Below are 217333 nucleotides of genomic sequence, written 5' to 3'. Positions count from 1 at the left end.
TCACACCGCTAACTCTTAAGCGGGTCCCTCGCACAGTTGCGGTAGCGGTGCATCTGGAATCTGTGTTCTCGCGCATTCCGCGCTTGTGACACAGCAGTCATACTTCCCGCCTCGCGCTGTGCGCTCGCCGGAATGGTCCGCTTGGAAATCAGCGGCTTCGTTTGGGCGCGGTGGGGCCGTCGGCTTCGCCTCGGTGAAATGCTGCCAGCGGCTTCTGGTTCTTGAAGCAATTTTCGCGTCGGATTGCTCTTGCGTTTCAAATGGCGCTCGTTCGCGAGTAAGACGCCACGCGCCTTGAATCGTACCCGCCCCTCATACAACAAAGGCGCAAGGGTTGCGCTTTTGCCCCAGTTGCGACGCGGTCCCGCGTGCCGCTTTCAGTCCGCAACCGCATCTGCCATGAGTCTCCGCAAATGCGGCGTCGCACTGCCGCCAGTCAGTCATGCGCCGTCACGGTAACGCCAATTTATACCAATGCGCCGTCGCAGTGCCGCGAATGTCAATGCGCCGTCGCCGTTGTTCGCGCGATAGTCTTGAAGCGGATTGGCTTGTTCTGCATCGCTCTAGTTGAGCCAATATGTTCGCGGCTTTCCGATGCCGTCCGCGTGGCTTTTGCCAGAACGTCCGCTGCGTGACGCGCTGTAATGCGGCTTTGTGCGATCCCCTTCGCATCCAGCGCAATCACCTGATATAGCTCACGATCGAGCTCGACTTCGCGCTGGTAGTCCTCGCCGGTGTCGAGCAACAGTTCCAGCAATTTTCGCTGGCGATGTCTCTCTTCGCGCGTCACAGCCGGACTCCTAACTATCGATGCCATAAGTGTGACCAGTTTGTCCAACTGGCTCAATTGCCGCTCAATCAATCCGAAAGCGGACAGCGCGAGTTTCTCGTATTGAAGCGCGTCAACGGGTGGGCGCGACGTGGTTCGTGAATGCTTGACAGATTTACTCATGGCGCGATCTCCCTGAAACTTATCTGGATCGCCCAACACACACGCTGGCGCGGTGGTGAGCGGGCACAAGACGGGATTCGCAGACCGGCAGACCGAACCAAAAACCGGCGAGCCGTGAGGCTCCCCCGCCGAGGCCCGCCCATTGAAACAGACGTGCAAAGGCAGCCGCGCACCTGCTCGTGCAAGCATGCGGGGTCGATCTGATGCAGGCTGCGAAACCTGTTTGTCGTAAAGTACACGACGAAACGAGTTTAAACATATCGCGCTGCGAGTGATCACCCGAACAAGCTAAAACGCGCGCGCGGCAATCATTTCCGAAATTGCCCAAACTTCTGCTCGAAGACAGGACTACGGCGCCCAAGAAACTTCCGCAAAAACCGCAGCAAATGGTTAGTGAAGTGCGTGACCGATTCGTGCGCCTGACGCCATTTCTTTTGGAGCGGGAGACCCGTTCGGGCGCCTTCAAAAACTACTGGCCATTTCTTGCGCCCGACGGCGCCCTGATGGAGTGCGAGACGCGTTTGGCGCGTGGAGCGCTTTGAAAACCACCGGCCGTTTCGCGACATCGCCGAGGCGAAGCCGACGGCCCCCACCGTGCCCAAACGAGGCCCCTGGTTTCAGGCAGACCGTTCCGGCGAGCGCGCAGCGCGAGGCGGGAAGAATGACGCCCGTGTCACTAACCCGGAATGTGCGAGAGCACAGATTCCAGATGCACCACTACCGCCACTGCGCGAGGGCTCCGCTTAAGAATTAGCGGTGTGAAGCCGCTTTCTTTGCCTACTTTCTTTGCGGCGGCAAAGAAAGTAGGTGCCGCCCCGCACAGGGGCAACGCTAATAGACCACTAACAAATCAAGGAAAGGCCAAAACAGCAAGCCCACAACCAATCCCCGAGCAGGCAAAAAACCCTACCTCCCCCCCGACAACCCCCTCTCCAAAGCCGCCACGCCGGCCGGCAAATCAACCTTAACCCCAAGCTCCACCATAGTCCGCCCAAGCGCATGCACCGTGCGAAAGAGGTTATGTTCCCGGCACTGCTCCCCCATCTGCCCGACGCGAACAATTGGCAATCCAAAGGAACCAGAAATCTCCACCTGATGCATCCGCGAAATATGCGAACAAACATCCGCGGGACTGAAGCCTTCAGGCACCTCAATCCCAACAACAGAATTCAACCGACAAGCCTCCGGCGTATACAACCTTAACCCCATCGCCGCGACCCCATCCTGCAACGCCAACGAACACTTCAAATGCCGGGCAAACCGCTTCTCAAGCGTCTCGGCACACACAAGCCGCAAAGCCTCATGCAAGGCCAGAACGCCGGAAACAGGCGCCGTATAGTGATACCCCGCGTTATGCCAAAAATTCTCCGCAAGCGACGCATCCAGACACCAATGCGCATTCGGCGCGGTGCGCCCCTTCACCCGCTCCCACGCGGCATCAGAAAACGCAATCAACGAAACGCCCGGAATCGACGACAACCCCTTCTGCCCACCCGTAATAACGGCATCGATACCCCACGCATCCATCTCCAAAGGCATCGTGCTCAACGTGCAAACCGCATCGACGATCACCAGCGCGCCCGCGGCTTTCGCCAAGGCGGCAATCTCCTTCAGGTGATAATTCCACACGGTATTGGACGTCTCGCCCTGCACCACCGTCACGATCTCGGGACGCTCCCGACGAATCGCCTCGGCAACCTGCTCAAGACTCGCCACCGATCGATCAGCAACATCGAGCGTGCTCACCCGCGCGCCGACGCGCCGGCCCATCTCCGCCATCCGTTCGCTGAAGAAACCGTTCTTGATGGAAAGCACACGCGTGCCTTCCCACGCAAGGTTCGAAATCGCCATCTCCATCGCGGCCGATCCAGGCCCCGCGACACCCAGCACCCATTTCGAATTCGTCTGAAACACATAGCGCGCCATCGACTTCACCTGCCCGATCACCTTCACCATCGTGCCGCCAAGGTGATTGATCACGATCGCGTTGGCCTTGGCCACGGCCGCGGGAATCGGCACGGGGCCGGCGCCCATCATCAGGAGCGGCTCTTCGGGAAGAATGGCGTCGAGCGATTCGACAACCGGACACGGCACTGCGGAAGATACGGAAGATGCGGATGTGAATGATGAAGTCGGCATGATGATCGGTACGTGAATGTCAGGACGCTAAGGAGCAAACGGCCCCGCCAGTATTGACGCTGGCGAGGCCGCCTGTTCGATCATTCACCGATCCGCGCGATTGCGCAAGTTTTTTGACTATGCTCGACCACACAACATGGCCGACAAAACCGTCATTTCACCTTGGTCTTGTCGAGTTTCTTGCCGGTCGCCGCATTGAAACGCTCGACATACTCTTCGATCAGCCTGCGCAAGGCGCGGCCAATCTGCCGGTAGTCGGCCTCGTTCAGGTTCGCCAGCGACACACGCCCCGATGGATGCTGCGTGCCGAAACCAAGGCCCGGCAGCAGCACGACCCGCGCTTCGCGCGCAAGGCGGAACAACAGCTCGGAAGGCTGCGTGTTCTTCAGCAGCCACTCGACGAACTCACGCCCGAACATCCGCTCGCCGAGGAATTCGACGTCGAGGATCGTGTAGTAATCGACCTGGTTCGGATCGTCGTCCTCGAAGGAAATGCCGACCTCTTCGTAGAGGGCCTGTTTGCGCTTGCGGATCAAACGCTTCAATGCGTTCTTGTACGCATCGGGCGTGTCCATCAGCGAGAACAGCGAAAACAGCACCATCTGCACCTGCTGCGGCGTCGACAGACCCGCCGTGTGATTCAGCGCGACAGTACGGCTGTCGGCCACGAGGCGATCGATGAACTTGAGCTTGTCCGGCTCCGTCGTGATCGACTCGTAACGCTCGTGCAACTGCTTCTTCGCGTCCTTCGGCAATTCGGCGATCAGCTTGTCGAGCACGTTGTCGCGATGCGTCGCGATCGTGCCCAGACGCCAGCCGGTTGCGCCGAAATACTTCGAGTACGAGTAGACGAGAATCGTGTTCTTCGGCGCGAGCGCGAACAACGAGACGAAGTCGTCGGCAAAGGTGCCGTACACGTCATCGGTCAGCAGGATCAGATCGGGCCGTTCCTTGACGATGTCGGCAATATATTGAAGGCTCTCGTCATTGATCTTCACCGAAGGCGGATTGCTCGGGTTCACGAGGAAGAACGCCTTCACCTTCGGATCGCGCAGCTTGTCGAGTTCCTTCTTCGAATACTGCCAACCGTTGGCCACATCGGCTTCGAGATTCACGACGTTCAGCTGATAGTCGTTCAGGCGCGGAATCTCGATGTACGGCGTGAAGATCGGCATGCCGAGCGCGATCGTGTCGCCCGCCTTGATCAGGTGATTCTCGCGCATCGTGTTGAAGATGTACGTCATCGCCGCCGTGCCGCCTTCCACCGCGAACACATCGAATTCGCCGACAAAAGGATGGTCGCCGATCATCTCCTTGCGCAGATACTGCCCGACGATCAGCTCGGACAGTTTGAGCATGCGGTCCGGCACCGGATAATTCGAAGCGAGAATGCCCTCGCACATCTCATACAGAAAGTCGCCGGCCGAGTATCCCAACTGATCGCGCACGTACGACACCGCACCGCGCAGAAAGTCGATGCCCGCCACGCCCTTGTTCTCGCGCAGGAACAGATCGAAGCGTTCTTCGAGGCCGTCGCGCCGCGGAAAGCCGCCCACGCCTTCCGGCAAGTAAGCGAACGAGCGCTCCGATTCGCGCATCGCAAAGAGGCCGAGTTGCCAGAAGCCGTGACGCGGAATCGTCGCGAGAAAATTCGGGTTGCCGCGGCCGGCGTTGAGCATCGATGCGTTGGCGGGCCGCTCCACGGCGCTGCCGCCGGCGGCCTTGATCAATTCGTCCTTCAACTCGAACGGGCTGAGTGCCGACATGCCCGGTTGCTCCATATCCGCGTGTTTCTTGTCACCCTTGTCTTTTGCCATGATGCGTTCTCCTGAGCCAAGTGAAAGACGCCGGCGTGGCGAATGATCGCCCGGTGAGCGCCGGCGTGAGAGAGATCGATAGACGCCCGCGCTACACGAGCCCGACCACGAGCGGGCCGAGCAGCGTCAACGCGACGTTCGCGATGGCATACGTGATCGCGAACGGCACGGTCGGCACGGCGCTTTCGGCCTTGTCGAGCACGCCGCCGAATGCCGGATTCGCACTGCGCGAGCCGGACAGCGCACCGGCCAGAATGGCCGCATTGTTGTACTTCAACACGTAGCGGCCGAACAGCATGGTGAGCAGCAACGGGAACAACGTGACGAACACCCCGAGCAGGAAAATCGTGATGCCGAGTTGCTTGACGGTCACCACTGCCTGCAATCCAGAGTTGAGCCCGACCACGACCACGAACGCCGCCAGACCGAAATCCTGCAGCAGCCGCGAAGCCGCCGACGGCATCACGCCGTACATGGGATGCTTGCCGCGCATCCAGCCGAACAGCAGGCCGGCCAGCAGACAGCCGCCGCCCGAGCCGAGCGTGAGCGGAATGCCGCCGACGTTGACGACGATCAGGCCGATCAGCAAACCAAGCACGAGGCCGACGCCCATATAGATGAAGTCGGTTTTGATGCTGTAGGGCAGCTCGTAGCCGGCTGCGTCGACGGCGCGCTTGGTGTCTTTCGGCGAGCCGCAGAAGGTGATGACGTCGCCGTGCTCGAGTTTGGTTTCCGGCAGGATCGGCAGCGGTTGACCGGCGCGCGAGATACCCTGGATGTAGACGCCGTGGCGCATATCGCGATCCACCACTTCTCGCGCGGCGGCGATCGTGGTGTGGTTCATGCCCTTGCGCGTGAACACGCCCTGGCGTGTCTGCATGACGACGCCGACGTCCTCGACGGTGGCCACCTCGCCGCCGCTCGCGCCGAATGCCACCACGGCTTCGCGGCGGCCGACCACCAGCACCACGTCATCGGGCTTCAACACCACGTCGGGTGCCGGGTCGAGTAGCTGCCCGTCGCGCTTGATGCGCTCGATCGTCAAAAAGTCCTGATGCTGCGTCTCGACGGCCTTCACCGTTTTCCCGGCGCTGACATCGATTTTGTACGCGCGGCCGACCATCTCGGGCAACGCGGAAAGCTGCCCCGGCGCGACGGACGGCGCGCCGGAGGTCAGTTCGCGCTCCGCTTCGATCGACGCATCGCGCAAACTTTGCCCCATGAACTTGGGCAATATATTCACGCACACGATGATCGCGCCCAGCGAGCCGAACACGTAGGTCACCGCGTAGGCAATCGCCACGTCCGATTGCAACGACTTGACCTGGTCGGCGGGCAGGCCGAGACGCGCGATCGCGTCGCCCGCCGTGCCGATAATCGCCGACTGCGTCAGCGCGCCGCCCGCGAGCCCGGCGGCGAGACCCTTGTTCAAATGGAACAGCTTGGCGCAGATCACCACGGTGATCAACGCGCTGACCGCCAGAAACACGGCCATCGCGATCTCACGCAGCGTCTTGCGGTTCAGCGAATTGAAGAAGCCTGGACCGGAGTCGTAGCCGACCGCATAGATGAAGACGGCGAACATGACCGACTTCACGCCATTGTCGATCGTCACGCCCGCCTGACTGATGACGACCGCGGCCAGCAACGACCCGCCCACGCCGCCCAACTGGAACTTGCCGAAGTTGATCTGCCCGATGAAGTAGCCGACTGCGAGCGACAGAAACAGCGCAATCTCGGGTGATTTCTGAAAGATGTGATGTAGCCAGTCCATCGTGCCCTCGCTGGATAGTTTGCGATACTGAGTACTGGGTCTGCTTGCGCATGCGAAGCGCGATCGTGTCGCGCTCCACGTGCGGCCTGCCGCATCGACCGAACGTGGCATGGCGCGCCACGTCCGGCACATCTGCCCGCCTAGTGGAATTTCCCGGCGAGGCCGACGACCACCGGCCCCATCAGCGGCAACAGAATGTTCGAGAGTGCATAAGTGATCGTGTAGCCAATCACGGGAGTGGAGTTGCCGGTGACGCCCACCAGTGCGCTGATGGCAGGCGTGCTGCATTGCTGGCCGGCAATCGCGCCGAGCAGCATGGGCGCTTCGAGCTTGAGGAACATGCGGCCGATCCACAACGACAGCAGACCCGGCACGAGCACCATCAAAATTCCCGCGACCGGCAGCGCGAGACCGTACTCGCGCACCAGCTTGATGGCGTCCGGTCCCGCCGACAAACCCACTGCCGCGATGAAAGTGGCGAGACCAAAATCCTTGAGGATCTGCGCGGCCGCGGAAGGCAACGAACCGATCAGCGGATAGCGCGAGCGGATCCAACCGAACAGCAGCCCCGACAGCAGACAGCCGCCGCCCGTGCCGAGCGCGACCGACACGCCGCCCACCCGTCCGCCGAGATGGCCGATCGCCATGCCGACCAGCACGCCCAGACCCAGATAGACGAAGTCGGTCTTCTGCGTCGAGACCAGCACGTAGCCCAAACGCTTCGCGCCGCGCTCGACATCAGCCTTCGCGCCAATCAGCGTCAGCACATCGCCGCGATTGAGCTCGGTGCCGGGCAGCGCGGGCACCGTGCTCTCGAGCCGCGTGACCGCCGAGATGTAGACGCCGCGTCCGTTTTCCGGCGTCGCCTGTTCGCGCACCTGCGCGATCGTCCGGCCGTGCAGGTCGCGGCGCGTCAATACCACGTCGAGCTTCTCTGCGATCACAAGGCCGAAGTCAGCGCCGTCCACTTCGTCACCGAGCGTAGCCGCCGCCGTCACGATCGCTTCACGTCGCCCCGCCAGCAGAATGATGTCGCCGGGCGCGAGCGTCAGTTGCGGTTCGGCCGGCACATTCACGCCGTCTCGCCGCACGCGCTCGATCGTCAGGTTGAAGCCGTATTGCTGTTCGAAGGCCCGAATCGTCGCGCCGGCCGCCGTACCGACGCGAAACGCGCGGCCCACGAGCGCCGGCGCGGCCGCGCGTTGACCCTCGCCGAACGCGCCGTCGCCGCCGAGCTTGCGCCACACACGCTCGGCTTCGTCGCGCAGATTGACGCGCAATAGCAGCGGTGCGAACTGGCTTGTAAAGAGCACGATGGTGATCAGGCCGAACAGGTAGCTGACGCTGTACGCGGTCACGATGTTGGCCTGCAGCCGGACCGTCTCCGCGTCGCCGAAGCCGAGCTTGGCAATCGCCTCGGACGCCGTGCCGATCACGGCCGACTCCGTCGCGGCACCGGCCAGCAGACCGGCCGCCGTGCCGGCATCGAGCCGCATGACGGCCACCGCGATCATGATCAGCACCAGCACCGACACAATCTCGACTACCGAAAGCAAACCGTAACGCCAGCCGCGCCCGATGTTGGCGAAGAACTGCGGGCCGCCGGTAAAACCCAGCGCAAAGATGAACAGCGCAAACGCGATGTTCTTCAGATCGGGCGCAATGCGCGCGCCCGTCTGGCCCAACAACAACGCGACGATCAGCGTGCCGCACACGCCGCCGAGCTGAATGGGCCCGACGCGGAACGAACCAATGAAATATCCAATTGCAAGGCTTGCGAACAGCGCGATCTCCGGTTGAGATCTCAGCAATTCACCGATCATGTTGGCTCGCCGATTGACGGGTTTATTAGCAGGAAACCGAAAAATCATTCGGAAAACTCGAATAGATTTATTCGGCCGAGTATGACGCACGCATTACTCAGCCAGCATAGCGATTGAGTGAAAACTATTTATGGCAATGGGATGACGCGACTCGCGTCCAAGACGATTTGCCGCGCTGCGGCGATGGGTATTGAAATTATCTTCCGATAGCTCGACAGTCACTCTTTCCTCGCGAAGTTGCCTAACGCCTTGAAAAAAGACATCGTCTGCTGCTGGCCAGTTATTACAGCACGAGTGAACATGCTTTTTTGATCTGCCTTTTTTAATAGATATTGTAATTCAGCGAGGCTGTCAATATTATTTTCAACTCACATCGACTTGTCTACGCAAAAAATGATCTTTAGCAAAGACAAGTGAATTGGCAGCGCGCTTCACCCGCGACGCATACCCTATACTGATTTGCTCGCCTGCGGCGTCATGAGTCCGCGTCGTTAGCGCCGGCACGCATTCTTCGGAGCCCGACATGCGTATGATCCTGTTCAGCAGCCGCCAGTACGACAGCGACACGTTCACCGAAGCCAATGCCGGGCATCGCTATGAATTGCATTTCCAGGAATCGCACCTCGACAGCGAGACGGCCATTCTCGCTCAGGGCTACGAAGTGGTCTGCCCGTTCGTCAACGATAACGTCGACGCGGCGGCGCTGGAACGGCTTCATGCCGGCGGCACGCGCATGATCGCGCTGCGCTCGGCGGGCTTCAATCACGTCGATCTGGCCGCGGCCGAGCGTCTCGGCATCACGGTCGCGCGGGTGCCGGCCTACTCCCCGCACGCGGTGGCTGAACATGCGGTCGGCTTGATTCTGGCGCTGAACCGGCGTCTGCCGCGCGCCGTCGCACGCACGCGCGAGGGTGACTTTTCACTGCATGGGCTGCTCGGCTTCGACCTGCACGGCAAGACCGTGGGTGTGATCGGCACCGGCATGATCGGCCGCGTGTTCGGCCGCATCATGGCGGGCTTCGGCATGCAGGTGCTCGCGTACGACCCCGGCGAGCCCGCCGACGACCTGCTCGCGCTCGGCGCCCGCTACGTGCCGCTCGACACGCTGCTCGCCAGCTCAGACGTGGTCAGTCTGCATTGCCCGCTGGTGCCGGACACGTACCATTTGATCGACGGCCCCGCGCTCGCCAAGATGAAGCGCGGCTCGATGCTGATCAACACGGGCCGTGGCGGCCTCGTCGAAAGCAATGCGCTGATCGGCGCCCTGAAGGATGGCCAGCTCGGCCACCTCGGGCTCGACGTGTACGAGGAAGAAGGCGGCCTGTTCTTCGAGGATCACTCGAACCTGCCCTTGCAGGACGACGTGCTCGCGCGTCTGTTGATGTTCCCGAACGTGATCGTCACCGCGCATCAGGCGTTCTTCACGCGCGAGGCGATGAACGAGATCGCCCAGACCACGCTCGAAAACGTCGCGGCGTGGCATGCCGGCACGCCACGCAACGTGGTACGCGCGCCCGCTTAGACGCCGCCGCCAGTGTTCGGTGGCGTCGCGCGGACCACAGTGCGCGCATCGTCCGCAGCGCCGCAGAGTTCGCGCAGCAATGTGGCCTCACGCTCATGCACTTCCACCGGAAACCAGCGTGCGCCCGCATCCGCCAGATAGCGCGCGCGATGCTGGCCGTTGCGAAACGCCACCACGCCTTCGCGCTCCAGTCCGAACCAGCCCAGGAGACCCGGCGCGCGACGCGTCGAGATGGTCACGTATGGCATCTGCGGAATACGCGGGTTCTCTGGATCGAGAAACTCGCGAATGCCACGCACCTTGCCCGAATGCCATTCGGCAACCGGCTTCAGCACGTAATCGGTATTGTCGCGATCGGCGCAAGCGAGCAGCTTGCGCACGTCGACGAGTACGACCTGATGCCGCGTGCCGTCCGTGACGAAGACGCGTTTCAGGCGCACATGGTCGTACCATGGATGCTCTTGCAGAGGCACGGTCCAGACCGTCTCGGCACAGGCCGGCGCGGCGGCTGACGATGAATTGGACAAGGGCAAAGGCAGGCTCGTTAAGCTGGCGAAAAGACGCCAGCGTGTTAGAAGAGCGCTTACGCTACGAGCCGATTGTGTAAGAAGCATGACAGACCACGGTATTAATTACTCTGCATGAGCACACTGCTCACAACCCCGCACCGAGCGGGCAGACGCTGATGACTTCTACGGTGACGACGATGATAATCACGCAAAATTTCAATGACCACGTGCGCATCGAAGCTAATCGGGATATCGGCGTCGCCACGATCGTCCTTGAGCGGCCCGCGCGTCGAAATGCCGTCGACCGTCCTGTCGCGGAGGCGCTCAGCGCCGCATTTGCCCGCTTCGAAGCGGAGCCGGCCTGGCGCGCGGCGGTGCTGTTCGGCGCGGGCGGCACCTTCTGCGCCGGCGCGGACCTGACCGCGCTCGCCGATGACGCCCGTCGCAATGAACTGCACGCCGACGGCAGCGGCCCCGGCCCGATGGGACCGACGCGCATGAGCTTCAGCAAGCCCATCATCGCCGCGATTGCCGGTTATGCGGTGGCGGGCGGCCTGGAGCTGGCGGCCCTGTGCGATCTCAGAGTCGTCGAAGACGACGCGGTGCTCGGCGTGTTCTGCCGCCGCGTCGGGATTCCACTGATCGACGGTGGCACGATCCGCCTGCCGCGCTTGATCGGCCTGTCGCGCGCGCTGGACCTGGTTCTGACCGGCCGTGCGGTGAGCGCGCAGGAAGCGCTCGGCTTCGGTCTTGCGAATCGCGTCGTCCCCAAAGGCACGGCACGCGTGGCGGCCGAACAGTTGGCCGCCGAACTGGCCGCCTTTCCGCAGGCGGCGCTGCTCGCCGACCGCCGTTCAGTGTTAGAGAACAGCATGCTCGACGATTTCGCCGAAGCATTGCGGCAAGAAGGTGCCGGCGGCTATCAAGCCGTGTTCGACGAAGGTGTGGCCGGCGCGGCGCATTTCGCCAGCGGCGCCGGTCGGCACGGCAAGACGCTCGACCCCGACGGCGGCCAACGCTAGAAACGCAGCGGAACCCGCGTTGCGATTGCGATTTTCAGTAAAAAACAACATCTGCCCTGACGATCAGCAAGTCCATTTTGACTTAGGTAGAATCCCCTACTGTTTTACCCCTGTACGGCGCACGCGTTTTCGCCCCGAAAACGCGCGCCGGCCGCGCGGCGCTTCCCGTCGCGCCGATTCACGCTCCCTCACCATGCCTTTACCCCTGCTTGCCCTTGCCGTTGCCGCGTTTGGAATCGGTACCACCGAATTCGTGATCATGGGGCTGCTGCCCGATGTCGCGCGCGACCTGTCCGTGTCGATCCCGGCAGCCGGCATGCTGGTGTCGGCGTACGCGCTCGGCGTCACGATCGGCGCGCCGATCGTCGCGATCGCGGTCGCCAACATGCCGCGCAAGAAGGCGCTGATGAGTCTGATCGGCGTGTTCATCGTCGGCAATCTGCTGTGCGCGGTGGCGCCGGGCTATGCGGTGCTGATGGCCGCGCGCATCGTGACCGCGTTTTGCCACGGTGCGTTCTTCGGCATCGGTTCGGTGGTGGCCGCGGGCCTCGTCGCGCCGAACCGCCGCGCGCAAGCCATCGCATTGATGTTCACGGGCCTCACGCTCGCCAACGTGCTGGGCGTGCCGCTAGGCACCGCGCTCGGCCAGGCGGTAGGCTGGCGCGCGACCTTCTGGGCGGTGACGGGTATCGGCGTCGTCGCGGCGGCCGCGCTCGCCGTGTGCCTGCCGGCGAAGATCGAGATGCAGAAGGCCAGCCTCGTCCACGAATTCAGCGTGCTGAAGAACCCGCAAGTGCTGATGGTGCTCGGCATCAGCGTGCTCGCGTCGGCGAGCCTGTTCTCCACCTTCACGTACATCACGCCGATTCTCGAAGACGTGACCGGCTTTACGCCGCACGCCGTCACGCTCGTGTTGCTGCTGTTCGGCCTCGGCCTGACGGTGGGCAGCACGCTCGGTGGCAAGCTCGCCGACTGGCGGCTGATGCCGTCGCTAGTGGCGTTTCTGCTGGCGATCGTCGTGATCCTGACCATTTTCGCCGGCACCATGCATTCGGAGATCCCGGCGATGATCACGATCTTCGTGTGGGGCATTCTGGCCTTCGCGATCGTGCCACCGTTGCAAATGCTGATCGTCGACCGCGCGAGCCACGCGCCGAATCTGGCTTCGACCTTGAACCAGGGCGCCTTCAACCTCGGCAATGCAACGGGCGCCTGGCTCGGTGGCATGGCGATCGGCGCGGGCGCACCGCTCACGACGCTGCCGTGGGTTGGCGTGGCAACCTCGATCGGCGCGCTGGTGCTGACGCTGTGGTCGGTGTCGATCGACCGGCGCGCGCAACGTATGGCGATGGTGGGCTGAGCGCCCTTCTCCTCGCTTGCTCCAAACCGCGCACAGGTGCGGTTGACTCGCGGCCGTAGTAGCATCTCGGCCGATGAAAGTCATCTTCACTCGCGATTTCCTCGCTTTGATCCTTAGCGTCGCCGTCGTCGGACTCGGCAGCGGCGCGACGCTTCCCCTCACTGCCCTCGCCCTCACGCAAGCCGGCTACGGCACCGACGTGGTCGGCCTGCTGACCGCCGCGCAAGCGGGCGGCGGCCTTGTCATCGTGCCGCTCGCGGGATGGATCGCGGCGCGTTTCGGCGGCCGCCAGGTGATCGTGGGTGCCGTGCTGGTGGTGGCGTTCGCCACCGCGTTGATGCAACTCACCTCGAACCTGTGGCTCTGGGCCGTGTTGCGCGTGCTATGCGGCGCGGCGCTGATGCTCCTTTTCACGATCGGCGAAGCCTGGGTCAACCAGTTGGCCGACGACGCCACGCGCGGCCGCGTGATCGCCATCTACGCGACCAACTTCACGCTGTTCCAGATGGCCGGTCCCGTGCTGGTGAGTCAGATCGCCGGCTTCACGCAGTGGCGCTTCCTGATTTGCGGCGCAATCTTCCTGCTGGCGCTGCCGATGCTCGCCACGATCCGCAAGACGCCGCAAGCATCCGAAGATGAGCACGCGGCGCACGGCAGTTGGCGTCATGTTTTGCCACAGATGCCGGCGCTCGTGATCGGCACCGGCTTCTTCGCATTGTTCGACACGATCGCGCTCTCGCTCCTGCCGCTCTTTGCCATGTCGCACGGCATTACGAGCGAGGTGGCCGTGCTGTTCGCATCGGCGCTGCTGCTCGGTGACACGACGATGCAATTCCCGATCGGCTGGCTGGCCGACCGGCTTGGACGAGAGCGCGTGCATATCGGTTGCGGTGTGATCGTCGTGGCGCTGTTGCCGTTGCTACCGTGGGCGATGACTTCACCGTGGCTCTGCTGGCCACTGCTGTATGTGCTCGGCGCGGCGGCGGGCGCGATTTACACGCTGTCGCTGGTTGCCTGCGGCGAGCGCTTTCGCGGCGTCGCGCTGGTCTCGGCGAGTTCGCTGGTGGGCGCGTCTTGGAGCGCGGCTAGTTTCGGTGGGCCACTCGTGGCTGGTGCGCTGATGAAGGGCGTCGGGAATGACGCGATGGTCGGGGTGCTGCTTGTTGCGGCGTTGGCGTTTCTGGTGGCGGCCTGGTGGGAGAAACGGCGGGCGCCGATGCGGGTTGCGGGTTGATCAGCTGGCTCTGGCGCGGCGCTGCAGCGCCGGCAACGATGCGATGGCCGAAGTGCTGGTCCCTGCTGCTTTGGCGTTTTTCGTGGCGGCTCCGAGAGAGGCGGCGTGCGCCGGTGCGAGTCGTGGATCGATCAGCAGACTCTGGCGCGGCGCAAGTTGATGCGTGAATAGCAAAACGGGGAAGCCATTTATCGTGGCTTCCCCGTTTTTCGTCATGCCCCTTGTGTGCGGCTCGCCCGCTCTTACAGCATTACTTGAGCGCCGGCAAAATCTCCCCAACGCATGCGCCAAAGCCCACTCGATAACCCTCGCCCTGGCACCAACCAGCCAGCGTCAACTCATCGCCGTCTTCGATGAAACTGCGCGTGCCGCCTTCCTGCAACTCCAGCGGCTTCTTACCGTTCCACGTCAACTCCAGCAGACTGCCAAACGAATCCTCCGTCGGTCCGCTGATCGTGCCCGATCCCATCAGATCACCCACGCGCGTATTGCAGCCCGACACCGTGTGATGCGCGAGTTGCTGCGCCATCGTCCAGTACATATGCTTGAAGTTGGTCCGCGCAATCGTGCTCGCCTGCTTCGCCTGCTGCGGACGCAGTTTCACTTCCAGCGTGATATCGAACGCATGCTCGCCGTCGTGACGCAGGTACGCGAGCGGCTGCGGTTCTTGCGCCGGCTGTGCGACGCGGAACGGTTCGAGCGCGTCGAGCGTCACGATCCACGGCGAGATCGTCGTCGCGAAGGTCTTCGCGTTGAACGGTCCGAGCGGCACGTATTCCCATTGCTGAATATCACGCGCGCTCCAGTCGTTCAACAGCACCATGCCGAAGATATGCGCCTCGGCATCCGCGCAGGCAACCGGCTCGCCCAAGGCATTGCCCGCGCCGATCACGAAGCCCGTTTCCAGTTCGATATCCAGCTTGCGGCACGCGCCGAACACGGGGCGCTCCTGATCCGGCAGCTTCAACTGCCCATTAGGGCGACGCACGGGCGTGCCGCTCACCACTACCGACGACGCGCGTCCGTTGTAACCGATCGGCATCTCCGACCAGTTCGGCAGCAGCGCATTCTTCGGATCGCGGAACATGGAGCCGACATTCGTCGCGTGCTCCTTCGACGAATAGAAATCGGTGTATCCAGGAATCTGCACCGGCAGATGCAGTCGCGCGTCGGCCTGGCGGATCAGCGCGCGGCTGCGCAGTTCGGCGTCGTCGCGTAGCGTCGCGTTATCGCGCGACAGCAGCTTGCTCAACTGAATGCGCACGCTGCGCCACGCGTCACGGCCGAGCGCGATGAAATCGTTCAACGCGTCGCGCACGAACACACCATCGCCTGCGCCAGATAAAGGCACGCTCAGCAGACCCGCGCTTTCGAGCGCAGCCAGGTCGACGATGCTCTCGCCGATCGCGACGCCCACACGGCGCGTCGCATTCAGCGTGTCGCTAAAGACGCCGAACGGCAGATTCTGAATCGAAAAATCGTTAGTCGAATCATTGGCCGACTCGACCCAGCTTTTACGCGACGGATCGAGCGTCGCCTGAAGATCGCTCAATGCGTTCATCGTTGCTCCGGGTTGAAATGTTTCGTGAGACCTTGCCAGCACTCGTAGTAATGCGCCTGCAGTTGCGCGGTTTCGAGCGCGAAGCGGGTGGGCTTGATCAGCGTGCGCGTCTCGAACATGAAGGCCATCGTGTCGCCGACTTTCTTCGGCGTCGACGTATCGCTATGCGAGGCTTTCTCGAACGTGTCCGCGTCCGGACCGTGACCCGACATGCAGTTATGCAGACTCGCGCCGCCCGGCACGAAACCTTCGGCTTTGGCGTCGTACACGCCGTGCACGAGGCCCATGAACTCGCTCGCGACGTTGCGGTGGAACCAGGGCGGACGGAACGTATCTTCGGCGGCGAGCCAGCGCGGTGGGAAGATCACGAAGTCGATGCTATCGACGCCCGGCGTATCGCTTTGCGATTGCAGCACGAGGAAGATCGACGGATCCGGATGGTCAAAGCTGATCGAGCCGATCGTGTTGAAGCGGCGCAGATCGTACTTGTACGGCGCGTAGTTGCCGTGCCATGCCACTACGTCCAGCGGCGAATGGCCGATGTCCGCGCGCCACAGGTTGCCGTTCATCTTGGCGACGAGTTCGAAGTCGCCTTCACGGTCCTCATAGGCTGCATGCGGCGTGAGGAAATCACGCGGATTAGCTAGGCCGTTTGAGCCGATCGGACCAAGATCCGGCAAACGCAGCAACGCCCCGAAGTTCTCGCAGATATAGCCGCGCGCCGCGCCGTCCGGCAGGCTCACCGCGAAGCGCACGCCGCGTGGAATCACCGCGATCTCGAACGGCTCGACGTCGAGCTTGCCGAACTCGGTGGCGATGTGCAGGCGCCCTTCCTGCGGCACGATCAGCAATTCGCCGTCGGCGGTATAGAAGAAACGGTCCTGCATCGAGCGGTTCGCCGCGTACAGGTGAATCGCGCAGCCGTTCATCGATTCGGCCGCGCCGTTGCCCGCCATCGTCACCCAGCCGTCGATGAAATCGGTCGGCTCCGCCGGCATCGGCAACGCGTCCCAGCGCAACTGGTTGGGCGGCGTCGGCGGCACCTCGGCGAAGTTGGCGACGAGCCGTTCCGAAGGCAGTTGCGTGAACGGCATGTGCACCGCCGCCGGACGAATCCGGTACAGCCACGAGCGGCGATTGTGGCCGCGCGGCGCGGTGAACGCCGTGCCCGACAGTTGTTCGGCGTACAGACCATAAGCCGCGCGCTGCGGCGAATTGCGGCCTTCCGGCAACGCGCCCGGCAAGGCCTCGGTGGCGAATTCGTTCGCGAAGCCCGACTGATAGCCCGGCTCGATTTCGAGCCGCGAACTGGCAGTGTTCGGCGTGCGTGTTGGGGTGTCCATGCAAGGTTCTCCGTTGATACTCGATCTCGTCATCTCACGCGGTCCGCGGCCCGGATGGCTGGCCGCGTTGGCGCGTCGCGGCGGCCAGCGCGATCACCAGCAGCGCGGAGCACAGCACCGGCAGGGCCGCCGCATGAAACAGCGCGGCGTTCGACCAGTTCAGCGCGATCAGTTGACCGCCGATCAGCGGTCCGATCACCGAGCCGATCCGGCCGATGCCGAGGCTCCAGCCTATGCCTGTCGAACGCAGCGTGGTCGGATAAAAATGGCCGGCCAGCGCGTTGACCGCCGGTTGGCCGCCGACCACGCAGAAGCCGCCCGCGAACACCACGAGCAACAGCCACGGCAACGCATGCGCCACCGTGCCGATCGTGCCGACCGCGAGCGCCGCGCCCGCGAAACACACGAACAGCACGCGCACAAAACCAAAACGTTCAATGAACCAGCCTAGCAGCAAGGTGCCGACTACGCCGCCCGTCTGCAGCACCGTGCCGACGATCACCGCCGTGCCCGGCGAATAGCCGGCGTCGCGCATCACGGTGGGCAGCCAGTTCGACAGGAAGTACAGATCGATCAGGTTCATGAAGCTGATCGCCCACAGAATCAAGGTTACCGGACCGCGGCCGGCGCGGAACAGTTCTGCGACCGGCGCGCCGCCGTTGCCCTTCTCACGCACGACGAGGCGCGTGTTCGCGTCGATCGGCAGCGCGGGGTTGAACTTCGCGAGCCAGCGCAACGCACGCTCGCTGCGGCCCTTGAGGACGAGGAATTGCAGCGACTCCGGCAACGCGGCAAGCATCGCAAACCCGAGCAGCAGCGGCACCGCGCCGCCCACCCAGAACACCGCGCGCCAGCCATACGCCGGAATCAGCGCGGCGCTGATGAAACCGCCGAGCGCCGCGCCCAGCGTGAAACCGCACGACACCAGCATCATGCGCTTGACGCGATGCGCGGGAGTCGAGAATTCGCCGACCAGGGCCATCGCGTTCGGCATGATGCAGCCGAGCCCGAGGCCGGTGATGAAGCGCAGCGCGAGCAACGCGGGAATCGTCGTGACGAAGGGCGTGGCCAGCATCGACAGCGCGAAGAAGAAGGTCGAACCGATCAGCACCGGACGACGCCCGATTCGGTCAGCCAGCACCGACAGCCCGAGCGCGCCGAGCAGCATGCCGAACAGACTGGCGCTGAACACCGGACCGAGCGCCGCCTTCGACACGTGCCATTCGCCGATCACGCTCGGCGCGACGTAGCCCATCGCCTGCGCGTCGAAACCATCAATCACGAGGCATAGCCCGCATAGCGCGAGCAGCAGCAACTGGAATGCCGGGTGATGCGTTTCGGCGAGCACGCGCTCGACTTCGATCACATTCGCGGCGGCCGCGGCCGGTTTCGCGCTCATTGGGTCGTCTCCTGATGCTGACTGGATTATTCGATGGTGGCGGTGCGGGCGAAACGGCCGGAAAGCGCCAGTGGCCGGCGCATACGCCGCGCGCACGGCGCACGCCATCCTGCCATCGCAGCCGCACCACAATTTACGTATAGTAAAACTAATTACGCTTAGTGAAATTAACGTAAACCCTGAAAAACCGCCTGAAAACGCCGGAGAGCCCATCGGCACAAGCGTTCGGCGGATAACGTTATGAGCAATTTGTTCATGTGAGCGCGGTGCGGACTGCTACCATCAATGGAAGCGGCAATCGAGTCGCGTTGCCGCGCGCCGAGCGCCTCACTATCGCCATCCATACGTCTACATGATTCCGCCGACCATCCCCAACCTCATTGCCCGCGCCGCCGATCATCCGTTTCTCGGCGAGCATCTGGTGATGGGTCAAGGCTTGCATCACGACGTCGCGCTGGCGCAATTCGACGGGTTCGAACTCGCCAGCGCGTATGAGCCGATCTTCGATATCAGCGTGCATGCGTTGGCGCAGTCGCTTTCGTCGGGGGTCGAGGGGGTGGACCGTTTCGGCGATGAACTTGGCTTCCAGGCCGTCACGCACCAGGTCGACGCGGCGCCGTTCGACGTGTTCGATCCATTCGACCGTATCGCCGACGATCAGGAACTGGTCGCGCTCGACCGCATGTCACGGGCGTTGCACGCCATCAATTTCTTCGGCGCGCAGCGGCATGGGTTGCTCTTTCTGCGCGTGCATGAGCGGCTGCTCAAGAGTGTGAAGTACGACCACGGACGGCATTTTTCGAGCGTGCTGATGTCGTTTGGATTGAACCCGTCGCGGGTGGTGATCGAGTTGCCGGCTGCGGCGGTCGCGCACAAGACCTTTCTCGGCTATCTGACCAAGAGCTACCAGCGCTATGGCTTCAAGGTGGCGGGGAATCTATCCAATGCAGGACAGATTCTGTCGGTGTCGGAAACCGCGCGGCTCGACTTCATCAAGATGGATGCAGGCACCGCTTTGCGCGATGCCACGGTCAAACCGCTGGTGGGTTATGCCGGCCGCTTGCGGATTCCGTTGATCTTCAACCGCGTGATGGATGAAACGCAGTTCGAGGCGTTGCAGCAGTACGACGTGCGCTTCGTGCAAGGGCCGTTGTTCAATGCGCATTATCACGACCGGGCAATTTGAGTAGTTGGGTTGACGCGCTGGCACACGCGCCGCCCGCTTCAACCCGTATCGCCCAAGCGCCGCGCAAGCGCCTTCAGCCGTGGCGCAACGTTGTCACGAAACAGATCCTCTCCCATCGACGATGCCGGCCCGCTGCAACTCAGCACCAGCCAGCGCCCTTCGCGCGGCTCGCGAAACGGCACCGCGACCGCATTGACATCGTCGTGCCACGCACGGAACGAATAGCAGCAGCGCTGCGCGGCAAAGGCGGCGATTTCTTGCTCGGCGTCGGCGACCAGTTCGGCGCCTTCCTTGCCCGCCGCCTTTTTCAACTCCACCAATAACGCGGCGCGCACGTCGAGCGGCTGCACGGCCAGATAGGCGCGGCCCATCGAACTCGTCAGCATCGACAGCTTCGAACCGGACGCCAGCCCAAGCGTCAACGCCGTTTCGCTGCGGATCGTCTCAAGATAAATCATGTCGAGCCCATCGCGGCAACCGAGCGAGACCGCCGCGCCCACCTCGCGCGCGAACGTGCGCATGTGCGGGCGCGCGAGTTCGAGCGTGTCCGTGCCCGAGAGCAGCGCGAAACCGAGCGACAGCACGCCGGCGTCGAGCGCATATTTACCCAGCGTTTCGTCGAGCCGCAGATAGCCGAGCACGGTCAACGTGTAAGCGAGACGGTTGACGGTCGCCTTCGGCAACCCCGTGCGTTCGACGAAATCGCGGTTGCCGAGCATCGTTTCGCCCGGCTTGAATGCGCGCAGTAAATCCAGACCGCGTGCGAGGGCGACCACAAATTTGCGCTCGTCGAGCGGTTCGGAGGGAGTAGATGTCGGCGTCATGGGGTGATACACTCGGACGTGGTTTGCAAAACATTGTTTCGCATAGCGGAACTCAAGTCAAGCGCAAACACGTTTCCGTCAAGCAAGGAATCAGGAGATAAGCCATGGCCGAGGCCGCGCAGTTTCACTGGGAAGACCCGTTGCTGCTGGATCAGCAGCTCACCGAAGACGAACGCATGGTGCGCGACGCCGCCGCGGCCTACGCGCAGGACAAGCTGCAGCCGCGCGTGCTCGAAGCGTTCCGTCATGAAAAGACCGACATCGAGATCTTTCGCGAGATGGGCGAACTCGGCCTGCTCGGCCCGACGATTCCTGAGCAATATGGCGGCCCCGGTCTGAACTACGTGGCGTACGGTTTGATCGCGCGTGAAGTGGAACGCGTGGATTCCGGCTACCGGTCGATGATGTCGGTGCAGTCGTCGCTGGTCATGGTGCCGATCTACGAATTCGGCTCGGAAGCGCAGAAGCAGAAGTACCTGCCGAAGCTCGTCACCGGCGAATGGATCGGCTGCTTCGGCCTGACCGAACCGAATCACGGCTCCGATCCGGGCAGCATGGTCACGCGGGCCAAGAAGGTCGAGGGCGGCTATTCGCTGTCGGGCTCGAAAATGTGGATCACCAATTCGCCGATCGCCGACGTGTTCGTCGTGTGGGCGAAGCTCGAAGAAGACGGCAAGGACGCGATCCGCGGCTTCATTCTCGAGAAGGGCTGGAAGGGCCTGTCGGCGCCGACCATCCACAGCAAGGTGGGCCTGCGTGCGTCGATCACCGGCGAGATCGTGCTCGACGAAGTGTTCGTGCCGGAAGAGAACCGCTTCCCGGAAGTCAGCGGCTTGCGCGGTCCGTTCACGTGCCTGAACTCGGCGCGCTACGGCATCGCCTGGGGCGCGCTCGGCGCGGCTGAATCATGCTGGCACACCGCGCGCCAGTACGTGCTGGATCGCAAGCAGTTCGGCCGGCCGCTCGCCGCGAACCAGTTGGTCCAGAAGAAGCTCGCCGACATGCAAACCGAGATCACGCTCGGCCTGCAAGGCGTGCTGCGCCTCGGCCGCATGAAGGACGAAGGCACCGCGGCCGTCGAGATCACCTCGATCATGAAGCGCAACTCATGCGGCAAGGCGCTGGACATTGCGCGGCTCGCACGCGACATGCTCGGCGGCAACGGCATCTCGGACGAGTTCGGCATCGCGCGGCATCTGGTGAATCTGGAAGTGGTGAACACCTACGAAGGCACACACGACATTCACGCGTTGATTCTCGGGCGCGCGCAAACGGGAATTCAGGCTTTTTTCTGAAGGTTTTCTGAAGCGCGGATTACACCCATTGCGATTGCGGCGGAGTCTGCGCGGCTCGATAAAAAAAGCCGGTTCTATGTGAACCGGCTTTTTTACGTTCGACGCAGCGCGCCATGGCTAACGGCCCGCTTCGTGTTGCATCAGCCGCTTACTTGTTCGGCTGCGGCGTCATGCGCAGATACGGACGCAGCGCCTTGTAGCCCTTCGGGAATTTCTGCTTGATGACTTCCTCGTCCTTCAACGACGGGACGATCACCACGTCATCGCCCTGCTTCCAGTTGCCCGGCGTGGCGACCGAGTGGCTGTCAGTGAGTTGCAGCGAATCGATCACGCGCAACACTTCGTCGAAGTTGCGGCCGGTGCTGGCCGGATAGGTGATGATCAGGCGCACCTTCTTCTTCGGATCGATCACGAACAGCGAGCGGACCGTGAGCGTTTCATTCGCGTTCGGGTGGATCATGTCGTACAGCTCGGCAACCTTGCGATCGCCGTCCGCGAGAATCGGGAAGCCGACATTGGCGGCTTGAGTCTCGTTAATGTCTTTGATCCACTCTTTGTGCGACTCGGCGCTGTCGACCGACAACGCGATCGTCTTCACATTGCGCTTCTCGAATTCGTCGGCCAGCTTGGCGGTCAAGCCGAGTTCAGTCGTGCAGACCGGCGTGAAGTCGGCGGGATGCGAAAACAACACGCCCCAACTATCGCCCAGCCATTCATGGAATTTGATCGGGCCGACACTCGACTGCTGCTCGAAATCCGGTGCGATATCGCCAAGACGTAGACTCATTGTGCATCTCCTATAGGTTTGGACATTGCCGCGCGAGCATTCATCCGCGGCGCCCCGCAACGATAAAGCATACGGCAGTGGCGGTGTATGACGAACCAACATCGCGTCACTACTTTATGCGTTTTTGTAATTTTCACCGATTTAGTGGAAACTTTGCGGGACAGTTCAACTCCATCTTAGGCAAACTTTGTCTGCGCCTCGCGCAGGCGGTGGCGTTGTTTGTGGCTATGCTTCAACCGGGAACGGTTCGTGCGAAGTTGTGAACCAACCGAGCCTGCGCTCGCCAGCGGCCGTTTCTTTGGTTACGATTCACGCGTGGCGTGAGACGAAGGGGAGCTGTAAATGTCGGAAATCAACAAGGAGAGATTGATGTCGGATATCAAAACCGTCCTCGCGGACGCTGAAGATCTGCTGAAACAGGCCGCGAGCGCCACCGGCGAGCGTGCTTCGGAACTTCGTGAAACGGCGCTCACGCGCCTGAAGCAAGCCAGGGAAAAGGCGGCCGACGTTCAGGTCGTGGTGGTCGAAAAAGGCAAGAAGGCGGCCCGCGCCACCGACGACTACGTGCACGAGCATCCGTGGGCATCCATCGGCATCGCCGCGGGCGCCGGTGTGCTGCTTGGGCTGTTGATCAACCGCAAATAACACTGGCGATGCCGCCGGACGTATCTCGTCCGGCGCACCAGCGAATCGAGTTGACCGGCGCACGCCTGGCCGGTCCGCTTCTTCTGGCGCGCGCGCGCGCCGGTTAGGCCTTCACGCGCAACGCCCACAGCCATGACGATCGAAACACAATCGCAGCGCGGAGAACATAGTCCGTTGCGCCGCATAATCGGTTCCGTGTTTGCCATTCTGCAAACGCGGCTGGAACTGGTCGGCATTGAACTCGCCGAAGAAAAGGACCGCTTGCTCGGCGTGCTGTTCCTCGGCCTTGCCGCCATGATGCTCGCCACCATGGCGCTGATCGCGCTGACTGCGCTGATCGCCATCGCCTTCTGGGACACTTACCGCTGGCAGGCGCTTGCCGGCATCACCGCGGTCTATGCGATTGCGGGCTTAGCCTGTGCACTAAAAGCGCGCAGCGGTTTGCGCAATGCGCCAATGGTGTTCGAAGCGACCCTCGCCGAGTTCGAAAAAGACCGCGACGTGTTCCGCAAACCGTGACCCGAAAGACGCAACGGCGTGCCCTTCGCGCCCTGCGTCTTGCTTAAGAAGCTCGCGCGATTTGCAGCGCCGTTCCACCGCCCCACCTTCACTGCCGCCGACACGCCATGAGCCAGATCCATCCCGACACCGCATTCCGTAACAAGCGCCATCAGGCCAAAGATCTGAGCGCACCGCATTTGCGAGAACTCCGCAAGGAACTACTGCTGGTGCGCGCGGATGTCGAGCGTATGGAACTCGCTCAAGCGACCATTGAGTTGCGACAGGCGGTCACGCACTTCAGCTGGCTCAAATTCATCCTGCCGGGCTTCGGTGGCATGCGCGTCGGCAAGGGCTCGAAGGCGAGCTTTATCAACGCGGGGAGCATCGGCGCCCTCCTCAAACAGTATCCGCTCATCAGCTCGATCGTCTCGATTGTCCTCGCCAAGCCACTGCGCACGACGGTCGTCGCCGGCGCTAAACCGGTGCTCAAGTGGGGCAGTCTTGCGCTTGCCGGGTGGGAAGCCTATCGGATCTGGCAGCAGATGAAGCGGGATTCGGCGGCGTCGTCTGGCAATAAGGCTGAATCCACGGACAGCGGTTACTGAACCGCTGCGTGCCGCGCCGCCTCGGACTCGCTAGCTTGTATTCCAGCAGTCGCCACTAGCGGACATCGAACCGGTTGCCCCGTTTTTGTTGCCGCGCAATCCTGTCGCATCGAGTGTGAAAATGCCGCATGTGTCGTCGCGCATCGGGCCGGATTCGCTCGGCGTTGCCTCGATCGCATAGCCACCGTTTGCATCGTCCGCCGGCAACATATGCAGGTGATAGACAGGCGTGCCGAATTGCGGCGCCTGATCGAGGCCCGGGGGCAATGCCGGTGCGCTGTCGCTTGTCGCTCCCTCGACAAATTGGGCCGCGCGATAGAGCGCGGACGCCGCGTCGATTCGATAAGTTCGCGCAACATGGCTGCGATACGAAGGCACGGCAAAGACAGCCAGGGTGGCGGCAATCGCTAGCGTAATCATCAACTCGAGCAGCGTGAACGCGGATGTATGCGGCTTCATGTCGCCTCCGTCAAAAAGGCCTGGCGGCAACCCGCCGCCAATGACGTTCGATTTTCTCTCCGTCGATCACCAGTTCCATTTGCAGCCATACCTGCGACTCGCTGGTGCGGCCGAAGCCGCGCGAAGTCAATAAATACGCTCGGGCATCGGCGCGAGTGGAGAGGCGCCAGGCCTCGATCAGACATTGCGGCGGACGCAGCGAGCCGGGCCATCGCGCCACCAGCGTGACGGCACCTGCTTCGAATGCGGCTGCGAGTTTCCATTGTGTCGGCTCGCCGGATGCGGCCGGCGGCGGTGCTGCGGACTGCGTGCTTGCAGCCGCAATGACACTGCGCGCACACAAGGTCAGCGCCGAATCCGCGGCGTGAAAGGCCTGCAAGTACTCGCGAATATTGGTGGTGCCACGCGCTGCCGCAAGCGATATTTCGAACCAGGCGGCGGAAGTGATCAGCATCATTGTTGAAATCAGCAGAACGATCGGCAGGACCATGCCGCCTTGGCGGGTGCGTGAGACGTTGCGACCCGTTCCGCTTAAACCTGCCAAGTTTGCTACGTGATCCTGGCGTCTCACGCACCTCCCGTCCGTGCAAGCCAGCTGCTTTTTCCTTCGTCGTTTTGTCACAGCGAATCCTCCGCGTGATTGCGTATCGCCACACGCCGCGAGAATGCCTGGCGCGGCCGCGAGTCGGCAGCGAGACCGCTCACGCCGTCGCAATCGACATAGCGCGCACGCTGTTGTCCCTGCGGCGCGCCGCGCACGAGCACACAGAGATCGACGGCGACGATCTTCGCCCATTGATCAGCCATCATGGCCGACGCGTCGATGGCGGCCAACCCGCCGGCCAACCAGTACTTGATCCGCAAGCGTTCGACGCCTTCGACGAGCGGTTGTGCGGACCCCGTCTTGCCGTTGCCCTCGCAGTAAAGCTCCGGCTCACCGGTCGAACCGCTTACCCTCGCGAAGTATCGGTTGACGACCAGCACGCCCTGGTCGCCGAGCGTAGCGCTGCTACCCGTCACGGCCTGGCCGAGGCAGTCGGTTGTCTGCCCGCTGGTCGATGGCCATGTGGAATTGTTGTCGCCCACGTAGCGGACCGCGACACCGTCCGAGTGACTGGGCAAGGTCTCGCAAGCGAGGCTATCGACGGCGCCGGTCGGGCGGCCGCCCGAGCATCCGAACATCGGCGCGGGACTGTTGTATCGTGCGACGTCCGCGGGCACGAAGCCGGCCATTTGCAGTTGCTGGCCGATCAGCGTGAGCGCCGTCAGACCGGCCTCGCGAATCCGTATCGCATCGCTCGCGTGTTCGAATGCGCTCCGCTGCGTCGTATAGAGCGAGACGGCACCCGCAGTCACCAGCAGCCCTAGCGCCATAGCGATCACGAATTCGACCAGGGTATGGCCGTGAGCAGGCGTCGAACGCCGCATCATTTCGCAAACGCCAGCACGACGCACGACGAGCCCACGGGAAGATCCGCTCCGCCGCAGGACGCGGGCTTGTCGATGACATCGTCGGAATGCGGCATGTCGCGTAGTGATGTCCATGTCACGCGCGCAGCCGACACCCCGCTGTTGTCTCCCACCGAGGCTTCGCCGTGCGGTAAAAGTACCGTGGCCCGTGCGCTCCATTGCCTGATTGCGGAGTCGCCAGCGGAGGGTGCGCACATCGCTTCCGCGACGGAATCAGCAATCCAGGCAGCATGTTCGCGCATGGACATCGCGCGGGCTTCGCGTGCGGTCCACAACTGACCGGCGATCAAACCCAGCGCGGTGACCGCCATCAACGCGACAGCCAGCATGACCTCGATCAACGAGCTGCCGCCACACTTCGACTCGCTTCGGCGCGAGTACTGGCTCTGCGAATATCGGCTCATGACGCCGCTCCACACGCGCCCTCGACAATCCGCGCGCGACCGCCCGCTGCGATACGAATGCAGCGACGCCACTTGTCCCCTTGCGTCGCCCTGGACGGCGCACGCGGCGCGATATCGAAGCTGCGAAAGGTGCCGATCAATTGCCCGGCCGGTGGCGTGAACGTGAGGTTCGTCTGCGTGCCGACGATGCTCACGGCCGCAAGCAGAGGTTGCGCGCGCAATAGCGATAGCGTGCCGCCTCGTTCGGCCAGAACGGCCCAGCCGCACGACCAGTCAGCGACGCCATTGCCGCACGGCTGGCCCGCGGCAAGACAATGCCGTGCGGCGTCGGTCCGGCACACAGTGACGCGTGTGCCTCGGCGTAAGGCCTCACTGCGCGCATAAGCGAGCGTCGAGGCAAGCGCCCTCGCGCGGGCATCGACCTGATCGCGCACGTACCACGCTACGAACGACGGCGTGCCCATCACAGCGATGACGGCCAGCAGCGCGACCACGGCCAGCGTTTCGACAAGCGTAAAGCCGCGGTATCGCGGCAGACGGACTGCATTCCGATTCATCTGCATCCCTGATCGATTCGAAGAATGCAGCCAATCTAGCGATTTGCAAATCGCCCAACAATCGGCCGAATGGCCAGGTGGCACTCAGACGCTATTCCGCGCAAGAATGCACGCGACGAACCATAACGGCAGCGGGGGATACAGATGCGCGAAACAACGCGGGAGAAAACAGCGACTCAAACGCGACGCGAGATGCGACTACGTTCAGCGTTTGCGGGAAGGCTTGGGAGGAGAAGAGGCGCGGCGAAATTCTTCGATCACGTCTTCGAATTCGGAGACGTCTTCGAAGCGCCGGTAGACGGAAGCGAAACGAACGTAGGCAATGGTGTCGAGCGCACGCAACTCGTTCATCACCAGTTCGCCGAGGCGCTCGCTACGTACTTCGCGCTCGCCGCTGCCGAGCAATTGATACTCGATGCGGGCAACCGCCGCGTCGATCGCGTCCGCTGCCACCGGGCGCTTGCGCAGCGCCAGTTGCATGCTCGCGACGATCTTGCGACGGTCGAATTCAGTGCGGCTGCCATCCTTCTTGACGACCGACGGCAACGCCAGCTCAACCCGCTCATACGTCGTGAAACGTTTGTCGCAGGCCGGGCAGCGGCGGCGCCGGCGAATCGTCGCGCCGTCTTCGGATACGCGCGAGTCGACGACTTGCGTATCGGCGTGACGGCAGAAGGGGCAGTGCATGGCGGCTTAGCGGTAGACCGGGAAGCGCTGGGTCAACTCAGCGACTTGCCCGCGCACACGTTCGATCGTGGCGGCGTCTTCCGGGTTGTCCAGCACGTCGGCGATCAGGTTACCCACCTGCTCGGCTTCTTTCACGCCGAAGCCGCGCGTGGTCATGGCCGGCGAGCCGAGGCGCACGCCGCTCGTCACGAACGGCTTTTCCGGATCGTTCGGAATCGCATTCTTGTTGACGGTGATGTGAGCGGCGCCCAGCGCGGCTTCCGCAGCCTTGCCGGTGATCTTCTTCGCACGCAGGTCGACCAGCATCACGTGGCTTTCGGTGCGGCCCGACACGATGCGCAGACCGCGCTTGACCAGCGTCTCAGCCAGCACGCGCGCGTTTTCGACGACCTGTTGCTGATATGCCTTGAATTCCGGCGACAGAGCTTCCTTGAACGCGACAGCTTTGCCGGCGATCACGTGCATCAGCGGACCGCCCTGAATGCCCGGGAAGATTGCCGAGTTGATCTGTTTTTCGAACTCGGCCTTCATCAGGATCACGCCGCCGCGCGGGCCACGCAGGCTCTTGTGCGTGGTGGTGGTGACGAAATCGGCGTGCGGCACCGGGTTCGGATAGACGCCCGCGGCGATCAACCCGGCGTAATGCGCCATATCGACCATGAAGTACGCGCCGACCGACTTGGCGATCTTCGACATGCGTTCGAAATCGATACGCAGCGAGAACGCGGAGGCGCCCGCCACGATCAGCTTCGGCTTGTGTTCCTGAGCGAGCTTCTCCGCAGCGTCGTAGTCGATGTCTTCGGCTTCGTTCAGGCCGTAGCTGACCACGTTGAACCACTTGCCCGACATGTTGACCGGCGAACCGTGCGTGAGGTGGCCACCGTGCGCGAGGCTCATGCCCATGATCGTGTCGCCCGGCTTGAGCATGGCGAAGAACACGCCCTGGTTGGCCTGCGAGCCGGAGTTCGGCTGCACGTTCGCGGCTTCGGCGCCGAACAGTTGCTTGACGCGGTCGATCGCCAGTTGCTCGGCGATGTCGACGTACTCGCAGCCGCCGTAATAGCGCTTGCCCGGATACCCTTCAGCGTACTTGTTCGTGAGTTGCGAGCCTTGCGCAGCCATGACAGCCGGGCTCGTGTAGTTTTCCGACGCGATCAGTTCGATATGCTCTTCCTGACGGCGGTTTTCCTGCTCGATGACCTTCCAGAGTTCAGGATCGACGTTGGCGATGGTGCTTTGGGCTCTGTCAAACATACGGATTCCGTTGAATGTGTTCAGGTTGACCGGATCGTGCGCCGAATCTTGCGTAGAGGGTACGCAGCGCTGCTGGCAGCTGGGCCAGCCCTGACGTGGCGGATGGAGAGTCGCCGCACACGCGAGGCAGGACAGCCACCGTCAGCGCAGATCAATGCGCGCGGATCACGGCTGCCCAGGCGAACGGCAAAACGGCACCCTGCGCTTCACGGTGGGTTGTTCCACCTTGAACCCGATTGTTTGAACCGGTTCTATCGCCAGTCACGCAGGGATGAGCGCGTTAGTTTATTGGAAGAGGATCGAATAGGCAACCGGCTTCCAGCCGTTGCTGCGGGTGCCCACCGGGCGGGCTGCACAGCCGTCTTATGCGGCGCACAAACGTCTGAGGAAAGTCCTACGAAAACCCGCGGCGCGTTCCTGCCACGGCCACTCGTACGGCTGGTTCATCCTTGCCGCAGCGCCGCAATGGAAGTAGGCTTGGGGCCTTTCTCACTTACCAGCCTGGGAACCACTGCAATGATCGTGTTCGTCACCGGAGCGTCCGCGGGATTCGGCGCCGCCATCGCTCGCGCCTTCGTCAAGGGCGGCCATCGCGTCGTCGCCACCGCACGTCGCAAGGACCGTCTACAAGAACTCGCCGACGAACTCGGCGACGCGCTTCTGCCGTACGAACTGGACGTCCGCGACCGCGCCGCCGTCGCAGCCGTACCGGCCTCGCTGCCGGCGGATTTCGCCGCAGTCGACGTGCTGGTCAACAATGCCGGCCTTGCGCTCGGCATCGAACCGGCGCAGAAAGCGAGTCTCGACGAATGGAACACCATGATCGAGACCAACTGCACGGGACTCGTTCAGGTCACCCACGCCCTCCTGCCCGGCATGGTGGAGCGCAATCGCGGCCACATTTTCAATCTGGGCTCGGCGGCCGGCAGCTGGCCCTACGCGGGCGGCAACGTGTACGGGGCCACCAAAGCGTTCGTGCATCAGTTCAGCCTGAATCTGCGCGCCGATGTGGCCGGCACCGCGCTGCGGGTGACGAACGTCGAACCCGGCCTGTGCGGCGGTACCGAGTTCTCGAACGTGCGCTTTCGCGGCGACGATGAAAAGGCCGGCAAAATGTACGAAAACGTGCAACCGCTGACGCCCGAAGACATCGCCGACTCGATCTACTGGATCGCGACGCGCCCGGCGCACGTCAACATCAACACGATCGAGTTGATGCCGGTGGCTCAATCGTTCTCCGCTTTGTCCGTTCATCGCGGCTGAAGTCGCGGCTGAGGCACGCCGGACGGGGCACACATCTTGAAACAGACCTGCGGGTGTGCGTTCCGGTAAAATGCGCCGCATGAATATGTCGACCAGCCTGCCCGGCACGGAAATCGGCTACACGTGGCCGATCCGCGTGTACTACGAAGATACCGACGCCGGCGGCATCGTGTTTTACGCGAATTACCTAAAGTTTTTCGAACGGGCGCGCACCGAATGGCTGCGCGCGTGCGGCGTCGACCAGAATCGGCTCGCGGACGAAATGGGCGCGATTTTCATCGTCCGCAGCACCGCGGTCGATTATCGGGCGCCGGCCCGGCTAGACGACGTGGTCAACGTGGTCAGCCGGATCGAGCGGCTCGGCAGAGCGTCGGTCGATTTCGCGCAGGAAGCGTGGCGGGACGGCACGCTGCTTGCTACCGGGTCCATCCGGGTCGGCTGCGTGGACCGCATTGCGCTGCGGCCGGCCGCGATTCCTCCGCCGGTTCTCGCCGCCCTGCGGCGGGGGCCGGACATGAGCGACAGCGGCGTGTCAACGGACAATGACTGAACCCCGTTGTTACGGGGCCAGTGAACTCGTAACGATCAAGCAACACAAAGCATGGTTCGGCTCGCAATATCGCCGATGCTTCCGTTTTGCTCACGGCAAGCTTCGAGCGGCCTTGCAGCCGGACGCCCCCTTCCGGGACGTTAAAACGAACCTTTATGAACACTACACAAGATCTGTCGATCGTTTCACTCGTACTCAACGCAAGCCTGCTGGCGCAGGCTGTCATGGCTCTGCTGCTGTTGTTGTCGCTGTTGTCGTGGACTTTCATTTTCCGCAAGTGGTTTGCGATCCGCCGGGCGCGCGCGCAAACTGAGCGTTTCGAACGCGATTTCTGGTCGGGCGGCGACCTGCAGGCGCTGTATCAGAGCGCCGCGAACAACCGTCACACGATCGGCGCACTGGAACGGATTTTCGAATCCGGCATGCGCGAATTCCTGAAAGGCAAGGAAAAGCGTCTGAACGATTCGGGCGCAATTCTCGACGGCGCACGGCGCGCCATGCGTGCCGCGTTCCAGCGTGAAATGGACGTGCTCGAAGCCAACCTCGCGTTTCTCGCGTCCGTCGGCTCGGTCAGCCCGTATATCGGTCTGTTCGGCACGGTGTGGGGGATCATGAATGCGTTCCGCGGCCTCGCCAATGTGCAGCAGGCGACGCTGGCCAACGTCGCGCCGGGCATCGCCGAAGCGCTGACCGCCACCGCGATCGGCCTGTTCGCCGCGATTCCGGCCGTGGTTGCCTACAACCGCTACGCGCACGACATCGACCGTCTGGCGATCCGCTTCGAGACTTTCATCGAAGAGTTCTCGAACATCCTGCAGCGTCAGGCACAGTAAGGAGTCCACGATGGCAGGCTCTCGCTCCTCCAGCATGCGCGGCAGCCGTTCGCGCCGCGCGATGGCCGACATCAACGTCGTGCCGTATATCGACGTGATGCTCGTGCTGCTCGTGATCTTCATGGTGACCGCGCCGCTCGTGGCCCCGTCGATCGTCAATCTGCCGACCGTCGGCGGTGCGGCGCCGCAGCAGCAAACGCCACCCGTGATCGTCAACATTCGCGCTGACGGCAACATGAGCGTCAAATACAAGGACGATGCGGGCGCGCAGCAGCAGGAAAACATGACGAAAGCCGATCTGAACGGCTTCATCGCCGACCGTGCGCAATCGCATCCGGATCAGCCCGTCGTGATCGCCGCCGACAAGACCGTCAAGTACGAAGTCGTAATGAACGTGATGTCCGAGCTGAAAGCTCGCGGCGTCAAGCGCGTTGGATTGCTCGTCAAATCGCAATGATCCGCAAGAATTCCGAATACCCGCTCCAGCCACCGCGTGAACGCGGCACCGGGCGAGCCTTTGCGTTCGCGCTGGTGATGCACGCGCTGCTCGGGTTCTTCCTGTATCACGGCATTCAATGGCAAAACAGTACGCCCGAAGGCGCGGAAGCGGAGCTGTGGACCGAAGTGCCAGATACGGCGATCCCGCGTCCGGTTCCGCCGCCGCCCGTGCCGGTGGCCCCTCCTCCGTCGGTGCGCGACGAACAGGCCGACATCGCGTTGCAGGAAAAGAAGCGTCAGCAACAGGAAGCGGCTCGCCAGGCGCAGTTGGCTGAACAGCAACGTCAGCAGAAGCTGCAAGCGCAGCAGGAAGCCGAGGCGAAGCGTCAGCAGCAACTGGCCGCCGACCAGGCAGCGCAACTCGCCGCGCAGAAGGCTGCGGCAGCCAAACAGAAGCAGCAGCAACAACAGCAGGCCGACAAGCTGAAGCAACAGCAATTGGCCGAACAGCAAAAGCAGCAGCAGTTGAAGGAACAGCAGCAGGAACAGCAAAAGCAAGCCGAGGCTGACGCGCAGAAGAAGGCCGACGCGCAGAAAGCAGCGAAGGCCAAGGCGCAAGCCGACGCCGCGGCGCAAGCGAAGAAACTGGACGCGGAACGTCGCGCACGCCTCGCGCAGATGCAGGGTCTCGCGACTGGCGGCACCGGCTCGACCACCAGCGACGGGCTCGGCAAGAGCGGCACGGGCAGCGGCTCGGGCGGCACGGCGACGTCGCCAGGCTACTCGGACAAGGTGCGCCGCGCGGTCCGCCCGAATATCACGTGGGGCGGTGAGACCGGCGGTCTGGAGACGGTTGTTTCCGTGCGCTGCTCGCCGACGGGCACCTTGCTGGGCGCAACGATTTCGCGCAGCAGCGGCAACGCGGCGTGGGACGACGCCGCACTGCGTGCTGTCCAGCGTACGGATCCGATGCCTCAGGACATCAATGGCAAGACACCGACCAGTTTCCTGATTACGTTGCGCCCGGCCGGTTGATTCATCACAGTAGTTTGACAGTCAGTTGACAGCAGACGCGGCGCCCCGCCCACCGGGGCGCGCTCGGGAACGAATTAGTTGTTTTCGGGTCTGTCTGCTGTCTTGAAGCGTTAGTAAAACCGTTTTTGGGGAATCCATACAGCATGAGTTTGATGACCAAGCTAGGCCTGCGGACACTTGTAGCGTCGTGCCTGATCGCCGTCGGCGGCGCCGCCCACGCACAACTCAACGTCCTCGTGACAGGCGTCGGGTCCACCCAGTTTCCGATCGCAACGGCGAATTTCGCCAATGAAGCGAACTCGCCGCAGCAGGTCAGCACGATCGTGCGTCAGGATCTGCAACGCAGCGGCAAATTCACGAACATCGATGCGGGCTCCACGCCGATTTCCGAAACGGATTCCGTCGACCTCGGCAGCTGGAAGGCCAAGGGTGCCAACGCATTCGTGTCGGGCAGCGTGAACCGTCTGCCGAACGGCCAGTACGAAGTGCGCTTTAAGCTGTACGACACCGTCAAGGGCGAAAGCCTGGGCGGCCTCGTGCTGGTGAGCCCGGAAAGCGGCTTGCGCATGAGCGCGCACAAGGTCGCGGACTACATCTACGCGAAGCTGATGGGCGGCCGCGGCGTGTTCGCCACGCGCCTGTCGTACGTCATCAAGACGGGCGGCCGTTATCAATTGCAGATCTCCGATTCGGACGGTCAGGACGCGCACATCGCGCTGTCGAGCCCCGAGCCGATCATCTCGCCGGCATGGTCGCCTGACGGCACCAAGGTCGCTTACGTTTCGTTCGAAAAGAAGAAGCCGATCGTCTACATCCACGATCTGCCTACGGGCCGGCGTGTGGTCGTTTCGGACCAGAAGGGCAATAACAGTGCGCCGGCGTGGTCGCCGGATGGACGCACGCTGGCGGTCGCGCTCTCGCGCACCGGCAACACGCAAATTTTCGCCGTCAATGCGGACGGCAGCGGCCTGCGCCGTCTCACGCAAGGCAGCTCGATCGACACCGAACCGTGCTTCTCGCCTGACGGCCAGTCGATCTATTTCACCAGCGACCGGGGCGGCCAACCGCAGATCTACAAGATGTCGGCCCAAGGCGAAAACGCCGGCGCCGCACAGCGCGTCACGTTCACGGGCAGCTACAACACCAGCCCGCGCGTGAGCCCGGACGGCAAACAGCTCGCTTATATCTCGCGCGTCGGCGGCGGGTTCAAGCTTTATATCCAGGACCTGCAGGGCAACACCGCCACAGGCCTGACGGACACGACACATGACGAATCGCCGAGCTTCGCGGCGAACGGTCAGTACATTCTTTACGCCACACAGGTGAACGGCCGTGGCGTGTTGGCCGCAGTATCGACCGACGGTCGCACTCGGCAGGTCCTGTCCGTTCAGGGTGGCAGCGTACGCGAGCCGTCCTGGGGCCCGTTTATGCAATAACGTTGATGCAATAACACAAGGAGAGTACTCAAATGATGTCAAAACTTCGCTTCGCTTTCGCCGTATTGATGGTCGGTGCGCTGGCCGCATGTCACTCGGGCGTCAAGCTCGACGAAAACGCTAACAAGGGTGGCGCAGTGTCCACGCAGCCGAACCCGACCGATGTCGCACAGGTCAATGTCGACCCGCTGAACGATCCGAACAGTCCGCTCGCCAAGCGCAGCATTTACTTCGACTTCGACAGCTACTCGGTCAAGGACGACTACCAATCGCTGCTGCAACAACACGCGCAGTACCTGAAGAGCCATCCGCAACGCCACGTCCTGATCCAGGGCAACACTGACGAACGCGGCACCAGCGAGTACAACCTGGCACTCGGCCAGAAGCGTGCTGAAGCTGTGCGCCGTTCGCTGTCGCTGATGGGCGTGACGGACTCGCAAATGGAAGCCGTGAGCCTCGGCAAGGAAAAGCCGCAAGCTACGGGTCATGACGAATCGTCGTGGGCACAAAACCGCCGCGCCGACCTCGTGTACCAACAGTAAGTAACGGGTGATGAGCCGAATGACGCATCGTTTCTCCTGGCTGCGGTTTGCCGCAGCGGCCTGCGTCGCAGGCACGGCCTTCGCGGCTGTGCCCGCGCATGCGGGCATCTTCGACGACGATCAGGCCCGTCAGGCCATTCTCGATCTGCGTTCGAAGACCGATAGCCTGTCGAGTCAGTTGTCGGCCGCGCAGCGCACGATCCTCGATCAGTCCAACCGTCTCGACCAGTTGAATCAGCAGGTCGCTACGCTGCGCGGACAGAACGAGGACATGGCCAACCAGCTCGCCACGGTGCAAAAGCAGCAAAAGGACTACTACACCGATCTGGACACGCGCCTGAAGAAATTCGAGCCGCAGCAGCAGACGGTGGACGGCGTCCAGGGCGAGGTGCAGCCGGGTGAGACGGAGTCGTTCAACGCGGCTTCACAGCAGTTCCGCAACGGTGACTTCAAGAATGCAGCGGCGTCGTTCCGCACTTTCATCTCCAAGTTCCCGAACAGCCCTTACCAGCCGACCGCGCAGTACTGGCTCGGCAACGCGCTGTATGCACTGCGCGACTACAAGGGCTCGACGGCGACCTGGCAGGGTGTGGTGCAGAAATATCCGCAGCATCCGCGGGCGCCGGAAGCGCTGCTGGCAATTGCTAACAATCAGCTCGAGCAAGGTCAGAAGGCCGCGGCCAAGAAGACGCTGGAGCAGATCGTCGCGCAATACGGTGGCTCGGACGTCGCGCAGTCGGCGCAGAGCAAGCTATCGCAGATCAAGTAGTTGTGGTATTGCTCAAGTAGTTGGCAGTAACGCGCAGTGACCGACGTCATAGCCACGCGCGCCTCTCGCTGAAAAGCCCGGGTAGTGATGCCCGGGCTTTTCACTATCTGAAGTGCGATCGCTCGGATGGCCGCGACGGGTTGACAGTCCACCGGCGCTATCGCTATAATTTCGCTTCTCTTTTGGGTCGTTAGCTCAGCTGGTAGAGCAGCGGACTTTTAATCCGTTGGTCACAGGTTCGAATCCCGTACGGCCTACCAAAGATTCCTGTTGTAAAACAAAGGGCCTGCGCAAGCAGGCCTTTTGTTTTTTTACTTCAGGTGCCCGTGGGAGGCAGATCGGGAGGCAGCAATGACTGCGGTCCACTGCGTCTGACCGCATCGAACTGCCGTTGACTGCGCCCCACTGCTGCCGGATGCGGACAGTTTTTTTGGTGATCCGCTTTCCGGTCCGTTGGGTTTCCGGCCAACCGACACCCGGGCCATTGGCCGCCACGACGTCACGAGGTACGTGCCGTTCCGTGTGGTGCCGCGAATAAAATCCAGGGCTACACGTTGCTCCACTCACTACCGGAGCAGCCCATGAACCGTACCTGTCCGTATCCCGTTTGCCGTCCTGCCGTCGTCACCGTTCCTCACAAGGAGGCGTGAGATGGCCAGCATCTATCGTCACCGCAACGCCTGGCAGGCCAGCGTCACCGTCGCTGGCGCCAACCACAAGAAAAATTTCCGCACCCGTAAGGAGGCCGAGACCTGGGCCGCGCAACTGCACGGCGAACTCCAGAACGCTCACGCACCACTGCTCGGCGGTCCCGCGAAGGCCACCGTGGGCCGCACGCTCTATGAATACGCGCACCTCTACACCATCCACAAACGCGGCGCGAAACAGGAAATCAACCTCATCAACCGCTACCTCCTGGCAGGCGCCCTGCCCACCCTGCAGTTGCAGGCCTCCGAACAGGGCGGTGTCGACCTGACCGATGCGCCGCCTGCGACGGAACTGCCTTTCAGTTTCGCCGGCCTTCGGGCAAAGCGCGCCGCCTCGCGTGAAAGCACCAACGCCTTTCGTGCCGGGCTCGCCCTTCTGCCAGTCGCGCAGGTGAGCGCGCAGACGATGCTCAGATTCATGTCCGCGATGCGCAAGGACGGGCTCACTGACAGCACCATCCAGAAGGAACTGGCGCTGCTCAAGCATTGTTTCAACTGCGCGCAGAAACACTGGAACTGGGCGGGTTTCGAAAACCCGATGGCAAGCGTGCCGATTCCCAAGGGCGGCCCGGGCCGCTCCGCAGTCCTCGACGAAGACGCTGAGCAGGTGCTCTTCGACGCGCTGGGTCGATGCGACAACCCGTTTATCCTGCCCATTGTCCAGTTCGCGATTGAAACCACCAGCCGGCGAGGCAGCCTGCTGAAACTGCGCTGGCGCGATGTCGACCTCCCTAGACGCACCGCGACACTGCGGCTCACGAAGGCCGGCGAAAACCAGATTGTCCCGCTCACACAGCGCGCAGTCGAAATCCTGTCCCGCCTGCCGCGCGAAGAAAACGACGGACGCGTCTTCCCGATGACCGCCGACGCGCTCGACTCCGCCTGGGATCGCGCAACCACCGAGGCGGGACTGCCGGACCTGCGCTTTCACGACCTGCGACATGTTGGCACCACGCGTCATGCACGGCGGCTGCGCAATCCGCAGATGCTCAAACGCATCACCGGTCACAAGACGGACGCGATGCTCGCCCGCTACACGCACCTCTTCGTGGACGACGTCCTTGATGCACTCGATGCCACCGAGCCGTTGTTGACCCCGCCCCTGCCGCCCGACCTGCGCGGGCAGTCATCGGGAAAAGCGCGCGCAGCGACCCAGGCACGACGGCTCAATGCGCGTCTTCCTGCGGAAGAGGACGCTTCCGTGCCCGGTAAAGCCGCATCCATACCGGACGCACCACCCACCCAGCCCATCGGGAATCTGCCGGCGACAAACGGAAGTATCGTGTCGGTCGATTTCCGCAACCGCCGGCGCGCAGCCTGACGCGCGTCACTTCTCTGCACGGCCTCGGAAAATCGGGGCCGTGCGTCCAGGCGTGTCGGATGGCTCGCCTGATTCCGGCGTGTCCGCCGCGCGTGTGGACCAGACCTGACCAGGGCGCTATTGTCACGTCAACAACCTGCATATGCGGTGTCGAAGTGAAACCATCTCACGGCGAGCCACCCGGGATTTCGGCGCAGGACAACGAGCGGCGCACGCTGGTGGAGCAGCGCGAGGCCTTATTGCAGATTCTGGAGTTGGGACAAAAAGACTTCCACGCCGGCGACTTTCGTGACCTTGACGAATTTCTGGAAGAACTGGATAGCGATGGCGCCGACGTCTCACTGATTGTCAGTTTCAGCGCTGAAACTTTTCTGGAGTCTGGCGAAATCCGGCGTGCAGTCTGACGCCGGGCCCACGCAACTCACCGCGTCTTCCGCTTTGTACTCGCAGGAACGCCGGTCGGCCGGCGGCCGAGGGAAGGGTTAAACGCGAGCTGTGTTGCAAACTGCGCTGCGTACCAGGTCTGAACCGCCTCGGCTGCCCAGTAACAACGCTTGCCCACCCGTACCGGCGGTGGAAACCGCCCCTCACGAACCCATCCGTCCAGGGTCCGCTCGGAGATGGCGAGCTGCTCGCAGACCGCCAGTTTATCCAGTGTTTGCATGATGTTTTCCATTGCTGATGTGATGGGAAGTAGAGCGACCGGTTTTATCCATGCAGGCCGCTGTAAAGGCAGCAACGGCCCACACAGGGTTCGCGCGCTTCGCCGATCGCGGTCGCGTGGCCGTTGAGGCGACTTCCTGTGCTGATGGGAGGCCGCAGCAGACGCCCGCACGCTGGCCCGCCAGCCAGAAGCTGGCGGCCCGGTAACCGGAACTACCACAGACGCAGTCCTGATACGCCCCGTCATAGACATCAACGAGGCGATGCAGACGCTAGTGCAACACCTCTGACGAGACGTCGTGCGTCATCGCGAACGCCTCCGCACACAGGGCCACTTTCGGCGTCGCAACAATGAAAGAGCCCTGATGAACCACGTATGGAAAATATGCCCGAACCGATTTTTCCATTTCCCGGTTACCGCACGCGAGGGAAGCGAGCGCCAGGAACTTAATCGTCCTGTCCTGTCCACCGGTGCGGCGCATATCGGCGAACATTGAGCCCAGATTGACTCCTTCAGGCAGGCGCTGGACCAATGGCACGGTTGCGTCTTCGCCTTCGTGGTGAACCAGAACCTGGAATCCGCCCTGTTCATCCCAGGCGTCAAGTACTTTCCAGGTCACCACGTCGCTCGCGTCCAGAAACCAGTGAAAGGCAAACGCCTTCCCGATGATGACCGTCACAACAATGACGGAGGTCTTCTGTTCGCCCGTTGACGTCAGGCAGAGATGCAGGTCATCAATCGCATCCGGCGGCAACGGCATGTGCGCCGGCAAACACGCGCTGAGAGCGGGACCCGACGTGAAATCGGTCAAGGGACCATCCTCGAAAGGGTTGAGCAGTTCGGCAAGCTGGGAAGGCTCCAGCGAAAACGGATTTGATATCTGCATGGCGACTAACCTCAAGGCATGGGATTGAAGGGGAGTAAGAGAGAACGCGTTTCCATCAGGAAGCACCCTGGCGACGCTGGCCACGGCGGGCACGCTCGGGCACACACTCAGGCGGCATGGCGCTGCCGGAACCGAGGGCTGCAACCATCCGATGGATGTGGGCGATTGCGCTCTTGCCACCGGATTCCAGGCTACTCAACGGGAAGAATTCGCCTCGTCGCAAGAGCTCGGCATGCAGCCACTGGTAGGTACCGGACACTCCGTCCGGCCGTGAATCACTGGAAGCATCAAGCAGCAGCTCAGCGCACCGTTCGAGGGACTGCAGCATGAACATGCCCTCCTCGATGCGCCAGACAAACTCCGTGTGGCTGCCAATCTCAGACCGCTCCTGCGCAACCCGCAAGTTGGGCGCGTGGCAGTAGATAGCCTCCAGCACGGTATTCGATTCGAGCTCACGCCAGAATCTTCGGCGCGGTTCGTAGACTGACTCGAGCACCTCGAAAACCGCCTGCAGGTCTAGCTCATCCGGATGCTCTGTGCGTGTACTGAATCCGGTTGTCAGCCGCATGAATGTGGCTTGCTGGGAGCCCTGGACAGGTGGCAGGTCAAATAGCGGCCCCCTGCTTCTGGCCGAAGGGCTGGCGTCCCGGCCAGCGCCGGATTGTGCGACGTCTTTGGGGGGCAAATTTCTCTTCAGGTTCATTTTCCGATCCTCATCAGGTATGGGGTAAAGGGAAGCGTTGTGAACCGGCACGAGCAGAACTGGTGCGCGCGCCGGCGCGTCAATGCCGTGGAATTTTCACGAAGCGATGACGTTTACGTCACAATCTTTATAAAGGATTACTAATCATATGCCGGTCATGGTCAGCCGGTCCGGACGCCTTCGAACGACTGCCGACAATCAGTTCACCATGCGGGGACCCATCTCAGCACCCGACAACATGACCGTCTCTCTCACACCATCAATGGAGCCAGCCGCCGACAGGTGAGTCAGGTAGCACAATGACGGGAGGACCACCCGCCGACAAGGGCGCCCCGATGTACCGGGTCAATCGCTCAGGCACGAGGATGTTGACCTCAACGTGGGAAAGTTTGATACCTTCCAGGTCACTGGTGGCCTGGCGCTCGATACTCCCGCTTGCGGCCAGGCTCGAAGAGAACTCCATAAATGGCACCGACATGTCTCTTTCACACTCCCGCCGCAGGTAATCAATGCCACTCGTGCTTTTCCCGGGCGTCCAGTCAATATCAGGAACCGAATACAGTACCTGGCCATCCTCAATCAACGCGACAGGCGCCTGCCGATTTCCGCGCCACGTATCGATGACCGTCCACAGCTGCCTGCAGCTCGCGTCAGCCAGATAGTAAATCTGGGCCGCCCCCATTTGGACGCGGATAGTCACGACTGAAAGACCCGGTCCAGCTATGTGCCCGAAACCCACGCTCCCGCTTCCATCCGCCAGCGCCCCAACCCGCGTCAGATTGGAATGTGCTGCCAGAACAGGACCAAGCGGAGGTCGCGACGTCTGGTTTTGCACCAATTCCAGGAAGACTTCTTCCGGCATGAACACGCCGATTTTTTGCAGGCTGGCAGCCGTGCCCTCGGGAACTCGAGCTTTGACGTTTTTGTGGTTCAATTTCATATACACATTTCCTCGTTGTGAAAAGTCAGGTAATGGGCCCGGTTCGCCCGTAAGTCAACCAGCGATTTGAATTCGCTGCTTCTTAAACCGGATCGGAAGACTGTTGCTTTGGCGAGAGCTCATCGCGATGTGTCGCTGCCGACTTGAGAACCGCCATGAACTCCTGCACTGCGCGTGCACCCTTGTATCCATCACGTTCGAGATACTCCGCGTATTCGAACTCGCCTTTTGACTGAAAATCAGCCATTAACCATTGATAGACCTGTTCCTTATCTACAGGTCTATCGTTCATCGGCAACGCGAGGATTCGCATCGCGCAACTCTCGTCAAACCTGCGCAGATAGAGGTAACGCTCGACCTCGTCCCGGAAGCTGTCACCCCAGTCGAATATCTCGTCAGCGCGAAGTATCGGAACCTGCGAAACGAAAGCCTGGATGAGCGTTTCCAGTTCGAGGCCGGCCCAGAACCCCGGACGGGGGTCGTAGATACACTCCAGCGCAGCGTGCAGACCGAATACAGCCGCTTCCGAAGTTGGGAACTGATGCGTTGCCAGATGGCCGGCTAGGAGTCTGCGATAATCCTCCTGGTCGGCCTTTATCGATGTGCTCATGATTCTTCTTTCTCCGTATATCACTAGGGTAGAAGCGCGCAATGCGTCTCCACGATCTGCGTGCATCGGTACAGAAGTCGGGGAGGCACCCACAAATGCCGTCTGCTGACCCGTCCTGCTCAAGGCCCGGCAAACACTTCAGAAAAGTGGTCGTTGTCGACGCTCAAGCAGTCCACTGACATACAGCCGGTGGACACTTCATTCATGATTGCATCGACAATGGACGACAGCGTGGCGCCGTCGAGCTCGAGAAAGTCCTTCTGCAGCGGAAACCCATCGGCGTCGACCTGATAGTCACCGGCCGGACGCGCGTCGCAGAAGATTTGCCCATCTTCCGTTCGAGCCAGCAACCCCAGGTATTCATAGGGGTTCCGTTCAAGGTCCGCGTGCACCAGTAACCGAAACCCGATGTATTCCATCGAGGCGGGCTGATTTTCCGGGAGGTAAAGGGTTTTCAATGAGAACGTGCTGTGCTCGCTCATGATTTGCTCCCTTTTGCCAGCACGAGCGAGACGGGAAAGGCCGCAGGTCCACTACGGGAATTGCTGAAAGGCCGGTTGTATGTACCCATGCCTCGAAGATATGGCGCCGCCTTATCCCGGAACTGAAGGCATGAATAGCTGTCCCGGTGCAGCTCCCAGATAAATTGAGCGAGCGGCCTCACCCCTGAGTTGGGCCTCTCGATGTTACGGCTATGGCAGGCAGTCAGAGTCGCCGCCGGTTGTTGCGAGTGCATGTATTTGGCTCCCAAGTGTCGAAACAGAGTTTCGCGCCGGATCATTCTGGGACTGGATACCAACACATCGTCCAGGCTCTGATTCAATCCGAACACTTGGGCACAGCCTAAAACACGGATTCAAACCCGAGATAATCGCCGTAATTGATTTCTAGTATTTATGCGGGTTTGCGGGCGAGTGCCACGTATTTGAACCGTGTTTTTTCTCGTATTCTTGTCTACCCCTTTTCCATTTTTCAATCCATGGCCTCAGGTCAGGTCGATCGAACACCGTTTCAAGCTGCTGCCACGGCACGCGCCGTTTATTGCGCTTCTGAAGCCCCAATGCGAGCTTGACGGGATCCCATATCGCCGAGTCGCGACCCGCATGCCCGGCTTCGATGAGCGCTTCCTGCAGCCAGACAATACGCTTCACGTCCCCCAGTCTGTTTTCCCACTTGCCTTTCGTCCATCCGCTCAACGTAGCGAAGGCTTCGGCAATTTCCGGCGATGTGAGACCCCGCGTAACGCCGATGACATCGGGATGAACAGCTGCCTCTTCGAGTCTTGTTTTTGCTGGATGCAAGCGATGAGAAAGGTTCGTCGCATCGAGAAACCTGATCACCTCGGGTCGATCAAAACCTACGTTCAGAGCACGCAAGAATTCCCGATCATCCCACTGACCGTTTTCTGCGACGACGGGTTCGATGGGACAACTCTGCGGACTACGCTCTTTTGCCACAAGGAACGCCAAACGCCTCGCGGTTTCGTCGTCGTTCCAGGCAGCGGCCTTCTCCAGCAGGACTACACCCTCCACAGCGACTGATTGCTTAAACATCAACCTGCGAATGTTGCTGTCCATTTCCACCCACCGTGGACGGGGATCCTCAGCGTTGTTCCACTGCTGTAGCAGGTTTCTTGCAGCCTCCGAAACCTGCCTCGAACGCTTGAACTCAGCACTGCCCACGGTGTGCTCAGCATTGATGCACTCTGAGATTGCTAAAAGAACAGCATGCAGCGATACGAATTCCATCGGCGCCCCTGAATGCGCAATCCTTCGTGGCAGGGCCTCCGTCCGCCGAGGAAGGTGCCCGGCACATGAGTTCATTGTGCTGGACGGAGGCAAACGATGAGAGAAAAGCAGGTCCAGTTGCTCGGGCCCAATAACAGCCTTCTGGCGCGCTCCGCATTCAGCACGAGTCCCGTGTCGGCACTCCGACATGCACTGGACTGCCTTTCCTTAACTGATCCAACAAATCCATCTGTTTTCCATCCTTTGAAAAGAACCATTCTTTAACAGTGAATCCCCGATCCCCCCATGGATGCGTACAGCGTGGCGAGCAGCATTCCTCGATTGAGGCTCGATGCCGTATATGACGGCAAAGGTGAAGCAAATCTTTAGCAGCATTGTGTTGCATAGAGCTACTCCGCGACCGCCCGGTAGCAGCATCGCTGATTCGCGTATATGCACTCCCGTAGTTCAGGTTGTAACGCATTGACAGCATTGGCGTGATGACACATCCGATGCCAGACGCCTGGACAGGAGCCCAATGCGAGGGTCGAGTGATGCTCCGCAGACTGACCTATGAACGCGCAACCAGGCACCCAAGCTCAGCAGTTGGGAAGTGAGACTTTGTTGGGCAATGCCATCGGCGCACTGGCGGAGCCGCCAGCGGCCCGTGCGCAATCAAAGGAAGAGAATTTGCGACAAACTACCGTACGTCTGGAAGGGTAGCGCAGACCGCAATTCACCAAAATATCAACGCTTGATAGCCCGACTAAAACGCGTCACGTACGCGGCCGGCCCGCACCATTGCGGACTCTGTCAACGCCCACCGGAGGCCGCGTCGGCTTGAGCAACGCTTGCAGTTCGCCAATCTGCCGCCGCAAACCTGCGGCTCTCGCCTGAGAACAACCGAGATGGCGCCGGATGTCGGCAACCGTTGCCCGCACTCGCCCTGCGGCAACATCGCGGCTAAGCTGCAAGAGTTTGTCATCGTGCTCACTTTGAAAGACTTGCGGGGTACTCGCCGCCGGCTCGTACGAAATCGCGTGACTACACGAAGCCGAAGCGTGACTCCCCGTGTCACTATCTATCACTGGCGGCGTGACTACCGACGTGACGGAAGGGTTCCCGACGGTCGCAGGCGGAGCATGGGGCCGAAGCGCGACGTACCAGCAAAGGCACGCCATACCTTCCATTTCGGCCGCAAACGCAAGTGCCACCAGCAAGTTTGCCCGTCCTGCGGTCATGCCGATGCAAGCCGCCATTCGCACCGTGACCGGGTCATCACGCGCAGCGTCACGCAAAGTAGTCACACGGTCTGCCTGTGCAACCAGTCGGTCTTCGGACCGCTCCCATCGCCTGGCTTCATCGGCTTCGACATTGAGCGCATCGATCTTCGCGGACAATGCGACTCGGTTCGCCCGGAGGTACGCGCAGTTCCGCGCACAACGCTGTTCGCTAGCGGCTCCCAGCGCCGCCTTGAACGTCGCCTGCTCAGTTGCTATCGCTGTAAGACTACGGCCTGATGCAGCAACCTGCGCGACGGGCGCAGTAACCACTGCTATCGCGTCCGCCCGGCGCTCGCCCGCATGCTGCTGCGATAGCACAAAGAACGTTGCATGGCCGAACGAAACGGCAATCATGCACGCGACCCACAATACGCCGGCAATCCAGCGAACGATTGTCGAGGCTTCTCGGCATAGCGCCGGCATCAAATGCGCGCACAGGACGAGCACAACGCTAAGGGTGCACCAGACAATCCGCTCCGACAGCCAACCACCTCGCTGCCAACCAGCAAGCATCGACATGAAGATTGCTGTTCCCGTTGCCGCGATGGCAAGCATGAATAGTCCATACAAGCGAATATCGCGAAACCGTTCACTCTTCGGGTCTTTCACTGCGCTACCAATAATTGTTTGCATGCATTCCCCCGTTCATCAAATACCAAATGTAGCTACCGCTTTTCGCAGGCGTGACTGGTATCGCAGCCATACCCACATAGCGAACCGCAATGAGCGACCAGGAGACCTATCTCAAACGTTTGGAAGATCAAGGTTCAGAATTCGGCGGGATTGACGACCTGTCTGGCGAGCGAGTCTCAGGAGCAAGGCATGAGTCACGATGGGCAAATGGGTCAAAGCTGGCGTTATTGGCAGCTCCCGCCAGCTTCGGTTTGAAGCGCGCGAAGAAGGAATCGCGGCATGCTGCCGAACTATGCGTCGCTGGAGGGACAGCCCCGCAAGCTAGTCGAAAGACGCATCAGCCTGCAGTCTTCTGTCCGAAGAGGGCTTCAGCGAAAAAGCGGAACCGCCGGAATTCTGAGTGCGCCCTGCCGACATCAGACTTGTGACTAAACCTCCAACTGCAAGTGAAAGTTTCCGAGCTCCTCTCCAATCAGGACCACCTTGACCCGCTCGACCTTCACGTTCGAATATAGTGGCTCCCGCTCTTCCGGGACGCCCGGATAGAACACTTCATATGGACGCGCACCATACAAGCCGGATTCATGGTTCCACAAGTCATCGCGCACGATCACGTCGCCGAGAACCGCGCTGTCGTCAGCATCCGCGTAAGGCATAAATACCAGAACAAGGGCTTCAGGATCGGCATTCGCCAGACGCCCGAGCAATTCGTAGACTTTCATGAAAAGTTACCCCACCAATGATGCCGACTGAGTCATTGTCTGGCGGGCCATTGCAGACGTGTGAATACGTCGAGGACTCCGTCGGGCTGTTCGATCCAGACAGGCTCAAGATCAATGCGCGGCTGATTCCTCACAAGCAGGCTTGCATGAGCGTATCGTCGCTCTCGCGTCATATCAAGACGGGCAATCGTGCTGCAGGTCTTTCCCTCGAGAGACTCTAGGCTTTCGACGGACACCGTCATGTGGTGACTCACGGGTGCAAAGGGCCGCAGCGGATATTGACTCTCCTGTTGGGCATGCAGGGCAGCCACGACGGCAAGCAGCTGGCTCCGGGCATCGCCTCCTCCTATCGGCCCGCTCGGCTCCAGAGTCAACTCGCCGCGAACCTCGGTTACGAGAGGCAGGTCAGCACCGTGCGCCAGATACTCCCCCACATATGCTGCCACTCGCCATGTGAGGAGGTCGATTCTTCTTCCCTTCTTCCGCATAGCGTCCCCCATGTCTCGGCTTCACCGCCTCGACAGCTGTAAGCCGGGCCGCCTTGTATCGTGTCGACCGTTGGCATGCCTCCAGTGCAGACACGGAGTCACCATTTGTTGTCGGGATTGCCCCAGACGGAGGGCAAGAGCTGCGCCGACCAGGCGAAATGCATCCTGTCGGGGAAATGCCGTAACAGGCTTGCCGCGCAATCTCGCAGTTCATCCATGTCCGGGACATCACTCCCTGATGCAAGCATCTGAAGCAATTCCCGTGTGCGCAACACGGACCGCGTACGCTCATGCGGCATGGTCATCGGCGTCCTCCGTAAAGTCGGTGGCCCAAACACTTCGACGTTCGAAGCCGGGCATATCGGATACAGTGGGTGCCCTCAGCTCGGCAGCGGTCGACTCAACCTCATCGCGCTGTCCGGCCTGCACCGGTTGTCGCCAGTCAGCAACGAGCTCGGCGGTCACGTCCCTCCACTTCTGAACGCGCCACTGTCTCACCGCCCACTGCCAGACGTATTCGGCATCTCTGTCGAATCCTGCACGCCCGACCAGGACGTAGCGACGGCCAGTGGCAGTGACGCCCGTGCGCGTTATCGGGTCGAACGAAATGATTGCCGTGCTGACACGGCCGTCGCGCTCGGCAAGGTTGAATCCGACAAAATGCCGTGCGCCAGTATTTGATTCGCGAATAGACCAGGACTCAAGCAAAACGACCGGGTCGTCGTCGACCGACGAGCTTGCGTGGATAGTCATAGCATTCCCCGTTCAAAGCGTTTTCATCAGTCCAGGGGTGCATGTGTCGGTGCTTCAACGAGCCCCGCGTCAATACCCCCACTTACTGATACCGATATGCTGCAGCATACCCAGATGCCGAACCGTTCGCGATGACCGATTTTTAATGTTCGGGTCCCCAATTGATACGAACCGAGTACAGCTCGCCCACCACAGTTCCATCGTTCGCCGATCACCCCCGCGCATCAGACTCGTGTGTGCAACGCGGCTTAACCCTTTGGCATACGTCTCTCTGTCAGGCGGACTAGACGAGCGTCGGGCTGCTCAGGGACCGCCGCCAGCGACCGTAGCTGAACAAACCTTCTCTTCAGTGCGATGACAACCTTGCCGTGTTCGACGGTACGCATCAAAAGAGGATCTGGATGGTGAGAGCCTCCGTTTATGATGTCTCCTTGTCGCGCCGTGGACATCGATTTGTCTCGCTGGTAGTCGTAGTGTTCTGGTCGATAAATGTTTCGCGACAGCGCTGAGCGAGACTCCATGAGCACTTCAACTTGACTTCCGATTCGTGACATTTACAGGAGGAGAGGTATGAACGATCAGAAATTTAGCGCCGGCAAGGAACGCCGGATGAAGGTCATGGGACAGCCGTTTGTCGAGCGGGCGATGAGCGGATTGGACGGATTCAATCGCCCACTTCAGGACTGGCTCAACGAACATGCTTGGGGAAGCACCTGGCTCCGTGAGGGCATTGACCTCAAAACACGCAGCCTGTGCACGTGTGCGATGCTTGCGGCGCTGGGCAAAAGCACAGAGTTAAAAGGCCATGTGCGGGGTGCGATTAACAACGGAGCGACTGCCATCGAGATTCGCGAGGTGTTGCTTCATAGTGCGATATACGCCGGGGCACCGGCGGCTGTCGAGGCGTTCCGATCTGCTCGCGAGGTTCTCGCCGAGCTCGGGCTTAAAGTTCCGGAGGGGGGATAACCACGAAAAGCAACCGCGCGCGACGTTCAGGGGCCGATGGCCGACTGCCACCTCGCATCCGTTCGGCACAAGGGCCCTAGAGCCTGGCCTCGACGTCACATGAAAACGCTCAGCGAGCCGGCGAAAAAGTGGAGGCTCGCACGATGTATCGACCAATACGAATTAGCTTTCACAGCAAGCCATCTAGCTCATGTAGTTCAAAACTGACATAAGCGTGGTCACCAGAAGCGGTCGCCACGCCGCGAGTCCGCGATTGAATGGACGAACCATGCGTCGACGCTGTCACATGCGCAACTCGTTAGAGTGGAAAGAGGGTCCAGTCGATACGAACACCGCCGCCTTCGCCTCATCGCGCTTCTTGTAAGTTCGAGCCAATACATGTTCCAAGCGACAGAGTCGGTCTACTGCTGATGCTCTTGCATCAACTCTTTCGCGTAAGCGTTCGCCTCCTCGGGACTTTCGTAGATATATGTCGAAACACTGCGCTGTTGCAGAGCGTCTCCGAGCTTAAGTCTAAGGAAGCTGCTAGTTGTATATCTAGTCACCCCCGAGTAATACCGGGAAACGAGATGCGTCACCATGTCTGAGTATGCATCGATGATCTCCGGCCGGATTGAAAAGTTGTCGTAATTGACAATCGCATGTGGTTTTACCTGACCGCCGCGCAACTTGGTTTCGACCGCTGCTCGAACAGCCTCGACGTCTTCCAAACTAGCAATCTCATGTCCTTCAAAATTGATGAAAAACATATTCTGCGCCGCGTCGTAGCTAAACCGTTCGCTGAAGCTCAACCTTAGAATGACGCCTCGCAGTCCAATAGGGGACGGTCGAAATATGCGCTCGTCCATCAAACGCGGGCTTCTATCAATCACAGGCGCAAATCCCATCTGCGCGACGATATCTCTCTGGATATCGATTCCCGGCGCGATTTCGATAAGTTCAAGGCCAGCGGCGGTCAGCGAGAACACGCACCGCTCGGTAATGTAGAGCACTGTCTGGCCACGCTTTCGTGCGTACTCTCCACTGAAAGTCCGGTGCTCGACGGCATCTACAAATTTCTGGCAGGTTCCATCATGCATGATTTTTAGCCGCCCGTTTTCAATGGCGATATCGAGGTTGCCAGCGTTAAAAGTACCGACAAAGACAACCTTCTTCGCGCTCTGGCTGATGTTAATAAAGCCACCCGCACCCGCAAGCTTCGGACCGAATTTGCTCACGTTCAGATTGCCCTGACGGTCAGCCTGGGCGAGACCTAGAAACGCGATGTCCAGTCCACCTCCATCATAGAAGTCGAATTGATAAGGCTGGTCGATGATGGCTTGAGTATTCGCCGCCGCACCAAAGCTTAGACCGCCTGCAGGAATGCCTCCGATGACACCCGGCTCGGTTGTCATCGTAAATAGGTCGATGACTTTTTCTTCGTTCGCAACGCTAGCGATGCCCTCCGGCATACCAATACCCAGATTAACAACGCTATTAGCCATAAGCTCGAACGCGGCCCGCCGCGCGATGACTTTTCTCGCGTCCATTTTCATCGCCGGCAGCGATGTCGCAGCGACCCGAAGCTCGCCGGAGAACGCAGCGGAGTACTGCTCCCCAAAGGTCTGCCAGTGATTTTCCGGCTTCGCGACCACCACACAGTCAACCATGATCCCCGGTATGCGTACGTCTCTAGGATTGAGCGTGTTCGAGTCCGCCAGTCGTTCGACCTGCACAATCACGACACCACCGGAATTGCGAGCCGCCATGGCGATCGACAGAGATTCGAGTGTGAGAGCCTCTTTCTCCATCGTTATATTTCCCGACGCGTCCGCAGTAGTTCCTCTGATGATGGCGACGTCTATCGGAAATGTCTTGTAAAACAGGAACTCGTCGTTGTCGACAGACATCAGGCGAACCAGATCATCGGTAGTCCGTGAGTTAAGCTTTCCTCCGCCGTGGCGCGGATCCACGAAGGTCCCTAGCCCAACTTTCGACAAGTGTCCTGGCTTATGCGCTGCGATGTCACGAAACAAATGTGAAATGACGCCCTGCGGAAGATTGTAAGCCTCGATCTGGCCGGCGATTGCCAGTTTCTGCAGGCCGGGGACCAAGCCCCAATGACCGCCGATCACACGACGGACCAGACCCGCATGAGCGAAATGATTCAAACCTTTCGTTTTGCCGTCTCCCTGCCCGGCGGCGTAAACCAGCGTCAGATCTCGAAGGGATTGCCTCTCGGTTTCGCCGATATCGAGGAAGCGCCGCTCCAGCGCCACGGCGATTTCTTCCGCAAATCCGATCCCGACGAAACCGCCAGTCGCGATGGTGTCGCCAGAGCGCACCAGCTGAACCGCTTCCCGTGCGCTCACAACCTTTCCACGCTCAACGCTACGCGTCGATGAAGGAAATGGATGGTGAAATCCTCCGCTCATGATGTCTCCTTAAGCCGCCGCTGACGCCAATGCGGCGCTGTGTAACAGGTCGAACTCTTTGGCAGTTACACGCGGCAAGCATCGCTAAGCTACGCGCGCCTGTTCGGAACTGCATTTTCGTCCAGCCAACTGACTTCTGGTTCGAAGTCACCGCGGCATAGCCTCCTGCGATGATCCTGCGCTTTGTGCTACCCAAGCACCAGATGCCGCGCCAGAGCATGCGAAGCGGTCAGTCCACCGGGCAAGTCAATCAGAAGGCAATCGAGATCGCAATTTCACCGGTTGCACGTATCGGCCAAAGGCCCTAAGGGTTAACCGCGATACCCAGTAGCAAGGGAATATTCCGACCGTCGCCGACGCTAAATGCTCTCCCATCATGCGCCGTCAGAGCTTGTCAGTCGGAGCAAAGGTTCTTCCTGCACAGGCACGTTGTTCGGCTTGAGGGTCCCTCTTATCCTAAGACCCAATCACTGAGATTGGTGAAACAACGATCGAACGCGATAGTGGCCCGGTGACTTACTCAGACACCCAAGTACCCTTGCTTCGGATGTTAAAGCCAGTACCCAGTGGCAGGAACGAATACGAACGACGTTGGGCTACAAGCATTTGCGTCGCTGACGCGACAGAGGGCGAATGACTAGGTGGCTGCGGCAAGACGGCCGCCATCCGGCGAGACCTCTTGTGGACGTTGTCCAAAGCAGACAAAACAGATCTGCTCTCAAAAAACACCAATTGCATTATTTGCAAGGAGACAAAGTGAAAACATCTATCAAGCTCGCAGTTCTTGCGGTTGCTTCCATTGTTGCCCTCGGCGCGAAGGCCGACGAAACGATCAAGTTTGGAGTGTCTGCGCCACTTTCAGGGCCCGGAGCACCATGGGGCAAAGGCGCCGAATTTTTGTGTAAGGAGGCGGCCAAGGAGATCAAGGGGGCGGGCGGCATCAAAGTCAAAGGTACGAGCTATAACATCGAATGTATCGCCTACGACAACAAATACACCGCCACGGACGGCACGAAAGTAGCGCAGACACTGCTGAACCGGGACGGTGTGAAATACATGTGTGCGGTCGGCAGCGCGCCTATCCTGGCGGCGCAATCACTCACCGAACGTCAAGGCGCCCTCCTCTTCACTCAGACGTGGACCAAAAACGGGAAGGGGCCCGATTTTCCGCTGACTTTTTCGGATATCGTCACGCCATTCGAAGTGGCCCCGGCAATGATTCAGTACGTGACCAAGGCATATCCTCAGGCTAAAACGATTGCGCTGTTGAATGTGGACGACGCGAACGGTCACGGTGCCGCAGACATCGTCCGCCCACTGTGGGAGAAAGCCGGCGTCAAGGTGCTCACCAGCGACTTCTATGCACATGGCACGACTGAGTTCCAGCCGGCCGCCCAGCGGCTTGCGGCTCTCAAGCCGGACATGATCGATATTGCGTCAGCTCCACCGGCCGTTATCGGGCAGGTTCTCAAAGAGCTATCCGTCCTCGGGTACAAGGGTATCAAGATCGCTACCGACGGGACCGCTGCGGAAGGCATCGTCGCCACAGGCGGGGCTGCCGCGGAAGGACTTTACATGGGTGCCGCCATTACGTTCGACGGCCCTAGCGTCACAGAGCATCAGCGGAAGTTGAACGCCGCAGCGAAGCCTTTGATCGGCGAATCCCTGAGCATCGCCAGCAATCCTTGCTATGACGCGGTCTACATGTTGAAAGCAGGTGCAGAGAAAGCACAGAGTCTCGATCCCAAAGCGATTGCTGCAGCCCTGCCGACCACGCGATATACGAGCTTCTACGCCGACAACGTTGGCTTCGGTGGCAAGGCAGTCTACGGGTCGGACGTTCAACCGAAGCTGCCCGTCTACATAACTCAGATCGAGAACGGAAAAGTAGTCGAAAAGGCAAAGATCATGCCGAATTACTAAACGATGTGCGCCCAATCGACCAATTGTCGTTGCTGGTATCCGCGTCGTTGGATTGCGGATACCAACGCAGTCTTTGACGCATAAGGTGCGAGAAGCGATTCAAACCGAATCATTGGTAATCAGGAGTTGTTCTCATGCAGACTGCGATGCAGTTGTTTGTGACGACGCTGCAAATAAGTGCCGTCTACATCCTCTTTTCACTCGGCCTCACGTTGGTCTTCGGGATCTTGCGCGTCGTCAATTTTGCGCATGGTCACTTCTTCGCGATATCCGCGCTGCTGGTCGGCGTGCTGGTTCCGCTGATCGTCGCTGCTGGGTTCGCCATGCATGCCGCCTACCTGATGGCGGCCGCAATTGGGGTCCTCGGCTCGCTGCTTCTTGCACTGGTCGTCTACAAGTTCGGGGTCTCACGTTTCCTGCGTGATCTGGAGGGAGGTTTCATTCTTACCATGGGGATAGCGTTGATCCTAGATGGCGCTTTTCTCCAGGTTTTCGGTGGAGCTGTCCGCTCATTGCCGCCGATTATCCAGGGAAACACCTCGATCCTGGGTGCGGTTCTCACAACCCAGCGGTTCGTACTATGTGTAATCGCTGCGGTGATGACGGGCGCCTTGTACTGGACTCTAGCGTCGACAAAACTCGGAAAGGCGCTCCGAGCCGTGGCAGCCGATCGAGAAGCTGCGATGCTTCAAGGCATTCCATACAACCGGCTCGCCCTCATTGGCTTTCTTCTGGCCGCGTTGATGGCAGCTCTCGCAGGTGCACTCATCGCTCCAGTCTCAATGGTGACGCCAACGATGGGCACGGATTACCTGATGAAGTCGTTCGTCGCAGTCGTAATGGGTGGGCTCGGTAGTCTACCAGGCGCAATCCTCGGCGCGCTCATTATCAGCATCATCGAAGCGGTTGGCGGTTACTTCTTCGATGCTTCGACCGCCACTATCGCGATGTTCGTCCTTGTCATTATGATCCTGGTTTTTAGGCCGAAGGGGCTGATTCCTCATGCGTAATCTCCATATCCGTTGGTGGGCAGTCGGCGCCGCTGTCGCAATCGCTATAACGCTCACACTGAAAGGCCCCTATGCCGTCAGTGTCATCAATCAACTCGCAATTTCGGCATTGATTGCAGCGAGCCTGCGATTCGGCATGCTCATCGGCGAGGTCAGTTTTGCCACATCGTCGTTCGTTGGGCTGGGGGCTTACGGGGCAGGCATCGCAACCACACTTCTGGGCTGGCCATTTCCACTGGCAATGCTCGTCGGCCCCGCAGCGGTCATCGTCATCAGCATCTTGTTCGGCCTGATCACCCTCCGGGTCAAAGGTCCCTACTTCATGCTAATCGGCTTTGCGTTCGTGGAAGTGGTGAGAATCACGCTCGGCAAAATATCCGTCATTGGCGGGGTTGCCGGTATGGGGAACATCTTTCCGCCCCGTTTTCTTGACTCCTGGATGTCCACGGTGGTCATGGCAGTGGTTATCGTCCTACTGCTAGGTCTATATCTGATCGAAAAATCGGACTTCGGCAAGGTGCTGGTCGCGATTCGCGACAACGAGGACATCGCCAAGACAGTGGGGCTGCGGGTTCTCTCCCTGAAGATCACGTGCTTTGCAATCGCCTCGTTTTGTGCCGGTGTTGCCGGCAGCCTCCACGGGTTCGTGAACAACGTGATCAGCCCCGATGACTTTGGCTTCCTGGTTACGGTCTTCGCCCTCGCTTTTGTCAAGGTTGGTGGCGAATCGTCGATATTCGGCGCAATTCTCGGCGCGGTTGTTCTAGTACTAATCAACAGTGTTGCATTAGGCTTTGGCGCTGCCGAGCAGTATGTGTATGGAGGCGCCATCGTGCTTGCCATGCTGCTCATGCCACAAGGTCTAATCGGATTGCCGTGGCGCAAGCTCCGGAGCCGACGCGGGAACAAGCGCGCTGCGCACGTCTCCAAATCAGTTGCACGCTAAGTCTGGAGAAAACAATATGACTGGCGAAAACGCTATCCTCCTTCGAACGACCGGACTAACTCGAAAGTTCGGCGGCCTCGTCGCAGTTGCGGATTTGAACCTCGAGATTCGAGAAGGCGAAGTCCTTGGGCTCATCGGGCCTAACGGGGCCGGCAAGAGTACGACCTTCAATCTCATTAGCGGTTTTATCAAGCCATCGTCGGGCTCGCTCGAAGTGTTCGGGCGAGACTGCACTGGACTGTCACCGACGACCATCAGCCGCCTGGGCCTTACCCGTACGTTCCAGCACGGCAGTTACCTGCGCACGATGACCGTGCGAGACAACATTCTCATAGGTACAGTTCACTGGCTCGCGGGTGCATCCAGCTCGCAGCGGATGAAGCGTGTTGAAGAAACCGCCGCGATTCTGGGACTTACGCCTCACCTGGAGTCCATCGCAAGCTCTCTTCCACATGGACTTCAGCGACTCGTCAGCATAGCCATTGCATTCGCGACGCGCCCAAAGCTGCTCTGTCTGGACGAACCTCTGACCGGTCTCAACCAGACCGAAGTCGGGACGACCCTCAACATACTTCAATCGTTCCGCCGCGATTTTGGCAGCACCATTCTGCTAGTCGAACACAATATGAAAGCCGTCATGTCAGTTTGCGACCGCATCGTTGTGCTGCATCACGGCCGTCAGTTAGTGACCGGCACGCCAGCCGAAGTCCGCTCCAACAAACAGGTCATCACCGCTTACCTCGGGAGCAATCATGCTGCGTGAAGCTCCAGCACTACAAGTCGCCGGATTATCTGCGTCGTATGGGGACGTCCCCGCCATCACGGACGTGTCTCTTGAAGTTCGACGCGGCGAGATCGTTACGATGATAGGTGCAAACGGCGCCGGGAAATCGACGGTAATCAAATGCATCTGCGGCCTGCTCAAGTCAACGGCGGGAAGCGTGAGTCTGTTTGGCGAGGACGTAACCGCCCTGCCTGCGGACCGCCTCGTCAGGAAAGGTCTGTCTGTAGTGCCAGAGGGACGCCGCCTCTTTAGCAAAATGACGTTGAAAGAAAATCTTGAACTGGGCGCTTACACGCGAAATGACTCGTCCGCCGTACGCCGCGACATGGAGCGTGTCTTAACTCATTTCCCCGAATTGCGCGATCGACTCTCAGCGATTGCCGGAACATTCAGCGGTGGGCAGCAGCAGATGGTGGCGGTTGCGCGGGCGATGATGAGCAATCCGAGGATCATGATGCTCGACGAGCCCACCATTGGCCTCGCTCCGGTCGTCGTCGATCGCATTTCCCACCTTCTTCTGGAAATAGCCAAGAGCGGGGTCGACATTCTCGTAATCGAACAGAACGCTGAAGTCGCCCTCTCGATGTCCAACCGGGCTTACATCCTTGAGGGCGGCCGTGTGATTGCAGAAGACGATGCGAAAACTCTGGCTCAGAGCGAACAGGTTCAGAAAGCGTACCTCGGTATATAGAGTTTCATGAACCGGGCTTTCACGGAAATTCTCACTTGCACCGCAAGGGGCGTTAGGTAGTCACAGTCACTCTTCCGTCAGATTCCTAGTGTGTGCCATCGTGCCCAAATGTTAATGATGTACCAGTCACGTCACGCCGAGGATTCCGATGGCTCGGATTGGCCGCTAGCCACGGCAGACGACACAAGCATGGCGAATTGCAACTTACATGGAGATTGACATGACAGGGCAACAAGACAATTCACATGATCGGGCCATCGTGCCCGGCATGATTGGGATTATCACCGGCGCTGCGTCCGGGATCGGGGAAGGCATTGCTATCAAGTTCCTGCAGATGGGCTGCTCAGTTCTTGCAGTTGATATGAATGCGGAGGCCCTTGAGCGTTTCCAGGAACGCCATATCAACGCGGGATCTCGCCTCTCATGCGCTACAGCCGACGTAACGGACGAAACGAATCCCGCGAAACTTTTTGCGTTATGCCGCGAACGCCTTGGCGAACCTAACTTTCTGGTCAACAACGCCGGCCTCGGCAGCGCAAAGGCCGCCTTGGAGACTTCCGACGAGACGTGGCATCGCTACATCGATATCAACCTCGGCAGCGTATTCCGGATGTCACGACAGGCGGTGTTGGAAATGAAGAATGGCGGCGCGGTGGTCAATCTCGCTTCTGTGTGGGGCATGGTCGGGTTTCGAGGAACTGCTCCGTATTCTGCCGCGAAGGCTGGTGTAATCGGCCTCACCCGCCAAATGGCCGCTGATTACAGCCGTCAAGGTGTTCGCTTTAATGCCGTATCGCCGGGATTTATTGCAACACCAGCCACATTCGAGCGTATCAAGAGTAATCGTTGGCTTGTAGGCGCCATGGTGGATCAGGCGCCACTCGGACGCACCGGAACGCCCGCGGATATCGCCGAGGCCGTTTATTTCCTGGCCTCCGGAGCCGCTTCATTCATTACCGGCGTAATCCTGCCCGTCGACGGTGGATGGACAGCTACACACTATGCGCCGGACTTGGAAGAACAAGCCGTCTAGACGCACCGCTTCGACACATCGGTCAGGATGTATTCAATCGAAACAACTCGTTACGCAACCCATCACCGGAGAAACTTATGAAGTCGGGTGCTGCAAAATTGCGTCAATTGATGACGTCGGACATCCCGCCAGTAGTACCGCTCGTGCTTGATCCGATTAGCGCAAAACTCGCAGAGGCTAGTGGCTTTCAGGCGCTTTATCTAGGTGGCGGCGCATTGGGTTATCTGAAGACTGTAACCGAGGCCAACCTCACGGTCACGGAGATGGCTCAGGCGGCCCTTGACATCAGAGCGGCGTGCCCCCTGCCCCTAATCCTCGACGGCGCGTGCGGTTGGGGAGAGCCGATGCACATGCATCGCACGATCGCAATGGCCGAAGCAGCAGGCTTCGCGGCAATCGAGATCGAAGACCAGATATTCCCCAAGCGAGTTCATCACCACATTGGTATCGAACATGTCGTTCCCATTGAGTTGGCGACCCAGAAAATTGAACAGGCGGTTGCCGCTCGAAAAGATGAAGATTTCATCATTATCGCGCGCACCAATGCTTGCATTACCGATGATCTGGACGAAGCGCTGAGGCGAGCAGAGGCATATAAGCGCGCCGGCGCCGATATGCTCATCGTTATCCCTACGAACCCGGAGCAATACCGCGCGATCGGAGAAAGAATCGACGGGCCGCTGGTCTACATGACGCTCGAAGGGCTGGAGTCGATCGGGATGCCGCTCACCGACGTTGGCAGCCTCGGCTACAAACTCGTTATCGATGCAACCACGCCGTTTTATGCCCGCCAGAAGGTCTTGCGCCTTTGTTACGAGGCCATGGCCAAAGGTCTTCCGGATCCTACGCTTGGACGAGGCTACAAAGAAGAGCTCTCTCATGTCTTTGACGCCATTAATATCCAGCGACTGATTGATGTCGAGAAGAACACTGTCGAAAAGTAGCGGGTTGCGCCCGCAGGAACATTGCTCCCTCCGGACGGGAGAGAGCTGAGGGAAATCAAAGGGACACGAAATGGACGTCAATCTCAGGGGTAAGGTCGCAGTTATCACGGGAGGGACCACGGGAATCGGTTTCGCCACTGCAGAACTGTTCGCGTGCGAAGGCGCCAAAGTCGCGATCTGCAGCAGCACGCAAAAGAATGTGGACCAGGCGATCGCGGCGTTGACAGATAAAGGCTATGACGTCTATGGCCAGGCGGTCGACGTGTCGAATCGCGAGGAAATCCTTGGTTTCGCCGACCGGGTCGAAAACGTCTTCGGCGGTATCGACGTTTGGATCAGCAATGCCGGTACTTTCCTCAAAATGAAGCTGATCGACACCCCTGAGGACGAATGGCACAAGACCATGGACGTCAATCTGAAGTCTGTCTACTACGGCGGATTGATCGCCGCTGACAAACTCAAAAAACGTGGCGGTGGAGTGTTGATTAACGCGGCATCGTTCGGAGCGCTGATACCTGTTCTAGGCAGCGGAGCCTACGCTGCCTCTAAAGCAGCGGTGGTCAATATGACCGGTTCGCTCGCTGGTGAACTGGCGCCTTTCAACATCCGGGTCGTCGGCTTTATCCCCGGCCTCATCGAGACGCCGATGACAGCCGATTTCGTTGCGACCAAACGAGACTCGCTGGCAAGTCAGGTCGCGCTGAATCGACTGGGTACTCCCGACGAGGTCGCCAAAGTGTTGCTGTTTCTTGCCTCCGATTGCGCTTCCTACATCACTGGAACAAGTGTCGAAATTGCCGGCGGAAAATTCTGCGTGCAGAACCCTGCAAACGCATGGGCCTAAGCAGCAGTGCCAGCGAGCGCACTCATCGCGTACCTCAACGAGTCAGTAGGAGAAGATTTTGACGAGACTTACCGGCAAGATCGCGTTCGTGACCGGCGCAGGCGGCGGCATCGGTCGCGCTATTTGCGAGCGCTATTCGGCGGAAGGTGCACTGGTGGCTGCCGCTGACGTCGACCGTGACTTGGCGGAAGCGGCAATAGGGTCATCCAAAGCAGCAGGCCGCGCGATAGCTCTTCGTTGTGACGTAGGTGACAGCGACAGCGTACGCGAAGCTATTTCGCGCACGGTCGCCGCGTTTGGCGGCCTCAACGTGATCTGCAATGTCGCGGGTGGCTCAACGTCCCAAGACGGCCGCGTGACTGAAGCGCCGGAATCTGAATTCTGGCGTGCAATCAAGCTGGACCTATTCGGCACGTTTATATGCTGCAAACATGGCCTGCCTGAACTCATGAAGGCGGGGGGCGGCTCGGTGATCAATATGGCTTCGATGGTCGCTTTAATGGCCGTGCCCGAACGAGATTGCTACACGGCAGCCAAGGGAGGCGTCGTGGCACTTACGCGCTCGATGGCGGCAGGATATGCACGTCACGCGATCAGAGTGAATGCTATCGCGCCCGGCATTACACTCACCCCACGCGTGCAGGCTTATCTCGACGCCAACCCCGCATCGAACTCCTTAGCTGATCGGCACCTGCTTGGTTTGGTCGAAACGGTTGATATCGCTCACATGGCGGTCTATCTCGCTTCAGATGAATCACGTGTAGTCACCGGGCAAGTACTGGCGGTAGACAGTGGGGTCACGATCTGTTGAACGGCCGCACGCATCTTAAGACGAACCCGTGAATCCCGAGGTCCGCTTGCTGACAACGCATGTAAGCTCGGACAGAGTTGCCACGTCCCCGGTCCGCGCAATCATTCGTACACCCGTGCCAACGGAGCACTGAGCCAGGCGAGCGGGCGGGATACGCTCACCCGACCGACCGGCGCGACGTAAGTCCTCCGTCGACGGTAAAAATTGCGCCGGATGTGTATGTCGACTTATCGGACGCGAGGTAAACGAAGAGCTCGGCGATCTCGTCCACCGACGCTGCCCTACTCAACGGATAGTTCGCAAGCAGCTCTATGTAACGCGACGGATCTCCGTGCAAGCGCTGCGCATGCCCCGCAAGCACTCTCCGAACGCGGTCGGTATCGACCGGTCCCGGATTGACACCAATCACGCGAACATTATTATCCGCGAGGCTGCGGCCGCCCAGCGCGCGGGTGAAGGCCATCAACGCCGCATTGCCTGTCGTCCCCGCAATGTAGTTGAAGTCAAAGTTCTCGCCGCCACTGCCAATGTTGTTCAGGATCACCCCGCCCCCGCGCGCTTTCATCAAAGGATAAATTGCGCGAGTAAGGTTGATATAGCCGAACACCTTTAGCTCCCAGCCAGCTCGCCATTGTGCTTCGTCTACTTCCCATAGGTCTCCACCTGGTATGTTGCCTGCGTTATTGATCAGCACGTCGGCGTCTCGGCCAAATCCGGCGATCTGAGCGACGGCGCCAGGTGCCGTCATATCAACGGACAGTACCTCTGTGCTCACGCCGAACGCGGCGCCGGCGCGCTTTGAGATCGCATCTAGCTTGTCGGCCGAGCGCGCCACAAGGAGAAGATCACAGCCTTCTCGGGCGAACGACATCGCGAGTCCTTCGCCGATGCCTTGTGATGCGCCGGTAATCAAAACTTTCTTTGCCTTGAGGCCCAGATCCATGTCATTCCCTTCGAGACGTCTGCTGGCACCGAGCGATGCATCTAAGAAAAGTGCAGATCGAGTGATGTTCGAACTCCCACCCGCTGCCCATGGCGACCGCGTCATGCTCTTCTAATAATGCTTCGAGCTCTATGACAGTCGGCACATATGGTTTAGATCAATGCTGGACGGCGGGCGTGCGCGTCCAAGGGTTACTCCACCGCCTTCACCATGTCTTCGATCACCTTCTTCGCGTCGCCGAACACCATCATCGTCTTGTCCATGTAGAACAGGTCGTTGTCGAGACCGGCGTAACCTGCGGCCATCGAACGCTTGTTCACGATGACCGTACGCGCCTTGTACGCCTCGATGATCGGCATGCCCGCGATCGGTGACTTCGGATCGTTCTTCGCCGCCGGGTTCACCACGTCGTTCGCGCCGAGCACCAGCACCACGTCGACCTGGCCGAACTCGCCGTTGATATCGTCCATTTCATAGACCATGTCGTACGGCACTTCGGCTTCGGCGAGCAGCACGTTCATGTGCCCCGGCATCCGTCCGGCCACCGGGTGAATCGCGTACTTCACCTCGATGCCCTTCTCGACCAGCTTGTCGGTCAGCTCCTTCAACGCATGCTGCGCACGCGCGACGGCGAGACCATAACCCGGCACGATCACCACGGTTTCAGCATTGCCGAGCATGAACGAAGCATCATCGGCAGAACCGGATTTCACCGGACGCTGCTCCGCCGACCCACCTGCCGCAGCCGCCCCCGCCTCGTTGCCGAAGCCGCCGAGAATCACGTTGAAGAACGAGCGGTTCATCGCCCGGCACATGATGTACGACAGAATCGCACCGGACGAACCCACCAGCGAGCCCGCGATGATCAGCATCGGATTGTTCAGCGAGAAGCCGATACCCGCCGCCGCCCAGCCCGAGTACGAGTTGAGCATCGACACCACCACCGGCATGTCCGCCCCGCCGATCGGGATGATGATCAGCACCCCCAGCACGAACGCGATCACCGTCATGATGATGAACGGCAACCACGACTGCGTGAGAAAGAACAGGACGCCGAAGCCGAGCATCGCGAGCGCGAGCAGCAGGTTGATCAGATGCTGGCCGCCGTACACCACCGGCGCGCCCTGGAACAGCCGGAACTTGTACTTGCCCGAGAGCTTGCCGAACGCGATCACCGAACCGGAGAACGTGATCGCGCCGACGAACGTTCCGATGAACAGTTCGACCCGATTACCGTAAGGCAGGAAGCCCGGCGTCGTGTTCTCCGGATCGACGAGCCCGAACGCCGACGGCTCCGACACCACCGCATACGCGATACACACGGCAGCGAGACCGATCAGCGAGTGCATTGCCGCGACCAGTTCCGGCATCTTGGTCATCTCGACGCGCGCGGCGACGAACGCACCGATCGCCCCGCCGATCACCAGCGCGACCAGCAGCAAACCAAGCCCCAGCCCAAGATTCGAACCGAGCCCGTTAGCCTGTTTGACGATCAGCGCGATGGTCGTAACGATCGCAATCGCCATCCCGACCATGCCGAAGGTGTTGCCAATGCGCGCCGTCTTCGGATTCGACAGCCCCTTGAGCGCCTGAATGAAGCAGACCGACGCGACCAGATAAAGCAGCGTGACGACGTTCAGACTCATTACGCGTTCTCCTTGGCGGCTGCGGGGAGCTTCTTCGGCTCTTTCTTGCGGAACATCTCCAGCATTCGTCGTGTGACGAGAAAGCCGCCGAACACGTTCACTGCCGCCAGTGCGACCGCGAGCGTGCCGAAGAACTTGCCGGGGGTGCCCAAGGTCAGGCCCGCGGCGAGCATTGCGCCGACGATCACGATCGCCGAAATCGCGTTGGTCACGGCCATCAGTGGCGTGTGCAGCGCGGGCGTGACGTTCCAGACCACGTGGTAGCCGACGTAGATCGCCAGCACGAAGATGATCAGGTTGATGACGGTGTGGTTGATGACTTCCATCGCCGCTCTCCTTAAGCCTTGCGCGTGACTTCGCCGTCACGGGCCAGCAGCGTGGCCGCGACGATATCGTCCGCGAGATCGATGTTCAGGGCGCCTTCCTTCGTGATGATCAGCTTCAGGAAGTCGAGCAGGTTGCGTGCGTAGAGCGAGGACGCGTCGGCGGGCACCATCGAAGCGAGATTCGTATAGCCGACGATGGTCACGCCGTGTTTGATGACGACCTTGTCCGCTTCAGTGAGCGGGCAGTTGCCGCGGCGCTGGCCTTCGTACTCGGCACCGCGGCCCGCGGCGAGGTCGATCAGCACGGAGCCGGGTTTCATCGCCTGCACGGTTTCGACCGAGATCAGCGTCGGCGCGGCGCGGCCAGGGATCAGCGCAGTGGAAATCACCACGTCGGCCTGTTTGGCCCGCTCATGGACCAGCGCGGACTGGCGCGTGAGCCACGAAGGCGGCATCGGCCGCGCATAGCCGCCGACGCCCTGCGCGGCTTCGCGCTCCTCGTCGGTTTCGTAGGGCACGTCGAGAAACTTTGCGCCGAGCGATTCGATCTGCTCTTTCACCGCTGGACGTACGTCGGAGGCTTCGATCACCGCGCCCAAGCGCTTGGCGGTCGCGATCGCCTGCAAACCGGCCACGCCCGCGCCGAGAATCAGCACGCGCGCGGCTTTCACGGTGCCCGCTGCGGTCATCAGCATCGGCATAAAGCGCGGATAGAGCGTAGCGGCCAATAAAACCGCCTTGTACCCCGCGATGTTCGCCTGCGACGACAGCACGTCCAGGCTTTGCGCGCGCGTGGTTCTCGGCGCGGCTTCGAGCGCGAACGCGGTCACGCCCGCAGTCGCCAGCTTTGATGAGTTTTCGGTATTAAACGGATCGAGCATGCCGACCAGCGTCGCGCCGCGTTTAAGCAACGGCAACTCGGCATCGGTGGGCGACTGGACCTTCAGGACGAGTTCAGCGCCAAAAGCGGTCGCCGCGTCGACGATCTCCGCGCCGGCGGCCGTAAAGGCATCGTCTGGAAAGCTGGCGCCGGTCCCGGCGCCGCTCTGGATCGTGACCCGGTGGCCCTGGGTCACATACTTCTTGACCGTTTCGGGCGTCGCGGCGACGCGGGTTTCGTGCGCGCGCGTCTCGGCTGGCACTCCGATGTGCATAGTTATTCCCTGCATCTATTCTGTAGTCCGGATGGCGCTACCGGTGCGCACACAGCCCGTTCATAAACGTTATGTCCGTCAGGGTTCGGTGGCATCGAATTGTTTGGACTGTAGTACGGCCAACTCGGCGGACAAGGTCGCGCGGTCTGCTAACGAAGGAGCGATCGCAGGGCTTGGAAGACGTTGTGGTCGCGTGCGAAGTTTCTCGCGCGGGCGGGGAAAGGACCGGAGCGCGATCCTCCCCCCCAGTTTCCGTCAGAACTTGTGGCGAATTGCGAGACGAGTCACGAATTGATGGTTGTTCGACGAGTCACCCCCAATCGTAAAGTCCGCGACAGCAGGCGCGCCGGTCGATGATGTCCCGGTCGCCCTTTGATAGCCCGCTGCCAGATATACATCAGTGCGCTTCGACAGGATGTATTGGCCCATGATAGCCACCTGATTGTAGTGCTGGTTCCCGATGGTTTCGCCCTTCGTCGTCTGCACGCCCTTTCCGACAAGATAGTCGTATCCAATGCCCAATATCACGTCAGGTCGGTACGCGTAGGTCAATCCGATATCAGCGTTGTTGAAGCGCGCAGTCTGCCCCGCCAAGGTTCCGGTCATGTTCGCGTACTGAATATTGGAACCGGACGCAGCCAAGGTAACAGGGCCAATCTTATAGCTGGCGGCAATGACACCCACCTGATATGCCGATGCGCTCACATATCCCTTGTTGAGAGAGAAGGCGAGCAGCGACACTCCGTTGGCGTTTGACGTGAACCACCCCTGCCCCGCCGTCGCAGAAGTAGGATTCTTGAAATACTCGAACGCAGCAGCAATTGAGAACGGTCCCCCGGTATAGCCCATCCCTAGCGAGTAGCCGCTATTGCCGGTCACATTACCAGCCACGCCTCCGACCATATATTCCGCGCCATAGGAGAAGCCGTGATAGTTTGGGCTCATGTAGCGTATCGAGTTATTCGCCCGAATAGAATTAGCCGTGTTATCGATATCACCTGGGTGCGAGAATATGGATGTCGAGATCAATCCTGCGACAGACAGCGGCGACGGAAAGTAGACCACCATGTCCATTTGCCGACCGAATGTCAGGCTGCCGTAACTGTCACTGGCCAGCCCAACCCACGCCTGCCGTCCAAACGGCGTCCCACCCTGCGCGAACTGACCGTTGTTGATGTTAATTCCGGATTCGAGCGTGAAGATTGCACGCAGGCCGCCGCCAAGGTCTTCCTTCCCTGTTAAACCCCATCGGCTTCCGTTGATTCCGTTTATTGAGTCCAGATACACCCGTCTACCGCCGGCATTGTTGCTCTGGAACATGACTCCTTCGTCGAGAACCCCGTATAGAGTGACCGAGCTCTGTGCGTGCACGCCGGAAGCGAACACGGAAAGGGCCGCGCAGAATAGCAATTTTCGTTTCATCCTTGTCTCCTTGGTACGTCATACTAATTAATTATTGGACTTTTTATATTTCGCCTGACTCTTGCTGCCGCAATGGATGGCACGCAATCGCTATTGCAAATACTTGAAGCAATTCCGTAAGACGGCAGGCAATGAACGCTTCACCTCGGTATCGTCGGTTCTTCAACAACTAGCCGTTCTCTGCTCGCTGGCCAAAAGGATCCCAGATACCCTCGCTTTCATCTCGATTAACGAATGCTTGCCGTTGGCATCGCAAATTCCTGACCGTCCGGCTCATTGTAGGTGTGTCTCTGTCCCTCAAGTTTTGCTAATTCTGGCAAGCACCTTTGCTCACTTCTTGCTACGGCTTCGTGGTCGCATTGCGTAACAAAAGGTGGTCGCTTTCGCGGTTCAGTTCAGTCGCCCATCAATGCCAGAGATACTCCGGTGTCCTTAAGCACTGTAGGCGCTCGTGTCGGTGGAATACGGGTTTGTCCGCAGGTCTGCTGCATCGGCTCAATGTAGCGGCTTCCAGAACGCACCTTGACGCGAACCCGGATGGGCGCCCCCACGCGTCGCACCTTCGGCGATTCACCGCAACGCTTCAAGCAACTGACCCCTGCAATCGCGTCAACCAGAATTCCGGCCGTCGTGACACCCGGTGGCTGACTCGCGACATCACGTATGTCGAACGCCGGGGTCGCGCATTCGTCCCCCACCTTTGCATCATCAGCAAGGGTGCTTGCCGCCACGCCACGTAGGCACGGCCACACCCGAGTCCTAGAATCTTCAACATCAATTCGCAGCTATTCAGTCGAAGGATTTCCGGAACGGAAGGGATAAACAATGGAAGAATTGACAGCAAGCTGGACCCGTCCAGGCAGCGTCGCCGACGGAGATCATGTCGGAATCTGGTTGGCAGACTTTGAGGAGGCGTTGCGCGCAGGGGACGGAACCAATCTGGCGTCGCTGTTCGCCGACGAATGTCATTGGCGTGACCTGCTCGCCTTCACGTGGAGTATCAGCCCGCACGAGGGCACAGCGGCGATTGTGAACTGCTTGCTCGCGGTCCAACCCACAATTCAGGCCCAAAATTTCAGGGTGGCTGCGAACCGTACCCCGCCACGTGAGGTCAAGCGCGCAGGCGTGTCCGTCATCGAAGCGATATTTGAGTTTGAGACGATGCTTGGACGGGCACACGGCGTCGTTCGACTACTCGCCGCGCAACCGGACAAGGCATGGGTGCTGATGACCTCCCTCGATGAACTAAAGGGTCGTGAGGAGCCGATCAATGAGCGCCGCCCCGGTGGGTCCGCCTATTCGCGAAATTTCGGCGGTGAAAACTGGGCGGATCGGCGCGCCAAAGAGCAGGCGTTTGACGACCGCGAACCTGCAGTGCTGATCATCGGGGCCGGTCAGGCAGGGCTCAGCGTCGCGGCAAGGTTGAGGCGAATGGGGGTCGACGCTCTAGTTGTCGACAAGCTGGCGAAGGTTGGGGACGTTTGGCGAGAACGGTATCACTCGTTGGCGCTTCATAACCAGGTTGCGTTGAACCATATGGCTTATATGCCCTTCCCTCCGACTTGGCCAAAATATCTCCCCAAGGACATGCTCGGCAACTGGATGGAAACCTATGCGTGGGCTATGGAAATCAACGTATGGACCGGCACGACGTTTGTCGAGGGACGATATGACGAGGCCGCTGGCCATTGGAATGCGCAAATCCGTCGCGCCGATGGGTCCGCGCGTGTGTTGCACCCGCGGCACGTCGTTTTTGCAAACGGCGTTGTAGGCGCTCCCAAGAAAGCAAAAGCTCCCGGCCTTGAGGACTTCAAGGGCGAAGTCTTGCATACGCACGGCTACACCGAAGGTTCCCGTTGGCGTGGAAAAAACGCATTGGTTCTTGGTGCGGGCACAAGCGGCCACGACATCGCGCAAGATCTCTGCGAAAGCGGCGCAAACGTCAAGCTCATCCAGCGGGGTTCGATCACCGTGGCCAGCGTCGATGCCGCCGGCATCAACCACGGGCTCTACTACAACGAAGGACTGCCGCTTGAGGATTGCGATCTGATCGCCGCCTCCGGCACCTATCCGTTGCTCGTACGTGGCTACAAAATGAACGTCAAAAAGATGCAAGAAATTGACAAAGATCTGCTTGCGGGCCTTGAAGCCAGAGGAATGAAGCTGGACTTTGGCGAGGACGGCACGGGCCATCAGATGAAGCTGCGCCGGCGCTTCGGCGGCTATTACCTTAACTGCGGCGCCTCTGATCTGATCATCAACGGCCAGATCGGACTTCTGCAATACGAGGACTTCGAGCGCTTCGTGGCCGACGGCGCGTTGATGAAAGACGGTCGCGTTGAGAAGGCCGATCTTCTGGTCACCGCCACTGGGTACCAGAATCAACAGGAAGTGGTACGGGAAATCCTTGGCGAGGAAATTGCCGGCAAAGTTGGGCCGATCTGGGGCCTCGATGCCGATGGCGAACTTGCCAACATGTTCAAGCCGACTGCCCAGAAGGGACTGTGGTTCATCGGCGGCGGTTTCGCCCACGCGCGGATCTATTCGCACTATATGGCGCTGCAAATTACAGCGCGCGAAGCTGGTTTGATCGGTTGAGATCGCAACACGGAGTGTTTAATGCATGATCTGAGTGGAAAGGTGGCGTTCGTCACCGGTGCAGGTTCAGCTGGCGAAGGCTGGGGCAACGGCAAGGCAACGGCCGTGCTCCTCGCCCGTCAGGGCGCCAACGTCTACGGAGTGGACATCAGTGCGGAAGCTCTCGCCAGCACGAGCGCGATCATGGAGCAGGAGGGGCATAGCAATTGGGCCGCTCGCGCCTGCAACATGATGGTAAGCACGGCCGTGAAGGCAGCGGTCGACGACTGTCTTGCACGGTTCGGTCGCATTGACATCCTCGTCAACAATGTCGGTGGCAGCGCGCCAGGGGATCCGGTCACCATGACCGAGGAAGTTTGGGACACGCAGTTGGACCTGAACCTCAAGACAACATTCCTCGGCTGCAAGCACGTGCTGCCGGTCATGGAGCAACAGTTCGAGGCTGAGGGAAAAGGCGGCGCAATTGTCAATGTGTCCAGCATTGGATACATGAGTTTCCAGGTCGGAGGGCGTGTAAACGCTGCATATGCGGCCTCGAAAGCCGGTGTTGTAGCGTTCAGCCGTTCCACCGCGATTGCATATGTCAGGAAGGGCATCCGCGTTAATACAGTCATCCCCGGGGTCATGCACACACCCCTCGTCGAGCATCGGCTCGTCAGCCAACTAGGCTCCTCCGATGCCGCAGCGCTCGTGGCCAAACGAAATGCAAGTGTGCCAATTGGCCGAATGGGCGACGCGTGGGACGTGGCCAACGCTGTGCTCTTCCTCGCCAGTGATGAAGCACGCTACATCACTGCCACGCAGTTGGTCGTAGACGGTGGCATGACCGCTGCCCGGCCCGGAGCTTGAGGCACAGTCACTTTGGTTCAAACGACTAGACCGATGCGCACTTAAGCGCTTCGGCAAGCGCCGCATTGCTGGCGAAGCAAAGAATAGGAGACCCACATGAGCCGCCCAGTTATCATTTCTTGCGCCCTAACGGGCGGAGGCGACACGACCGCCCTGAGCCCGCATGTTCCAGTCACGCCTGAGCAGATCGCCAACGAGGCGTTGGCTGCTCGCGCCGCCGGCGCCTCAATCGTGCACATCCACGTGCGCGACCCGGAGACGGGAAAGCCTAGTCGCGAAACAGCCCTTTACGCAGAGGTTGTGCGCCGAATCCGCAACTCGGGCAGCGACGTGCTCATCAACCTGACGACCGGCGCTGGAGGCCGCTACATCCCTGACGACACCGATCCGAACCGCAATGCGATCGACGGGATGGCAAGCCCCGAAGATCGGATGGCACACGTCCTTGAGTTACGTCCCGATATCTGCAGCCTCGATATCGGGACAATGAATTTCAGCAAGTACGCGTTCCTCAACCTTCCGAATCACGTAGAGCGGATGGCAGCGGCAATTCGCGAGGCTGGCGTGAAACCAGAACTTGAGGTATTCGATCTCGGACACGCAGCGTTCGCGCGTCATCTGTGCGAGCGAGGTTTGTTTGCTGATCCTCCGTGGCTGCAGCTTTGTCTGGGCATCCCTTGGGGTGCCCCAGCAAGCACCGAGTCGATGCAAGCACTCAGGAATATGGTTCCCGAAGGCGGACAATGGAGCGCCTTCGGAATTTCACGTCATCAATTCCCCATGGCGGCGCAGGCGGTCCTCCTGGGCGGCCACGTGCGCGTGGGGCTGGAGGACAATCTCTATTTGAGCCGCGGCCAGCTCTCACCTGGCAATGCGCCGATGGTTGAACGAGCCGCGCGCATCATCGGCGAACTCGACGCAGAGGTGGCGACACCCGCACAGGCACGCGAAATCCTGCACATTGGCTGAGTGGTAAAAGCAGAGGAGCACACAATATGTCTCGCTTGGAGATGCCGCCAGAAGCGGCCATGACGCCGGCGCAAGCAGCAGTTTGTGCTGAAACGGTCGCAGGGCGCCGAGGGAAGGTACCGGCGCCAATGATTGCGTGGCTGCGCAATCCGGAGTTGGCACGTCGCGGGCAGAAACTCGGAGAGCTACTGCGCTTCGAAACCACGCTGGAGCCGGACCTCACGGAGCTCGCGATCCTTGTTTGCGGTCGTCATTGGACCTCGCATCATGAGTGGACAGCGCACAAGGCGATGGGGTTGAAGGTCGGACTTGATCCAGACGTCATCGCGGCAATTGCCGCACGTTCCACACCGCGATTCGACGATGTGAGGCAACGGGCGGTCTACGAGGTTTCATCGACCCTGCTCTCAAGTGGCCGTGTGCCAGACGCTCTGTATGCGTTTGGGGTTGAGTTGCTTGGCGAACAGGGGATGGTAGAGCTTGTCGGCGTTCTTGGTTACTACTGCTTTGTGTCGCTGACCCTCAACACGTTCGAGCTTGGCCTGCCGGGCAGCATTGCGCCGGAATTACAAGATCCGGACTTTCAGCAGCGCGCGGCAAAGGAATGAGCAGCGACACGCGGTCGCATAACGCAGTGCGGCTCGATTGGCTGACCACTCAGCGTGAAGACCCGCTGGATCCAGGGCAACCGATCGTCGACGCCCACCATCATCTATACGATAGGCCGGGATCCAGGTATCTGCTGGACGACATTCTGACCGACCTGCACAGTGGCCACAACGTGCTCGCGACAGTATTCGTGCAAGCAAGGGCGATGCACCGGGCCAGCGGCCCGGAAGCCATGAAGTCGATCGGCGAAACGGAGTTTGCTAATGGGATCGCAGCCATGTGCGCCAGTGGCACTTATGGCGACGTGCGAGTATGCGATGCCATCGTTGGGTTTGCGGATCTACGGATCGGCGGTTCAGTACAACCCGTGCTGGAGGCCCACATCGCTGCCGCCGGCGGCCCGGTATCGTCAGGTGGCCGCTTCCGCGGAATCCGGCAGATCGCCGCGTGGGACCCCGATTCTGCCTTCTTGAACCCAGCGTACCCAACGAGCGAGGATATGTTTGATGCGCCGGAGTTTCGCGCAGGGTTCGCTCGACTAGCGCCCTCTGGCCTCAGCTTCGATGCGTGGCTGTTTTTTCATCAGATTCCACGACTGACTGCGCTCGCGCGCGCTTACCCACAGACACCGATTGCGGTCAATCATTGCGGCGGGATTCTCGGAATTGGACGTTATGCCGGGCGCCGCGCGGAAGTATTCGCCCAGTGGTCAGCATCCCTGAGCGAGCTCGCCGCCTGTCCGAACGTTGTAATGAAACTGGGCGGACTCGGCATGCGGCTATCGGGGTTTGGGTTCGAGGCGTTGGAACACGCGCCCTCGTCCGTTCAATTGGCAGACGCCTGGCGGCCGTGGATCGAAACGTGCATCGAGGCGTTCGGACCTGAGCGCTGTATGTTCGAGAGCAACTTTCCCGTAGACAAGGGAAGCTACAGTTATTGCATTGGCTGGAACGCCATGAAGCGCCTCGTTGCTGGCGCGAGCGCCGACGAAAAGACCAACCTTTTCTGGCGCACTGCCTCGCGCTTCTATCGTCTGCCAAGTCTGGCCGCGCGCGCGTGACGACAATCCTCAGGAGTCGACAGTCGTGAATCGCCATTTCGAGACGGTTAGAGAGACGGCCGCGCACAACGCTAACGCGGAAGACGCAGCAGTGTGGCGTTGGTTCACCGGCCTGATGGAAGACGGAAGACTGCGCTGGTGCAAAGCCCCTGCGGGTTGGCTGGTCAGCTTGGATAACAGGCATCTCGCCACCGAGTCAAATTTCTATGAGGCTATCCGAATTGCGAAAGCACGGGCAATGGTTGAAGGTTCCAGACAACACGACTCTTCCTAGCGCGACGTTACCGCAGCTGTGACTTTTGTCGTTCAAGGCAACTCTGCCAGACAGGCATTGTCGGTCTTTTGATGCTCTACCGTCCGGATAGTCGCCCCATACAGCGAGTCTCATTGACTTACAGCGGGGCAACTCTTCCGTCATGCTACGTGGGGCGCTCTAAACGAAACAAGGCGCCTGAGCGCCTCGCTTTGTTTAAGCGTTGTGGCTGCCAGATTATCAGGACAGAAGCCCCGACAGCACTGGCACCAGCAGTTAGGTCGAGCCACTACTGGCTCGCCGCAGCGCCACTCCCCGCCTTCTTCTGAGCGTTCTGAAGGTTTTGCGGATAGTTTGTGTCGTTGCGTGCTCCCGGGTTATACCCGTTGCTTTCCAGTTGCTTCAATTCGGCATTTTTCTTCGCGCGCGCCTCTTTACGCGCGGCCTTGCGTTGAGCCTTCGTCGTACCCGCCGACTTCGAAGCCGCTACCGGATTGGCTGCATCCGCGTTGTTACCGCTCGTCCCACTACCGCCGCTTTGTGCAAACGCCGGGGTAACGCATGCCATACTCACTGCAACCGATGCCAGAAGCACCGCGAATTTTCTTGCAGGTGGATATCTCATTCTTGTCTCCAGTCGGGTTGTCTCTAACAACAGGTCGATGCATGCGTCCGTGCATCTCATCCGAAGCGCCGTCTACATCGATATTCCGGCTTGACGCGATTGGCTTACATGCTCCACCCCGACATCAGGTAGCAATGTATAGTGCGGCCGGCCTACCAATATCGCAATCAAACTGACAACTGCGATCAAAATCGTATAAGTCACAAAAGGCCAGAGAGCGCCGCCATGCGAAGCAATCAGCAGCGTCGCTATCATCGGCAGCGGACCGGCGAAAATCGCCCCTGACGCCTGATACCCAGCGGACAAACCCGAATATCGCACCGCAGTCGGAAACATTTCGGCGAAGAGCGAAGCCTGTGACGCGAAGGTCGCCGAATGACCAATCCCGAGCAAAGCCGCATACGCTACAGCAATCCAAAACAGGTCCTTCGTCTGAAGGATGAGAAAGAAGGGGAAGGCGGCAATCCCCAAAAATATCAGTCCGCCAATGAATACCTTGCGTCGGCCGACGCAGTCCGACAACATGCCAAAGAGCGGAAGCGTGCAGATCTCGACAGCCGCACCGACGCAGACAACGCCTAGCATGCCCGTCTGGCTAATGCCCAGCGTCTTCACAGCGTAGGAAACCATAAATACAGCGCACATCCAAAAGAATGTGTTCGGAGCTGCTTGAGCCAGCATGACCGAGATGAGTTGCCTCGGGTAGTGTCGAATCAATGCCAACAAGGGTTGACGCTCTGTCGTTCCTTCCATCTGTGCCTTGACGAAGTCGGGCGACTCAGCCATTCGTCCGCGAATAACGACTCCGATAATCAACATCACAACACTGGCTAGGAAGGGAACTCGCCACCCCCACGCCATCAGTGGAGCGTGGTCTAATTTCGTTATCAGATAGAAAGTGCCATTGCCGATAAGGAGGCCCAACATCGCGCCGACCTGGGACACGCTTCCGTAGAAACCGCGTTTCGATCGTTCTGCGTGTTCGACAACGGTCACCACCGCACCCCCATACTCAGCGCCTGCCGATAATCCCTGCACAATGCGCAGCAGAACTAGCAGCAGGGCTCCTACAGAACCGGCAGTTTCATAAGTCGGCAAGAGGCCGATCATCACGGTAGCCGCTCCCATGATGACCAAACTCCACAAAAGTGTGGTCTTGCGTCCGATCCTGTCACCGAGATGGCCCGCGATCACACCTCCGACCGGTCGCGCCAGCCACGCAGTCGAGAAGGTCATGAAGCCAAGAAAAGTCCCCGTTGTCGAATCGAAGGTTGGAAAGAACAGCTTATTCAGGAACAGGGCGGATATGACCCCAAAGATGAAGAAGTCATACCATTCGACGGTCGCCCCCGCCAAGGTGGATGCAACTACAAACCTTCGCTGCCGCGCGCTAGAAGGATAAATATTCGTAGCCATACTGCCGTCTCCCGTCCACTTTCTTGTAGACATTGCGCCTTCCGCCTGTCTGTATCAATCACGTCGGCTCGACCAGAGCGTACAGGTCGCCAGACTCTTCATCGGTTGAGGCCGTCCGGCCGCCGTTACTTCTTGATAAAGGCCGCGCGCGTACCCCCGTCGACGGGCAAAATCGTACCGTTCACGAATCTGGAAGCATCACTCAGGAAAAACATGATCACGTCGACGACGTCTTCTGGCTGCGCGATCCGACCAAGCGGCGAGTCGCCAGAAAGCTTATATCCCGAACCATCTTGCGAGGTTTGCACCGACTCGATCATTGGCGTCGCCACGGTGCCGGGTGCGACCGCATTGACAAGCACTCCCGTAGGAGCGAGTTCCGCGGCAAGCACACCCGTAAGAACATGGACAGCAGCCTTTGTCGCCCCATAGAACCCCGTGCCCACTTTCGGCCGGATACCTCCAATTGACCCAACGATGACCACGCGCGATGGATCGGTCACACTCGAGTCCTTTCGTAGCAAAGGAAGCGCTTCGCGGACGCAGAGCCACGGACCTTTGAGGTTTACCCCAATCATGGCGTCAACTTGCTCCAGCGTATGTTGCTCCAGAGACCCCGTTCGGATCACCCCCGCAGAACAGATCATCGCGTCGAGTTTCTCCGAATGTCGCTTGATCTCATCGAAGGCGGCCTTAACGCTCTCAGCGTTTCCGACGTCACATCGTTGGAAGCGATATCGTGAAGCGTCCGCCGATTCCTCTGCTTTGCCTTCCGAAAGGTCGAGCACCCATACGGTCCAGCCGTCCGTCATAAGCTTCTCGACGGTGCACCGGCCGATGCCCGACGCTCCTCCGGTTACAACTGCTGTCTTCGACATAGACCTACCCTCTCCTGAATACGAAATATTTGATGGCGGCAATGCAAAACAAACGAACGAGAAGCCGCCTCTGTGCGCTCAAGTATAGGCTCAGTGGGGAGTCCAGTCTTTGCGCCAGACGGCAAGGATCTTGCATTATTTGGTGCATTCGAACTGTTAATATGGAAGCGGAATTGGTGCATTCTTGACAGGTCAACGCGCGCTTTATCCTTCAAAAGCGCTGTTCGCCATCAGCTTCATATATTCCAATTGGATCACCCGGAACGCTAACGGTTAATCACATTGGGGTATCAAAACTAAGGAGACTTGCATGTCCGACGATTCCATCCGGGCCGCAATCAAAGCACACCTCGGCGTTAATCTCGAATGGCTTGCGAAAAGACGGGAAGACATCGTCGACGCCGATCTGAAGATTGTCGATCCCCACCATCATGTGTGGGACATGCCGGGCAACCGTTACCTGTTCGACGAGGCGTTGGCCGACTTTCAGTCCGGACACAATGTCGTGTCCACGGTTCATGTCCAATGCCATTCCATGTATCGAGCCGAAGGACCTGAAGAAATGAAGCCAGTCGGCGAAACCGAATTCGTCAATGGTGTCGCGGCCCAGAGCGCAAGCGGCGAATACGGTACAGCCAGGGTTTGCTCCGGAATCATTGGAACCACCGACCTCATGTTAGGTGATCGCGTCCAGGCGGTTCTGGAAGCGCATCTTCAGGCAGGTGGTGGACGTTTTCGGGGAATCAGGCCAACTGCGGCGTGGCACGAAAGCTCACAGGTCCGGGCGCTGAACATCCCGCCGCATATCTTGATGCAGGACCAAGCTCGAGTCGCTATCAAGTGCATAGACCGTCTTGAGCTCACACTTGATTTGTGGGTGTTCTTTACTCAACTCGACGAGGCTCTTGACGTCAGTCGCTCGTTCCCAAATCTGAAGGTCATCATCAATCACGTCGGAGGGCCGGTCGGAATTGGGCCTTACGTCGATCAGAAGGAGGCAGTATTCAAGGAATGGCGAAGCAGGATTGAGGCATTGGCAGAGCAACCCAATACCGTCATCAAACTCGGTGGTCTCGCAATGCGCTACGGCGGGTTTAATTTCAATCAGCTCCCGGAACCGCCTTCGTCGGATCTTCTCGTTGAGAAATGGAAACCGTATATTGATGTCTGCATCGAAAGCTTTGGTCCCCAGCGATGCATGTTTGAAAGCAATTTCCCGGTAGATCGCGGCATGTGCAATTACCACGTGCTTTGGAATGCGTACAAGAAGATGACACGATCCTACTCGGCGGACGAACGCGAGTATTTATTCAGCAAGACTGCGGCAGAGACTTACCGCTTAACCGTTTAGTCGTGACTACATTCGCCCTGGGAGCAGCAATGCTCGTAGATCTTGCGTCTGTCATTGGGCGAAATCCCATGTAGCAGGCAAAGCCTGTGGTTCGTCGACCGATAGTACGCTTTTTCACGGCCTGTACTCGAAACGCCGCGTGCAGGCCGCAGAAAAAACGCCCTCACTGGCTCAATAGATCAACCATTTCAGGAACTGCAGCGAATAGATCGCCAACCACACCATAGTCGGCCACACTGAAGATTGGCGCCTCTGCATCCTTGTTAACGGCAACGATCACCTTCGAGTCTTTCATCCCAGCCAGATGTTGAATAGCCCCCGAGATGCCGACCGCAATATACAGCTTTGGTGCGACGATCTTGCCCGTTTGTCCCACTTGGTAGTCGTTGGGTACGAAGCCGGCATCCACTGCGGCACGTGATGCGCCCAGCGCGCCACCCAGTTTATCGGCTAGGGGTTCGAGCACCTTAGTGTAGTTCTCTCCACTACCCAATCCACGCCCACCCGATACGACAACGTCCGCACCGGTGAGCTCCGGTCGATCGAGCTTCGTGACCTGACGGCTCATGAACTGTGAGACGCCCGAATCCGGAGCTGCTGCGATCTTCTCGATCAACGCACTGCCGCCGTTAATGGCCGCAGCGTCGAATCCCGTCGCCCGGACCGTTATCACCTTGGTCGGATCGGCCGATTGCACCGTTGCAATCACATTGCCAGCGAACACGGGACGTATGAATGTGTCCGAGCTTTCAACTGCCGTGATGTCGCTAATCTGCGCAACGTCAAGCTTCGCTGCGATGCGCGGAGCAACGTTCTTTCCGTATGCCGTTGCTGGTAACACGATGTGCGAATAGTTGTCTGCAACGCTTAGAACAGTCGCTTCAACATTTTCGGCAAGCCCCTCGGCCAGATAGGGCGCGTCAGCCAGCAGGACCCTGGAAACGCCGGCTATCTTTGTTGCTGCCTCAGCTGCCTCCTGCGCTTCGTATCCAGCAATCAGCAGGTGAATCTCGCCGCCGGTGAAAAGTGAAATGACCGCCGCAGCAGTCACCGCGCTCAATGTAGCGCCCCTGACGGCCGCATTGTCATGCTCGGCTACCACAAGAATCGTCATTCTGCTTACTCCCTTCACAACACTTTCGCTTCGCTTCTCAGCTTCTCGACAAGCGTCTTTATGTCCGGAACGATCACACCGACCGAACGCTTCGGCGGTTCGGCGAATTTCAGCGTCTTCAGACGTGGCGTCACATCGACGCACAGATCCTCAGGTTTTATCAATTCCAAAGGCTTCTTCTTTGCCTTCATCAGGTTGGGCAACGTGACGTAGCGCGGCTCGTTTAGCCGCAGATCTGTCGTGACTACTGCCGGCAGCGCCAGCGAAAGGGTCTCCGCACCACCGTCCACCTCGCGCGAAACGATGACCCGACCGTTTACGATGTCGACCTTCGAAGCAAACGTCGCCTGCGGCAGACCAGCCAACGCGGCCATCATCTGACCGGTTTGGTTCGAGTCGTCATCGATCGCCTGTTTGCCGAAGATGACCAGCTTCGGCTGCTCCTTGTCGACCACCGCCTTGAGCAACTTGGCAACCGCCAACGGTTGCAGTTCTTCGTTCGACTCAATCAGGATTGCACGGTCCGCTCCCATCGCCAGCGCGGTGCGCAATGTTTCCTGGCATTGAGCGACGCCTGCCGAAACTACGACCACTTCCGTAGATACACCGGACTCCTTCAAGCGCACAGCCTCTTCAACTGCGATTTCGTCGAAAGGGTTCATCGACATCTTGACGTTCGCAACATCGACACCACCCCCGTCCGACCTCAAACGTACCTTGACGTTGTAGTCGACTACTCTCTTCACCGCGACAATAACTCGCACTCGTCCTCCGATTCACTGATTTGACTTGTCCGCACCATTTGGCGCAGGGCCTCAGCCCACAGCTCCCCGCATCAATATGATTTCGGCAAGCCGAGCACCTTCTCCGCGATGAAGCACATGATCATCTGCGGGCTAACGGGAGCCAAACGCGGAATAAAGGATTCCCTCAAGTAACGCTCGACGTGATATTCCTTCGCATACCCCATACCGCCCAAAGTTGCGATCGCTGTCTGGCACGATTGAAACGCAGCTTCCGCCGCAAGATATTTGCCGCTGTTGGCCTCGGCGCCGCACGACTTGCCAGAATCGTAAAGCGTTGCCGCTTTCATAACCATCAGGTTTGCGGCCTCGAGTTGCATCCACGCCTGCGCCAACGGATGCTGAATCGCCTGATTTTGCCCAATCGGGCGACCGAATACGACCCGTTCCTTTGCATACTGCGTTGCGCGCCGCAGCGCGGCTTGTCCAAGACCAATTGCTTCGGCCGCGATGAGAATGCGCTCCGGGTTGAGCCCGTGGAGCAGATATTTGAATCCTTGCCCTTCCTCGCCGATCATGTCCGCGGCCGGAACGCGCAACCCGTCGATGAACAACATATTCGAATCAACGGCCTTACGACCCATCTTTTCGATCTCCCGCACCTCCACACGGCTACGGTCGAGATCAGTGTAAAACAGACTCAGGCCGTCAGTCGGCTTAGCCGCTTTTTCCAACGCAGTGGTGCGCGCGATGATCAGCATCTTGTTCGCTACCTGAGCCGTCGAAATCCAGATTTTCCTACCGGTAATAACATAGTGGTCGCCGTCGCGCACAGCTTGCGTCTTCAAATGGGTAGTATCAAGTCCTGCGTCCGGCTCCGTAACCGCAAAGCACGCCTTATGCTCACCTCTGATGAGTGGCGGGAGGAATCTTTTCTTTTGATCTTCTGTTCCAAATACCTGAACAGGGTTCAGACCAAATATATTCATGTGAACCGCCGAGGCGCCCGACAGTCCCGCTCCTGAAGCGCTGATCGTTCGCATCATCAGTGCGGCTTCGGTCATCCCCAGCCCCGCCCCTCCGTAATCAGGCGACATAGCGATGCCAAGCCAGCCGTTCTCAGCCAGAGTTTGATGAAAATCATGAGGAAAGCTGCCACTACGATCACGCTCCAGCCAGTACTCGTCGTCAAACTTCTCACATACTTTTTCGATGGACGCCTGTATCGACAGTTGGTCCTCATTGAGATCAAAGTTCATAATATTGCACTCCTAAAGTTCTGTTTGATACCAGTTAGAGCAATTAGGTAGAAGTAGATCCAGCACCGGATTAGGTCATTCCTCGCCGCTCTAATTGTTCGGGTTCTTCGGAATCCAGTAAGCCGCTACAGTCCGCGCAGAGCCCCTTATGAACGTTCAGACGACAGCAACCTTTCCGCTAGCCGAAGATGAGGCCGATCAACCATTTTTCCGTCCAGCGTCGCGACGCCGTCGCCTGCGTCAAACGCAGCGACGATGCGGCGCGCCCAAGCGAGTTCCTCTTCGGATGGCGTAAACACTTGGTTGATCGGACGAAGTTGCCCGGGATGTATTGCTGCCTTCGCCGAGAAGCCATCTTCCCTCGCCTCCCGCGCTTCCTCCTCCACGCTCTGCATATCCGTGATTTCGGCTGAGATCGCGTCGACGGCCTGCACCCCCGCGTTGGCTGCAGCAATTAAGCACAGTGCTCGCGCGTGAGCGAATGCCCCCATCCACCGACCGTTCGCCTTTCGCCGGACGGCGCCGATATCCGCAGCAAGATCTTCGGCGCCCCACATCAGAGCCACAAGTCTCGGCGAGACATCCTTATATGAATGGAGACGAAAGAGTGACGACGACGTTTCAGTCACGATTGGTAGAATCTTTGCCAGCGATCCATTACGAGGGTACACCGCCTCGAACGCGTCGAGATAATGTCCAAGCTGTCGAACATCTTCAGCACTGGTCGATTTCGGCAAGACGATCCCATCTGGCCGGTGCTGCATGACAATGGCGAGATCGTCCAGCGTAGCGCCGCTTTCGAGATCGTTTACTCGAACGTACAGATGCTTGCGAATTTCCCTTCGACGCTGAGCAAGAAATGCGTCCAGACATGTTCTTGCTTCAGATTTCTGGCTCGCCGCGACGGAATCCTCTAAGTCAAGGATCAACGCGTCCGCTTCGCTCTCGATCGACTTTTCAAGTTTCCGAGGGCTATCCGCCGGCACAAACATATACGAGCGAATCATGCCGGGCTCCGACGCATCATCGCAGTGCGCACGCATCGGCAGACCTTCTCGCCAGTCTGCTTGGTTGCGATATGTTCGAACTCAACGAGCCCCGCATTCGGACGAGACCGGCTTTCGCGCAAGGTGAGCACTGTTGTGCGAGCTCGAATGGTGTCTCCGTGGAAAACCGGATTCGGGAAAGTTACCTCGCTCATCCCCAAGTTCCCAATTGTCGTGCCAATCGTTGTGTCATTGACGGTCATTCCAATCAGCAACCCTAGTGTAAACAGGCTGTTCACTAACGGCTTCCCGAACTCCGTCTTGCTCGCAAACTCAGCATCAATGTGAAGTGGTTGAACGTTCAGCGTCAAGCAACTGAAAAGAACGTTGTCCGTCTCCGTGACAGTTCGAGACCACGGGTGATCAAAGATCCTCCCAATCTCAAAATCCTCAAAATACAAGCCAGCCATCGTCGCGTCTCCATAACTAAGTGGTATGCCGGTGCCTCTTCTTTCCAGTCAAGCGAAGCCACGACACCCTGGGGCCGCTCTTCTCAAGCCCTTCGCTCGGGTTGTCGCCACAAAGGCGCTCTCGCGCATTCGCGAACCAGCCTTCATCCGCCGGATCGGGTGCGGCGAGAACGGTCCTTGTTCAGCAAAGCCTCCGCGCCCAGAACGTACCCCTCGAGTCCCATTAGTGAGGCAAGCTGGAATACCTCCAAGATTTCGTCACGAGTCGCGTCCTGTTTGAGCGCATTTCGAATGTGTAGCGCGAGGCCAGGTCCATACATGTGAGTTACCGAACAGTCGATAGCGATATAGACAAACTCGCGCTCCTTTGGCGTTAGTGCGCCGTTTTTCCAGGGCTCAGCCGACAGCTCGGAAAGCGCCCGGAAATAGTCGGGCATGAGTCGCGCCAGCGCGTCTCGGTTTTCGTTCCAGAAACCTCGCGTCTTGATAAAGTCTTCCTTAACCGCTTCGACGTCGGCCCGCGGCGCGGGCATCTTCGCTTCTTCTTCACGTCCCGCTTCATCCAACTCTTTCATGAGGATCGGCACTGCGGAATACAGGGCGTGATTCGCGAGCCCAACGATCGAAAGCAAAACGTCCAGTACATCTTCTTCGGATGCACCCGCTACTCTGGAGCGCTCTACGTGGCGTCGGATTGCGTCCGCGTTGATCGACGTCGCCGAGGCGTGCAGAGCAAGGAGGATGAGTTCCTTCATCCGTGGCGTCAGCAATACGCCCTTGAAGGCGGCCTCCCAGAAGTTCGTCGCTGCAGAAAACGAAGTCGCAGTGAGCTCACGCAATCGATGCGGCACCGACGAGTCATTGAAGGCTGAGTCCAGTCGGGCGAGGTCTTCCTTCTTCGTTCCTGAATCCATGTCTCGTGGTTTTCCATAATGGTCGCTGTGCAGTCAAGGTTAGGAGTAGGCGCATCCTGCGTCAACCAGCCCCTGGGAGCAAGCTCCTTGCCAGCAGTTGCAAAGATAAAACCATGCGTAGCCTTGGTCGGCTTGCGTACGGAGCCTGCGCTCAGCCAATCAGTTCGATCAGTTCCCCAATATCTGTTACTTCGGGAAAATTCTGAAGCAAGCGAATGCAGGTTCTGATCTTGTCCGGCCCCATACCCGCCAGTGGACACAAGGCTTTGAATTTTGCTTCGACATCCGGCCATTCAATTCCTCTCGACGCAGAGCCTCGAGGAGCGTAAACGGTCTTCGAGAAGCTGCGGCCCTCACGCGTTCTCACGGTGACTGTGGCGCCCTGCTTATAACGCTCCAAATTGTCCGTCGGCGGATCACCCGCCTCTACGAGATCGAGAAGCCGTCGGATGTTGGGATCCATGATCTTTCCTGGCGAGAGATGCTGCCAGGTGAAGTCGCGATCCGCCACACTGGCTGCGGCGAAATAGACAGGACTGTGCGCCGCGCCGATCAAATCTGTGGGATAGCGCGGGCCGCTGAATTTGCGCATCTTAGGCAAAGAACAGACAACGGCCACAACTTCGCTAGCCGGGACGTTAGCCATAAGCGAAGCCTCTGCGGCGGCTTCTGCCATAGCGTGATATGGGTGCGCGCCCGGAACCAGCTTGATGGCCATTTCTTCAAGAATCTTCCAGCTCTCACCCAACCCGTGCGTGACCTGCGAGACACGGCCTGATTCGTGAGCGTCCACACCATAGGTATGGAAAAATCCGCTTGGATGCTCGAAGATGCTCCCCTCTGATTTATAGCCGAGACCGGCGAGCTGCGCGGCCTCCACGCCCAGCATCGCGGCGAGTCCGGCGTGGTGCTCACGAGCAGTACTCGTATTGGCTGCCGCCAAGAGCCCGGCATTGGACGTCGCCGCGAGACCGAGTGCGTGAGTCAACTGCTCGGAGTCCAACTTCAGCAATAAACCCGAGGCAACTGTCGCGCCGAAGATTGCGATCATGCAGCCGTGAAAGCCTTTTTCCCAAATGAGTCCGGGCACCACACCGCCGTTGATGCGCCCAGCGATTTCATAACCAAGGATGATGGCGGTCAGCACATCTTTACCGCTAGCGCCAGTTTTCTGCGCTACCGCAAGCGAAGCGGCGACCAGCGGGGTACCCGGGTGGGTTACGTTACGGAGGTCACTGTCGTCAGACGCTGCGGCGTCGCTCATGACCGCATTGATTCGCCCGGCTCTTGCCGCAGGCAGCCGCGTTGGACCACAAAACCAGGCTCGTGAATCAGGCATGCCGCCGTTTTCCATCTCGAAGCGACGCACAATTTGCGCTGACTCAAGGTTCGCTCCCATGGCCGCGCTCGCTACGGTGCTAGCGATCAGCATGGCGGCGTAGTCGGTTGCTTTTGTGGGTATGTCCTGAAACTGAGTGCGGGCGGCAAACAGCGCGAGTTCGGCTGCAATGGTCATGCTGTCTCCAATTTAGTTTCGAATACAGACATTCGCTGTCGCCGTTGTGGCGGCCGACTTGAACTTGCCAGAAGAGGTCGCTGTGCTCACCAGCGGGCCGGATCGCAACGCGCTCCACAGGCGTTTCGCCCGCTTTTCGGGACGATGCATTGTTTCCGAGTATATCGATTGGATAACCATTCGCCTTTGCCGGTATCGGCAAGCACCTTGCGTGCTATCTCGTAGTTGCAGCAGATGGACGCGAGTCATCGAACGAATCAAAACAGCGAATAGGCGTTGCCAACTTCCGTCTGTGCCCCCCTACATTTCGACCAAAGAATCAAATAGCGTATTTCATAGTTGGCCGATCCGCATTGGATGGGTATATGCACCAAGTGCCGTCCTTATGTCGGAAGAAGATCAATGCCACGGGCCCGGCCGACCTCATCGCCTCGACGCGGACGTAACACTCACGCTTGACCCGCATCCGTCCGAATTCAGTGACTCTCACCTTGATTGAAGGGTCCGTGACGAGCCAATTTTCTACCATCGAGCGCAAAGACTTTCCTGCGGTAGCCATCGCCTGCTCCTTCCAGTTCGTGCACATTCTCATGCCTCACTCACACGCCACGTGGCGTCGTCGAGGACATCGATCTCAGCATTCAGATTTATCGCCCGATGCTAACCACTCGCGCAAGTGCTGCATTTCCGTTGGCGAATCGTCCATCCTTGAATCGATTGTAGATGGCCCGCCACCATCGATTTTTGCTATTTCTGGCAAGCACCTTGGCTCGTCATTTTTTTGCATCGAGCAGTGCCTCGAACGCGCGGCACGTTGGTCTGCCGCTACCTACGTGGGACGTTTTCGTTCAGCCTCGCCCCGTGGTGCTCTTTGAGGCAATAGCCAATCGTCGAATCGGCAGACGCGTCACTGGTGAACTCTGTGGAAATCTTGTCAGCCATCAAGACATCAATCGTCGGACGTCGTGGTTTCATTGCTGTCGAATCGTCAAAGCTGCCGGGTTCACGCTCGAACGGACCGTGCAAGCGGCCCAGCTGCGACGATGTTTGGAGGTACCCAGTCCAGGCATATTTATTCGTCTTGCGCAGATCGACACCGGGTTTACGCGCATCTTTGCCATTACGGTATGGTCAGTTTTTACAGCGAAGGGTTCAAAATCCTGAACCCCGCCGGCGCGCCCGCCTGCGCCATCGCACCGTCTTCGGCAGCCCACACATGCCTCGCCGCCCCACGCCACTGGCCCGCTCGGCGATCCGATCTCTCGCCATCCTCGCAGGCCCGCGACGGCACGCAGTCGCCTAGGAATTCCGTTCTCTTCTCGTCAACACGACATAGGGATTTTCACCATTCGGTATTAAGTCAAAGTCTGTCAAAATCCAGATAGCTGACGCCGGGCGATCAACGCTTGTACTCGCTGTTTCGATCCGGTCGGCCAGGCAGGTCGCGCAGGGACTCTCTTCTTGGAAGCCGTCCTCTCAGGCATTGCGACCAACCGGCCCGATCTCGATCGAACCGGGCCATGGCGTCGCACCAGAATCACTGGCGCGCTCATAGATGTGTTTGACGGGCCGGTTCAGAAATACACAAGCGGTCCAAAGTGGGTCCAAATGGACGATTTCACGCGCATAGAGACTTTCATCAAGGTCGCCGAAGTTGGCAGCTTTTCGGCGGCCGCTCGCTGTACGGATAGCTCGATCAGCTCGGTAGCGAGACAGGTGCAGTCGCTCGAAGAAGAGCTCGGCATAAGACTTCTCAACCGCAGCACTCGCAGCTTGTCTCTTACCGAACCAGGTCGGATGTTCTATGACCGCGCATGCGCTATCGCCAGAGATCTCAGCAACGCAAAATCCGAAGCCACGTCCTTTCAGGAAAGTGTGAAGGGAGTCTTGAGGATCCTCCTACGCGTTTCGACAGGCACCACGATTATTGTTCCAGCCCTCCCCAAACTCCTTGCTCAATACCCCGAGCTAAGCTTTGATATTTCGCTGACTGACGAACGACTGGACCTCGTTGCCAACAACATCGACGTGGCTGTGTGGATGGGCCATATACCGGACTCCGAGATTGTCGCAAGACGCTTAAGTCCTAGCCAACGAATCGTGTGCGGCTCTCCCAAATATTTTGAGCAAAAGGGTGTCCCGGAGCGTCCAGATGACTTGGAGCGTCATAACTGCCTGCTTTATACGGCACGTTCTTACAGTAACGTTTGGGGATTTGCCCAAAACGACGCCCGTCAGGAGATCAAGGTTCAAGGCAACCTGCGCTCCGACAATGGTTCGGTATTGCTTTCCGCAGCGTTGGCGGACCTTGGCGTCATCATGGTTCATGAATGGATGGTTCGAGCACCCATCTCACGCGGTAGACTCGTCAGAGTACTCAGCGACTATAGCGTTAGCCCGAAAGCCGGTGATGCTGAACTGTATGCTGTATATCCAAGCAGTCGCGGACTTTCCCGAAAAGTTCGAATTTTTATCGATTTCCTGGTAGAGCTGTTCAAGGGACAAGATGTGCAAGCTGAAGCCAACGGACTGGCAACCGTTGCGCCTCTGAACAGCCCGATGCGGTGATTGCTCATCTCTTCGGGGCAAATTCGTCCGGCACGATCCGGCCGCATGGTTCCCGAAGCCCTAGCCACTGCAAGGGTTCGCGAACCGCGTGGCTCGCTGTCAGTCACCCACGGGGCAGGCGATAGACGGCCCACTAACCGGCTTAACGCTGGCGAGCTGGGTTCCCAGGAATCTCATCACCGACATGGCTGGGCTTGCACCGAGTAATCGCGTGCAATGAACCTGCAGCTGCAACCGCCGGCACGGCGAGCATCCCGAACACATTACCGAATCGCCAGCCCAATCCGAGTAACCCCGCTCCGAGAAAGGCGCCCGCTACCGCGCCGATACGCCCGACCCCAAGGGTCCAGGCCACTCCAGTCGCACGGCCCGCAATCGGATAGAGGTTCGCGGCGTAAGCCGAGGTCGAGGTTGCCGCGCTTGTAACGACCATTCCGCAGATGAAGACCAGCACACCAATCAATAATGGCGTGTCGCCGATGCACCGTCCCACAATCACCACCAGTGCTGCCGCCAGGAGATAAGCAATGACGATTGTGCGATTGGCGCTGAACCGGTCCATCAGCCAGCCGGCGGAAAACGTGCCCACTATACCGCCAAGCGGAAATAAGGCGGTCAACAGGGCACCATACGCGACGCTGAAGCCAGCGTCTCTAAACAACGTTGGCATCCAGTTAGTTAATAGATAGTAAATCAGACAACCCATGAAATACGCCGTCCACAGTAGGAGCGTGCGAGGAAGGTAGCGACGGGAGAGCACAAGGGCGAGCGCCGAAGCTCCCTGCCCCGAGTCTTGATCGGTCTGCGTGACGACAAACTTACAATTGTCAAAGCGCTGCTGCGGAGCGATGCGGGTCAGAATTCGAGCAATACGCTGATGCGTTCCTTCGCGGACCGCAAGAAACTGCACCGATTCAGGAAGCAACAACGCTAACAATACGGCAAGCACGAGCGGCCCAATGCCGCCCGCAGTCAATACGCTTTGCCATCCTACATGTGGAATAAGCCATGCCGACCCGACGCCTCCTGCTACAAGTCCGCACGAGAATCCGCAGACCATTGTATTAACAACGATACCCCGCAACCTCGCCGGCGCGTACTCCGACATGAGTGTGATCGCGTTGGGAAGCGACGCACCGAGGCCAAGCCCTGCCAGGAGGCGATACGCCGTCAGCGCCCCGACCGTTTGCGCGTGTGCCGCGACGAGGCTCCATGCGCCAAAGAAAGCTACAGACAGAACAAGGACAGATTTTCTACCGACCCGATCCGCGATAGGGCCAGCGAGGAGCGCCCCGATGCCAAGCCCGACCAACGCCGCGCTCATTACCGAGCCAAGTGCGCCTCGCTCAACGCCCCAATCATGCACAAGAGATGGAGCGATAAATCCAATCGCCGCAGCATCAAAGCCGTCAGCGGCAAGAATCAGAAAACACAGAACCAGAATCAGCCACTGGCACGGGGAAAATCGTTCAACGTCGATAAACGAACGAACGTTGAGCGTGCGGGTCGCCAAGATCATGCGCGACGTCTCCATGAATAGTTAGTGTGCTTGATCGCAACTTCGGTCGGCGAACATCTACGTACGGCCCCAGGCTGTTAGCCGGCCGTAAGGCGACATTTTGATCAAGGCTAACACGACCACATTGTCTATGTATGTGACGCCAGAGGTCAGGACGTCGCGACCAAAGTAAAGTGCTCCATCCTTGGTGGCAGCGCAAAGAAAGGAGTGACAATCGAACGCCATATCTCGCGCTCTGGCGTGCCAATGTAGGTAACCATGTGGTCTTCCAGCGACTCCCACGAAACCTGCATCACGTATCGCTCAGGCAACTCCACGCCTTTATGCAAGCTATAACTTGCAGCACCTTTAGCATTCGCGGTAATCGTTCGCAATGCCAGTCCAATGGCTTCTTCAAACGCCTCGTTCTCGCCGCGCCGGATGTAGATTTCGGCGATTTCCAGAACCATCACGCACTCCTTGAACCGGGTCTAATGAGCCGCAGCAGCGACGCTGCCATGTCGAACTTCGACGATCGTGTCGACGTCCAGTGCAGGTATTTCCAGTGTCGCAGCATGAGCGTTAATCGCTAGTCGGCGGTAATCCAGCAATGCGGCGCCAATGATCGAAAGTCTCGTCACCCAGAGAATCGATCAAAGACTTCATGGCTCGAACCGCCGGGTATCGCCCCTTGGCGTGAGAGGCCATCTCAACAGCGAGCGTAAGGTCCTTGCGCATGATTGCCCCGACCCCTGCGTAAGACTTGCGATCCTGCACCCACTCCGAATAACCAACCTGTGGACCCGCCGGATCTTTGGAGCGAGCATTTCGACCGGAGCAGGCCTCAAGCGCGTGTGAGACAAGAACTGGGTCCAGTCCTCGCTCCATTGCAAGCCGATAGGCCTCGCCTGCGATGACCGTCACGGACACGCCGATGATGTTGTTGACGATCTTCATCGTCTGGGCAGTGCCGAGACGACCACAATGAATTCGCTGTGATCCGAGCTTCTCAAGGACAGGCTCGACCGCTTTGATGTCCCGCTCATCGCCGCCGGTCAAAATCGTTAGCGTGCCCTGTTCCGCCCCACGCACGCCTCCGCTTATCGGTGCGTCGATAATGCGAACTCCCGCCGGTCGCAGTTGCTCCGCAATGTCTTCGATGACTTCCGCGGAAACCGTGCTCATGACCGTCAGAATCGGAGATCGTTGTGCGGTGACTCCGCTCAGAATGCCGTCCTCTCCCATGATCACTTCCCAAACCTGATCTGGAGTAGCAACAAGAATGAGGACGGCATCCGCATTCGCACACGCTTCCGGCACCGGGGCGACACGCGCTCCCGTGCCAGCGAACAGTGCCACGACGTCGGGATTTCTTTCACACACGATAAGCTCGAAGCCCGCGTCCTGAACACGATGTGCTATTGGAGCACCCATGGCTCCAAGGCCAATGACGGCAACCGATCGGACTGTCATGACAAATTCCCCTGTACGAGTTTATGAAAACCCAAATCAACCCACTCGATGTCCGCCAACAATTTGTACGATAAGTGCGGCACCTCAGTCCGACAAGCCGCCAGCAAAAGCAAGGATCTTTGCGTTGGACGGCAAACCCGAAACCTAAGACAGTGGTGGAAGATTGCCGCACCGTCGATGCGCCGGCCCGACGCCAAACCACGATCTGAAGCAGTACGATCCAGAAGTTTCAAACGTGTGGCGTCGATCACTTCTCTTACGCAATTTTGCGTATACGTGTGCAAGGAACGTGACTTCTATAATTGCCTTATCTTTTCATATTATTTTGGATAACAAACTATGTCTACGAATACGAATTTCTCTCACATCCACCCGAACGATACGGAGTATCAGAGCGGTGGACTGCGTGACTTCTTCGAATACCGCGATCTCGGCATCGTCAATGCGACCAACGGCAAAGTAATTGCGCATCTTGTGCGAGCCAAGAACGAGCCAGAAGCGGGAACCGGATGGCATGTCCACGAGGCTGACTTCCAGATTGTCATCATGCTCAAAGGGTGGGCGAAATTTATGTACGAAGACAAAGAGACACTCGTTTCTGCTGGAGACTGCGTGCATCAAGCCCCAGGTATCCGTCACTTCCTCTTCGACTACTCCCCAGACATGGAGTATCTGGAAATTGTGGGTCCAGCAGACTTCAAGAGTGTTCCTGTCAGCGTCCCATTTGCCGTTCCGGAGCCCACAGGCTGGAAAAAGTGAATTGAGCGGCGCCCTCAGGCGCGCTTCTCTCTATCGGCCATCGCAACGATGGCCGATAAGGCAATTCTCTCCCGGTATCGTCAGTCGAGCACCCACTGCACGTGCTGGGTCTCAAGGAATTCCTGGATCCCGTCTTCCCCCCATTCGCGTCCGAGACCACTATGTTTCCAACCGGACAGTACGCCGTCGATTCTCAAGGTACCAGTGCCATTGATCGAGACCGTACCCGCTCGAATCCTTGTGGCGACTTCCCTGGCTTCATCGAGCGGTCCCCATATTGCACCCCCTAACCCAAGATCTGAATCGTTGGCCATGACGATCGCTTCGTCCACTGTGTCATACGTCATGATGACGCCGACCGGACCGAACAACTCCTCGCGTGAAATCTCAGACTTGTTGGTCACACTGCCCACCAAGGTCGAGTTCATATACCAGCCTCGCTCCATCTCGGGCCGTCCGCCACCGATCTCGATCTTCGCGCCACTTGCTACGGCGCGGGCCACATAGCCCTCTACACGCTCGCGATGTTTTTCTGTGATCAGCGGGCCGGCCGTGGTCGCAGGATCCCACGGATCTCCAACCTGGATTTTTGCGTATGCGTCGCGGCTTGCGTCAATAAAGTCATCAAGCTGCTTTTTCTGCACCAGGACCCGCGTCGGCGACAGACAGCCTTGGCCAGCATTGCGCAGATAGCGACCATGAATCGGCAAGGCGATCTTCGCTAGATCGGCGCCCGGCAAAACAATAGCGGCAGATTTTCCCCCTAGTTCCAACACAGTGCCTTTAAAGCTATCGGCAGCCTGAAGTGCGACCTGGCGGCCTACCTGCACCGAGCCCGTGAAACTGATCTTATCGACATCCTTGTGCATCGTCAGCGCGCGACTAATCTCCAAACCGCCAATGATTACGTTCACGACGCCAGGTGGGAATCCCGCCTCGCGGATCAGATCGGCAAGCATTAGCGTGGCGAGCGGCGTCTGCGGGCTAGGCATCAGCACGACGGTGCACCCGGCGCTCAAGGCTGCGGCGATTTTTCCAACCGCTATCAAGATTGGAAAGTTGTACGCGCTGATTGCAGCGACGACCCCGACCGGCTCGTATCGAATAAGACTTTCCGTGGCCGGCGGCCCAGAGTCGCGGCCCAGCGAACGCGTCCGATCTTTCGTCGCAGCATTCGCATTGAACCGCAGCATCTTGATTGGGGTGCCTAGCTGCATCGCATGGCAAATCGAAAGCGGCGTGCCAACCTCCTCGATCAACGCAGCACAGAACTGGTCGGCGCGCTCTTCCAGCAGGTCCGCAAGGCGCAGCAAAAGGCGCCGCCGCTCTTCGGCGTTGCGCCAAATGCCTGAATCGAATGCCCGGCGTGCGGCGGTCACCGCCTTCTCAAGCTGAGCCATTGTGGCCTCCTGAGGGCTTGCCAGAATCTCTTCAGTAGCGGGGTTTTCGACCGGGAGCGGCGCACCTTCTCCCTTTACCATCTCTCCATTGATCAGGAGATCTAGTACCCAATTGACGTTTCGACTTTCCGCGGCATTAAGCATCTGAGTGTTCATCCATAGGGTTTGTGGCAAATCGCATCAGTTGCACGATAGAGGTAGCCGTGGTCACCATCAACGCGCTTGAGCAGGAAGCTCCTTTGCGGTCTGAGACAAGCGATAACTGCCGGGCGTCAACGACGCCCGGCGGCGCTTAACGAGAAGTCTCGCGCAGACACGCTCAAAGGCTTATGCATCTTGCCCAAGCTTTTGCGAACCGCGAAGCGCAGTGTCAAGATAGACACGCGAGTCGGACTCATCGGGCAACTGCGCTTGTGGCTGACTGAGCTGGCGCCCCAGTTTCTCGCCGATCATCATGCACGCAGCGTTGATATTGCCGCTTGGCAAGTCCGGCATGATCGAAGCGTCTGCGATCCAGAGGTTTTCGAGACCCCTGACTTTCATATCGGGCGTCACCACGGCATCTTCGTCAACTCCCATCCGGCAAGTCCCTGCTGGGTGGTACGACAGTCCCGTCCGTCCCCTGACGTAGTCGGCCAGCGCTTCACGGGTCGAGCAATCTTTGCCCGGTTCGACTTCTTCGACGATCATTTCGGCCATCGGTGTTGTAGAAGCAATGCGGCGGACGAGCTCAATGGCCCGCACCAATGTCTCCACGTCACGTTCGTCACTCAACAGATTTGGTTCGATGAGTGGCGCGGCCTTGGGATCAGCGCTTGCCAATCTGATCTGCCCGCGACTGACCGGATAAGACTTGTTGATAAACACGGAAAAGGACGGAAACGGCAACATGTTCAATCCCTTGTGGACCTTCGGATCGTCCGCATAGACAATGCCGATCGGCGCAAAGTGCATCTGTACGTCTGGCGCAGGTTCTTCTGGAGAGGTTCTTAGGAATGCTTGCCCCTCCACTGGCGTTGCTATCGGACCTTGTCCGGTTAGCAGAAACTTCGCGACGAAGCTGACTTTCTGCCAAAAACCCTCGGTCGGACTGTAGCTCGGTTTTTTCACCCGATAGCTTGGTCGAATTAAAGGGTGCTCAATCAAGTCTTTCCCAACCGAAGGCCTGTCGAGGACGACCTCAATACCCAGCTCTTGCAGGGCTTTTGCATCGCCGATTCCCGACAGCATCAGAAGCTGCGGCGTGCTGATTGCGCCACCGCACAAAATCACCTTGTCGGCGTACGCCTCATGCATTGCGCCTTCCCTTTCATAGCGGACACCGGTGACGCGGGAATCCTGGAACAGCAGCTTATGCACAAAGGCGTCGGTCAGCACATGTAGATTTTTTCGGTGTGAAATCGGTTTTAGGAATGCGTCTGCCGAGCTGTAACGCATTCCCCTTCGCTGATTGAACTGACCATATCCAACCCCTTCCTGGCTGGCGCCGTTGTAATCGCTGTTGTACCGATAGCCAGCCGCTTGGGCGGCCTTGATGAATGCGTCCGTCAGCGGATGGCAGTCTCTGACCTCGCGGATCGGCAAGGGGCCAGTCCGTCCTCTGATCGAGTAGTCGGGCGGCGTACGGTAGCCGGGCTCGCAGTGCTCCAGAGCCTGAAACAACGGCATGACATCCTTGCCCCCCCAACCTGTATTGCCTAAAGCCGCCCACCGGTCGTAATCCTCGGACGTGCCACGCACATAGTTCATGCCGTTGATGCTGCTCGAACCCCCGAGTACGCGCCCCCGACGCCAATGGTCAGATCGCATCCGCCTAGTAGGGTCCGGCTGCGACCAGAAGTGCCATTCGAACCTCGACAGGTTCACATACCAGCTTGCACCGGCCGGCTTCATCAACGGCGTATCCGGCGGACCCGCCTCGAGCAACAAGACCCGACGTGAATCGGAATCGCTGAGCCGATTTGCCAGAACGCAGCCCGCGCTGCCAGCGCCGACGACGATGTAATCCCAAGTCGACTGATCAGAATGCATGTCTTTCCTTTTCCAACTGTTGAATGGCAATCGATCCTTGCTTCAAAGCCTGGAAGCGAGTGACCTATGCGCAATACAGAATGTGGATGCCGCAGTACGCGAACTGCATCTCGTCGCCTACCGTAGATTCGCAGGGCCTTCGACCGAAGTCGCATTGCCATCGGCATGTTCAAGCCGCCGAAGCTGAGTCAAATGCCATTCGAGCGGTGCCCGGGAAGCGGGTTCGTTGAAGCTACTTCTCAGATGCTTGTCTTGCCAGCGCTCGGCACAAAGCAGCCTTGATTTGGAATCGTGGCCAACTGGCGCAAGTAGGTGGACGTTACGTCGCTCGACAGACCCGGAAGCGCCAATCACTCCACTGACCATATTTCTTCCTAATGTCTCCAGATTTTGTAGTGATCCGTCACCTGAAAGCGTTTGGACCGTCCGTTCTTTTTCCGTCAGGCGCGAAGCGAACACATGTCGACAAGACGTTGCGTTCCGGGGATTCAGGACAGACGCATCGCAACGGCAAGCGGAAATCCATCGCACGGTATCAGTCCAATCGCCCCCGCGCACGGGTCCCACTTGCGCCGTGTCTCAGGCTCCTCACGGCGACCTTCAGGGTGTGTACTAAGGGTATAGCGCACGTTTCGAGGGATCAATAGACCTAGACAGGCAAGGAACTTCCCGAATTTTGCAAAGGCGAACGCTGCGTCTGCAGCAAGTCAGTAGACTAGCCGTGCAGCAACGGGGAAATGCTGGCAGCAGTCACGAAATAACGCACGCGCTCAGCCAATGGAATATTTAACTCGCGTCGAATTTGTACGGTGAACTTTTGCACCTGCCGCAAAGGTCCTTGCCGCCAGTTCGGGTAGACGCGCGTCTCTCAGTCGCGTAGTTTGAGACTGAAAAATGGCGGTAAAACCCGGCGAAACGCTTGACCGACAACGACACGGCGACCTAACTTCAGGCCCGGCTAAAATCCGGCTAGCCCGTTGCTTGAGACCACGGGGCACATCCGCTATCTTTTGAGCATGTCCTAACTCCGCTGAGTTCTGTTATCAATTGCGAAAATACAAGCGTGCGCTAGCGCCCTGTCAAACCCAGCTGATCGGGCAACCTTGTCTGACTCACTATCCGACGTCCGATAAAGCCAGACTCATTGCGGGAATCGAGCTGACCCGCGATGGTTGTTTGGCTCGTATTTGCTGGGTACATTGAAGTGATTTGCATCTTCACAGGCGCGTTAAACAAGGGGACAAGATGAAGGGGGCTGTTGAAGAAAATTCGAATATTCATGCGTTTATTGATGGCGAGCCGTCGGCGTTAGATGTCGATCAGTTGGAACTTAGATCGGCCAGGCGTGCCCTCCGCTTGCTGAAGGAGCGCATCACCCCCGAGCAGATGGACGAATTGCTTGCCGACGACCTCAAGTCAACCGACGAGCAATGGCGAAAATGGGCCACAGCGTCCGACGGGTCGTGGAAGGTTGCGGAAGTCGAATTTCGGATTGCAGGGGTATCGAAGCAACAGTTTTCGGACTGGTGGTCCGCCGCGCTCACCGACTTGCACACCGTCGTTTATCCAGCGTTCCCCGAACACTACCGCTTTGGATGGGTGAAGGACCCCCGAGGCGTAAATGAGCCCTGCTACATAGTTGTCGAGGAACTGGGACATGTTCCGTTTCGGATGTACTGCTCTTTTGATCCGTCCTATGCGCCGGTCGAACCTGCTGCCGGCTACGATGCAATGATGGTCGGGGTGGGCCGTCTTGCGGATGGCACCGAGGTAGTGAAATTCATGAACCAGCTTATGGATACCGACGAGGGGTTTGTGATGAAAGTCGCCGTCTATGTGGTATCCGCAGTACCTGACAGCGTCGTGCGATCTCACGTGGAGCAGCAGCTTGTCGAATGGACGCGGTGGCTCGAGATGGTAACGAAAGTTGTCCAAAACTAATCACAACAACCGCTCTTTCGCGCAGTTTAATCGCCGCAAAAGGCCGCTCTCCTCTTTCATTTCGCACGAGCTGGAGTCTATGCCGGAACAACTATGTCCCAATAGCGACAGTTCTGGATAGATCGGTGCATCCCGGCAACTCATCCGACCTGGTTGTGGAGAACCTGACCGTGCTGATTTTCAGCACAGCCAGTCTTTCTGCAGCGCTCAGTTATCTCCCGATGGCTATCACGTAGCAAATGTTCGTCGGCGCATTTTCCACCCTACCGCCATGCGTAATCAGTTTGTACGCTTTGTAAAGATATCCTTTGCAATTACAGCCGCTGACATCGCATTCGGCCAGCCAGCGTAGAACGCCAGATGAGTAATCACCTCGACCACCTGTTCCTGCGTCATTCCGTTATCCATGGCCTTGTTGACGTGAAACGGAATCTGCGCGGACTGACCAACCGAAATAAGCGCCGCGATGGTGCAAAGGCTACGATCCCGCGGCGCAAGCGCTGCTCGCAACCATAGATCGTGAAAAAGTGCGTGGGTGGTATAGTCCGCGAGAACATGAAACGCCGGTCCGACCAACTGATCCACTGCAGCAGTACGCGTTGCTTCGAACGCTTCATCAACCTTGAGCCCGGCTCCTCGAACTGGCGGCAACTGCTCCATTAGGATGTTTTGCTCTTTGAAAACATCCTTCGCGATCGAAACGGCCATCAAAGCGTTTGCCCATCCCGAGTAGAACGCCAGATGCGCTATAACCTCAGAAATCTCACATGCCGTAACGCCATTGGTCAGCGCGAGGGACAAGTGGTGCCGCATCTCAATGCTTTGATTCCGCGCGATCAAGGCGGAAACGGTAACGATGCTTCGATCGCGCGCTTGCAGTTGCGCCCGCTCCCAGATGTTCGACAAGAGTAGGTCCTCAGTATAGTGACCGAGGACTGGGGAAACGGCACGAATATCACTATCGGTCATTGCTCTCATCCAGACAGGTAGAATTCTCTAGCTTGGGCCAGTTGGCCATAACAATGACGAGCGTTTGAAGCATCGACATTGACTTTCAGCGCCCAGTAGCACGCAATCGACTTTCAGGTAACAGCATCACAATTGCGAGCAGGAAGCGCGGCATATTCGTACCTGGTTTCCTCCGCCATCGTTTCGATGACCTGAGGTTAGTTGCATTTATGATCGTGCTTTCCACTGCAGCATGGATGGGGCTGACATTGCCGCAGACAGAATGAGCTTTCTACGTGGCGCCACCAACCCGGCCTGGTTACGCGCCCCCGTCTAACAGGCATTTATGCCTTGCTTGCCGCACCATTCCACGCGCCCTTTCCGAGGCCTTGCTAGGTATGCGAGCTCTCACCCGCCGTGTCAGTCACTCACGCGACTGCTGAGCGTTATAGACGGACCAAACGTCAACAGCGGAGCAAGCTCCTTCATTACCTCTGCCACATGTGGATTGCTCGCATGCTTGTCGACCGCGTCCTCGTTCGCCCAGCCATCGATGATGAAAAACGTATTTGGATCGTCAAGCTTCTGGTGAAGATGGTAGTAGAGACATCCCTCTTCGAGCCTTGCGGGTTCAACAAATTGAACAATGAGTTGCCGGACTCTTTCACGGTTAGTAGTCTCACAACGCAACTCGCAAACGATGTGACGTTCCTCTAATTTTCGGTGTCGCATGATCTGTTCCTTTGTGGAGCCTGTCTATTTCCACTGATTCAAGAGACACGTGCGATGTGATCCTTGCGTCTACTGTGGTTGGCTCAAATTTTCACCTTCGTCGATCAGTCCGGTTCCACTGGCGTTCCAAGGTATTGCTCGTCCGTCACGGGTTCCATCCAATCAACGTGTTTGCCGTTCAGGGACTCGGTGATCGCGATGTGCGCCATGGCGGTGGATGCAGTCGCGCCGTGCCAGTGGCGGCGCTGGCAAGGACACCAAATAGTATCGCCGGCGCGAATCTCTTTTTTCGGTCCGCCCTCGCACTGCGTCCATCCCAGCCCCTGTGTCACCACCAGCGTCTGTCCGAGCGGATGGGTATGCCAATTCGTACGCGCTCCAGGTTCGAAAGTGACAAGCGCACCAACCGTGCGCGCCGGCTCCTCCGCCCTGAAGGGACTATCGACCCGCACGACTCCCGTAAAACATTCCGCTGTGGCCGTCTGCGACGGCACGCTGCCGACACGGGTTATCCTCATGACCTATCTCCAAAGAACCTAGTTTCAAGAGTAATGCCTTGATGAAGCAAACGCCCCACTCGTGATCAACAACAACCGAAGCGAAGACCTTCCAGCGCAGTGAACCGTGTAGCGCTTAGCTTGAGCAATTAACGATTCACCGTCTTCATCATCTGCTCGTTGTATCGGGCGCCTTGAACAGGCTGTTTCGAAAGCAAGTCGCTAAGGACTTGCAAGTCGCCAGGCGCAAGCTCAACGGCAGCACCACCGATGTTTTCTTCGAGGCGATGCAACTTCGTTGTACCGGGGATGGGTACGATCCATGGCTTTTGGGCCAAAAGCCACGCGAGCGCGACCTGCGCAGGCGTCGCGTTCTTGGCTTGTGCAATTTCCCCGATTAGCGCGACCAACCTGGCATTTGCCGCGACGGCTTCGCCGGAGAAACGCGGCAACGTACTACGCACATCTCCTTCCTTGAACTTCGTCGAATCGTCGATCTTGCCGCCAAGCAGACCTTTGCCGAGCGGGCTAAAGCACACAAAGCCGATGCCCAGTGCTTCCAAAGTCGGCAGGATCTCTGCCTCAATATCACGCGTGAACATCGAGTATTCGCTTTGCAGCGCGGTAAGCGGTTGAACGGCATGCGCGCGGCGAATCATGTCAACACCGGCTTCCGACATGCCAAAGTGCTTCACCTTGCCTTCGGCAATGAGATCCTTGACCGTGCCTGCAACGTCTTCAATCGGGACGCTCGGATCGATACGGTGCTGATAAAACAGGTCAATCGCATCGGTTCTTAGGCGCGTCAAGGACTGCTCCGCTACCTGACGGATCCGCTCGGGGCGGCTATCCAGGCCGTCTTTATTATTGCCGTTCTTGAATCCGAACTTTGTGGCTATAACTACTTTGCCGGTGTACGGTGAGAGCGCCTCACCCAGCATTTCTTCGTTCTCGGCGCCGTAAGCCTCGGCCGTGTCGAAAAACGTTACGCCACGCTCAACCGCAGCTCGAATCAGGCTAATAGCCTCGGACTTATCCGTGGCAGGCCCATAGCCAAACGTCAGTCCCATGCAGCCCATGCCGATGGCGGAGACTTCGAGGTTTTTTCCAAGCGTGCGCGTTTTCATAACGGTCCTCTATACAAGTGATGGACCACTATAGCCCTCGCCCGGCCAGTTGATTAGATGGTATAAATGGCATACCGTTATAAGCAGAGCTAATACCGTGGCGCGCGACAATCTTCAGGACATTTCTGCTTTTCTCGCGGTGGCGCAAGAGCGAAGCTTCACCCGAGCCGCCGCGAAGCTTGGAATCTCTCAGTCGGCGCTTAGCCAGACCGTGCGGGCGTTGGAGGAGAGGCTTGGAATTCGGCTATTAACGCGCAACACGCGCGGGGTCGCGCCCACAGAAGCAGGCGAGCTGTTGTGTCAGACGGTTGGACCGCACTTCGAAGGCATCAATGCAGGGATTGCCGCACTAAGTGGATTGCGCGAGAAACCCGCTGGCACGGTGCGCATTACCGCCGATCAGCATGCGGCGGAGGACGTACTATGGCCCGCCCTCGACAAATTTCTTCCCGATTTTCCAGATATTAAGGTTGAGATAGTCGTTGACTACGGTTTGACTGACATCGTTGCCGAGCGATACGACGCCGGGGTCCGCATCGGACAGGTGATTGCCAAGGACATGATTGCAGTTCCGATCGGCCCGGATATGCGGATGATCGTGGTCGCGGCGCCCAGCTATCTGAAGCGGAACGTCGCTCCCGCCATCCCTCAGGATCTTACAAACCACAATTGCATCAATCTGCGCCTGCCGACCTATGGCGGTCTTTATGCTTGGGAATTTCAAAAAGAAGGGCGAGAACTAAACGTCCGGGTGGATGGGCAACTAATGTTTAACAACATCGAATTGATTACCAAGGCGGCCCTCGCCGGGCACGGGCTCGCCTATGTGTCCGAGGCGCGCGTTGCTGATCATCTGGCAAGTGGTCAGTTGGTCCCACTTCTGGAAGACTGGTGTCCCTGGTTTCCCGGATACCATCTCTACTATCCTAGCCGACGTCAACCCTTGCCGGCTTTTGCAGCCGTCGCTAACGCACTGCGATATCGCGGTGGTGCGACAAGACAGAGTCCCTGAAAGCCAACAACCTGCCATTGAGCGTGGGCGCACGATAGCCCGCTGTCTGATGCAGGGCGATTTGCCGAACGGCCATCCGGCAAAATCGGCGACCATCCGAAGGTGATCGGTATAGGCAACGCAAAAACAGCGCCATGATCGCAACGCGCCTTTTTTCCAACCTCCCGAGGATAGCCCACTGTCAAAAAGTCCGGTGCGGCGCGTGAGAAATTGCGAACGCATTGCGACCCGATATATCTTTCTTGCGAGCAAGTATCGGGAAAAGAAATGCGGGGCACAAGTGCCCCGCACAATCAATTCTTCACCGCCCTCAGTTATTCTCGGCCGTTACCCGCCAAGGTGTCGGCCGCGTCGCACCGGTCTCGACCCGCACTACATACTCGACTTCCTCCTCAATTACCGGCGTCGTCCCGGACAGGTTCGCCACAACCGCACCTTCGCACGTCGTCACGGCCCAAACCGACACAAACTTTTGAGGACGGGCAATAAGCACGATTTTCGGGAATACCCGGGAAAGAACCGCCCTCGCCCGTTCAACCGCCGCATCTGGGCCAAACAGTGCTGGAATGATGTCGAGCGGCTCGACGGCCAACTGGCGCTCCAGATTCCCGACGTCGAGCGAAGCTGCGCACACCTCGAGCCTTCCCAGTTCATCAGCCAGGCGCTTCTTTTCATCCCGTTGTTCGCGATACGCCTGCTCGAGGAAATCCTCTCCATCCGCCTCCAATCGCCGCATGCGCTGGGCCAGACTTTCAAGCTGCCTGTCAGCGCGTGCCACCGCGAGTTTCAGCTCAGTAATGCGAGCCTCTTGACCTCCGTCCAATCGTGCTTTCAGACGGTTGCGGAATTCCCCGATCCGCTCATCGTCAAACATGCATCGCAAGAGATGTGTCAGCGCATGTTCTAACGCCTTCACCGAAACATAATCCACCCGCTCCGGAGCATTTTCAACGGCAACTCGACGTCTCTGCGCACATGCTGCGCAGTACAGTTGAGGCGCAGAACCTCCCCCTGCGATACTCATTCTCCCCAGACAGACACCGCACGTCACGAGCCCAGCGAACAGCCGTCGCCCGCCTCCCCGGAACGGCTGAGACGATGAACTGTCATTGCAGGCGTACCAGACATGGTCATCCACGAGCCGCAACTCCGGACGGGCATACTCAATCTCGGTAACGTCCTGCTTTTCCTTTTTTGCCTTTGCCTTCGTAAAGCTGCTGCCTCCATATACGAAAACGCCGCGATAAATGGTGTTGGCAAGAATCTGCTTTACCGTCGCCGGCCGCCAGTACCCCGCGCCGCCATCTTTCGACGGACGGGGGCAGGCAACGCTTTCACGGTTCAGGTGTTCTGCGATGGCATTGAGCGAGCTACCCTTGTACCGCATGGCGAACATCTGCCTCACCCGGTCTGCCGCCGGCTCATTAATTTCCCAGACTGTTCCTCCTTCGTTTTCGCGCTCCCCGTGCCTGACTGCCCGATATCCGTATGCCGCTTTCGCAATCATGAATCCGCGTATCAATTGCCCTTGCATGCCCCGCTTGACTCGGTGGCTGGTCTCACGCACAAAATGGGCCGCGATCAGCCCCGAGATGCCAAACTGCAACTGCCACCCAGGTATCGAACTGTCGGTGCCGTCGCAACTGACGACACGCACCCGAGTCCGTTCGATACGCTGCTCGAGATGAGCAAACTCTAGCGTCGAGCGTGCGAGCCGTGATATCTCATCGACCACGATGGCCTCGAACTCCCCGGCCTCCCACGCACTGATAAATCGCGCGTAAGCAACGCGCTTCGCCAAGCCTTTCTGTTGTCCGGTCACCGCCGCATCGACAAAAACGTGCTCGTCGCTGACGGTAAATCCTAACTGCGCCGCTGTTTGTCGCGCCCTTCTAACCTGGTCGTCGATTGACGTCGACCGGCTTTCATCGTCCGAATATCTTGCATAGATTCCTGCTCGCCGCATACGTCTCCCTTTTGCTGGTAAGTTGCTGCGGCGAGTTCGACCAACAGGTCGAGTAGTTCTGAAACTGGTCCTGGTATTGCCATATAAGTGTCCTCGCTATGCCTCAGCAAAACGTATAGCGAACGCGTGAGCGGGACTGATCCGAACAGTTGCTATACGTATTGAGCGACCCGCTCACGGCCGGACCCGGCCGAAACGTTCGAGGACAACAAAAATGGAAATGACACACGCAGAAGGGCGTACCGGGCGCAGTGCACGCCGAAAAAAACTGACGCTCGACACCGAGCAGTTGCAAAGGCCTGGTTCAAGACTGCTTGCGGCGTTGTTCCAGCAAGCGAACTATCGGGACCATTCACTGGCTGCATTGGCAAATGAACTTGGATGTACACCAGGCTATCTCTCGCAGTTGAGAAACGACACACGATGCGCGAGCAACGTATCGCAGAAGTTTGTCGATGCCGCTGCCCGGTACCTCGGGGTCCTGCCCGTCATCGTCAAAATCCTGGCAGAGCAGGTCCGGGCAGAGGATTTCGTCATGCCGTCCAGTTCTCTCGACAGCCGGCTTGACCAGGTGATGCAGTTCATCCGGGATGATGGGGCTTTCGGCGCCTCAGTGCCGAGCGATATCCTCTCGGCCAGTCGTGAGATGAAAATCTTCGTTATTGAATGCTATCGCGAGGCAACAGGTCTTGACCTCACACCAGGCATTTCGCTTACCCGCCGGCTCCGCGACACGATGGAAGCCGCGCTAGTTTTCGACAACGAAGTCAAGCCACACCAACGAACCGCCCAGCAGCCCTCGGCAACGGGAATCGCTCCCACAGTACTGGAGGTTCAATGAACTCGGCCGTGCTCAGGGAGCATGGACTGCACCCGGGCTACATCATTCCTTCGGCTCACTGGTCGTCAATTGAGCGTATATGCGGGGAAGAACCGTCTGAAAGAAGCGCGCTCCTAGTCGAGGTTCCTGAGGAAATGCAGCGCGCATTCGAGGCCACCCACGCATTAGGACAGTCAAGACTGAGTACGCTGCGTTCCGGCGGTGGAATGTTTCTTCTGGCTGTCACCCTGCAGATTGAAACCTGCCAGACCAGAGTGGGGTTGAACCTGTCGGAACCGCACGTAAGGCAATACCTTCAGGAAGCGACCGCGAGTGGCGAATTGCTGGTGGGATTACATACGCGGGATGACAGCTGGGTACACTCGACCTTGCTCGCTATCGAACCCGACGCATGCAGCCGGCTACTGGAAACGTCTGCCGGAGCTGTCGCGTTCTCCACTGAGGATGCATGCAACGAGAAGGCGTCGGCCTGCTCCAGGTTATTGCAGGACACGAAGTTTTTCGTATTCGATGACAAGCCCGCAAGCTTCGTAAGCGTGGTTTTTGTCAAGGACACTTCGCAGTTTCTGAAGCCTGGCGATTTCGAGGCCACTCTGTGATTCACGGCGCGAGCGATGCTCGCGCCTTTTCTTTTTACAGAGCCTACAGATGGCCGATCCCGGAGAGGACTGACGGTTGCACCTCTCGCGTCCGTCGCGCGAGATCGTGGACCGTGCACATGGTCTTCGCGCAATTGCCCCACCCCGGGGCAGACAGTCAGCCGTCCTCCCTGATGGCCACTTAAGGCGCAGCCTTGGCCAACGAAAGGGCGGAACTTCAGAAAAACTTTTCCTCTGGGGAAGTCTCCGCCTGGTTAATGGTTAAAAGGTTATAGGTTACGTATAACTTTTCGCGTCCGAAGGCCCGTCAGGCGGGCTTCCGTTCGTCCTACCGGTGGGCTGATCACGCGATTCGGGTGGGACAATTACGCGATTCCGGTGGGGCAACTGCGCGGTTCGGGTGGGGTGATTGCGCGGCGACAACTGACCGTTCCGTCTTCAATCGAGAACGACTCCAGGAACTTCACGTCGACGAGCTGCTGCAGCGCAAGGGTGGCTTTGCGCCGGAACTCTTTGCGTGGCGTCACGTCGCCGCACAGGCTCTGCAATCTGTCGAGCGGGAATGCTATGGGTTCGCGGTGTGACGCATAAAATCCGAGTAGCCATGACGCGAGATACGAACGCCTGGTAAGCCGGTCCTCGTAGACGCGCAGTATGCGCGTGTAGTGCTGGTCCCTGAACAGCTCCGCAATCTCCCGGTCAAAGTACACCCGGATCTCTTTCGAGTCCGGTACGAACTCCCAGCGGGCAATCAGGGATACGGCCACCCCCGCGCGCGCAATGCGCGGGACGAACATCAACAGGCTTGTTGCTTTGAGCCGCGTGAGCGTCTCGATGAGTTTTTCATAAGCCGCGTTCGACGTGCCCCAGCCGATGTCCTCGCAGAATCGCCGTGGCCTGAATGTCGCAGCGCCTGGCGTCTCTCCTTCCCGGTGGAGGGCGTGCATGAACACCCGCCGGTCGTCCTGCCGTAGCTCTTCCCCCGAGTATTCGATATACCCGTTTCGCGAAGCCTGAACCGGTAGCCGGTGCCGCGAGAACGACCGGCGCGGCGACGCCGGATCGGCAACCCGAAACAGCGCGCAGCGCACCAGCTCGTTCGGAACGATGGACGCGTTCTCCGGATGGTATGGCACAAGTGGGTACGGTAGTTGCCAGAGCCGTGGTGCTGGCGCTGCCGGCTTTCCGCAGTCGCGGTCACGTTCAGCGACAAGCGCGTCGAGGAGAATATCGCTCATTGCCTCTCCCCGCCCGCGACTGCGTCATCGAGCGGCAGCATCGCTAGTTCGAGGCCGCGTTCATGTGCGCGGCCGAGGAATTCGAATCCCTCGAACCCCGAAAATCGCCTGGCCTTCGACGGGTCCAGCGTCCAGGGCGAGCCATCCGGCCCAGGCCCGGCCAGCAGGTAGCGCATTGGCTGCGTCGCATTGGCCTCGACGATTGCGTAAATTTTCCTGTGTCCTGCCTTGCGGCCGCCGCAGCGCGTCATTCGCGACCTCCGCTGAGTCTCGCGCACGCGTTCATACGAACCGGTGCGAAGCCTGCGCGTTCGAACGCCAGCTTCGACCTCGGACTGGTAATGGGTGCCCAAGCCGGGCGCTTGGCTATCTGCATCCGTGACTCCTGTTGTTGTGAATAACAGGTGCAGCGACCGCATTTAGCCGACCGTCGTGATGTGATGCGCGACGGGTTGCCGGAGGCGCAAAGTCCGGACGCCGCCTCATCGGGCTGGCGTCTGATCCGGTCATCTTTCCGCCGCAGATCGGGTAACGAAAAAATCCGCTGGCCGGATAAAACAGGGGCCTACACGAGACTCACCCACTCTGGAGTCCGTGAAAATGACCCACTCGCAATACACCGCCAACGCCCTTCAATCGTCGCCGTCCAACATCGACGACGATGCCGGAGCGTCCACCCGTTCACTCGAATGCGTTGAGCTCTTTGCCGGATGCGGCTCGATGGCCCTGGGCCTGCAACAGGCAGGCATCATTCACCCGGTGATGGTCGACATCGACACATACGCATGCCGGACGCTATCCGCAAACCGGACCGCGTTCGGCAAATCGGACCGTCTGTTAATTACGCAGGTCGATGTGCGTCAGGTCGACTGGCACGCGTACGCCGGCATCGACCTCATCGCGGGCGGCCCTCCCTCCCAGTCGTTTTCCGGTGGTGGCCTGGGCGCCGGCCAGCATGACGAGCGGGACCTGTGGCCGGAGGCTGTTCGCGCCGTGTCGGAGGCGCTGCCGCGAGCGTTTCTGTTCGAGAGCACACCGGGCCTGCTGCGCCCCGCGTTCGGCCATTACCTTAACGGCCTGGTCACACGCTTGGAGCGACCGTGTAGCGACGGAGAGGATGCGCGGTACGCCGTCACCGTCGTGCCGCTGAACGCGGCAGACTACGGCGTCTCCCAGAACCTCCGGCGCGTACTCATCGCCGGCGTACGGCAAGATTGCGGCAGCCTACTGGAATTTCCGGCCGCAACGCACAGTCACGAACGACTGGTGTGGGACAGGTGGGTTTCCGGCGAGTACTGGAAGCGGCATGGCTTACTGCGACCTGATGCCTCGCTGGTACCCAAAGAGGAGAGGTCTATCCTCAAGCGGCTCCTCACGGGAAAGACTTACCCTAGCGAAGCAGCCTGGCACACCTGCCGGGACGCCTTGGCTGGCAACGGGACGGCGGCACTGACCGACCACCTTGAGGATTCCGCAGGTCGCCGGACTGCGCGTCAGTATCCGGGTCATACGGGCAGCCAACTGGATTTGCCATCGAAGGCCCTCAAAGCTGGCGTCCACGGCGTTCCCGGCGGCGAGAACATGTTCGTTGATGACAATGGCGCTTGCTGGCAATTCACCGTGCGGGACGCTGCGCGACTACAAGGTCTTCCGGACAATTTCGTCGTGGAAGGTTCGTGGTCGCAGGGAATGCGCCAACTCGGTAACGCATTGCCTGTGCCCATCGCCAAGGTGGCGGGACGCTGGCTCACCGATTGCCTCAATCCCGCATCCTAAAAATAAAGACGGTCCGCGCAGGCGGACCATCTCAATCAACGTTACTGGACGCGCTGCGCGCCGCGTACCGGGAGCGCAGGCGGAATGTCCTGGAGCTAGTGGAGCGTCCCTTCGTCACGGAAACTCGTCTCAACGCATTCGAGCAGGTGTGTCGGCAGCATCACCGACACGCTCAAGTCCCTGACGAGTGGTTGCCCGAGCAGCGCAGGCACCGTGGCAATGGCGCACACTTTGCTGATAATGCCCGACACACCCAGGATGACCTCCTCGCGGTCAACGTCGGAAACGGACTGAACCAGCCTCTCGACCGGTGCAATCATCTCCCACGGGAGGTGTGCGGCAGAAACGGCCGCCGCCTCCTCTCCCGCGTCGCCCATCGCCACCTGCATGGGTGCCATGCGCAAAGAGGCGAGGAACTCAGGAACCGGTGGTTCGAACAGCGGAAGCAGAAACCGGTGCTGGAACATGCCAAGCTGCTGGGTGAACACCACGTAGTTGCCGGCCTTATCGCCCGTAAAAGCGGCCACGTTAAGGTCCCGCGCAGCTGACTCCTTGAGCATGGCGGCAAACATGGGCGCGGAAACGTCTCCGCACAAAAACCATCCTTCCAGCCCCGCACCCTTCCGCTGCCGCCCAGCCATAGCTTCCGTAACGTCCTCCGGCCGCATCACGCGCGCGGGTGTCAGCAGCGCATCACCACATCTTGTCGGTTTCTCAATCATTGTTCGTGTCCTATGTAGACGCGCCGGAATGGCGCATTACGTATAGGCACCGCAATGACAGAATACGATTCGCACGCGCGCGACCACCAAAGACAGACGACCCGCGCGCACATAAGCGCTAACCGAGGTCAGTGCATGGCGCGGATCGCACGCTCCGCATCGCCGTATGAAGCAGACACCTCCGTTTTGCGTGCATGGAAGAAAGTTATCCCCGACTCGCTCGAAGGGTATGCAATCTCGTACCCCAGCTGCTTCAGCGCGCGGTCAACCCTACGCGTGTGGAGCACGCATGAATTCCTGTGAGTCGCCGGCAGTGTGTATGGATGGTCGTAACCGTCGAGCATTCCCTGCTTGCAGACCTCAATCGCCTGCGTCACGAACATATCTGTCGCTGGCTGATTGCTAAGGCGCCGGAGCTGGTTGACGGGACCACCGAGTTTTTCCAGCAGTGGAATGACGAACGTGTGCGTGTCCTCACGACTCAGCGCCACCGGGACGGCGCCTTGGCGGTTCCAGGTGTCAATCGCCTGCCACACCTCGGGCTCCGTTGGGTCTGCCAGCCAGTTCAGCAACGCATCCTCAATACAGAGCGCAAACAGAAGCATCGGCATCTGCGGACCGCCAATGACGAACGCATCGAATGTCGCGCGACGGGCATTCGCATACTGGCTTGGGTCGAATTCGACCATCTGTTCAAGGACGGGCCCCTTGAGTCGCGGGCTGGTCCCGCTATATTCGCTCGCGGAGGCAATAAGACCCAATCGGATAGAAGAGTCCTGAGCCGGTTGATAAATATTTGCGCCGTTTTCCATATTAAAAATGTCCTTTTTGATTAACCCCACACCGGGGACAAAAAGAAGATTAATGCTGAATATCGTATAAATCAACGTATAAATTGAATATCTTGACTTCTATTTTATACGTTTAAATGTTTATCCAAATTTAAAAATAACATCAGCCCAGACAACCACGCATCGGCACTCCTCCCGGCGGGCCCGTGCCGCAATCACGAATACCTCACGGACAACTGACCTGAGCCTCATGGACGTATCGCATCTCCATTAATCCAAATCACGGCGACGACATCTTTAATCTAAATAATTAAATCTCAAGAAAATCCTCAAAACCGGATAAAACGCGTTTCTCCACTTGTTTCCTGCAACCACCAATGGAAACAAAATGGAGCAACAAAGTGGCACTCTCAATGTCATCGAACTTTTTGCGGGCGTAGGCGGATTCCGTCTCGGCCTCGAATCCGTTCCCGGGCAGCCTTTCCGCGTCACCCTCAGTAACCAGTTCGAACCGTCAAAGAAGATTCAGCACGCCAGTCTCGTCTACCACACACACTGGCCGGACGGCGTACATCTGAACCAGGACATTAACGAGGTACTGGCCTCACCAGCCGGTCAGCAGGCGATACGTGATGCCGCACCTGATGTGCTCGTCGGCGGGTTTCCTTGCCAGGACTATTCGGTTGCCAAACCGTTGTCACAGTCGAGGGGCATCGAAGGCAGGAAGGGGGTGTTGTGGTGGTCCATCGCCGAACTCCTGCGGCAACGCATCGCCGACGACGCTCCCGTCAAATATCTGATTCTCGAAAACGTCGACCGCCTGCTGTCGTCGCCAGCATCGGCGAAAGGCAGGGATTTCGCTATCGTGCTGGCCACGTTAAATAGATTGGGATACGCGGTTGAGTGGCGCGTGATCAACGCCGCCGACTATGGATTTCCTCAGAAACGCAAGCGGGTGTTCATCGTCGCGTATCACAACACGACAAGCCTTTACACATCCAACATCGTAAGTGAGTTCGTGGCCCCCGGTGGCTGGCTCTCATCTGGCGTGCTGGGTAACGCCCTTCCCGGCGTGCCTCGCGACCCGGCGCAGGCATCGCGGGAGTGTCTCAAGATACCAGCAGACCCGTTCGCAGCGCAGTCTACGTTCCAGCCGCTGCCGAACGGCAAATCACCATTCGCAAACGCGGGCTTCATGTTCGAGGGATACGTGTACAGCGCATCCGTGGATGCCGCAATATTCAGCGACTACACGCCGTTCATCGGAACCGCTCATGCCCTGACGCTGGGAGATGTTGTCAGTCTAACGACCGATGTGCCCAACAACTTTTATATCAGCAGCGATGCCGAAGAAGCCTGGCGAATGGCCAAGGGAGCAAAGTGCCTTCCCCGTCAGAAAGATGGATTCAAATACAACTACACGGAAGGGGCGATGGCATTTCCTGACCCGCTCGACAAACCGGCGCGCACCATCATCACGTCTGAGGGCGGGTCATCTGCTTCCCGCACCCGACATGCTGTCCGTGCAACGGATGGACGATTACGCCGACTGGTTCCCGAAGAACTTGAAGGGTTGAATGGGTTTCCGCGTGGGTTCACCCAACATCCCGAGGTCTCGGACTCAATGCGGGCGTTTCTGATGGGCAACGCGCTGGTCACCGGCCTCGTAACACGCATTGCGACCGCACTTCACGATGCTCACCTGTGGGAGATTGAGTCACATGCAGAGTGCATGGCTAGCGATGTCTCTCACACACAATGGACGAATGCGTCTGAGAATCCGGAATAAAGCATCCGGTGCTTGCGTCGATCCCGCGTGTCTTACCGCCGGAGTACATCACAAACCTGATCCAGGAGCGGTCACCCAACAACGGGCCTATCGGGCATATTCGTATCCTGTAGCGACAGTGCTGCAATCCATAGCACCGTCCCCCGGCGCTAGCGGGGCTCAGCCCGCCGCCATTTTCCGCAGATAGCCTCCTGCGCCACCCGGATAATGTCCGTTCTCCGCATCACACAAGGATAAATGTAGGGCAAAATAGTAATAAGAATAACGAGTTTAGAATGGGGCCGAAATGGCGGAAAGTAATGCAGCAGAGGACGTACGCCCTCGGGCGATCGGACTTCAGACGGTATGGCAGATGCTTGACGCCCGAGAACAAGCTGAACTCTGGAAGTTTGCGGGTATTCAAGCACGCGAGTTGAATCACCGCAGTTCTCTTTATAGAAGATTATGCGCTGGACTCAGGGAGGCTGACTCTGGAAGAAGCATCAGTCGGCCAACTGTCTTGATACCGGGCGCGGTTCGTGACCTGTCGACGACCGAGCTGAATCGCTTGATCTGCAAGCACAAGGACCGCCTCTTCGCATTCCCTCACGCTGAGCCGTTCCTGGCCGGCGCGCTGTGCCACTGGATACAGAATACAAGACGTGAGACGCTGAACGCCCTCTTGGATTCCGTGAATTGTCCGCGCGACGAAAAGGGCATGCGGAAGGGGGAAATACCAGACTTTACCCCAGAAGAAGCGAAGCGTCAGGTCTATCAACTCACCTCCGATTACCCGGCGGACGAACTGGCCTTGGTCTGCGGTGGCCTGATGCTGTCCGATTCTTCGTGGGACAAGTTGACGCTCGCGTTCGACACCCTCAAGCAATTAAGGCCAGACTCCAATTTCGCACCCTCCCCCCTGCCTGCGCAGAGTCAGCCGCATGAGACCAACGTTGCGCCGACACCCGGCGAGCCGGACTGCATATCAATCGATGCCGACACACTGCTCGCGATTAAGAACGGACTCGGAGACCTTGAGGTGCAATTGGCTGACGTGGTTGCCGATGTTGCGACAGGCAACGTTCCGAACCTGAAACCGGCTATCGACGTCTGGAAGCAAATTCACGGTTTGTACGCACATGCTGCTAATGAGTTGATGGTGTCGACTTCGAGCATTGCGGACCTCGAGGCTGCGCTCGATGCGCGCGACCAGAAAATTCGAGTGCTGTCCAACCTTGCACGGTGTCGTTCAATCGAGCACAAGACTGACCCGACGTTCGCCGGCCACGCAAAAGTACAGATACGGTGCGACGAGTTAGAACACGCGCTAAAGGCACACGTCGACACCGCGCCGGCTGAGCGAGCCGTGGGAGCGCTCATTCGGCTCATTGATGAGGGTGAAAAACTAGGCGATGAGGAGGCTGCTCAACTGCAGGGCGAGGCGGAGGTAATCTTTGGAAAAGCCGTAGCCGCCGCAGCCGTGCGAGGAAAACTGCTCTTTGGTACCGCTTCCGCCAATGTGAGGAACGAAATCGAGAGCGGTCCAACGCAGATTGCAAGCGCTTCCGTCGCACCGTCTGCCCCACAGCCGGTCCTGAAAAGCCTCGTCGTGCAGTCCGGCCCGCAAGCTGACGCTGAACAGATAGCGACGCCAGCGGTGGTCGACGTCGAGAAACAAGCTTCGATGCCTGTGGCCGACGACGAGGTGACCGAACAAAAATGCTTGAATGTCGACGGTACCCAGGCAGAGAAGGTGCTGCAAACCAAGCCGTCGATCTCTCCGAACGACGAAACCATTTCGCCGCCCGACGAAGGGCAAGCAGTCGAGGGAGGGGCTGATACTTTCCAACCGGCGCTCGCACCGGCTAGGCTAGCCAGCTCACAGACTCTATCTTCTGAATTCGAAGCATTCGAAGCGTTCTGCAAGTCTCATTGGGTTGACGCGAGAGGCACGGTCGTGCCGGCGCCATGGACCGCCCCTGGCTTTTGTTCAGAACTCACGAGACGCACCCTTGAGGCATGGCAGCTCGGGGAAGCGGGCATTGCCTACCTCTTCGCTCGGGCAACTTACGCCCTTGCGGCTCCAGTTCCCTTTGACCTAGACGCTCTTGCGAGTGCCGACGAGCTCTTGTCTGCACCGGACTCCCCTGGTGCTGGCCGGGACATCGCTCGGCCCGAGCGACTGCGCAAGGGGCTTGCCTCGCCGCAATCACCAGCGCAGCCGACGTTTGGCATTGAGCTAATGCTGGAGGCATTGCGGCCGACGCTTCCGTTCTCGTTCACCCACGCCGAAGTGGGGATACTGCTGGAACACGCATCGTATAACGATCCAGCGCTCAGCGATATAGTGCATTTTCTGCTTGGCGGGTGGGCGGCGCAGCTCAACCCGCTCGATTCTCTGCGTGCTCGTCTCCTCGATGGGCCGGAGGAAACGCTGGAAGATATCGAGGCTGCCCTTCGCTCGGCCCAAGCCGCCCTCAGAACGGAAGTAGCAACTTTATGGAGCGCGGCGGGCGGGAAACTCCAGCGGACCCACTGCCGAGCCGCGTGGACAAAATTCGTCGAAGGAGAGGTTGCGCCACTCAGAGACGATCTAGCTCCAACCAACCCGAAGGTTGCCGCGCAGTTGAAGTGGACCGCTGACAGGATCAGCGCGCGCGTTGAGGGCCTCGCCCGCTCGTTCAAGCGGATCATGGACGGAGCAAACGTCAGACACCAAGACAGGTCGGCGGCAGACAGTGCCGCTCAACAGATCGTCACAGCCATTAGTCACGTTGCCGATGCACTGGAAAAGCATACGGCTCAACAGTATCGCGCACGCGCCTCCTATGATGGCATTCCGCATGACGCGGGTTTGAGACTCCTTTCCGGCTCATCGTCGGACACGACCGACCGTTTGTGCGCCTCAATGTTTTCTGCTGCATTGACAGGGAAGCCTCAGGTCGATGGGATGCGGATTAAAGCGGGATATTTGATAAATCACGCGGACATCATCAGATATCTGAATCCGAATGCGTTGAAACAGCGCGGAATCGCTCGCGATGGTATTCGGGTTCTGAACTTCGAGGATCCGGTCCCGGTCAGCGTTCTATTATTGGACTGGCGAACGTCAGAGCCGACCCCGGTCGATGACGACAGCACGCTGTTGACCGCTTTGAGAAACATTGCTGCCGATGGCGAGCGGCGCGACATTTTGGCAGCCCTATCGAGCACTAATGTGCTGCAGTCGCATGAGCGAACGTTGTTGCATCGGTATGCATTGGAGCTTCAAGACCGCGCGTTCGAGGCAACAAAGCAAATGGAGCGAATCTGGGGCTCGAGCAACGAACTGATGTCTCCTGTTGAGTGGAGGCTCAAAATCGTCGTAAATGAAGCCAAATCACTGACCGCTGTCGGTGCTGCAGCAAGCGCCTCGATTACGAAGAGTCTCCTTCTGCTAACTTGGCTGGGGCAGATAATAGCCAAGGCCACACTACATCGTGATGTTTCAGCGAAGGCCCTTCTCGATGTCGCGCGCGGCAAATCGGAGGATCTCGTCGGGCGCATCGAGACCTATTTCGAGTCCGACGACTACCGCGCGGGCATCGCGCTCTTTCACACCGGCGAAGTGCCGAAGGCCGTATCAGATCGCTTGGCTGGTCGCCGGACGATCTGGCGCGACGATGCGGTCAAGACGTGGACCGAGCCTAGGACGAAGTTAGCCGATGATTTTCGGGGCGCCACCCCCGAGCTGAACCGGTTGACGGAAGCTTGGACGTCGAGGGTGCTTGAGCCGAACCAGCGAGACGGGATGCCACGGTTGTTTTACGCGGTAATTAGCGGCGAGGCGGGACGCTCGACAAACGAGAACCAGAAACGATTCCCTGTGAAGCTCGTCGATCTGCGAGAGCATAGGGAACGTAAGACAATCATCAGTTGTGAGACGATTCGAAGCTACTTCCAGAAATCGAGGCTAAATCCGACCTTTCTTCCTCAACTGGCCGACTTTAGCCAGATTGTCATAGCGCCGTCGCCGCATCACGCGAGCTATGGCGCAAGCGTCCTGGATGACTGGAGCAAGGCCGCCAGCAGTGAGGCGCCAGGGTCCTTAGTTGTATTCCTTGCGCCCGCGATCCCGCCAGCGCGCAGGGATGACCTCAGTGGGGGGTTGCGTAAACGCGGCATCGCGGCTGCGATCATTGATGACGTCGATCTGTGTAGGTTATGTGCCGCCTCCGCTGTGGCCGACGGGCACGATTTCATACCTTTCCTTGAAATATTGCTGGAGCAGCTAGACCTTGATCGAGCCTCGCCCTTTTCGAGCCTCGACGGTCAGCACGTTCGACTAGAAACATATACCGGACGGACGCAGGAAGCGCTGAAGGTCGCGCTCGGCTGGTCTTATTCGCGCGTGTTTTCCGGGCGTAAATTGGGAAAGAGCGCGCTACTCAAGTATGTGGCTAAGACGTTCGATGGCTATCAGCTTCCGTCTGGTAATGAGTTGAGCGTCTTCTTCATCACGATTGCAGGCGGAGAGTCCGAGCGGTGGATTGTCGACTGCATCCTTGATGAAATGACCCAACGCTTCGGCCTGCAAGAAGCGACCGGATTTAAGGAACAGTCGCCCGCAGAACGATTCTCAGCGTATATGAAACGGTTTTTAAACGAGAAGCCACGGCACAGTGTACTTCTGATACTTGATGAAGCCGACGCTTTCGTCGAGGGCCAACTCGCACGTTATGACACCGATCGTGAGGGCTCTCTTAGCTTCCGCATGATGAAGGAACTGCCAGCCCAGGTGGATGGGAATCAGTTACCTCGCATCCGGACGATCTTCTCAGGCTACAGAGTCACCAATACGAGAGGCGGTGTCTGGGCGAATGCGGGCGATGTGCTGGTCCTGCGTCCCTTGGCCGAGGAAGAAGCCGTGCACTTCCTCCAAGGAATGCTTGCGCGTATCGGTATTGCTCTAGGAAACCACGCACCGTTTGTAGCAATGCGTTGCGGATTCCAGCCCGCCGTCCTGATCCGATTCGGTGAGAACCTCGTGAAGCGCCTCAGACGCGCAACCCGTTCCGCGAACCGAGAGACCCTAACAGTTACTCACGACGAGGTGCTCGCAACGTTAGGTGAGCAGGGTGTACTCGATGAGATCAAGACAGTCGTCAATAACAATTTTCAGGGCAATCGGAGGGGCGCAGTCGTGTTCGGGGCAACGCTGCTTGCGCTGAAGGACCTGGAGCCTGGCCTCGCACTGACTGACGGTCCTGTCCAAGTGCTGGCTAAACTGCGCGAAATCGATGCAAATCTCGATTGGCTCGAGCGAATTGATGCGTCGCCGCTGGCGGAGATCGAGCGAAACCTACGAGACTTCATTGACCGCGAACTCCTGAATGTGTCGGATGCGCCGCGATTTGGCGTTCGGGAGTATAGACTCCGGTTTCCTCACTTCTTGCCGGTGCTGACGCAACAATCAGAGGTTGCACTGGAGGTAAGACAGCAGATACAAGCCATCCGCGCCGGAGCTTCCCAACGGCGCCTCGCTGAATGCGTGCTCTCTGAGAGCGCACTGGACATCGTTCGTTACTGGTATCACCAAGACAATATCGATGTCTGCAAATTGGTCGTCATCGGAGGTCACTGGACCGCCGCGTTGCTTGATAAAAAGTGTGGTGTCCCGGATCGCTTGGGTTGCGAACGTGAAGCTCTCGCGGAATCAGCGCGACCCGAGACGATACCGGCACTCGTGGCGGACGGAAAGCGAGTCTTTGGCGATGTGGCGACCCGTGACTGGCTTGCCTTTCTCCCTACTTGTGTGAGCCGTCCCTTGGTGTTGATCGGAGGCATGGATCTGCAGCGTACTGCAAGAAGATACGCCCTGGACGGGGGCGAGATACCCGTCGAGGTGGTCGCGCTTGGCCGCTTGACGGAAGCGACGTTGGCCTGGTGGTTCGAGGACGCCAGGGCACTTCATTTCAAGACGAGCGATGCAATCGCCAAGATCGCGAAAGCGACGTCGCTAGTTCCATTTCTCGCTGATTCGCTCAACCAGTTGCTGCCCCACGCCCCGGGCACGGATGTCACACAAGACGATCTGGACGCTGCACTGTCGCAACTCGAAGCGGCGCTACCAGCAGTTGCACGCAAGCTGAGTGATACGTCCTTGGCTGATGGTTTGACGCCTCGAGAGATCGAACTATTGAAGATGGCCGTACTCGTAGCGGAGGAGGTCGCCGAAGAATTCGACTTGGAGCGCGAACTCCCCGAGTATTGGGCGTTGGTGGAACATCGTCGTGATGATGAAGATGCGCCACTGAGCGAACCAGGCGACTGGGCGGCGTTGAAACTACTCATCGAGGCAGGACTTTTACCCCAGAAGACTGAAGCGGGCACAACATCGAATTCACGATCACTGGGGCGCGTCCGCTTCGACGCATCCGGGGCCCTAGTGCGATTGATCAAGGCGCTGGGGCCGCAACATGCAACTTGATGTCTCTCTAGCCGGTTTCTCGTCACCTTGGTCGTTTCGCGGTTCAAGGCAGTTCGGTGCGTGGGCAGAGGCAAAGCCATGGTTGCATGAGGGGGGCGTTTGCGTCATTCGCACTGAGAGCGCCGAAATTGGTAGCTTGCTGCTCCCATCTGTTGCGCGTTTCGTGCATGGCATTAACGGCGGCGAATGTCGGCTGGATGTCAGGAGGATCGAATGCGGGGGGGCGTTTGGCACCCCTGTCCAGGCGCTGCTTCATGACTTTGAGTTCGATCCGACAATTAGCCCTTTCGAGGCCCGCGACAGAATCAGGAGTCGTCTGCTCGATCGTTCGTTGCTGCTAGTCTTCACGGAATCTGCGCCGGTCGATCCGCGTGACTGGGAAACACTGGTCAACCTACTGGAGCATTACCGTAAGGCTTCTAGCCCGGTGCGCTTGTGTGTGCTTGTGATCGACGACCGTGGCGTCGTCAACACGGAGCCGGTCTGCGACTATCTGAGCGGTCGAGCCTCGCACCCTGTTCTTGCCGACACATCGTCGATCGGCACGGTGAACACTATCTGGCCCTCATATCTCCACCACCGGGCTGCCTGGGAGGCAGGTGGGAGTTTGGGATATGCGCTATCACTCACGGGAGAGATTGAGGACTCCGAGGCCGGTGACGATGAAGCGTTGGAGCAGGGCCTCCAAGGACACGCGGACGCGCGATTGGCAAGTCACTCTGGAAGAGCAGCTCTTTGCGAGTTGATGTGCGTCGGGGGTGAGGTTGACCAACTGGAGCCGACGAGGCAACAAGCATTGAGAGCAGAATTGTTTGCCAAGGGTCTACTTTGGCGACCACCTGCAATGAATAGTTTCCACGTCGTCCCGTGGGCGTCCAGAGCGCTGTTGGCCTTTCCGTCGCTCCCGAAAAAACAGGTATGGTCGCTTCGCCACCAGTTAGTATGTTCTCCCTTGGCGGCGGAGGTCCTGTCGCTCTGTCTGAAGTTCGAGAGCCAGATCAAGAGCCGACTCCATGGACGACAAGACCTAAACAAGGCGTCGACAAAAACGGTCGACGCACACCAGAGATTTAAGGACGGCAACGACGATTTTATCGTCTACCCGAATGCGTTTCCCATACGACCTGAGCGTGCAGAAGATCTTTGGGCATTCGCCTCGCTAGGCGAGAATCTGATGAGTTGTCCGACCAAAGCGGTTTCAGACGTCTACTGGAACGCATTGCGCCTTCGCAACTCGATTGCACATGGTCATTACGTAGGCTGGCGTCATGTGCAATGGGCGCACCGGATGCTTGAGTCTTTTGATACCCCCGGGTAGCGGGACGGCGGCACGCTTCATGGTGCGGCGCTGCCACGGCAATGTGGCGGGCACCGCATCTTGACCGTTCGAGTCGCAGGGCCACGCCGTTGAGAATAGGCAATTCGCCTCTTCTAGTGGCGACAACAGTGTCTCGACCAGAAACCCCTTCCAGCGACCAGATAGTCCAAGCCTGCCGGCATGCAACACGTGTTCGGACTCGGTTTCTTATTTGATCTGTCCAGCATTGGTAAGGTCTGCCGCTGCGGCCCGCGACATTAAGTTTTGCTTTTTTCATCCCACTCAGCGCACTGCATGGGTAGCAGATGTCCCAGTGGCCGGGTGCTCCTGTAGTCAGGTTTGGCCGGGTTTGGGTAAAAAAGGCTTGATATCTTTGAGGTTGGCGATAACAAGCTGCCGTTCACCTTTTCGAGCTAAGCCATTTGCCTCGAAATTGAGCGTTCGTAGCGTGTAAAACAGCATCGCTTGGCGGCACTCGATTGTCACCTTACCGTCGCTCATACCGTAATCGATTTCTACGCCTCGGCGTTGTTCCGGAGTAAGCAAATCATTAGGTGTAAGAACGATTTCAACATGAGTGTTCCACTCCAGATCTTCGGCTGAGTCAATGACGGATGCAGTCGGCCGTCCCGCACACAGAATCCGTCCGAAAACAAAATCCCTGAAACCTTTGCGGAGATGGCAGTAGGCCCGCACATGCCAACGTACACCGTCGTATCCAAATGCATGTGGGCTGATGTACCGCGCCTGTTCTTCATCACGAGCGATTGACTGGTATCGAATCTCTAGCATTGCCCGCTCCGTGATTGCTCTAAGCATGAGGGCCAACGTCTTGGATTCGATCGTTCTTGACGGAAGGGGAACAGAAGCAACGGGGGGGCGGCACGACAAGAACGTTTGGTCATCAACTAGTATTTTTCGTTCGAGCGCTAGCAATTGTGAAAGGTACTGTCTTGGTCCACTGGACTCAAAGAGGGGGGTAAAGCTAGGCGACGCGATGTATGTCCGCGAACTGGTGTCGTACTGCAAATTGCCACCTGCGAGTTCAACATAGCGAGAGATGTCAGCTGACGCCTGAGGCACCGAGATTTTAAAGAAATCGGTCACATCCCTACGGTTGATCCGGCCCTCCCACTGCAGCCGGAAATCGATGAATTGCAGTCGGCGCTCTTGGCTCCACTTAACCTGCCCTAAATCGCCGCTGACGGACCCCTTCTTCTTACCCGGACGAGAGTCAACTTCCGGATTTGCCCTAGCTAGGCTGGTGCCTTGTGTCGTTCGGTCTGGGGATTTGGCACTCGGGCTAGGGCGATGATGTTTGGGTTGATCGGTCATGGTCCGTATAGAAAGTTGACGCGTATAGAAAATATGCGTATATTTACTTTACTGGCAATCGCTGCAGGCCGCAAGAAATCCCTCGCGGGACAACGGTGGCGGTTGGTGCGCGCGTCAGTCAGCTCCCTGCGACCGTAGGAGGCTGCTCAGGCCCGAGACAACGTTCGAGGGCTCGTCCACTCCTACGAAGGTATTTCACCAATGTCGATCGTAAAAAGCTTCGCCGTGGCACACGGCGACATGTTCTACGTCAAACACAACAGCGATAACTTCACCATTATCGACTGTAATCTTAGCGCCGCAACTGGTCCGCTCCGCATCAAGGAGCTCAAGCGTGAATCCCTCGACAAAGGGATTACTCGCTTCATCTCTACCCATCCCGATCAGGATCACTTCGGAGGGATCGAGCTCCTGGATGATGCGATGCCGATCACGAACTTTTACGTGGTCAATAACAAGGCGATCAAGGAGGTGGAGACGGAGTCGTTCAAGCGTTATTGCTCGCTTCGCGATGACGCAACGAAAGCGTTCCACCTGTACAAGGGGTGCTTCCGCAAGTGGATGAACCTTTCCGATGCCGATCGGGATAGCTCGGGCATCAGTGTCCTGTGGCCGGACACCAACAATTTGGATTTCAAGACGGCGCTCGCAGCCTGCAACGCCGGAGAGAGCTACAACAACGTTTCGACCGTTATTCGATATAAAGTCGCTGACGGTGCAAGTGTGATGTGGCTGGGTGACCTGGAGCACGACTTCATGGAAGAAATCACCGACCATATCCACCTTGAGAAGACTACCGTCGTCTTCGCGTCGCACCACGGCCGGGAATCCGGAAAAATCCCGGACTCGTGGCTCGAAAAATTGGATCCTCAGATCATTATCATCGGTGAGGCCCCGTCGCGTCATCTGCACTATTACACTGGCTACGAGACGATCACCCAGAACCGCGCTGGCGACGTAACGATGGAGTGCGTGGACGACAAGGTCCATTTTTATGTCTCGGATCCTGTCTACACCGTCGATCATTTGACCGACGAAGGGAGGTGTGACATCTTCGGCAATTACATCGGCAGCATCACTGTTGAAACCGAGTACACGTTGCAAGTGAAGGCCGCATAGGGGCGATGGCGATGAACTGGAACCAAGTCTTCGCAAAGATGCTTGACCAGTACGAATTGCGCGCGCGTCTCTTCCCTGGTTTGCTGTTACTTCTTCCGGCGATAACATACGTCGCGCTGCTATATGGCGCAAAGAGTCCGATCGTCGTGGGGCTTAGCAGTGTACTTGCGACGTGCGGCGGTCCCTACTTTCTGGCCAGCTTTGTTCGTACGCGAGGCGTGCGCGCGCAAGAGCGTTTATATCGACGATGGGGCGGCCAGCCGTCAACGCTGCTGCTGAGACACCGCGATATGCACTTGCCTCAGCAAACCAAGCTCCGCTACCACGATCTTATCGCGGTTCGGCTGGGAATCGTAATGCCTAGCCTGTTGGACGAAAAGCAGAATCCGGCGCAGGCAGACGAAGCGTATGCGGCTGCGGCAGATAAGTTGCGGCCGCTTACCAATGATCTCAAGCGCTTTCCATTTGTCTTTACGGAATTGGTCGCTTACGGATTTAACCGGAACGCCTACGGCTCGCGTTGGGTCGGGTTCTGTGTCGCCGTGGCGACGATGATCGCAACCATGCTTCATGGCGGTGTTCTACATCTGTACGCGCCGTTTCTGACGGATTCGAGTCTAGACCTCGCCCATATTCTGGTGTTCCTTGTATCGCTTGGCCTTTCGGCACTATGGTGTCTTCACTTCACTGCTGGCACTACGTGGTTTGCAGGTGTGTGCTACGCGAAACGGCTATGGGAGACGTTGGAAGAGCTACCGAAGAGGCCTGTTCGTACTCGCCCAAAGCGCGGGAGTCGCGGAGAATCCACAGCAACCCCAGTCGACCTGAAGTCACCATACACCTGAAACTATCTTTTTAGCTTCGCTCATGGTGCGCGGGGTTTCGAGGTACTGAAGTGCCCTGTGAAGGCCGATGCTCAGCGTACTGTCTATTACGTGGTGGCCGAATTCCTCAAATCCCTCCAAACCGACTGCAATGCGGAGGTTAGTCGAACGCCCAAACCACAGCTTATTCTGCTCCCTTCGGCCGCCGGTTCGGTCGGGTGACAGCCCTGAACCGACTAAATCGGGAGGCAGGCCTGGAGGCAGACACGGTCGCGAACAACTGCTTTCGACTGCGAACGACTACGGCCTAGTTGCGCCAAGTCCTTGATTTTTAGTAGAATGTCTATGCAGCGTTATACCCTGATTCGCACTTTTAATCCGTTGGTCACAGGTTCGAATCCCGTACGGCCTACCAAAAGATTCAAGGGCTTGCACGCGTTTGTGTGCAAGCCCTTTTCTTTTTGCGGCGCGGGTTACGGGATGCGTCCCCGCGTGGCGCCGCTGTCGGTACCGGCAAATGTAAAATTTTCACGCCGACTCCTCCTGCACTTCTCATTCGCGCGCACAAACGCCCCAAGTCACGCAAGAGCGTTTGCGAAAATTTATATCACAGCCACATATAATTGGCCGGCCGCGGCTGCGCGCTTATCGACGGAAATCTTCGAGCGCCGTGACAAGGGCGAGGAAATCCAACTACACAAAAGAAACGCGGCCACATCTTTTTTGACGACCGCAGACCTTTCCCACAACACTCCCCAGCATTTCACACAACACAACCAGCATTTTCCAGAATCCAATCTGACCGTCACAAACAGGAAACAACGGACTCCGAACTGGACATTTATTGAGACATAAAGACGTGCAATGATCGCCGCCGGTTCAGCGAAACACGCTGTGACTCTGCGTGAGCAGACGCTTTGGCAACGCCGCAGCTCCCTGCGCTTTCATTCCACCGATATGACCAATTTTCTGTTCGACCTGTTCTCGAACCTGGCTTTGCTTGCCCTCGTGCTGGCCGCATGTCATCTGTGCAACCGCTTCATCCCGGGCGCTTCGCTCAACGGCTCGCACATATTCGCCGCGTTGGCATCGGTCGCACTCCTGCTCGATGCCGCACTGACCTTTCTGGTATTCGCCGACTCGCAGAGCCGCTACGGCCAGTTCAGCACATCGACTGCGTTCTTCGAGCGCGGCTGCGCGTACCTGCTAGCGATCATCGTCGCTTTCACGTGGCGTCGTGTCGCGCGCGGTGCGAAAGCCAGTGCCGGCAAAACACTCGTCATCCACACTTCGCCGTATTCGAAATCGAACCTGCCGATGTAAGGCACGGCAAGCGCCATCGCGTCGAATGCGTCCGCCGAATCGCCTGCTTTTCCCGCCAGACATGCGATATGAGCGACTGGAACGGTCCTTGCGGATGCCCGCGCCGTCGCCTATAACTTCCGAAGACCGAGTGTTACCCCGAGTTACCGTTTGCGCCCGTCGCCGGGCATTTGCCGCTGTATTGCACCACCGCTGTTCAATCAGTCGAAGGCAACTCACCCAACGAGGAACATCTTGGATCTCGAAACCGTACGCGTCTTCATCATGACCCGAGGCATCGACCTCGGCACCAAGGTCGTCGGGGCGATCGTTCTGTGGATCGTCGGCCGTTGGCTCATCGGTCTGATCACCGGCTTACTGCGCAAGATGCTGGCGCGCAACGGCCGGGTCGATCCCACGCTAGCGCATTATCTCGGCTCGATTCTCGGCGCACTGCTGAACCTGCTGCTGATACTCGCGATCCTGCAGGTGTTCGGTGTCCAGACGACGTCGTTCGCCGCGCTGCTCGCCGGCCTTGGTCTCGCCATCGGCACCGCTTGGGGCGGCCTGCTTGCCCACTTCGCGGCGGGTGTATTCATGCAGGTGTTGCGGCCGTTCAAGGTCGGCGATTTCGTCACCGCGGGCGGCGTCACCGGCACGGTCTCGGAGCTGGGGCTGTTCGGCACGACCATCGTGACGGCCGACAATGTGACTACCATCGTCGGCAACAACAAGATCTTTTCCGACACGATCTCGAACTACAGCATCCTGCCGGTGCGGCGTGTCGAGTTGACGGCGAAGATCGCCAACGGCGTCGATCCGACCGATGCGATGAACCGGTTGAAGGCCGCCGTCACGCAGATTCCGAATGTGGCAGAGAGTCCCGCGCCGGACGTCGAAGTGCTGAGCTTCACGCCGGAAGGCCCCCTGCTTTGCGTGCGGCCTTACGCGCACAATGAGCACTATTGGCAGGTCTACTTCGACACCAACCGCGCGATCATCCAGACGTTCAAGGAAGCCGGCTACCCGACGCCGGAAACGCCGCTGGCGCCGCGTGCGGTGACCTGAGCATCGTCGTGCGACGCGAATGTCCCGCGTCGTGAATTGTTAAATTCACGAGATTCAGAAGTACCAAACGAAAACGGCGTCGCGAGCTTCGCGACGCCGTTTTTCCATCTGGCAGCTCGGCGACAAAACGTCAGCGGCTACCCGGATTTGACGCGTTCTTGCGCATCATCTTCCACAACGCGCCAAGCACGACGGGCACGATCGCCGCGCCGATACCCACCAGCACGATCACATTCAGATACTGACGGATAAACGGAATGTTGCCGAAGAAGTAGCCGAGCAACGTCAGCAGCAACACCCAGAAGAACGCGCCGGCAAAGTTGAACAACTGGAACCGGCTCACCGTCATTTCCGATGCACCCGCAACGAACGGCGCGAAGGTCCGCACCACCGGAATGAAACGCGCGAGCACGATGGTTTTGCCGCCGTGCTTCTCATAGAAGTTGTGCGTCTTCTGCAGCGCGCTGCGATCGAGGAAGCGTTCCAGAAAAGGAATGTGCGAATTGAACACCCGCGGCCCGATGGCCCGCCCGATCATATAGTTGACGGTATTGCCGCTGATGGCCGCCACGAGCAGCAACACGATCAGCAAACCAATGTTCATCTCGCCGGTCGCGCAAAAAGCGCCGCCGATGAACAGCAGCGAATCGCCCGGCAGAAACGGCAGGATGACCAGCCCGGTTTCGCAGAACACGATCAGAAACAGCACCGCGTAGACCCAGGCGCCGTATACGTGAATAAAGTCTCCAAGGAACTTGTCGATGTGCAACACAAGGTTGACGAAATGTAGCAACGTGTCCAAAGAGAGTCCTTTATTAAGCGAATGTGACGGTGGCGGAAACGGCCGTATCAACAGGCCTGTTAGCGATGGCGGCAAGCGCTCACTCGCCGCCGGAAATTGACCGCGTCATGATACAGAAAGTGCCCGGCCGCAATTAAAAAACTCCCGCGCCTGGGTGCGCTTGCGCCCGCTGCAGGCTTGCCGCGCCAAATCGCTATAATTTCGCCATGTCCGAATTTTCCGAAACGCCTGCCGGCCTCGACGCCGCGGCCGCGATTTCCGCCGCCGCGCCCGCCCCACGCCCGTTACGCGCGATCCAGCCCCTTCCCGATCAGTTGATCAGTCAGATCGCCGCCGGCGAAGTGGTCGAGCGGCCGGCCTCGGTCGTCAAGGAACTGCTGGAAAATGCACTCGATGCGGGCGCGCAGTCGCTGCGTATTCTGCTCGACGAAGGCGGCGTCAAGCGCATCTCGATCACCGACGACGGCTGCGGCATCCCCGAAAACGAACTCGTGCTCGCGCTGATGCGCCACGCCACCAGCAAAATCCGCTCGCTTGCCGAACTGGAAGCGGTCGCCACGCTGGGGTTCCGTGGCGAGGCGCTGGCGTCGATCGCCTCGGTCGCGCAGATGACCATCACGAGCCGCACGGCCGAGGCGGCGCACGCGGTGCGCGTAGACGCGGAAACCGGCGTGCTGAGCCCCGCAGCCGGCACACAGGGCACGACGATCGAAGTCCGCGAGTTGTATTTCAACACGCCGGCACGCCGCAAGTTTCTGAAGAGCGAGCAGACCGAACTCGGCCATTGTCTCGAACAGATTCGCCGCGCGGCGCTGGCGCGGCCGGATGTCGCGATTTCGGTGCTGCATAACGGCAAGGCGGTCGAACACTGGAACGCCAGCGAGCCGCCGGTGCGGGTCGCGAAGATTCTCGGCGATACGTTTGCGACGGCCCATTTGCCGCTCGACGAATCCGCCGGACCGTTGGCCGTCTACGGTTGCGCGGGCCTGCCGACCGCGAGCCGCGGGCGGGCCGATCAGCAGTATTTTTTCGTCAATGGCCGCTTTGTGCGCGACAAGCTGCTCACGCACGCCGTGCGCGCCGCTTATGAAGACGTGCTGCACGGCGAGCGCTATCCGTCGTATGTGCTGTTCCTCGATCTGCCGCCTGAAGCCGTCGATGTGAACGTGCATCCGTCGAAGATCGAAGTGCGGTTCCGCGATTCGCGCTCCATCCACCAATTCGTCTTCCACGCCGTGCAGCGCGCGCTGGCACGACATGCGGGCGCATCGCCGGAAACGACGGCGGGCGGGCATGCGGCGCATCTGGAGCCGTCCGTTGGCGGACCGGCTTCGTTTGGCGCGACGCCGTTGGGTGGCGCGGGCGTCGGCGGCGTCGGTTTCGGTGCGGGCAACGGTGCAGGCGGCCTCGGTGGCGGCTTGGGTGGAGCATCAGGCGGCGGCTTCGGCTCGTCGTCGCAGCAGGCGGGCAATACGTGGATGCGCCAGGCGCGCATGACGCAAGGCACGCTGCCGGTCGCGCAACCGCTCGCGTTTTACGACGCGCTCTTCGGACGCAAAGACACCAACGCCGGCACGGCGGAAGGCGCCACGCTTTTCGAGGCGCGCGATTCGGCAGCCGAAACGCCATCGCCGTACAACGCGTCCGCGCCCTACCCGGCTCCCGCTTTCCATGCCGCCGACGAGCAGCCGCTCGGCTTCGCGCTCGGCCAGATCCATGGCATCTACGTGCTGGCGCAGAACGCACACGGCCTGGTGATCGTCGACATGCACGCGGCGCACGAGCGCATTCTGTACGAGCAGTTCAAAAACGCGCTGGCCGACCGCACGATTGCCGTGCAACCGTTGCTGATCCCGCAGTCGATGCAAGCCGACCCGATCGAAATCGGCACAGTGGAAGAAGAGCGCGACACGCTCGACGCGCTCGGCTTCGACCTCGCCGTGCTGTCGCCGACCACGCTCGCGATCCGTGCCGTGCCGGCGCTACTCAAAGACGCCGATCTGCAAGCGCTGGCGCGCGCGGTCCTCTCCGATCTGCATGCGTTCGGCGGCTCACGCGTGTTGACCGAACGTCAGCACGAGCTGCTCGGCACGCTCGCCTGCCATCACGCAGTGCGCGCGAACCGTCGTCTGACGCTCGATGAAATGAACGCGCTGCTGCGTCAGATGGAAGCCACTGAGCGCGCGGATCAATGCAATCACGGGCGTCCCACGTGGTATCAGTTGACGCTGTCCGATCTCGATCGGCTGTTCATGCGTGGTCAGTGACGTGACGCTGCTTCGACCGGCGCCCGCTTGCTCATGATTTCGCGCATACCCACGGTTGTGCCGTGCCTGCTCGGCCCGACCGCATCCGGCAAAACCGCCGCCGCGCTGGCGCTCGCCGCGCGGCGTCCGGTCGAAATCATCAGCGTCGATTCGGCGCTGGTCTATCGCGAGATGGATATCGGTACCGCCAAACCGACCGCTGAAGAGCGCGCGGTGGCGCCGCATCATCTGATCGATATCGTCGATCCCACCGACGCCTATTCCGCCGCGCAATTCCGCGCCGACACCTTGCGGCTGACCGGCGAGATCCACGCGCGCGGGCGTCTGCCGTTGCTGGTCGGCGGGACCATGCTGTACTACAAGGCGCTCACGCAAGGGCTCAACGATCTGCCAGCCGCTGACGCAAACGTCCGCGCCACGCTCGATAACGACGCCGCACGCGAAGGCTGGCCGGCCATGCACGCGCGGCTTGCCTCGATCGATCCCGTGACGGCTGCGCGCCTCGCGCCGAACGATTCGCAGCGGATTCAGCGAGCGCTCGAAGTTTTCATGCTGACCGGACAGGCCATGTCCGCCTTGCTGGCGGCGCCCGCCCGACAGGACGACGCTGCGGCCGCATGGCGCTTCATACCCATTGCGCTGGAGCCGTCCGACCGCGGCATGCTTCACGCGCGCATCGAGAAACGCTTCGATGCGATGCTGGCCGGCGGTTTCGTCGATGAAGTGGTGAAGTTGCGCGAACGCGGCGACTTATCGCCCGAGATGCCATCCATGCGCTGCGTGGGCTACCGGCAGGTCTGGGAATATCTGGATGGCGCCGTCGATTATTCGACCATGCGCGACAAGGGAGTCTTTGCGACCCGGCAGTTGTGCAAGCGGCAGCTCACATGGCTGCGCAGCATGACAGAGCGGGTAGTGGTGGATTGCTGCGATCCGCACGCGACGGCGCGGGTGCTTGAAGCGATTGAAGCGTTGCTTTGAAACTTTGACGCATTGAAGCTTTAAACCCGCGCGGCGCCGACTAGTCGCACACCGCGCGGTCTCACAAGTCTTTAGACCACTACCGTCTGAGCTTCACCGGCCGCGCTTTCGCGAATCACCCCGATCTTCCAGACCTGCTCGCCGGCAGCCGACAGCAGACCGATCGCCGCATCAGCATCCGCAGCGGACACGACCACGGCCATGCCGATACCGCAGTTGAACACGCGGTGCATTTCCGCATCCGCCACGCCGCCGTGCTTTTGCAGCCACGAGAACAGCGGCGGCAACGGCCAGCCGCGGTGATCCAGTTCAGCCGTCAGGCCCTCACGCAACACGCGCGGAATATTCTCGACCAGCCCGCCACCCGTGATGTGCGCCATGCCCTTGACGGCGATCTGCTGCATCAGCGCCAGCAGCGGCTTCACATAAATATGCGTGGGCGCCATCAGCGCGTCGGCCAGCGACCGGCCATCGAAATCCGCGTTCAGATCCGGCTGCGCGCGCTCGATGATCTTGCGCACCAGCGAAAAACCGTTCGAATGGATACCGCTCGAAGCCAGACCCAGCACGATGTCGCCCGGGGCGATGGTGCTGCCGTCGATAATCTTGCTCTTTTCCACCGCGCCGACCGCGAAACCGGCCAGATCGTACTCGCCGTCGGGGTACATGCCCGGCATTTCCGCCGTCTCGCCGCCGATCAGCGCGCAGCCCGACAGTTCGCAGCCATGCGCGATGCCCTTGACGACCGTTGCCGCCGTGCCGACGTCCAGCTTGCCGCAGGCGAAATAGTCGAGGAAGAACAGCGGCTCGGCGCCCTGCACGAGAATGTCGTTCACGCTCATCGCGACCAGGTCCTGGCCGACGGTGTCGTGTTTGTTCAGTTGAAAGGCCAGACGCAGCTTGGTGCCGACGCCGTCGGTGCCGGACACCAGCACCGGCTCCTTGTACTTCTTCGGCACTTCGAACAGCGCGCCGAACCCGCCGATGCCACCCAGCACGCCGTCGCGCATCGTCTTTTTGGCAAAGGGCTTGATCGCGTCGACAAGGGCGTCGCCCGCGTCGATGTCCACGCCGGCGTCGCGATACGACAAACCTTGGGCCGAATCAGTTGAATTCGGGGCGGATTTCGGTTGATTCATGGGGACGAGCTCGAAGGTCGGTAAAATGCGATTTTACCCGATGCCGGCCGGCTGGCTGGAATTGAATTATCCCGATTGATCCGGTCGCGACGACACCTGGGAAACAATTTTGCAAGAGAACTCCTCGATTCTGACGCCGGTTCAGCGGCGCGCCTTCATCTGGCTGGCTATCGCGCTGGGCGTCGGTATCCTGCTCTGGCTGCTGAGTCCGGTCCTCACGCCGTTTCTGCTCGGCGCGATTCTCGCGTACATTCTGCAACCGGGCGTCGCGTGGATGGTGCGCCGGCGCGTGCCGCGCGGTCTGGCCGCCTTGCTGATGATGCTGCTGTTCACGCTCGTGATGACGCTGCTCGTGCTGCTGGTTCTGGCTGTCATCCAGAAAGAAGCGCCGCAACTCAAGCAACAGGTGCCTGTATTCTTTGCACACGTAAACGCGTGGTTGCAACCCAAGCTGGCCATGCTGGGACTCGCCGATTCGCTCGATTTCGCCAGTATTCGCGATCTCGTCATGGGGCAACTGGAAGGCAGCGCGCAAACCGTTGCGCTTTACGCGTGGACCTATATCCGCACGAGTGGCAACGTGATGATGACCGTGGTCGGCAACGTCGTGCTGGTGCCGCTCGTGTTGTTCTATCTGCTGTACGACTGGAACCGCATGCTCGCCCGTGCGCAAATCGTCGTGCCGCGCCGCTGGCTCGACAAGACCCTGCAACTCGCGCGCGACATGGACCAGATGCTGTCGCAGTACCTGCGCGGCCAGCTGCTCGTCATGGGCGTGCTCGCGGTCTTTTACGCGGTGGCGTTGACCATCGCGCGCTTCGAGATCGCGCTGCCGGTCGGTATTTTTACGGGGCTCGCGGTGTTCATCCCGTACATTGGTTTTGCAACCGGCCTCGTGCTGGCGCTGCTCGCGGCGCTGCTGCAATTCGGCGACTGGTATGGCTTCGGCGCGGTCGCGGTGATCTATGGTGTCGGCCAGATCCTGGAGAGCTTTTTTCTCACGCCGCGCCTCGTCGGCGAACGGATCGGCCTGCACCCGCTCGCGGTGATCTTCGCGTTGCTCGCGTTCGGGCAGTTGTTCGGCTTTTTCGGCGTATTGCTGGCGTTGCCGGTCAGCGCGATTCTGTCTGTGGCCGTGCGCGAGTTGCGTCAAAGTTATCTGACCAGCGCGCTTTATAACAACTGAGCACTCATCGAATGTTTCCGGCCCGCGCTGCGGGCCATTTGCAGCCTAAGCCTCATTTTCGGCATTCACCTACTGTGCTTCGTCAACTGACGCTCGATCTCGGCACCCCGCCGCCATCGACATTCGACAATTTCTTCGCCGGCGCCAACGCCGAGCTGGTCACGCGCTTGCGCGAGCTCGAGAACGCGCTCGCCGCCGGGCCGGTCGCCGATCGCACCTTCTACCTCTGGGGCGAGTCCGGCAGCGGCCGCACACACCTGTTGCAGGCGCTCGTGCACGAAGCGTCGCCGGGGCACGCGCGTTTCGCCGGCCCGCAGAGCAGTCTCGCCGCCTTCAGCTTCGACCCGCGCGTCGCGCTCTATGCGATCGACGATTGCGACGGCCTGTCGGCCGCGCAGCAGATCGCCGTCTTCAACCTGTTCAACGAAGTGCGCGCGCATCCCACCAGCGCGCTGGTCGCCGCGGGCAACGCGCCGCCCATCGGCATGACGGTGCGCGAGGATTTGCGCACGCGGCTCGGCTGGGGTCTCGTGTTTCATCTCGCGCCGCTGCCGGACGAAGGCAAGGCCGCGGTGCTGAAACACGCGGCGCGCGAGCGCGGCATCATGCTTGCCGACGATGTGCCGGCCTACCTGCTCACACATTTTCGCCGCGACATGCCGAGTCTGATGGCACTGCTCGACGCGCTCGACCGCTTCTCGCTCGAACAGAAACGCGCGGTCACGCTGCCGCTGTTGCGTACCATGCTGGCTTCGCCCGACGCCGAAGAACGGCGCGCCGCGCCGGCCTCATCCGCGTCATCCGCCGCTTCAAGTAAAATAGGCCCCCATGGCTAACCTCGCACTCTTCGACCTCGACCACACGCTCATCCCCACCGACAGCGACCACGAATGGGGCCGCTTCATGGTGAAACACGGCATGGTCGACGCCGCAAATTTCGCCCGTGAAAACGACCGCTTTTTCGCCGACTACAAAGCCGGCAAGCTCGACATTCACGCCTACCTGATCGCCATGCTCACGCCGCTGTCGAAGTACACGCGCGCGCAGCTCGCCGACTTCCACGCGCAGTACATGCACGAAGTCATCAAGCCGGCGATCTTCCCCGTCGCGCTGGAGCTGGTGAAGCAACACCGCGAAGCCGGCGACCTGTGCTGCGTGGTCACCGCCACCAACGAATTCATCACCCGTCCGATCGCTCAGGCATTCGGCGTCGACACGCTGATCGCCTGTGAAGCGGAAACCGTCGACGGCGAGCCGCATTCGCCGTACACCGGCCGCCCCACTGGCACGCCGAGCTACAAGGAAGGCAAGATCGTGCGCACCGAAGCATGGCTCGCCTCGCTCGGCAAGACGTGGAGCGACTTCGAGCGCAGCTATTTCTATAGCGATTCGCACAACGACATCCCGCTGCTCGAAAAAGTCACGGACCCCATCGCGACGAATCCCGACGACACATTGCGCGCCCATGCGCAGGCCAAAGGCTGGCGCATCCTCGAACTCTTTCAACCCTCGTGATCAAAAAATTTATCCGCAAGCTATTCGGCCAGGACGCGGCACCCGCTGACGACACCCTGCCCGCCGAAGCCGAAGCAGACGAAACCGGCAACGCACCGGCGCGCACTCCGTCAGGCGCCAGCAAGGCGCGCCGCAAGCCCGCGCGCGCGCCCGTCAAGACCGTGCGTGACCCGGACGTGCCGGTCATCATTCCGCACGACGTGCATGGCATCGATCAGGCGCTGATCTCGAGAAACGCGATTCGCGTGACCGAAGGTCTGCAACAGGCGGGTCACCGCGCGTTCATCGTCGGCGGGGCGGTGCGCGATCTGCTGCTCGGGATCAAGCCGAAAGACTTCGACGTCGCCACGGATGCCACGCCCGAACAGGTGCAAAAGCTGTTCCGCCGCGCGCGCATCATCGGCCGCCGGTTTCAGATCGTGCATGTGCAGTTCGGTCAGGAAATCATCGAGACCTCGACGTTCCGCGCGCTGGTCGATCCGCCCGCCGCAGACGCCGCGCCGCCGCGCCGCCTGAAGCGCGACGAACTCGACCGCCGCACGCACGCGGTGGACGCAAGCGGCCGCGTGCTGCGCGATAACGTGTGGGGCGAGCAGCACGAAGACGCCACGCGCCGCGACTTCACGATCAACGCGATGTACTACGATCCGGCCACTCAAACCGTGCTGGATTATCACAACGGCATGGCCGACATGCGCGCGCGTCTGTTGCGCATGATCGGCGACCCGGCAACGCGTTATCGCGAAGATCCGGTGCGCATGCTGCGCGTGGTGCGTTTCGCGGCGAAGCTCGACTTCGAGATCGAGGACAGCACCCGCGAGCCGATCGCCAACATGGCCGATCTGATCAACAACGTGCCCGCCGCGCGTCTGTTCGACGAGATGCTCAAGCTGATGCTGTCGGGCCATGCGCTCGCGTGTTTGAAACGCCTGCGCCAGGAAGGGCTGCATCATGGCCTGCTGCCTTTGCTCGACGTGGTGCTCGAGCAGCCCATCGGCGAAAAATTCATCACGCTCGCGCTGAACAACACGGATGCCCGCGTGCGCGCCGGCAAGCCGGTGTCGCCGGGCTTCCTGTTCGCCACGTTGTTGTGGCACGACGTGCAGCAGCGCTGGCAAAAATTTGAAGCGAACGGCGAGTATCCAGTACCCGCACTGCATCGCGCGATGGACGACGTCCTCGACATGCAAACGGAGAAACTCGCGATCCACAAGCGCTTCTCGTCGGATATGCGCGAGATCTGGGGCCTGCAGTTGCGCCTCGAAAAACGCTCGGGAAGAAGTGCGCTGAAGCTGCTGGAACACCAAAGATTTAGAGCGGGGTATGATTTCCTCCTGTTGCGCTGCGAATCGGGCGAACTCGATGAGTCGGTCGGTGCGTGGTGGACGGAGTTCATTGAAGGAGACATCGCCGCGCGTGAGGCATTGCTTACGCAAGGCGGGAAGGACCGAAGCCCCAGAAAACGACGGCGGCGCAGCAGTGGCGCCAGAAACCGCAAACCGGGGGACGGATTGGAGGGCGGCACGCCAGCCGAACGCACAGCCGACGACGCGAGCCATGACGGCCCGCACGAAGACTGACATAGCGTTCGCTGTTGCCGTCGAACGATAGTTGCAGGAAGTTATGCCATGACGGTTGCTTATCTCGGCCTCGGCGCGAATCTCGGGGACGCGCGCCAGACCCTGAAAGACGCGGTGGTGTGCCTCGCACAACAGCACACCATCTCCGTGCTCGCCAAGTCGAGCCTATATCGCACTGCCCCGATCGACGCGGGCGGTGACGATTATTTCAACTGCGTCGTGAAGATCGATACGACGCTCCCCGTGCGGCATCTGCTTGCGCTCTGTCACAAGATCGAGCATCAGTTCGGCCGCGAGCGGCCGTTTCGCAATGCACCGCGCACGCTCGATCTGGACATCCTGCTGTTCGGCGATCAATCGATCGACGAAGCCGATCTGATCGTGCCGCATCCACGTTTGATCGAACGCGCTTTCGCGCTGGTGCCGCTCGTCGAGATCGACCCCGCACTGATCATCCCGCAACATGGCCGCGCCGAGGCGCTGCTCAACGGCGTGAGCGATCAGCGCATCGAGAAAGTGAAGGGGCCTTGCCAGTGTCCTATGCTCAATGCATTGGCCGCAGGCGAGAGCACCACACCTAAAGGCCGTTGCGAATGAATTCAACGCCGCTCACCGTCACGGCGCCGCAACTGCGGCCTCCGTTCGGCTATCTCGCGATCGAAGGGCCGATCGGCGTCGGCAAGACATCGCTCGCACGCCGACTCGCACAGCGCTGGTCGATGCAGGAACTGTTTGAACGGCCGCAGGACAATCCTTTCCTCGAACGCTTTTATCGCGACACCGCGCGCTACGCGTTGCCCACGCAACTGCACTTTGCCTTGCAGCGCGCGCAGCAGGCACAGGACGTGAGCGCGGCGCACCTGTCGGGCACGCCGCTGATCGCCGATTTCATGACGCAGAAGAACGACATCTTCGCGCGTCTGACGCTACAGGAAGACGAGTGGCAATTGTATCGCGCGCTCGCCGCGCGGATCGACGTCAACGCGCCGGCGCCGGACTTCGTGGTCTATCTGCAGGCGAGCCCGGAAGTGCTGTTCGCGCGCATCCAGAAGCGCGCGGTGCCGATGGAGTTGCAGATTTCCGACGCGTATCTGCACGCCTTGTGCGACGCGTACAACGAGTTTTTCTATCACTACGACCGCACGCCCGTGCTGACGGTCAACGCCGAACACCTGAATCCGCTCGACTCGGACGCGGACCTTGCGCTACTCGCCGAACGCATCGAAACCATGCGCGGCCGCAAGGAATTCTTTGTCAAAGGCACGTCGCTTTAAGCGGCGCCGCCGCCTCTCTTTTCTCAACGGATTGACCCATGACCTATTTGCAGGAAGCGAGCCGGAACGCCATCACCGTGCCGAAACTGCAGGCAATGCGCGATGCCGGCGAAAAAATCGCCATGCTCACCTGCTATGACGCGAGCTTCGCCGCACTGCTGGATCGCGCGGGTGTCGACGTGCTGTTGATCGGCGATTCACTCGGCAATGTGCTGCAAGGACAGACGACCACGCTGCCCGTGGCGCTCGCCGACATCGCGTACCACACGGCTAGTGTGGCGCGCGCGCGGCCCGCGGCGCTGATCGTGGCCGACTTGCCATTCGGCACCTACGGCACGCCGGAAGACGCCTTCAGAAGCTCGGTGGAGTTGATGCGGGCCGGTGCGCAGATGGTGAAGCTCGAGGGCGGCGAATGGCTCGCGGACACGGTGCGCTTTCTGGTGGAGCGCTCCATTCCCGTCTGCGCGCACGTCGGCCTGACGCCGCAGTCCGTGCATGCGTTCGGCGGCTTCAAGGTGCAAGGCAAAACCGAGGCGGGCGCGACGCAGTTGATGCGCGACTCGCTCGCCGTGCAACAGGCCGGCGCGCAATTGATCGTGATCGAAGCGATTCCGACGCTGCTCGCAAGCGACGTGACGAAGCAGTTGCGCATTCCGACGATCGGTATCGGCGCGGGCGTGGATTGCTCGGGTCAGGTGCTCGTACTGCACGACATGCTCGGAATTTTCCCCGGCAAACGGCCGCGCTTTGTGAAGGATTTCATGCAAGGGCAGCCGAGTATTCTGGCGGCCGTGGAAGCGTATGTGGCTGCGGTAAAGGATGGTTCGTTTCCTGGGCCGGAGCACACGTTCTGAGTTTCCAGCGACCGAAATCGGATCGGACAAAACGGATATTTTCGCGCTCGTTTTGAGACCGATCCAATATCGTATGCAATGCCGGTTGTCTATCTTCGTCTTCCTGTTGATGCGGCTTGGCCGCGAGCCGAGGAGAGACCAGCATGAGCCCATTTTGCCTGATCGATGTAGCGGGAATCCGCGACCACGCCATCCTGCCGCATGACGCGCGGGAATCCGCCTGGCATGCGCGGTTGAGCGGTTGGATGTCCCGCTTGCTGCGTGTTCTTCACGGCTGAAGCTCGGGCAGTGGGCCCGGACCGCGTTGTCTGCTACCGCTAGCGGTTGCTCTCCCGCCTCTCTCAGTCCACAATCCGCGCCGGCACTGCGCCTCGCAGTGCATTGCACACCATTAGCGCTTCGGCGTTTCGCAGATCGGTCCGGGTCAGTACACGTTCGCCCGCCAGCAAATCCGACGCGTCGTCCTCAAGCAAAACACTGCGCATCACGCCGGGCAGCACGCCCGACACAAGCGGCGGTGTCCACCAGCGTCCAGCCAACTTCACAAACACATTCGAGCGGCCGCCTTCGGTCAACTCGCCTTGCGCGTTGAAGAACAGCGTATCGAATGCGCCCTTCGCTTCGGCTTCGCGCCAGCCGCGATCGTATTCGGCCCGGTGAGTGGTTTTGTGGCGTAGCAGCGGGTCCGCGGCGTTGGCTGCCGGGAAAGCGTGATCGGGTCCAAGCAGCACACCGACGGTCGACTCGCCTAGTGGCATCAACACCGCGGCAGTGATCTGGATCGTGCCGCTTTTGCTCAACGCAAGCCGCATGCGATGCGGCGTGTGCGCGGGCAGCGACGCACACTTCGCCGCGATCTCTGCGCTAATGGCGTTTGCGTCGTCGAGTTTGAAGCCGAGCGTCGCGGCGCTCGATGACAGTCGTGCGAGATGGCGCGACAGATGCCGCACGCCCTCTTCGCGTGTCGCATACATCGTTTCGAATAGCTCGAAACCTGGCTCGGCGCCGGTCAGGAAGCTGGCCTTCAATTGGCACTCCGCGTATTCGTCGACGGCGATGCTGTCGAGCACGATGCCCGCGCCGACGCCCATCTTGCCTTCCAGTTGGCCAGTTTGCGTCGACCGGCTCAACGTCAGTGTGCGGATCGCGACGGACAGGCAGAAGTCGCCGCAGTCGGTCTGCTTTGCATCGCGCATGGTCGCGTCGGCGGTGTCAGCAGCCGTTGAAGGCGCGTCCAGCCAACCAATCGCGCCGGTATAGAGCCCGCGTGGCGTGCTCTCGAGTTCTTCGATCAACTGCATCGTGCGATGCTTCGGCGCGCCGGTGATCGAGCCGCAGGGAAACAACGCGCGCAACGTCTGGGCGAACGACGTGGCGGGCTTTAGCGCCGCCTCCACCGTCGAGGTCATTTGCCACACCGACGCATACGGCTCGACCGAGAACAGCGCCGGCACCTTGACCGAACCCGTTTGCGCCACTCGCGACAGATCATTGCGCAACAGGTCGACGATCATCACGTTTTCGGCGCGGTTCTTCGGATCGTTGCCGAGGAATTCGGCAGCGCGCCGGTCCGTCGCCGGGTCGTCCGAGCGCGCCGCTGTGCCTTTCATCGGCCGCGCACGCAATGTCGCGCCTTGCTTCTCGATGAAGAGCTCCGGGGAGCAGGACAGCACCCACTGTTCGTCCGGCAACGCGATCAGTGCGCCATACGGCACCGGCTGACGCGCCCTCAACCGCCGATACAGCGCGGTCGGCGAGCCGAATACATCGAAGCCGAGCCGATACGTGTAGTTGACCTGATAGGAATCGCCCGCGCGCAGGGCCGAGTGAATCGCATCGATCGCCGCGTTGAACTGCGCCGGGTCGACGCTCGCGCGCACGTTGGCCGTACCCGCCACCGATGGCTCGGCCGCGGCTTCATCGCGCGCCATGAGCCACGCTTCGACCTCTTCGCGAGCAAGCTTCTCGCAACGTTCGAACAATAAAAAACGCAGCGTGGCATCGCCACGCTGCGTCTTCAGAGACCGGTGTGCTTCTCCGTCGAGAAGATTCCGGCCGAACTCATAGTCGGCGAGCACGACGGCATGCAAACCTCGCTGCGTCTGCGCGGCCACGGTCTCGCACACGGCTTCGAGCTGCGCGGCATCCGCACACACCCGTTCATGCACAAAACCCGTGTACAGACGACTCGAACGGCGCGCCGCCGTCGCGTCGCAATCGTCGAGCAACGCGAACACCGCGTCGCGCTCATCTGCCGTCATACCTACCGCCAACTTCAAACTGCCATTAATCGAAGAAACTCTTCACCCGGTCGAACCAGCTCTTGCTTTGCGGGCTGTGCCGGGAGCCGCCTTCAACCAGCGCCTTTTCGAACTGCTTGAGCAGATCGCGTTGCGGCTCGGTGAGCTTGACCGGCGTTTCGACTTGCACGTGCACGTACAGATCGCCGGCAATGCTCGAACGCAGCCCCTTGATGCCCTTGCCACGCAGACGGAATGTCTTGCCCGACTGCGTGCCTTCCGGCACGGTGAAGCTGGCGCGGCCCGCGAGGGTCGGCACTTCGATTTCGCCGCCGAGCGCCGCGGTGGTGAACGGAATCGGCATCTGGCAATGCAGATCGTCGCCGTCGCGCTCGAATACCGAGTGCTGCTTGATGTGAATCTCGACGTACAGATCGCCCGACGGCCCGCCGTTGATACCCGGCTCGCCGTTGCCGGCGGAACGGATACGCATGCCGTCGTCGATACCTGCCGGGATCTTCACTTCCAGCGTCTTGGTTTCCTTCACCTTGCCCGCGCCGTGGCAGTGGCCGCACGGGTCAGGAATGTAGGTGCCGGTGCCGTGGCACTTCGGGCAGGTTTGCTGAATGCTGAAAAAGCCTTGCGACATCCGCACCGAACCCGAACCGCTACAGGTCGGGCAGGTTTCCGGCTTGGTGCCGGGCTTGGCGCCCGAACCGTGACAGACTTCGCACGAGACCCAGCTCGGCACGCGAATCTGCGTGTCGTAGCCGTGTGCGGCCTGTTCCAGCGTGATTTCCATGCTGTAGCGCAGATCAGCGCCGCGATACACCTGCGGGCCGGCGCGTCCGCCGCCGCGTGCGGCGCCACCGGCCGCCTGGCCGAAGATGTCGCCGAAAATATCGCCGAATGCATCGGCAAACCCGCCGAAGCCTTGCGCCCCGGCACCGCCCATGTTCGGATCGACGCCCGCGTGGCCGTACTGATCGTACGCGGCACGCTTTTGCGAGTCCGACAGCATTTCATAGGCTTCCTTCACCTCTTTGAAATGCTCTTCCGCATCCTTGTTGCCCGGATTGCGGTCGGGGTGGTGCTTCATCGCCAGCTTGCGATAAGCCTTCTTGATTTCGTCGTCGCTCGCGTTCTTTGCGACGCCCAGAACCTCGTAGTAATCCCGTTTCGCCATATCGGTTCAACGCCACTCGCGCAATGCGCACGGTGGCTCCTCTTGAATGCTGGAGTCTCACGACTCGTCCGGCCGCCGTTTCGTGCCGCCTGAATGCGGCTCAAAACAACGCCCTCCATAAAACAAATGTGCCCGGAGAGCCTAAAAGGCTCGCCAGGCGTGATAACCGCTCTTGCACGTTTCTGCAGTCCTACCGTCAGACAAAGTAGGCGCAGTCTCTGGTGCAGCCAGGCCGCACACAAGGCTGTGTGCGGCTTTACGGTCGGAATGCGACCTGGCTTTAGTCTTTCTTGACTTCCTTGAACTCGGCGTCGACCACGTCGTCCTGCTGCTGGCTCGCGCCACCGGCCGTTGCACCCGCGCCTGCCGCGCCCGCTGCCGCTGCTTCCGCACCTTGCGCGGCCTGCATGTCGGCGTACATCTTCTCGCCCATCTTCTGCGAGGCGGTTGCGACCACTTCGATCTTGGCTTCGATCGCGGCCTTGTCGCTCGAACCGCTCTTCAGCGTTTCTTCGAGGTCCTTCAGCGCGGCTTCGATCTTTTCCTTCTCGGAAGCTTCCAGCTTGTCGCCGTATTCGGTGAGCGCCTTCTTCGTGCTGTGGACCAGCGCGTCGCCCTGGTTGCGGGCATCGGCCAGTTCACGCAGCTTGTGATCTTCTTCCGCGTTCGCTTCGGCGTCCTTCACCATCTTCTCGATTTCGGCTTCGGACAGACCCGAGTTCGCCTTGATCGTGATGCGGTTTTCCTTGCCGGTCGCCTTGTCTTTCGCGCCGACGTGCAGAATGCCGTTCGCGTCGATATCGAAGCTCACCTCGATCTGCGGCGTGCCGCGCGGTGCCGGCGGAATGCCTTCCAGGTTGAACTCGCCCAGCAGCTTGTTGCCCGCTGCCATTTCGCGTTCGCCCTGGAACACCTTGATCGTCACGGCGCCCTGGTTGTCGTCAGCCGTCGAGTAGACCTGTGCGTGCTTGGTCGGGATCGTGGTGTTCTTGTTGATCATCTTCGTCATCACGCCGCCGAGCGTTTCGATGCCGAGCGACAGCGGGGTCACGTCGAGCAGCAGAACGTCCTTGCGGTCACCGGACAACACCTGGCCTTGGATCGCGGCGCCCACGGCCACGGCTTCGTCCGGGTTCACGTCACGGCGCGGATCCTTGCCAAAGAACTCCTTGACCTTTTCCTGCACCTTCGGCATGCGGGTCATACCGCCGACCAGAATCACGTCGTCGATTTCGCCGACTTTCACGCCTGCGTCCTTGATCGCCGTGCGGCACGGTTCGATCGTGCGTTCGATCAGTTCTTCAACCAGCGCTTCCAGCTTGGCGCGCGTGATTTTCAGGTTCAAGTGCTTCGGACCCGACGCGTCGGCCGTGATGTACGGCAGGTTGATTTCGGTTTGCTGGCTCGACGACAGTTCGATCTTGGCCTTTTCAGCCGATTCCTTCAGGCGTTGCAGCGCGAGCACGTCTTTCGACAGATCGACGCCTTGTTCCTTCTTGAACTCGCCGATGATGTAGTCGATGATGCGCTGGTCGAAGTCTTCACCGCCCAGGAACGTATCGCCGTTCGTGGAGAGCACTTCGAATTGCATCTCGCCGTCGACGTCAGCGATTTCGATGATCGACACGTCAAACGTACCGCCGCCCAGGTCATACACCGCGATCTTGCGGTCGCCCTTTTCAGCCTTATCCAGACCGAAGGCCAGAGCGGCTGCGGTCGGTTCGTTGATGATCCGCTTCACTTCCAGACCGGCGATGCGGCCTGCATCTTTGGTAGCCTGACGCTGGCTGTCGTTGAAGTACGCGGGAACCGTGATCACGGCTTCCGTGACCGGCTCGCCGAGGTAGTCTTCAGCGGTCTTCTTCATCTTGCGCAGCGTTTCCGCCGAGATTTGCGGCGGCGCGAGCTTCTGGTCGCGCACTTCGATCCATGCGTCGCCGTTGTCGGCTTTCATGATCTTGTACGGCATCAGCGCGATGTCTTTCTGCACTTCTTTTTCTTCGAAGCGGCGGCCGATCAGGCGCTTGACCGCGTACAGCGTGTTCTTCGGGTTCGTGACCGACTGACGCTTCGCAGGTGCGCCGACGAGAATCTCGCCGTCTTCCATATAAGCGATGATCGACGGCGTGGTGCGCGCGCCTTCCGAGTTCTCGATCACCTTGACCGAATTGCCTTCCATGATCGCCACGCACGAGTTGGTCGTGCCGAGGTCGATGCCGATGATTTTGCCCATTTTTACTAATCTCCTAACTTTGATCGCTGCGGGAAGCGCCTTGTTTGCCCAGCTGGCGGTAAGGCGATCCGCTCTCAATTCCTACCTGCACTCAACATAAGTGCGTCCGCATCGTTTTCAAGACCTCTTTTGCGATGCGGTCTTTAATTTTTTTCAATCGGGCGAACTTTTACCCAAATTTGTTCCATTAGCCTGCGGGACGCTCGCGGCGTTGACCGCTTTGGCCGCATTGCCTGCCCAAATCCTCTCCCGTGCGGCCGTGACCGCAGCCTGACACTGCCTAAGGCCGTGCCAGCCGGTAGCCCGGCCGAGCCGCTTGCCGCGGTAAAAGAAGAACCATGTGGGCACGCCGTGCAGCATGACCCGCCGGACCAGTTCGCGATGCTCGCCCGGCATCGAATGACTCGACGCTGAGTTCCCGCATATCGAAGACGCCGAACGCGGTGGCGTCGATGGGAAAGCTGGTCGTGACGCTGCCTGCCGGACGAAACGGCTTACCAAGCCTTCTGGCGTTTACTTCGGTGCGGCGACGGTCACGAGTGCCGGACGCAGCACCCGATCGGCGATCACGAAGCCCTTTTGCAGCACGGCCACCACCGTGTTCGGCTCCTGCTCGGCCGGCACCATGGAAATGGCCTGATGGCGGTGTGGGTCGAACTTCTCGCCAATCGGATTCAGGGCGACAACGCGGCCCTTTTCCAGCGCGCCGGTGAGCTGGCGCAGCGTGAGTTCGACGCCTTCGCGCACCTTCTGCAGATCGTCGGACGAGTGGGTAACGGCTGCCTCGAGGCTGTCGATCACCGGCAGCAGATGCTCGGCGAAACTCTCGATCGCAAACTTGTGCGCCTTGGCGACGTCTTCCTGAGCGCGGCGGCGGACGTTTTCGGTTTCAGCCTTGGCCCGCAGGAAGCTTTCCTGCAACTCGGCGATTTTCGCTTCAGCTTCGGCCAAGGCCGCTTGCTCGGCGTTGGCCGGCGAGTCGGTCGCGGCGTTGGCCGCCGCTTCCTGCTGAGGTGCCGCGGCCTCGGCGGCCTGGCGCGCGGTTTCGTCGGCGGGCGTGGGATTCTGGCTCGTCGGGTTCTCTTGCGTGTTTTCCATGTCGCTGAAAGTCGTTAAATGGGTGAAAGCGAGGTAAAAGCCACGGTGGCAGGCAGCGCATCAAACCTGGCGCGGTTTGTGCGTTGCAAAATCGCGACAGACAACTTCGCGAGTCACCGCAAATCAGAACGGCAGATGAGGCCGGGAACAACCATTTCAAGCGGTTCTCCCGGATCTTTTCGTACCACGGACGTGCGGCAGAAATGCCCGGTTACAACCATTTTTGCTGCGCAATCAGATTGAGATTGAGTGCGGCCGACAACTGGCCTATGCTCCATTAAAGCATCGGAAAAGACGCGTTAACCCTAATCTGACGTAAACCTTTCCGACATATTGCAATTTCCACCCGATTCGCCCGTCTTTATCCTGAACCTTCCCGAGGGGAGTACCGTGAAACTGACCTTTGCAATCTCGGTGGTCGCATTGGTTCTGATTGCGGGCACCACGACCATCTGCATGTCCGGGGCTGTCAACGACCACACTACCGAATACGGCGGTGTGCACGCGACCATGGAACAGCTGTTCAACCCCCACCTGAAAGTTTGTCGATAGTGCGCCTGTCGCGTTTGGTCGGCCGGCCGTGCAACGCGGCCGCCGGCTCGCGATACGTCTTGCGCCGCTCCTGTTCGACCTGCCGCTTCACCTTGCTCGCTTCGGTTTCCGCGTAAAGCGTCTGCGCGACGCTCGCCGGGCCGCGCACGTCGCACACGCCCAGCACTTCCACCTGCCACACGATCCGCTCGATCTCGATCTCAACCAGGTCGCCGACCCGCACGTCTTTAGCCGGCTTGACGCTGGCGCCGCCAATGCGCACATGCCCTTTTTCGACGGCGTCCGCCGCGAGCGAGCGCGTCTTGAAGAAGCGCGCCGCCCAAAGCCATTTGTCGATGCGCAGCTTCGCGCCTGCTTCAGTTGAAATCCTGTAATTCATGAGCCTGTTCAAGCTCCCGTCGTATGCGGCACCGGCAGCGCCTGCACTGGCCAGCCCTGCAGATTCTGCGCGACGATTTCGCCCAGCGCGGCAATCCACGCTTGCGAAGCGTTCAGGCAGGGAATCCGATGGAAATCCTTGCCGCCCGCGTGGAGGAATTCGTCGCGCACTTCCATGCCGATTTCCTCGATGGTTTCAAGGCAGTCGGCCGTAAAGCCCGGACAGAACACATCGGCGCGCCGCACACCCGCCGCGCCCAGTTCCTTTAGCGTGGGCGCCGTGTACGGCTGCAGCCATTCGGCCTTGCCGAAGCGCGACTGGAACGTGATGCGGCATTCCACCTGCGTCAGTTCGAGCGCCTGCATCAGCAGCGCGCCAGTTTGCTGGCATTGCTCGTGGTACGGGTCGCCGAGATCCAGCGTGCGCTTGGGCACGCCGTGAAAACTCAGCACCAGCTTGTCGCCCGCGGCGAAATCCGGCCGGCCGTGCTGATGCCAATAGTGATGCACCTGCGCGGCAAGCGCCGCAATGTAGGCCGGATGATCGGCGTACTGGCGCACCGTGCGGATCTCCGGCTGATTGCGCATGCGCTTGAGCGCCGAAAAGGCGTCGTCGAATGCGGTGGCGGTGGTCGACGACGAATACTGCGGATACATGGGCATCAGCAGCACGCGCTCGGCGCCCGCCAGCTTGAGCTGGTTCAGCATGGCCGGAATGCCCGGCGTGCCGTAGCGCATCGCGTAATCGACCAGCACGGTGTAATCGTTCAATTGCAGCAGATGGCGCAAGCCTTCCACCTGCTTCTCCGTGTGGACCCGCAGCGGCGAGCCTTCGGGCATCCACACCGCGGCGTACTTCTTGGCGGAGGCGCGGCCCCGAACCGGCAAAATCAGCAGCCGCAGGATGATCTGCCAGAGCAGCGCCGGAATTTCGACCACGCGCGGATCGGACAGAAACTGCGCGAGATAGCGGCGGACCGCGCGCGGCGTCGGCGCGTCGGGCGTGCCGAGATTGATCAGCAGCACGGCGACACGGTGTGACGTGGCGTTCTGTGAGGGCCGCTCGAGGTCGAAGCGCATAGGCAGCAGAAGTAACCGGTTTTGGCGGAGAGTCGGTTCAGGTGGGATTCATTATAGCGGCGCGGTTCATGCACCGGTCCGCCGGACACCCCTGGCCATTCGGCCAATTGGCAAGCCGCGCGCGGTCACGCATTATTTGCAGCAGGCACCGCTGCGGCCAGGAGTCGAAGCTGTTTATTGCTGGCTGAGAGTCAGGGAAAGCAGGCGCGCGGTGATGTCCACAATCGGAATCACGCGGTTGTAGGCCATGCGGGTCGGCCCGATCACGCCGAGCGTGCCGACGATCTTGCCATTCACCTCGTACGGCGCGGTGACCACGCTCATTTCCTCGATCGGTACGAGATTCGACTCGCCGCCGATGAAAATCTGCACACCCGCCGCGTGACTCGACACGTCGAGCAATTGAAGGAGACTGGTCTTTTGGTCGAACACATCGAACAGCTTGCGCAAGCGCGCCATGTCCGACGAAAGGTCGGCTACTTCGAGCAGGTTGCGCTCGCCGGAAATCAGTACGGTCTCGCCCGTGTCGGATTCGTCCGTGCTGGCCGTGACGGCGGCGTGCATCAGCGTGGTCATGTCGCCGCGCAGCTCGTCGATTTCTTCGCGCAGGCGGCGGCGCACGTCGTCGAACGAAAGGCCGGCGAAGTGGGCGTTGATGTAGTTGGACGCTTCGACCAGTTGCGACGGCGAGAAATCGCGCTGGGTCGCCATGATGCGGTTCTGCACATCGCCTTCCGGCGTGACGATGATCAGCAGAATGCGCTTGTCGGACAAACGCATGAACTCGATCTGCTTGAACACGTGGCTGCGCCGCGGCGTGAGCACCACGCCGGCGAACTGGGACAGGTTGGACAGCACGCTGGCCGCCGCCGCGACGATTTTCTGCGGCTCGCCTGCCTGCAGCGTAGTCTTGACGGTACGCGTCACGGCTTCTTCGTCCGCGGCGGACTCCACTGTCAGCATGGTGTCCACGAACAGGCGGTAGCCGCGCGGCGTGGGAATGCGGCCCGCAGAAGTATGCGGACTGATCACGAGCCCCAGGTCCTCGAGGTCGGACATCACGTTGCGGATCGTTGCGGGACTCAGTTCGAGGCCCGAATAGCGCGACAACGTGCGCGAGCCGACCGGCTGACCTTCGGCGATGTAGCGCTCGATCAGCGTTTTGAGGAGGGTTTGTGCGCGAGGATCTAGCATGACGGAAAATTTTAGCTCAATGGCACGACTACCGCGAGCGCTAGGGGCGCCCATCCCTGACGAACGCGCCGCCACTTGCCAAGGTGGCGCATTGCCTTCGGTCCGGCCTGCTAGCCGGCATTCCGCCCGGCGCTTTGCGGACCACCTTGCGGACCACCTTCTGGGCGGCCCGCTTGCCGGCACCCCGCCGCACTTTAACCGGCGCACATGTCATCAAGGCTTCACCATTCTAACGATAATCGCGAGATGCGCTGACGGCCCGCGCGCGCCGGCCCGCTACCGGGTCTGTCTGCGGTTCTTTTCAGGCCCTACCTATGGTGTAATGCCGGCATGCAAGTGACCAGCCAGTTCAAGACCGTCGCGCTCGTCGGGCGCAACAATACGCCGGGCATCGCCGAGCCGTTGACCGCGCTCGCCTCGTGCATCGCGAAGCGCGGCTTCGAGGTCGTGTTCGAAGCCGACACCGCCGCCGAGATCGGCGTCACCGACTATCCGGCGCTGCGTCCCGCCGAGATCGGCGCGCGCGCCGACGTCGCCGTGGTGCTGGGCGGTGACGGCACCATGCTAGGCATCGGCCGCCAGCTTGCGCCGTACCGCACGCCGCTGATCGGCATCAACCACGGGCGGCTGGGCTTCATTACAGACATTCCGATCTCCGACATGCGCGAGATCGTGCCGCAAATGCTGTCCGGCAATTTCGAGCGCGAAGAACGCGTGCTGCTCGAAGCGCGCATCATGCGCGGCGGTAATCCGATCTATCACGCGCTCGCCTTCAACGACGTCGTGGTCAACCGCAGCGGCTTTTCGGGCATGGCGGAACTGCATGTCTCGGTAGACGGCCGCTTCATGTACAACCAGCGCTCGGACGGTCTGATCGTGGCCACGCCCACTGGCTCGACCGCTTACGCGCTGTCGTCGCAAGGGCCGATTCTGCATCCGCAATTGCAGGGCATCGTGCTGGTGCCGATCGCGCCGCACGCGCTGTCGAACCGGCCGATCGTGCTGCCGGACGACTCGAAGGTGAGCATCCAGATCGTCTCGGGGCGCGAAGTGAACGTCAATTTCGACATGCAGTCGTTCACGTCGCTCGAACTGAGCGACACGATCGAAGTGCGCCGCTCGCGTCATACGGTGCCGATGCTGCATCCCGTCGGCTACAGCTACTTCGCCACGCTGCGCAAGAAGCTGCACTGGAACGAATACCCGTCGCACGAAGAAGACCCCAAGCCCTGAGCGGCAAGAACACCGGAACGCGAACGCCGCCGCTGCCGAAACCCGACTATCACGCTCACCAGACGACCTCCATGCTTCGCCACCTCTCGATACGCGACTTCGTCATCGTCGCCGCGCTCGATCTCGAATTCGACAGCGGCTTTACTGTTTTCTCCGGCGAAACCGGTGCCGGCAAGTCGATCCTGATCGACGCGCTGGCGCTCGCGCTCGGCGCCCGCGCCGATGCGAACGTCGTGCGCACCGGCGAAAGCCGCGCCGACATCACCGCGGAGTTCGAGACCCACGCGCAGGTCGAGCAATGGCTCGACGAGCAGGCGCTCGCCACGACCGGCGACGACGGCCATCACGGCGGCACGGTGATGCTGCGGCGCGTGGTGGATGCCAACGGCCGCTCGCGGGCCTTTATCAACGGCACCGCGGCGACGCTCGCGCAGTTGCGCGAGGTCGGCGAAATGCTGGTGGACATTCATGGCCAGCACGCGCACCAGTTGCTGATGCGCCCCGACGCGCAGCGCGAATTGTTCGACACCCACGCCGGCCTGTCCGACATCGCGGCAACCGTCACGCGGGCATGGCGCGCGTGGCGCGAGAAGGTTCAGGCGATCGAACACGCGCAAACGCGTGACCGCGAACTGCAACTGGAACGCGAGCGCCTCGCCTGGCAGCTCACCGAACTGGACAAGCTCGCGCCGCAGCCGGGCGAGTGGGAAGAGGTCAACGCCGAGCACCGGCGGCTGTCGCATTCGGCCAATCTGATCGACGGTGTGCAAGGCGCACTTGGCGCGCTGTCAGAATCGGACGAGGCGATGATCACGCATCTGTCCTCGATCGTCTCGAAGGTGCGCGATCTGGCGGAGATCGATCCGGCCTTGAACGACGTGCTGGCCGCGCTCGAGCCGGCCGAAATCCAGTTGCAGGAAGCGGCCTATTCGCTGAGTCATTACGCGCAAAAGCTCGAACTCGATCCGGACCGGCTCGCGCAGGTCGAAAAGCGTCTCGACGCGTTGCATTCGGCCGCGCGCAAGTTCCGTCTGAAGCCGGAAACGCTGCCTGAGGAACACGAGGCGCGTCGCGCGCAACTGGCCGCGCTCGACGCGGCCGCCGACCTCGACAGCCTGCACGCCGCCGAAGTTAAAGCCAAGGAAGACTTCCTGACCGAGGCGAAGAAACTCTCGAAGGCGCGCGCCAAGGCCGGCAAGGCACTGGGCGCGGCGGTCACCACGGGCATGCAGGAACTGTCGATGAAAGGCGGCAGCTTCGAAGTCGCGCTGGTGCCGCTGCCCGAAGGCGGCGCGCATGGGCTCGAACAGGTCGAGTTCCGCGTCGCCGGTCATGCCGGCGTGCCGCTGCGGCCGCTTGCCAAGGTCGCCTCGGGCGGGGAGCTGGCGCGGATCAGCCTCGCGCTCGCCGTGATCGCCAGCGCCGCCAGCCCGACACCCACGCTGATCTTCGACGAAGTAGACACGGGCATCGGCGGCGGCGTCGCCGAAGTGGTCGGACGGCTTTTGCATCAGCTCGGCGAACAGCGCCAGGTGCTGTGCGTGACGCACTTGCCGCAAGTTGCCGCGCGCGGCGACCATCATTTCCAGGTGGCGAAAGCGGGCAATGGCAAAGGCGGCACGGTCAGCAGCGTGACCTCGCTCGACAAGGCGAGCCGCGTCGAGGAAGTCGCGCGGATGCTCGGCGGGTTGGAGATTACGCCGACCACACGCAAGCATGCGAAGGAAATGCTGGCGGCGTAGTTGTTCGTTGGCAGGGGATGCCCTCGCCATCTGCGACTCGCGATCGGAGCACTGGCGGCGACAAGCGACGGCTAAGGGTAAGTCGCCGGGCGCGTCGCCCGCTTGGCAGACTGAAGGCCGCGACCTCGCTCACGCCGCCGCTCGAAGCGCCGGCAAACAGACCCCGCTTGAGAAACCCTCGCGCGCGTTTAACCAAACACCCGCTTCCACAGCCGCAGCACCGCTTCACGCTCGGTGGCCACCAGCGCCGGCTCGACTCGCGCCTTCTCCATCCCATCCAGCCGCAACTGGTGCTGCAACTTGCGGTACGTCCGATACGCCGCACCGACTGTCTCCGCTTCCGCCTCGCTCATCAGGCCGAAGCGCGACACTTCCCGCAGCAACGCGATGTTGCCGGTATTGCGGATCAGCTCGGGATCGCTCGCCGCGTGCAACAGGACCCAGTACTGCACGGTGAATTCGATATCCACCATGCCGCCGCTATCGTGCTTCAGATCGAACAGCGCCGTATGGTTCGGATGCCCCGCTTCGACGCGCGCCCGCATCTCGACGATCTCCTTCATCAGCGGCGCCGCTTCGCGCGGCGTGGTCAGCACCTGTTCACGGATAGCCTCGAACTTCGCGCCGATCTCGGCATCGCCTGCGCAGTAACGCGCGCGGCTCAATGCCTGGTGCTCCCATACCCACGCCGTATTGGCCGCGTCGCCCTCGCGCAGCTGGTAACGGCGGAACGCGTCCAGATCGGTGACGAGCAGGCCCGACTCGCCGTTCGGCCGCAGGCGCAAGTCGACGTCGAACAGGGTTCCGGCGCCGGTTGCAGTCGTGAGCCAGGTGATCAGCCGGCGGGTGTAAGTGGAGTAGACGTCGGCTGCCGCGTCGTCGGGGTCGTCGTAGAGGAAGATCACGTCGAGGTCGGACGCATAGCCCAGTTCCTTGCCGCCCAGCTTGCCGTACGCGATCACCGCGAAACGCGGCACCTCGCGATGGCGTTTCGGCAACTGGTTCCAGACGGCCTGGAGCGTGACGTCGAGCACGGCATCGGCGAGTTCGGACAGCCGGTCGCTCACATGTTCGACGCTCAGCTTGCCGGCCAGATCGATCAGCAGAATGCGAAACACCTCGGCCTGGTGGGCATGGCGCAACAGGTCCATCTGCTGCTCGACGCCGTCCGCCGCGGCCAGACGCAGGCGCAGCGTGCGCTTGAATTCGGGCCAGTCGAACGGGCTGTTGATTGCTTCGTCGTCCAGCAATTCGTCGAGCAATTGTGGATGGCGGATCAGGTAGCCGGCCGCCCAGCGCGAAGCGCCGAGCACCGACAACACGCGATGCAACGCCTGCGGATATTCGGTGAGCAGCGCCAGATACGCGCCGCGTCGGCTCACTGCTTCGAGCAGGTCGAAGAACCGCGCCACCGTATCGCCGCGCCGCTCGGCAGGCTCCAGCGTACGCGCGGCTTCAAGCGCCCGTTGCGCGACGATATCGAAACGTTGCCGGCTGCGCTCGGCCAGCCCCGCATAACGCGACGACTGCCACACCGCGCGCAGCCGGGCGAGCAGTTCGCCCGGTTCGGCCACGCCGAGTTCGACGAGGCGCGCCTGCAGGGCTTCGTCGGCGCTGTCGTCGGCGAGCGCGCTGCTCCAGACCCACACGCCGGCGCCGTCTTCGGGTGCGCCACAGCCGTCGCGGCCGCTTATCTTGTCCGCGAAAATCTGATCGAACTGCTGTTCGACGAATTCGCGATGCGCATCGAGCCTGGCCATCAGCGCGGCGTAGTCGTCGCAACCCATCGCATGAGCGAGCGCCGCGCGTTCCTCGGGATCGACCGGCATCGCATGGGTCTGCGCATCGTTGCGGTATTGCAGCCGATGCTCCAGTTCGCGCAGGAAGCGATACGCCTGCGACAGCTTCACGCACACCGACGTGTCGATCAGCCCATGCGTAGCCGCGTGACGCAGTACGGCAAGTGTCGGCCGCACGCGGAAGCCCGCGTCCTGGCCGCCACGGATCAACTGGAACACCTGCGCGCTGAATTCGATTTCGCGGATGCCGCCCCGCCCGAGCTTGATGTCGTCGGCCTTGTCGGGCCGCATCGACGCACGCCGCTGCGCCTCCTGGCGAATCTGCAGATGCAGCGCGCGAATCGCGCTGATCACGCCGAAGTCGAGATAGCGGCGATAGACGAACGGCGTGACGATCGCATCGAGCTGCTTCTGCAGCCGCTGCGCCGCATCGCTCGCGGCTTCGGACACGAGACGCCCCTTGATCCACGCATAGCGCTCCCACTCGCGGCCTTGCACGTAGAAATACTCTTCGAGCATGCCGAGACTGCACACGAGCGGCCCCGAGTCGCCGTTCGGCCGCAGCCGCATATCGACGCGGAACACATAACCATCGCCGGTCACTTCGGCGAGGGCGCCGATCAGGCGCTTGCCGAGGCGCGTGAAGAAGTCCTGCGTGGCGATCGGCGAACGCTGGCCGCCGGCGGTCTCGCCGTCCTCTTCGTAAATGAAGATCAAGTCGATATCGGACGACACGTTCAGTTCGCGCCCGCCAAGTTTGCCCATGCCCACCACGCCGAGCGAGAGCCGCTCGCCTTGCGGTCCACGCGGCTCGCCGTACAGCGTTTCGAGTTCGACGGAGAGGACCGCGAGCGCGCGCTGGATAGTCGTCTCCGCCAGGTCGGTCATCGCGCCGGTGACTTCGGCGACGTCCGCCTCACCGGCCAGATCACGCTCCATCACGGCGCAAAAGACCTCGGTGCGCAATTGGCGCAAGGCCCGTTTGAGTGCATCCTCACTCAACGGCGCATCGGCCGCGCCGGCCGCCTCGGCGCACAAGGCGTCGAAACGCGCGTCGATGCGCTCGCGCGTGAGCGGCCCGGACGCCAGCGCCGCCACGTGCGCCACGAGTTGCGGACGGGCCGCCGCGGCGCGCGCCGCATAGTGTGAATAGTTGGAACTCAGGAGAGTGGCGTCAGTCATCAAGGGTCTGGCTCGCTCGTTGCTTGATCAGCGTGGTTCAGTTCGCGGTAGTACACGGTTGCGGCGGCCTCGCGCAAGTCGCGAGACGGCATGCAGACAGGGTTTGCAGGAGGTCCGCCTACGCTTTCCCGTGTGTTACATTTCGTCGTTAATTCGCAAAACTACCATACGCCCACCCGCCGCAGCATGTCCGAGCGAAACGAATCCGCCGACCCGCACGAAACTGTGCAAGTCCGGCCTGTGAGCGGAAGCGACCACATCGTGCTGCGTCGGACCTTGCACGTGGTCCTCGCGCTCGCGCTGGTCCTGTACTTCATTGCGATGGCTCTGTTTCTCGGCTTGCGCTATGTGGTCCTGCCGCGCGTCGACTCGTTCCGGCCGCGCATCGAAGCCGCCGTCTCAGAAAAGCTGCACGCGCAGTTCACCATCGGCAAACTGGCGCCGCATTGGAGCAGCTTCCAGCCGGGCCTCGATGTTACCGACCTCGTCATCCGCGATCACGACGGCAAAGCCGCGTTGACGATCCCGCACGCCACCGCCACGCTCTCGTGGCGGTCGCTCTGGCAGTTTCATCCCGCGCTGTCCAGCCTGATCGTCGATCAGCCGGACGTGCTGGTGTCACGCAGCAGCGACGGCGTGCTTTCAGTGGCGGGCGTGCCGGTGCCGACTCGCCATAGCGGCAACGACACCCTGTCGACCTGGCTACTGCGTCAGCAGGCGATCGTGGTGCGCGGCGGCGCGCTGCGCTGGCGCGATGCGCAGCATGACGCGCCGGAGTTGGCGCTGCGCGACATCCGCATCGCGATTCTCAACGACGGCTACGATCACCGCCTCGCGCTGCAGGCGCCCGCCGACGGCCAGGTCCTGCACGGCCCGATCGATTTCCGCACGCACTTCAAACACGCGCCACTCTCCGCGATCGGCAAGCCGATCAACTGGACCGGCCAGGTGTACGTCTCGACCGGCCCGGTCGATCTGCCGACGCTCGCGCGCTACGTCAATTTCCCGATCGAGACGTTTGCCGGCCGTATCGACAACGCCATCTGGATCGACTTCGCCGACGGGCGCATGAAGTCGGCGGGCGGCCAACTCGCCGGCACCGACGTCGCCCTGCGGGTGCGTCCGACCCAGCCGAAGCTGCTGGTGCCGGTCGCCAATTTCTCGTGGCGCCTCGAAGCCGACCAAGGCGACTACAGACTGCAACTGACCAATCTGCACGCCGAACTCGGCCAGCCGCCGCTCGACGACGGCACGCCGCTCACCCGCACGCTCGCGCTCACCACGCTGAACGGACGTTACCGGACCGCCTCGCAGCAACACGGGCAGCTCGTCAGCGTGAGCGGCGATCGGGTCGACCTCGGCATCCTCGCCGAATTCAGCCGCGCGTTGCCGCTGCCGCGGCGCCTCCTGAACAGTCTGGTGCGCTTCAATCCACGCGGTCTGGTCGCCAATTATGTGATCGAAGTCGAGCGCGGCAAACCGGAGTCCGGCGAAGCAGGCAGCGACCGCCGACCGAGCGGCGCCGAGCCGATCGAACACTATCGCTTCAAGGGCGATCTGCAGGGCATCAGCGTCGCCGCTCAGGAACCGCCGCCGGGGCTCACGCCACTGAATCACCCGCGCGCGGGCATTCCCGGCATCGAGAATCTGTGGGGCAACGTGGATGCCGACGAGACCCACGGCACCGCCCTGCTCAACACCTCCAATGTCGCCATTACGCTGCCGGGCGTGTTCGACGATCCGCGCCTGAAGCTCGACCATCTGCATGGCCGCGTCGATTGGACCATTGCGCCGAAGGCGCCGGGTGAGAACCGCCCGGCCTTCACCGTGAAGCTGGCCGATTTCGGCGTCTCGAACGCCGACGTCGCAGCCACCGCCTCGGCCGATTACAGCAATCCGGGCCACGGACGCGGCTCGCTCGATCTGAAAGCCGACTTCCAGCGCGCGCAGGTGACGCGCATCGTCCGTTATCTGCCGACCAGCATCAGCGAAAAGCTGCGCGTCTATCTCGGCCATGGCTTGCAGGCCGGCATGTCGCACGGCGCGACCATCGAGGTGCATGGCGACCTGACCAAATTCCCCTACTCGCGCGATCCGAGCGCCGGGCTGTTCCATATCGTTGCGCCGTTCAAGGGCGGCAAGTTCGATCCGACGCCCTTCCCGCCGCGCAAGATGAGGAATGGCACGCCGAACGTGTGGCCGGCGCTCGATGGCATCGACGGCGTGTTCGAGCTCAAGCAGAACGTGCTGCGCTTCGACATCGACCGGGCGCATTACAAGCAGGTCGCGCTGATCGGCGTCAACGGCAGGATCGAGGACCTCGGCACCAAGGCGTCGAGTCTCGTCATCAAAGGCGATGGCCGCGGGCCGCTCGCCGACATGCTCGACTACGTGAACGCCAGTTCGCTCGGCATCATGGCGAAGCATGAAACTGAGAAGGTGCGCGCCGAAGGACCCGCGTCGCTCGCGCTTCAGCTGACGGTGCCGCGTACGCCGAAGCCGCACATCGCCGTGGAAGGCGCGGTCGGCTTCCAGAACAACCGCTTGAGCGTCGAGAACGTGCCGCCGCTGTCGCAACTGAAGGGCAAGGTCCATTTCACCGAGCACACGGCGCAGGTGGACCGGCTCTCCGGACAATTCCTCGGCGGCGACGTGCATGCGAACGGCGGATTGAAGAAGGACGGCACCTATGCGCTCGACCTCGGCGGCCATATCGCCGTCGACGCGGCGCGCGGCCTCAACCTGCATGGCCCGGCCGCTCAGGTGCTGACGCGCATGAGCGGCAGCGCGCCCTACGCGCTCAACGTGCGCGGCGCCAAGGGACAACTGCCCGAAGTGACGGCGAACTCCGATCTGACCGGCCTCGCGCTCGACTTCCCCGCGCCGTTCAACAAGCCGGTCGGCACGCCGATGCCGCTGCGTTTCGCCGTCAGGCCGTCCGCCACACCGGGCGAAGCGGGAGTAGAACGCGCCGATCTCACCTTCGGCCCGGTCGCCGCCACCTATCTGCTGCGCTATCAGCCGAAAACGACGCCGACGGTCGTGCGCGGCGCGGTCGGCGTGAACAAGCCAGCCGACCTGCCGTCCGAAGGGGTGATCGCCGCCGTCGACCTGGACGAATTCGACGCGGACGCGTGGCGCGCGCTGATCACGCAAATACGCAGTAAAGAAGCGGCCGCCGCGGTGACGCCGGCTGTGCAGAACCCGACCGTCGCGCAATTCCTGCCGAGCCGCTTCGCGCTGCACATCGGCACGCTGACGCTGCTCAAACGGCACTGGGACAGCGTGATCGTCGGCGCGTCGCATACGGACCGCACATGGCAGGCGAACATTGCCTCGAACCAGGTGTCGGGCCACGTGTCGTGGCTGCCGGGCGCGACGAAAGAGTCGCCGGGCACGCTGCAGGCGCGCTTTGCCCGCGTCGTGATTCCATCGGCCACCGACAAGGACCTGCTCGGCCAGGCAATGTCGGCGCCGGCGCAAAACATGCCGTCCATCGATCTGGTGGTCAACGAGCTGATCGTGCGCGACCGCAACATCGGCCGTCTCGAAGTCGACGCGCACAACTTCGAGGAAGACGGCGTGCCGGTCTGGCAACTCGATAAACTCGACATCACCAACCCCGCCGCCACGCTGACCGCCACCGCGAACTGGCGCACCTCGACCGGCCTCGGCAACAGCGCCGACGAAGCCACGCCGCGCCGCACCGTGTTCGATTTCAAGCTCGACATCAAGGACGCCGGCGCGCTGCTGGAGCGCTTCGGCCAGCCGCGCACGCTCAAGGCGGGCAGCGGCTCGCTCTCGGGCAAGGTGGTGTGGCAAGGCGGCCCGACCAAGATCGACTATCCGACCTTCAACGGCAACCTGGCCGTCGATCTGCGTCATGGCCAGATTCTCAAGGTCGATCCGGGCGTCGCCAAGCTGCTGGGCGTGCTCAGCCTGCAAAGCCTTGCGCGCTTCGCCACGATGAACTTCCGCGACGTGATCGGCGAAGGCCTGCCGTTCGAACACGTCACCGGCACGGCGCAGATTCACAACGGCATCGGCCGCACCGAGAACTTCGAGTTGGTAACCGCGCCGGCGCGCGCTGAGATGAAGGGCTCGGTCGATCTCGCTCAGGAGACCCAGGATCTGCACGTGCGGGTCGTGCCGACGATCAGCGCCGGCGCCGGCGTGATCGCCGCGGCGGTCATCAATCCGTTGCTCGGGCTGGGCGCGCTGGTGGCCGATGTGGCCTTTAGCCAGACCGTCTCGCACGCGTTCGCGCGGGATTACGCGATCACCGGTTCGTGGTCGAAACCGCACGTTGAGCGGGTGCAGAGCGATCGCGGTAAGATGGACGCTCCGGCTTCGACCGTGGAAGCGCACTGAGCCTGTATCCGGCCCTTTATGGGCCAGACTGGCGCCGTGCCGCACCAAGGCCCCAGCCAGCCTTGAACGACGTATGCGGCGCAGTGGTTCGCGCCGCCGCCTTGCCGGGAGTTTTTCGAAACGCTCATGAGCGAAACACACGTCTCTTCAACCGTCTCCAGCGGTTCTCTGGAAAGCGCCTTTCGTGTCGCCGCGCTGCAAATGGTGAGCACGCCGGATCGCGAGCGCAATCTGGCCGAAGCCGGGCGCCTGATCGCCGAAGCCGCCGCCGAGGGCGCGCAACTCGTCCTGCTGCCTGAATACTTCTGCTTCATGGGTTTCAAGGACACGGACAAGCTTGCCGTGCGCGAACCCTATCAGGACGGTCCGATCCAGCGCTTTCTTGCCGACGCCGCGCGCCGCCACCAGGTCTGGGTGATCGGCGGCACGCTGCCGTTGATGTCGTCCGAAGCCTCGCGCGTGCTGAACACCACACTGGTGTTCGACCCGCAGGGCACCGAGGCGGCGCGCTACGACAAGATCCATCTGTTCAACTTCGAAAAGGGCGAGGAATCGTTCGACGAGGCGCGCACCATCTGTCCCGGCGGCGAGGTCCGCACCTTCGAGGCGCCGTTCGGCCGCGTCGGCCTGTCGGTCTGCTACGATCTGCGCTTTCCGGAGCTGTACCGGCGCATGGGTGACTGCGCGCTGATCGTGGTGCCGTCGGCGTTCACTTACACGACCGGCCGCGCGCATTGGGAAATGCTGCTGCGCGCCCGGGCGGTCGAAAACCAGTGTTACGTGCTGGCCGCGGCGCAAGGCGGCAAGCATGAAAACGGCCGCCGTACGTGGGGCCACAGCATGCTGATCGACCCGTGGGGCGAAATCGTCGCGGTGCGCGATGAAGGCGCGGGCGTGGTCGCCGGCAATCTCGAGCGTGCGCGCATCGACGAAGTGCGACAGAGTCTGCCCGCCTGGCGTCATCGTGTACTCAGTTGACTCCTCTGACCCAGTTGATAAATCCATCCGCGTGACATTGAAACTGCGGCGTCTCCTACTCACATAGTGTGTGACAGAGACGCTAACCGAATCCTTCGTATCGAGCAGAACATACTTCGCATGAACATCATCGAACCCGGTATCCGTAATCTCGCCACCGCCAAGGACATCCTCCTGACGCCCTACGGTCTCGACGAATCCCTGCTCACCCGCACGCTCGCCGAAATCTTCACGCACAAGATCGACTACGCGGACCTGTATTTCCAGTACACGCGCAGCGAAGCGTGGAGTCTGGAAGAAGGCATCGTGAAGTCTGGCAGCTTCAGCATCGACCAGGGCGTCGGCGTGCGCGCCGTATCGGGCGACCGCACGGCTTTCGCCTATTCGGACGACCTGTCGCCCGAAGCGATCCGCCAGGCGGCGCTCGCCACCCGTTCGATCGCCAAGGCGGGCGGCGGCAAGCAGAAGATCAAGGTGGCGTCGTCGCTGACCGGCATCGCCGGGCGCGATCTGTACCTGCCGGCCGATCCGCTGCATTCGCTCGACGCCACCGCCAAGGTCAAACTGCTCGAGCGTGTCGAACAGATGGCGCGTGGCCGCGATCCGCGCATCCAGCAGGTCATGGCCGGCCTCGCCGGTGAATACGACGTGGTGCTGGTCGCGCGCAGCGACGGCGGCTTCGCGGCCGATATTCGTCCGCTGGTGCGCGTGTCGGTCACGGTGATCGCCGAGCAGAACGGCCGCCGCGAAATCGGCAGCGGCGGCGGCGGTGGCCGTTTCGACTACGCCTATTTCACGGACGAAGTGCTGTCGGGCTATGTCGACGACGCCGTGCACGCGGCGCTGGTGAACCTCGACGCGCGCCCCGCTCCGGCCGGCGCGATGACCGTCGTGCTGGGACCGGGCTGGCCCGGCGTGCTGCTGCACGAAGCGATTGGCCACGGCCTGGAAGGCGACTTCAACCGCAAGGGTTCGTCGGCATTCGCGGGGCGGATCGGCGAGCAGGTCGCCGCCAAGGGCGTCACGGTGGTGGATGACGGCACGCTGCCGAACCGCCGCGGCTCGCTCAATATCGACGACGAAGGCAATCCGACGCAATGCACGACGCTGATCGAGGACGGCATTCTGAAGGGCTACATCCAGGACACGCTGAATGCGCGTCTGATGAAGATGCCGGTCACGGGCAATGCGCGCCGTGAGTCGTATGCGGCGCTGCCCATGCCGCGCATGACCAACACGTACATGCTCAACGGCGACAAGGATCCGCAGGAAATCATCGCTTCCGTGAAGAACGGTTTGTATGCGGTGAACTTCGGCGGCGGCCAGGTCGACATCACCAACGGCAAGTTCGTGTTCTCGGCTTCCGAGGCGTACATGATCGAAAACGGCAAGGTCACGTACCCGGTGAAGGGCGCGACGCTGATCGGCAGCGGCCCGGAATCGCTCAAATTCGTCAGCATGATCGGCAACGACATGAAGCTCGATTCGGGCGTCGGCGTGTGCGGCAAGGAAGGCCAGAGCGTACCGGTTGGCGTTGGCCAGCCCACGCTGCGCATCGACAAGATGACGGTCGGCGGCACGGCCTGATTTGGCGGAAAACGCATACTTCGTGCACGCATCACGCGAAGTATGCGGATTTCCCGCATTTTTGGACCCTGCAGCTTGCAAGCGCCGCTTGCCCGGGGTATAAAGTCACTCACCCTTTTTGACCTGCGACCTCATTCGTCATGTCCGCCAAGTTTTATTTTTACTTTTTTTGGCATCTCAGACCGCTGGCGGATCGAGAGGGGTGTTAGTGCACGCAGGACACCGAGAATTCCCGAAAAACCGCCAGCTAGCCTGGCGGTTTTTTTTCGCCTCATGCCTTTGAAACTTTAATTTTGATGCTCGTCCGCTCAGGCATCGCTGCTTCATCGCAACCCTGATTGCCCGCGCGAACACGCTACGAACCGATTGGAGAACAACATGCCCCCGCACAATACCGACGATGTCCGCATCCGCGAATTGAAAGAACTCACGCCGCCCGCTCACCTGATCCGCGAATTCGCTTGCGACGAAACGGTGTCAGACGTGATCTACAACTCGCGCACCGCGATGCATCGCATTCTGCACGGCATGGAGGACCGGTTGATCGTGATCATCGGACCGTGCTCGATTCACGATACGAAGGCGGCGATGGAATACGCGGGGCGTCTGATCGAGCAGCGCAAGCGCTTCGCCGGCGAACTCGAAATCGTGATGCGCGTGTACTTCGAAAAGCCGCGCACGACGGTGGGCTGGAAGGGTCTCATCAACGACCCGCACATGGACAACAGCTTCAAGATCAACGACGGCCTGCGTACCGCGCGCGAGCTGCTGTTGCGCATCAACGAACTGGGCCTGCCGGCCGGCACCGAATACCTCGACATGATCAGCCCGCAGTACATCGCCGACCTGATCTCGTGGGGCGCGATCGGCGCGCGTACCACCGAATCGCAAGTGCACCGCGAACTGGCTTCGGGCCTGTCGTGCCCGGTCGGCTTCAAGAACGGCACGGACGGCAACGTCAAGATCGCCGTCGACGCGATCAAGGCCGCCTCGCAGCCGCACCATTTCCTGTCGGTCACCAAGGGCGGCCACTCGGCGATTGTGTCGACCGCGGGCAATGAGGACTGCCACATCATCCTGCGTGGCGGCAAGACGCCGAACTACGACGCGGACAGCGTCAATGCCGCGTGCGCGGACATCGGCAAGGCCGGTCTCGCCGCGCGTCTGATGATCGACGCGAGCCACGCGAACAGCTCGAAGAAGCACGAGAATCAGATTCCGGTCTGCGCGGATATCGGCCGCCAGATTGCTTCGGGTGACGAACGGATTGTCGGCGTGATGGTGGAATCGCATCTGGTGGCGGGCCGCCAGGATCTGCAGGAAGGCTGCGCGTTGACGTACGGCCAGAGCATCACCGACGCGTGCATCGGCTGGGATGAAAGCGTCGCCGTGCTCGAAGGCCTCGCCGACGCAGTCAAACAACGCCGTGTGGCACGCGGCAGCGGCAACTAAAAACCCACGCTGATTGCAGCAGTGGATGCACGGAAAACCCGGCTCGATGGATGAGCCGGGTTTTTTGTTAGCCGAACGGACGAATGGTGCTCTTTTAACCGCCTCTGTACCGTAACAACTCATGACCGGGTCGAATTCGACTTGACCGGGATGAACGTTGCGTATAATATTTTGTACATGAAAGGTGGCTATGGAGCAGGAAAAAGAAATTCGCTGGCTAGGCTCCAGCTATCACGATTTACTCGCCTTTCCCGAGGAAATGCGTCGTCAAGCGGGGTCTCAACTCGGCAAGATTCAGGCAGGCCTCGACCCTGACGACTGGAGACCGTTTGACTCGATCGGTCCCGGAACACGCGAGATTCGCATCAGGGAAGCAGACGGCATTTTTCGCGTTATGTACGTGACCAAGTTTGTGGAAGCGCTGTACGTGCTGCATTGCCTCCAGAAGAAAACGCAGAAGCTGGGTCCGCATGACAGGAAGATCGCCGAAACGCGGTATCGCGCCATCATTAACAATAGGAAAACTTAACAAATGACGATCGACACCAAAATTCGTCACGTAACCAAGCCGGGCGCCAATCTGTTCCTCGAACTCGGCTTTTCCGCTGAAGAGGCGAAGCGCCTGCATGCCGCGTCGCAAAAACAGATCAACGACACGCGGCTGCTCAAGGAGCAGCTCATGACGGAACTGTCCACCTGGATCGAACAGCATCATTTGAAGCAGGCCGAGGCGGCCGAAATTCTGATGGTGTCGCGCCCGCGCGTGTCCGACGTGGTCAACAAGAAGACCACCAAGTTCACCATCGACACGTTGGTGGAAATGATGAGCCGGATCGGCAAGCCGGTCACCCTGGCGGTCGGCTAACGTGCGGAGCTCGTCAATGCGTGTGACGCTGCATGCGTCGTCACGCTGTCACATGCGTGTCGCTCGGGCCGTGCTCCTTTAGCCTGCGTTGCGCTCGTGTTGCCACAGCACGTCAGTGCCGCCGTCCGCACGGTTGAGCGCGCGCGCGAGCACGAATAGCAGATCGGACAGCCGGTTCACATACTGGCGGGGCGCGGCGTTGATGGGTTCATGCTCGCCCAACGCAACGATCGCTCGTTCGGCACGGCGGCACACGGTGCGGCACACATGCGCAAGCGAGGCCGCGCGCGAGCCGCCCGGCAGAATGAACTCCTTCAGCGGCGGCAAAGCCGCGTTGTAGTCGGCCAGCCAGTCGTCGAGCTGGGCGAGCTGCCGGTCGGTAATCATCGTGTGGCCGGGAATGCACAACTCGCCGCCAAGGTCGAACAGATCATGCTGGATCGCCACGAGCGCTGCACGCACCTTGTCCGGCAAAGTTTCACACAGCAGCACGCCGAGGTTCGAGTTGAGTTCGTCCACGTCGCCGATCGCGGCAATGCGGGCGCTGTCTTTGCGCACACGGCTGCCGTCGCCGAGACCGGTGGTGCCGTCGTCGCCCGTGCGGGTGGCGATCTTGCTCAGGCGGTTGCCCATGGTGTCTCCCTTACATTCAGTGACGATGCGCCGCGCCGTGTGCTCGGACTGGCCAAGGGGGTTCGAAACGAACCCGATCAGCCACCGCGTTTATCCATATTGCGCGCATCGTGAAGTCGCCGCCATTATAGAAGCGCTGGCCGGCTGCAACGCCGGCCCACGGGTGATCGGCGTAAAATGAAACACATGCTGCAAACCAGCACCGCCCCAAATACCAGGAGACATGCGTGAATCATCCCGTGCCGCCGGCCCCGCTGCGCCGACCGTTTCCCGCCGAGTTGCTCAACGCGCTCAAAGCCGTCTTCGCTGATCGCGTGTCCGTGTCCGAAGCCGTGCGCGCCCATCATGGCCGCGACGAGTCGCCGTTCGATCCGCAACTGCCTGACGCCGTCGTATTCGCACGCACGACCGAAGACGTGCAAACCGTCGTCAAACTGTGCGGCCAGTACAACGTCCCGATCATCCCTTACGGCAACGGCTCGTCGCTCGAAGGGCATTTGCTCGCTGTGCAAGGCGGCGTATCGATCGATCTGTCGGAAATGAACCGGGTGTTGTCGATCAACGCCGAAGACCTGACGGTCACCGTCGAACCCGGCATCTCGCGCAAGCAGTTAAACGAGGCGTTGCGCGACACGGGTCTCTTCTTCCCGATCGACCCGGGCGCGGACGCGAGCATCGGTGGCATGTCGGCCACGCGTGCGTCGGGCACCAACGCCGTGCGCTACGGCACGATGCGCGAGAACGTGCTCGGCCTGACCGTGGTGCTGGCCGACAGCCGCGTGATCAAAACCGGCACGCGGGCTCGCAAGTCGTCGGCGGGTTACGACCTCACGCGTATGTTCGTCGGCTCGGAAGGCACGCTCGGCGTGATCACGGAAATCACCGTGCGCCTCTATCCACAACCGGAAGCGGTGTCCGCAGCGGTGTGCGCGTTCCCGTCCATGGGCGATGCGGTGCGCGCGGTCATCGAAACGATTCAGATCGGCGTGCCGATTGCGCGCGTCGAGTTCGTCGACTCGCTCGCCATCCGCTCGATCAATCGCCACTCGAATCTGACGCTGCGTGAAGCGCCCACGCTGTTCTTCGAATTCCATGGCACCGAGGCCGGCGTAAAGGAGCAAGCCGAACTGGTCCAGGACATCGCCGCGCAGAATGCCGGCGAGGGCTTCGAATGGGCAACCCGGCCGGAAGACCGCAGCCGTCTGTGGAACGCGCGCCACAATGCCTATTTCGCCATGCTGCAGTTGAAGCCCGGCTGCCGCGCGGTCACGACCGACGTCTGCGTGCCGATCTCGCGTCTCGCGGAATGCGTGGAGGAAACCGAGCAGGACCTGAAAGCGTCGCCGCTGCCCTGCCCGATCGTCGGCCATGTCGGCGACGGCAACTTCCACGTCGCGATCCTGATCGATCCGAACAAGCCGGAAGAACTCGTCGAAGCCGAGCGCCTGAACCATCGCATCGTGCAACGCGCGCTGCGCATGGACGGCACCTGCACGGGCGAGCATGGCGTCGGCCTGCACAAGATGGGCTTTCTGCTCGAAGAGCACGGCGAAGTCGCGGTCGATACCATGCGCTCGATCAAGCACGCGCTCGATCCGCACAATCTGATGAACCCGGGCAAGATCTTCACCTGGGCAGCATGAGGCGTATTCAGGCGCGGCAGCGCTAGAAAGGCAGCCGCGTTGGACTTGAAAGGCACGAGGAGACAAGTCACATGAACGCACCCGCTGAACTGACGGCCGAAGTACTCGCCCAGCGCCAGCGCGAAGTCGTGCAGGCGTTGATGGCCGTATTGCCGACCCACTGTTTGCTGTATCGCGAAGAAGACACCGTCGCGTACGAATGCGATGGTCTCGCCGCCTATCGGCGTCTGCCGCTCGCGGTCGCGTTGCCTGAGACGGAATCGCAGGTTCAGCGCATCGTGCAGATCTGCCATCGCCTCGACGTGCCGATCGTGCCGCGCGGCGCGGGCACCGGTCTGTCCGGCGGCGCAATGCCGATCCGGCACGGCGTGGTGGTATCGCTCGCACGCTTCCGCAAGATCGTCGAAGTTGATTCGTACGCACGTACCGCCACGGTGCAACCGGGTGTGCGCAACCTGTCGATCTCCGAAGCCGCCGCACCTTACGGTTTGTATTACGCGCCGGACCCGTCGTCGCAGATCGCCTGCACGATCGGCGGCAATGTCTCGGAGAATTCGGGCGGCGTCCACTGTCTCAAATACGGTCTCACGGTGCATAACGTGATGCGCGTGCGCGCCGTGACCATGGAAGGCGAAATCGTCGAGTTCGGCTCGCTCGCGCCCGACGCGCCTGGTCTCGATCTGCTGGCCGTACTGATCGGCAGCGAAGGCATGTTTGCGATCGTCACCGAAGTCACCGTCAAGCTCATCCCGAAGCCGCAAACGGCGCAGGTCATCATGGCCAGTTTCGACGACGTCGTGAAAGGCGGCGACGCGGTGGCCGGCATCATTGCCGCGGGCATCATCCCCGCGGGCCTGGAGATGATGGACAAGCCAGCCACGCGCGCCGTCGAGGAATTCGTCAACGCGGGCTACGATCTCGACGCCGCAGCCATCCTGCTGTGCGAATCGGACGGCACGCCCGAAGAAGTCGCGGACGAAATCGTGCGCATGACCGCAGTGCTGCGCGAACAGGGCGCCACCCGCATTCAGATTTCCCGCTCGGAGAACGAACGGCTGCGCTTCTGGTCGGGGCGCAAGAACGCATTCCCGGCCGCCGGGCGCATTTCACCCGACTACTACTGCATGGACGGCACCGTGCCGCGCCGCAGTATCGGGCCACTGCTCGCGCGCATCGAGGCGATGGAAAAGACCTATAACCTGCGTTGCATCAACGTATTCCACGCGGGCGACGGCAACATGCATCCGCTGATCCTGTTCAACGGCAATGACCTGGACGAGTGGCACCGGGCCGAAGCGTTCGGTTCCGACATCCTTGAAACGTGCGTCGAACTGGGCGGCACGGTGACCGGCGAGCACGGCGTCGGCATCGAGAAGATCAATTCGATGTGCGTGCAATTTTCACCCGAAGAGCGCGATACGTTCCACGCGGTCAAGCGGGCTTTCGACGCGCCAGGCCTGCTCAACCCCGACAAAGGCATTCCCACGCGAGCGCGCTGCGCGGAATACGGCAAGATGCATGTGCGCGGCGGCTTGCTGCCGCATCCGGAGTTGCCGCGCTTTTAACACTGTGTTGTCCGCCGACGCATCGCGCATAACCCGCGTGGGCGCCGGTTTTCCTGCTCTCACCCTGATTACCCGATGCGGGTCCGCTCCTGGTTGCCAGCGAGCCCCCGCCCGGTACAATCAAACGAAACACAACGAAGCAGGACACCATGGAAGAGGACGACATCGTCGCCGTGTGGTCGGAACGTGTGCGTTCGGCCAGCGCCGAGGGGCGCGCGTTGCGCATCCGTGGCGGCGGCACCAAAGACTGGTACGGTCAGACGTTGCAAGGTGACATCCTCGACACGCGCGCTTATCGCGGCATCATCGCGTACGATCCGGCGGAGCTGGTCATCACCGCGCGTGCGGGCACGCCCCTGCTGGAGATCGAGGCCGCACTCGCCGACCATCATCAGATGCTCGCCTTCGAGCCGCCGCACTTCGGGCCGCAGGCCACCTTCGGCGGCTGCATCGCGGCGGGCATCGCCGGTCCGCGCCGCCCGTCGGCCGGCGCGGCGCGCGACTTCGTGCTCGGCGCCGTGATCATGAACGGCCAGGGCCAGAAGCTGCATTTCGGCGGCCAGGTGGTGAAGAACGTCGCGGGCTATGACGTCTCGCGCTTGATGGCCGGTTCGCTCGGCACCCTGGGACTGATCCTCGAACTGTCGATCAAGGTGCTGCCGTTGCCGCAGGCCGAAGCCACGCTCAAATTCGACATGAACGGCACCGACGCGGTCCGTAAGCTCAACGAATGGGGCGGCCGGCCGCTGCCGATTACCGCGAGCGCCTGGCGTCACGGCACGCTGGCGGTGCGCCTCGCCGGCGCCGAGGCCGCGGTCAAGTCGGCAAAGATGGCGCTCGGCGGCGAAGTGGTCGATGCGGTCGAAGCCGAACGCTTCTGGGCCGGCCTGCGCGAGCAGACCGACTCGTTCTTCGCCGCCATTCCGCCGCGGGCCGCGCTGTGGCGCCTCGCGCTGCCCTCGATCACGGAGCCGCTGCAACTGCCCGGCGCGCAACTCATGGAGTGGGGCGGCGGCCAGCGCTGGTGGATCACCGACACCGACGCGCAGACCGTGCGCATCAGCGCCAAGCAGGCCGGGGGCCACGCCACGATCTTTCGCACCGGCCACGGCTACGACCGCAGCGCCGGCGTGTTCACCCCGCTTCCCGCGCCGCTGATGAAAATTCATCGCGGCCTGAAAACCGCCTTCGACCCGGCCCGCATCTTCAATCGCGGCCGTCTCTACTCCGACTTCTGAGCGACGCGATGCAAACCAACCTCGCGGACTTCATTCGCAACACGCCCGATGGCGACGAAGCCGACGCCATTCTGCGCAATTGCGTGCATTGCGGCTTCTGCACGGCCACCTGTCCGACCTATCAGATACTCGGCGACGAACTCGACGGCCCACGCGGACGGATCTATCTGATCAAGCAGATGGTCGAGGGTGCGCCAGTCACGCGCAGCACACAGGTTCATCTCGACCGGTGCCTGACCTGCCGCAACTGCGAAACGACCTGCCCGTCCGGCGTGCAATATGGCCGGCTGGTGGAAATCGGCCGCAAGCTCACCGAAGAGAAAGTCACGCGTCCGCTCGGTCAACGGCTGGTGCGCCGGATGCTCGCGAGCTTCGTGCCGAACAGCGCACTGTTCACGCCCACCATGCGGATCGGCCAGCATTTTCGGCCTTTGCTGCCCAAGAAATTGCGCGACAAGGTGCCCGCGCGGCAGCGCCCGCTCGAATGGCCGACCGTGAAACATCCGCGCAAGATGCTGATGCTCGCGGGTTGCGTGCAACCGGCGATGATGCCGAACGTCAATATCGCCACCGCGCGCGTGTTCGACGCGCTCGGCGTCGAAATGCTGATCGCGCCGGATGCCGGCTGCTGCGGCGCGATCCGTCTGCATCTGGGCTACAACGACGAAGCGCTCGACGACCTGCGCGCCAACATCGACGCATGGTGGCCCTACGTCGAACAGGGCGTGGAGGCGATCGTCATGAACGCGTCCGGCTGCGGCGCGACCGTCAAGGAATATGCGCATCTGTTGCGCCACGATCCGGCGTATGCGGAAAAGGCGCGCCGCGTGGTGGAATTGACGCGCGACGTCGCGGAGATCCTGCCCGAGTTCGAAGAAGCATTGGTCGCGGTGACGCGCCGCCGCTCGGTTCACACGGTGGCGTTTCATCCGCCTTGCACGTTGCAGCATGGCCAGCAGATACGCGGCAAAGTCGAGCATTTGCTGACCGCGCTGGGTGTCGAAGTGCGCCTGCCCGCCGACAGTCATCTGTGCTGCGGCTCGGCCGGCACCTACTCGCTGACGCAGCCCAAGCTCTCGTATGCGCTGCGCGATCAGAAGCTCGAGCGGCTACAGGCGCAGGAGCCGCAGGTGATCGTGTCGGCGAACGTCGGCTGCATTGCGCATCTGCAAAGCGGCACGTCGACGCCGGTCGCGCACTGGATCGAACTGGTCGAGCACATGCTGTCCGTATAATCGGATAATCGACTTTTGCTGGACTTCCGGTTCCGACATGCCCGATCTGATTCACAACCTCGAGGCGGTGCAGCAGCGCATCGCCACGGCCGCGCACGTGGCTGGACGCGATACGCGTTCGGTGCATCTGCTCGCGGTCTCCAAGACCTTTCCCGCCGAAGACGTGCGCGCCGCCTACAACGCCGGCCAGCGCGCATTCGGTGAAAACTACGTGCAGGAAGCGCTCACCAAGATCGAGACGCTCGCCGATCTGCGCGCCACGCTCGAATGGCATTTCATCGGTCCCTTGCAATCGAACAAGACGCGGCCGGTCGCCGAGCAGTTCGACTGGGTACATTCGGTCGATCGGTTGAAGATCGCGCAGCGGCTGTCGGAGCAGCGTCCCGATAATTTGCCGCCGCTCAACGTCTGCCTGCAGGTCAACATCAGCGGCGAGGCGTCGAAGAGCGGGGTGAGCGTTCCCGAGGCGGTGGAAGTCGCGCAGGCGATTGCCGCCCTGCCGAAGCTGAATTTGCGCGGCCTGATGGCGATTCCCGAGCCGTCCGGCGGCATCGACGAGCAACGCGTGCCGCATCGGCACTTGCGCGAGCTGTTCGAGCGTCTGTGTAACGACGGACTCGAACTCGACACGCTGTCCATGGGCATGTCGAGCGACCTCGAGGCCGCCGTGCTGGAAGGCGCGACGATCGTGCGCGTGGGCACCGCGATCTTCGGCGCGCGAGATTACTCTAACTGACCCTTGCGGGCCTTGTCAGGCTCCTTAGGCTCTTCACGGCACTTCCTCCGGAACATCATGAAAATTGCTTTTATCGGCGGTGGCAATATGGCCGCCGCGTTGATCGGCGGCCTCATCAAGCGTGGCGTCGCGCCCGCTGACCTCTACGCAATCGATCCCAACGAAGACGCGCGCAAGCGCAATGAGCAGCAATTCGGCATCAAGACCGGCGCCGCCGCGGATGCCACGCTCGCCGCGTACGACGCCGTCGTGCTGGCGGTGAAGCCGCAGATCCTGAAGAGCGTCGCCGAGGCGGTGGCGCCGCATCTGAACGCGTCGCAACTGGCGGTGAGCATCGTCGCAGGCATTCGCATGGGCGACATGTCGCGCTGGCTGAACGGGCACAACCGTATCGTGCGTGTCATGCCGAATACGCCGGCGCTGATCGGCATGGGCGTGACGGGTCTCGTCGCGACCAGCAGCGTCGACGAAGCGGGCCGCGCGCTCGCGTCGCAAGTGCTGGGCGCGGTCGGCGCAACGGTCTGGTTCGATGACGAAGCGAAGATCGACGCCGTCACCGCGATCTCGGGCAGCGGACCGGCCTACGTGTTCTATTTCATCGAGGCGTTGCAGGAAGCCGCGCGCCAGCTCGGCATGGATGAAGCGCAGGGCCGCGCGCTGGCCGTGGCGACCTTCACCGGCGCGGCGCAACTGGCGGCGAATTCCGACGAGCCGCCGAGCTTGCTGCGCGAACGTGTGACGTCCAAGGGCGGCACGACGGCGGCGGCGCTGGCGTCGTTCGACGCGAGCGGCATCAAGGATGCGATCGTGCGCGGCGTGCTCGCCGCCGATGCCCGCGCCAAGGAAATGGGCGAAGAGTTCGGCAAGCAGTGAGCGCGTTCGCGCGGCGCCGGGCAGTCGGGGAAAGCAGGAATGGAAGTACGTTGTGGCACGCCGCGCGGCGATTCGAACGGCCGCGGCGTCTGTTGCGCCGGACGAGAAGCAAGTAGCGCGGCAGAACTGAACGCCGTAGCACTTCGATTCAAGCGGCCGCGGCACTCGCAGAGTGAAACACCAAGCCAGCGTAAAAGCCGCACAAAAAGAACGAGGGCGGTGCCTACTGCGCTGGAAGCGCGATGAAATGTAACGCAGTAGAACTGAAGGCTGCAGCGCTTCAATTCAAGTCGCTGCGGCGCCGGCTCAATACAAACGCAAACCCGCCGTAAAGCCGCGCAGAAAAACTAAAACGACCCCACCGCGTAATGCGCGGCGATGCCGACGAACAGCACGCCGCCCAGCCAGTTGTTATGCCGGAACGCGGCGAAGCAGGCCATCCGTTCACGGTCACGGATCAGCGTGTAGTGATAGATCGCGCAGCCCGCGGCCGCGGCCCATCCCAGCCAGTACAGCACGCCGAATCCGAGCATCACGCCGATGCCAACGTAAATCCCCAGCGTCACCGCGTAGCAGAACATGATCGCGGCCACATCGAAGCGGCCGAACGTCAGCGCCGACGTGCGGATGCCGATCTTGATGTCGTCATCACGGTCGACCATCGCATATTCGGTGTCGTATGCCACCGACCAGAACACGTTGGCCAGCAGCATCACCCACGCGAGCAACGGCACGTGGCCCTGAATCGCGGCGAACGCCATCGGAATGCCGAAGCCGAACGCGATCCCCAGATACGCCTGCGGAATCGCAAAGAACCGCTTGGTGAACGGGTACGAACCGGCGACGAAGAGCGCCGCCACCGAGAGTTCCTTGGTCAGTGTATTCAGCGGCAGGATCAGCAGAAACGCCAACAACGACAAAGCGGCCGCCAGCGCGACCGCTTCCCACGCCTTGATCTTCCCCGACGTGATCGGACGATTCTCCGTGCGCTTCACATAGCGATCGAAGTCGCGATCCGCGTAATCATTGATCGCGCAGCCCGCCGAGCGCATCAGCACCGTGCCCACGATGAAAATCACCATCAGCGGCCACGTTGGATGACCGTCGGAGGCGATCCACAGTGCGTTGAGCGTTGGCCACAGCAGCAGCAGGCTGCCGATCGGCTTGTCCATGCGCACGAGGCGCAAATACAGGGGAAGTCGGGCGAACATGGGCGGAGTCGGTGAAAGTGCGAAGACGGTGCGGCTATTTTACGGGATGCGGACGGCGGGTCGCTTCCGGGCGGGCAGGGCTGACAATACCGGCGCCGCAAAAACAAAGCCTCCCGTGCAGGGAGGCTTCGTTGGTATCGCACTCAACGTCAACACCGACGCCGAAACGAAGGCGCCACGTACGCAGCTGCTTAAGCCAGCATCGAGCGCAGCATCCACGCGGTCTTTTCGTGCGTTTGCATGCGTTGCGTCAGCAGGTCGGCGGTCGGCTCGTCGTTGGCGGCTTCCGTCGACGGGAAAATCGCGCGTGCGGTACGCACGACGGCTTCCTGACCCTCCACGAGTTGGCGGATCATTTCTTCCGCGGCCGGCACGCCGTCCGCTTCCGGAATCGACGACAGCTTGGCGAAATCCTTGTAGCTGCCCGGCGCATGCACGCCCAGCGCGCGAATCCGTTCAGCGATCGAATCGACCGCCAGCGCCAGCTCGTTGTACTGCGTTTCGAACATGAGGTGCAGCGTATTGAACATCGGACCCGTCACGTTCCAGTGGAAGTTGTGGGTCTTCAGGTACAGCGTATAGGTGTCGGCGAGCAGGCGCGACAGACCCTCTGCAATCTTCTTGCGATCCTTGTCGCTGATCCCGATATTGACGTGTTGTACGGCTGCTGCGGCTTCTTTTTTGGCCATGATGACTCCTTTGAAGAGTGATACGAACCGGTCGGCAAAGTGACGGTTTGCGAATAGCAAACTCGACAGCTCGAACGCTCGACAGTTTAGCCTGGAAAGCTGCTGCGTTCGTATGACGCGTGGCCACTTGCCGCATCCACGGCGCGGCTTCGATCAGCCGCGCAGCGCGTGTTGCAGCGCCTGCGCGACGATCACCGCGAACCCGCTCGCGACGATCGCGAAGCCCACTGCCCTGCGCGCCATCAATGCGTACTGCTGCGCGCTGCGTGTGCGTGACGTGCCACCCAGCGCGGCTATCATCATCTGCGTCATGATCGTGCTCCTTCGGTTCGTATCGGTACCAGCGGGACGCAGATGCGCCCCGCTTTGCTGCATCACTTCAACTGCTCAACTGCTCGATTGCTGCTTACTTCTTGTTGCGTTCCGCGAGGTCGGCCATCGCCGCGATCACGCCTTGCGCGTAAGCCGGATCGGCGCGACGGAAATGCTCGATCTGACGCGCAACGATTTCCTGCGGCACACCGTCGATATGGCGTGCGATGTTGCCGAACAGACGCTCGCGCTGTGCCGCATCGAAGAGCGCAAACAACATACCTGGCTGCGTGTAGTAGTCGTCGTCCAGCCGATGATCGTAGCGATCCACCGTACCCGCCGCGAGCGGCGGCTCGGACGCGTTGGCGTCCTGCGCGAAGTCGCCGAAGCGGTTCGGCTCGTAATTCACATTGCCGCCGAGGTTGCCGTCCGTGCGCATCGCGCCGTCGCGATGGAACGAATGCGGGCTCGGCACGCGCGATGCATTCACCGGAATCTGGTGGTGATTGATGCCGAGGCGATAGCGCTGCGTGTCGCCGTACGAGAACAGACGGCCTTGCAACAGACGATCCGGCGAGAAGCCGATACCCGGCACCACGTTGGCCGGCGTGAACGCGGCCTGCTCCACGTCCGCAAAGTAGTTCTGTGCGTTGCGATTCAGCTCGATCGTGCCGACATCGATCAACGGATAGTCCTTCTGCGACCACACTTTCGTAATGTCGAACGGATTGAAGCGATACGTCGCCGCTTCGGCTTCCGGCATCACCTGAATCGCGAAGCGCCACTTCGGGAAGTTGCCCGCGTCGATGTTGCCGACCAGATCGCGTTGCGCACTTTCACGATCTTGCGAGACCACTTGTGCCGCTTCGGCATCGGTGAAGTTCTCCATGCCTTGCATCGACTTGAAATGGAACTTCACCCAGAAACGCTCGTTGTCGGCGTTGATGAACGAATACGTGTGCGAGCCGAAACCGTGCATCTGACGGTAATTCTGCGGAATGCCGCGGTCGCTCATCAGAATCGTCACCTGATGCAGCGACTCCGGATGACGCGACCAGAAATCCCACGCCGCGACATTGCTGCGCATGTTGGTGTACGGGTCGCGCTTTTGCGTGTGGATGAAGTCCGGAAACTTCAGCGGATCACGGATAAAGAACACCGGCGTGTTGTTGCCGACCACGTCCCAGTTACCTTCTTCCGTGTAGAACTTGATCGAGAAACCGCGCACGTCGCGTTCGGCGTCGGCTGCGCCGCGCTCGCCGGCGACCGTCGAAAAGCGCATGAAGAGCGGCGTTTCCTTGCCGACTTGCGCGAACACCTTCGCCTTGCTGTAGCGCGAGATATCGTGCGTGACCTTCAGCGTGCCGAACGCGCCGGAGCCTTTGGCATGAACACGGCGTTCCGGAATCACTTCGCGATCGAAGTGAGCGAGTTTTTCGAGCAGCCAGACATCTTGCAGAACGACCGGACCGCGCGCCCCGGCGGTCATCGAATTCTGGTTGTCGGCGACGGGTGCGCCGGCGGCACTGGTGAGCTTACGTTCGGACATGCGTGACTCCTGGTTGGCTTTTATCGAAACAGATTGTGGGGAGCGGCGCGGCACACTGATGCCAGAGGCTCATGCGTTACGCGGACAAGGCCCGATCGACCAGCAGGGACAACGCGACGGCGCGCACGTTGAGCATCGACGCGACAAAACCGCGCGGCACGACTGCCGCTTGAGCGGTGAGGGCGTGGACTTGTTGCGGCTTGGATTGCGTCATGATTTCCTCCGGGTCTTATGGGATCAGGCGATCCATGGAGGAAACTATAACAACACTATCGAAATTAGGCTTTTGATTAATTTTATCTATTCGATAGGGCTTGTGGCTATCAGCGCCTCGGCGGGCGCCGGGCCGGTCGCTGCACGTGCGATGCGAGCCGGCCTTCTCGATGCGCTTGTTAGTTGACGGCGACCGGCAAATCGAGCTTTTTGACGCCCGCCAGATCGCAGGAGCTGATGGCGTCGCAAATGGCCTCGATGGCGGGCATGCGCGTGAAGCTCTTGCGCCAGGCCAGCACGACGCGGCGATCCGGCACGGGTTCGTCGAAAGCGACGTAGCTGAGCAGCCCCGAGTCGATGCCGCCGGCGTGCGGCTTGACTTCATGCACCGACATGCGCGGCAGCACGGTAATGCCGACACCGCTCGCCACCATGTGACGGATGGTTTCCAGCGACGACCCTTCAAAGGTCTTCTGGATCCCGTCCGCGTTTTGCGAAAAGCGCATCAGTTCCGGGCACACGCCCAGCACATGGTCGCGGAAGCAGTGACCGCTGCCGAGCAGCAGCATGGTTTCCTGCTTCAGATCGTCGGCGTCGATCTTCAGGCGGTTTTCCCAGGCGTGACCGGACGGCAAGGCGACCACAAAAGGCTCGTCGTACAGCGGGCGCAACATCAGGCCCGTTTCCGGAAATGGCAGCGCCATGATGGCGACGTCGATTTCGCCTTGCTTGAGCAGTTCGATCAGCTTGAGCGTGTAATTTTCCTGCAGCATCAAGGGCATTTGCGGGACGCGCTTGATCATCTGCTTGACGAGCGTGGGCAGCAGGTACGGCCCGATCGTATAGATGACACCAAGGCGTAGCGGCCCGACCAGCGGGTCTTTGCCCTGTTTGGCGATTTCCTTGATGGCGAGCGTCTGCTCGAGAACGCGTTGAGCTTGCGTGACGATCTGTTCGCCGATCGGCGTGACGCTCACTTCGCTGGTGCCGCGCTCGAAGATCTGGACGTTGAGTTCGTCTTCGAGCTTTTTGATCGCCACCGACAGCGTCGGCTGGCTGACGAAACACGCTTCGGCGGCCCGGCCGAAGTGCCGCTCGCGGGCGACCGCGACGATGTACTTCAATTCGGTGAGCGTCATTAGGGGACCAATCAGTTCGGTGAATTCGATAGGTTCTAGTTATACACCTATAGGGTCGGTTCGCCAACCTTTTGGGTTTATTTGCCCGGGGCGCTGGGTGGGTTGAGGGCTTGCGGTGTTGGCCAACACCGCAAAAACCACCACCAAAGCGCCGCGCAGGCAAAACACCCACCTTCACGCCTTCAAATACTGCTCCCGGGCGCCAAGCCACCGCGCCAAATGCTGCATCACCACCTCGGGAAACTTCTCAAGCAAAACCGCCGCAGCCTCCCGCGCAGGCTCAATCAGCCACTGATCATTTTCGAGGTCAGCAAACCTGAGCATTGCCGCCCCCGACTGCCGCGCCCCCAAAAACTCCCCCGGCCCACGAATCTCAAGATCCCGTCTGGCGATCTCAAACCCATCAGTCGTCTCCCGCATAGTCTGAAGCCGCGCCCGCGCAGTCATCGACAAAGGCCCGGTATAAAGCAGCACGCAAACCGAAGCCTCACTCCCACGCCCCACGCGCCCGCGCAACTGATGCAACTGCGCAAGCCCAAACCGCTCGGCATGCTCGATCACCATCAACGACGCATTCGGCACATCGACACCCACTTCGATCACCGTCGTCGCCACGAGCAACTGCACCTCGTTGCGAGTAAACGCATCCATCACAGCGGCTTTTTCAGCCGGCGCAAGCCGCCCATGCACGAGACCGACATTCAACTCGGGCAACGCGGCCACCAGCGTCTCATACGTCTCGACCGCGGTCTGCAATTGCAACGTCTCGCTTTCCTCGATCAGCGGACACACCCAGTACACCTGACGCCCCGTCAACGCGGCCTCGCGCACGCGTCCGATCACCTCCTCGCGCCGCGCGTCGGACACGAGCTTGGTCAGGATCGGCGTGCGCCCGGGCGGCAATTCATCGATGGTCGAGACGTCGAGATCGGCGTAATACGTCATAGCGAGCGTGCGCGGAATCGGCGTCGCGGACATCATCAGTTGATGCGGCTGGAAGTCGCGCGCACCGTCGGCGGCGTTCTGCGCCTTGGCGCGCAGCGCGAGCCGTTGCGCCACGCCGAAGCGATGCTGTTCGTCGACGATCACGAGCCCAAGACGCGCGAACTCGACCGCGTCCTGGATGATCGCGTGCGTGCCGATCACGAGTTGCGCCGTGCCGAGCGCAGCGGCTTCGATCGCGGCGCGCTTTTCCCTGGTCTTCAGGCTGCCGGCCAGCCACGCGACGCTCACGCCGAGCGGCTCCAGCCAGCCGCGCAATTTGCGCGCGTGCTGTTCGGCGAGGATTTCGGTCGGCGCCATGAGCGCGGCCTGATAGCCGGCGTCGATGGCCTGTGCCGCGGCCAGCGCGGCGACGATCGTCTTGCCGCTGCCGACGTCGCCCTGCAGGAGTCGCTGCATCGGATGAGGCTGGGTCAGGTCGAGCGCGATCTCGCCGCCGACGCGCTCCTGCGCCGCCGTCAGCGAAAACGGCAGCGCCTTCAGCAAGCGCGCCACCAGCGCGGATTCGTCGCCCAGCTTGCGGCGCGGCATGGCCGGCGCGGCGCGCGTGCGGCGTTCGTCGTGCGCGCGCTTGAGCGACATCTGCTGCGCGAGCAATTCCTCGAACTTGATACGCACCCAGGCCGGATGCGTGCCGTCGATCAACGCGGTCTCATCGGACTGCACGCCCGGATGATGCAGCGTGCGCACGGCGTCCATCAGCGGCGGCACGCCGAGCGGCTCCATAAACGTTCGCGCGACCGCCTCGGGCAGCAACTCCGGCAGCGACGTGCGCGACAGCGCGTTATCGATCGATTTGCGCAGATACGCCTGCGTCACGCCCGCAGTGCTCGGATACACCGGCGTCAACGCCTGCGGCAGCGGCGTGTCTTCGTCGACCACGCGCACGGCCGGATGCACCATCTCCATGCCGAAGAAACCGCCGCGCACGTCGCCACGCACCCGCAGCCGCGCGCCGATCGCCATCTGCTTGACCTGCGAACCGTAGAAATTCAGAAAGCGCAGCACGAGTTCGTCGCCGGCGTCGTCGCGTAGCCTCACCAGCAACTGACGGCGCGGACGATAGGCGATCTCGTTGTCGAACACCACGCCTTCGGTTTGCGCAATGCCGCCCGGCAGCAGATGCCCGATCGGCGTCAGCGAGGTTTCGTCCTCGTAGCGCATGGGCAGATGCAATACCAAGTCGATGTCGCGTGTGAGGCCGAGTTTGGCGAGCTTGTCGGCGGTTTTTTCCGCGGGTTTGGCGGCCGCCTTCGTGGAAGATTTCGCGGCGGCCGTGGGTCCGGACTTCCCGGCGGGTTTGTCGCCGAATATGCCCGCGGATTTGTCGGCAAGTTTGTCGGCGGATAGGTCGGCAAAGCTGTCGGCATGCGCGCCGCCAGATGTGTCAGCGGGCTTGCCTACGCGTTTGCCGCCAACTTCGTCGACGGGCTTGCCATCAAATTCGCCGCTTTGTCGCGCGGCTTTTTCAGCGCTCGACTCGACGTCCGCGCCTACACCCAAGCCCGCGTCGTTCACCTCCGCCGCCGCCTTGCCCCGCGAGACGCGGCGCTTGGGCTCGGCGCTCACTTCATCGGTAGCGGAGGGCAATCGGCGGTCGGACAAAGGCATGGGCTGCTTCGCAAGTACAATATCGGCTGTCAAAGGGTTCGGCGCCATACAGCGCGCGGGCTCGCGGGCCGCTCTGGCGTCCCGCAATCATAGCCGCCCGGCTCCGGCTTCGGCTCAATTCAGTTTCATTTCGCTTCCAGTCGTTCGCATGTTGACGCTTTCCGATTTCGATTTCGATCTGCCTCCCGAGCTGATCGCGCAAGTCGCGCTGCCCGAGCGCAGCGCCAGCCGTCTGCTCGAGGTGGACCACCCGGCCGACGCCACCGGCCCGGCGCGCCTGATCGACCGCCGCTTTGCCGAGTTACCCGAGTGCATCGCGGCCGGCGATCTGCTGGTCTTCAACGATACCAAAGTCCTGAAGGCGCGCTTCCTCGGCCAGAAGGCCAGTGGCGGCAAGATCGAAGTGCTGGTAGAGCGCCTCACCGGCGAGCGCACCGCGCTCGCGCAGATCCGCGCGAGCAAGAGCCCGCAGCCAGGCACCACGATCCGGCTGGCGGATGCATTCGACGTCACCATCGGCGAGCGTGTCGAGCCGTTCTACACGCTGCATTTCCCCGACGACTGTCTGACGCTGATCGAGCAGTTCGGCCGTTTGCCGCTGCCGCCGTACATCGAGCACGATCCCGACTCGACCGACGAAACCCGCTACCAAACGGTGTTCGCGCAGAATCCGGGCGCAGTCGCCGCACCCACGGCCGGCCTGCATTTCGACGACGCGCTGCTGGCCCGCCTCGACGCCAAAGGCGTGGAACGCGCGACGCTGACGCTGCATGTCGGCGCGGGCACGTTCCAGCCGGTGCGGGTTGAAAATCTCGCCGAACACAAAATGCACAGCGAGTGGTATCACCTGCCGCAAGCGCTCGCCGACAAGATCGCGGCGACCCGCGCGCGCGGCAACCGCGTGATCGCGGTAGGCACGACCTCGATGCGCGCGCTCGAAGCCGCCGCACGCGACGCCGAAGCCGCAGGTCGTCCGCTTGCCGCCGCCAGCACGGAAACCGACATCTTCATCACGCCGGGCTATAAATTCCGTGTGGTCGACCGGCTCGTCACCAATTTTCATTTACCGAAGTCCACGCTGCTGATGCTCGTGTCGGCCTTCGCGGGCGTCGAGACGATTCGTGAAGCCTATCGCCATGCGATCGAGCAGCGTTACCGCTTCTTCAGCTACGGCGACGCGATGCTGCTCACGCGGCGAGACGGCTGACCGAGGTCGGCCAGTAAGTTTTCGTAGTTCCCTATGCCGCCGCGATCCTTCCGGCGGCGTTTCAACATTGCGCCGGACTTGTCGATCCGGAGTAAGCGCTTCAGCGCTTACTCCGGTCCCATGCAAAGCTGCTTCCGGTAGCACAGGAGTTATTTCATGACCGACGGTCAATCCGTTAGCCCGCGCGCCGACCACGGCGCTTACCTCGGCGATCATGTTCGCCCTGACAACGGCCTCAATTTCGAACTGCTCGGCGTCGACGGCCAGGCCCGCCGCGGCCGCGTCACGCTCAATCACGGCGTGGTGGAAACGCCGATCTTCATGCCGGTCGGCACCTACGGCACCGTGAAGGCCGTGCAGCCGCGCGAGCTGGAGGAAATGCACGCGCAGATCATCCTCGGCAACACTTTCCACCTGTGGTTGCGTCCGGGTCTGGAAACGATCGACGCTCACGGCGGCCTGCACGGCTTCATGGGCTGGAAGAAGCCGATCCTGACCGACTCGGGCGGCTTCCAGGTGTTCTCCCTCGGCGATCTGCGCAAGATCACCGAAGATGGCGTCACGTTCGCATCGCCGATCAACGGCGATAAGCTTTTTCTGTCGCCCGAAGTGTCGATGCAGATCCAGAAGGTGCTGAACTCGGACATCGTCATGCAGTTCGACGAATGCACGCCGTACGCGACCAACAACGTGCCGACCTCGCACAAGGAAGCGGCCGATTCGATGCGCATGTCGATGCGCTGGGCGCAGCGCTCCATCGACGAATTCCGCAAGCTGGGCAATCCGAACGCATTGTTCGGCATCGTTCAGGGCGGCATGTTCGAAGACTTGCGTGACGAGTCGCTGGCGGGCCTCGCGGAGAAGGATTTCCACGGTCTGGCGATCGGCGGCCTGTCGGTCGGCGAGCCGAAGGAAGACATGATGCGCGTGCTGAACCACATCGGTCCGAAGCTGCCGGCCAACAAGCCGCACTACCTGATGGGCGTCGGCACGCCGGAAGATCTGGTGGCGGGCGTCGCCGCCGGCGTCGACATGTTCGACTGCGTGATGCCGACCCGCAATGCGCGCAACGGCTGGCTCTTCACGCGTTTCGGCGACGTGAAAATCCGCAACGCCGCGCATAAGAATTCGCTGCGCCCGCTCGACGAGCAATGCGGCTGCTATACCTGCCGAAATTTCACTCGCGGCTACCTGCACCATCTGCATCGTGTAGGGGAAATCCTCGGTGCGCAGTTGAACACGATCCACAACCTGCACTACTACCTCGAACTGATGCAGGAAATCCGCGACGCAATCGACGCGAAAATGTTCGAGCCCTTCCGCAAACGCTTTCACGAGAACCGCGCACGCGGCACCGCCGAGGCGCCGTGACGGCGCGGAGCAATGGATTCAGCCGAAGAATCCGTCGGCCTCGCGAGGAAAACCTTACAATCAACTTTCGCGGGCGGCAGTAAAAACGGCAAAGCAGGCTTTAAACGATTGATCGCAAAGCCGATTCGCCGCGCCGACGCGCGTCGGGCCGGTGGTAGAATAACCGGCTGATTTTTTTGATCGTTTTGACTTATAACGGAGAGACCAACGTGTCGTTCATTTCCAATGCCTTCGCCCAAGGCACAGCAACAGGTGGCATTGAATCGAACCTGATGAGCTTCCTGCCGCTGATCCTGATGTTCGGCGTGCTGTACTTCATCATGATTCGCCCGCAAATGAAGCGCCAGAAGGAACATCGCAACATGCTCGCCGCCATGGCCAAGGGCGATGAAGTGGTGACGAATGGCGGCATCGTCGGCAAGGTGACCAAGGTGGGCGAAGCTTACGTCGGCGTCGAAATCTCGGAAGGCACGGAAATCACCGTGCAAAAAGCGTCGGTCACGACGATTCTCCCGAAGGGCACGATCAAGTCGCTGTAAGGCCTGCTCTCTCGCGTTCGGCGCGGCCTCGCCGGCGGTCCACGCAGCACACCGTGAACCGCCCGCGCTCATCGCCGGACGCATCGCTTCCAAGCCAACCTTCCCGTTGGACCACTCATGAATCGTTACCCCCTCTGGAAATACGCCGTGATGCTGGTGGCTCTGGTCATCGGCCTCGTGTACACGCTGCCCAACCTGTTCGGCGAAGCGCCGGCGGTGCAGGTGTCGAGCGGCAAGGCAACGGTCAAGCTCGACTCGACCACGCTGTCGGCTGTCGAAGCCGCGCTCGCCGCGAATCAGATCAAGCCGGACGACGTCACGTTCGACAACTCGGCGACCAACGCAAACATCCGTGTGCGTCTGCCGGACACCGACACGCAGTTGCGCGTGAAGGACCTGCTGCAGAAGTCGCTGAACAGCGACCCGACCGACCCGCAGTTCATCGTCGCGCTGAATCTGCAAAGCGCGTCGCCGCGCTGGCTGACCGCCTTGCACGCGCTGCCGATGTACCTCGGTCTCGATCTGCGCGGCGGTGTCCACTTCCTGCTGCAGGTCGACATGGCCGGCGCGCTGAACAAAAAGCTCGATTCGGACGCTTCGGACGCGCGCACGCTGCTGCGTGACAGCAACATCCGCGACGGCGGCGTGAACCGCGTGAACCAGTCGGTGGTGATCAATTTCGCCGACCAGGCCACGGCGGACAACGCAGCCAAGCGACTGAGCCGCAGCATCGTCGAACTCCAGTGGGCCTCGCAACCCGGCTCGGACGGCGGCGTGCAACTGGTCGGCACGTTCACGCCGACGGTGCAGAAAGCCGTGCAGGACGCCGCGCTCAAGCAGAACATCACCACGCTGCATAATCGCGTGAACGAACTCGGCGTGGCCGAGCCGGTGATCCAGCAACAAGGCTCGGACCGCATCGTGGTCGAACTGCCGGGCGTGCAGGACACGGCGAAGGCGAAGGACATCATCGGCCGCACCGCGACGCTCGAAGCGCGCCTCGCCGATCCGGTCAACACGCATCCGAACCCGTCCGATCCGGTGCCGCCGGGCGACGAGCTGTTCACGCAAGGCAACCAGACACCGGTGCTGCTGCGCAAGCAGATCATCTTCACGGGCGACCGGATTATCGACGCGTCGGCAGGCTTCGACGAACATCAACGTCCTTCCGTCAACATCCGTCTGGATTCGGCCGGCGGCCGTGCGGTGGCCAGCGTGTCGCGCGACAACATCGGCAAGCCGATGGCCATGGTGCTGTTCGAAAAGGGCAAGGGCGAAGTGCTGACGGTGGCGACCATCCAGTCGGAACTGGGCGACCGCTTCCAGATCACCGGCCAGGCCACGCCGCAAGGCGCCGCCGACCTCGCACTGCTGCTGCGCGCCGGTTCGCTGGCCGCGCCGATGGACATCATCGAAGAACGCACGATCGGCCCGAGCCTCGGCGCGGACAACATCAAGAAGGGCTTCCACTCGGTGGTGTGGGGCTTCGCGGCAATCGCCGTCTTCATGATCGCGTACTACATGCTGTTCGGCGTGATCTCGATGATCGGCCTGTCGGTCAACCTGCTGCTGCTGATCGCCGTGCTGTCCATGTTGCAGGCCACCCTCACCTTGCCGGGTATCGCCGCTATCGCGCTCGCGCTCGGTATGGCGATCGACGCCAACGTGCTGATCAACGAACGCGTGCGTGAAGAACTGCGCCACGGCGCGCCGCCGCAACTGGCCATCCAGAACGGCTACGCACACGCCTGGGCGACGATTCTCGACTCGAACGTCACCACGCTGATCGCCGGTATCGCGCTGCTCGCGTTCGGCTCAGGCCCGGTGCGCGGTTTTGCGATCGTGCACTGTATCGGCATTCTGACGTCGATGTTCTCGGCCGTGTTCTTCTCGCGCGGCATCGTCAACCTCTGGTACGGCGGCAAGAAGAAGCTGAAGTCGCTGGCCATCGGTCAGGTGTGGCGTCCGGATACGGCGCCTGCGGGCTCGGCCGCTTACCTCGGTAGCGAAGATGCCGCGACCGACACCGCGCAAGCCGTCGCCGCGGTCGCCGCCAAGCCGTCGAAGGCCAAGGCAGCGGTCGCGCAAGCGCGTGCCGGCAAGCCGACCGTGCGCCGCCGCAATGCGCCGGGTTCGTCGCCGGGTTCGTCAAGCACGCCGCAGAAACCGGGTTCGTCCCGCTGAGTCCCGGAGAACAAGACCATGGAATTTTTCCGTTTCCGCAAAGACATTCCGTTCATGCAGCGTGCGTTGATTTTCAACGCAATCTCGCTGCTGACGTTCCTTGCCGCTGTGTTTTTCCTGCTGCATCGCGGGCTGCATCTGTCGGTGGAGTTCACCGGCGGTACGGTCGTCGAAGTGCAGTATCCGGGCGCGGCGCCGCTCGAGCCGGTGCGCGCTACGCTGGGCAAGCTCGGTTATGCCGACGCCCAGGTGCAGAACTTCGGCACCTCGCGCGACGTGCTGATCCGTCTGCCGCTCAAGCAGGGCTATACGTCCGCGCAACAGAGCGATCAGGTGATGAGCGCGCTGAAGGCCGACACGCCGCAGGTGCAACTGCAACGTGTCGAGTTCGTCGGCCCGCAGGTCGGCAAGGAACTCGCCACCGACGGCCTGCTCGCGCTGGCCTGCGTGGTGGTCGGTATCGTGATCTATCTGTCGTTCCGCTTCGAATGGAAGTACGCGGTGGCCGGCGTGATCGCTAACTTGCACGACGTGATCATCATTCTCGGCTTCTTCGCGTTCTTCCAGTGGGAGTTCTCGCTGTCGGTGCTGGCCGCGGTGCTCGCGGTGCTCGGCTATTCGGTGAACGAATCGGTGGTTATCTTCGACCGGATTCGTGAGACCTTCCGCCGCGAGCGCAAGCTGACCGTGATCGAAGTGATCAACCACGCGATCACCAGCACGATGTCGCGAACCATCATCACCCACGGCTGTACGCAGATGATGGTGCTGTCGATGTTCCTGTTCGGCGGCCCAACGCTGCACTACTTCGCCTTGGCGCTGACGGTCGGTATTCTGTTCGGTATCTACTCGTCGGTGTTCGTCGCCGCGGCGCTCGCCATGTGGTTCGGCGTGAAGCGCGAAGATCTGATCAAGGACAAGAAGGAACGCAACGACGCGGACGATCCGAACGCGGGCGCGCAAGTCTGATTCTGTTGTAGTTTCAGACCTCGCAATGCAAAAGGCCGGTTCATCATGAACCGGCCTTTTGCGTTTACCGCCGCCCTTGCTCCGCCATCACACTGCCCTATCCCGCAGCAGCGTCAGAAGGCGTCCGAATCAGCGAAAGCCGAGCTTACGCCGCGCCGCCATCAGCGCGACGAGGCTCACGAGCGCGGCAAAAATCAGGTAGTAACTCGGCGCGGCCTTCGAGCCCGTCGCGCTGATCAGCCACGCGATGATGAACGGCCCGAAGCCGCCGAAGATCGTCACGGCGATGTTATAGGCCAGCGACATGCCGGTCGTGCGCGTTTGCACCGGGAACATCTCCGAAAGCAGACCCGGCAGCGCCGCGAAATATCCGGTCATCAGGAAGCCGAACACGATCTGCATGGCGATCAAGGTGCCGAATGTCGGATGCGCGACCAGATACACGAAGGCCGGGTAGATGAGGATGAGCAGCAGCAGCGCCGACGTCAGCATGATCGTGGTGCGCCCATGCCGGTCCGACAGATGGCCGATCAGCGGCGAGAACACCATCTGTATCAAACCGGTCAGCGCAATCGCCGCGAACGCGACCGAGGGCGCCAGTCCCAACTGCTTCACGCCGAACGTCGGCATGAACAGCACGAGATACGTCGATACCGTGCCGAGCACCACCACGCCGATCGCGATCAGCAGGCGCAACTTCTGGCTGGTGAAGGTATCGCGCAGCGGCGTCGTGGTCGTTTCGGCCGCGAGGAACTCGGGCGTCTCGTCGAGCTTCGTGCGGATGTACCACGCGACCGGTCCGATCAGCAGACCAAAAATGAACGGCACGCGCCAACCCCAGGAACCCATCTGCTCCGGCGACAGCTTGCCGGTAAGCAGCACGCCGAAGCCGGCGGCAAGCAGCGTGGTGAGCCCTTGGCTCGCCACCTGCCAGCTAGCAAAGAAGCCGCGCCGCCCCGGCACGTGTTCCGCAAGAAACGCGGTGGCACTGCCGAACTCGCCGCCCGCCGAAAAGCCTTGCATCAAACGCGCCAACACGAGAATCACCGGCGCGGCGAGGCCGATGCTTTGATAAGTCGGCAGGATCGCGATGATCAGCGTGCCGGCCATCATCAGCAGGATCGAGAGCGTGAGCGCCGCCTTGCGGCCGGCACGGTCAGCGTACGCGCCGATCACGATCGCGCCGAGCGGCCGCATGAAGAACGACACGCCGAACGTGCCGAGCGTGAGGAGCAGCGACACCGTGTCGTTACCGGCCGGGAAAAACAGCTTCGCGATGATCACCGCGAAAAAACCGTACACCACCAGATCGAACCATTCCAGCGCGTTGCCGATCGAGGCCGCGATCACCGCGCGCCACGAATTCTGCCGGCTCCCCGCCAGGCTTGCTGCCGTCGTTGCGTTCATGCAGATCTCCAAGTCGCGCGAAATATTATTCATGTTGGCTTGACGCCTGAAACGCCCGACTGGATGCGCGCACAACCAATACGGTGCCTGCGCTCTATGTACCCGAAAAATTAAACCGACGCGAGTGCGAAATTGCGCCAGGCCGCTGCGTAAGGCTTCCAGCGTGTCAGACGGCCAATAAAAAACCGCTTCGTCGCAAAAGCGAACGAAGCGGTTTTTTTGTTGCGGCGCAACGGCCGCGCGATTCAAGCCCTTGAATCAAAGACTCATCAAATCGCTTACTGCTTGATGCCTTCAGATTGAATGTGCAGCTTGGTATCCATGCTGAAGCCGTATTTGGTGCCGAAATCCATGCCGTAGTCGGCACGGCTGAAATGCGCGCTCGCTTCCACGCCGCACACTTCGCGCTTGAGCATCGGATGCGGCATGCACTTGAACGAATCGATCTTCAGATTCAGCGGCTTGGTGACGCCGTGCATCGTCAGGCTGCCGATCACTTCGACCGGCTTGTCGCCGTCGAACTTGATGTCGGTGCCCTTATAGGTCGCCGACGGATACTTGGCGACGTCGAAAAACTCGTTCGACTTCAGATGCTCGTCGAGCTTGCCGTTGCCCGTTTCAATCGACGCCGGATCGACCGTCACGTCGACCGTGCCGGTTTTCGCCGCGCGGTCGAGCGTGACCGTGCCGGAACTCTTGGTGAACTTGCCGCGCCACACCGAGAGGCCGCCGAAGTGATCCGCCTCGAAGCTCGGATACGTGTGGGTCGGGTCGAGCTGATAGGTATCGGCGGCCGCGAACGCGCCGAACGAGAAAGAAGAAGCCAGCGCGCCGACGGCGATCAACATGGAAGTTTTCAATTCAAGCTCCTGGGTTCTTGAAAAAAGGCTGCCGCGCCCGAACGGCGCGGCAAACGTCACTTATGTGCTGCAACGATATGAAACTTGATGACGACCTCGTCGGCGACCACCGAGGTGTCTTTCCATTCGCCGGTGCCGATGTCGAATTGCGAGCGCTTGATCGGCAGTGAACCGTCGAAGGTTTGCACGGCGCCCTGCTGCGACACCGTGACCGGCACCACCACCGTCTGTGATTTGCCCTTGATGGTCAGCTTGCCGGTCACCTTGAACTGGTTGCCGCCGGCCGGCGCGATCGCGCTCGAAACGAAGGTGGCGCTCGGATACGTCTTCGCGTCGAACCAGTCCTTGCCGCGTACCTGGTCGTTGTAGCTTTCGTCGCCGAGATCGTAGCTGGCCACGTCGATGCTGAGCTGCGCGGTGCCGTCGGCCGGTTTTGCCGGATCGAACTTGAGCTGCGCGGTGAACTTGCCGAACTTGCCTTCCACCGGCACGTTCATCTGCTTCGACGTGGCCGTCACCGAACTCTTCGCGACGTCGACTTGCGCCATGGCGCTGCCGGCCGCCGTCAGCGAGGCCGCGGCGAAAGCGGCGAGCATGTAGCGATAAAACGAGACCTTCATGGTTGTCCTTATTTGAGGAAAGGGAGCATGCGCGAAAGCAGGCCGTCGCGATCCAGCCATTGATGCTTGAGCGCGGCCGCGACGTGCAACGCGACCAGCACGAGCAAGGTGTAATTCAGCGTGATATGCACGTTCTTCAGCAGTTCCTTGAGATGCGGATCCGGCGCGATCAGGCGCGGCAGCGGAATCAGCCCGAGGTACACCACCGGGATGTTGGCCGCCGAGCTGTACAGATAGCCCGAGGCGGGAATCGCGATCATCAACACGTACAGCAGCAGATGCACGACATGCGCGGCGCCGCGCTGCCAGACCGGCATGCGGCGCGGCATCACGGGGGCCGCGTGCGTGGCGCGCCAGAGAATGCGCAGGACGGCGAGCGCGAACACCGTCACGCCGATCCATTTGTGCCACGAGAAGTACTTCAGCTTGGTCGGTGTGAAGCCCGGGATATCGGTCATGACCCAGCCGAGCGCGAAGCCGCACACGATCAGCAACGCGATCAGCCAATGCAAGGCGATGGCAGTGCGCGTGTACGACTCCCGGCTGCCGAATGAAGGATTAAGTGCCATGACAGGTCAACGCAAGCTAAGTGAGGTTAACGGCGCAGCCCGCCCTGCTATTCCAGGTATCGATGCGCACCGCATCGGCGCGTACGATCGGACCATGCCTGCTGCGGCACGCGCCAAGGCGGCCATGCTACCCCAATCGGAAAAAACTGGCTGCAGCCCGCTGATATGCCGCGGACCGGCCGTTCCAGCGACATGGCGCCCGCATTGAACAATTGGGGACGGAGGCTGTCAGAGTGATACCGATTCCATGTAGGATCAACGGTCCGCCGAAAAGGCCGTCCCGGCCCGCGGTCCGCAGCCCGTGCGACGGTCTGTGCGACGGCCGGGCGCGTTTTGGTACTATTGCTCCACCCTTTTATCAGACCTGCCATAGAACGGGCATTGCACGCTTCCCCTCACACCGTCGGCCCTTTGCCCTATGGACCATGACAATCTGATCGCGTGCCATGAATGCGATACGCTGTTCCGCAAGCCACGGCTTGTCGGACGCACGGTCGCGCGCTGTTCGCGCTGCGGAGCGACGCTGTATCGCGGCGTGTCCCGCAAGCTCGACGCCATCAGCGCGATGACGCTGGGCGCGCTGATCACCTTCCTGATCGCGCAGGGCTTCCCGATCGTCGAACTCGAAACCAATGGCATCACCTCGCAGACCACGCTGTTCGGCGCGCTCGTCGCGCTGTGGGGCGAGGAGATGCAGATCGTCGCGATCATGGTGTTCTGCTCAACCATTCTGTTTCCGCTGACTGAACTCGTCGCGCTGCTCTACGTGCTGATTCCACTGCGCGCGGGTTATGTGCCGCCCGCGTTCAATCAGGTGCTGCGTGCCATTCAGTTCGTGCGCCCGTGGGGCATGATCGAAGTGTTCATGCTCGGCGTGCTGATCACGATCGTGAAGATGGTGAGCCTCGCGCGCGTGATTCCCGAGGCGGCGCTGTTCGCGTTCGGCGTGCTCACGCTGATGTTCGCGGTGGTGGTCACGTTCGATCCGCGCATTCTGTGGGACCTCGCCGACGAACTCGGCGCCCGCAATCAGCGGCCGCTGCCGCGCACCTCCGCCGATAGCGCGGCCGCCGCCGTCAGTTCGATCGCCGGGCCGCCCGCGCCGACCGACGTGCAGACCGCGGCGGCGCCCGACGTGCAGACCGTCGCGCCGTCCGCCTTGCCGCCGGGCGCGCCGCCGGTGCCGCCGGTGCCACGTCGAGGATGAGCACGCCATGAAATACGTCACCGCAAGACGCGCAGGCCTGCTCAGTTGCCATGCGTGCGGACGCGTCGAACCGCGCATCCGCTCCGTCACGCCGCAGCACTGCGGACGGTGCGGCTCGCGCCTGCACTCGCGCAACCCCGACAGCCTGATGCGCACCTGGGCGCTGCTGATCGCCGCGGCGCTGCTGTATATTCCCGCGAATCTGCTGCCGGTGATGCACACTTCGTCGCTGCTCGGTTCCGAAGACGACACCATCATGAGCGGCGTCGTCTATTTCTGGACCTCGGGCGACTGGCCACTGGCGGTGATCGTGTTCATCGCCAGCATCATGGTGCCGATGCTCAAGCTGAGCGTGCTGGTGCTGCTCACCGTCACGGCGCAGCGTCGTTCGCGCTGGCGCCCCGAGCAGCGCACCACGCTTTACCGGATGGTCGAACGGATCGGGCGCTGGTCGATGCTCGATGTGTTCGTCGTCACGCTGACCGTCGCGCTGGTGCGCTTCAAATCGCTTGCCGTCATTACGGCCGGCCCCGGGGCGATCGCCTTCGGCTCGGTGGTGATTCTGACCATGATGGCCTCCATGCAATTCGATCCACGGCTCATCTGGGATAACGTGGAAGGCAGCGTGAACGGCAGTACCCAAAAACCTCAGGACCTCAAACATGACTAGCCCGCAAGAACCGACGCCCGCCTCCGATGCGCCGCGCAACGATTCGAACGGACCGAAGCTGCCGCCCCAACTCCCGGACCCTGAAATTGAGCCGCGCAGCCGCTGGCTGCCCTCGCTTGTCTGGGTGATTCCGCTGATCGCCGCGCTGATCGGCATCGCGCTCGTGATCAAGTCGGTGACCGAGAAAGGCCCGACCATCACGATCAGCTTCGTCAGCGCCGAAGGCCTCGAACCCGGCAAGACCAAGGTGAAGTACAAGGACGTCGACGTCGGCTCGGTGAAGACCATCACGCTGTCGAAAGATCTGTCTCACGTGCTCGTGCAAGTGCAGTTGACCAAGGAAGGCGAAGACTTCGCGGTCAAGGATTCGCGTTTCTGGGTGGTGCGGCCGCGCGTCGGCGCGAGCGGCGTGTCGGGACTCACCACGCTGCTGTCGGGCGCGTACATCGGTGCGGATGCCGGGCACTCGCCGGATACCGAGAAGAATTTCGTCGGCCTCGAAACGCCGCCGCCGATTACCGGCGACCAGAAGGGCCACCAGTTCGTCCTGCACGGCGACTCGCTCGGCTCGATCGACATCGGCTCGCCGATCTTTTACCGGCGCGTGCAGGTCGGCCAGGTGGTCGGCTTCTCGCTCGACAAGGACGGCACCGGCGTGACCATGCAGGTCTTCGTGTCCGCGCCGTTCGACCAGTACGTCGGCACCAATTCGCGCTGGTGGCATGCGAGCGGCGTCGATCTGCGGCTCGACTCCAGCGGCTTCAAGCTGAACACGCAGTCGCTTGCCACGGTGATCGTGGGCGGCTTGTCGTTCCAGTCGCCGCCGGGCCAGGGTGTAGGCGCGCAGGCGCCGAACAACATGACGTTCCGCCTCGGTTCGGACGAAGCGGATGCGATGCGCGAACCGGACGGCGTGCCGTTGCGCGTGGTGATGAACTTCAACCAGTCGCTGCGTGGGCTGTCGGTCGGCGCGCCGGTCGATTTCCGCGGCATCGTGCTGGGCCAGGTGACCAACATCAGCATCGACTACGATCCGAAAACGCGTAGCTTCACGATGCCGGTGACCATGAACCTGTACCCCGACCGTCTCGGTAAGCGTTTCCGCGAGACCGCGCCGGTGCCGGGCACGCTCGCCGGTCAAACGCTGCTGCAACAACTCGTCAAGCATGGTTTGCGCGGCCAGTTGCGCACCGGCAATCTGATTACGAGCCAGTTGTATGTGGCGCTGGATATCTTCCCGAAGGCGCCGCCGGCGACCGTCGACGTGGCAAGCGATCCGCTCGAGCTGCCGACGATTCCGAACACGCTCGATGAGTTGCAACTCCAGGTCGCCGACATTGCGAAGAAGCTCGACGCCGTGCCGTTCGATCAGATCGGCAACAACCTGAACAGTGCGTTGAAGAACGCCGATCAGCTCTTCACGCGACTCGACAAGGAAGTCGTGCCGCAGGCTCGCGACACCCTCGCGGCGGCGAAGCAAACTTTCGGTTCGGCCGAGGCGACGTTGCAGCAGGATTCGCCGTTGCAGTCCGATGTTCATCAGGCGCTGCAGGAATTGACGCGCACGTTGCAGTCACTGAATGCGCTGTCGGATTATCTGGAGCGTCATCCCGAATCGCTGTTGCGCGGTAAAACAGGAGATAAACCATGATGTTTGCCCGGCTCCCCCGCTCACCGCGCGGGCTCGTGCGCGGCGCTGTCGTTGCCGGCGCTCTGGCCGGACTGGCGGCGCTGACGGCATGCTCGTCGCCTTCGAGCCACTTCTATACGCTGGGTGCCGACAGCGCCGCCGGATCCGCTACGCCGGTCAGCGCCCGGACCTCGGCTGCCCCGGCCTGGTTGATCGAAGTCGCGCCGATCGACGTGCCGCCGCAGGTGACGAAGAATCAGCTCGTCGTACAGACGGGACCGACGCAAGTTCAGGTACTCGAACAGGAGCGCTGGGCTTCCTTGCCTGGCGATGAAATCCGTCGTGCGCTGTCTACGAGTCTGACGCAGCAATTAGGCACGATCGATGTGTACGGCACGGCCTATCCGGATGCGACGCCGGTGTATCGCGTCAGCATGAATGTGCAGCGGTTTGAGTCATGGCCGGGTTCGCATGCGTTGATCGATGCTGTGTGGAGTGTGCGGGCTGTGCGGACTACGGCTGTGATGACTTGCCGGAGTGTGGTGAGCGAGCCGGTTAGTGGTGGGTATGACGCGCTGGTCGAGGGGCATCGGCGGGCATTGCAGCGGATTTCTATGCAGGTGGCTTCTGCTGTGCAAGCTATGGCGGTTGCTGCTCCTGTTGCTGCTCCTGTTGCTGCTTCCCAAGGTAAGGGTGGGGCTTCTGCTGGCAAAGTTGGAGCCGTGGCTGTGCCGGCTTGTCCTTCTGATGGTGGGGCTGCTGTGGCTGGTAGTTGAAGGCTTTTGCTTTGGGTGTGGTCCTGGCGCTGTTGGCCTTTCCTTGAATTCATGGTGGTCTATTGGTGTTGCCCCTGTGCGGGGCGGCACCTCCTTTCTTTGCCGCGGCAAAGAAAGGAGGCAAAGAAAGCCGCTTCACACCGCAAATTCTTAAGCGGATCCCTCGCGCAGTCGCGGTAGTGGTGCATCTGGAATCCGTGTTCTCGCACATTCCGCCCCGGTGACAAGGCAGTCATTCTTCCGGCGGCGCTGCGCGCGCCGTTGCAGTACTTCATCAACCAGCGGCTGCGGGCGTCCACCTGCGTTCGCTCTTCACGCGGCGTCACGGCATACCGATGCAGCCGCGCAATCCCACCATTCTTCCGGCATTTCGCCGAGGCAAAGCCGACGGCTCCCGCAGCGCCCAAACGAAGTCACTGGTTTCAAGCAGACCGGCTCCGGCGAGCACATAGTGCGAGGCGGGAGGTATGACTGCCTTGTCACTCCCGGGGAATGTGCGAGACGACGGATTCCAGATGCACCACTGCCCCCTCCAAGCCAGGAAACCCGCTCATAAGCTAGCGGTTTGAAGCGGCTTTCTTTGCCTCCTTTCTTTGCCGCGGCAAAGAAAGGAGGTGCCGCCCCGCACAGGGGCAACACCAATAGACCACCATGAATTCAAGGAAAGGCCAACACTACAAAGACCACAGCACAGCCCCAAAAAGCCCCACACGGGCACCCGCGCAATAGCACAACACCCCGACCGCGTACAATACGCCCTTATCCAATCGCCTTCCGGCAACCTCAATGTCCTTCGATTTCTTCCTCCCTTGCCCGCGCGGCCTCGAAGCCTCCCTTGCGGCTGAACTCACCGAAATTGCCGCCAACCACCTGAACGGCGCGCCGTTCACGGCCGGCGCACAAGTGCCGGGCGGCGTGCATTTCCGCGGAGGCTGGGCCGCCGGCATGGCCGCCAACCTGCATTCGCGTCTCGCGAGCCGCGTGCTGCTGAAAATCGCGCATCGCCCGTATCGCAGCGAGCAGGACATTTATGCGCTCGCAGTCGAACAGCGTTGGGAACAATGGTTCTCGGCAAACGAAACGCTGCGCGTAGACGTCACCGCGATCAAATCGCCACTGCGCAGCCTGGAATTCACGACGCTGCGCGTCAAGGACGCCATCTGCGATCGTCTGCGCGAAGTCAGCGGCGCGCGTCCGAGCATCGACACCGCCATGCCCGATGTGCGCGTGTTCGCCTTTCTCACCGCCACCGACTGCACGCTGTATCTCGACACCTCGGGCGATCCGCTCTTCAAGCGCGGCTGGCGCCTCGACAAGGGCGCGGCACCGCTGCGCGAGAATCTGGCCGCGGGCATTCTGCGTCTGACCGGCTGGACCGCGGGCACGCCCCTGTACGACCCGATGTGCGGCAGCGGCACGTTCCTCGCGGAAGCCGCGCAGGTGGCGCTGAATATCGCGCCGGGCGCGGAACGCCGCTTCGGCTTCGAGAAGCTCAAGCAATACGAAGCCAAAACCTGGCAAACGCTCAAGTCCGCCGCGCTCGACGCGAAGCACGCCGCGCGTAGTTCGCGCGCCGATCTGCAAATCTTCGGCAGCGATATTTCCGGCGACATGCTCGACAAGGCGCGCGCCAACTTCCAACGCGCCGGCTTGCCGTCGATTCCCCTCAAACAGGTCGACGCGCGCGGCATGACGCCGCCGACGTCCGCAGCAGGCATCCTCGTCGCCAATCCGCCGTATGGCGAACGGATCGAAGTGCGCGGGCGCAATGCCCGGGGCGAGCTTCGCGAAGGCCGTGGCAATCGTGACAGCCGCGAAGACGAGGGTTTTCGTCGGGTCCAGGAAGAAGCGCCGGACAGCGAATTTTTCCAGTCGCTCGGCGATGCGCTCAAACAGCGCTTCACCGGCTGGCACGCGTTCATCCTGACATCGGATCGCAAGCTGCCGGGCCAGTTACGCCTGCGTGAATCGACCAAGACGCCGCTCTTTAACGGCGCGCTCGAATGCCGTCTGTTCCGCTTCGATCTGATCGCGGGCAGCGTGCGGCAGCGGCCGCAGAGCGATACGCCGGCGGCTTGAGGCGTCGCATTGCGGCGTGGCAGGGAAGGGAGTGCTCAAGGATCGGTCGACGCGCACGCATCTCCCGCCGCACTACCCCCGCGCAGGCGGTGCGATCTATGCGCTACGCGTAGCAGCAGGCAATGAGGCCAACTGCTCTCGCGCAATGCCTGCCACATGATCAAACGCCGCGCGGTCACGACCCGCCAGCGGAGCCGCGCCAAAACGGCTCGTCAACTTGAGCGGATCGGTTGGCTGGTTGTTCAGTCGCACCTCGAAATGCAGATGAGGACCGGTCGCCACGCCGGTCTGCCCAACCGCACCCAACTGCTGCCCTTCACTCACTTGCGAGCCGACTCGCAAGCCGCTGGCGAAGGATGAAAGATGCGCGTAGTAAGTCGTGTAACCCCGCGCGTGACGCAGCACAACGTGCTTGCCGTAGCCGCCGCCATCAGGACCAATGAATTGCACCGTCCCCGCGGATGCCGCAACGACCGGTGTGCCCACATGAGCGGTCAAGTCCACGCCGGTATGGAACAAATGCTCACCGGTCACCGGGTGAATCCGATAACCGAAAGCCGAACTGACGCGGACGTAGTTCAGCGGCATCGCGAAGGGTTGTGCCGCGAGGCGCTCGCCATCGAACGAAAAGTAATCGCCCTCCGTGCGCCCTGGCGCGACGAACCACACCGCGCTGTACGTGTGGCCGCCCAGGGTAATTTCGATGGCGTTCACATGCTTGCGTTGCGAAGCGGTTCGATCACGGCCAGCAGGTCCGTAGACGATACGGTAGCTGTCGCCCGGCTGAGCGCGAGTCGCGGCATCGAGGCGACCCGCGAAGATCCGGCTCAGTTGCGCGACCACGTCCGCCGGGAGTCCGGCCGCCATCCACGTATCGTGCAAACTGCCGTTGATCTGGCCGGTGTACGAGCCGGCATCTGCAACCGGCATCGCCAGCGGGCTTGTCGTGGAGCGCGCGCCGCCGCTGACGTCGGCAATGCCCTGGGCACCCGGCCTGGTCGCCTGCACGACGACCCGCCCTGCCCATTCATGCACGTCGGCCGCATGCGGTCCCGCGCCAGACACATGCGGCTCGCACATGCCCAGACTCGCGCGGCACATCGACACCAGAACCGACTCGCCCGCCGATAGCGCGAACGTTGGCTTTGCATGCAGTTCGCCGCCCGGCAAAGGCAGTCTTTGCGCGCCACCGGATAAGACTTGAGCAACGGCTGTCCGCATTGGGTCCGCAGAGTGTGGACCCAATGCATTGTTCAGCACCGAAGGTTGCGCGCCCAGCATGGCCCGTTCCACTGCAAAACCGTTCGTACCGGCCGATGCGGCCTGGCGGAATGTCTTCGCCGCAGCACCCGACGCGACAGGCGCGCCCATCACGACCATGGCGCCACCGAGCAATACTGCACTCGCGGATGCACCCACCGGGAATTTGCGTTTGACATGAGCCAAATGGCTCGTATCAGTGGAGTTGACCTGCTCGCGCGCGAGGATGTTACGTAGAAAAAACCACATCACGTAGGAATCTCGCGGTTGAATACAGAAAGCCGCGGGCTTGAACGACAGTGCTTTGACACTAGGAAGTGGTGCGGAACAGATGAACTTGCAACCGGGGGAAAGGTTGGGACATCGGAGAGCACAGCCCGACAACAGGAGCGGTCAGGTTACCGACAGCCTTTAACAAAAAACATAGCATTCGTCCTAAAAACGGGCACCACGACCGACCTCCGCGATTGCTGAGTTGACGCGCGCTGTGCAGAGTCCGCCAATTCCCTTCGGCCAGTCCGTTTTTTCACCAGCTCTTTCATCGCTCCTGCCACCTCCTGCTGACACCACGCTGTCAGTAGCCCCCCCGCACACTCCTTCTCACGCCATCCGGCGCTTTACACGGCTTACCCGCCATCCACAGGAGAGTGACATGTCCGCATCATCCAAAGTTGTTGCATGGTTCGAGATTCCGTCCGTCGATTTCGATCGCGCCGTCCGTTTCTATGAAGCGGCGCTCGACGTCAAACTGAATGTCCAGGAAGTCGGCGGCCAGCCGATCGCCGTGTTCGGCTACGAGGAACCGGCCACCGGCGGCGCGATCGTCCACAGCCCGTCGATGACACCGACCGACGACGGCGTGCTCGTCTATCTGAACGCGCAACCGACCGTCGACGCCACCCTCGCGCGCGTCGAGCAAGCCGGCGGCAAGACCGACGGCCCGGTGATCAAACTGCCTCAGGACATCGGCTATATCGCGTTCTTCACCGATACCGAGGGCAACCGCCTCGGCCTGCATTCGCGCACCAACAGCTAAACGCAACACAACGCTCGGGCGCGGTGGCCGGCGAGCACCGCGCACCAACGCTGACCGGAGCGTGGCATGCGGCGCTATCATCGCGGGACTGTCCCCGTCCTCTTCTACAAGACGCCCACGATGACGCGCCGCGCCGACCGCCTGTTCCAGATCGCCGAACTGCTGCGCGGACGGCGTCTGACCACCGCGCAACAACTCGCCGACTGGCTGCATATCTCGCTGCGCACGGTCTATCGCGACGTGCGCGATCTGCAACTGTCAGGGGTGCCGATCGAAGGCGAAGCCGGCATCGGCTACCGTCTGAGCCGCACGGCGAGCTTGCCGCCGCTCACCTTCACCGCCGATGAGCTGGCCGCGCTCGCCGCGGGTGCCCGCATGCTCGAATCGTGGGGCGGCGCCGCGTTTGCAGACGGCGCGCGTGGGGCGCTCGCCAAGATCGCCTCTGCCATGCCCGCCGACAAGCGCGCGACGCTGGAGAGGCTCGCGGTCTTCGCGCCGTCGTTTCACATCAAAGGGGATTTTTCCGCGCAGCTCGACGCGCTGCATCGCGCGATCGACACGCGACATGTGGTGAGCTTTGCCTACGTCGATGTGAATGGCGCGGCGACCGAGCGTCGCGTCTGGCCGCTGGCACTCGCCTATTGGGGTGCGCGCTGGACGCTTGGTGCGTGGTGTGAATTACGGAGCGATTTCCGCAATTTTGGGCTGGAGAAGATTCAGAATCTTCAGGTGCTCGAACAGTATCCGGATCAGGAAGGCAGGCGGCTCGCGGACCTGTTGCGGCATGTGAATGCGAAGCCGAAGTGAGTGAGGATCGCGGTCTGCCGCTGCGAGGCAAACCGCGATCTCGTTCCTTCCGGGCAGGCTTATTCCACGGCCTTCACCATGTCTTCGATCACCTTCTTCGCATCGCCGAACACCATCATCGTCTTGTCCATGTAGAACAGGTCGTTGTCGAGGCCCGCATAACCTGCTGCCATCGAACGCTTGTTCACGATCACCGTACGCGCCTTATAAGCCTCGATGATCGGCATGCCCGCAATCGGCGATTTCGGATCGGTCTTCGCCGCCGGATTCACCACGTCGTTCGCGCCGAGCACCAGCACCACGTCGACCTGACCGAACTCGCCGTTGATGTCGTCCATTTCGTAGACCATGTCGTACGGCACTTCGGCTTCCGCGAGCAGCACGTTCATGTGCCCCGGCATCCGGCCGGCCACCGGGTGAATCGCGTATTTCACCTCGATGCCCTTCTCGACCAGCTTGTCGGTCAGTTCCTTCAACGCATGCTGCGCCCGCGCGACCGCCAACCCGTAACCCGGCACGATCACCACGGTTTCAGCATTGCCGAGCATGAACGACGCATCATCCGCCGAACCGGATTTCACCGGACGTTGCTCCGCCGACCCGTCCGCCGCAGCCGCGCCCGCCTCGTTACCGAAGCCACCGAGAATCACGTTGAAGAACGAGCGGTTCATCGCCCGGCACATGATGTACGACAGAATCGCACCGGACGAGCCCACCAGCGAGCCCGCGATGATCAGCATCGGATTGTTCAGCGAGAAGCCGATGCCCGCCGCCGCCCAGCCCGAGTACGAATTCAGCATCGACACGACCACCGGCATATCCGCGCCGCCGATCGGGATGATGATCAGCACACCGAGCACGAACGCGATCAGCGTCATGATGATGAACGGCAGCCATGACTGCGTGAGGAAGAAGAGGATGCCGAAGCCGAGCATCGCGAGCGCGAGCAGCAGGTTGATCAGGTGCTGTCCGGCATAGACGACCGGCGCGCCCTGGAACAACCGGAACTTGTACTTACCCGACAGCTTGCCGAACGCGATCACCGAACCGGAGAACGTGATCGCGCCGACGAACGTGCCGATGAACAGTTCGACGCGATTGCCATACGGCAGGAAGCCCGGTGCCGTGTTGTCGGGATCGATGAGACCGAACGCCGACGGCTCTGACACCACCGCATACGCGATACACACGGCGGCGAGACCGATCAGCGAGTGCATCGCCGCGACCAGTTCCGGCATCTTGGTCATCTCGACGCGTGCGGCGACGAACGCGCCAATCGCCCCACCGATCACCAGCGCGACCAGCAGCAGACCGAGACCCAAACCGAGATTCGAGCCGAGCCCATTCGCCTGTTTGATGATCAACACGATGGTCGTAACGATCGCAATCGCCATCCCGGCCATGCCGAACGTGTTCCCGATACGTGCCGTCTTCGGATTCGACAGCCCTTTGAGCGCCTGAATGAAACAGACCGACGCGACCAGATAAAGCAGCGTGACGACGTTCAGACTCATTACGCTTTCTCCTTGGCTGCGGTGAGCTTCTTCGGTTCTTTCTTGCGGAACATCTCCAGCATTCGTCGTGTGACGAGAAAGCCGCCGAACACGTTGACCGCGGCGAGTGCAACCGCGAGCGTGCCGAAGAACTTGCCGGGCGTGCCCAAGGTCAGGCCCGCGGCGAGCATCGCGCCGACGATCACGATCGCCGAAATCGCGTTGGTCACGGCCATCAGCGGCGTGTGCAGCGCGGGCGTGACATTCCAGACCACGTGATAGCCGACGTAAATCGCCAGCACGAAGATGATCAGGTTGATGACGGTGTGATTGATGACTTCCATCGCCGTTCTCCTCTATGCCTTGCGCGTGACTTCGCCGTCACGGGCCAGCAGCGTGGCCGCGACGATGTCGTCCGCGAGATCGATGTTCAGGGCGCCTTCCTTCGTGATGATCAGCTTGAGGAAGTCGAGCAGGTTGCGTGCGTAGAGCGAGGACGCGTCGGCGGGCACCATCGAGGCCAGATTCGTATAGCCGACAATGGTCACGCCGTGCTTGATGACGACCTTGTCCGTTTCGGTGAGCGGACAGTTGCCGCCGCGCTGGCCTTCGTACTCGGCGCCGCGTCCGGCTGCGAGGTCGACCAGCACGGAGCCGGGTTTCATCGCCTGTACGGTTTCGACTGAGATCAGCGTCGGTGCGGCACGGCCTGGAATCAGCGCGGTGGAAATCACCACATCGGCCTGTTTGGCCCGTTCGTGGACCAGCGCGGACTGGCGCGTGAGCCAGGACGGCGGCATCGGCCGCGCATAGCCACCGACGCCCTGCGCGGCTTCGCGCTCCTCATCGGTTTCGTAGGGCACGTCGAGAAACTTCGCGCCGAGCGATTCGATCTGCTCTTTCACGGCCGGTCGCACGTCGGAGGCCTCGATCACCGCGCCCAGACGCTTGGCGGTTGCGATCGCCTGCAAGCCCGCCACGCCCGCGCCGAGAATCAGCACGCGGGCCGCTTTCACGGTGCCGGCGGCCGTCATCAGCATCGGCATGAAGCGCGGATAGAGCGTGGCGGCCAATAAAACCGCCTTATAGCCGGCAATGTTCGCCTGCGACGACAGCACGTCCAGACTCTGCGCCCGCGTGGTTCTCGGCGCGGCCTCCAAAGCGAACGCCGTCACGCCCGCAGTCGCCAGTTTTGATGAGTTTTCGGTATTAAACGGATCAAGCATGCCGACGAGCGTCGCGCCGCGCTTTAGAAGCGGCAGTTCGGCTTCGGTCGGCGACTGGACCTTTAGGACGAGTTCAGCGCCAAAAGCGGTCGCCGCGTCGACGATCTCCGCGCCGGCGGCCGTAAAGGCATCGTCAGGAAAGCTGGCGCCGGTGCCGGCGCCGCTCTGGATCGTGACCCGGTGGCCCTGGGTCACATACTTCCTGACCGTTTCGGGCGTCGCGGCGACGCGGGTTTCGTGCGCGCGCGTCTCGGCTGGCACTCCGATGTGCATCTTGTTCCTCCTCGACTTCCTGTTTTACGACAGATCGGCCGACGAGGCACGCCGGCTTGCAAGTGCAACGGCTAACGCCTCACTTTAACCGAAACCAGGGGGTGCACAGAAATCGGGGTCATTCCGGGGGTGCCCGGCCGGCGGGGCAAATTGCCAGCCGGGCCACGGGCCTCGACATCGAGCCCGTTCGAGGCGGCATCACCCCGCTACGAGCCTCGCCCCACCGCGCCGCGCTCGCGGGATCGCTGACAGTCACGCTGAAGCGGGCCGACGCGCCGCCAGCCGCCCGCTTCCCGGCAGGCAAAGCCCATAAACGGTAAAATGCGCACCCATGAAACCGGAAACCTGGCTGCCGCACGTCACCGTCGCGGCCATCGTCGAGCGTGACGGGCGCTTTCTCGTGGTCGAGGAACATACCGCCGACGGCCTGCGCCTGAACCAGCCCGCAGGCCATCTGGAGGCGGGCGAGACGCTGGTGGAAGCGGTGATCCGCGAAACGCTCGAGGAAACCGCCCACCCGTTCGCGCCCGAGGCGCTGGTGGGCATGTACATGACCCATTTCGAGCGGCCCGGCAGTGACGGCGTGACCTACCTGCGCTTCACCTATTGCGGCACGGGCGGCGAAGCCGATCCGCAGCGCGCCCTCGACCCCGACATCGTCCGCACGTTGTGGATGAGTGCCGCCGAATTGCGCGCCTGTCCCGAACGGCACCGCACGCCGCTCGTCATGCAATGCCTCGACGACTACCTCGCGGGCCGGCGTTTCCCGCTCGACTTCGTGCACACGCATTCGGTCGGGCAAAAAAGATAGCCGCAACGAGCGGCCAACCCACGATCCATGAAGTCGCGCAGCACCCAGTGAGCATCTTATGAGCAAGCAGAAAGTCGTAGTAGGCATGTCGGGCGGCGTCGATTCGTCGGTTACCGCGTGGCTGCTGAAGGAACAGGGCTACGACGTGGTCGGCCTGTTCATGAAAAACTGGGAAGACGATGACGACAGCGAATACTGCTCGACGCGGCAGGACTGGATCGACGTGGTGTCGGTGGCGGACCTGATCGGCATCGACGTCGAGGCGGTCAACTTCGCCTCCGAATACAAGGACCGCGTGTTCGCTGAATTCCTGCGCGAATACTCGGCCGGCCGCACGCCGAATCCGGACGTGCTCTGCAACGCCGAAATCAAGTTCAAGGCGTTCCTCGATCACGCCATGTCGCTCGGCGCGGAAACCATCGCGACCGGCCACTATGCGCGCGTGCGCGAGAACAACGGCCGCTTCGAACTGCTGAAGGCATTCGACCACACGAAAGACCAGTCGTACTTTCTGCATCGTCTGAATCAGGCGCAGTTGTCAAAGACGCTGTTTCCGCTCGGCGAGATTCCGAAAACCAAGGTACGCGAAATCGCCGAGCAGATCGCGCTGCCCAATGCGAAGAAGAAAGACTCGACCGGTATCTGCTTTATCGGCGAACGGCCGTTCCGCGACTTCCTGAACCGCTATCTGCCGACCCAACCCGGCCCGATGAAGACCACCGACGGCAAAGTGGTCGGCAAACACATCGGCCTCGCGTTCTATACGTTCGGCCAGCGCAAGGGCATTGGCCTCGGCGGCAGCAAGGACGGCAGCGGCGAGCCGTGGTTCGTCGCCGGCAAGGACATTCCGTCGAACACGCTGTATGTCGCGCAGGGTCACGATCACTCGTGGCTGCTCAGCCATACGCTGTCCGCGGGCAATACGAGCTGGGTGGCGGGCGAGCCGCCGGTGGACGGCTTCGCGTGCGGCGCGAAGACCCGTTACCGGCAAGCGGATGCGCCGTGCACGTTCAGTGCGGCGGGCGTGGACGAAGGTCTCTTCGAGCTGAATTTCGACGCGGCGCAATGGGCTGTCACACCGGGGCAATCTGCGGTGCTCTACGATGGCGACGTGTGCCTCGGCGGCGGCATCATCGAACATGCGGTCACCGGACAGCCGGTCGCGCGTGAGCCGCAGAAAGCGGCGCTGCTGACGGCCCGTTGATCCAGTCGTCCAATCGTGCGGCAACACGGCCCTGTTGCCGCACGCGCTTCACTTTCACGTTTCAACCTGCGCCGCGCGCCGCATCGACGCGTTCGCTCTTCAAGCCGCGGCTAGCTTCACCATAACAAGCAGTCGTTCGTTTTCCTTCGCGGCGGATTCCGTCTGCGCCGACGGCGTGGACGATCCCGCCGTGACGATCCTCACTGCACTGGAGTCCCCATGTTTTCTCGACGTTATCTGGCCATGTGGTGCGCAGCCGCGCTGTTCGCCGTCTGCGCGGCGTTGGCCGCGACGCATCACATTGCATGGTTCTGGATCATCGTGCCGCTCGCGCTGGTCGCGCTCGGCCTGTTTGACCTGACGCAGCAGCGCCACGCGATCCTGCGCAACTATCCGCTGTGGGGCCACTTCCGCTTCCTGTTCGAATTCATCCGCCCGGAAATCCGCCAGTATTTCGTCGAAGGCGATACGGACGAAAAACCGTTCTCGCGCGCCCAGCGCAGCATCGTTTATCAGCGCGCGAAGAACGACGTCGACAGCCGCCCGTACGGCACCGAGCTCGACGTCAAAGCCATCGCGCACGAATGGATCAGCCACTCGCTCGCGCCGACCACGCTCGAGAATCACGACTTCCGCATCGTCGTCGGACCGGATCGCGCGCAGCCTTATTCGATGTCGATCTTCAACGTCTCGGCGATGAGCTTCGGCTCGCTGTCGGCGAACGCGATCATGGCGCTGAACCTCGGCGCGAAGAAAGGCAACTTCGCGCACGACACCGGCGAAGGCTCGATGTCGAAATATCACCGCGAGCACGGCGGCGACATCATCTGGGAAATCGCCTCGGGTTACTTCGGCTGCCGCAACGACGACGGCAGCTTCAGCGCGGAGAAGTTCGCGAAGCAGGCCGCCGAGCCGCAAGTGAAGATGATCGAGGTGAAGCTCTCGCAAGGCGCGAAGCCGGGCCACGGCGGCGTGCTGCCGGCCGCCAAGATCACGCCGGAAATCGCCGAGACGCGCGGCGTGCCCATGGGCCGCGACTGCATCTCGCCGGCCACGCACTCCGAATTCTCGACGCCGCGCGGCCTGCTCGAATTCGTCGACCGTCTGCGCACGCTGTCGGGTGGCAAGCCGACCGGCTTCAAGCTGTGTATCGGGCATCCGTGGGAATTCTTCGGCATTGCCAAGGCGATGCTGGAAACGGGTATCCTGCCGGACTTCATCGTCGTGGACGGCGCGGAAGGCGGCACGGGCGCGGCGCCGCTCGAATTCACCGATCACGTCGGCGTGCCCTTGCAGGAAGGCCTGCTGCTGGTGCACAACACGCTGGTGGGCATTGGCTTGCGGCAACGCATCCGCATCGGCGCGAGCGGCAAGATGATCACCGCGTTCGACATCACCAAGACGCTCGCGATCGGCGCGGATTGGGTCAACGCGGCGCGCGGCTTCATGTTCGCGGTGGGCTGCATTCAGGCGCAGACCTGCCACACGGGGCGTTGCCCGACCGGCGTCGCGACCCAGGACCCGGTGCGCCAGCGCGCGTTGGTGGTTCCGGACAAGGCCGATCGGGTCTTCAACTTCCATCACAACACGCTGCATGCGCTCAAGGAAATCATTCAGGCCGCGGGCCTGAAGCATCCGGCGGAACTGCGCGCGCATCACATCGTGCGGCGCGTGTCGTCGCATGAGGTGCGTTTGATGTCTGAGCTGCTGAAGTATCTCGAACCGAACGATCTGCTCAACAGCAACTATCGCTACTCGCTGTTCGAGAAGTATTGGCCGGTGGCGCAAAGCGATTCGTTCTCGCCGAAGATGGAACTGGCGGCAACCTGATCCGCTTGCCGACGCACCCGGTACGACGCAGGGCCGCTCGCGCGGCCCTTTGTCCTCTAAAGCACACCCGAACTCCCGTCCGACCCCGCAAAACGGACACCCCCCTCCCTTTCCGTTAAAATCTACGGTTTAGCACTTCGCTCCACGGCCAGCCTGGCGCGCTTCGGCGCTCACGGCGCGGCCCCATGCCCGAAAGGCACTTCATGCTCACGTTTCAGCAAATCATCCTGACACTGCAGTCCTACTGGGACAAGCAGGGTTGCGCGTTGCTCCAGCCGATCGACATGGAAGTCGGCGCGGGCACGTCCCACGTCCATACCTTCCTGCGCGCGGTCGGCCCCGAGCCGTGGCGCGCCGCCTATGTGCAACCGTCACGCCGCCCGAAAGACGGCCGCTACGGCGAGAATCCGAACCGTCTGCAGCACTACTACCAGTACCAGGTGGTCCTCAAGCCGGCGCCGGAAAACATCCTCGACCTGTACCTCGGTTCGCTCGAAGCCCTCGGCTTCGACCTGAAGCAGAACGACGTGCGCTTCGTCGAAGACGACTGGGAAAACCCCACGCTCGGCGCCTGGGGTCTGGGCTGGGAAGTGTGGCTGAACGGCATGGAAGTGACCCAGTTCACGTACTTCCAGCAAGTGGGCGGTCTGGATTGCAAGCCGGTGCTCGGCGAAATCACGTACGGTCTGGAACGCCTCGCCATGTATTTGCAAAAGGTCGAGAACGTCTACGACCTCGTCTGGACCGAATGGGAAGAGCAAGGCCCGAACGGCCCGGAACTGCGTCGCCTGACTTACGGCGACGTGTACCACCAGAACGAAGTCGAACAGTCCACCTACAACTTCGAATACGCGAACGTCGAGTTGCTGTTCTCGATCTTCAACAGCTACGAAGCCGAAGCCAGGCGCATGATTGAAGCGCAGCTCGCGCTGCCCTCCTATGAACTGGTGCTGAAGGCCGGCCACACGTTCAACCTGCTCGACGCACGCGGCGCTATTTCGGTCACGGAACGCGCGACGTATATCGGCCGCATTCGTGCGCTGTCGAAGCTGGTCGCACAGGCTTACTACGATTCGCGCGAAAAGCTCGGCTTTCCGATGCTCGGCAATCCGGTGCACGGCGTGCCCGGCCTCACGACCGACGAACAGGATGCCGCGATGCCCGCGTGGGCGCCGCCGCTGAAAGTCGAACGCAAGATCGACCAGGACTGACGAGAACATCAAGAAATGACTCAACCCCATCAAGCTACCCTGCTCGTCGAACTGCTGACCGAAGAACTGCCGCCGAAAGCGCTCGCACGTCTGGGCGACGCCTTCGCTGAAGGCATTGCGCAGCGCCTCGCGGCGCGCGACCTGGTCGAAGGCGAACTGTCGTTCGAACGTTATGCCACGCCGCGCCGCCTCGCCGTCATGATCAAGAACGTGCGCGCGGTCGCGCCGGAAAAACATGTGCGCGAAAAAGTGCTGCCGGTTTCCGTCGCGCTGGATAAAGACGGCCAGCCCACCGCGCCGCTCGCCAAGAAACTCGCCGCGCTCGGCTTCCCCGATTTTTCGGTGAACGACCTGGAGCGCGCGCAGGACGGCAAGGCCGAAGCCTTCTTCCTGCGCTACGCCGCGCCCGGCGCCACGCTCGCCGACGGCCTGCAAAGCGCGCTCGACGAAACGCTCGCCAAGCTGCCGATCCCGAAGGTCATGACGTATCAGCGCCCGGACGGCACCAACGTGCAGTTCGTGCGTCCGGCGCATCGCCTGACCGCGCTGCATGGCGAACAGATCGTGCCGGTGAGCGCGCTCGGCATCGACGCCGACGACACCACGCTCGGCCATCGTTTCCTCTCCGAAGGTTTCGTGCAGATCCAGCACGCGGATTCGTACGCCGAGACGCTGCTGCACAAAGGGCACGTGGTGGCGAATTTCGCCGACCGCAAGGAAACGATCCGCACGCACCTGCTCGCGCAAGCCGACGGCGACCAGGTGGTGATGCCGGAATCGCTGCTGGACGAAGTGACGTCGCTGGTCGAATGGCCGGTGGTCTACGCGTGCCGCTTCGAGGACGAATTCCTGCAAGTGCCGCAGGAATGCCTGATCCTCACCATGCAGACCAACCAGAAATATTTTGCTCTGACCGATGCGAACGGCAAGCTGCGCTCGCGCTTCCTGATCGTGTCGAACATCGAGACGTCTACGCCGGGCGATATCGTCGAAGGCAATGAACGCGTGGTGCGTCCGCGTCTCGCCGACGCGAAGTTCTTCTTCGAGCAGGACAAGAAGAAGCCGCTCGCGGACCGCGTGCCGTTGCTCGCGAACGTCGTGTATCACAACAAGCTGGGCTCGGCGCTGCAACGCGTGGAGCGCGTCGAAGCGCTGGCCGGCGCGATCGCCCAACTGATCGGCGCGGACGTGGCGCTCGCCAAACGCGCCGCGCGTCTGGCCAAGGCCGACCTGATCACCGACATGGTCGGCGAATTCCCCGAGCTGCAAGGCACGATGGGCACGTATTACGCGCGCCACGACGGCGAGCCGGAAGAGGTCGCGCTCGCGTGTTCGGAACACTATCAGCCGCGGTTCTCCGGCGACGCGTTGCCGGCGACCGCAACCGGCACTGTCGTCGCACTGGCCGACAAGCTCGAAACGCTGGTCGGCATCTGGGGCATCGGCCTGCAGCCCACCGGCGAGAAAGACCCGTTCGCGTTGCGCCGTCACGCGCTCGGCGTGCTGCGCATTCTCGTCGAGAAGCAACTGCCGGTCGATCTGATCGAACTGCTGCGTACCGCTTACGCGCAATTCGCCGCGGTGCCGAACGTCGCCGATTCGACGCAAGCCATTTACGAATTCAGCATGGACCGCTTGCGCGGCCTGCTGCGCGAACGCGGCTACGCGCCGGGCGAAATCGACGCGGTGCTGGCGCTGAACCCCACACGTCTCGACGAGATCGTCGCGCGTCTGGATGCCGTGCGTGAATTCGCAGCGTTGCCGGAGGCGGCCTCGCTCGCGGCGGCCAACAAGCGCATCTCGAACATCCTGAAGAAGTCGGAAGGCGCGGCGACCGGCGGCGTGCAGATCACGCTGCTCGTCGAAGCGGCCGAAAAAGCCTTGCATGCGCAACTCGAACAGGTCGCGCCGCGCGTGCAATCGCAACTGGCCGCACGCGACTACACGGGTGCGCTGACCGCGCTCGCCGCGTTGCGCGAACCGGTCGACACGTTCTTCAACGACGTGATGGTCAACGCCGAAGATCCGGCGTTGCGCGCCAACCGTCTGGCATTGCTCGGCGCACTGCATCAGCAGATGAACTGCGTCGCCGATATTTCACGACTCGCCGCCTGAGCCCCGCGCCATGCCAACCAAAAAAGTGGTGATCCTCGACCGCGACGGCGTGATCAACGTCGACTCAGACGCGTTCATCAAGTCGCCGGACGAATGGGTTGCACTGCCCGGCTCGCTGGAAGCCATCGCGCGCCTGAACCAGGCCGGCTATCGCGTGGCGATTGCGACTAACCAGTCGGGCATCGGCCGCGGCCTGTTCGACATGAACGCGCTCAACGCAATGCATCTGAAGATGCACCGCATGGCGGCAGCGGTCGGCGGGCGCATCGACGCGGTGTTCTTCTGCCCGCATACGGCGGAAGATCATTGCGAATGCCGCAAGCCGAAGCCCGGCATGCTGAAGATGATCGCCGAGCGCTTCGAGGTCGACCCGGAACATACGCCGGTGGTCGGCGACGCCATGCGCGATCTGCAAGCCGGCGCGTCGCTCGGCCATCCGACTCATCTGGTGCTGACCGGCAAGGGCCGCAAAACACTCGAGGCGGGCGGCCTGCCCGAAGGCACGATCGTGCACGACGACCTGCGCGCATTCGCGCTCGACTTCCTCGCCGACGCTCAAGAGTGACGCGCGCAACGCGCGTCCCCATCCCTCACTGACCACGCCGATGCGCTTCATTCGTTCTTTGCTTCTGCTGATTTACTTTGTTCTGTTCACGGTGCCGTACGCGACTGCATGCTTCATCGCATTCCCGTTCATGCGCGCCGACAACCGCTACTGGATGGCCGCCGGCTGGTGCCGTGCGACGCTGCATACGGTGCGTTGGCTCAACGGTATCCGCTATAACATCGAAGGGTTTGAGAACCTGCCCAACGGTCCCGCCGTGCTGCTCTCCAAGCATCAGTCGGCATGGGAAACGCTGGCGTTTCCGGCGCTGATGCCGCGGCCGCTGTGCTACGTGTTCAAGCGCGAACTGCTGTACGTGCCGTTCTTCGGCTGGGCGCTCGGCATGCTGAAGATGGTTCATATCGATCGCAAGGAAGGCAAGTACGCGTTCGAATCGGTCATCAAGCAAGGCAAGGCGCGCATGGCGGAAGGCGCCTGGGTCATCATGTTTCCGGAAGGCACGCGCACGTCGACCGGCAAGCAAGGCAAGTACAAAACCGGCGGTGCGCGTTTCGCCGCCGCCACCGGCGCGCCGGTCGTGCCGATCGCGCACAACGCAGGACGTGTGTGGCCTCGCAACTCGTTTCTCAAATATGCGGGTATAGTCACAGTGTCGATCGGCAAGCCGATCGACACGACGGGGCTCACGCCCGATGAAGTGAACACGCGCGTCGAACAGTGGATCGAAGCTGAAATGCGTCGCATCGATCCTACCGCGTACCGCGCGGCGGAGAGCAGTTCCGCCGCCGCACCAATCTGACGCGCCCACGCCCTCGAAGGCGTATTTGCGCGAAGCCGAATCCGATGCAGAAGTCTCCCACGCCACACCCCGCTGCGGCGCTCGATAACCGGCAACTCGATCTCCCGCTCTTCGCCGAGCCGGGGTCGACGTCGTCGTCCCCTTCACCTTCCGCACCAACGCCTGGGGCTTCGCAGAGCTCGCCTGGCGGCCAACAGCCGGCCGTGCCGCTCGCGCCGGATGGCAGCAAGCTGCGCAGCCTCGCGATCGGCTCACGCACGCTCCATTACGTGCTCAAGCGTTCGGCGCGCCGCTCGATCGGCTTCGCGATCGACAGCACCGGTCTGACGATCACTGCGCCGCGCTGGGTCACGCTCGCTGATATCGAAACCGCGATCACCGAAAAGCAGCGCTGGATTTTCACGAAGCTGATCGAGTGGCAGACGCGTGTCGAACAGCGCGCGTTGCCGAAGGTCGATTGGAAAGACGGCGCCGAAGTCCCGTATCTCGGTCAGCCCGTGCGTGTGAAACTCGGCGCGCCGCAAGGCATGCTCGCGTTCAGCGCGGAAGATGCGGCGCTGCAAGTGCCGCTGCCCTTGCAAGCGGATCCGCAGCAGATCAAGGATCGCGTGCAAGGCTGGTTGCAGGGCGAAGCGAAGCGTCTGTTCGGCGAGCGCCTCGCGATTTACGCGGAGAAACTGGGCGTGAACTATCGCGCGTACGCGCTCTCGTCAGCGGCGACGCGTTGGGGCAGTTGTTCGAGTGACGGCAAGATTCGCCTGAACTGGCGGCTGATTCACTTCCCGCTTTCCATCATCGATTACGTCGTCGCGCACGAACTCGCGCATCTGCGTGAAATGAATCACAGCCCGCGCTTCTGGCAAACAGTCGAATCGATTTTTCCGGAATTCCGCGAAGCGCGGCAGACACTGAAGTCGCATCCGCCGGAATTGCTGCCGACGCTTTAAGACCCTTCCTCGTGCCTTGAAACCGGCGCTTCAATTTCAATCTGAAGCGCCGGTTTGTCACACACTCCCGCTCATTCCGAGCAGAAAGTTTCCTGCAGATGACGCCACGTCACCTTGCCGTGCGTGTCGAGATCCATCACCGCCGTGGAGCGCCGCACGTTCGCGTTGCCGGCCTTGTCGCGCTGATACTCGCGATATTTCACCACCGCCCCTGACGGATACTCAGCGACGATCTCCTTATCGCGGATCGTGATTTGCGAGCCTGGGCGCGCGCCGTGCAGCTTCGAGAAAATCTCGCGCACGCCGGCATGATCCAGTGCGATGCCCGACGTCATGACCAGCGTGAACTGCGGTGCGAAGCGCGCCATGATTCGCTGCAGCGCGCCTTCGTCCGCGGAACCGTCGAACAGGGCTTCGATTTCGACGTGGATCTCGTCGAGTTCTTTGAAGTAGGGATTGATGTCATTCATTGTTTGAACTCGCCCTGCCGCCAGCCTTATTTCTTCTTCTGGATGAACTCGATCTTGTAGCCGTCCGGGTCCGTGACGAAAGCGATCACGGTCGTGCCGTGTTTCATCGGGCCGGCTTCGCGCACGACCGCACCGCCTTGTGCCTTGATCTTGTCACAGGCGGCGTAAGCGTCTTCCACTTCGACGGCGAGGTGGCCGAAGCCGGTGCCGAGGTCGTACGAAGGCGTGTCCCAGTTGTGGGTGAGTTCGAGCACGGTGCCGTCGCGCTCATCTTCGTAACCGACGAATGCCAGCGTGAATTTGCCGTCCGGATAATCATCGCGGCGCAGCAGTTTCATGCCGAGCAGTTCAGTGTAGAAGGCAATCGAGCGGTCCAGGTCGCCGACCCGGAGCATGGTGTGAAGCAGGCGCATTGTGCACTCCCTGTTGCGTGGTAACGAGACCGTCAATGTACCCGGAATCGCGCGGCGCTGCAGAGAGTGCTACCTGTGAACCGGTACTCAGAACTGATGCCGCACACCTGCCATCAAGCCGATCTGCGAGCCCTTCTGCGCGAGTCCGACGCTGTTGACGCCCTGCAACTGCGCGCCGATCAGGTCGCCGCGGTACAGCGAATAATCCCCTTCGAGATAGACGTCCGTGCGTCGGGACAAGTTGTAGTCGGCGACCAGTTGGTACTGCCAGGCCGAGCCATCCTGCGCGGCGGTCTTGCCGTCCTGCAGCGTGCGCCAGACGTTCGCGGCGAAGTGCCACTTATTGCTGACCTGTTGCGTGATGCCGCCCATGATCATGCGGCGCCGCGCAAAGTCCGTGTATTTGAGCGCCGCCAGCACGGGCGCGGTGAACGGGCCGTTGGCGAAATTCGAAAAGCCCGCGTCGTTCTGATTGACGATGTAGCCGGCGGAAAAGCGCGTGAGGTTCCAGGTGTACGAGCCGCCGAACGTCCAGGTCTTCGCGGCCGCGCCGTTGACCGAATCTTTCGACACTTCGTACGCGCCGCCGACGCTGAGCGGACCGCCTACCGGCTTATAAGCCGCGGCCGCACCGATCTGACTGCCATAAGCATTGCCCGCGTTGCCGCCGAACGCGTAGCCCGCCGCGAACGTGAAGCCGTTGTATCTCGCCTGATATTGCACCTGGTTGCTGGTCCAGATGCCGCCCGTCATGGTGATTTCAGGTTGAAAACTGAAGTCGTACGGGATCCACGAATTGCTGCCGTAGCCCGCCACCGTGACGCCTTCGATCACGACGTTGTACTGACGGCCGAGGATGATCTGCCCATAAGAATCCGAACGTACGCCCACCTGCGCTTCATTGAAGAACGGCAGCGTGGGATCGCTTTGCCCGGTGTTGATATAGATTCGGTTTTCGAGCTTGAAGAAGGTAGACCAGCCGCCGCCGAGATCCTCGACGCCCTTCAGCCCCCAGCGGCTTTGTGTCATGCCACCGGTGCCGAGTCCGATCGACGAATCGCCCGCCTTGTTGGCGTGGGTCAGATAGCGCACGCTTTCGTCGACCACGCCGTACAGCGTCACGCTGGATTGCGCGTGCGCCATCTGACATCCCAACGACGCCAATGCCGCGGGCACCGCGGCCGCTGCCCACCTGCCTACGTTCTTCATAGCTTCTCCTCGTACAGGCTCCGCGTCGCGCGGATAGGTTCGTCTGCCTTGAATGTCCTGACGAAACGTTAGTGGCTGAACCTTAGCGCGAAACGGTAAGAGTGCGAAATTAGTCTGACGTAGGTGTTGCGCGGGTGTAGCGCAGACGTCGTCAAGCCCGCAAAAATGCTTGCGGCATGGCAGAAGCACGCGTAGGCGGTGGGGTCATCGGCGGGCGGCTCGGGCAGGTTTGATATCGTACGAGCTGTTTCCAACTCGACACCGCCCATGAGCACCTCCGCCCTGCCCGCACGCCGCGCCCCGGATAGCTTCGCCATCCTGTTGATGATCGGCCTGTGCGCGATCTGGGGTCTCCAGCAAGTCGCGATCAAGAGCACCAATATCGCGCTGCCGCCGGTCTTTCAGGCGGGCCTGCGTTCGGCGATTGCGGCGGTGCTGGTATGGGGCTGGGCGCGCTCACGCGGCACGCCGCTCTTTCGCGACGACGGCACCCTGGGCGCCGGCCTGCTTGCCGGCGTGCTGTTCGCGAGCGAGTTCGTGTGCATTTTTCTCGGCCTGACGCTGACCAGCGCGTCGCGCATGGCGGTCTTTCTGTACACCGCGCCGTGCTTCACGGCGCTTGGCCTGCACTGGTTCGTCGACGGCGAGCGTATGCGGCGGATCCAGTGGGTCGGCATCGTCGTGGCATTCGCGGGCATGTCGCTCGCCTTCGCGGACGGCTTCCTGCACGGCCATGCCGCGCGCGGCTCGGTGGTCACGGGTGTTGCGGGCGACGCGCTCGGTGTGTTGGCCGGCATCGCGTGGGCCGCGACCACCGTGGTGGTGCGCGCCACGCGACTCGCTCAATCGAGCGCCAGCAAGACGCTGTTCTATCAATTGACGGTGTCGGCGGTGGTGCTGCTCGCGCTTGCGCTCTGGCTCGGCCAGGCGCACGTGGAAACCGTCACGCCGCTGGCAGTGGTGAGCCTCGCGTATCAGGCGGTGGTCGTGGCGTTCGTCAGCTATCTGGTGTGGTTCTGGTTGCTGACGCGCTATATCGCGTCGCGCCTGTCGGTGTTCTCGTTTCTCACGCCGCTGTTCGGCGTGAGCTTCGGCGTGCTGCTGCTCGGCGAGTCGTTCAGCCTGCGCTTTCTGATGGCCGCGGCACTGGTGTTGACCGGCATCGGGCTGGTCAACGCACCGGCGAAGCGGGTGACTACCTAGCGCCTACTGTGGCCGTTAAGGCTCAGGACACTTAGGCTTTGGCCGCCACGATCTGCGCCACGCGCACGTATTCGGCCACCGGCACGTCTTCAGCGCGACGTTGCAGGTCGAAACCGAGCGCCTCGAAATCCACCGAATCGCGATACGCAGCGAGCGTGTTGCGCAACATCTTGCGACGCTGAGAGAACGCGGCCGTCACCACTTCGCCGAGCACGCGCTCGTCGACCGGCGCCAGTTCATGCAGCTCGTATGGAATCATCCGCACGATCGCCGAATCGACTTTCGGTGGCGGGTTGAACGCTTCGGGCGGCACGTCGAGTTGCTTGTCGATCACATAGCGATATTGCAGCATCACCGAGAGACGGCTGAACGCCTTGGTGCCCGGCTCCGCCACCATCCGCTCGACCACTTCGTTCTGCAACATGAAGTGCTGATCAATGACGCGATGCGCGAACGACGTCAGATGAAACAGCAGTGGGCTCGAAATGTTGTAGGGCAGATTGCCGACAATGCGCAGCGACGCCTTGTCGCCGGGCGCGGCCAGCGAGCCGAAGTCGAACGCGAGCGCATCGCCCGCATGCAGTTCGAGCAGGCCGCCGAATTTCGTCTTCAGACGGCCGATCAGATCGCGATCCAGTTCGACGGCGTGCAAGGGCGCTTCCGGCGTCGCCAGACGCTCGATCAGCGGTTCGGTGAGCGCGCCGAGGCCCGGCCCGATCTCGACCATACGCTCGCCGCGTTGCGGCCGGATGACATCGACGATCGAATCGATCACGCCCATGTCGACCAGAAAATTCTGACCGAAACGCTTGCGCGCGATATGACCTTGGTGCCGGCCCTGTTGCTGTCTGCTGGTGGACATCGAAGAAACGCTAAGAAAGAGAACTGCCTAAGAAAAGGAACCTGCTGAGCGGCGCGCGCTTGCTTGGCGCGCTCGCCATGCCGCATACGTTGCTAGCGGCAGGATACATGCGAGAAGTCGCGCGACAGCGCCGACTCAGCCCGCGCGGCGGTGCTGCGCCATCGACACCGCCGTCTCGATCGCGGCGATCAGGCTGCCCGCGTCAGCGCGGCCCGTGCCGGCCAGATCGAGCGCGGTGCCGTGATCGACCGAGGTGCGAATGATCGGCAAACCGAGCGTGACATTGATGCCTTCGCCGAACGTGGCGTACTTCAAGACCGGCAGGCCCTGGTCGTGGAACATGGCCAGCACGCAGTCGGCCTCGTCCAGATAACGCGGCTGGAACAGCGTGTCGGCGGGATACGGACCGCGCGCGTCGATGCCTTGAGCGTCCGCGAGTTTCAGCGCTGGCGTGATGACCTCGATTTCCTCGCGGCCCAGATAACCGTTTTCGCCCGCGTGCGGATTCAACCCCGTCACGAGAATACGCGGCGCCGGCAAACCGAAGTGGTGCCGCAAATCGTGATCGATGATGCGCAGCGTCTCGACAATGCCTTCGATCGAAAGCGCGGCGGAAACATCCTTGAGCGGCAGATGCGTGGTCGCCAGTGCGACGCGCAACGGACGCTTGCCGGTGCCGGCCAGCATCATCACCACCTGCGGCGTGTGCGTGCGCTCGGCGAGATACTCGGTGTGGCCGGTGAAGGGCACGCCGGCATCGTTGATGGTGCTCTTTTGGAGCGGCGCGGTGACGATCGCGTCGAACGTGCCGGCGACCGCGCCGTCGATCGCGCTGTCGAGCAGATCGAGCACGTAGCGGCCATTGGCCGCGTTGAGCTTGCCCGCGACGGCAGGCGCCCCGAGCGGCCGGTGTTGCAGGCGCACGCGCTTGCCGTCCGCCACCAGTGCGCTCCAGTCGACACCCACGGCGCGCGCGCGTTCGGCGAGCAGGTCCGCGTCGCCCAGCACGGTGAACTGCGCGTGGGGCCAATGCGCCGCCGCGCCCGCCAGTGCCTGCACCGTCAATTCGGGGCCGACGCCGGCTGGCTCGCCGGTCGTGATCGCGATCTGCAACGGTGGGCGGGCGGACTGGGCGGCGTTTGTCATGACAGTTATTGCGTGCTCGACAGTGTGGGCTTCACTTCCACATATGCAGTATCGCGCAGTTCGCGCAACCAGTCGGCGTAAGCCTGTTCTGCCTTGCGCTGACCGATGGCCTGGCGCGCCAGATCCATCTGCTGCGAGACCGAACCTTCGGATTCGCGGCGGCCCAGCACCTGAATCAGGTGGTAGCCGTATTCGCTGCGGACCGGGTCGCTGATCTGGCCGTCCTGCAGGCTGTTCATGGCGCGCTCGAATTCCGGCACCGTCTCACCCGGGCTGATCCAGCCAAGGTCGCCGCCTTGCGACGACGAACCATCTTGCGAGTAAGTGTGCGCGAATTTCGAAAAATCGCCGCCCGCGGCGATTTCATTCTTGATTTCGAGCAGCTTCTGACGCGCTTGCGGTTCCGACATGCCGTCGCCGACGCGCAGCAGAATGTGACGCACGTGCGTTTGCACGAGCTTCGGCGCATCCGAACTGGTGCCCTGACCCGCGCGGCGATCGACCAGACGCACGATTTCGAAACCGTCGTTGGTGCGGACCAGATCCGGATTGACTTCGCCAGGACGCATTGACGAGACAGCCTTGACGACTTCAGGCGGCAGTTTGGACGGCGAAACGAAGCCGATATCGCCGCCTTTCGATGCATCCGGCGCCTGCGAGTTGGACTTCGCCAGCTTGTCGAAATTGGCGCCGCCCTTGGCTTCGGCGAGCAGCGCCTGGGCCTTCTGCTGGGCGGCTTCGATATCGGTCTCCGACGCGTTCAGCGGCGCCTTGATGAAAATGTGCTGCAGATGCAGGTCGCTCGTCAGGCCGGCGTTCGGGCCACGCTGACTGGCGATGTAGTTCGCGACTTCGGCGTCCGACACCGTGACCTTGCTGTCCACTTCCTTCTCGCGCAGACGCGAGAGCGTCAGTTCGGTGCGCGCGTCGCTGGTGAACGTGGTCCAGGGCACGCCTTGCGCCTCGATCCGCGAGCGGTACACGTCGAGCGTCAGGTTGTTCGCCGCGGCAAGCCGTTCGAGCGTTTTTTGCACGGTGGCGTCGTCGATATTGATGCCGTCTTCCTTGGCCTTCTGCAACTGGATGCGTTCCAGCACCATCTGGTTGAGCACCTGCTGGCGCAGCTGGTCCATCGGCGGGACCGGCGCGTTCTGCTGGTTCAGGCGGCGGGTGATCAGGCTCATGCGTTCGTCGAGCTCGCGCCGCGTGATGACACCGTTGTTGACCACTGCGGCAATGGTGTCGACCGTCTGGCCGCTACTGCCGCCCAGCGCCTGCGCCTGCACCGGCGCAACCGACAGGAAAGACGCCGCGGCCGCAAGACCGGCCGCAAGCGTTGCCAAGCGAAGCTTTTTCATGATTGCCACAGATACTCCAATGATGTCGGGCGCGCCTGGCCCGTCTTTTCGCACTTTATAAATGATGCGTCATTCGTCAAATGATGCGTCATTCGTAGTTGGTGAACCGCGATTCCGGCGGCGGCGGCGGCGGCAACGGCGTATAGCCCGCCACGCTGCTGCGGAACGCGGTCATCAGCCCGTTGTCGACGCTCGACAAGCCCTTGAACGTCAACTGCGCGAGGAACCGCGTGCTCGACTGATTCTGCCCCGAGGTGTTCAGACCGTTCGCGTAGCGCTGGATCCCGGCGCCGAGCGTCCAGCAGTCGGCGTCGTACTGCAGGCCGACCAGGCCGTCGACGATCCGGTGGCCGCCCAGGTCGTAGTTGAACCGTGCTACCCCGTACACCCGATGCGTGAGCGGCCATTGGCCCGAAATCAGCGCCTGATTGATCGGCTGGTTGTCCAGCGTGGTGTTCGCGCGCGTGTAGCGGTACGCGACGTTGATCACCTTGCCGGTGGCCGGACTGAACCCGAAGCCGACGCTCGTCTTTACCAACTGGTTGTTGTCGGCATTATATTGGAACGCCGTTTCCGAAGCGAAACCGGCGCCGAGCTTGAACGACGCCCCGGCGATCAGGTCCGAATGCGTGGCCTGCGCGCTGCTCTGGGTAGGCTGCAGCGTGACGCGCTGGTCCTGGAAGTAATACTGCTGCGCGATCACGAATCGCGCCCGTTCGTCGCCCGTCGCCGCGTTGATGAAGCGCGTGGTGAGAGCGGCCGTCAGACGGTTCGCGTCGGCGATCCGGTCGTTGCCGACGAAGGTGTTCGGCGTGAAGATTTCCGCCAGCCCAAAGTCGGAGTCGGCGGTGTCGAACAGCGGCGCGGATTCCTGATTGCGGAACGGCGTGTACACGTAGTACAGGCGCGGCTCGAGCGTCTGGATGTAATCCTCGCCGAAAATCCGCACCGAACGGTCGAAGATCAGGCCCGTGTCGAACGTCAGCGTCGGGATCGATTCGGTGAAATTCTTCGGCGTGCCGATCGGCACATCGTCGCCGATATTGCGCAGGTTGTACGACGCAAAGTGCCACTGCACCTTCGGCGTGACGAAGTAACCCGGCCCGACCACCGAATACGAAATGTACGGGTTGAACATCACCCGCTGACCTTCGGTCATGTCCGCGGTGGTGATGCGGAAATTCGTGTAGTCGGCTTCCGCGCCGAAGTCGAAGCCGCCGACGTTGTACTTCGCGTACTTCACGTTCAACTGCGGCTCGCGGCCGTACGGCGCGACGGACGGCGTCAGCGTCTGCCAGTGCTGTTCGCGCGCGAGCACGGACCACGGGCCGTTGTTGTAGGTCAACCCGGCTTCCTGTTGGTACAGGAGCTGGGTGCCGTTCATGAACTGATTGACCGACGACGACAAGTCTTCCGGATAGGTGTTGTCCGAAACCTTGTTGTAGTAGATGTAGCCGCCGAACCCGTTGCCGAAGTTCTGGTTGTGCTGGATGTACAGCGCGTAGCGGTTGGTCTTGGTCAGATGGTCGTCCGGCAGGAATTCGCCGGTGATCGAGCCGGAATACGTGGGCGAAAGATAACGGAACGATGCCTGCGTCTGCACACCGCGCTTGGAGATCAGACGCGGCGTGAGCGTCAGATCGCGATTCGGCGCGATGTTGAAGTAATACGGCACCGACAGTTCAAAGCCGTTCGACGAACTCAGCGAGAACGTGGGCGGCAGGATCCCGCTGCGCCGCTCGCCCGAGAGCGGGAACGACAGCCAGGGCGAGGCGAACACCGGCACGCCCTGGAAGAACAGCACGCCGTTGTAGGCGACGCCTTCGTCCGCGCCAGTGTCGAAATCGAACTCGCTGCCCTTGATGTACCAGGCCGGATCGTCCGCGCACGCGCAGGCCGTGTAGGTGCCCTTCGTGAAGACCGAGCGCTCGTTGTCGAGCAGGTCGACGCGCTCCGCGCTGCCCGAGCCGCCCGTTACGTTGAAGTGGTACTTCGGCGCGGTCATGAAGCCTTCGCTCGAATCCACGCGCACGTGCGCTTCCGGGCCGACGAACGAATTGCCGTTGTTGACCACGTGGACCTGGCCGTACGCGTCGGCCATATCCGTGTCCTGGTCGTAATGCAGCGCGTCGGCCTTGATCACGACCGTATTGCGCCGCACCTCGGCCGCGCCCTTGGCGGCCATGTCCTGGTCTGAGGTGCCGGTGGTCGTGTCGCCGAGCACGAACGTGGCCGGCTTCTGGCCCGGCTGCAGCGGACGTTCTTGCAACTGCGGGGCAAGCTGCATGCCCCACGGCGCGTCGATAGGTTGCGGCTGCGCGGCTTCCCCCACCAGCTGGGCGTGCGCAAGCGCGGGCATCAGGCCCGGAACGGCGATCAACGCCGCGACGAGCCGCCTTTTGCGCGGCACAACAGCACAAGAGGGAGTCGTTTGGGAAAGCTGTCTAGGCGGCATGTATCGTTTGGCGAATCGGCTCGTCCGTCAGCATCTGCAGTCACGGTCCACCGCCTGCACACCCCGACCGTGACAGTCGGCTGCACATCAATATTTACAATCTGTCGAACGATGAGGCGGGCGGTAAAGCGGAATACGCGAAAGCTGGCGTGAGTCGCGTCAAAAAAGTCGTGGGGTATTATATGGCAAGACGTTGCCCCTCTGAATTTGCCGCCGGTTTTCATGACGCTGCCCCCACCCCAAGACTCCACCGATACCCGTCTCGAACTGCTCAAAGCCTGGCTGAAAGGCCACGTGGCGCGCTATGCGCTCGAGCTCGACACACTTGCCCCGGCTTCGTCCGACGCCAGTTTTCGCCGCTATTTCCGCCTGGCCGGTAAGGCGGCGGAAGGCGAAAGCAACGGCACGCTGATCGCCGTCGATGCCCCGCCGCCCGAAAAGTGCCGCGAATTCGTGCAGGTCGCGCAGTTGCTCGCGGCCGCGGACGTGAACGTGCCGCGCGTGCTGGAGGTCGATTTCGAGGCCGGCTTCATGCTCGTCACCGATCTGGGCACCGCTTCTTACCTCGGCGCGCTGACCGAAGCGCAAAACACCGACGACCCGCGCCGCGCCCGCGCGCTGATGCGCGACGCGCTCGACGCGCTGATCCGCTGGCAACTCACCTCGCGCGAAGACGTGCTGCCGCCGTTCGACGAAGCCTTCCTGCGCCGTGAGATGGAATTGATGCCGGAGTGGTTCCTCGGCCGACACCTAGGCCGCGGGACGGACGAAAAAGCGGACGAAAAAGTCCGCGGCGTGCTCGATCGCACGTTCGCGCTGCTGATCGCGAGCGCCCGCGCGCAGCCGCAGGTGTTCATGCTGCGTGATTTCATGCCGCGCAATCTGATGATTGCCGCCGAGCCGAACCCTGTGAACCCGGGCGTGCTGGACTTCCAGGACGCGGTCTACGGCCCGATCACTTACGACGTCGCCTCGCTGTTACGCGACGCGTTCCTGAGCTGGGACGAAGAGTTCGAGCTGGATTGCTTCGTGTACTACTGGGAACGCGCGAAAAAAGCCGGCTTGCCGGTCGATCCCGATTTCGGCGAGTTCTACCGCCAGGTCGAGTGGATGGGTCTGCAACGGCACATCAAGGTGCTCGGTCTCTTTTGCCGGATCAACTACCGCGACGGCAAACCGCACTACATGAAGGACCTGCCGCGTTTCATCGGCTATGCGCGCAAGGTTGCCGAGCGCTATGCACCGCTGCGTCCGTTCGCGAAGCTGCTCGACGATCTCGAAGGCCGCGCGAATGAAGTCGGCTACACCTTCTGACCGATGACGATGTCCCTGAAGAAAGCGATGATTTTCGCCGCGGGCCGCGGCGAGCGCATGCGTCCGTTGACCGACACATGCCCCAAGCCTTTGCTCGACGTGGGCGGCAAACCGCTGATCGTGTGGCAGATCGAACGGCTCGCGCAGGCGGGTTTTCGAACCATTGTGATCAATCACGCGTGGCTCGGCGAGCAGATCGAAGCCACGCTCGGCGACGGCTCGCGCTGGCAAGTCGAGTTGCGCTACTCGGCCGAGCGCGAGGCGTTGGAGACGGCAGGCGGCATCGTGCAGGCGTTGCCGCTGCTCGAGGATGACCGCGCGAGCGAAGTGTTCGTCGCGGTCAGCGGCGATGTGTACGCCGATTTCGATTACGCCACGTTGAATGCGCACGTCGAAAAATTGCAGGCGTTGCCCGAACCGGGCATGCATCTGGTGATGGTGCCGAACCCGGCGTTTCATCCGAATGGCGACTTTGGTCTGGTGGACGGCGGCACGCTCTCGCTCGACGCCCAGCCTCGCTTCACGTTCGGCAATATCGGTCTCTACGACACGCGCATGTTCCGCGATCTGCCGCGCGGCACGCGGCGCGCACTCACGCCGTATTACCGCGACACAATCGGACGCGGTCTCGCGAGCGGAGAGTTGTATGAGGGCTTGTGGGAGAACGTCGGCACGCCGGCGCAGTTGGGCGAACTCGATCAGCGTTTGCGCTCGCGTTGAGCGCGACGCGTTCGGCGTTCGGCGTTCGGCGTTCGGCGTTCGGCGTTCGGCGTTCGGCGTTCGGCGTTCGGCGTTCGGCG

Annotated in this window: 189 protein-coding genes, 1 tRNA gene, 1 pseudogene and 1 riboswitch; of the genes and pseudogenes, 97 read left to right on the top strand and 94 right to left on the bottom strand. The window is 61.0% G+C overall.

The features are described from left to right. Positions 1-499: 499 nt before the first annotated feature. The 5 genes from PQR32_RS13785 to aspT (PQR32_RS13765) form a co-directional block, all read right to left on the bottom strand. Entirely contained in the window at positions 500-952 is a 453-nt protein-coding gene (locus PQR32_RS13785) for a hypothetical protein (protein WP_408227236.1), read from the bottom strand. Between the two features lie 906 nt (positions 953-1858). Continuing rightward, a complete protein-coding gene (locus PQR32_RS13780) occupies positions 1859-3091 on the bottom strand; it encodes a pyridoxal-phosphate-dependent aminotransferase family protein (protein WP_408227233.1) in 1233 nt (410 codons plus the stop codon). A gap of 152 nt (positions 3092-3243) precedes the next feature. Then, entirely contained in the window at positions 3244-4908 is a 1665-nt protein-coding gene (locus PQR32_RS13775; RefSeq protein WP_408227230.1) for a bifunctional aspartate transaminase/aspartate 4-decarboxylase, read from the bottom strand. A gap of 91 nt (positions 4909-4999) precedes the next feature. Continuing rightward, positions 5000-6682: an aspartate-alanine antiporter gene (gene aspT / locus PQR32_RS13770; RefSeq protein ID WP_408227227.1), complete on the bottom strand. Its 1683-nt coding sequence runs from the start codon at positions 6680-6682 to the stop codon at positions 5000-5002. A 140-nt stretch (positions 6683-6822) separates the two neighbouring features. Then, on the bottom strand, positions 6823-8505 hold the full coding sequence (gene aspT, locus PQR32_RS13765; RefSeq protein WP_408227224.1) for an aspartate-alanine antiporter: 1683 nt from the start codon (positions 8503-8505) through the stop codon (positions 6823-6825). 523 nt (positions 8506-9028) lie between these two features. Here aspT (PQR32_RS13765) and PQR32_RS13760 point away from each other — a divergent pair. After that, positions 9029-10027 carry a 2-hydroxyacid dehydrogenase gene (locus PQR32_RS13760; protein WP_408227221.1) on the top strand — a complete coding sequence of 333 codons (999 nt, stop codon included), beginning with the start codon at positions 9029-9031 and terminating at the stop codon, positions 10025-10027. Here PQR32_RS13760 and PQR32_RS13755 read toward each other — a convergent pair. Next, positions 10024-10641, bottom strand: coding sequence for a plasmid fertility inhibition factor family protein (locus PQR32_RS13755; RefSeq protein WP_408227218.1), 618 nt, complete (start codon positions 10639-10641; stop codon positions 10024-10026). The genes PQR32_RS13760 and PQR32_RS13755 overlap by 4 nt on opposite strands. 92 nt (positions 10642-10733) lie before the next feature. On the opposite strand from PQR32_RS13755, the gene PQR32_RS13750 reads away from it, so the two are divergent. From PQR32_RS13750 to PQR32_RS13740, 3 genes are all read left to right on the top strand, one after another. Beyond that, positions 10734-11558, top strand: a complete 825-nt coding sequence (locus PQR32_RS13750; RefSeq protein ID WP_408227215.1) for a crotonase/enoyl-CoA hydratase family protein — start codon at positions 10734-10736, stop codon at positions 11556-11558. A gap of 193 nt (positions 11559-11751) precedes the next feature. Beyond that, entirely contained in the window at positions 11752-12918 is a 1167-nt protein-coding gene (locus PQR32_RS13745; RefSeq protein ID WP_408227213.1) for an MFS transporter, read from the top strand. A gap of 73 nt (positions 12919-12991) precedes the next feature. Beyond that, the gene (locus PQR32_RS13740; RefSeq protein ID WP_408227210.1) at positions 12992-14152 is read left to right on the top strand and encodes an MFS transporter; all 1161 of its coding nucleotides are present in this window, start codon (positions 12992-12994) and stop codon (positions 14150-14152) included. Between the two features lie 250 nt (positions 14153-14402). On the opposite strand, the gene fahA is transcribed toward PQR32_RS13740, so the two are convergent. From fahA to PQR32_RS13725, 3 genes are read right to left on the bottom strand one after another with little or no spacing between them, the layout of a single operon-like run. Next, positions 14403-15713 carry a fumarylacetoacetase gene (gene fahA / locus PQR32_RS13735; RefSeq protein ID WP_408227207.1) on the bottom strand — a complete coding sequence of 437 codons (1311 nt, stop codon included), beginning with the start codon at positions 15711-15713 and terminating at the stop codon, positions 14403-14405. Then, positions 15710-17056 (bottom strand): homogentisate 1,2-dioxygenase, encoded by a 1347-nt coding sequence (gene hmgA / locus PQR32_RS13730; RefSeq protein ID WP_408227204.1) that lies wholly within the window; start codon positions 17054-17056, stop codon positions 15710-15712. The genes fahA and hmgA overlap by 4 nt, the downstream gene beginning before the upstream one ends. A 34-nt stretch (positions 17057-17090) precedes the next feature. Continuing rightward, entirely contained in the window at positions 17091-18455 is a 1365-nt protein-coding gene (locus PQR32_RS13725) for an MFS transporter (protein WP_408227202.1), read from the bottom strand. A gap of 352 nt (positions 18456-18807) precedes the next feature. Here PQR32_RS13725 and PQR32_RS13720 point away from each other — a divergent pair, with 352 nt between their 5' ends. Then, the gene (locus PQR32_RS13720; RefSeq protein ID WP_408227199.1) at positions 18808-19641 is read left to right on the top strand and encodes a diguanylate phosphodiesterase; all 834 of its coding nucleotides are present in this window, start codon (positions 18808-18810) and stop codon (positions 19639-19641) included. Positions 19642-19679: 38 nt separating this feature from the next. Here PQR32_RS13720 and PQR32_RS13715 read toward each other — a convergent pair whose 3' ends face one another. Next, entirely contained in the window at positions 19680-20465 is a 786-nt protein-coding gene (locus tag PQR32_RS13715) for an IclR family transcriptional regulator (RefSeq protein WP_408227196.1), read from the bottom strand. A 104-nt stretch (positions 20466-20569) separates the two neighbouring features. On the opposite strand from PQR32_RS13715, the gene PQR32_RS13710 reads away from it, so the two are divergent. Further along, positions 20570-21760 (top strand): acyl-CoA dehydrogenase, encoded by a 1191-nt coding sequence (locus PQR32_RS13710; RefSeq protein ID WP_408227193.1) that lies wholly within the window; start codon positions 20570-20572, stop codon positions 21758-21760. Positions 21761-21908: 148 nt separating this feature from the next. On the opposite strand, the gene PQR32_RS13705 is transcribed toward PQR32_RS13710, so the two are convergent. Beyond that, the gene (locus PQR32_RS13705; RefSeq protein WP_408216798.1) at positions 21909-22547 is read right to left on the bottom strand and encodes a peroxiredoxin; all 639 of its coding nucleotides are present in this window, start codon (positions 22545-22547) and stop codon (positions 21909-21911) included. A 342-nt stretch (positions 22548-22889) separates the two neighbouring features. Between PQR32_RS13705 and PQR32_RS13700 the strand changes: the two genes are divergently transcribed. The 3 genes from PQR32_RS13700 (at position 22890) to PQR32_RS13690 (ending at position 24298) form a co-directional block, all read left to right on the top strand. Beyond that, positions 22890-23192, top strand: coding sequence for an ElaB/YgaM/YqjD family protein (locus PQR32_RS13700; protein WP_011486909.1), 303 nt, complete (start codon positions 22890-22892; stop codon positions 23190-23192). Positions 23193-23324: 132 nt separating this feature from the next. After that, positions 23325-23711, top strand: a complete 387-nt coding sequence (locus PQR32_RS13695; RefSeq protein WP_132375968.1) for a phage holin family protein — start codon at positions 23325-23327, stop codon at positions 23709-23711. 107 nt (positions 23712-23818) lie between these two features. Continuing rightward, positions 23819-24298 carry a DUF3318 domain-containing protein gene (locus tag PQR32_RS13690; RefSeq protein WP_408227190.1) on the top strand — a complete coding sequence of 160 codons (480 nt, stop codon included), beginning with the start codon at positions 23819-23821 and terminating at the stop codon, positions 24296-24298. A 30-nt stretch (positions 24299-24328) separates the two neighbouring features. Here PQR32_RS13690 and PQR32_RS13685 read toward each other — a convergent pair whose 3' ends face one another. The 7 genes from PQR32_RS13685 to glyA all read right to left on the bottom strand — a co-directional run bounded on the left by PQR32_RS13685 (position 24329) and on the right by glyA (position 29129). Beyond that, positions 24329-24757, bottom strand: a complete 429-nt coding sequence (locus PQR32_RS13685; RefSeq protein ID WP_408227187.1) for a type IV pilin protein — start codon at positions 24755-24757, stop codon at positions 24329-24331. Between the two features lie 10 nt (positions 24758-24767). Beyond that, a complete protein-coding gene (locus PQR32_RS13680; protein ID WP_408227184.1) occupies positions 24768-25247 on the bottom strand; it encodes a pilus assembly PilX family protein in 480 nt (159 codons plus the stop codon). Between the two features lie 128 nt (positions 25248-25375). Beyond that, on the bottom strand, positions 25376-26188 hold the full coding sequence (locus tag PQR32_RS13675; protein WP_408227181.1) for a PilW family protein: 813 nt from the start codon (positions 26186-26188) through the stop codon (positions 25376-25378). Next, entirely contained in the window at positions 26185-26631 is a 447-nt protein-coding gene (locus PQR32_RS13670) for a type IV pilus modification PilV family protein (RefSeq protein ID WP_408227178.1), read from the bottom strand. Before PQR32_RS13670 ends, PQR32_RS13675 begins: the two co-directional genes overlap by 4 nt. Then, a complete protein-coding gene (locus PQR32_RS13665; protein ID WP_408227175.1) occupies positions 26628-27188 on the bottom strand; it encodes a GspH/FimT family pseudopilin in 561 nt (186 codons plus the stop codon). The genes PQR32_RS13670 and PQR32_RS13665 overlap by 4 nt, the downstream gene beginning before the upstream one ends. A 204-nt stretch (positions 27189-27392) precedes the next feature. Further along, positions 27393-27875, bottom strand: coding sequence for a transcriptional regulator NrdR (nrdR, locus tag PQR32_RS13660; RefSeq protein WP_027799387.1), 483 nt, complete (start codon positions 27873-27875; stop codon positions 27393-27395). Between the two features lie 6 nt (positions 27876-27881). Beyond that, positions 27882-29129, bottom strand: a complete 1248-nt coding sequence (gene glyA / locus PQR32_RS13655) for a serine hydroxymethyltransferase (RefSeq protein ID WP_408227172.1) — start codon at positions 29127-29129, stop codon at positions 27882-27884. A gap of 166 nt (positions 29130-29295) precedes the next feature. Next, positions 29296-29404: riboswitch (ZMP/ZTP riboswitch) on the bottom strand. Positions 29405-29645: 241 nt separating this feature from the next. Between glyA and ydfG the strand changes: the two genes are divergently transcribed. From ydfG to PQR32_RS13600, 11 genes are all read left to right on the top strand, one after another. Beyond that, the gene (gene ydfG / locus PQR32_RS13650) at positions 29646-30392 is read left to right on the top strand and encodes a bifunctional NADP-dependent 3-hydroxy acid dehydrogenase/3-hydroxypropionate dehydrogenase YdfG (protein ID WP_408227169.1); all 747 of its coding nucleotides are present in this window, start codon (positions 29646-29648) and stop codon (positions 30390-30392) included. Between the two features lie 70 nt (positions 30393-30462). After that, the gene (ybgC, locus tag PQR32_RS13645) at positions 30463-30942 is read left to right on the top strand and encodes a tol-pal system-associated acyl-CoA thioesterase (protein WP_408227166.1); all 480 of its coding nucleotides are present in this window, start codon (positions 30463-30465) and stop codon (positions 30940-30942) included. Between the two features lie 155 nt (positions 30943-31097). Continuing rightward, positions 31098-31775 carry a protein TolQ gene (tolQ, locus tag PQR32_RS13640; RefSeq protein ID WP_012431821.1) on the top strand — a complete coding sequence of 226 codons (678 nt, stop codon included), beginning with the start codon at positions 31098-31100 and terminating at the stop codon, positions 31773-31775. A 10-nt stretch (positions 31776-31785) separates the two neighbouring features. Further along, positions 31786-32232, top strand: a complete 447-nt coding sequence (gene tolR, locus PQR32_RS13635) for a protein TolR (protein ID WP_408227164.1) — start codon at positions 31786-31788, stop codon at positions 32230-32232. Continuing rightward, positions 32229-33248 (top strand): cell envelope integrity protein TolA, encoded by a 1020-nt coding sequence (gene tolA, locus PQR32_RS13630; protein WP_408227161.1) that lies wholly within the window; start codon positions 32229-32231, stop codon positions 33246-33248. Before tolR ends, tolA begins: the two co-directional genes overlap by 4 nt. A gap of 143 nt (positions 33249-33391) precedes the next feature. Next, entirely contained in the window at positions 33392-34684 is a 1293-nt protein-coding gene (gene tolB, locus PQR32_RS13625; RefSeq protein WP_408227158.1) for a Tol-Pal system beta propeller repeat protein TolB, read from the top strand. A gap of 32 nt (positions 34685-34716) precedes the next feature. Further along, positions 34717-35226 carry a peptidoglycan-associated lipoprotein Pal gene (gene pal / locus PQR32_RS13620; RefSeq protein ID WP_035552920.1) on the top strand — a complete coding sequence of 170 codons (510 nt, stop codon included), beginning with the start codon at positions 34717-34719 and terminating at the stop codon, positions 35224-35226. Between the two features lie 19 nt (positions 35227-35245). Then, positions 35246-35995: a tol-pal system protein YbgF gene (ybgF, locus tag PQR32_RS13615; RefSeq protein WP_408227155.1), complete on the top strand. Its 750-nt coding sequence runs from the start codon at positions 35246-35248 to the stop codon at positions 35993-35995. 184 nt (positions 35996-36179) lie between these two features. Continuing rightward, positions 36180-36255 (top strand) — tRNA-Lys (locus PQR32_RS13610). A gap of 391 nt (positions 36256-36646) precedes the next feature. After that, positions 36647-38023: a site-specific integrase gene (locus tag PQR32_RS13605; protein WP_408227152.1), complete on the top strand. Its 1377-nt coding sequence runs from the start codon at positions 36647-36649 to the stop codon at positions 38021-38023. Positions 38024-38082: 59 nt separating this feature from the next. Next, positions 38083-38427 (top strand): hypothetical protein, encoded by a 345-nt coding sequence (locus PQR32_RS13600; RefSeq protein ID WP_408227149.1) that lies wholly within the window; start codon positions 38083-38085, stop codon positions 38425-38427. A 17-nt stretch (positions 38428-38444) separates the two neighbouring features. Here the strand turns inward: PQR32_RS13600 and PQR32_RS13595 are convergent, their stop codons facing one another. From PQR32_RS13595 to PQR32_RS13545, 11 genes are all read right to left on the bottom strand, one after another. Then, positions 38445-38699 carry a helix-turn-helix transcriptional regulator gene (locus PQR32_RS13595; RefSeq protein WP_408227146.1) on the bottom strand — a complete coding sequence of 85 codons (255 nt, stop codon included), beginning with the start codon at positions 38697-38699 and terminating at the stop codon, positions 38445-38447. A gap of 259 nt (positions 38700-38958) precedes the next feature. Further along, the gene (locus tag PQR32_RS13590; RefSeq protein WP_408227143.1) at positions 38959-39573 is read right to left on the bottom strand and encodes a hypothetical protein; all 615 of its coding nucleotides are present in this window, start codon (positions 39571-39573) and stop codon (positions 38959-38961) included. Positions 39574-39628: 55 nt separating this feature from the next. Next, positions 39629-40276, bottom strand: a complete 648-nt coding sequence (locus tag PQR32_RS13585) for a hypothetical protein (RefSeq protein WP_408227141.1) — start codon at positions 40274-40276, stop codon at positions 39629-39631. A gap of 259 nt (positions 40277-40535) precedes the next feature. Then, positions 40536-41216: a hypothetical protein gene (locus PQR32_RS13580; protein WP_408227139.1), complete on the bottom strand. Its 681-nt coding sequence runs from the start codon at positions 41214-41216 to the stop codon at positions 40536-40538. 82 nt (positions 41217-41298) lie between these two features. Further along, complete coding sequence (locus PQR32_RS13575) at positions 41299-41826, bottom strand: hypothetical protein (RefSeq protein ID WP_408227136.1); 528 nt, start codon at positions 41824-41826, stop codon at positions 41299-41301. Between the two features lie 119 nt (positions 41827-41945). Further along, a complete protein-coding gene (locus PQR32_RS13570; protein WP_408227133.1) occupies positions 41946-42308 on the bottom strand; it encodes a hypothetical protein in 363 nt (120 codons plus the stop codon). A gap of 405 nt (positions 42309-42713) precedes the next feature. Then, positions 42714-43574 carry a hypothetical protein gene (locus PQR32_RS13565; protein ID WP_408227131.1) on the bottom strand — a complete coding sequence of 287 codons (861 nt, stop codon included), beginning with the start codon at positions 43572-43574 and terminating at the stop codon, positions 42714-42716. A gap of 755 nt (positions 43575-44329) precedes the next feature. Further along, on the bottom strand, positions 44330-45469 hold the full coding sequence (locus PQR32_RS13560; RefSeq protein WP_408227128.1) for a hypothetical protein: 1140 nt from the start codon (positions 45467-45469) through the stop codon (positions 44330-44332). A 428-nt stretch (positions 45470-45897) separates the two neighbouring features. Then, on the bottom strand, positions 45898-46191 hold the full coding sequence (locus PQR32_RS13555) for a hypothetical protein (protein WP_408227126.1): 294 nt from the start codon (positions 46189-46191) through the stop codon (positions 45898-45900). Positions 46192-46777: 586 nt separating this feature from the next. After that, positions 46778-46927, bottom strand: a complete 150-nt coding sequence (locus PQR32_RS13550) for a hypothetical protein (protein WP_408227251.1) — start codon at positions 46925-46927, stop codon at positions 46778-46780. Positions 46928-46967: 40 nt separating this feature from the next. Then, positions 46968-47432 carry a hypothetical protein gene (locus tag PQR32_RS13545; protein ID WP_408227123.1) on the bottom strand — a complete coding sequence of 155 codons (465 nt, stop codon included), beginning with the start codon at positions 47430-47432 and terminating at the stop codon, positions 46968-46970. A gap of 570 nt (positions 47433-48002) precedes the next feature. Between PQR32_RS13545 and PQR32_RS13540 the strand changes: the two genes are divergently transcribed. After that, entirely contained in the window at positions 48003-48398 is a 396-nt protein-coding gene (locus tag PQR32_RS13540; RefSeq protein WP_408227120.1) for a carboxymuconolactone decarboxylase family protein, read from the top strand. A gap of 401 nt (positions 48399-48799) precedes the next feature. Here PQR32_RS13540 and PQR32_RS13535 read toward each other — a convergent pair whose 3' ends face one another. Next, complete coding sequence (locus tag PQR32_RS13535) at positions 48800-50812, bottom strand: acyl CoA:acetate/3-ketoacid CoA transferase (RefSeq protein WP_408227117.1); 2013 nt, start codon at positions 50810-50812, stop codon at positions 48800-48802. Between the two features lie 756 nt (positions 50813-51568). On the opposite strand from PQR32_RS13535, the gene PQR32_RS13530 reads away from it, so the two are divergent. The 9 genes from PQR32_RS13530 to PQR32_RS13490 all read left to right on the top strand — a co-directional run bounded on the left by PQR32_RS13530 (position 51569) and on the right by PQR32_RS13490 (position 59798). Next, positions 51569-52735 (top strand): ABC transporter substrate-binding protein, encoded by a 1167-nt coding sequence (locus PQR32_RS13530; protein ID WP_408227114.1) that lies wholly within the window; start codon positions 51569-51571, stop codon positions 52733-52735. A 134-nt stretch (positions 52736-52869) separates the two neighbouring features. After that, the gene (locus PQR32_RS13525) at positions 52870-53745 is read left to right on the top strand and encodes a branched-chain amino acid ABC transporter permease (protein WP_408227111.1); all 876 of its coding nucleotides are present in this window, start codon (positions 52870-52872) and stop codon (positions 53743-53745) included. Further along, complete coding sequence (locus PQR32_RS13520) at positions 53738-54691, top strand: branched-chain amino acid ABC transporter permease (protein ID WP_408227108.1); 954 nt, start codon at positions 53738-53740, stop codon at positions 54689-54691. Before PQR32_RS13525 ends, PQR32_RS13520 begins: the two co-directional genes overlap by 8 nt. A gap of 16 nt (positions 54692-54707) precedes the next feature. After that, positions 54708-55454, top strand: coding sequence for an ABC transporter ATP-binding protein (locus PQR32_RS13515; protein ID WP_408227105.1), 747 nt, complete (start codon positions 54708-54710; stop codon positions 55452-55454). Then, positions 55444-56166: an ABC transporter ATP-binding protein gene (locus tag PQR32_RS13510; protein ID WP_408227102.1), complete on the top strand. Its 723-nt coding sequence runs from the start codon at positions 55444-55446 to the stop codon at positions 56164-56166. Before PQR32_RS13515 ends, PQR32_RS13510 begins: the two co-directional genes overlap by 11 nt. 220 nt (positions 56167-56386) lie before the next feature. Further along, complete coding sequence (locus tag PQR32_RS13505; protein ID WP_408227099.1) at positions 56387-57199, top strand: SDR family NAD(P)-dependent oxidoreductase; 813 nt, start codon at positions 56387-56389, stop codon at positions 57197-57199. A 77-nt stretch (positions 57200-57276) separates the two neighbouring features. Continuing rightward, positions 57277-58143 carry an isocitrate lyase/PEP mutase family protein gene (locus tag PQR32_RS13500; RefSeq protein WP_408227096.1) on the top strand — a complete coding sequence of 289 codons (867 nt, stop codon included), beginning with the start codon at positions 57277-57279 and terminating at the stop codon, positions 58141-58143. A 70-nt stretch (positions 58144-58213) separates the two neighbouring features. Continuing rightward, positions 58214-58987, top strand: coding sequence for an SDR family NAD(P)-dependent oxidoreductase (locus tag PQR32_RS13495; protein ID WP_408227093.1), 774 nt, complete (start codon positions 58214-58216; stop codon positions 58985-58987). A 58-nt stretch (positions 58988-59045) separates the two neighbouring features. Continuing rightward, positions 59046-59798 carry an SDR family NAD(P)-dependent oxidoreductase gene (locus tag PQR32_RS13490; protein ID WP_408227090.1) on the top strand — a complete coding sequence of 251 codons (753 nt, stop codon included), beginning with the start codon at positions 59046-59048 and terminating at the stop codon, positions 59796-59798. A 157-nt stretch (positions 59799-59955) separates the two neighbouring features. Here the strand turns inward: PQR32_RS13490 and PQR32_RS13485 are convergent, their stop codons facing one another. From PQR32_RS13485 to PQR32_RS13465, 5 genes are all read right to left on the bottom strand, one after another. Continuing rightward, positions 59956-60741 (bottom strand): SDR family oxidoreductase, encoded by a 786-nt coding sequence (locus PQR32_RS13485; RefSeq protein ID WP_408227087.1) that lies wholly within the window; start codon positions 60739-60741, stop codon positions 59956-59958. 191 nt (positions 60742-60932) lie between these two features. After that, a complete protein-coding gene (locus PQR32_RS13480; RefSeq protein WP_408227084.1) occupies positions 60933-62387 on the bottom strand; it encodes an NAD(P)(+) transhydrogenase (Re/Si-specific) subunit beta in 1455 nt (484 codons plus the stop codon). Beyond that, positions 62387-62713: an NAD(P) transhydrogenase subunit alpha part 2 gene (locus tag PQR32_RS13475; RefSeq protein ID WP_012431753.1), complete on the bottom strand. Its 327-nt coding sequence runs from the start codon at positions 62711-62713 to the stop codon at positions 62387-62389. Before PQR32_RS13475 ends, PQR32_RS13480 begins: the two co-directional genes overlap by 1 nt. Positions 62714-62724: 11 nt before the next feature. Then, entirely contained in the window at positions 62725-63867 is a 1143-nt protein-coding gene (locus tag PQR32_RS13470; protein WP_408227081.1) for a Re/Si-specific NAD(P)(+) transhydrogenase subunit alpha, read from the bottom strand. A gap of 255 nt (positions 63868-64122) precedes the next feature. Continuing rightward, a complete protein-coding gene (locus PQR32_RS13465; RefSeq protein ID WP_408227078.1) occupies positions 64123-65289 on the bottom strand; it encodes a porin in 1167 nt (388 codons plus the stop codon). 825 nt (positions 65290-66114) lie between these two features. Between PQR32_RS13465 and PQR32_RS13460 the strand changes: the two genes are divergently transcribed. From PQR32_RS13460 to PQR32_RS13440, 5 genes are all read left to right on the top strand, one after another. Next, a complete protein-coding gene (locus tag PQR32_RS13460; RefSeq protein ID WP_408227075.1) occupies positions 66115-67887 on the top strand; it encodes an NAD(P)-binding domain-containing protein in 1773 nt (590 codons plus the stop codon). A 21-nt stretch (positions 67888-67908) separates the two neighbouring features. Continuing rightward, positions 67909-68736, top strand: a complete 828-nt coding sequence (locus PQR32_RS13455) for an SDR family NAD(P)-dependent oxidoreductase (RefSeq protein ID WP_408227072.1) — start codon at positions 67909-67911, stop codon at positions 68734-68736. A gap of 96 nt (positions 68737-68832) precedes the next feature. Beyond that, positions 68833-69705 carry a beta-keto acid cleavage family enzyme gene (locus PQR32_RS13450; RefSeq protein WP_408227069.1) on the top strand — a complete coding sequence of 291 codons (873 nt, stop codon included), beginning with the start codon at positions 68833-68835 and terminating at the stop codon, positions 69703-69705. Positions 69706-69731: 26 nt separating this feature from the next. Then, entirely contained in the window at positions 69732-70313 is a 582-nt protein-coding gene (locus tag PQR32_RS13445; protein ID WP_408227066.1) for a carboxymuconolactone decarboxylase family protein, read from the top strand. Next, positions 70310-71374, top strand: coding sequence for an amidohydrolase family protein (locus tag PQR32_RS13440; protein ID WP_408227063.1), 1065 nt, complete (start codon positions 70310-70312; stop codon positions 71372-71374). Before PQR32_RS13445 ends, PQR32_RS13440 begins: the two co-directional genes overlap by 4 nt. A gap of 542 nt (positions 71375-71916) precedes the next feature. On the opposite strand, the gene PQR32_RS13435 is transcribed toward PQR32_RS13440, so the two are convergent. The 3 genes from PQR32_RS13435 to PQR32_RS13425 all read right to left on the bottom strand — a co-directional run bounded on the left by PQR32_RS13435 (position 71917) and on the right by PQR32_RS13425 (position 74546). Continuing rightward, on the bottom strand, positions 71917-72252 hold the full coding sequence (locus PQR32_RS13435) for a DUF4148 domain-containing protein (RefSeq protein ID WP_408227060.1): 336 nt from the start codon (positions 72250-72252) through the stop codon (positions 71917-71919). 72 nt (positions 72253-72324) lie between these two features. Further along, entirely contained in the window at positions 72325-73668 is a 1344-nt protein-coding gene (locus PQR32_RS13430; RefSeq protein ID WP_408227057.1) for an MFS transporter, read from the bottom strand. A gap of 125 nt (positions 73669-73793) precedes the next feature. Next, positions 73794-74546: an SDR family NAD(P)-dependent oxidoreductase gene (locus tag PQR32_RS13425; protein ID WP_408227055.1), complete on the bottom strand. Its 753-nt coding sequence runs from the start codon at positions 74544-74546 to the stop codon at positions 73794-73796. 310 nt (positions 74547-74856) lie between these two features. On the opposite strand from PQR32_RS13425, the gene PQR32_RS13420 reads away from it, so the two are divergent. Next, on the top strand, positions 74857-75897 hold the full coding sequence (locus PQR32_RS13420) for an amidohydrolase family protein (protein ID WP_408227052.1): 1041 nt from the start codon (positions 74857-74859) through the stop codon (positions 75895-75897). Positions 75898-76060: 163 nt separating this feature from the next. Here the strand turns inward: PQR32_RS13420 and PQR32_RS13415 are convergent, their stop codons facing one another. The 7 genes from PQR32_RS13415 to PQR32_RS13385 all read right to left on the bottom strand — a co-directional run bounded on the left by PQR32_RS13415 (position 76061) and on the right by PQR32_RS13385 (position 82899). After that, positions 76061-77011 (bottom strand): electron transfer flavoprotein subunit alpha/FixB family protein, encoded by a 951-nt coding sequence (locus PQR32_RS13415; RefSeq protein ID WP_408227049.1) that lies wholly within the window; start codon positions 77009-77011, stop codon positions 76061-76063. Between the two features lie 14 nt (positions 77012-77025). After that, complete coding sequence (locus tag PQR32_RS13410) at positions 77026-77775, bottom strand: electron transfer flavoprotein subunit beta/FixA family protein (RefSeq protein WP_408227046.1); 750 nt, start codon at positions 77773-77775, stop codon at positions 77026-77028. A gap of 71 nt (positions 77776-77846) precedes the next feature. Then, positions 77847-79013: an acyl-CoA dehydrogenase family protein gene (locus tag PQR32_RS13405; RefSeq protein ID WP_408227043.1), complete on the bottom strand. Its 1167-nt coding sequence runs from the start codon at positions 79011-79013 to the stop codon at positions 77847-77849. A gap of 146 nt (positions 79014-79159) precedes the next feature. After that, on the bottom strand, positions 79160-80020 hold the full coding sequence (locus PQR32_RS13400) for an HpcH/HpaI aldolase/citrate lyase family protein (RefSeq protein ID WP_408227040.1): 861 nt from the start codon (positions 80018-80020) through the stop codon (positions 79160-79162). Continuing rightward, the gene (locus PQR32_RS13395; RefSeq protein ID WP_408227037.1) at positions 80017-80469 is read right to left on the bottom strand and encodes a MaoC family dehydratase; all 453 of its coding nucleotides are present in this window, start codon (positions 80467-80469) and stop codon (positions 80017-80019) included. Before PQR32_RS13395 ends, PQR32_RS13400 begins: the two co-directional genes overlap by 4 nt. Before the next feature lie 143 nt (positions 80470-80612). After that, complete coding sequence (locus tag PQR32_RS13390; protein ID WP_408227034.1) at positions 80613-81383, bottom strand: carboxymuconolactone decarboxylase family protein; 771 nt, start codon at positions 81381-81383, stop codon at positions 80613-80615. A gap of 151 nt (positions 81384-81534) precedes the next feature. After that, on the bottom strand, positions 81535-82899 hold the full coding sequence (locus PQR32_RS13385) for an MmgE/PrpD family protein (RefSeq protein WP_408227031.1): 1365 nt from the start codon (positions 82897-82899) through the stop codon (positions 81535-81537). 1461 nt (positions 82900-84360) lie between these two features. Between PQR32_RS13385 and PQR32_RS13380 the strand changes: the two genes are divergently transcribed. Continuing rightward, positions 84361-85467, top strand: a complete 1107-nt coding sequence (locus tag PQR32_RS13380; RefSeq protein ID WP_408227028.1) for a LysR family transcriptional regulator — start codon at positions 84361-84363, stop codon at positions 85465-85467. A 142-nt stretch (positions 85468-85609) separates the two neighbouring features. On the opposite strand, the gene PQR32_RS13375 is transcribed toward PQR32_RS13380, so the two are convergent. The 3 genes from PQR32_RS13375 to PQR32_RS13365 all read right to left on the bottom strand — a co-directional run bounded on the left by PQR32_RS13375 (position 85610) and on the right by PQR32_RS13365 (position 88438). After that, positions 85610-86986: an MFS transporter gene (locus tag PQR32_RS13375; RefSeq protein WP_408227025.1), complete on the bottom strand. Its 1377-nt coding sequence runs from the start codon at positions 86984-86986 to the stop codon at positions 85610-85612. Positions 86987-87135: 149 nt separating this feature from the next. Next, positions 87136-87435 (bottom strand): antibiotic biosynthesis monooxygenase family protein, encoded by a 300-nt coding sequence (locus PQR32_RS13370; RefSeq protein WP_408227022.1) that lies wholly within the window; start codon positions 87433-87435, stop codon positions 87136-87138. Between the two features lie 112 nt (positions 87436-87547). Then, entirely contained in the window at positions 87548-88438 is an 891-nt protein-coding gene (locus PQR32_RS13365; RefSeq protein WP_408227019.1) for an NAD(P)-dependent oxidoreductase, read from the bottom strand. Between the two features lie 339 nt (positions 88439-88777). On the opposite strand from PQR32_RS13365, the gene PQR32_RS13360 reads away from it, so the two are divergent. After that, a complete protein-coding gene (locus tag PQR32_RS13360) occupies positions 88778-89197 on the top strand; it encodes a cupin domain-containing protein (RefSeq protein WP_408227016.1) in 420 nt (139 codons plus the stop codon). A gap of 80 nt (positions 89198-89277) precedes the next feature. Here PQR32_RS13360 and PQR32_RS13355 read toward each other — a convergent pair whose 3' ends face one another. Together PQR32_RS13355 and PQR32_RS13350 are read right to left on the bottom strand one after the other, a co-directional pair. Further along, positions 89278-90753: an aldehyde dehydrogenase family protein gene (locus tag PQR32_RS13355; protein ID WP_408227013.1), complete on the bottom strand. Its 1476-nt coding sequence runs from the start codon at positions 90751-90753 to the stop codon at positions 89278-89280. A gap of 171 nt (positions 90754-90924) precedes the next feature. Beyond that, the gene (locus PQR32_RS13350; protein ID WP_408227010.1) at positions 90925-92628 is read right to left on the bottom strand and encodes a GMC family oxidoreductase; all 1704 of its coding nucleotides are present in this window, start codon (positions 92626-92628) and stop codon (positions 90925-90927) included. 1245 nt (positions 92629-93873) lie between these two features. Here PQR32_RS13350 and PQR32_RS13345 point away from each other — a divergent pair. Further along, positions 93874-94569, top strand: coding sequence for a hypothetical protein (locus PQR32_RS13345; RefSeq protein ID WP_408227007.1), 696 nt, complete (start codon positions 93874-93876; stop codon positions 94567-94569). A 279-nt stretch (positions 94570-94848) separates the two neighbouring features. Here PQR32_RS13345 and PQR32_RS13340 read toward each other — a convergent pair whose 3' ends face one another. The 4 genes from PQR32_RS13340 to PQR32_RS13325 form a co-directional block, all read right to left on the bottom strand. Then, complete coding sequence (locus tag PQR32_RS13340) at positions 94849-95538, bottom strand: carboxymuconolactone decarboxylase family protein (RefSeq protein WP_408227004.1); 690 nt, start codon at positions 95536-95538, stop codon at positions 94849-94851. 399 nt (positions 95539-95937) lie between these two features. Continuing rightward, positions 95938-96249, bottom strand: coding sequence for a putative quinol monooxygenase (locus PQR32_RS13335; protein WP_408227001.1), 312 nt, complete (start codon positions 96247-96249; stop codon positions 95938-95940). Positions 96250-96353: 104 nt separating this feature from the next. Continuing rightward, positions 96354-96767, bottom strand: a complete 414-nt coding sequence (locus PQR32_RS13330; RefSeq protein WP_408226998.1) for a (R)-mandelonitrile lyase — start codon at positions 96765-96767, stop codon at positions 96354-96356. A gap of 128 nt (positions 96768-96895) precedes the next feature. After that, a complete protein-coding gene (locus tag PQR32_RS13325; RefSeq protein ID WP_408226995.1) occupies positions 96896-97873 on the bottom strand; it encodes an aldo/keto reductase in 978 nt (325 codons plus the stop codon). A 97-nt stretch (positions 97874-97970) separates the two neighbouring features. Here PQR32_RS13325 and PQR32_RS13320 point away from each other — a divergent pair, with 97 nt between their 5' ends. Then, positions 97971-98885 (top strand): LysR family transcriptional regulator, encoded by a 915-nt coding sequence (locus PQR32_RS13320; protein ID WP_408226992.1) that lies wholly within the window; start codon positions 97971-97973, stop codon positions 98883-98885. Positions 98886-99195: 310 nt separating this feature from the next. Here the strand turns inward: PQR32_RS13320 and PQR32_RS13315 are convergent, their stop codons facing one another. Continuing rightward, entirely contained in the window at positions 99196-100851 is a 1656-nt protein-coding gene (locus tag PQR32_RS13315; RefSeq protein ID WP_408226989.1) for a recombinase family protein, read from the bottom strand. Positions 100852-101065: 214 nt separating this feature from the next. Between PQR32_RS13315 and PQR32_RS13310 the strand changes: the two genes are divergently transcribed. Continuing rightward, the gene (locus PQR32_RS13310) at positions 101066-101692 is read left to right on the top strand and encodes a helix-turn-helix domain-containing protein (protein ID WP_408226986.1); all 627 of its coding nucleotides are present in this window, start codon (positions 101066-101068) and stop codon (positions 101690-101692) included. Then, a complete protein-coding gene (locus PQR32_RS13305; RefSeq protein WP_408226983.1) occupies positions 101689-102291 on the top strand; it encodes a hypothetical protein in 603 nt (200 codons plus the stop codon). The genes PQR32_RS13310 and PQR32_RS13305 overlap by 4 nt, the downstream gene beginning before the upstream one ends. Before the next feature lie 365 nt (positions 102292-102656). On the opposite strand, the gene trfA is transcribed toward PQR32_RS13305, so the two are convergent. Further along, positions 102657-103529: a plasmid replication initiator TrfA gene (trfA, locus tag PQR32_RS13300; RefSeq protein ID WP_408226980.1), complete on the bottom strand. Its 873-nt coding sequence runs from the start codon at positions 103527-103529 to the stop codon at positions 102657-102659. Beyond that, complete coding sequence (locus PQR32_RS13295; RefSeq protein WP_408226977.1) at positions 103526-103780, bottom strand: hypothetical protein; 255 nt, start codon at positions 103778-103780, stop codon at positions 103526-103528. Before PQR32_RS13295 ends, trfA begins: the two co-directional genes overlap by 4 nt. A gap of 349 nt (positions 103781-104129) precedes the next feature. Between PQR32_RS13295 and PQR32_RS13290 the strand changes: the two genes are divergently transcribed. Continuing rightward, positions 104130-105305, top strand: a complete 1176-nt coding sequence (locus tag PQR32_RS13290; protein ID WP_408226974.1) for a DNA cytosine methyltransferase — start codon at positions 104130-104132, stop codon at positions 105303-105305. Between the two features lie 95 nt (positions 105306-105400). Here PQR32_RS13290 and PQR32_RS13285 read toward each other — a convergent pair whose 3' ends face one another. Together PQR32_RS13285 and PQR32_RS13280 are read right to left on the bottom strand one after the other, a co-directional pair. Then, complete coding sequence (locus PQR32_RS13285) at positions 105401-106027, bottom strand: hypothetical protein (protein ID WP_408226971.1); 627 nt, start codon at positions 106025-106027, stop codon at positions 105401-105403. 128 nt (positions 106028-106155) lie between these two features. After that, positions 106156-106839 (bottom strand): hypothetical protein, encoded by a 684-nt coding sequence (locus PQR32_RS13280; protein ID WP_408226968.1) that lies wholly within the window; start codon positions 106837-106839, stop codon positions 106156-106158. A 367-nt stretch (positions 106840-107206) separates the two neighbouring features. On the opposite strand from PQR32_RS13280, the gene dcm reads away from it, so the two are divergent. From dcm to PQR32_RS13265, 3 genes are all read left to right on the top strand, one after another. After that, a complete protein-coding gene (gene dcm, locus PQR32_RS13275; protein ID WP_408226965.1) occupies positions 107207-108607 on the top strand; it encodes a DNA (cytosine-5-)-methyltransferase in 1401 nt (466 codons plus the stop codon). A gap of 547 nt (positions 108608-109154) precedes the next feature. Next, a complete protein-coding gene (locus tag PQR32_RS13270; protein WP_408226962.1) occupies positions 109155-115055 on the top strand; it encodes a hypothetical protein in 5901 nt (1966 codons plus the stop codon). Beyond that, positions 115045-116373, top strand: coding sequence for a hypothetical protein (locus PQR32_RS13265; protein ID WP_408226959.1), 1329 nt, complete (start codon positions 115045-115047; stop codon positions 116371-116373). Before PQR32_RS13270 ends, PQR32_RS13265 begins: the two co-directional genes overlap by 11 nt. A gap of 333 nt (positions 116374-116706) precedes the next feature. Here PQR32_RS13265 and PQR32_RS42300 read toward each other — a convergent pair whose 3' ends face one another. Next, positions 116707-117708 (bottom strand): BrxR family helix-turn-helix transcriptional regulator, encoded by a 1002-nt coding sequence (locus PQR32_RS42300; RefSeq protein WP_494471418.1) that lies wholly within the window; start codon positions 117706-117708, stop codon positions 116707-116709. Between the two features lie 201 nt (positions 117709-117909). Between PQR32_RS42300 and PQR32_RS13255 the strand changes: the two genes are divergently transcribed. The 4 genes from PQR32_RS13255 (at position 117910) to PQR32_RS13240 (ending at position 122021) form a co-directional block, all read left to right on the top strand. Next, positions 117910-118827, top strand: coding sequence for a ComEC/Rec2 family competence protein (locus tag PQR32_RS13255; protein ID WP_408226957.1), 918 nt, complete (start codon positions 117910-117912; stop codon positions 118825-118827). An 11-nt stretch (positions 118828-118838) separates the two neighbouring features. Further along, on the top strand, positions 118839-119672 hold the full coding sequence (locus PQR32_RS13250) for a hypothetical protein (protein ID WP_408226955.1): 834 nt from the start codon (positions 118839-118841) through the stop codon (positions 119670-119672). Positions 119673-120608: 936 nt separating this feature from the next. Next, positions 120609-120974, top strand: a complete 366-nt coding sequence (locus tag PQR32_RS13245) for a hypothetical protein (RefSeq protein WP_408227245.1) — start codon at positions 120609-120611, stop codon at positions 120972-120974. A 234-nt stretch (positions 120975-121208) separates the two neighbouring features. After that, positions 121209-122021 (top strand): mechanosensitive ion channel family protein, encoded by an 813-nt coding sequence (locus PQR32_RS13240; RefSeq protein WP_408226953.1) that lies wholly within the window; start codon positions 121209-121211, stop codon positions 122019-122021. Positions 122022-122151: 130 nt separating this feature from the next. Here PQR32_RS13240 and PQR32_RS13235 read toward each other — a convergent pair whose 3' ends face one another. Then, positions 122152-122823 (bottom strand): DedA family protein, encoded by a 672-nt coding sequence (locus tag PQR32_RS13235; protein WP_408226951.1) that lies wholly within the window; start codon positions 122821-122823, stop codon positions 122152-122154. A 206-nt stretch (positions 122824-123029) separates the two neighbouring features. Here PQR32_RS13235 and mutL point away from each other — a divergent pair, with 206 nt between their 5' ends. Both mutL and miaA read left to right on the top strand, forming a co-directional pair. Beyond that, entirely contained in the window at positions 123030-125090 is a 2061-nt protein-coding gene (gene mutL, locus PQR32_RS13230; protein ID WP_408226948.1) for a DNA mismatch repair endonuclease MutL, read from the top strand. Positions 125091-125123: 33 nt separating this feature from the next. After that, a complete protein-coding gene (gene miaA / locus PQR32_RS13225) occupies positions 125124-126071 on the top strand; it encodes a tRNA (adenosine(37)-N6)-dimethylallyltransferase MiaA (protein ID WP_408226945.1) in 948 nt (315 codons plus the stop codon). A 71-nt stretch (positions 126072-126142) separates the two neighbouring features. Here the strand turns inward: miaA and purM are convergent, their stop codons facing one another. Then, positions 126143-127210: a phosphoribosylformylglycinamidine cyclo-ligase gene (purM, locus tag PQR32_RS13220; RefSeq protein ID WP_408226942.1), complete on the bottom strand. Its 1068-nt coding sequence runs from the start codon at positions 127208-127210 to the stop codon at positions 126143-126145. Positions 127211-127319: 109 nt separating this feature from the next. On the opposite strand from purM, the gene PQR32_RS13215 reads away from it, so the two are divergent. The 7 genes from PQR32_RS13215 (at position 127320) to panB (ending at position 133619) form a co-directional block, all read left to right on the top strand. Beyond that, a complete protein-coding gene (locus PQR32_RS13215; RefSeq protein ID WP_408226939.1) occupies positions 127320-128396 on the top strand; it encodes an AI-2E family transporter in 1077 nt (358 codons plus the stop codon). 74 nt (positions 128397-128470) lie between these two features. Next, positions 128471-129232 carry a DnaA regulatory inactivator Hda gene (gene hda / locus PQR32_RS13210; protein ID WP_408226936.1) on the top strand — a complete coding sequence of 254 codons (762 nt, stop codon included), beginning with the start codon at positions 128471-128473 and terminating at the stop codon, positions 129230-129232. Continuing rightward, complete coding sequence (locus PQR32_RS13205; RefSeq protein WP_408226933.1) at positions 129225-129911, top strand: histidinol-phosphatase; 687 nt, start codon at positions 129225-129227, stop codon at positions 129909-129911. Before hda ends, PQR32_RS13205 begins: the two co-directional genes overlap by 8 nt. After that, positions 129908-131491, top strand: coding sequence for a polynucleotide adenylyltransferase PcnB (gene pcnB, locus PQR32_RS13200; protein ID WP_408226930.1), 1584 nt, complete (start codon positions 129908-129910; stop codon positions 131489-131491). Before PQR32_RS13205 ends, pcnB begins: the two co-directional genes overlap by 4 nt. Before the next feature lie 48 nt (positions 131492-131539). Then, entirely contained in the window at positions 131540-132088 is a 549-nt protein-coding gene (gene folK / locus PQR32_RS13195; RefSeq protein ID WP_408226927.1) for a 2-amino-4-hydroxy-6-hydroxymethyldihydropteridine diphosphokinase, read from the top strand. Further along, positions 132085-132765, top strand: a complete 681-nt coding sequence (locus tag PQR32_RS13190; RefSeq protein ID WP_408226924.1) for a deoxynucleoside kinase — start codon at positions 132085-132087, stop codon at positions 132763-132765. The genes folK and PQR32_RS13190 overlap by 4 nt, the downstream gene beginning before the upstream one ends. A 38-nt stretch (positions 132766-132803) precedes the next feature. Then, positions 132804-133619, top strand: coding sequence for a 3-methyl-2-oxobutanoate hydroxymethyltransferase (gene panB, locus PQR32_RS13185; protein WP_408226921.1), 816 nt, complete (start codon positions 132804-132806; stop codon positions 133617-133619). 341 nt (positions 133620-133960) lie between these two features. Here the strand turns inward: panB and pabB are convergent, their stop codons facing one another. The 8 genes and pseudogenes from pabB to hrcA all read right to left on the bottom strand — a co-directional run bounded on the left by pabB (position 133961) and on the right by hrcA (position 143580). After that, positions 133961-135880, bottom strand: a complete 1920-nt coding sequence (pabB, locus tag PQR32_RS13180; protein ID WP_408226918.1) for an aminodeoxychorismate synthase component I — start codon at positions 135878-135880, stop codon at positions 133961-133963. A 25-nt stretch (positions 135881-135905) separates the two neighbouring features. Then, complete coding sequence (gene dnaJ, locus PQR32_RS13175) at positions 135906-137045, bottom strand: molecular chaperone DnaJ (RefSeq protein WP_327630396.1); 1140 nt, start codon at positions 137043-137045, stop codon at positions 135906-135908. Positions 137046-137325: 280 nt separating this feature from the next. Beyond that, entirely contained in the window at positions 137326-139278 is a 1953-nt protein-coding gene (gene dnaK, locus PQR32_RS13170) for a molecular chaperone DnaK (protein ID WP_408226915.1), read from the bottom strand. Between the two features lie 153 nt (positions 139279-139431). Then, positions 139432-139680: pseudogene (locus PQR32_RS13165) on the bottom strand (thioredoxin family protein); the annotation flags it as partial. A gap of 111 nt (positions 139681-139791) precedes the next feature. Beyond that, positions 139792-140376 carry a nucleotide exchange factor GrpE gene (grpE, locus tag PQR32_RS13160; protein ID WP_408226909.1) on the bottom strand — a complete coding sequence of 195 codons (585 nt, stop codon included), beginning with the start codon at positions 140374-140376 and terminating at the stop codon, positions 139792-139794. Between the two features lie 523 nt (positions 140377-140899). Then, positions 140900-141307 carry an RNA-binding S4 domain-containing protein gene (locus PQR32_RS13155; protein ID WP_408226906.1) on the bottom strand — a complete coding sequence of 136 codons (408 nt, stop codon included), beginning with the start codon at positions 141305-141307 and terminating at the stop codon, positions 140900-140902. A gap of 8 nt (positions 141308-141315) precedes the next feature. Continuing rightward, complete coding sequence (hemH, locus tag PQR32_RS13150) at positions 141316-142386, bottom strand: ferrochelatase (protein WP_132375998.1); 1071 nt, start codon at positions 142384-142386, stop codon at positions 141316-141318. A 174-nt stretch (positions 142387-142560) separates the two neighbouring features. After that, complete coding sequence (gene hrcA, locus PQR32_RS13145) at positions 142561-143580, bottom strand: heat-inducible transcriptional repressor HrcA (protein ID WP_106284494.1); 1020 nt, start codon at positions 143578-143580, stop codon at positions 142561-142563. Positions 143581-143910: 330 nt separating this feature from the next. Here hrcA and PQR32_RS13140 point away from each other — a divergent pair, with 330 nt between their 5' ends. Then, on the top strand, positions 143911-144813 hold the full coding sequence (locus PQR32_RS13140; protein ID WP_168792627.1) for an NAD kinase: 903 nt from the start codon (positions 143911-143913) through the stop codon (positions 144811-144813). A gap of 71 nt (positions 144814-144884) precedes the next feature. Beyond that, on the top strand, positions 144885-146555 hold the full coding sequence (gene recN, locus PQR32_RS13135; protein ID WP_408226901.1) for a DNA repair protein RecN: 1671 nt from the start codon (positions 144885-144887) through the stop codon (positions 146553-146555). Between the two features lie 188 nt (positions 146556-146743). Here the strand turns inward: recN and glnE are convergent, their stop codons facing one another. Continuing rightward, positions 146744-149536: a bifunctional [glutamate--ammonia ligase]-adenylyl-L-tyrosine phosphorylase/[glutamate--ammonia-ligase] adenylyltransferase gene (gene glnE / locus PQR32_RS13130; RefSeq protein ID WP_408226898.1), complete on the bottom strand. Its 2793-nt coding sequence runs from the start codon at positions 149534-149536 to the stop codon at positions 146744-146746. Positions 149537-149722: 186 nt separating this feature from the next. Here glnE and PQR32_RS13125 point away from each other — a divergent pair, with 186 nt between their 5' ends. From PQR32_RS13125 to PQR32_RS13100, 6 genes are all read left to right on the top strand, one after another. Then, entirely contained in the window at positions 149723-153907 is a 4185-nt protein-coding gene (locus tag PQR32_RS13125; protein ID WP_408226895.1) for a YhdP family protein, read from the top strand. A gap of 126 nt (positions 153908-154033) precedes the next feature. Further along, positions 154034-154885, top strand: coding sequence for a carbon-nitrogen hydrolase family protein (locus tag PQR32_RS13120; RefSeq protein ID WP_408226892.1), 852 nt, complete (start codon positions 154034-154036; stop codon positions 154883-154885). Positions 154886-155005: 120 nt separating this feature from the next. Further along, positions 155006-156472: a metalloprotease TldD gene (gene tldD / locus PQR32_RS13115; RefSeq protein WP_408226889.1), complete on the top strand. Its 1467-nt coding sequence runs from the start codon at positions 155006-155008 to the stop codon at positions 156470-156472. A gap of 378 nt (positions 156473-156850) precedes the next feature. Next, complete coding sequence (gene aroG, locus PQR32_RS13110; RefSeq protein WP_012431785.1) at positions 156851-157924, top strand: 3-deoxy-7-phosphoheptulonate synthase AroG; 1074 nt, start codon at positions 156851-156853, stop codon at positions 157922-157924. Between the two features lie 190 nt (positions 157925-158114). Further along, on the top strand, positions 158115-158453 hold the full coding sequence (locus PQR32_RS13105; protein WP_408226886.1) for a type II toxin-antitoxin system RelE/ParE family toxin: 339 nt from the start codon (positions 158115-158117) through the stop codon (positions 158451-158453). A 3-nt stretch (positions 158454-158456) separates the two neighbouring features. Further along, positions 158457-158789, top strand: coding sequence for a helix-turn-helix domain-containing protein (locus PQR32_RS13100; protein ID WP_116142847.1), 333 nt, complete (start codon positions 158457-158459; stop codon positions 158787-158789). A 78-nt stretch (positions 158790-158867) separates the two neighbouring features. Here the strand turns inward: PQR32_RS13100 and PQR32_RS13095 are convergent, their stop codons facing one another. After that, a complete protein-coding gene (locus PQR32_RS13095) occupies positions 158868-159422 on the bottom strand; it encodes a cob(I)yrinic acid a,c-diamide adenosyltransferase (RefSeq protein WP_408226883.1) in 555 nt (184 codons plus the stop codon). Positions 159423-159649: 227 nt separating this feature from the next. Here PQR32_RS13095 and PQR32_RS13090 point away from each other — a divergent pair, with 227 nt between their 5' ends. The 6 genes from PQR32_RS13090 to proC all read left to right on the top strand — a co-directional run bounded on the left by PQR32_RS13090 (position 159650) and on the right by proC (position 166712). Next, complete coding sequence (locus PQR32_RS13090; protein WP_408226880.1) at positions 159650-161065, top strand: FAD-linked oxidase C-terminal domain-containing protein; 1416 nt, start codon at positions 159650-159652, stop codon at positions 161063-161065. Between the two features lie 71 nt (positions 161066-161136). Beyond that, the gene (locus PQR32_RS13085) at positions 161137-162630 is read left to right on the top strand and encodes an FAD-linked oxidase C-terminal domain-containing protein (protein WP_408226877.1); all 1494 of its coding nucleotides are present in this window, start codon (positions 161137-161139) and stop codon (positions 162628-162630) included. Positions 162631-162779: 149 nt separating this feature from the next. Next, the gene (gene glcE, locus PQR32_RS13080; protein WP_408226874.1) at positions 162780-163868 is read left to right on the top strand and encodes a glycolate oxidase subunit GlcE; all 1089 of its coding nucleotides are present in this window, start codon (positions 162780-162782) and stop codon (positions 163866-163868) included. 8 nt (positions 163869-163876) lie between these two features. Further along, a complete protein-coding gene (gene glcF / locus PQR32_RS13075) occupies positions 163877-165103 on the top strand; it encodes a glycolate oxidase subunit GlcF (RefSeq protein WP_408226871.1) in 1227 nt (408 codons plus the stop codon). A gap of 37 nt (positions 165104-165140) precedes the next feature. After that, complete coding sequence (locus PQR32_RS13070) at positions 165141-165839, top strand: YggS family pyridoxal phosphate-dependent enzyme (protein ID WP_408226869.1); 699 nt, start codon at positions 165141-165143, stop codon at positions 165837-165839. A 57-nt stretch (positions 165840-165896) separates the two neighbouring features. Then, positions 165897-166712 carry a pyrroline-5-carboxylate reductase gene (gene proC, locus PQR32_RS13065; protein WP_408226866.1) on the top strand — a complete coding sequence of 272 codons (816 nt, stop codon included), beginning with the start codon at positions 165897-165899 and terminating at the stop codon, positions 166710-166712. Between the two features lie 347 nt (positions 166713-167059). Here the strand turns inward: proC and ubiA are convergent, their stop codons facing one another. The 7 genes from ubiA to recG form a co-directional block, all read right to left on the bottom strand. After that, positions 167060-167923 carry a 4-hydroxybenzoate octaprenyltransferase gene (gene ubiA / locus PQR32_RS13060; protein ID WP_408226863.1) on the bottom strand — a complete coding sequence of 288 codons (864 nt, stop codon included), beginning with the start codon at positions 167921-167923 and terminating at the stop codon, positions 167060-167062. Positions 167924-168114: 191 nt separating this feature from the next. Beyond that, the gene (locus PQR32_RS13055) at positions 168115-168612 is read right to left on the bottom strand and encodes a Dps family protein (RefSeq protein ID WP_132376013.1); all 498 of its coding nucleotides are present in this window, start codon (positions 168610-168612) and stop codon (positions 168115-168117) included. 153 nt (positions 168613-168765) lie between these two features. Further along, positions 168766-168924, bottom strand: coding sequence for a hypothetical protein (locus PQR32_RS13050; RefSeq protein WP_408226860.1), 159 nt, complete (start codon positions 168922-168924; stop codon positions 168766-168768). Between the two features lie 94 nt (positions 168925-169018). Beyond that, the gene (locus tag PQR32_RS13045; RefSeq protein ID WP_408226857.1) at positions 169019-170473 is read right to left on the bottom strand and encodes a catalase; all 1455 of its coding nucleotides are present in this window, start codon (positions 170471-170473) and stop codon (positions 169019-169021) included. Positions 170474-170549: 76 nt separating this feature from the next. Next, positions 170550-170687, bottom strand: coding sequence for a hypothetical protein (locus PQR32_RS13040; protein WP_408226854.1), 138 nt, complete (start codon positions 170685-170687; stop codon positions 170550-170552). A 178-nt stretch (positions 170688-170865) separates the two neighbouring features. Beyond that, the gene (locus tag PQR32_RS13035; protein ID WP_132376015.1) at positions 170866-171825 is read right to left on the bottom strand and encodes a LysR substrate-binding domain-containing protein; all 960 of its coding nucleotides are present in this window, start codon (positions 171823-171825) and stop codon (positions 170866-170868) included. Positions 171826-171999: 174 nt separating this feature from the next. Next, positions 172000-174438: an ATP-dependent DNA helicase RecG gene (gene recG, locus PQR32_RS13030; protein WP_408226851.1), complete on the bottom strand. Its 2439-nt coding sequence runs from the start codon at positions 174436-174438 to the stop codon at positions 172000-172002. 148 nt (positions 174439-174586) lie between these two features. On the opposite strand from recG, the gene queA reads away from it, so the two are divergent. The 6 genes from queA to secF all read left to right on the top strand — a co-directional run bounded on the left by queA (position 174587) and on the right by secF (position 180708). Next, entirely contained in the window at positions 174587-175645 is a 1059-nt protein-coding gene (queA, locus tag PQR32_RS13025) for a tRNA preQ1(34) S-adenosylmethionine ribosyltransferase-isomerase QueA (RefSeq protein ID WP_408226848.1), read from the top strand. 156 nt (positions 175646-175801) lie between these two features. Next, positions 175802-177016 (top strand): tRNA guanosine(34) transglycosylase Tgt, encoded by a 1215-nt coding sequence (gene tgt / locus PQR32_RS13020; protein WP_408226845.1) that lies wholly within the window; start codon positions 175802-175804, stop codon positions 177014-177016. A gap of 12 nt (positions 177017-177028) precedes the next feature. After that, a complete protein-coding gene (locus PQR32_RS13015) occupies positions 177029-177187 on the top strand; it encodes a hypothetical protein (protein WP_408226842.1) in 159 nt (52 codons plus the stop codon). A 38-nt stretch (positions 177188-177225) separates the two neighbouring features. Next, the gene (yajC, locus tag PQR32_RS13010) at positions 177226-177555 is read left to right on the top strand and encodes a preprotein translocase subunit YajC (RefSeq protein ID WP_007179286.1); all 330 of its coding nucleotides are present in this window, start codon (positions 177226-177228) and stop codon (positions 177553-177555) included. Positions 177556-177672: 117 nt separating this feature from the next. Continuing rightward, positions 177673-179739 (top strand): protein translocase subunit SecD, encoded by a 2067-nt coding sequence (secD, locus tag PQR32_RS13005; protein ID WP_408226839.1) that lies wholly within the window; start codon positions 177673-177675, stop codon positions 179737-179739. A gap of 18 nt (positions 179740-179757) precedes the next feature. After that, on the top strand, positions 179758-180708 hold the full coding sequence (gene secF, locus PQR32_RS13000; protein WP_408226836.1) for a protein translocase subunit SecF: 951 nt from the start codon (positions 179758-179760) through the stop codon (positions 180706-180708). 129 nt (positions 180709-180837) lie between these two features. Here the strand turns inward: secF and PQR32_RS12995 are convergent, their stop codons facing one another. The 4 genes from PQR32_RS12995 to PQR32_RS12980 all read right to left on the bottom strand — a co-directional run bounded on the left by PQR32_RS12995 (position 180838) and on the right by PQR32_RS12980 (position 184164). Further along, positions 180838-182115 carry an MFS transporter gene (locus PQR32_RS12995; RefSeq protein ID WP_408226833.1) on the bottom strand — a complete coding sequence of 426 codons (1278 nt, stop codon included), beginning with the start codon at positions 182113-182115 and terminating at the stop codon, positions 180838-180840. 278 nt (positions 182116-182393) lie between these two features. Next, the gene (locus PQR32_RS12990; RefSeq protein WP_408227242.1) at positions 182394-182963 is read right to left on the bottom strand and encodes a YceI family protein; all 570 of its coding nucleotides are present in this window, start codon (positions 182961-182963) and stop codon (positions 182394-182396) included. A gap of 68 nt (positions 182964-183031) precedes the next feature. After that, entirely contained in the window at positions 183032-183595 is a 564-nt protein-coding gene (locus tag PQR32_RS12985) for a YceI family protein (protein ID WP_408226830.1), read from the bottom strand. A gap of 8 nt (positions 183596-183603) precedes the next feature. After that, the gene (locus PQR32_RS12980) at positions 183604-184164 is read right to left on the bottom strand and encodes a cytochrome b (RefSeq protein WP_408226827.1); all 561 of its coding nucleotides are present in this window, start codon (positions 184162-184164) and stop codon (positions 183604-183606) included. Positions 184165-184582: 418 nt separating this feature from the next. Here PQR32_RS12980 and PQR32_RS12975 point away from each other — a divergent pair, with 418 nt between their 5' ends. The 5 genes from PQR32_RS12975 (at position 184583) to PQR32_RS12955 (ending at position 190526) form a co-directional block, all read left to right on the top strand. Next, positions 184583-185371 carry a paraquat-inducible protein A gene (locus tag PQR32_RS12975; RefSeq protein ID WP_408226824.1) on the top strand — a complete coding sequence of 263 codons (789 nt, stop codon included), beginning with the start codon at positions 184583-184585 and terminating at the stop codon, positions 185369-185371. Between the two features lie 7 nt (positions 185372-185378). Next, complete coding sequence (locus PQR32_RS12970; protein ID WP_408226821.1) at positions 185379-186041, top strand: paraquat-inducible protein A; 663 nt, start codon at positions 185379-185381, stop codon at positions 186039-186041. Next, positions 186034-187692, top strand: coding sequence for a PqiB family protein (locus PQR32_RS12965; protein ID WP_408226818.1), 1659 nt, complete (start codon positions 186034-186036; stop codon positions 187690-187692). The genes PQR32_RS12970 and PQR32_RS12965 overlap by 8 nt, the downstream gene beginning before the upstream one ends. Next, on the top strand, positions 187689-188447 hold the full coding sequence (locus tag PQR32_RS12960; RefSeq protein WP_408226815.1) for a PqiC family protein: 759 nt from the start codon (positions 187689-187691) through the stop codon (positions 188445-188447). Before PQR32_RS12965 ends, PQR32_RS12960 begins: the two co-directional genes overlap by 4 nt. A 786-nt stretch (positions 188448-189233) precedes the next feature. Then, positions 189234-190526, top strand: a complete 1293-nt coding sequence (locus PQR32_RS12955; protein WP_408226812.1) for a THUMP domain-containing class I SAM-dependent RNA methyltransferase — start codon at positions 189234-189236, stop codon at positions 190524-190526. A gap of 96 nt (positions 190527-190622) precedes the next feature. Here the strand turns inward: PQR32_RS12955 and PQR32_RS12950 are convergent, their stop codons facing one another. Further along, positions 190623-191972, bottom strand: coding sequence for a M23 family metallopeptidase (locus tag PQR32_RS12950; protein ID WP_408226809.1), 1350 nt, complete (start codon positions 191970-191972; stop codon positions 190623-190625). A 466-nt stretch (positions 191973-192438) separates the two neighbouring features. Here PQR32_RS12950 and PQR32_RS12945 point away from each other — a divergent pair, with 466 nt between their 5' ends. Together PQR32_RS12945 and PQR32_RS12940 are read left to right on the top strand one after the other, a co-directional pair. Continuing rightward, positions 192439-192822, top strand: a complete 384-nt coding sequence (locus tag PQR32_RS12945; protein ID WP_408226806.1) for a VOC family protein — start codon at positions 192439-192441, stop codon at positions 192820-192822. Between the two features lie 66 nt (positions 192823-192888). Further along, a complete protein-coding gene (locus PQR32_RS12940) occupies positions 192889-193629 on the top strand; it encodes a helix-turn-helix transcriptional regulator (RefSeq protein WP_408226803.1) in 741 nt (246 codons plus the stop codon). 59 nt (positions 193630-193688) lie between these two features. On the opposite strand, the gene PQR32_RS12935 is transcribed toward PQR32_RS12940, so the two are convergent. From PQR32_RS12935 to PQR32_RS12925, 3 genes are read right to left on the bottom strand one after another with little or no spacing between them, the layout of a single operon-like run. Then, complete coding sequence (locus PQR32_RS12935; RefSeq protein ID WP_408226800.1) at positions 193689-195143, bottom strand: NAD(P)(+) transhydrogenase (Re/Si-specific) subunit beta; 1455 nt, start codon at positions 195141-195143, stop codon at positions 193689-193691. Beyond that, positions 195143-195466 carry an NAD(P) transhydrogenase subunit alpha part 2 gene (locus PQR32_RS12930; protein ID WP_408226797.1) on the bottom strand — a complete coding sequence of 108 codons (324 nt, stop codon included), beginning with the start codon at positions 195464-195466 and terminating at the stop codon, positions 195143-195145. Before PQR32_RS12930 ends, PQR32_RS12935 begins: the two co-directional genes overlap by 1 nt. Positions 195467-195478: 12 nt before the next feature. Continuing rightward, positions 195479-196621: a Re/Si-specific NAD(P)(+) transhydrogenase subunit alpha gene (locus PQR32_RS12925; protein WP_408226795.1), complete on the bottom strand. Its 1143-nt coding sequence runs from the start codon at positions 196619-196621 to the stop codon at positions 195479-195481. Positions 196622-196952: 331 nt separating this feature from the next. Here PQR32_RS12925 and PQR32_RS12920 point away from each other — a divergent pair, with 331 nt between their 5' ends. From PQR32_RS12920 to PQR32_RS12885, 8 genes are all read left to right on the top strand, one after another. Continuing rightward, on the top strand, positions 196953-197432 hold the full coding sequence (locus PQR32_RS12920; RefSeq protein ID WP_408226792.1) for an NUDIX hydrolase: 480 nt from the start codon (positions 196953-196955) through the stop codon (positions 197430-197432). A gap of 58 nt (positions 197433-197490) precedes the next feature. After that, complete coding sequence (gene mnmA / locus PQR32_RS12915) at positions 197491-198636, top strand: tRNA 2-thiouridine(34) synthase MnmA (protein ID WP_408226789.1); 1146 nt, start codon at positions 197491-197493, stop codon at positions 198634-198636. Between the two features lie 219 nt (positions 198637-198855). After that, on the top strand, positions 198856-200466 hold the full coding sequence (locus PQR32_RS12910; protein ID WP_408226786.1) for an FMN-binding glutamate synthase family protein: 1611 nt from the start codon (positions 198856-198858) through the stop codon (positions 200464-200466). Between the two features lie 203 nt (positions 200467-200669). Further along, entirely contained in the window at positions 200670-201677 is a 1008-nt protein-coding gene (gene glyQ, locus PQR32_RS12905) for a glycine--tRNA ligase subunit alpha (protein WP_408227239.1), read from the top strand. A 15-nt stretch (positions 201678-201692) separates the two neighbouring features. After that, positions 201693-203792, top strand: coding sequence for a glycine--tRNA ligase subunit beta (glyS, locus tag PQR32_RS12900; RefSeq protein ID WP_408226783.1), 2100 nt, complete (start codon positions 201693-201695; stop codon positions 203790-203792). A 10-nt stretch (positions 203793-203802) separates the two neighbouring features. Next, on the top strand, positions 203803-204357 hold the full coding sequence (gene gmhB, locus PQR32_RS12895) for a D-glycero-beta-D-manno-heptose 1,7-bisphosphate 7-phosphatase (RefSeq protein ID WP_408226781.1): 555 nt from the start codon (positions 203803-203805) through the stop codon (positions 204355-204357). A gap of 40 nt (positions 204358-204397) precedes the next feature. Next, positions 204398-205156, top strand: coding sequence for a lysophospholipid acyltransferase family protein (locus PQR32_RS12890; RefSeq protein WP_408226778.1), 759 nt, complete (start codon positions 204398-204400; stop codon positions 205154-205156). 44 nt (positions 205157-205200) lie between these two features. Continuing rightward, complete coding sequence (locus PQR32_RS12885; protein ID WP_408226775.1) at positions 205201-206103, top strand: M48 family metallopeptidase; 903 nt, start codon at positions 205201-205203, stop codon at positions 206101-206103. A gap of 71 nt (positions 206104-206174) precedes the next feature. Here the strand turns inward: PQR32_RS12885 and PQR32_RS12880 are convergent, their stop codons facing one another. The 3 genes from PQR32_RS12880 to PQR32_RS12870 all read right to left on the bottom strand — a co-directional run bounded on the left by PQR32_RS12880 (position 206175) and on the right by PQR32_RS12870 (position 208195). After that, entirely contained in the window at positions 206175-206573 is a 399-nt protein-coding gene (locus PQR32_RS12880; RefSeq protein ID WP_408226772.1) for a hypothetical protein, read from the bottom strand. Positions 206574-206599: 26 nt separating this feature from the next. After that, positions 206600-206986 carry a lactoylglutathione lyase gene (gloA, locus tag PQR32_RS12875; RefSeq protein WP_408226769.1) on the bottom strand — a complete coding sequence of 129 codons (387 nt, stop codon included), beginning with the start codon at positions 206984-206986 and terminating at the stop codon, positions 206600-206602. A gap of 87 nt (positions 206987-207073) precedes the next feature. Next, the gene (locus tag PQR32_RS12870; RefSeq protein ID WP_408226766.1) at positions 207074-208195 is read right to left on the bottom strand and encodes a porin; all 1122 of its coding nucleotides are present in this window, start codon (positions 208193-208195) and stop codon (positions 207074-207076) included. A gap of 267 nt (positions 208196-208462) precedes the next feature. On the opposite strand from PQR32_RS12870, the gene PQR32_RS12865 reads away from it, so the two are divergent. Then, positions 208463-209398 (top strand): DMT family transporter, encoded by a 936-nt coding sequence (locus tag PQR32_RS12865; RefSeq protein ID WP_408226763.1) that lies wholly within the window; start codon positions 208463-208465, stop codon positions 209396-209398. A 31-nt stretch (positions 209399-209429) separates the two neighbouring features. Here PQR32_RS12865 and rsmA read toward each other — a convergent pair whose 3' ends face one another. The 4 genes from rsmA to PQR32_RS12845 form a co-directional block, all read right to left on the bottom strand. Then, the gene (gene rsmA / locus PQR32_RS12860) at positions 209430-210260 is read right to left on the bottom strand and encodes a 16S rRNA (adenine(1518)-N(6)/adenine(1519)-N(6))-dimethyltransferase RsmA (RefSeq protein WP_132376049.1); all 831 of its coding nucleotides are present in this window, start codon (positions 210258-210260) and stop codon (positions 209430-209432) included. A 135-nt stretch (positions 210261-210395) separates the two neighbouring features. Then, a complete protein-coding gene (pdxA, locus tag PQR32_RS12855) occupies positions 210396-211406 on the bottom strand; it encodes a 4-hydroxythreonine-4-phosphate dehydrogenase PdxA (protein WP_408226759.1) in 1011 nt (336 codons plus the stop codon). Positions 211407-211411: 5 nt separating this feature from the next. Next, positions 211412-212773 carry a peptidylprolyl isomerase gene (locus PQR32_RS12850; protein WP_408226756.1) on the bottom strand — a complete coding sequence of 454 codons (1362 nt, stop codon included), beginning with the start codon at positions 212771-212773 and terminating at the stop codon, positions 211412-211414. A 79-nt stretch (positions 212774-212852) separates the two neighbouring features. Then, a complete protein-coding gene (locus PQR32_RS12845; protein WP_408226754.1) occupies positions 212853-215219 on the bottom strand; it encodes an LPS-assembly protein LptD in 2367 nt (788 codons plus the stop codon). A gap of 222 nt (positions 215220-215441) precedes the next feature. Here PQR32_RS12845 and PQR32_RS12840 point away from each other — a divergent pair, with 222 nt between their 5' ends. Further along, complete coding sequence (locus PQR32_RS12840) at positions 215442-216533, top strand: aminoglycoside phosphotransferase family protein (RefSeq protein ID WP_408226751.1); 1092 nt, start codon at positions 215442-215444, stop codon at positions 216531-216533. A gap of 3 nt (positions 216534-216536) precedes the next feature. Further along, the gene (gene murU / locus PQR32_RS12835; RefSeq protein ID WP_408226748.1) at positions 216537-217253 is read left to right on the top strand and encodes an N-acetylmuramate alpha-1-phosphate uridylyltransferase MurU; all 717 of its coding nucleotides are present in this window, start codon (positions 216537-216539) and stop codon (positions 217251-217253) included. Positions 217254-217333 lie beyond the last annotated feature (80 nt).

This window comes from Paraburkholderia dipogonis (genome assembly GCF_046027395.1).
In the GTDB taxonomy this organism is placed as follows: domain Bacteria; phylum Pseudomonadota; class Gammaproteobacteria; order Burkholderiales; family Burkholderiaceae; genus Paraburkholderia; species Paraburkholderia dipogonis_A.
This window is presented reverse-complemented; position numbering and strand designations above follow the sequence as displayed.

What these genes read in the sequence shown, in the direction of transcription:
- PQR32_RS13690 (WP_408227190.1), top strand. Translation starts at nt 23,819, where the DNA reads ATGAGCCAGATCCATCCCGACACCGCATTCCGTAACAAGCGCCATCAG.
- PQR32_RS12865 (WP_408226763.1), top strand. Translation starts at nt 208,463, where the DNA reads ATGAGCACCTCCGCCCTGCCCGCACGCCGCGCCCCGGATAGCTTCGCC.
- gmhB (WP_408226781.1), top strand. Translation starts at nt 203,803, where the DNA reads ATGCCAACCAAAAAAGTGGTGATCCTCGACCGCGACGGCGTGATCAAC.
- PQR32_RS13580 (WP_408227139.1), bottom strand. Translation starts at nt 41,216, where the DNA reads ATGAAATTGAACCACAAAAACGTCAAAGCTCGAGTTCCCGAGGGCACG.
- PQR32_RS13555 (WP_408227126.1), bottom strand. Translation starts at nt 46,191, where the DNA reads ATGAAAGTCTACGAATTGCTCGGGCGTCTGGCGAATGCCGATCCTGAA.
- ybgC (WP_408227166.1), top strand. Translation starts at nt 30,463, where the DNA reads ATGCGCCGCATGAATATGTCGACCAGCCTGCCCGGCACGGAAATCGGC.
- PQR32_RS13590 (WP_408227143.1), bottom strand. Translation starts at nt 39,573, where the DNA reads ATGCAGATATCAAATCCGTTTTCGCTGGAGCCTTCCCAGCTTGCCGAA.
- PQR32_RS13350 (WP_408227010.1), bottom strand. Translation starts at nt 92,628, where the DNA reads ATGCATTCTGATCAGTCGACTTGGGATTACATCGTCGTCGGCGCTGGC.
- grpE (WP_408226909.1), bottom strand. Translation starts at nt 140,376, where the DNA reads ATGGAAAACACGCAAGAGAACCCGACGAGCCAGAATCCCACGCCCGCC.
- PQR32_RS13085 (WP_408226877.1), top strand. Translation starts at nt 161,137, where the DNA reads ATGAACGCACCCGCTGAACTGACGGCCGAAGTACTCGCCCAGCGCCAG.
- PQR32_RS13335 (WP_408227001.1), bottom strand. Translation starts at nt 96,249, where the DNA reads ATGCGACACCGAAAATTAGAGGAACGTCACATCGTTTGCGAGTTGCGT.
- PQR32_RS13480 (WP_408227084.1), bottom strand. Translation starts at nt 62,387, where the DNA reads ATGAGTCTGAACGTCGTCACGCTGCTTTATCTGGTCGCGTCGGTCTGC.
- PQR32_RS12975 (WP_408226824.1), top strand. Translation starts at nt 184,583, where the DNA reads ATGGACCATGACAATCTGATCGCGTGCCATGAATGCGATACGCTGTTC.
- PQR32_RS13295 (WP_408226977.1), bottom strand. Translation starts at nt 103,780, where the DNA reads ATGACGCGCTGCGGCGGCCGCAAGGCAGGACACAGGAAAATTTACGCA.
- PQR32_RS12955 (WP_408226812.1), top strand. Translation starts at nt 189,234, where the DNA reads ATGTCCTTCGATTTCTTCCTCCCTTGCCCGCGCGGCCTCGAAGCCTCC.
- PQR32_RS13330 (WP_408226998.1), bottom strand. Translation starts at nt 96,767, where the DNA reads ATGAGGATAACCCGTGTCGGCAGCGTGCCGTCGCAGACGGCCACAGCG.
- PQR32_RS13280 (WP_408226968.1), bottom strand. Translation starts at nt 106,839, where the DNA reads ATGGAAAACGGCGCAAATATTTATCAACCGGCTCAGGACTCTTCTATC.
- PQR32_RS13305 (WP_408226983.1), top strand. Translation starts at nt 101,689, where the DNA reads ATGAACTCGGCCGTGCTCAGGGAGCATGGACTGCACCCGGGCTACATC.
- PQR32_RS12985 (WP_408226830.1), bottom strand. Translation starts at nt 183,595, where the DNA reads ATGAAGGTCTCGTTTTATCGCTACATGCTCGCCGCTTTCGCCGCGGCC.
- PQR32_RS12890 (WP_408226778.1), top strand. Translation starts at nt 204,398, where the DNA reads ATGCGCTTCATTCGTTCTTTGCTTCTGCTGATTTACTTTGTTCTGTTC.
- PQR32_RS12910 (WP_408226786.1), top strand. Translation starts at nt 198,856, where the DNA reads ATGTTTTCTCGACGTTATCTGGCCATGTGGTGCGCAGCCGCGCTGTTC.
- PQR32_RS13760 (WP_408227221.1), top strand. Translation starts at nt 9,029, where the DNA reads ATGCGTATGATCCTGTTCAGCAGCCGCCAGTACGACAGCGACACGTTC.
- PQR32_RS13575 (WP_408227136.1), bottom strand. Translation starts at nt 41,826, where the DNA reads ATGAGCACATCGATAAAGGCCGACCAGGAGGATTATCGCAGACTCCTA.
- PQR32_RS12970 (WP_408226821.1), top strand. Translation starts at nt 185,379, where the DNA reads ATGAAATACGTCACCGCAAGACGCGCAGGCCTGCTCAGTTGCCATGCG.
- PQR32_RS13250 (WP_408226955.1), top strand. Translation starts at nt 118,839, where the DNA reads ATGAACTGGAACCAAGTCTTCGCAAAGATGCTTGACCAGTACGAATTG.
- hmgA (WP_408227204.1), bottom strand. Translation starts at nt 17,056, where the DNA reads ATGGACACCCCAACACGCACGCCGAACACTGCCAGTTCGCGGCTCGAA.
- PQR32_RS13315 (WP_408226989.1), bottom strand. Translation starts at nt 100,851, where the DNA reads ATGCGGCGAGCAGGAATCTATGCAAGATATTCGGACGATGAAAGCCGG.
- PQR32_RS13265 (WP_408226959.1), top strand. Translation starts at nt 115,045, where the DNA reads ATGCAACTTGATGTCTCTCTAGCCGGTTTCTCGTCACCTTGGTCGTTT.
- PQR32_RS13420 (WP_408227052.1), top strand. Translation starts at nt 74,857, where the DNA reads ATGTCCGACGATTCCATCCGGGCCGCAATCAAAGCACACCTCGGCGTT.
- PQR32_RS13585 (WP_408227141.1), bottom strand. Translation starts at nt 40,276, where the DNA reads ATGAACCTGAAGAGAAATTTGCCCCCCAAAGACGTCGCACAATCCGGC.
- ubiA (WP_408226863.1), bottom strand. Translation starts at nt 167,923, where the DNA reads ATGTTCGCCCGACTTCCCCTGTATTTGCGCCTCGTGCGCATGGACAAG.
- PQR32_RS13365 (WP_408227019.1), bottom strand. Translation starts at nt 88,438, where the DNA reads ATGACAGTCCGATCGGTTGCCGTCATTGGCCTTGGAGCCATGGGTGCT.
- aspT (WP_408227224.1), bottom strand. Translation starts at nt 8,505, where the DNA reads ATGATCGGTGAATTGCTGAGATCTCAACCGGAGATCGCGCTGTTCGCA.
- PQR32_RS12960 (WP_408226815.1), top strand. Translation starts at nt 187,689, where the DNA reads ATGATGTTTGCCCGGCTCCCCCGCTCACCGCGCGGGCTCGTGCGCGGC.
- PQR32_RS13340 (WP_408227004.1), bottom strand. Translation starts at nt 95,538, where the DNA reads ATGACCGATAGTGATATTCGTGCCGTTTCCCCAGTCCTCGGTCACTAT.
- PQR32_RS42300 (WP_494471418.1), bottom strand. Translation starts at nt 117,708, where the DNA reads ATGACCGATCAACCCAAACATCATCGCCCTAGCCCGAGTGCCAAATCC.
- glcE (WP_408226874.1), top strand. Translation starts at nt 162,780, where the DNA reads ATGGAAGAGGACGACATCGTCGCCGTGTGGTCGGAACGTGTGCGTTCG.
- recN (WP_408226901.1), top strand. Translation starts at nt 144,885, where the DNA reads ATGCTTCGCCACCTCTCGATACGCGACTTCGTCATCGTCGCCGCGCTC.
- PQR32_RS13670 (WP_408227178.1), bottom strand. Translation starts at nt 26,631, where the DNA reads ATGAGCCGATATTCGCAGAGCCAGTACTCGCGCCGAAGCGAGTCGAAG.
- PQR32_RS13775 (WP_408227230.1), bottom strand. Translation starts at nt 4,908, where the DNA reads ATGGCAAAAGACAAGGGTGACAAGAAACACGCGGATATGGAGCAACCG.
- PQR32_RS13785 (WP_408227236.1), bottom strand. Translation starts at nt 952, where the DNA reads ATGAGTAAATCTGTCAAGCATTCACGAACCACGTCGCGCCCACCCGTT.
- PQR32_RS13155 (WP_408226906.1), bottom strand. Translation starts at nt 141,307, where the DNA reads ATGAATTACAGGATTTCAACTGAAGCAGGCGCGAAGCTGCGCATCGAC.
- aroG (WP_012431785.1), top strand. Translation starts at nt 156,851, where the DNA reads ATGCCCCCGCACAATACCGACGATGTCCGCATCCGCGAATTGAAAGAA.
- PQR32_RS13245 (WP_408227245.1), top strand. Translation starts at nt 120,609, where the DNA reads ATGACCAATTTTCTGTTCGACCTGTTCTCGAACCTGGCTTTGCTTGCC.
- PQR32_RS13485 (WP_408227087.1), bottom strand. Translation starts at nt 60,741, where the DNA reads ATGGATCTGGGCCTCAAGGCAAAGAAAGTTTTGATTACCGGCGCATCA.
- PQR32_RS13510 (WP_408227102.1), top strand. Translation starts at nt 55,444, where the DNA reads ATGCTGCGTGAAGCTCCAGCACTACAAGTCGCCGGATTATCTGCGTCG.
- proC (WP_408226866.1), top strand. Translation starts at nt 165,897, where the DNA reads ATGAAAATTGCTTTTATCGGCGGTGGCAATATGGCCGCCGCGTTGATC.
- dnaK (WP_408226915.1), bottom strand. Translation starts at nt 139,278, where the DNA reads ATGGGCAAAATCATCGGCATCGACCTCGGCACGACCAACTCGTGCGTG.
- PQR32_RS13435 (WP_408227060.1), bottom strand. Translation starts at nt 72,252, where the DNA reads ATGAGATATCCACCTGCAAGAAAATTCGCGGTGCTTCTGGCATCGGTT.
- PQR32_RS13405 (WP_408227043.1), bottom strand. Translation starts at nt 79,013, where the DNA reads ATGAACTTTGATCTCAATGAGGACCAACTGTCGATACAGGCGTCCATC.
- recG (WP_408226851.1), bottom strand. Translation starts at nt 174,438, where the DNA reads ATGCCTTTGTCCGACCGCCGATTGCCCTCCGCTACCGATGAAGTGAGC.
- PQR32_RS13720 (WP_408227199.1), top strand. Translation starts at nt 18,808, where the DNA reads ATGATTCCGCCGACCATCCCCAACCTCATTGCCCGCGCCGCCGATCAT.
- PQR32_RS13520 (WP_408227108.1), top strand. Translation starts at nt 53,738, where the DNA reads ATGCGTAATCTCCATATCCGTTGGTGGGCAGTCGGCGCCGCTGTCGCA.
- PQR32_RS12930 (WP_408226797.1), bottom strand. Translation starts at nt 195,466, where the DNA reads ATGGAAGTCATCAATCACACCGTCATCAACCTGATCATCTTCGTGCTG.
- PQR32_RS12840 (WP_408226751.1), top strand. Translation starts at nt 215,442, where the DNA reads ATGACGCTGCCCCCACCCCAAGACTCCACCGATACCCGTCTCGAACTG.
- PQR32_RS13190 (WP_408226924.1), top strand. Translation starts at nt 132,085, where the DNA reads ATGAATTCAACGCCGCTCACCGTCACGGCGCCGCAACTGCGGCCTCCG.
- PQR32_RS13040 (WP_408226854.1), bottom strand. Translation starts at nt 170,687, where the DNA reads ATGACGCAATCCAAGCCGCAACAAGTCCACGCCCTCACCGCTCAAGCG.
- PQR32_RS13455 (WP_408227072.1), top strand. Translation starts at nt 67,909, where the DNA reads ATGCATGATCTGAGTGGAAAGGTGGCGTTCGTCACCGGTGCAGGTTCA.
- nrdR (WP_027799387.1), bottom strand. Translation starts at nt 27,875, where the DNA reads ATGCACTGCCCCTTCTGCCGTCACGCCGATACGCAAGTCGTCGACTCG.
- PQR32_RS13390 (WP_408227034.1), bottom strand. Translation starts at nt 81,383, where the DNA reads ATGGATTCAGGAACGAAGAAGGAAGACCTCGCCCGACTGGACTCAGCC.
- PQR32_RS13120 (WP_408226892.1), top strand. Translation starts at nt 154,034, where the DNA reads ATGAGCGAAACACACGTCTCTTCAACCGTCTCCAGCGGTTCTCTGGAA.
- PQR32_RS13105 (WP_408226886.1), top strand. Translation starts at nt 158,115, where the DNA reads ATGGAGCAGGAAAAAGAAATTCGCTGGCTAGGCTCCAGCTATCACGAT.
- glyS (WP_408226783.1), top strand. Translation starts at nt 201,693, where the DNA reads ATGACTCAACCCCATCAAGCTACCCTGCTCGTCGAACTGCTGACCGAA.
- PQR32_RS13600 (WP_408227149.1), top strand. Translation starts at nt 38,083, where the DNA reads ATGGCTCGCCTGATTCCGGCGTGTCCGCCGCGCGTGTGGACCAGACCT.
- PQR32_RS13445 (WP_408227066.1), top strand. Translation starts at nt 69,732, where the DNA reads ATGTCTCGCTTGGAGATGCCGCCAGAAGCGGCCATGACGCCGGCGCAA.
- PQR32_RS13460 (WP_408227075.1), top strand. Translation starts at nt 66,115, where the DNA reads ATGGAAGAATTGACAGCAAGCTGGACCCGTCCAGGCAGCGTCGCCGAC.
- dnaJ (WP_327630396.1), bottom strand. Translation starts at nt 137,045, where the DNA reads ATGGCGAAACGGGATTACTACGAGGTTCTGGGCGTCGCAAAGAACGCG.
- PQR32_RS13715 (WP_408227196.1), bottom strand. Translation starts at nt 20,465, where the DNA reads ATGACGCCGACATCTACTCCCTCCGAACCGCTCGACGAGCGCAAATTT.
- aspT (WP_408227227.1), bottom strand. Translation starts at nt 6,682, where the DNA reads ATGGACTGGCTACATCACATCTTTCAGAAATCACCCGAGATTGCGCTG.
- secF (WP_408226836.1), top strand. Translation starts at nt 179,758, where the DNA reads ATGGAATTTTTCCGTTTCCGCAAAGACATTCCGTTCATGCAGCGTGCG.
- PQR32_RS13665 (WP_408227175.1), bottom strand. Translation starts at nt 27,188, where the DNA reads ATGAATCGGAATGCAGTCCGTCTGCCGCGATACCGCGGCTTTACGCTT.
- pdxA (WP_408226759.1), bottom strand. Translation starts at nt 211,406, where the DNA reads ATGACAAACGCCGCCCAGTCCGCCCGCCCACCGTTGCAGATCGCGATC.
- PQR32_RS13470 (WP_408227081.1), bottom strand. Translation starts at nt 63,867, where the DNA reads ATGCACATCGGAGTGCCAGCCGAGACGCGCGCGCACGAAACCCGCGTC.
- PQR32_RS13425 (WP_408227055.1), bottom strand. Translation starts at nt 74,546, where the DNA reads ATGTCGAAGACAGCAGTTGTAACCGGAGGAGCGTCGGGCATCGGCCGG.
- trfA (WP_408226980.1), bottom strand. Translation starts at nt 103,529, where the DNA reads ATGAGCGATATTCTCCTCGACGCGCTTGTCGCTGAACGTGACCGCGAC.
- PQR32_RS13560 (WP_408227128.1), bottom strand. Translation starts at nt 45,469, where the DNA reads ATGCAAACAATTATTGGTAGCGCAGTGAAAGACCCGAAGAGTGAACGG.
- miaA (WP_408226945.1), top strand. Translation starts at nt 125,124, where the DNA reads ATGATTTCGCGCATACCCACGGTTGTGCCGTGCCTGCTCGGCCCGACC.
- ybgF (WP_408227155.1), top strand. Translation starts at nt 35,246, where the DNA reads ATGACGCATCGTTTCTCCTGGCTGCGGTTTGCCGCAGCGGCCTGCGTC.
- PQR32_RS13400 (WP_408227040.1), bottom strand. Translation starts at nt 80,020, where the DNA reads ATGATTCGCTCGTATATGTTTGTGCCGGCGGATAGCCCTCGGAAACTT.
- PQR32_RS13255 (WP_408226957.1), top strand. Translation starts at nt 117,910, where the DNA reads ATGTCGATCGTAAAAAGCTTCGCCGTGGCACACGGCGACATGTTCTAC.
- PQR32_RS13310 (WP_408226986.1), top strand. Translation starts at nt 101,066, where the DNA reads ATGGAAATGACACACGCAGAAGGGCGTACCGGGCGCAGTGCACGCCGA.
- PQR32_RS12965 (WP_408226818.1), top strand. Translation starts at nt 186,034, where the DNA reads ATGACTAGCCCGCAAGAACCGACGCCCGCCTCCGATGCGCCGCGCAAC.
- PQR32_RS13755 (WP_408227218.1), bottom strand. Translation starts at nt 10,641, where the DNA reads ATGCTTCTTACACAATCGGCTCGTAGCGTAAGCGCTCTTCTAACACGC.
- PQR32_RS12980 (WP_408226827.1), bottom strand. Translation starts at nt 184,164, where the DNA reads ATGGCACTTAATCCTTCATTCGGCAGCCGGGAGTCGTACACGCGCACT.
- PQR32_RS13360 (WP_408227016.1), top strand. Translation starts at nt 88,778, where the DNA reads ATGTCTACGAATACGAATTTCTCTCACATCCACCCGAACGATACGGAG.
- tolB (WP_408227158.1), top strand. Translation starts at nt 33,392, where the DNA reads ATGAGTTTGATGACCAAGCTAGGCCTGCGGACACTTGTAGCGTCGTGC.
- PQR32_RS13395 (WP_408227037.1), bottom strand. Translation starts at nt 80,469, where the DNA reads ATGGCTGGCTTGTATTTTGAGGATTTTGAGATTGGGAGGATCTTTGAT.
- PQR32_RS13035 (WP_132376015.1), bottom strand. Translation starts at nt 171,825, where the DNA reads ATGACGCTCACCGAATTGAAGTACATCGTCGCGGTCGCCCGCGAGCGG.
- panB (WP_408226921.1), top strand. Translation starts at nt 132,804, where the DNA reads ATGACCTATTTGCAGGAAGCGAGCCGGAACGCCATCACCGTGCCGAAA.
- PQR32_RS13375 (WP_408227025.1), bottom strand. Translation starts at nt 86,986, where the DNA reads ATGATCTTGGCGACCCGCACGCTCAACGTTCGTTCGTTTATCGACGTT.
- PQR32_RS13745 (WP_408227213.1), top strand. Translation starts at nt 11,752, where the DNA reads ATGCCTTTACCCCTGCTTGCCCTTGCCGTTGCCGCGTTTGGAATCGGT.
- PQR32_RS13070 (WP_408226869.1), top strand. Translation starts at nt 165,141, where the DNA reads ATGCCCGATCTGATTCACAACCTCGAGGCGGTGCAGCAGCGCATCGCC.
- PQR32_RS13550 (WP_408227251.1), bottom strand. Translation starts at nt 46,927, where the DNA reads ATGCTTGCATCAGGGAGTGATGTCCCGGACATGGATGAACTGCGAGAT.
- PQR32_RS12935 (WP_408226800.1), bottom strand. Translation starts at nt 195,143, where the DNA reads ATGAGTCTGAACGTCGTCACGCTGCTTTATCTGGTCGCGTCGGTCTGT.
- tolQ (WP_012431821.1), top strand. Translation starts at nt 31,098, where the DNA reads ATGAACACTACACAAGATCTGTCGATCGTTTCACTCGTACTCAACGCA.
- PQR32_RS13355 (WP_408227013.1), bottom strand. Translation starts at nt 90,753, where the DNA reads ATGAACACTCAGATGCTTAATGCCGCGGAAAGTCGAAACGTCAATTGG.
- PQR32_RS13515 (WP_408227105.1), top strand. Translation starts at nt 54,708, where the DNA reads ATGACTGGCGAAAACGCTATCCTCCTTCGAACGACCGGACTAACTCGA.
- PQR32_RS13205 (WP_408226933.1), top strand. Translation starts at nt 129,225, where the DNA reads ATGGCTAACCTCGCACTCTTCGACCTCGACCACACGCTCATCCCCACC.
- glcF (WP_408226871.1), top strand. Translation starts at nt 163,877, where the DNA reads ATGCAAACCAACCTCGCGGACTTCATTCGCAACACGCCCGATGGCGAC.
- PQR32_RS13385 (WP_408227031.1), bottom strand. Translation starts at nt 82,899, where the DNA reads ATGACCATTGCAGCCGAACTCGCGCTGTTTGCCGCCCGCACTCAGTTT.
- glnE (WP_408226898.1), bottom strand. Translation starts at nt 149,536, where the DNA reads ATGACTGACGCCACTCTCCTGAGTTCCAACTATTCACACTATGCGGCG.
- rsmA (WP_132376049.1), bottom strand. Translation starts at nt 210,260, where the DNA reads ATGTCCACCAGCAGACAGCAACAGGGCCGGCACCAAGGTCATATCGCG.
- PQR32_RS12995 (WP_408226833.1), bottom strand. Translation starts at nt 182,115, where the DNA reads ATGAACGCAACGACGGCAGCAAGCCTGGCGGGGAGCCGGCAGAATTCG.
- PQR32_RS13140 (WP_168792627.1), top strand. Translation starts at nt 143,911, where the DNA reads ATGCAAGTGACCAGCCAGTTCAAGACCGTCGCGCTCGTCGGGCGCAAC.
- PQR32_RS12925 (WP_408226795.1), bottom strand. Translation starts at nt 196,621, where the DNA reads ATGCACATCGGAGTGCCAGCCGAGACGCGCGCGCACGAAACCCGCGTC.
- PQR32_RS13055 (WP_132376013.1), bottom strand. Translation starts at nt 168,612, where the DNA reads ATGGCCAAAAAAGAAGCCGCAGCAGCCGTACAACACGTCAATATCGGG.
- PQR32_RS13500 (WP_408227096.1), top strand. Translation starts at nt 57,277, where the DNA reads ATGAAGTCGGGTGCTGCAAAATTGCGTCAATTGATGACGTCGGACATC.
- PQR32_RS13325 (WP_408226995.1), bottom strand. Translation starts at nt 97,873, where the DNA reads ATGAAAACGCGCACGCTTGGAAAAAACCTCGAAGTCTCCGCCATCGGC.
- PQR32_RS12990 (WP_408227242.1), bottom strand. Translation starts at nt 182,963, where the DNA reads ATGTTGATCGCCGTCGGCGCGCTGGCTTCTTCTTTCTCGTTCGGCGCG.
- PQR32_RS13095 (WP_408226883.1), bottom strand. Translation starts at nt 159,422, where the DNA reads ATGGGCAACCGCCTGAGCAAGATCGCCACCCGCACGGGCGACGACGGC.
- PQR32_RS13740 (WP_408227210.1), top strand. Translation starts at nt 12,992, where the DNA reads ATGAAAGTCATCTTCACTCGCGATTTCCTCGCTTTGATCCTTAGCGTC.
- murU (WP_408226748.1), top strand. Translation starts at nt 216,537, where the DNA reads ATGACGATGTCCCTGAAGAAAGCGATGATTTTCGCCGCGGGCCGCGGC.
- PQR32_RS12940 (WP_408226803.1), top strand. Translation starts at nt 192,889, where the DNA reads ATGCGGCGCTATCATCGCGGGACTGTCCCCGTCCTCTTCTACAAGACG.
- PQR32_RS12885 (WP_408226775.1), top strand. Translation starts at nt 205,201, where the DNA reads ATGCAGAAGTCTCCCACGCCACACCCCGCTGCGGCGCTCGATAACCGG.
- PQR32_RS13570 (WP_408227133.1), bottom strand. Translation starts at nt 42,308, where the DNA reads ATGAGCGAGCACAGCACGTTCTCATTGAAAACCCTTTACCTCCCGGAA.
- pabB (WP_408226918.1), bottom strand. Translation starts at nt 135,880, where the DNA reads ATGACGGCAGATGAGCGCGACGCGGTGTTCGCGTTGCTCGACGATTGC.
- PQR32_RS13725 (WP_408227202.1), bottom strand. Translation starts at nt 18,455, where the DNA reads ATGAGCGCGAAACCGGCCGCGGCCGCCGCGAATGTGATCGAAGTCGAG.
- tgt (WP_408226845.1), top strand. Translation starts at nt 175,802, where the DNA reads ATGACCGACGGTCAATCCGTTAGCCCGCGCGCCGACCACGGCGCTTAC.
- glyQ (WP_408227239.1), top strand. Translation starts at nt 200,670, where the DNA reads ATGCTCACGTTTCAGCAAATCATCCTGACACTGCAGTCCTACTGGGAC.
- PQR32_RS13545 (WP_408227123.1), bottom strand. Translation starts at nt 47,432, where the DNA reads ATGACTATCCACGCAAGCTCGTCGGTCGACGACGACCCGGTCGTTTTG.
- PQR32_RS12880 (WP_408226772.1), bottom strand. Translation starts at nt 206,573, where the DNA reads ATGAATGACATCAATCCCTACTTCAAAGAACTCGACGAGATCCACGTC.
- PQR32_RS13685 (WP_408227187.1), bottom strand. Translation starts at nt 24,757, where the DNA reads ATGAAGCCGCATACATCCGCGTTCACGCTGCTCGAGTTGATGATTACG.
- hrcA (WP_106284494.1), bottom strand. Translation starts at nt 143,580, where the DNA reads ATGCTAGATCCTCGCGCACAAACCCTCCTCAAAACGCTGATCGAGCGC.
- PQR32_RS13370 (WP_408227022.1), bottom strand. Translation starts at nt 87,435, where the DNA reads ATGGTTCTGGAAATCGCCGAAATCTACATCCGGCGCGGCGAGAACGAG.
- tolR (WP_408227164.1), top strand. Translation starts at nt 31,786, where the DNA reads ATGGCAGGCTCTCGCTCCTCCAGCATGCGCGGCAGCCGTTCGCGCCGC.
- PQR32_RS13710 (WP_408227193.1), top strand. Translation starts at nt 20,570, where the DNA reads ATGGCCGAGGCCGCGCAGTTTCACTGGGAAGACCCGTTGCTGCTGGAT.
- tolA (WP_408227161.1), top strand. Translation starts at nt 32,229, where the DNA reads ATGATCCGCAAGAATTCCGAATACCCGCTCCAGCCACCGCGTGAACGC.
- PQR32_RS13015 (WP_408226842.1), top strand. Translation starts at nt 177,029, where the DNA reads ATGGATTCAGCCGAAGAATCCGTCGGCCTCGCGAGGAAAACCTTACAA.
- PQR32_RS13290 (WP_408226974.1), top strand. Translation starts at nt 104,130, where the DNA reads ATGACCCACTCGCAATACACCGCCAACGCCCTTCAATCGTCGCCGTCC.
- PQR32_RS13595 (WP_408227146.1), bottom strand. Translation starts at nt 38,699, where the DNA reads ATGGAAAACATCATGCAAACACTGGATAAACTGGCGGTCTGCGAGCAG.
- secD (WP_408226839.1), top strand. Translation starts at nt 177,673, where the DNA reads ATGAATCGTTACCCCCTCTGGAAATACGCCGTGATGCTGGTGGCTCTG.
- hemH (WP_132375998.1), bottom strand. Translation starts at nt 142,386, where the DNA reads ATGCGCTTCGACCTCGAGCGGCCCTCACAGAACGCCACGTCACACCGT.
- PQR32_RS13780 (WP_408227233.1), bottom strand. Translation starts at nt 3,091, where the DNA reads ATGCCGACTTCATCATTCACATCCGCATCTTCCGTATCTTCCGCAGTG.
- PQR32_RS12845 (WP_408226754.1), bottom strand. Translation starts at nt 215,219, where the DNA reads ATGCCGCCTAGACAGCTTTCCCAAACGACTCCCTCTTGTGCTGTTGTG.
- PQR32_RS13045 (WP_408226857.1), bottom strand. Translation starts at nt 170,473, where the DNA reads ATGTCCGAACGTAAGCTCACCAGTGCCGCCGGCGCACCCGTCGCCGAC.
- PQR32_RS13565 (WP_408227131.1), bottom strand. Translation starts at nt 43,574, where the DNA reads ATGGAATTCGTATCGCTGCATGCTGTTCTTTTAGCAATCTCAGAGTGC.
- PQR32_RS13465 (WP_408227078.1), bottom strand. Translation starts at nt 65,289, where the DNA reads ATGAAACGAAAATTGCTATTCTGCGCGGCCCTTTCCGTGTTCGCTTCC.
- PQR32_RS13750 (WP_408227215.1), top strand. Translation starts at nt 10,734, where the DNA reads ATGATAATCACGCAAAATTTCAATGACCACGTGCGCATCGAAGCTAAT.
- PQR32_RS13605 (WP_408227152.1), top strand. Translation starts at nt 36,647, where the DNA reads ATGGCCAGCATCTATCGTCACCGCAACGCCTGGCAGGCCAGCGTCACC.
- PQR32_RS13450 (WP_408227069.1), top strand. Translation starts at nt 68,833, where the DNA reads ATGAGCCGCCCAGTTATCATTTCTTGCGCCCTAACGGGCGGAGGCGAC.
- PQR32_RS13705 (WP_408216798.1), bottom strand. Translation starts at nt 22,547, where the DNA reads ATGAGTCTACGTCTTGGCGATATCGCACCGGATTTCGAGCAGCAGTCG.
- PQR32_RS13505 (WP_408227099.1), top strand. Translation starts at nt 56,387, where the DNA reads ATGACAGGGCAACAAGACAATTCACATGATCGGGCCATCGTGCCCGGC.
- PQR32_RS13495 (WP_408227093.1), top strand. Translation starts at nt 58,214, where the DNA reads ATGGACGTCAATCTCAGGGGTAAGGTCGCAGTTATCACGGGAGGGACC.
- fahA (WP_408227207.1), bottom strand. Translation starts at nt 15,713, where the DNA reads ATGAACGCATTGAGCGATCTTCAGGCGACGCTCGATCCGTCGCGTAAA.
- dcm (WP_408226965.1), top strand. Translation starts at nt 107,207, where the DNA reads ATGGAGCAACAAAGTGGCACTCTCAATGTCATCGAACTTTTTGCGGGC.
- PQR32_RS13540 (WP_408227120.1), top strand. Translation starts at nt 48,003, where the DNA reads ATGAACGATCAGAAATTTAGCGCCGGCAAGGAACGCCGGATGAAGGTC.
- folK (WP_408226927.1), top strand. Translation starts at nt 131,540, where the DNA reads ATGACGGTTGCTTATCTCGGCCTCGGCGCGAATCTCGGGGACGCGCGC.
- PQR32_RS12870 (WP_408226766.1), bottom strand. Translation starts at nt 208,195, where the DNA reads ATGAAGAACGTAGGCAGGTGGGCAGCGGCCGCGGTGCCCGCGGCATTG.
- tldD (WP_408226889.1), top strand. Translation starts at nt 155,006, where the DNA reads ATGAACATCATCGAACCCGGTATCCGTAATCTCGCCACCGCCAAGGAC.
- PQR32_RS12920 (WP_408226792.1), top strand. Translation starts at nt 196,953, where the DNA reads ATGAAACCGGAAACCTGGCTGCCGCACGTCACCGTCGCGGCCATCGTC.
- PQR32_RS13345 (WP_408227007.1), top strand. Translation starts at nt 93,874, where the DNA reads ATGAAGGGGGCTGTTGAAGAAAATTCGAATATTCATGCGTTTATTGAT.
- gloA (WP_408226769.1), bottom strand. Translation starts at nt 206,986, where the DNA reads ATGCGCCTGCTTCACACCATGCTCCGGGTCGGCGACCTGGACCGCTCG.
- PQR32_RS13440 (WP_408227063.1), top strand. Translation starts at nt 70,310, where the DNA reads ATGAGCAGCGACACGCGGTCGCATAACGCAGTGCGGCTCGATTGGCTG.
- PQR32_RS13285 (WP_408226971.1), bottom strand. Translation starts at nt 106,027, where the DNA reads ATGATTGAGAAACCGACAAGATGTGGTGATGCGCTGCTGACACCCGCG.
- PQR32_RS13125 (WP_408226895.1), top strand. Translation starts at nt 149,723, where the DNA reads ATGTCCGAGCGAAACGAATCCGCCGACCCGCACGAAACTGTGCAAGTC.
- pal (WP_035552920.1), top strand. Translation starts at nt 34,717, where the DNA reads ATGATGTCAAAACTTCGCTTCGCTTTCGCCGTATTGATGGTCGGTGCG.
- purM (WP_408226942.1), bottom strand. Translation starts at nt 127,210, where the DNA reads ATGAATCAACCGAAATCCGCCCCGAATTCAACTGATTCGGCCCAAGGT.
- PQR32_RS13695 (WP_132375968.1), top strand. Translation starts at nt 23,325, where the DNA reads ATGACGATCGAAACACAATCGCAGCGCGGAGAACATAGTCCGTTGCGC.
- PQR32_RS13535 (WP_408227117.1), bottom strand. Translation starts at nt 50,812, where the DNA reads ATGAGCGGAGGATTTCACCATCCATTTCCTTCATCGACGCGTAGCGTT.
- ydfG (WP_408227169.1), top strand. Translation starts at nt 29,646, where the DNA reads ATGATCGTGTTCGTCACCGGAGCGTCCGCGGGATTCGGCGCCGCCATC.
- PQR32_RS13525 (WP_408227111.1), top strand. Translation starts at nt 52,870, where the DNA reads ATGCAGACTGCGATGCAGTTGTTTGTGACGACGCTGCAAATAAGTGCC.
- mnmA (WP_408226789.1), top strand. Translation starts at nt 197,491, where the DNA reads ATGAGCAAGCAGAAAGTCGTAGTAGGCATGTCGGGCGGCGTCGATTCG.
- PQR32_RS13475 (WP_012431753.1), bottom strand. Translation starts at nt 62,713, where the DNA reads ATGGAAGTCATCAACCACACCGTCATCAACCTGATCATCTTCGTGCTG.
- PQR32_RS13680 (WP_408227184.1), bottom strand. Translation starts at nt 25,247, where the DNA reads ATGGTCCTGCCGATCGTTCTGCTGATTTCAACAATGATGCTGATCACT.
- PQR32_RS13675 (WP_408227181.1), bottom strand. Translation starts at nt 26,188, where the DNA reads ATGATGCGGCGTTCGACGCCTGCTCACGGCCATACCCTGGTCGAATTC.
- PQR32_RS13415 (WP_408227049.1), bottom strand. Translation starts at nt 77,011, where the DNA reads ATGACGATTCTTGTGGTAGCCGAGCATGACAATGCGGCCGTCAGGGGC.
- PQR32_RS13430 (WP_408227057.1), bottom strand. Translation starts at nt 73,668, where the DNA reads ATGGCTACGAATATTTATCCTTCTAGCGCGCGGCAGCGAAGGTTTGTA.
- glyA (WP_408227172.1), bottom strand. Translation starts at nt 29,129, where the DNA reads ATGTTTGACAGAGCCCAAAGCACCATCGCCAACGTCGATCCTGAACTC.
- PQR32_RS13100 (WP_116142847.1), top strand. Translation starts at nt 158,457, where the DNA reads ATGACGATCGACACCAAAATTCGTCACGTAACCAAGCCGGGCGCCAAT.
- PQR32_RS13700 (WP_011486909.1), top strand. Translation starts at nt 22,890, where the DNA reads ATGTCGGAAATCAACAAGGAGAGATTGATGTCGGATATCAAAACCGTC.
- mutL (WP_408226948.1), top strand. Translation starts at nt 123,030, where the DNA reads ATGTCCGAATTTTCCGAAACGCCTGCCGGCCTCGACGCCGCGGCCGCG.
- PQR32_RS13050 (WP_408226860.1), bottom strand. Translation starts at nt 168,924, where the DNA reads ATGACGCAGATGATGATAGCCGCGCTGGGTGGCACGTCACGCACACGC.
- queA (WP_408226848.1), top strand. Translation starts at nt 174,587, where the DNA reads ATGTTGACGCTTTCCGATTTCGATTTCGATCTGCCTCCCGAGCTGATC.
- PQR32_RS12945 (WP_408226806.1), top strand. Translation starts at nt 192,439, where the DNA reads ATGTCCGCATCATCCAAAGTTGTTGCATGGTTCGAGATTCCGTCCGTC.